Genomic DNA, 230,686 nt, shown 5'->3' with positions numbered 1-230,686 from the left:
CTTTACCTTTAGTATCGGTAAAGCGTAAATCCACGAATTTGACATCGTGTTCTTCAATGTAAGCCATAACGTCTTGTGGTGTTGTCATGTGATCCTCCGCGATCGTGCATGTCTAGTTTCAGAATTGAGTATAGCAAGCATTGCTTGTTGCGCTTGCACCTTTGCACCAAATTAAAGCAAAAACGATGCCAAGATTGGTTTTGGTTCACTTTTCAATGGGTTAACGTTGTTCTGGTACGGCTAGGGTGCTGTGCATTGGCTTTATTTGCACCATTGTAGTGCAAATTCATGCACCACGGAAGTGCAAGGGCTCGAAAAGCGTTGTTCGTTATTCGTTGTTCGTTATTCGTTATTCGAAAGAGCGAAGAGCGAAGAGCGAAAGACGAACTGCGTAGTTCTTGGTTTGTGCGCGTCGCTGTTTGTAGGAGATAAACTCTGTTCGACTCTCGCTCCCGCACAGCCTAGAGATCCCATTCACCGGCTCACGTCATACACCTACTCACGTCATACATTTGCTCATCTCATACACCTGTTCATCTCATACACCGGCTCACGTCATACATCTGTTCATCTCATACACCTGCTCACGTCATACATTTGCTCATCTCATGCACCTGTTCATCTCATACACCTGCTCACGTCATACATTTGCTCATCTCATGCATCTGCTCATCTCATACACCTACTCACGTCATACATCTGTTCATCTCATACACCTGTTCATCTCGTACACCTACTCACGTCATACATTTGTTCATCTCATACACCTGCTCATCTCGTACACCTGCTCACGTCATACATTTGCTCATCTCATAGATTTTTCAGACGAATCGCGTGATTTTCCGTGTTGAACCTATTCAACTTACCAAAAAGGCTGATGTAACGGTGTGGGGCATGTGCTTTTATTTTGGCTGTTCAGTTGCATCAAAAATGGAGCAAAAAAGCCCCCTTCAAATGCTGCATTTTTGATGCAACTGAACACCCTTTTTCTGAGCCGACATACATGCTTGATAGGGCTTTCTATTATGGGTTCGGGGTTCGGGGTTCGGGGTTCGGGGTTCGGGGTTCGCGAACAGGGCGAAGCCCGGACGAACAGCGTAGCGCACGAAGCACGAACTACGCTGTTTGTTTGAGGGTTTCGTTATTGGCTTTCGCTTTTTCGAATAACGAATAACGAATAACGAATAACCAATAACGATTAACGATTAACGCTCTCGAGCGGTCCGGCGCCGCAGGAGCGACGCGTACAGCAATGGAATGACCACCAGCGTCAACGCCGTAGAGACCGCGATGCCGAAGATCAGGCTGACGGCCAGGCCGTTGAAGATGGGGTCATCGAGGATGAAGAAAGCACCCATCATGGCCGCGATTGCGGTCAACGTGATTGGTTTGGCACGTACGACAGCAGCTTCTATCACGGCGGTGTTGAGATCTTTGCCGGCGGCGACTTCTTCACGGATAAAATCGACCAGCAAGATGGAGTTCCGCACTATGATTCCGGCCAAGGCAATCATGCCGATCATGGAGGTGGCGGTGAACTGCGCACCAAGGATGGCATGGCCTGGCATGATGCCGATGAGCGTTAGTGGTATGGGTGCCATGATAACCAGTGGTGTCATGTAACTACCGAAGTGGCCGACTACCAGCACGTAAATCAACAACAAGCCGACTGCGTAGGCCAAGCCCATATCACGGAAGGTTTCGTAGGTGATTTGCCATTCGCCGTCCCACTTCAACGCGGTTTGGTCCCAGATATCAGGCTGCGCTATAAAAGTTTGTGGCAGTTCGATATCGCCGGCAGCGTCGAATAGGCCGTAGAGCGGACTATCGAGTTTGCCAGCCATATCGGCCGTCACATAAACTACTGGGCGCAAATCTTTGTGATACACCGGTTGCGCATAAGGTCGCTGTTCACGCTCAATGAGCTCCGCCACTGGAATGGCTTGACCGGTGGTTTGGCTGGTTACGGTAAGGCTCTCAAGTTGCGCTAACTGGCCTTGCCAATCCGCTGGCAGGCGTAACTTCACCGGTACCGGTTGGGTTTGACCGGGAATCGCCAAGTAGGTGACATTCATGCCGCCAAGTGCGGTTTGCAATACCTGCACCACTTGTCCAGCGGTCACGCCGAGTTGTGCGGCACGCTCACGATTCACTTCCCAAACTTCTTCGGTGGCTTCAGCCACGAGGGTGCTATCGATATCGACGACACCTTCGGTGGCGCGCAATTGCGCAAGCACGTCACGAGCACCTAATTCACGTGCTGCCTCTGACGGACCATACACTTCTGCGACTATTGGTGCGAGCACGGGCGGACCCGGCGGCACTTCAACAATCTTTAGGGACGCACCAACGGCTTCGGCAATTGGCGTTAGCATTGGCCGAATTGCCAAAGCAATCTCGTGACTCGCACGATCGCGCTCACCAAGTTCAGCGAGCGTGACTTGAATGTCGCCCATGTTGGCGCCTTCGCGCAAATAGTACTGGCGCACAAGGCCATTAAAGCCAATTGGTGACGCGGTGCCGGCATAGATTTGGGTGGCAACGACTTCGTCCACTTCGTCGAGTTTCTGTGCCAATTGCATGAGCGTCGCATTGGTCTCTTCTAAGCTACTGCCTTCTGGCATATCCAGTACCAGTTTGATTTCACTCTTGTTATCAAACGGCAGCATTTTCATCACCACGGCCTGCACCACCGCAAGACCCATCATTGCGACAATGAGAACAATCAGGCCAAAGCCCATGAAGTAACGCCGCTTACGATGTGTGAGCAACGGCTGCATGATGCGCTCAAAGAAGGTATGTAGTTTGCTGCTATGCGCTTCACCTTCATGATGTTCGTCTTTTAATAAATGACGAGCCAACCACGGCGTTACGGTTAGCGCGATAATCAGCGACAACAGCATGCCCAACGACGCGTTAATTGGGATGGGGCTCATGTACGGGCCCATCAAGCCACTCACAAACGCCATCGGAAGCAGGGCGGCGATTACAGTAAAGGTCGCCAAAATGGTCGGTCCCCCAACTTCGTCGACCGCTGCCGGAATCGAGGTTTTCAGAGACTTACCCAAACCTAAATGGCGGTGAATATTCTCCACCACCACAATGGCGTCATCAACCAAGATACCAATGGAGAATATCAGTGCGAATAGCGACACACGGTTCAGCGTAAAGCCCCATGCCCAAGACGCAAACAAGGTCATAGCGAGGGTCAGCACGACGGCGCTACCCACCACAACGGCTTCGCGTTTACCGAGGGTGAATAACACCAGTGCGACAACTGAGATGGTTGCGAAGATGAGCTTTTGAATAAGCTTTGAGGCTTTATCGTCTGCAGTTTGGCCATAGTTTCGTGTAACGTCGATTTCTAGCTCAGGCGGCAGCCATTGTTGCTTCAACGTATCGAGGCGCGCTAAAACTTCCTGCGCTACCACCACCGCGTTTTCACCGGCTTTTTTAGTGACGGCAAGCGTCACCGCTGGCTGTGCTTCGCCACCCGCTGGACGCGACCACACGTAACGAGATGGTACCACTGCGCTTTCGCTGATTTCGGCCACTTGCTCCAGGCGAACCGGCTTGCCGTCAACGTTGGCAACAATCAGATGACGCAATGTGTTCACGCTATCGATAAAGCTACTCGCTTGCACAGGAATTTGCTGGCCTTGAGCCAGTCGATAACCTGCTTGCGCGCTTTGGTTTTGCCCCGCCAAAGCTTGGCTCACCGCATTAAAATCTAAGCCGATACGGCTCAATGCGGTGTTATCTAAAGTTACGTTAATTTGCTCGGGCTCAGCGCCAATGACATTTACTTCGCGCACGCCGCTAACGTTTTGGAGTGGCTCGACTAAGGTGTCAGCAACCGATTTCAAATCAAGTCCGTCGGCGGTAATGGTTAGCCCAAGAATTGGTACATCATCGATACCTCGAGCTTTCACCAGAGGTTGTGAAAAGTTGGGGTGGCGAACTTGCCAGCTTGCTAGGCTATCGAAGAGCTCGACCAACGCTTTATCGCGCGGTACACCCACTTCAAATTGCACCGTCACCAGCGCTTGGCCTGGCTGTGATACCGAGTAAATATGCTCAATACCCTGCATGCGTGCAAAGTGCTGCTCTAGCGGCGTCGCTAATTGATCTTCAACTTGACTAACGGCGGCGCCCGGAAATGCCACCATGACATCGGCCATGGTCACGTCAATTTGCGGTTCTTCTTCACGCGGCGTAATTAGCGCCGCCATGATGCCAAGAATTAGGCCAAAAATTGCCAACAACGGCGTGAGCTGAGAACGTTCACCCCATGCCGCAAATTTACCTGCGATACCAAGGGGCTTGTTACTCATAGCTGATCACCTCACCGGCTTTCAATCCACTCACAACTTCTACAAAACCGTCTTGGCTTAAGCCTAAACGCACCGCACGCCAGCTATTATCTTGCATGCGAACCATGGTGAGCTCGCCTTGGTTATAAATGGCCTCGGCAGGCACTTGTACGCCTTGATGCTCGCCCACTTTCACCAATACTGGCTGCCACTGCCCCGGCATCAATCCACTATCACTTGGTAAAATTAACCGCATGCGCACGGTACTCGATTGACTGTGCACCGTAGGAAACACTTGTTGCGAAGTTGGCTCTAACCCATTAACACGGGCCCACTGGTAGGTAGTTGCTAGATGGGCATAGCGGGCTGGCAAGTCCACATGTAAACGTAATTCAGCAGGGTCGAAACCAGACAATAATGGCATACCTGGTTGCACTAATTCGCCGGGCTCGACAAAACGCTCGCTGACAATACCACCGTAAGGTGCTTTCACCTCAGTGTAGCTGAGTTGTTCTTCGGCGCGCTCAACCGCAGCTTCGGCTGAGCGTAGTTGTGCTTTGGCGTTGTCGAGACGCGCTTTGGCGCGGTCGCGCTCAGCCACCGGTACTAAATCGCGTTGCACTAAGCTAGTTACCCGATCAAATTCTTGCTGTTCGGCAATCAGTGTGGCACCAGCTGCGGCTAGTTGCGCTTGTGCCTGGGTTAGCATTTGATATTGCTCAACTGAGGTAATGGTCACGAGCGTTGCGCCGGCTGGCACATTGTCGCCGACATCAACCAATACCTTCTCAACGCGACCAGAAACTTGCGCTGATACGGTTGCACTGTTGGTTGACTCAACCAGCCCTTGCAAGCGCAGATATTCTGCAATAGTCGTAGACTGAACTTGATGCTCAGCTGCGACCGTCGAGGTTGCAACACTGGCAGTACTGACAACAAACAGGGCGATTGCCCAAGCACGCAATGACATATTCATCTCCTTGCCGAATTTTGCTCAGTTGAATTTCGTAAGTAACTAAAATTGTCTAAAGTATAGAGCAAAAATAGGCAACTGTGGATGATTTATTTCGTATTTTTCTAAAGTAAAGAAAAAGTCTTACGATATATGCCTTTCCACTGAGCTACAGAACCTATTCTCAGTTATCTTGAACATCAATTTCGATAAAATATTGACCTGCATCAGGCCTAACGAGAGAGGCGATATCAGTATTTCGCGAAGTTACAACTTTTAACCGAAGATGTCGGCAAATGTCCTCATTTTTTTATATTGTGAAAAAGCAGGCGCTCTGCCAAAATATCGATTCATTTGTTAACGAAGCGACCCTATGTTTCTTTTAATTGTTTTTGCGTTTGTTGCTGTTGGTATTTCATTTATATGTTCTATTTTGGAAGCGGCACTGCTTTCAATTACCCCAAGCTATATTGCGCATCTGAAAGAACAGCGCCCCAAGCTACACGCAAAATTACAGAAATTAAAAACCAATATTGACCGTCCGTTAGCGGCTATTTTGACATTAAACACCGTTGCGCACACCGCTGGTGCAGCCGGTGTTGGTGCGCAAGTTGGTGTGGTATTTGGCGATGGTTATTTAGCGGCTGCTTCAGCCGTCATGACAGTTCTTATTTTGGTGCTTTCAGAGATTTTGCCAAAAACGATTGGCGCGAAATTCTGGCGTCAACTCGCACCGACGTTACCAAGCATTTTAAATTTCATGATTATGATCTTACGTCCATTCATTTGGCTGTCTGATCAAATCACCAAGCGCATTGGCGGCGAAGAACATGTCGACGTGCGTTCGGAAATTAAAGCGCTCGCCATTTTAGGTTATGAACAAAAATTAATTGATGCCGATGAACGCCGCGTGATTGGTAACATGCTCGATTTGCATACCATTCGAGTTCGCGACGTAATGACGCCGCGAACTGTTTGTGAATCGGTGCGTCCTGACGAAACCATTAGTGAGTTTCTATATCGTGCGAAAACGATGCCTTACTCGCGTTTTCCTGTAATTGACGCCGACGAAGTACCGCACGGCATTATTTTGCGTAACGAAGCGCTCGAATCGGATACCGACAAAACCATTAACGAGCTGGCGCGCGATGTCGAAGTGGTTTCCGAAACTGTCAACGTAGAACAAGTGATGCGGATGCTCTTAGATCAACGTCAGCACATGGCACTAGTATTTGATGAGCACGGCACTTGGATGGGGTTAGTTACCCTCGAAGATATTATCGAGACTATTCTGGGCCAACCCATTATGGATGAAACCGATACCATTCCAAGCCTACGTCGCTATGCTCAGCAACGCTGGGACAAACGTCTGAAGCAATCTGACGCCGACAACGGCGACGCCACCAACGAAAAAAACTAGCTTGTATAAGCGCGCAAGCGTATAATACGCCGCTATTTTAACCAATGGCGGCTCATACCGTCTCCTCGCGTTTTTTACAGGCTTTATCAATGACAATTCAAGCGACTGAACTTTCCAAGCTGCGTAATATTGCAATTATTGCGCACGTTGACCATGGCAAAACAACCTTGGTTGATAAACTTTTACAGCAATCGGGCACTCTTGAGAGCCGCGGTGGCGTAGAAGAACGCATCATGGACTCCAACGATCTTGAGAAAGAACGTGGCATCACCATTTTGGCGAAAAACACTGCGGTAAACTACAAAGACTACCGCATCAATATTTTGGACACGCCAGGACACGCCGATTTCGGTGGTGAAGTAGAGCGCGTATTGTCGATGGCCGACTCGGTATTATTGGTTGTTGACGCGGTTGACGGCCCAATGCCACAAACTCGATTCGTTACGCAAAAAGCGTTCGCACACGGTTTGAAACCAATTGTGGTTATCAACAAAATTGACCGCCCGGGCGCACGTCCTGATTGGGTTATGGACCAAGTATTCGACTTATTCGATAACTTAGGTGCAACCGACGAACAGTTAGACTTCCCAGTGGTTTACGCTTCAGCGTTGAACGGTTGGGCGACTCTAGATTACAACGAGCAAACCGACAACATGACGGCCTTATTCGAGACGATTCTTGAGAAAGTATCGCCACCGGATGCCGACCGTGAAGGTGCGTTGCAAATGCAAATCTCACAGCTGGATTACTCAAGCTACGTGGGCATCATTGGCATCGGCCGTATTAAGCGCGGTACGTTGAAGTTGAACCAGCAGGTCACCGTGGTTGGCGCTGACGGCACCAAACGTAACGGCAAAGTTGGTCAAATCTTTGGCTACTTGGGCCTTGACCGTATTGAAACGGATCAAGCCAGCGCCGGCGATATCGTTGCAGTAACCGGTTTGGGTGAACTTAAAATTTCTGACACTGTGTGTGCAGCGGGTGCAGTTGAAGCGCTACCGCCACTTACCGTTGATGAACCTACAGTAACCATGACCTTCCAGGTCAACACCTCACCGTTTGCCGGTAAAGAAGGTAAATTCGTGACTTCACGTCAAATTCTTGAGCGTTTGCAGCAAGAGCTGAAGCACAACGTGGCGTTGCGTGTTCAAGAAACCGACAACCCAGATCGTTTCCGTGTTTCTGGTCGCGGTGAATTGCACTTAGGCGTATTGATTGAAAACATGCGTCGTGAAGGTTTTGAATTAGCGGTATCACGCCCTGAAGTTATCATGCGTGAAGTGAACGGTGTGAAAGAAGAGCCGTTTGAAAACTTAACCGTCGATATCGAAGAGCAACACCAAGGCTCAGTGATGGAAAAACTCGGCTTACGTAAAGCTGAAATGACCAACATGACCCCTGATGGTAAAGGCCGTGTTCGTATCGACTTTATCGTACCGAGTCGTGGTTTGATTGGTTTCCAAACTGAGTTCATGACGTTGTCGTCAGGTACTGGTTTGATGTATCACAGCTTTGACCATTACGGCCCATTCAAAGGCGGTAACATTGGTCAGCGCATCAACGGTGTATTGATTTCAAATGCTCAAGGTAAAGCCTTAGCCTACGCCTTGTTTAACTTGCAAGAGCGCGGCCGTTTGATGATTGGTCACGCGGAAGAAGTATACGAAGGTATGGTGATTGGTATTCACAGCCGTTCAAACGACCTTACCGTTAACTGTTTGAAAGGTAAGCAGCTAACTAACATCCGTGCCGCGGGTACTGATGACGCGTTGTTGTTAACCCCACCAATTCGTATGTCGCTTGAACAAGCACTTGAGTTTATCGATGACGACGAGCTGGTAGAAATCACGCCAAAATCAATTCGTATTCGTAAGCGTATGCTGACCGAAAACGAGCGTAAACGCGCTAGCCGTAGCAAAGACGACTAAGCTATAATCGTTTACCTGTTTAGCAATACACAATAAGCGCCTTTTCAGGCGCTTATTTTTTGCTTATTAAATAGGTAGATAAACGTCTTTTAGCCAATCCTCTTAATCGTCATTTGATCGCCATCGGGAAAAACCGCCTGTAGCTTAAGTTCACCGCCCAAAGCTGCCACATACTGCTCCAGTGTGCTTAGCAAAGCATCAGGTCGCGCCTCAATCTGCGATATATTTGGTTGCGCCATTCGTAGCCTCTTGGCTAATTCAACCTGTTTTACGCCGCGGTGCTTTCGAACTTCAGCTAACGTCATTTCCGCTACAATATTTAATGCTTTTTCACGAGCTTTCGTTTGAACCTCGGGGGCAATTTGCTTACGGAATTCATTCAATGATCTAGTCATTCTTACTCCTCTCATTCGAGCGAATAATGTTACTCAAATGATTTTCAAATTCTTCTTCGGCGAGTCTTATCATTCGTTGATAAAAATGCTTATCTCCTGAGCCATCCTTGCGGCCACCACACAAAAGCACCGCCATTCGGTTTGGATCAAAGGCGTAAAATACCCGATACGGTTTTCCACGATGCTGAATCCGGAGCTCCTTTAAATTTGAAATTTTGGATGCTCCTTTTACGCTGTCACTCAACGGACGGCGCAAATATGGACCCAGTATTTCAAGCACATCAACCGCGGTTTGAATTTCGATTTGCTCTTCAGTCGTTAAACAAAGAAACCAGCTTGCGTATTTTTCCGTTAATAATATTTTCCATTCCATGGATTCACTCATTATAAGTTAGAAATTATATAATTCAAAAATTATATTGACTCGATAGGGTAACAAAAAGAGCACCCAGTGGGTGCTCTTGAATCTAGTCGTGACTCTTGTTTTTCTTCTCACGACGTTTTTCTTTTAGTGTTTTTTGTGGCTTCTTTTTCGCCTTTTCTTTACTCATTGCTCGCTCCTTTACGATTGAGTGCCATTAATCGCCAGCGACTCTCGCTAGCCCCTGAAACAACCGAAAACTCTGCGCCTAATGGCAATGCAAGTAGTGCCAACCCAACCGGGGACAAGTATGAAACAAGGCCCTGATGTGGGTTGGCACGACTTGGCTCGACAAGCTGGAAAGTAAAGACATCGCCCACACACCCGTGCGTTAGAATGTGTCGTATCGTGACTTCCGATCCGATTTCGACACATGGATGAATACGTGATCGTGGCTGATGTATACGCTCTAAACGTTGCAGCAAATCAGAGAGCAATAACGGGTGTTGTAACACTCGGCGTTGCTGACACTGAAAGAGGTAATGATTAAAACACGAGGTTGAACTGCAATAGTTCATTACACGCGCAAGCACGGCATTTTCTCCTACCGAACTGAAACACGAAAAATTGAATTTTGGGAATAACTACAGGTGCCGATTGCTAGGCTGCAATCGGCTTAAACTGGAAAGGTAAGTGCGGTACTTTGAATTGAAAAATCAGCTTTAAACATGGCTTCCTCACTGTGCGGAGCAGACCATAGCCCGTTCCGTTCAGAAAGGCAAGCCACTAAATCACATCGGGGTGCGGCAGCACAAAATAGAACACTGAGAAGAAGTGAAGTACGCTGCCGGCGAGCACGAATACGTGCCAAATGGCGTGATGAAAGCGCAGCGATTTCCACACGTAGAAAATGACGCCGAAGGTATAGGCAAGGCCGCCAGCTAACAGTAACCACAAACCGCCGGCTTCAACGGTTTCAAGCATCGGTTGAATCACCACTAGAGCCATCCAGCCTAAGCCAAGATAGAGAGAGAGCGACAACCACTTTTTACGCTCTTTCATGGCAACTTCCATGATGACGCCAATCAGCGCAATGCTCCACACCACAGCTAACAGCGTCCATCCCCACGCACCACGCAAATTAACCAGTGCAAACGGTGTGTAAGTACCGGCAATTAGCACATAAATAGCAGCGTGATCCATCTGTTGAAAGAAAGCTTTGATACGTGGCCACGGAAACGCATGATAGAGTGTTGACGCGAGGTAGAGTAAAATTAAGCTCGCGCCGTAAATGCCGGCGCTCACCACATGAAAGGTATCACCGTAAGATACTGCCCAAACCAACATAAACACCAACCCGACTATAGCGGCAATGGCCCCAACGCCATGCGTCAGTGCATGGGCTATTTCTTCAGCCAAACTGTAGGGTTTATGTTTACTCACGACGTTTACCTTTTGGTTAAATTATTCGCCACGTTCAGGGGTATAGTGGCCTTTGCTGATATTTTCAATGGCCTTCATAAAGTTTTCGAACTGCCGTTCATTTTCGTAATCCAAATGATACTTATTATGGAATTCGAGGCGCATGTTGACACCTTGGCCTTCCAAAAACACCGTATAGCCATCGAAATCGGTATAAGCCGTTATACCTTCTAAGGTTTTTCGCCCTTCGTCATCTGGCTTGCCATATTCAATAATGGTTTCAAACGCGTCTAACACGAGGCGTTGGTCAATATCATTTTTCATGGTCGACCTCCAACAAAATTAAGTGTCGTTAACAGCATAGCATCGTTTTATGACCAGTTTATTGATCTTTTTACATACATACATGCATGTTTGTTTAAAATCGATTATAATGTCATCACTACTACGTAATGAGGTGAGATGTGGTTCGTCGTACCAAAGAAGATGCGTTAACAACAAAAGCTGCATTGCTTGATGCTGCTGAACGCTTGTTCAGTGAACAAGGAGTTTCTAATACTTCAATGAATCAAGTGGCTGAAGCGGCTGGAGTGACTCGGGGGGCTATTTATCACCATTTCCAGAATAAACTGGATTTGATTGATGCCTTGATGGAGCGAGTGCGTCTACCGGTAGACGAAATGCGTGACGAACTGGCGCAAACCTATCAAGGTGATCCGGTGTCATTGTTACGTGCCCGCTGCTTCCACATCATCGGTCAAGTGCAAGATGATCCGCATACACAGGCTCTCGTGAATATTCTCCTGCATAAATGTGAGTATGTTGATGACGCATTGCCGATTCATTTACGTCACTTAGGTGGCCGTAATGCTTGTATCACTGAATGCGTGTTGCTGGCTGACAAAGCCAAGGAGCAAGGTTTAATTGATGAGAAATATGATTCAAAAGCGACTGTTATGGGCTTGTTTAGCCTAGTAGACGGATTGATGTATAACTGGCTGCTGGATAAAACTTACTTTGATTTATCACAAACAGCCAGCCAAGCCATTGATACTTATCTCGCCGGCTTAAAGCCGCGCGGCGCATAAGCTTCAGCTGTTAATCGCCTTGCTTTAAAAAGCCTTTGATTTGTTTGGCATCGAAGTTCGCGATGGTCTCATCGCTGGCTTGCGGGCAACTTAAAAACATTGGCGCCACGTAGCTCTTGATCGCCGCCATAACCACCATTAAATGCGTCATCGATCGCATCGCACCCATACGCCCTGGCGATGCACCTGCCAATAACACGTTCTTACCCACCCAAGGGTTTTGCTCAAGCCGCGTTGTCCAATCAATCGCGTTCTTAAGTAATGGCGGCACCGAGCTGTTGTACTCTGGCGTGACAATGACGATCTTGGTGGCGTCAGAAATTGCGGTTGCGAGCTTCTGAATGTTGGATGGCACACCATTTTCATCTTCATAGTCGCCATTGTAGATAGGTGCATCTAACTCTGCTGCAGGATATAAATAACACGCACGCCCGTCACTTTCTGCAACTTCAGCAATACGCTTCTGAAATTTACCATTGAGTGATTCTTTACGACTGCTCCCAGCGAGAATCAATAAACTCATTACGATCCCTCCTTCATGGCTTCAATGAATGCATTCGACTCTTGAATGGCAGATTCCATTTCACGAATTAAAACATCAACATCGGTGCGCAAACTGCGATACTCACCACGAATTGCATCAACGGCTTTCGCGTTTAAGTTATGTTTTAAATACAGTACGTTGTCTTGTAGTTTCTCGAGAACCGGCGCCATCGTGTCGGCGGCTCTTTCCATGCTTTGTAACAAACTCGTGTAACGACGTTCGGTTTCGCGAAGTGACCGCTCACTTTCGCGACGCATAGAGTCATTACTATACATACCGAGCTCTTCTTGCCACTCATCAAATAATGCTTGAGCAACATCATCGATGGCCTCAATGCGTTCATAAACGCGCTCGGCAGCCGCTTTGCTACTCTCATAATCGTCGTTTAAAGCATTGTAACGCGCTTCTAACTCACCACCGTCGAACTGCAACAACTCATCGAGGCGTTGCAATGCTGATTTAAATTCTTCCTGTGCGTCAGATTGTGCGTCGCGAGCATCGTCGACACGGTCGACCAAAATGTCACGTTTGTGGATGCCGACTTTCTCCATGGCACCGTAGTATGCGCTTTGGCAACCTGCCAAAACCACAACGGCGAACATAACGCCAGTCCAATTCATCAAGTAACGCATAACCACTCCTTAGTTGGCTGTTGTGCGGTCAGTATAGCTTAATACGGTAACGGCGAGCCATCCCAATGCCAAAAACCGCCTGAATCTTCAGCAGTTAATTGCTTGATAACGGTAGCGATTCGCTCAGCCGACTGCGCTGGTGTATACAATTTATCGGCCGCTATACGTTGCTGAAACGGTTGCGATAGCTCGGTATCGGTGGTGCCCGGATGAATTGCTGCCAAGCAGAGCTGTTTGTGGGTGCGCTTGAGTTCAACTGAGGCGGTTTTCAACAACATGTTTAATGCCGCTTTACTGGCTCGATAACTATACCAACCGCCTAAATAGTTATCGGTAATACTACCGACTTTCGCGCTAAGCTGCGCCCACACACATGGACTCTTTTTCGGCAAAATAGGCAGCAACTGCTGCAGTAGTAAAATGGGAAGTACTGCATTCACGTAATAGGTTTGCTGCAATTGATGCCAATTCAAATCAGCAAGGCGCTTTTCTGGCATAAAATCATCGTTATGCAAAATGCCGAGTGTACTTATCACAACATCCGGTTGTTGCAACTGCGACACAATGCGTTGGAGGCTGGCTTCGGTATAATCAGTTACTTGCAACCAGTGGCCCGGTAATTTCGACACCTGCTGACGGCTTAGCGCTTGCACACGTGCACCTTGTTGGTGGTAATACTGCACCAACGCTTGCCCAATACCACCACCGGCACCAATGATGAGTACCTGCATAGAATCACTCCTCACAAAACCAACAATCTGTCTCTATAATTGGCGATTAGCCAAGAACAAGGTATGTTATTTACGTGATTTGCACGGTTTGGGATTATAGTGATGCCAAAAGTTGCAGCAAACGGCAATTCAAAAGAGAGCGGAATGAGCGAAACAACACCTGAGCAAACCGCATTAAAACGATGGCAAGAACGTGGCCGGAAGGCTTGGCGGTTCTTGAAATATTTTGGCAAGCGCTGTCTAGATGACCGCGTGACCATTGTTGCTGGCCATTTAACCTTTGTGAGCATGCTCGCCTTAGTACCATTGCTTGTGGTGATGTTTTCGGTGTTCTCGGCTTTCCCGATGTTCGAGCAATTAAAAGAAGAGCTCGAAAAATTATTGTTTGCGAATTTATTGCCGACGTCTGGCGAAGTGATCAGCGAGTATTTGAATCAGTTTGTGAGCAATGTTTCGAAAATGACAACCGTTGGGGTGATCTTCGTTATTGTCGTCGCTGTCAATTTGATCAGCACAATCGATGGCACCATGAACCGCATTTGGCGAAATCACAAACGCCGCCGGATGGTGGTTGCACTCGCGGTTTACTGGATGATTTTGACTCTCGGTCCAATCCTGATGGGCTCAGGTATGGCAGTGACCTCCTATTTGATATCACTGACAGCGGCCGCTGAAGTTTATGTATCTGGGGTGCGTACGACATTATTAAGCATCGTACCCATTCTCACTTCGTTAGTGGCGTTTATGCTGTTGTACATCATGATGCCAAACCGTATAGTGCGCGCCCGACATGCATTTTGGGGAGCGTTGTTGGCCGCAATCTTGTTCGAACTTAGTAAAACTGGCTTTGCAGCCTACATTACGGCGTTTCCTAGTTATCAGGCAATTTATGGTGCGCTGGCAGCAATTCCAATCTTGCTACTGTGGATATTTGTGTCTTGGAACATTGTGCTGGTGGGCGCCGAACTTACCGCCAGCATTGAGGAGTTTTTCCACCCTCCAAAATCTGAATCTGAAGTAACAACCGAAGGAAGTGAATGAAAGCATTAATTCAACGCGTCAGTGAGGCATCCGTCACTGTTGCCGGTGAGCGTATTGGCGCCATAGCGCACGGCTTGTTAGTCTTGCTCGGTATCGATAGAACCGACACGCTTGATGATGTAACCAAGCTGGCAACCAAAGTAGCTGGTTATCGCCTATTTGCTGATGCTGAAGATAAAATGAATTTGAGTGTGCAAGATGTTCAAGGCGGCGTGTTGGTGGTTTCGCAATTTACCTTGGCAGCGGATACCCAGTCGGGTCGACGTCCGAGCTTTTCTTCAGCTGCGCCACCAAGCCAGGCTGAACCACTGTATTTAGCCTTTGTGGATGCGCTCAATCAGCTTGGCATTCACACTGCGACAGGTGAATTTGGTGCGGATATGAAAGTGGCTTTGGTCAACGATGGGCCCGTTACCTTCATGCTGCATTCCAACAACAAGGGTTAACTATGTACCGTGTTATCGCTCCGGAAACACCGGAACAATTTGCCACTTATTACGACTTGCGTTGGCGCGTATTGCGCGAACCTTTTCAACGACCGCGTGGCTCTGAACAAGACGAATACGATCAAGTGGGCTACCACCGCATGGTCGTCAATAGCGCTGGTCAAGCGGTTGCCGTAGGGCGGTTGCATTTTAACAGTCCCGACGAAGGGCAGATTCGATTTATGGCATCGGCGCCGGAGCACCGTGGTGAAGGTCACGGCGTTGCCATTGTTTATGAACTCGAGAAAGTCGCACGCGCGGAAGGCGCCAAGCACATAGTGATTAACTCTCGCGATAACACCTTAGGTTTTTACATTAAGTGTGGCTACGAGGTGGTAGAAGAAGGTGATACGGTCAAGAACCCGCAAGCAGAGCACCAACTGCGTAAAACGTTGACTGAATACAACCGCATTATTTATCGTCCAGACTGGTGCCAAGAGTTACAAACCACTTGGCATAGCGAAATTCCAATTTCAGAAACCATGGGCATTCGTATTACGCAATATACAGGGCGCGAATTTGAGACCACCGCAACGCTGTCACGTAACATTAATGTGCATGGCACCATGTTTGCCGGCAGTATTTATTCGTTGGCAACCTTGACGTGCTGGGGGTTGTTGCATTTACAATTGCGCGAACGACAGCTGCACGGCGCAGTGGTGTTAGCCGATGGCCAAATTCATTACCACAAACCCGTTAGCCGAGAGCCTCGTGCGATTGCACGGTTGTCAGCAATGACCGGTGATTTATCGGCGTTAACGCTTGGTAAAAATGCACGGGCTACTTTAAAGTCACAGGTATTTGATGGCGATAAACCCGTCGCGGAATTTACAGGTCAGTTTGTCGTGCTAGCTAATAACGAAAAATAAGAAGGACGTTAACATGAGTGATAATTTATCCGCCCAGCAGTTGTTACGTATTCGGAGTAAACTTGAAACCGTGGTGAATGAGCAACCGGGAACGCGCCAAGCACAAAGCGCTGATGCTGCATTACAACGCATGCGTAGCGGCGAATATGGTTATTGTGTTGAGTGTGGCGAGGAAATTTCGGCTGCGCGTTTAGCAGCAAAGCCTGACGTCGCTTTATGTGTCGACTGCCAGGCTTTGAAAGATGAAGAAGAGGACGCTTAAGCGTCCTCGAGTACTGCTCCTTCCTGCACTAAATCGTGCAATTTGCCTTGTTCAATCAATGTCGCAATCGCGGCAATATCTGGCGCAAAATAACGATCTTGATCGTAAAAGCTAACTTGTGCACGTACACGGGCGTGAGCTTCTTCTACCGCCGCAGCAGCTTTTAACGGCCGACGGAAATCTAAGCCTTGCGCCGCCTCTAACAACTCAATCGCAACAATATCCCGGATGTTGCGCGCGATGTCAGTTAATCGACGCGCAGCAAACGTTGCCATTGATACATGGTCTTCTTGGTTGGCCGAGGTGGGCAAACTATCAACCGAGGCTGGATGTGCTAGCGTTTTATTCTCAGACGCTAAAGCTGCGGCTGTCACTTGTGCCAACATAAAGCCAGAATTCACCCCACCATCGTTCACCAAAAATGGTGGCAAATTACTGAGGTGGTGGTCAATTAACAAGGCACTACGTCGCTCAGAAAGCGCACCAATTTCACTCGCCGCAATGGCAAGAATATCGGCTGCCATAGCTACTGGTTCAGCGTGGAAGTTACCGCCTGAAATAATGTCGCCGTTGTCACTAAATACCAACGGGTTATCAGTGACACCATTGGCTTCACGCACCAAAATTTGACTGGCGTGTTGCAATTGGTCAAACACGGCGCCCATCACTTGTGGCTGACAACGCAAGGAATAAGGGTCTTGTACTTTTTCGCAATCCACGTGAGCGGTAGCAATTTCAGAGCTATCACCCAATAATTGGCGGAAGCTTTGCGCAACAGCAATTTGCCCTGGCTGACCACGCACGGCGTGAATACGCGCATCAAACGGTGAGCGTGAACCCATCGCCGCTTCTACCGCCATAGCTCCGGTAACCAGTGCGGCATTGAATACGCGTTCAATTTGGAACAAGCCATGCAATGCTAGGGCGGTTGAGGCTTGGGTACCATTTAACAAGGCCAAACCTTCTTTTGGCGCTAATGCGTTGAGCGGCTTCAGGCCGGCTTTCGCCATACCTTCAACGGCTGGATAAACTTTGCCTTCTACGCGAACTTGGCCTTCACCAAGTAACGGCAACACGAGATGCGCGAGTGGTGCTAAATCGCCGGACGCACCAACCGAGCCTTTGCTCGGCACACACGGGTAGACTTGGTTGTTGAGCAAATCAATTAAAGCATCAATCACTTCACGGCGTACACCTGAGAAGCCGCGACTGAGCGAATTGATTTTCAGTAACAGCATTAAGCGCACCACGGTATCGTCCATGAGCTCTTGTGTGCCGGCTGCGTGTGACAGCACAATGCGACGCTGCAAGTCTTCCAGTTTTTCTGGTGGAATGCGCGTATTCGCCAACAAACCAAAGCCGGTATTAATGCCATATACCACTTTGCCTTTGGCGAGCACGTCAGCAACCGTCTTGTGCGAGCGGGCAATCACGGCATCGGCTTCAGCATGTAATGCCAACTGTTGCGGCTCCTGCCACCAATGGCGCAACTGTGACAGGCTTAAGGTGCCAGGTTGCAATTCAAATACATCGTTCATTTATTTGCCCTCCAGCATCGGTAAGTCTAACCCTTGGTCACGTGCGCAATCTTTGGCAATGTTATAGCCTGCATCGGCATGGCGCATTACGCCGGTACCTGGGTCATTCCACAGCACACGGCTCAAGCGTTTATCCGCCGCATCGGAACCATCGGCCACAATGACCACACCTGAATGTTGCGAGTAGCCCATACCAACCCCACCACCGTGGTGAAGGCTCACCCAAGTAGCACCGCCAGCGGTATTCAGTAGCGCGTTCAATAACGGCCAATCGGAAACCGCATCTGAACCATCAAGCATGCTTTCTGTTTCGCGGTTCGGGCTAGCGACTGAGCCTGAATCGAGGTGATCACGACCAATCACAATCGGCGCTTTCAGTTCGCCATTTTTGACCATGTCATTGAATGCTCGTGCGATACGTGCGCGATCTTTGAGGCCAATCCAACAAATACGTGCTGGCAAGCCTTGGAAGCTAATACGCTCACGCGCCATGTCTAACCAATTGTGCAGGTGCGGATCATCTGGAATGAGTTCTTTTACCTTGGCATCGGTTTTGTAGATGTCTTCTGGGTCGCCTGACAATGCCACCCAACGGAATGGCCCAATACCTTGGCAGAATAGTGGGCGAATATAGGCGGGCACGAATCCAGGGAAGTCAAAAGCGTGATCGACACCCACATCTTTCGCCATTTGGCGGATGTTGTTGCCGTAATCTAAAGTTGCCGCGCCACGCTCTTGTAGCGTTAACATGGCGCGCACTTGCACTGCCATCGACTGCTTCGCGGCGGTAACGGTGCCGGCTGGGTCACTTTCTTGGCGCTCCAAATAGTCTGCTAATGTCCATCCTTGTGGCAAGTAGCCATGCAGAGGATCGTGCGCAGATGTTTGGTCAGTTACTACGTCAGGCGTGATATTGCGCTCAACCAACTCGGCAAAAACATCGGCTGCGTTACCTAATAAGCCCACAGAAATAGCACGGCCATCGTGGCGCGCTTGCTCAATCAATTCAAGCGCTTCATCTAGCGAGGTCGCTTTATGATCGAGGTAACGTGTACGCAATCGAAAATCAATACGCGTTTCATCCACGTCCACCGCCAACATGCAATAACCAGCCATGGTCGCCGCCAATGGCTGCGCACCGCCCATACCGCCGAGACCACCGGTGAGAATCCAACGGCCGTTGGTATTCCCATCAAAATGCTGGCGAGCGACTGATACAAAGGTTTCGTAAGTGCCTTGGACAATGCCTTGCGAGCCAATGTAAATCCATGATCCGGCGGTCATTTGGCCGTACATCATTAAGCCCTTTTTATCGAGCTCGTTAAAATGTTCCCAGTTGGCCCACTCTGGTACTAAATTCGAGTTGGCAATGAGCACTCGCGGCGCATCTTCATGAGTTGGGAATACACCAACCGGCTTACCCGATTGCACTAACAAGGTTTCCGTTGGCTTTAACCGTTCCAGTACTTCTACAATTTTGTCGAACGCTTCCCAGCTGCGTGCAGCTCGACCAATACCGCCATACACCACCAATGCTTGTGGGTGTTCCGCCACCTCGTCATCAAGGTTGTTCATCAACATGCGTTTAGCTGCTTCAATCTGCCAGTTTGCTGTGGTTAACTCTGAACCTCGGTCAGCGCGAATCTTTCGACTTTTATCTAAGCGAGTAAAACTCATCTGTTTATCCTTTTTCTTTACCTGCGTTTAAGCTTTAAACGTTAAATGGCCACCCAACACAAAACGCGATCCTGGGTGCGTCAATACGGCATATGTCACCACACCAGCGTCGCTCCAAGTGCGACGCACAATGCGCAAACACGGCTCTGGCTTCGTTAATTCAAGCCATTCGCAAACATGAGCGTTCGGTGTCACCGCTTCAATCTGATGACTCGCTTCGGTCAGCGGTGCAACAGCACTTAAATATTCATGCGGCGTGATTTGGCGGAAATCTTGCTTCAAATAATCTTTCACAACAGCTGGGTTCACGTAGCGCTCTTCAACTTGCACCGGTAACCCGTTCTCTAAATGGGTAATGACTGAGAAAAATACCGGTGTTTCAGGCGTAATTTGAAGTTGTTCGGCTACCTGTAAACTGGCCGGCACTTGCTTGAGCACGTGCACATGCGCTTCATACGCGTGTTGGCGTGCACGAATCTCATCAGCAATGTTACGAATGGCCATAAACGATGTTTGCGACTTCAACGGCGCAACATAAGTGCCCGAACCTTTCGAGCGAATCACTAAGCCCTCATCGGCAAGCTCTTGCAGAGCCCGACGTGCGGTCATACGACTCACTTTAAACTGAGTTGCAAGTGCGTTTTCGGAACTCACTGGATGGTTTTCCGGCCATTCACCTGAGGCAATCTTGCTGTAAATATGCTGTTTAATTTTTGAAAATTTCACGAACGTTCTACCTATGTGGCTACCGCTTTGGCTACCTTTAACAGCAACCATGATGAAATCATTCAGACTGATGTTAGAGTGTGATAGAGTGTAGTCATGTTTAATTGTATATACAAGTTGTCGGTGGGAGATTTTTTATGACAGCAGTCATGCAGTGCCTCGAAAATGTTCGGCTTGCTACCATGACAGGCGAGGGCTACGGCCTGATTGATGACGGTGTGATTATCTTTGATCATGAACGAATTCACTTCGCTGGTCGGCGCAGTGACGCGCCAACGGTTGCCGCAGAAACAATCAACGGCAACGGCGGGTTAGTCACGCCGGGGCTCATCGACTGCCATACTCACTTGGTTTGGGCCGGTTCGCGTGCCGATGAGTTTGCTAAACGTCTGCATGGCGCGAGCTACGCGGACATTGCCGCGCAAGGTGGCGGTATCGCAGCAACCGTGCGAGCAACACGTGCGGCATCAGAGCAAGACTTAGTTGCGGTGACAATGCCTCGGCTTGAAGCGTTGTTGCGCGAAGGGGTGACGACAGTTGAAATTAAATCGGGCTATGGTTTGAGCCTCGAAGACGAGCGCAAACAGCTTCGCGCGGCGCGCAAACTGGCTGAGTTGTTGCCAGTATCGGTTCAAACGACGTTATTGGCGGCGCATGCGGTTCCGCCCGAGTACAAAGACCAAGCTGATGCCTATATTGATTTGGTGGTTGAATCGATTATTCCGACACTTGCGGCCGAAGGCTTAGCAGACGCCGTGGATGCATTTTGTGAGTCGGTTGGTTTTTCTACGGCGCAAACCGAGCGTGTATTTCAGGCTGCTCAAACTGCTGGTTTGCCCGTAAAATTACACGCTGAGCAATTAAGCAATCAACACGGAAGTGCACTTGCAGCGCGTTATCAAGCATTGTCCTGTGACCATCTCGAATACTTAGATGAAGCCGGTGTTGAAGCCATGGCAAAGGCCGGTACCGTTGCTGTGCTGCTGCCGGGCGCGTTTTATTTCCTACGAGAAACCAAACAACCGCCACTACAATTACTGCGCGATTACCAGGTACCAATTGCCGTGTCGACGGACGCCAACCCAGGCACATCGCCTATTTTGAGTGTGCAACTTATGCTGCAGATGGCCGCAACGTTGTTCCGGATGACGCCTGAAGAGTGTCTACGTGGGGTTACTGTGAACGCCGCTAAGGCTTTAGGTTTGACCGACCGCGGTCAACTGGTTGCAGGTATGCGTGCTGATTTATGTTTATGGCATGTGGATGATCCAGCTGCGCTCACTTATCAGTTTGGTGCCAATCCGTTAAGCGCCTGCTGGTTTCAAGGTTCGCGCCGCTGAAAGCCGTGCAAGTAAGCAAGCACCAACTCACTTAGTAACTGTGCACAGGCCATATCACCTGCTTCGCGCCCCGCCGGGTGCAAGCTTGGTGCCGCTTCAGCTAAATGCAGGTAACGCGTGCGCGGTAAACTTGCCAAGGTTTCCACGAGACTATAGCCGTGCGCCACGCTCAAGCCATTGAAGTTAATCGCGCTTGCTGGCACTCCCTGTAAGGCATCGACGTCAATTTCAATACCAAGCGGCACATGCCAAGCCTCTGCTTGTGCGGCAATGGCGCTCAGTTCAGTTGACCAATCATGGGTATATAACTCGTGCACACTGCGGTAGGTAAATTCAGCATCCGCGAGTTGCTTCAAACTCTCCGCGTTGTTCTTGCCTTCGTGTAACCCAACCACGTGGTAGTGCTTCAGCGCTCCCGCCATATAAGCATAGCTAAACCCATTACCACTATGGCGGCCTTCACGCGCGCGAAAATCAGCGTGCGGATCCAGATTCACTGCACCAACACTTTCTTCTGAGGCTTGCTGCAATGAAGTGAGCAGTGGGTAGGCGTTGTTGTGCCCCCCACCAATAAGTATCACGTCAAAGCCGGCTTCAAATAACGGCACAATAACTTGCTGAACACGTTGATCAAGACGCTCACAAAGCTCGCGTAATTGCGCTAATTCGCCGACCTCCGTGTTGCGCAACGCATCGGCTTGCTGTTGCAAGTCAGCGCATTGTAGCTGCCCGACAATCAGCAACTCATGGTCGGCAATCATTGGGTTCGATTGCAACGCCAACAAGCCCTTGAGCGCGGCCGCGAAAGCATGTTCCGAGCCACCACGACCTAAATTAGCGCGTGGCCCAATTGATTCGGGCACCCCAACAAGAGCAATACGTTGCCCTCGCTCCCATGCTTGTTGTAACGCATGATGGTAGGTATCGATGGTATCGATTTCAGGTAAGCAATGAAGTGTTTGACCGAGGCGGATTTCGCCGCTACGTGGGGTAAACCACGCAGCGGGATCAATCGAAGTTAAAAACATAGTGGCTTATTCAACTCACTCAATATCAAGCGGTTCTGGTGAAATAATAATGCCTGTGCTATCGGCGTATAAATGGTCTTCAGGTAAGAAAGTAACGCCGCCAAAATTCACCGCCACATCGACTTCACCAACACCGTCGTTTGCGGCTCCAACCGGCATCGAAGCGATAGCCATAATGCCCATATCAAGTTCGTCTAATGCGTCAACATCACGAACTGCACCATAACAAATGATGCCTTCCCAGTCGTTTTCAAACGCTAAGTCGGCCACAGCAATATCGACTAGTGCGCGGCGTGTCGAACCGCCACCATCAATGAGTAGCACTTTCCCAGTACCAGGCTGCTGCACCACCTCTTCAATAATGCCCTTGTCTTCGAAGCACTTCACGGTGACCAACTGGCCGCCGAACGACACCCGACCGCCGTAGTGAATGAACATCGGTTCAACCACATCGACTAGATCTGGGTATAAATCGCAAAGTTCTGACGTGTTGTATTCCATTGCCGTACCCCGTTCACTGTGACTTAACGTCTTGAATGTTAAAGCACAGTATAGCCGCTTCTGCCCGAGTGCAAAAGCGGCGCGGGTCAAGCAATTACAAAATAAACCGGCTTAGGTCTTCATCTTGCGCTAACTCGCCGAGGTAACGGTCAACATAAGCGGCATCAATTTCAATGCTTTGCCCATGTAAGTCACTGGCTTTGAACGATATTTCTTCCATCAATCGCTCTAGCACAGTGTGTAATCGACGCGCACCAATGTTTTCAGTCGTTTCGTTCACTTGAAACGCTGTTTCAGCAATGCGGCGAATACCGTCCTGAGTAAATTCTACATTCACACCTTCGGTTGCCATCAGCGCTTTGTATTGTGTGGTTAGCGATGCATTCGGCTCCGTCAAGATTCGAACAAAATCGGCACTCGTTAACGCTTGTAGCTCAACACGAATTGGCAGACGACCTTGCAACTCAGGAATTAGATCCGACGGTTTGGACATTTGGAATGCCCCCGATGCGATGAACAGAATATGATCGGTTTTCACCATGCCATGTTTGGTCGAAACTGTCGTGCCTTCCACTAATGGCAATAAGTCGCGCTGCACGCCTTCTCGTGAAACATCTGGGCCAGACACGTCGCCGCGCTTACAAATCTTGTCAATTTCATCCAAGAACACAATGCCGTTTTGCTCAACGGCCGTTAGCGCCTGCTCTTTAATATCTTCAGGGTTCAGCATCTTCGCCGCTTCTTCTTCAATTAGCTGCTTAAATGCATCTTTGATCTTCATTTTCTTCGGCTTAGATTTGCCGCCACCCATGTTCTGGAACATGCTTTGCAGCTGCGACGTCATTTCTTCCATGCCTGGCGGTGCCATAATCTCAACGCCCATTTGCGGCGCGCTGATTTCAATTTCAATTTCTTTTTCGTCGAGCTGACCTTCACGCAGTTTTTTACGAAACGTCTGACGCGTATTCGATTGCTCGCGCGGCTCTTCTTGTTCGTCGGCCCAACCAGTTTTCTTCGCGGGCGGTAACAACGCGTCCAAAATGCGTTCTTCCGCAGCATCTTCGGCACGATGACGCACTTTTTGCATCATTTGCTCACGTGTTTGCTTCACCGCCGTATCGGTAAGATCACGAATAATCGACTCAATTTCCTTACCAACATAACCAACTTCGGTGAACTTCGTCGCTTCCACCTTAATAAATGGCGCATTGGCTAGCTTCGCTAGGCGGCGTGCAATTTCAGTCTTACCCACCCCTGTCGGTCCAATCATTAATATATTTTTCGGCGTTACTTCTTGACGTAATTCATCGTCTAACTGCATACGACGCCAACGATTACGCAGTGCAACAGCGACCGCTTTTTTGGCGTTGTCTTGACCAACAATGTGACGATTCAGCTCATCAACAATTTCGCGTGGGGTCATATCAGACATTGCTTACCGACTCCTGTTCTTCAATGGTTTGGAAACTGTTGGTGAAGACACATATGTCGCCTGCAATCGTCAGGGCTTTCTCAACAATCTCACGTGCGCTTAAATCTGTATTTTCGAGTAACGCAGTTGCCGCCGCTTGGGCGTATGGGCCGCCAGAGCCAATGGCGATTAGGTCATTTTCTGGCTGCACAACGTCACCGTTACCGGTAATGATTAAGGATGTATGCTTATCGGCCACCGCTAATAACGCTTCTAAACGGCGCAAGGCTCGGTCGGTACGCCAATCTTTGGCGAGTTCCACTGCTGCGCGCATCAAGTTGCCTTGATGGGCTTCCAACTTTTTCTCAAAGCGTTCAAACAGGGTGAAGGCATCGGCGGTACCGCCTGCGAAACCGGCGAGTACTTGGTTGTTGTACAAGCGGCGCACTTTGCGAGCGTTGCCCTTCATTACGGTATTGCCAAGTGAAACTTGACCATCGCCACCGATGACAACTTTGTCACCGCGACGGACAGATACGATAGTAGTCACAAATACGTCCTCTTAGTTGCTATGAACCAGTTATGAGGTCGTATTTGTGATTTTCAATAGGTAGGGATTAATTCCAGTTCCAAATTTGGCAACCGCGAATATTAGCTCGTTGTAATTTGTGACGATCTGTCTCGGCGGCACGTCGACCATTGTAGGGGCCAAGAATCACTCGGTGCCAGACACCATTACTTCCGTCAGTTGTGCGAATTTGTGCTTCCAAACCAATCATCGCTATCATCGCACGTAGCTCTTCAGCATCACTGATGTTGCGGAATGAACCACATTGCATGAGTTTCGGCGGGCCGATCTCGCGCTCTGGTACATCCACAATCACTTCTTGGTTTTCCAATTCTTCAATGTACTGCCAGCGCTCTTCTGGTTTTTCTGGCAGTGGCTCGGCCACCGGTTGCGATTGTGGCTCCGGCACATCAATTGGCACTTGTTGCTGTGGCGTTTGCTCTGACTTGCCCGAGATACTTACCAATAACCACACAAACCCACTTACCAAAACAATGGCGAGCAAAACCACCCACCACGACACTGCCGGTTTTTTGGCAGCTTTCTTGGTAGTCTTCGGTGGGGTACGTTTGGCCGGACGCTTACGGTTCGCGTAATCCATAATTACATCTTCTCAAGCGTCGGAATACCGAGCAATTCGAGACCCTGACGTAGGGTTTTAGCGGTCAATGCCGCAAGTTTCAAACGACTTTGACGCACACTAGCATCCTCTGTTTGAAGAATTGGGCAGGCCTCATAAAAACTTGAGAAAGCCCCTGCAACGTCATAGAGATAGCCACATAAAAAGTGCGGCATGGCTTTGTCAGCAACACTGTGAACCACTTCGTTGAATCGCACCAAGGTATTGGCTAGGTTAATTTCACGTTCGTCGTTGAGAACGAATGGCGCATCAATTTGCTCTGGATTGACACCCGCTTTGCTGAATACACTGTTCACACGCGTGTACGCATACAACAAGTATGGTGCGGTGTTTCCTTCAAAGCTCAACATGGTGTCCCAGTCAAAAATGTAATCGCTGGTACGGTTTTTCGATAAGTCGGCATATTTTACCGAGCTGATCCCAACAACTTTTGCCACGTGTGCTTGCTCGGCTTCGCTTAACGCACCGTTTTTCTGTTGTACTAATTCAAGTGCACGCTTTTCGGCTTCATCAAGCAAATCCGCAAGCTTGGTCACGCCACCGTCACGACTTTTATAAGGACGCCCGTCTTTGCCCATGACCGTACCGAAACCGTAGTGGTCCATTTGCAGATCTTCGCGGGCAAAGCCAGCCTTACGAGCTAGGGTAAAAATTTGCTGGAAGTGCAGCCCTTGGCGCTGATCAACGAAATACATCAAGTGATCGCCTTTGAGCACGTTCTGACGATAACGCACCGCTGCTAAATCGGTGGTCGCATATAAGTAACCGCCACCCGATTTTTGTACGATGACCGGCAGCGATTCACCATCTTTATTTTTGAATTCATCAAGGAACACGCACTGCGCGCCCTGGTCTTCAACTAACAAGCCTTGTGCACGGAGGTCTTCGACGACTTGTGCTAAGTCATCGTTATAGGCACTTTCCGCCATCACGTCAGCGCGAGTTAGCTTCACACCCAAACGGTCATACACTTCCTGACAGTGACTGAGTGACACATCAATAAACTGTTGCCATAGCGCGCGGCACTTTGGCTCACCCGACTGTAGGGCTACGACTAATTCACGCGCACGTTTGGCAAATTCTTCACTTTCATCAAAACGCTTTTTCGCCGCTTTGTAGAAGGTTTCGAGGTTGCTAAGCTCCATACCGAGTTCGTCGTTATCGAGCTCTTCCATATGCGCCAGCAACATCCCAAATTGGGTCCCCCAGTCACCCACATGGTTCTGGCGAATAACTTTGTGACCGAGCAACTCTTCGACACGAGCGACTGCATCACCAATAATGGCCGAACGCAAATGCCCCACGTGCATTTCTTTGGCGAGGTTTGGCGATGAGTAATCAATCACCACGGTTTTGGTTTCAGCAGCAGGCTCAATACCCACGTTGACATCGCTGTATGCGCGCTCCAATTGATCTAATAGTTGCTGCTGGCTAATGGTAAAGTTAATAAAGCCCGGCCCCGCAATATCACACTGCGCGAGCAATTGATTCTCAGGAATAGCCGCAATAATCGCTTCGGCCAACGCGCGCGGATTCATTTGCGCAGGTTTCGCCAACATCATCGCTAAGTTGGTAGCAAAATCCCCATGACTTTTGTCGCGCGGACGATCCAACTGAATGCGTGGCTGCACGTCGGCCGGCAAAGTACCTTGTTGTTGTAGGGTCGCCACGGCGGCGCCAAGGAGGGATTCCAACTGTTCTTTCATGAATAAAAAACCTTAAAGCGATATTAGCTATTGGATATTAGATATTAGTAAGGGCGCTGCAGTCGTATTAGCCAATATCTAATAGCTAACGGCTAATAGCGCATTTGTTCTTTATTTTATCTGCTTTTGCGCACTAACTGAAGTCTTGTGGGTCGATGTCGAGCGACCAACGCACTTTTCGTAACTGCGGCAATTTTTCTAGTTGCGGCAAAACATAGCGCAACAGCTGAGCCCGCATGGCGCGCTGCTGCGTTTGAATCAATAATTGATAACGATAGCGGCCGGCACGACGCTCCATGACGGCAGGAATAGGCCCCAACACAATCACATCATCGCGTTGCGGAAACAGTGTTGCGATAGCTTCAAGTGCGGCGATAACGGCATCGGCATTGTTGGCTTCAGCGCGGAACAATGCGTGTTGGCTAAATGGCGGTAAATGGGTGAGTTGTCGCTCGCGCAAGGCGGTCTGAGCAAAGTGTCCGTAACCGTTGTTGATTAAATCTTGGATTAATTCGTGTTCTGGGTGATGAGTTTGCAGCACCACAGTTCCCGGTTTGCTAGCACGACCGGCGCGCCCTGCCACTTGGGTAAACATTTGCCCAAGGCGTTCAGCGGCACGAAAATCTGCGCTATATAACGCGCCATCAACATCGAGTAAGGCGGCTAAGGTGACATCGGGAAAGTGGTGTCCTTTCGCGAGCATTTGGGTGCCAACTAAAATCGGATACTTGTTGTCGTGCGCATCTTGCAAGTGTTGTTGCAGGCTGCCTTTTTTCCGTGTGCTATCGCGATCAATGCGTAGAACTGGGTAGTCTGGAAACTGCTCTTGCAGTAGCTGTTCGAGTTGCTCGGTACCAACACCACGACCAATGAGCTGGGTTGAGCCACAGTCATGACACTGCCGTGGTATCGGTTGTTGGGCACCACAATGGTGGCACTGCAACTGTTTACTCCCTTGATGCACGGTGTAATACGCATCACATCGACGACACTGCGCCAACCATCCGCACTCATGACAAAGTAACGCTGGTGCAAAACCACGGCGGTTTAAAAATAGCAGGACTTGCTGACCGGCATCCAAGTGTTCGCGCATTAAGCCAAGTAGGGGTTGTGACAAACCGGCTTTTAATGGCAGGTTTTTGATATCCATCACGACGTGACGCGCCGGCTTAGCCTGACCAGCTCGGCGACTTAACTGCAAGTGTGCATAACGCTTGTTCAGCGCGTTATTGAGTGTTTCAAACGATGGCGTCGCCGAGCCAAGAATTACCGGCACTTGCTCTTCATGGCCGCGCATCACGGCAAGATCACGCGCATGATAGCGAAAACCGTCTTGCTGCTTTAATGAGGCATCATGCTCTTCATCAACAATGATCATGCCAAGTGCTTTGCACGGCGTAAATATGGCTGAGCGTGTGCCAATAATAATTGCCGCGCTGCCAGCACGGGCATCCAACCATGCATCTAAGCGCTCTCTGTCCGTGAGTGCTGAGTGGAGCATCACAATCGGCACGTCAAAGCGTTGCTGGAAGCGTTTTAGAGTTTGCGGTGTTAGACCAATTTCGGGCACCAGCATGAGAACTTGCTGACCGCGGCGTAAGACATCAGCCATAGCCTGCAAATACACTTCGGTTTTGCCGCTACCGGTAACCCCTTCAAGCAAATAAGTTTGGTGCTGTTTCGCGGCACCAATTGCGGCAACAGCTAGCGCTTGCTCAGGATTCAACTGTAACGGTTCAGCGGCAATTTTAAGCGACCACGACTGCACTGCTGCCGGAATGTGTTCAACGGCTTCTACCCAGCCTTTGTCTTGTAGCGCTTTCAGTGCTGATGGCGAGAACTCCTGCATGCGAATGTCACGACTTAACAACGGCTGTTGTTGTAGCGCTGCGAGTAAGCGTTGTTGCTGCACCGCTCGCTTCAAGTCATTCGGCGATATCTGCGCACCTTGCTCCGTCACTTGATATCGCGTCGTCGCTTGATAACTGGCGCGTTCACCTTGGCGCAATAACACGGGCATTGCATTTTGAATCACATCACCAAGCGGGTGGTGGTAATAATCCGCGGCCCACTCAAGCAATCGCCAAATCGGTCGCGGCCACAACGGTTCGTCATCAATCACTTCAAGCACGGCTTTGCGCTGAAAGCTATCGTCGGGCGCCGAAGCCTCACCCAAACACACACCAACCAACTCACGATTACCAAAGGGCACACGCACGCGCACGCCGACTGCGGGCAATTGCTCGCAGTCGTAATCAAATTGTCGTGGTAGGGGTACCGGTAGCGCGGTTTGGATTATCGTCGTCATACCGCAAAGTGTAACTTGAAAGCGGAGATATTAGCTATTGGATATTAGATATTAGATAAAACACAAATACCCGCTACATCAGCTCTAATATCTAATATCCAATAGCTAATATCGTCTTTGCTTTTCTAATATCTAATATCCAATAGCTAATATCGTCTTTGCTTTTCTAATATCTAATATCCAATAGCTAATATCGTCTTTGCTTTTATTCAGTCATGTAATTCTTGGGGAGTTCGATGCGGGCGGCGCCTGACGCCACCGCCGCTTCAGCAACCGCTTTCGATACACGGGTGCGCAAACGCGGATCCAGCGGCTTCGGAATGATGTAATCAACACCGAATTCAAGTTTGTCAACGCCTGATGCTTTTAGTACGGCCTCTGGTACTGGCTCTTTTGCGAGCTGACGAATCGCTTCTACGGCGGCCAATTTCATCTCATCATTAATGGCTTTTGCACGAACATCGAGTGCCCCACGGAAAATGAATGGGAAGCACAACACGTTGTTCACTTGGTTCGGGTAATCTGAGCGACCGGTTGCCATAATTAGGTCGTCGCGCACGGCCAAGGCTAATTCAGGTTTAATTTCTGGGTCTGGGTTTGAGCAGGCGAATACAATTGGCTTTTCCGCCATGAGCTTTAACGCATCTGGCGACAACAAATTCGGCCCTGACACACCGACAAATACATCGGCTTCGGTGATGACCTCTTCGAGGGTACGCTTGTCGGTGTTGTTGGCAAATAACGCTTTGTATTCATTCAAATCTTCGCGACGTGTGTGAATCACACCTTTCGAGTCCAGCATATAAATGTGCTCACGCTGGGCGCCACATTTAATCAGCAATTCCATACAGGCAATAGCAGCTGCGCCAGCACCTAAACAGACGATTTGTGCTTTGCGTAAGTCTTTACCCTGAATTTCTAACGCGTTTAGCAAGCCTGCCGCTGTAACAATAGCAGTGCCATGCTGGTCATCATGGAAAATTGGCACTTCACAACGCTCAATCAGCGCTTGTTCAATTTCGAAACACTCTGGTGCTTTAATATCTTCTAGGTTCACGCCACCGAAACTGTCGGCAATATTTGCCACCGTATTGATGAAATCTTGTGTGGTACGGTGCGTGACTTCAATATCAATGGAATCAAGGCCAGCAAAGCGCTTGAATAACAGTGCTTTACCTTCCATCACCGGCTTCGAAGCCATGGGCCCTAAATTACCCAGCCCCAAAATAGCGGTACCATTGGAGATAACAGCAACCATATTACCTTTCGCTGTGTACTTGTAGACATCATCCGGATTCTCAGCAATGGCGCGCACTGGCTCGGCCACACCTGGACTATATGCCAACGCTAAATCTTTACTGGTTTCAGCTGGTTTGGTCAGCTCAATGCTGATTTTTCCTGGCGTTGGGTAGGCGTGATAATCCAAAGCTTGCTTGCGAAAATCGGTCATAAGTGCGTGTACCTGATTCGAAATAAAGAAAATAACATGTGTGAATAGTGCCATTGTAGAGCTATTCGACGCAATAAGACATCTTACCTGATACGCCGTTGCGGCCAGGCGATTAAGAATAACTTAGATAATCAGAGGAAAGTTAACGGTTGTTTAAATTGACACCATCGATTAATTCAATGGTGACGCGACCTTGCGCCGAATATGAAAATAAAAAAGGCGCCTTCTGGCGCCTTTCTCATAATTTCGAGTAGAAATGTCCAAAACTGGATTATTTCTTGCCACCCAACATGTTGAAACGCTTGTTGAATTTCTCGATACGACCGCCAGTATCCATAATACGCTGTTTACCAGTGTAGAATGGGTGACACTCTGAACATACGTCCAAGTGCAACTCGCCGCCTTTAGTTGAGTTAGTCACAAAAGAGTGACCGCAAGAGCATGATACTTTCAGCTCGGTATATTCTGGGTGAATACCTGGTTTCATGGGGTTACCTCGTTAGGCTGCATCGCCACTCGACCCGAAGTCGAGCACCACGCAAATTACAGTTTCAAAAAAGCGCTGATTTATTAATCAACGCGACAAATTAGGGCGCGAATTATAAGCGCCAAGCCCCTCAAGATCAAGAGCGCTATTAGCTATTGGATATTAGATATTAGCTAAACCACAAATACCCGATACATCAGCTCTAATATCTAATGTCCAATAGCTAATATCGTCTTTGCTTTTCTAATATCTAATATCCAATAGCTAATATCGAACTTGCTTTGTATTTTTATTCTTGTTTTGTGCATTTTTATGCAGTATTATTTAGCCATCTTTTGAGTCATTTTTGGTCGAGCGAGTTTGATTGGTGGAACAGGGTAAATCAATTCCATGCGCAGTGTTTGGGGCGAGCGGTTACAGCGGCGTTGAGCTGGTGTGGCTGCTGCATAACCATCCACAATTCTCGCTTGAGTATGCTTTTTCTTCCAGCGCACGCGAAGACGCAGAGCCAATTGCTAGTTTGTATCCCCAATTAGCGGGACAGCTTGATGTTATTCTGCAACCTTGGCACTCGGATTTGCTGAGCCAATTGTCTCAGCAAGTTCGAGTGGTTTTTTTAGCGCTACCTCATGAAGCCAGTGCGGAACTTGCACCTGTTTTGGTGAACGCGGGGTTGGTGGTTTTTGATCTTTCTGGCGCATTTCGGCTTCGTGATCCTTCGATACATCAGCAGGCTTACGGTTTTGAACGCGCTGCCAATATCCCTGAAACGATTCCCTATGGTTTAGCCGAATGGACAACACTGGCAGGTACTGAGCAGCTTATTGCTGTGCCTGGCTGTTATCCGACAGTGACCAGTTTGGCGTTGAAGCCCGTCATGTCATTGATTGATGGCGTACCCTTGGTGAATGCCGTCAGTGGTGTCTCGGGGGCTGGCCGTAAAGCGGCAAGCCATACTAGTTTTTGTGAAGTAAGTTTGTCTGCCTACGGTGTTGCAACGCATCGGCACCAACCAGAAATTGCGCAAGCAATTGGCCATGATGTGATTTTTGTGCCGCACTTAGGTAATTTTAAACGCGGCATTTTGGCGACCATTTATGTCCCGCTACAACAGGGTGTTTCACAAGCGAGTGTCGATACGGCCTATGAGCAGGCCTACTCTACTGCGCCGCTGATTCGTTTGCGTCAGCAGCCACCGGCAATTCGTGATGTGGTCGGCACCGCATTCTGCGATATTCACGCGGTTGTACACCAAAATCATCTGATTATTTGTGCTGCTATCGATAACTTATTAAAAGGGGCAGCAGCGCAAGCAGTGCAGTTAGCCAATCAATATTTTGGTTGTGATAGTGCACTCGGTCTGCAGCAACGCGTAGGTGTGGTATGACATCACCTCTAGTAATTAAACTTGGCGGTCGGGTATTACAAAGCGCCAGCAACTTAGAGCGGCTGTTGACCACGGTTCAGCAGCTCGCATTATTGCGCCCTTTAGTGTTAGTTCATGGTGGCGGCGATCAAGTAGAAGCCTTGTTGTTGCAACTTGGCCACACGAGTTTGAAGGTAGACGGCCAGCGAATAACTCCTGCCGCACAGATGCCCATTGTTGCGGGGGTTTTGGCTGGCGATGTTAACTCGCAATTAGTTGCCCTTGCTCAGCAACATCAACTGAACGCCGTTGGATTAACTCTGGCTGCTGGTCAGAGCATTACTTGTGACGTGGATGCAAATCGCGGTGCTGTCGGTATTCCGAAACCCAATGACGCGACCTTGTTGCAGGTACTGCTGGATAAAAATTTCTTACCTATTCTGAGCTCAATTGGTAGCAGTGATAGCGGTGCTCGGCTCAATGTGAACGCTGATTTAGCCGCGGCTACCGTCGCTCAATTACTACATGCTGATTTAATTCTCCTCACCGATGTGCCTGGAATTTTGGACAAAAACGGTGACCTCATTGAAACCATTCTTGCCGACCAAGCAGATGCCCTGATTGCTGATGGCACTGTGCGTGACGGTATGTTGGTCAAACTTAACGCGGCCGTGCAAGCGGCACGTGCCTCGCGACGAAGTATCGCGGTGGCCGGCTGGCAAGACGCCAAAGCGCTCACCCGATTGGCAAGGGGTGAAGCAGCCGGAACCCGCATCCGTCTCTAATTGCCACGCTATTTCGAATTTTTTAGTTGTAGGTAACAACATCCATGAATGATTTACTTGAAATGCCGGCGCTAAGCCCGCAACAAACCACTGAGTTATTGCAGTTAGCGCAAACCATTAAACAGCGTCCAACCGCGTGGTCGACTTATTTGCAGGGCAAAAGCATTGCACTGTTGTTTGAAAAGCCATCGTTGCGTACGCGTGCAAGTTTTGCCGCAGGTATTCACCGTTTAGGTGGTCACAGCATCTATTTAGATGCACAAAACTTAATTGGTGAGCGTGAACCTGCCACTGACGTTGGTGCGAATTTAGCACTTTGGCATGATGCGATTGTGGCGCGCGTTTATTCACAAAGCACATTAAGTGACCTTGCGTCAGCTTCAGATAAGCCGGTTGTAAACGCCCTTAGCGATACCTGTCACCCGTGCCAAGCATTAGCTGATTTACTCACACTACAAGAACAACTCGGTGATTTACGCCAAGTGCACCTCACTTTCATTGGCGACGGTAATAACGTCTGCCAAGCGTTAATGGCCGGTGCTGCGCGCACTGGTATGCACATGCAGGTTGTGACACCTGAAGGCTATGCGCCTGATGCGGAACTCACTGCAGCAGCACAGCAACAAGCGGCGCAAACTGGCGGCTCAATTTCTGCGTTGCACGATTTAACACAACTGCAATCCACCGATGCTATTTATACCGACACTTGGTTCTCTATGGGGCAGAGCCGCGATAACAATTCGGTGATGCATGATTTTGCACCGTACCAAGTGAACAGTGATTTAATGAAACGCCTCGGTGCGAAGTATTTTATGCACTGCTTACCAGCTTATCGTGGGCGTGAAGTCACTGCAGAAGTTATCGATAGTTCACAAAGCTTGGTTTTACAGCAAGCTGAAAACCGGTTACACGCGCAAAACGCAATCTTGGTCAAACTTTTTGAAGGAGCTCAGGCATGAGTAAGTCAGTGAATAAAGTTGTTCTCGCGTACTCAGGTGGCTTGGATACATCGGCTATTGTGCCTTGGTTGAAAGAAAATTATGACTGCGAAGTGGTCGCCTTTGTTGCCGACGTGGGCCAAGGTGATGAAGAGCTTGAAGGTGTTGAAGCGAAGGCCATTGCCTCTGGTGCCAGCAGTTGTCACATTGTCGATTTAAAAGATAAGTTTGCGCGCGAAGTCATCTACCCAACCTTAAAAACTGGCGCCATTTATGAAGGCCAATATTTGCTGGGTACCGCGTTAGCTCGCCCCATTATTGCTGAAGCGCAGGTTGCGGTTGCTCGTCAAGTTGGTGCCGATGCGCTTGCCCATGGCTGCACTGGTAAAGGCAACGATCAGGTTCGGTTTGAATCGGCATTCGCGGCATTAGCACCTGAATTAACTGTTATTGCACCATGGCGAGAGTGGACCATGCGCTCACGTCCGCAGTTATTGGCTTATCTAGCAGAGCGCAATATTCCATGTAGTGCGTCGGCGACAAAGATTTACAGCCGAGATGCAAACCTTTGGCATATTTCAACCGAAGGTGGCGAACTGGAAGACCCGTGGAATGAGCCAACTGAGCAAGTGTGGACATGGACCGTTGCACCGGAGCAAGCTCCCGATAAGCCAGAGTATTTGCAACTCTCGTTTGCCCACGGTGAACTGACGCATATAAATGGTCAAGCGTTTGCGCCTGTTGATGCTATTTTGCACCTGAATCAACTTGCCGGTGCGCATGGCGTCGGGCGCCTCGATATGGTGGAGAACCGCTTGGTTGGGATGAAATCGCGCGGTTGTTATGAAACCCCAGCTGGCGAGGTGCTTTACGCCGCATTGCAGGGCCTTGAGAGCCTAGTACTTGACCGCACCACACAAGATTACCGCATTCGTTTAGGTAACGAGTTCGCGCAATTGATGTATGACGGCCGTTGGTTCACGCCTTTGAAAGACGTTATGTTGGCGGCAGCAACCAAAATTGCTGAGCCGCTTAGTGGCGACATTGTGGTCAAACTCTACAAAGGCAAGGTGACAGTGACTCAGAAGCAATCGCCGAACAGCCTGTATTCAAACGCATTTGCCACCTTTGATGAAGACGAAGTCTATAATCAGAAGCATGCCGAGGGCTTTATTCGTTTGTATAGTTTGGCCAGTCGAATTCGAGCATTACATCAGCACGCCGCTGATAACACCTCGACCGCTGGCAAGGAGTAAGTCATGAGCTTATGGGGTGGACGGTTCAGTGAGCCCAGTGCCGCTGAATTCAAACAATTTAACGACTCCTTGCGGTTTGATTATGTGCTTGCACCGTTTGATTTGCAGGCGTCAAAAGCTTGGGCGGGTGCATTGCAGCAGGCTGGTTTGATTAGCACAGAAGAAAATCAGCAGTTACAGGAAGCGTTATCCGCGTTAGTTAAACAAGTAGCAAAACAACCTGAGTTACCACTACAAAGCAATGCTGAAGATATTCACAGTTGGGTGGAAGCTCAGCTGATTGAACAAATTGGTGCGACTGCCAAGAAATTACACACCGGTCGCAGTCGCAATGATTTGGTGGCAACCGATCTGCGTTTGTTCTGCAAGCAGTTTGCGCAACATTTGGTGACGGCTAACTTAGCTGCCATTGAAAACTTGCTGAGCTTTGCGCAAACCTATCAGGATGCCATGCTGCCGGGTTATACCCACTTGCAGCGAGCACAGCCGATTGTTGCCGGGCATTGGGCAATGGCTTACGTGAGTATGCTGCAACGCGATGTCAGTCGCTTACGCGAAACTATCCGTCGGCTTGATGTGAGCCCTCTGGGCAGTGGTGCGCTGGCAGGCACAACTGCAGCGATTGATCGGGAGGCGTTAGCCCACGAATTAGGTTTCCGTTATGCCAGTGAAAACAGTCTTGATGGGGTATCCGATCGCGATTTCGTGCTGGATTTATTAAACGCCGCAAGCACCGGCATGATTCATTTATCGCGCTTAGCTGAAGACGTTATTTTCTATTGTTCAGGCGAATCGGGTTGCTTGAGCATGAGCGACAAGATCAGCAGTGGTTCATCGTTGATGCCACAGAAGAAAAATCCTGATTTGTTTGAGTTGTTACGTGGCAAAACCGGTCGCGTAATGGGTCATCAGCACGCCATGCAAATTACCTTAAAAGGGCTACCGCTGGCGTACAACAAAGACATGCAAGAAGACAAAGAAGGTTTGTTTGATGCCTTGCATACCTATTTGCAGTGCTTGCAGATGCTTGCCTTTGCGATACCTGAATTAAAGGTGAACAAAGATCATGCGGCTTTGCAAGCAGCATTAGGGTATAGCAATGCAACCGAGCTAGCTGACTACCTCGTTAGTAAAGGCGTACCGTTTCGTGATGCGCACCACCTTACCGGTGAGTTAGTCGTAAAAGCGCAGCAGCAGGGGCTTGCGCTTGAGCAGCTCGCTCTCGAAGACTTTCAACACGTGTGTGAGCTCATCGACAACGACGTATATGCCACGTTAGATCTCGAGTACGGCTTGCAGCAGCGCAAAGCCATGGGTGGCACAGCGCCAAGTGCCGTGAAGGTGGCGATAAAACATGCCCAAGATTGGTTACACGCGGCCGAAGCGGCGAGCAAGCATGTACGCCAAGCGCGCTTAAGCGATGTGGATAAAATCTGTGAGCTCATTGCGTACTGGGCCGATCAAGGTGAAAACTTACCTCGTGATAAAGCGGACATTCTGCAAGCGATTCAAAGTTTTGCTGTCGCTGAAATTGACGACGAAGTTGTTGGTTGTGCGGCACTTTATGTGTATAGCACTGGCTTAGCCGAAATCCGCAGTTTGGGCCTATTCCCAAGTGCTCAAGGCAAAGGTCTCGGCGCTGAGTTAGTCGCATTTTTATTGTGGAAAGCACGAGAACTGGGCATTACACGTACGATTGTGCTCACTCGCGTACCGGAATTTTTCGGTAAGCTAAATTTCCGCCTGACGCTGAAGGAAAAGCTGCCAGAAAAAGTCATGAAAGATTGTGAGCTGTGCCCGCGCAAACACAATTGTGACGAAACTGCTTTGGAATACTTGCTGTAGAAGCTTTAAGTGGCATGAAAAAGCTGCAGCCTAACGGCTGCAGCTTTTTTTATTAATCAACGTCGTCGCTCATGTCTTCAGGAATCGGTAAGCCGCGACGTTCTAATTCTTCACGCACAGCTTTTGGAATTTTATTAGGATTATCTTTGCGAAGGTCGTCGTCGGTTGGTAAAGGTTGCCCGGTAAACGCATGCAAGAATGCTTCGCAGAGCAATTCGCTATTGGTTGCATGACGCAGGTTCTTCACTTGGCGTCGCGTGCGCTCATCGGTGAGTACTTTGAGTACACGTGTGGGAATCGACACGGTGATTTTCTTCACGTGCTCACTTTTTTTCCCGTGTTCAACATACGGGTAAATATAATCGCCGTCCCATTCCATACTACACCTCGTGTTCAATGTGTGACTAAAAGACCCTGCACAATGTGTTGAATTGTACTGGTGAAATTGGCACAGTCAACTTTATACGCATAGCTGTCTATACGTCTTTTTGTGCTAACCTTGCGTAATGGCGCTTTATTGGCACAACAACGCACCGTATAATCGATTTTTTATTTTCTTTTCTCACAGGAGAACGCACACGCATCATGACGGTTGAGGTTCAGGTTACCCCAGAGCAGATACAAGCTGTAGCCGATACAGTTCAGGTTCATAAATTTGGTGGCAGTAGCTTAGCTGATGCTTATTGTTACCGTCGCGTAGCACGCATTGTTACTGAATATGCTGGAGCCAGCGATTTAGTAGTGGTGTCAGCTGCAGGTGATACCACCAACCGAATTCTCGCCATTATTGATGCAAAGGCCGACGACTTAGGCGTCGCTGAAGTGCTCCTGAAGCAGCTCGAAAAATACCAACAGGGTCTTATCACTGAGTTGCTTAATGGCGACATGCAAGCGCGCGTGCTTAAGCAATCGCAGCATGATTTTAAGCGTTGGTGGGCATGGCTAAACGGCGAAGAAGAAATTACCCGCCGACCTGAGTTGTTGTCGTACGGCGAACTTTGGAGCGCCCGTTTGTTATCGGCGTTGTTGCAACAGCAAGGCGTCACTTCAGATTACATTGATGCTCGCACGTTCTTGGTGGCCGATGATGCCCCAGAGCCTCATATTCGTGTGCCCGTTTCCCGTGCAGGCCTGTTAAACCGTATTGCACCGCACCCTGGCACTCGCTTTATTGTCACCGGGTTTATTTGCGCCGACCCTGACGGCAATTCATTAATTCTTGGTCGTAACGGTAGTGACTATTCGGCAACGCTGGTTGGCAGCCTGATTGATTCTAAGCAGGTTACCATTTGGAAAGATGTTGCTGGTGTTTACTCAGCCGACCCACGCAAAGTTGAGCGCGTTGTTAGCTTGCCTATTTTAGATTGGCAAGAAGCTGAAGAGTTAGCGCGCTTGGGCAGCCCAGTATTACACCCGCGTACCTTCCAACCGGTAAACCGCGAGCGCATGGTTATCGCCGTGCGTTCCAGTTTGAAAGTTGAGAATCAACAAACACGAATTGGCCAGTACGAAGATACTGAACCCAAAGGCAAGGTGCTCACGTCGTTAGCTGACGTTGTTCTGTTCCGCGTTGATTTAAGTGATGCCAAATTAGTCCAGCAATTTGAAGATCTTGACCTCACGCCATTGATTAGCTGGAACGAAATTGCTCAGCATCATGCTTACTATGCGTATCACCAGAACCATTTAGAGTTTTTGGAACGCTGGCTGGAGCAGGTTGATAAAGCGGATCACGTGGTGCAAATGCAAGGTTACTCGATGATTGCCTTGGTAGGTAATCGCATTCAAGAAACCGACCAGTACAGCACCTTCAAAACCGAATTAAGCGCGCAGAACTTGCGCCGCTTGGCATTTTCGCCAGACAGTAATGCGGTCATCGCAATTCTTGAACAGAAACTCGATAATCGCTTACTCAATCGCTTGCACAGTCAGTTGTTTAACTATCGCCGTAGCCTTGGTGTGTTGGTGGTTGGTCGTGGCAACATCGGTAGCGCATGGTTGTCGCTATACCGCCGTCTGCGCGAGCGTATCAATGAGCAAATGGATGTACGTATTCTCGGCATCTTAAACTCAACCCGTATGTGGCTAGATTACAACGGCCTTGAGCTGGATGACTGGCAGGCGAGCTTTGACAAGTTCGCGCGACCGTACGAACTGAGCCAACTTATTCCAGAACTGCCAAACGCACCATGCGATGAACTCGTCATGCTCGATTTAACCGATTCGGTGGCGGTGGCTCAGCTGTATCCAAGCTTTTTTGCAAACGGCTTACACATTATCAGTGCGAACAAGCGCGCCGGCGCTTCGGGCGAATCACAGTACAATGAAATTCGTACCATTCAGCGTGAGTACGAGCGTGAGTGGTATTACAACACCACGGTAGGTGCGGGCTTACCATTGAACTATGCGCTAAATGACCTGCGTAACTCGGGTGATACCATTCGCAGTATCTCAGGCATTTTCTCAGGTACCATGAGTTGGTTGTTTGAAAACTTCAATTCTGAAGTGAAGTTCAGTGATCTTGTACGGGAAGCGAAGGCTCGCGGTTTGAGTGAGCCAGACCCGCGTGAAGACTTAACTTGCCAAGATATCGTCCGTAAACTGCTTATATTGGCACGCGAAATCGGCTTAAAGTTGGACTGGAAAGATATCGATGTCGAAAGCTTATTGCCCGAACAACTCGAGGATATTTCACTGGAAGAGTTTATGCAGCGTTTGCCCGAGCTCGATGACGCCATGCATCATTTGTACACCGATGCACAGAAGACTCAGAAGGTACCGCGCTTGTTAGCAAGTTTTGCAGTACAAGACGATGACAGCGTTCGCGCCCGTGTCGGCATTGAGTACATTCCAGAAGGTGACATGCTGGCGAATTTAATACCAGGTGAGAATATTTTCGTGATTTATACCGACTGGTATCACGAAATGCCACTGGTTATTAGTGGCCCGGGAGCAGGTAAAGAAGTGACGGCGGGTGGCGTTCAATCAGACTTAAACCAGTTGCTGAGTCGTCTCAGCAACCGGCATCAGGGTTAATTCCTTACTTTAAGAACGTGAGTTAGAAAATCGAGTCGTCGTCACTGAAAATATCTTTTGACGACGACTTCGAATCCGCATACTCCGTTGGCGCAGTGCCCGGCAAGAAATATTCAAAACGCGTGGTATAGTCGTTCTTACGACTCAATTTACCGGTCGCTAAATCAATCCGCGCCATCACCAATCCAGGCGGCACTTGGAACGGTTCAACGGTGGCATCTTCTAGCGCTGTTTCCATGTAATCAATCCACATTGGTAACGCCGTTTTTGCCCCGCCCTCAGTACCTGAAATAGGCTGCTCGTCGCTGTCTAAATTTTCATTCATCGTCGTGCTGCCAAGCGCACGTTCAAGGTTGTCAAAACCGACCCATGCTGTTGTCACCAAACCACTGACGAATCCAGAGAACCAAGTATCTTTCACGTCGTTTGTTGTACCGGTTTTACCGACGATGTTACGACCAGCTAAATCGATAATTGGCTTCGAGCGTTGAATACGCCATGCTGTCCCATTCCAGCCCGTGCGGTGTTGCCAACTACCACCACCCCACACCGCTGAATTCATCGCTTCGGTAACCAAATACGCATTCTGTTCCGAAATTACTTGTGGTGCCTGCACCACTTCTCGCTGTTCTTCCTCACATAATACGCAAGCAACAGCGGGACGCGCGGTGTAAACAACTTCGTCATTGTTATCGACAATGCGTTCGATGAAATACGGATTAACCAAGTAGCCACCATTGGCAAAAACCGCATAGCCACGTGCGACTTCTAACGGCGTCATCGATGCCGAACCAAGAGACAATGATTCGTTACGCGGTAATTCATCCATCGCAAAACCAAAGCGGGTCAAATATTCAACCGTGGTATCAATACCCATTGCCCGCATCAGACGCACTGATACAACGTTTTTCGACTTAGCCAAGGCTTGGCGCACTCGAATCGGACCTTCATAAACATCTGGCGAATTCCGCGGACGCCAAGCAATACCACTTCCAGGATTCCATTGGTTGATAGGTGCATCGTTCACTAACGTTGCTAAGGTAAAACCATTTTCTAACGCCGCTGAATAAATAAACGGCTTGATGTTTGAGCCGGCTTGACGTTCGGCCTGAATTGACCGGTTGTATTGGCTAATGGCAAAACTGTATCCACCCACGGCTGCCGCAATACTGCCGTCTTGTGGGCGCAAAGAAATAATCGCACCACTTGGTTCTGGTACTTGCGCTAAGCGAAGTCCTTGCTCGGTCGCTCGTATACGAATCAGCTCACCAGGCGCCAATACATCAGCCGCTACTTTGGGCGCCGGGCCTTGACGATCGGCATGCATATAAGGGCGTGCCCAAGCAAGCCCAGACCATGGTAATTCGCGTGCTTCGCCACTGGCGGTTAGAACTTGTGCCGATTGCTCAGAAACGCTCAAAACAACTGCCGGTACGGTTAAACCAATCGATTCTTGTTCGCGCAAAAATTCACGAATGGCATCAAGCTCCCAAGCTTCGTCTTCTGGCTGCCATAACACTTGCTCGGCACCACGGTAGCCATGACGCTCGTCGTATCCATGCAGATTCAACTGCACCGCGCGTTGCGCCGCCCGCTGTTGCTTCGCATTAACCGTTGTATAAACTTTAAACCCAGAGTTGTAAGCAGCATCTTCACCGTAGCGCGCAACCATATCGGCACGCACCATTTCCGCCAAATACGGCGCACTCATGGTCACTTCTGCACCGTGCAAACGCGTATCGATTGGCTCGGCTAACGCTTCGCGATATTGGCTCTCTGAGATAAAGTTTTCAGCAAGCATCCGGCCAAGCACAACTGCGCGGCGTTCGCGCGCACGCTCTGGATTCGAAATTGGATTCATCGTGGAAGGAGCTTTTGGCAAACCAGCGATCATCGCCATTTGTGCCAACGTGAGATCTTGTACCTCTTTCCCGTAATAAACTTGCGCCGCAGCGCCAACTCCGTGGGCGCGATGACCAAAGGTAATCTTATTCAGGTACAGTTCAAGAATTTCGTCTTTGCTCAGCTCTTTTTCCATTCGCAAAGAAATAAACGCTTCTTTTATTTTTCGCGTCCAGGTTTGCTCAAAGCTCAAGTAAAAGTTTCGCGCTAGCTGTTGTGTGATGGTACTACCACCCCCTTGAATTTCGCCAGTACTAACTAGTAGTGCGAAAGCGCGAGCAACACCAATCGGATCAATTCCAAAGTGGTCGTAAAAACGTTGATCTTCGGTGGCGAGAAAAGCATTGATAAGTGGTTGAGGAATATCTTCTAATTTGAGAGGAATTCGACGGATTTCGCCAAATTGCGCAATCATTTCACCATCAGATGAATACACTTGCATTGGTGTTTGCAAACGCACTTCTTTGAGTTCTGCCACACTCGGTAAGTCGTCTTCCCAATAGAAGTACAATCCAACCACGGCAATGGAGCCGAAAATAGCTAACGCCGCACCGACGCCAAGCACCCACTTAAAAATCTTCAAAGACAGCCCCTTTTTTTCCTTTCGACTATACTGTTTTACAGGTTGCGCAATTTACGTTCATATTATAGAAAGATAAGGACAGAAACGTAATGTTTATTTAGATAGTGCAAAGAACTTTGCACAATGCTTACCTTTCTGCTTAATATGAGGTTCGGCATAGAACAATTTTAATAATATAATGCCATAGAAACCGGTCCAATTCAGGGGAGCATTATGGGGCTATTTGGTCTGGGAAAAAAGCCAGGTCTGGGAATTGATATCGCTTCGGATGCAGTAAAGGCTATTGAGCTTGTGCCTAGCGGCGATACTTACGACATTACACATGTTGCTGAAGTATCACTACCGAAGAATTTAATTACCGACGACGAAATTTCAGATATCGAGAAACTTGCGAAGATGATTACGCAGGTGCGTAAGCGTATGGGCAGCACACGGGTCGCTGTCGCTGCTGTATCAGGTACGCAAGCAATATCAAAGCAAGTACCAATGAGTCTCGATTTAGATGATGAAGCGATTGCTGAGAAAATCGAAAGCGAAGCTGAAGCACTTATCCCGTTCCCCATCAACGAAGTGCGCTATGACTTTGAAAGCCTCGGCGAGCATCAAACGCTTCCGGGACAGCAACGTGTCTTAGTAACCGCTACCCGAACCATCAGTGTCGACAGCCGCGTACAGGCGCTTGAAAGTGCTGGGTACAAGGTTGCCATTATGGATGTTGATAACCAAGCCATTGCGCGCGCTTGCGGTCATTTGTTGCCGCACATGCACCCAGAAGTGCTCGAGAGCAAGCTCCCGTATTTGATTCTCGATATTAGTACCAGTGCAATACAAATTATTGTTGTTCATCAAGGTGAAGTGGCGTTCCACCGGCCACAGTCCGGCGGCTTAACACCGTTGCTGAGCGCACTCGATGAAGATGGTAGCATCGACCATGGCGAAATTATGGCGAAGCTGCGCTCAGGTGATATTGACGATTTCCCTACCCTGATTATTCAAGATTTCTTAAGCAACTTGTGGAACCAAGTTAGTCGTAGCGTCCAAATGTATCAAAGCAATGCTGCGGACAAGGGCTTCGCTGCAATATTACTGATAAACACCGGCGCCATGCTACCGATGATTACGGAAGCTTTGAGCGAGCAAGTTGAGTACCCCGTACATGCGCTAAACCCTTTTGAGCACTTTATTTTGCCGAGTAAGTTTTCGCATCTACAAAATCACGGGCCACGATTTGTTGAGTCGATAGGCCTTGCGTTACGGAGTTTTGCAACATGGCACATGTAAACCTACTCCCGTGGCGCGAAACCGCACGCCAACGCGCAAAAACCCGCTTCGGCATTCATGCTGGTATTGCGGTTGGTATTGCTGGAATTATTTTTGGCGCCGCGTATATGGTCATTGGCGACTACAAGAGTTACCAGCAACGCCGTAATAACTTCTTGCAATCACAAATTCAAATTCTTGATTCGCAAATAGCTGAAATCAATAGCATTAATAAGAAGAAGCAAGAAATTTTAAACCGCATCAAGTTGATTCAATCGCTGCATGAAGATCGAAACACAGCCATTACTATCTTTAATGAATTAACCGAACGCACACCAGACGGCGTGTATCTGCATTCACTTGAAAAGCGTGATTTGCAGTTGATTATTAGTGGCCGCAGTATTTCCAATAATCGGGTTTCCGAATTTTTACGTGATTTGAAATCGTCGTCCGTGTTCGCTGACCCCGAACTGCGAAACGTGGTTTCGGCCAGTTTTGGCTCGCGTGGTCGCGCCCGTGGCGCCGATGCGAATTCCGATTACGATGCATTTTCATTGGTGGTGACGATTGTTCCACCAACAACCACGGAGGCGAAAAAATAAAATGAGTATGGATAGCCTACGTGAATTAGATATCAACGAGTTGCCATTTTGGCCGCGCCCGTTCCGCATTGCGGTATTGGTTATTATTGCCATTGCCGTGCTTGGTTTAAGTTATCACTTTATCTTGGCCGACGAATGGGCAAATTATAAGCGTGAAGTCGCAAAAGAATCACAGCTCAAACAAGATTATCAAACCAAGTATCAAACGGCGGTGAACTTGCCGTTGTATCGCGAACAACTTGAGCAACTTAACAGTGACCTCGAAACACTTTTAGCTATGCTCCCGAACGATGATGAGACGCCTAAATTACTGGACGACATTAGTCTGATTGGGACGAAGAGTGGTTTACGTTTTGATCGCATTGAATGGTTGATGCCGCAGCCGCGTGAGTTTTATACCGCGCTACCAATGCGTATTGAATTAAAAGGCGCCTACCATCAAATCGGTGACTTTGTTGGTCAAATGTCGAGCCTCGATCGCATCATTAGTGTCAAAGATTTCAAAATGCAACTGCAAGACGATGAGGGCACTTTAAGTTTATCGATTAACGCCGAGACTTATCGTCAGCAAACGTTGAGGGCACAACCATGATGAAAAAATTGCTTGTGTCAGCGGCTGCTTTTGGTTTTTTGGCAGGTTGTGCGCCAACTGGGCATCAAGATCTTGAACAGTTTACTGCTGAGGTTCAGCAAACCGCGAAACCCGGTATTAGCCCGCCTCCTGAATTGCCTGAGCTAGAGCGTATTCAATACACCGGGGCGGATATTCGTAATCCATTCCAGCCAACACCGCTGCGTGACAATGCAGCGCAAGCGTCTGGACAAAATTGTCCGCAACCGACTCTTGGAACCCCGAAAGGTAACCTACAGGGCGTTGCTCTTGACCAACTCGCATTGAGCGGTACGATGCGCTCCGGAGATGGCCAGCTCGTGGCACTGGTTGTCTCCAACGAGGGTAAATTATTCCGCGTACAACGTGGTGATTTCATTGGCCTCGATAACGGCCGCATCACCGCTATTACTCCACAACAAATTTCGATTCGTGAATGGTTAGCTACCGGCGACGGCTGCTGGCAACAACGCGACGTATCGTTAACCTTGCTGAACTCGCAAAGGAGCTCGAACTAATGAAGCACTTAATCCGTACCTTTTGTCTACTGCTGTTGATGCCCCTTGCGGTATCGGCCAATGAGCTCTTACGGGTTGAGCAGATTGCGCTGAATAAAGATCGTTTTAATCTTGAAGCGCATTTTTCAAAACGTGTCGAGTCACCAGTTGTTACCCGTAGCAGTAATAAAAATCTCCACGAGTTTTTATTGCTCGGCACCAGCGCTGACATGCCAGATGGCCGTTTAGATCTGCCAAACCACCCTTTGCTCGATTATGTCGAAATTGAACAGCAGCGCGAAGATCTCATGCTTCGCGTGTATACCAAGAAGCCTCTTGAGAACCTCATGAGCCGATTTGGCGAAGTCATGGTGTTAGTATTCGTCGCACCAAAAGATGGTAGCGAGCCGGCACAATCGACCGCGAAAGCAGCTGCCGATAAGCCGACAGCAAGCAAACCGGCAGCGACCCAGTCGACCCCGGCTAAGCCAGCTAAGCCAGAAGCAACGAAAGCAGCGGATAGCAAGCCGGCGCCAGCGAAACCAGAGCCAGTGAAACAGCAAGCCGCTAAGGAAACAGCGCAGCCTGCTGAACAACCACGAGCTGAGGTTCGCACCGATAGCAAGCAAGTGCCGAAAAAAACTGCCGTGACGAACATCAATTTCTTCCGCTTATCGAATGATGTTGGTCAAGTTAGTATTGCCTTGAACAAAGACAATGTTGAGCACGAAGCGCGTATGCGTGGCAACGATCTTGAGCTGATTTTGTATGACACAGAACTGCCAGAAGACTTGTTGTATGTGCTTGATGTGAGTCAATTTGCAACGCCAGTGGCTTATGTTGAAACGTTCCGTGATGGTCGTCATAGCCGCATTAAGATTGCTGGTAAGCGTAAATTTAAACACCAGCTCGAGCAAATTGATGGTTATTTACGGTTGAACTTAGCTGAAGCACCACAAGTAGATGCCCAAGAAGCTCAAGCGGAATCGAGCCAGAAGCCAATTTCATTGAATTTCCAAGATGTTCCGGTTCGCCAGTTACTGCAAATTTTAGCTGACGAGAACAACTTAAACTTGGTCGCCAGTGAATCTGTTCAAGGTAACATCACGCTACGCTTAGAAAACGTGCCGTGGGAGCGTGCGCTTGAAACCATCTTGCGCGTGAAAGGTTTGGACAAGCGTTATGACGACAACATTCTAATTGTTGCGCCAGCTTCAGAACTTGCCCAACGCGAAGCCGAGCAGTTAGAAAGTCGCCAGCGCATGCAAGATTTAGCGCCTTTGGAAAGTTCGTACATTCAAATCAACTATGCCAAAGCAGACGAGATTGCACAGATTCTGCGTACTGATAGTTCAGATTTATTATCAAGCCGCGGTGCAGTGACTGTCGACGAGCGCACCAACACATTGCTAGTGCGCGATACGCCAGAGCAAATTGAAACCGTTAAAGCCATGGTTAACGTGCTTGACGTACCGGTAAAACAAGTGATCATCGAAGCTCGTATGGTGACCGTTCGTGACAATATCAGTGACGAACTCGGTATTCGCTGGGGTATCACTGAACCGACTTTAGATACCTCTGTTCCGCCACCGTGGGGTACTGGAACTAATGTTACCGGTGACTTCAATGTGAACTTACCAATCGCATCACCTGCGGCCACTATCGGCTTCCAGGTTGCAAAACTCGCCGATGGCCGCTTGCTTGATCTTGAGTTATCGGCACTCGAGCGAGAAAACAAAGGTGAGATCATTGCTAGCCCGCGTATCACCACGGCGAACCAGAAAGAAGCTTACATTGAACAAGGTACCGAAATTCCTTACGTTGAAAGTGCTTCTTCAGGTGCAACGTCAGTTCAGTTTAAGAAAGCCGTGTTGGGCTTAACTGTGACACCACAAATCACGCCAGATAACCGTGTGATACTTGATTTGGTTATTACTCAAAACACCCGTGGTGAAACCGTCAGTACACCAACTGGTCCTGCGGTATCCATTGATACGCAAGAAATTAGCACGCAAGTGCTCGTTGAGAACGGTGAAACAATTGTATTGGGCGGTATTTATCAGCAACAAATCTTAAACGACATTTCAAAAGTGCCATTGCTGGGTGATATTCCTTACGTTGGCGTGTTGTTCCGTACCGACAGTCAGGTTAATGAAAAGCGTGAATTGTTAATTTTCGTCACGCCACGAATTGTAACGAATACGCCGTAAACCTTGCTTATGTAGCTGTGACTTGCGATAATCGCGCATCTTTTTGGTTGGGTAAAGGAAGGTCTTGAGACACTCCGGATTCCGTGAGTCACAGCTAGTTAAATAAGTGAAGTAACACATCAATATGGCTGAAAAACGTAACATTTTCTTAGTGGGCCCTATGGGCGCTGGTAAAAGCACAATCGGGCGACAACTAGCCCGCCAACTCCATCTCGAATTTTTTGATTCTGACACCGAAATCGAACGCCGCACTGGCGCCGATATCGCTTGGGTGTTTGAGTTAGAAGGCGAGGAAGGTTTTCGCGCACGCGAAGAAAAAGTTATCGAAGAACTGACAGAAAATACCGGTATTGTGTTGGCGACAGGCGGCGGTTCTATCCTGAGCAAAGAAAGCCGTAATCGACTTTCGGCGCGTGGTGTGGTGGTGTATCTACAAACTACAATTGAGAAGCAACTCGCCCGCACGCAGCGTGATAAGCGCCGGCCATTGATTGCTGAAGCAGACAATCCGCGCGAAGTGCTTGAGAACCTCGCAGAATTGCGTAATCCACTGTATGAAGAAATCGCTGACATTGTGGTGCGTACAGATGAACAAAGCACCAAGGTCGTGATTGATCAAATTATCGAGAAAGTAGGTTTATAACTTACCCAGTTTTTAATGTCGGAGGCGCTCATGCAAAACACCACACAGCAAATCATCGTGGGTTTAGGTGAGCGCAGCTATCCTATCGATATCGGCGCTGGATTACTTTCGCGAACCCCGTTATTCGAGCAACTGCCACAACAAATTTTACTCCTGTCGAACACCATCGTTGAGCCACTTTATGGCGACAAAGTACGCGCACAATTACAGCAACACACCGTGGTGACCCACCTCATTGAAGATGGTGAAGGCGCCAAAAGCTTTGCTAATTATGAAGCCGTGATGGACACTCTGATCCGCCACAATTTTAACCGCGACTGCGCCATTATTGCGCTTGGCGGTGGCGTTGTGGGTGATTTAGCTGGCTTTGTAGCGGCGACATATCAACGCGGCGTCGCTTTTTATCAAATTCCAACCACGCTGTTAGCGCAAGTCGATTCATCGGTTGGTGGCAAAACCGCGATTAATCATGCGGGCGGCAAAAACCTGGTAGGTGCCTTTTATCAACCGCGAGCCGTGCTCATTGACACGGATTGTCTAACAACACTGAACGCACGCGATTATGCCTGCGGCTTAGCCGAAGTAGTGAAGTACGGCATTATTGCCGATGCGGAGTTTTTTGCCTGGTTAGAAGCGCATCAGAACGAGCTCAATCAGCGCGATGCGGCAGCACTCACGTACGCGATACAACGCAGTTGTGAGATTAAAGCTGAGGTTGTTGCGGCTGATGAACGCGAGCAATCGGTGCGCGCACTCCTAAACCTTGGCCACACCTTTGGGCATGCCATTGAAGCAGCTCATTATGACGGCTGGAAACACGGTGAAGCGGTTGCCGCTGGCACCATCATCGCCGCTTATCTAATGCACCAGCAAGACCGCCTCAGTAGCAATGATTTCACCCGCATCGAAACACTATTACAGCAGCTGAATTTACCAGTGCGTGCACCACAAATGCCATTAGAGCGCTGGCAGACCTTCATGCAACGTGATAAAAAAGTACAAGCCGGTGTGGTTCGGTTAGTGCTACCAACAGCTATTGGACAAGCCTGTCTTGAACCTTGGTCAGATTGGCAAGCGCTTGGTACCGCTATTGCGGCCATGAGCCACCCCGACGCACATAGCCCTTTATTATAAAATGAGCCGAGTAGCATGACGAAGCAGCGCGCCTTTCTGAAATGGGCAGGCGGTAAGTACAACCTCATTGAGTCAATCACCGCGGTTTTGCCTGACGGCAATAAGCTGATTGAGCCGTTTGTTGGCGCTGGCTCGGTATTTCTTAATACCGATTATCCGAAATACTTACTCAACGATGTGAATCCTGACTTAATCACACTGTTCAAGTTTGTGAAACGTCGTCCCAAGCGCTTTATTGACGATGCCCGTAAGCTATTTAGCATGGCAAATAATACGCCTGAAGCATACTATGCGCTGCGCCAACAATTTAATGCGAGCTCCGATCCGTACGAGCGTTCTTTGCTGTTTTTGTATCTCAATCGCCATGGCTATAACGGCTTGTGTCGCTATAATTTGTCGGGGCAATTTAATGTGCCATTTGGACAGTATCAGCGTCCTTATTTTCCGCAGGCAGAAATCGAATTTTTCGCTGAAAAAGCACAACGCGCCACCTTTACCTGCATGGGCTTTGAACAAGTGTTTCGCCGCGCGCGAAAAGGCGATGTGGTCTACTGCGATCCACCCTATGCGCCGCTCAGCTTAACCGCTAACTTTACCAGTTACGCTTGTGGTGGCTTTGGTATGGATGACCAAACAGAATTAGCACGTCGTGCCGAACATACGGCGAGAAAACGAGGCATTCCGGTGGTGATTAGTAATCATGATACTGAGTTTACTCGGTTACTTTATAAGAATGCCGAATTAGAAAGCCTGCAAGTGGCACGGTTTATAAGTCCTAAAGGCGACAGTCGCGGAAAAGTCGCCGAACTCTTGGCACTGTATCAGCATGACCGCAATAATGTCGTCGCCCTTACTCCGAAAATAGGACCTGAATTACGGAAGCGTTTACGATGAACTGGCAGTTAAAGGCTTTTGCAGAACTCACGACCACCGAGCTTTATGACATTATTCAGCGCCGCGAGCAGGTGTTTGTGGTTGAACAGACCTGTCCTTATTTAGATGCCGACGGCACTGATGTAAACGCCCTGCATTTATGGGCCAATAGCGATACCGAAACAGTCGTTGCCTACGCTCGTATATTTCTTGGTGAGGGTGGTGATGGCTACAGCCGTATCGGTCGTGTTCTCACTGCACAGTCAGTTCGTCGTTTAGGTCTCGGTCGTGAATTGATGCAACGCGCACTTGAAGTTTGCCACACTTACACACCAACACTGCCAATTCGCTTGGGCGCACAAGTGTATTTGCGGGCGTTTTATGAAAGTTTTGGTTTTGTTGCTATTAGCAAAGAATACCTAGAAGACGATATTCCGCATATCGATATGGAACGTCAGCCATGAGCGACACCCCATCCGACAGCGCCTTCGTTCTTGAACAAAGCGTGGAAGGGTTACAACTGCGTTGGTTAGACCAACCGAAAATGCACCCGCTACGCATTGATTTCTTAACCGGTAAAACCGCATTTCGTGCCGCGCAAGCGCGCATCAAAGACGAAGCGATTGCGCGTGCGTGCGGTCTGCACAAGGTGAAAAACCCAAGCATTTTAGATGCAACCGCAGGATTGGGCCGCGATGCCCAAGTATTAGCGCAATTAGGCGCAACTGTCGGCTTAAACGAACGGCACCCCATAGTCAAACAGCTACTCGCTGACGCCTTAGTGCGTTTGCACCAAGCCATGCCAGAGTGGCAGCATCGACTATACTTGGTAGACGTTAGCAGCTTAGACGAGATTGCAGACGACAGTTTTGACGTGGTTTATTTGGATCCGATGTACCCAAAAGGTGATCGCAAAGCCAAAGCAGCCGTAAAGAAAGACATGCAAATGTTTCAACAGCTCGTCGGTGCCGATGACGACGCCGACGAGTTGTTGCAACCTGCGCTACGAATAGCTCGTCAGCGGGTGGTTGTAAAACGCCCCCAGCATGCTGACTTTTTAGCTGGTGTTTCACCGCATGCCCAAGTGGTAAGCAAGAAGCACCGCTTTGATCTTTATTTTCCGGAGCAACATCATGATTAAAACGAATGACAGAATTCCAGCAGGTACGTTAACTGCGCTTGGCGATGTGGGTATGCAACAATTTAACCCGGCGGAATTATTTGCCAAAGGCACGCACATTTTATTCGCCGTGCCGGGTGCATTCACCCCAACTTGCTCTGAAAAGCATTTACCAAGCTTTGTGAAGCACGCCAATGATTTGCGCGCACAAGGCGTACAAACCATTGCTTGCGTTGCGGTAAACGATGCTTTTGTGATGAAAGCTTGGGGTAAAGCACTGAACGTTGATGACAGCGTGATGTTGTTATCAGACGGTGATGCTGCTTACCACCAAAAATTAGGTTTAACAAAAGAAACCGGTAGCTTCGGGGGCACACGTGCTGAGCGCTATGCCATGGTCATTACCGACGGCGTGATTACCCACTTATTTGTTGAAGACGAAAAAACCTACGGCGTCAGTAGCGCTGAGCACGTACTCGAAGCCCTACAGGGTTAATGCCGTGTCGCAGTCTGCCGTACATGATGTGATTGTGATTGGGGCCGGCGCAGCTGGCTTGCATTGTGCGGCAACTGCAGCAAAGCGTGGTCGACGGGTACTGGTACTCGACCACGCCAAGCAAGCCGGTAAGAAGATTTTGATCTCGGGCGGTGGCCGCTGCAATTTCACCAATATGTACGCTAGCCCCGAGAACTATCTCTCCGAAAATCCGCATTTTTGTAAATCGGCACTGAGCCGCTATACCCAGTGGGACTTCATTGGATTAGTGAACGATTACGGCCTTGCTTATCACGAGAAGACTCTTGGCCAACTGTTTTGCGACAACAGCGCCAAAGACATCGTCAATATGTTGATGCAAGAGTGCAGCAAGCATGGCGCTCATGTGCAATTACGCACCGAAGTACTGAGCGTCGAGCACTCAGCGGACGGCTATTTTGTGAAAACCTCCCAAGGGCTTTTGCAAGCTGAGAAAATCGTTGTTGCGTGTGGCGGGTTGTCGATGCCAAAACTCGGCGCAACCCCACTCGGTTATCAGCTCGCCGAACAATTTGGTCACCGTATTGTGCCCGTGCGGGCTGGACTAGTGCCGTTTACCTTGCACGAAGCCGACAAACAGCGCTATGCGGAACTCTCTGGGCTCTCGGTCGATGTCGTTGCCAGTAACCAGCGTGCCAGCTTCAAAGAAGCGATGTTGTTCACCCACCGCGGCGTATCAGGTCCTTCTATGCTTCAGATATCATCGTACTGGCACCCTGGTGAGTCAATTGAAGTAAACCTGCTTCCGCACGATGACGTGTTCGCTCAACTCAACGAACTACGCCAAAGTCGACCACGCATGAGTTTGCGCACCGCCATTCAAGAATGGTTTCCAAAACGTCTCGCACTCACGTTGTGCGAGCAGTATCAGTGGCCCGATAAGAATCTCGCCGACTGCAATAATGCGCTACTTCAACAAGTGGCAGATACCCTGCACCAATGGCCTTTAAAACCAAATGGCACCGAGGGCTACCGTACCGCAGAAGTCACGCTCGGTGGCGTTGATACCAACGAAGTGAGTTCGAAAACCATGGAAAGCCGCTTGCAGCCTGGCTTGTATTTCATTGGTGAAGTCCTCGATGTCACTGGTTGGTTAGGTGGCTACAACTTCCAGTGGGCGTGGTCGAGCGGCTGGGTTTGCGGCGAGAGTTTGTAGTCTCTCTAGGGTTCGTTCTTCCAACATAAAATGCTTATCGGTGATCTACCCCCTTCAGCTTTCAGTACTATACTCAAGCTCTGAGCAGTGATTTGACCCATTCGGTGGTGGAGGAAGTTCTATGAAAAAGTCTATTAGTTTGTTATCGGCACTCGTACTGTCCGCGTTATTGTCTCCTACAGCATTAGCGCAGGAAGAGAAAACCGCGTTAGTGCCGTTACCTTCACTTGATGATTTTACCCGCGGTGAAGATGGTTGGGCGGTCGGACTTGGCCTCGGCATTGAATATGAATCAGCTTATGAAGGTTCCGATGAATTCGGCTTCGAAATCGACCCTGCTGGTGCCGTGCAATGGCGCAAAGGTGACAACATTTTCTACTTTGCGGGCGAAGCATTAGGTTGGCGCGGTCTTCGCAATGACGTCTGGTTATTTGAAGCTACCGTGGGTTTCGATGAAGGCCGCGAAGAGGCTGATTCGGACGACGGCCGCCTGAATGGCCTCGGCGATTCGGATGAAGGCGCTGAATTTGTCTTGCAAGCACGCCGGGCGTTTAATGCTGACTGGCGTTATTGGCTTGATGGTCGCATTATCGCCGGTGAGGACGGCAATATTGGTCTATTCGGTGTAGGCCGTCGTTTCGGTGAGCAAAATGATGGCACCGGCTCTGAATTAGCCGTTGTTGCGGTTTACCACGATAGCGATCGGGCTAATAAAGATTTTGGCATTACCGCAGCGCAATCTGCCGCATCGGGTCTGCCTCAAACAAACCTAAGTAGCGGCATCCGTTCAGTTGGATTGCACTACAATTATCGCCAATATGTCGCCGAAAATTGGTTGGTTTTCGTTGAGGGTCTTTATGAGCACTACCTTGGTGATGTTGCGGATAGCCCAATTACCCGGAACAACTATGAAGCAGAATTAGGCGTCGGATTTATTTACTTGTTCTAATTCAGCAGTTCTCACCGTGGTTGCGGCCACGGTGAGTTTAATTCAGATAATTTTTAATTTTTTGTGTTCACCTCGCTCCAGATAATATATCGTTAATTCATCGACCATGAATTAGGTATTCATATGGTACTAACTACCGGGCGACTGCTCGTATTAGATGATGACCACCAAGTAAGTTCAACCATTCGGGAAATGGCCCAAGCCGCAGGTTTTACCGCTAAATCATGTACATCTCCCGATGAGTTTTTCGCACAAATTCCAGAGTTCAGGCCAACCCATATCATTCTTGATCTAGCCATGCCCGCAATCGACGGTGTAGAAGTGATGCGAAGGCTGGCGAATGAGCAATGTAGCGCAACGATCATCATCGTCAGTGGGCTCGGTGAAAAGGTATTGAACTCGGCCCGTACGGCAGCACGCGAGAGTGGTTTAAGGGTTGCGGGTGTACTCACCAAGCCCTTCCGTATCAGCGCTCTACGAACCCTTCTCAATTCATACTCTACACCTCACAACGAGAATTCAAACACAAAATCCTCGACTGAACTTAGCCAAGATGAATTGCAAGATGCGTTGGATCACATGCGCCTCGAAGTTTTTTATCAACCACAAATTAGCTGCCAAGACCGAGCCGTGAAAGGGTTTGAGGCATTGGTGAGAATGAAAAGCCCAGCGGGCGAAATGATTTCCCCCGATCGCTTTATTGGTGTAGCTGAGCGTACCGGTTTAATTCATCAACTGACGCAGCAGGTATTTGCGCAAGCGATCAGCTGGTTTGCTGATAATTTGGGCAATACCTCTTATTGTTTATCACTCAACACGTCGCCAAGTATTCTAGCCGATGCAGAATATCCACAAACGCTGGCTAATTTATGTCGGCAACACCGACTGTCGCCGGGGCGCGTGAAGCTAGAGATCACTGAAACAAGTACTGCAGAAAATCCATCGATGGCGCTTGAGTTGTTAACTCAATTGCGGGTCAAAGGATTTCTACTTGCCATCGATGATTTTGGGGTGGGTTATTCCTCACTTGAGCAACTCGTGCGACAGCCTTTTTCCGAGCTAAAAATTGACAAGAACTTCATTATTCCATTGGCTAAATCAGAAGAATCTCGTCGTATTGCGGCCTCACTGATTGCGCTTGCCAAAGCGCTGAAGCTAACGACTACCGCCGAAGGTATCGAAGATGAACAGAGTCTTGCATATCTTGCTGAGGCAGGTTGTGACCAAGCCCAAGGTTTTTTTATCGGCCGCCCAATGCCACCAGAGAAGTTATTGGAATGGCTTAAAAATTACCGCCAAATCTATGCTGTGAGAACCTAAAATGAGCGTTTATGCTGTCGACTTTCCAAGCCTCTTTACGCAAACCCCAACTCAGCTATTAATTCTTGAGCCGAAACCTGAAGAGTTTTTGATTGTCGCGGTCAGTGATGCCTATCTCCGCGCAACCATGCGTCAACGTGACGAACTGGTCGGTAAACCTTTATTTGAAGCGTTTCCAGCTGATCCGAACGACTCTCCAACTGATAACGGCACGCACGTGCTCGATGGCTCTTTACGCCGAGTTATTGCAACCAAACAGCCCGATACCATGCCCATCGTTCGCTACCCGATTGAACAACCAAAAGAAGAAGGCGGTGGTTTTGTTGAGCGATTTTGGCAAGTCACTAATTCGCCCGTTTTTGATGATGCTGGAAACATCAGTTACATCATTCACAACCCCCAAGATGTGACCGCCCAAGTGCGAGCAGAGCAGCAATCTCACCAAGCAGATTTACTAGCACGACTCGCTGGTAAGTTTGCAAAACTTGGTTGGTGGCGTTTTCAGGCGGATCCTCCGCAGTTATTTTGGAGCGATGAAACTGCCACTATTCATGACGAAAAACCCGGCTTTGCGCCTGAAGTAGCTGACGCCATCAAGTTTTACAAGCCAGAGTATCGCGACCAAGTGGAAGCAGAATTCACAGACTGTCTTACCAAAGGGAAGCCATTTGATATTATCACCGAGTTAGAGACGGCCAAGGGTCGCGAGTTATGGGTTCGTAGTATTGGTGAAGCGGAACGTGATAGTAGTGGCAAAGTTGTTGCTGTCAGAGGAGCTTTTCAGGATATTTCGGACTTAGTTGAGGCGCGCGGGCAGTTGGAAAAAGTGAGTGCTCAGTTACGGCAAACACTCGAGAATATAAGTGATGCATTTTTTATGCTTGACCCAAATTGGCAGTTTGTCTTCGTCAATTCACAGGCCGAAAAGTTACTGCGCGCCTCCTCAGAGTCGTTAGTGGGTCATTCCATCTGGGAAAAGTTTCCGGGTGCGGTTGGCTCGAGATTTGAGAAAGAATATCGCAAAGCGGTTGAACACCGTACCACGGTGCGATTTACCGAATTCTACCCACCGCTGGATTACTGGGTGCAAGTAAATGCTTATCCGACTCAAGATGGGCTTGCGGTGTATTTTCGTGATGCGACTTCAGAAATTCTTGCTGAGAATGAATTACGGCGAAATAAAGAGCGATTAGATCTCGTTATTAAAGCCACCAATGACGTAATTTGGGATTGGGATGTGGTAGCAAATACACTTTGGTGGAGTGAAGCGCTGACAGAGCAATTCGGCCACCCCCGTTCACCACTAGGTGACTCCCCAGAAACTTGGTTGAACCATATTCATCCAGACGATGCTGAGTGGGTAGAAAAAGCGTTCTTTCATGCCTTGAACACAGCAACTACGAGCAACTGGAATAGTGACTATCGCTTCTTGAGAGCCGATGGTTCGGTGGCCTATGTGAGCGACCGCTGTTACTTTTCGCGTAACGATGACGGCAAGGCAATTCGTATCATTGGTAGCTTACTTGATGTGACGGAACGACGCGAATTGGATGAACGGTTACATCAATCACAAAAAATGGAAGCGGTTGGTCAATTAACCGGCGGGATAGCACATGATTTCAATAACTTACTGACCGTTATTTTGGGTAATGCCGAGTTAATAGCTGAGCAACTTGACACTTCCAACTCACTTAAATCGCTTGCGGAAATGACGGTGAGTGCGGCTGAACGCGGCTCAGAATTAACCAATCGATTACTTGCCTTCGCACGGCGCCAGCCACTCGAGCCGAAGCCCACGCAAATTAATACCTTGCTGAGAGGTATGCTACCACTCATTAAGCGCACGCTATCCGAAGATATAGAAATAGAGTTGCTGACCGAAACCGCACTTTGGCTTGCCGATATTGACGTCTCACAACTTGAGTCGGCTATTTTAAATTTATCGATAAACGCTCGCGATGCGATGCCGAAAGGTGGAACGTTAACCATTGAGAGCGCCAACACCTTTCTTGACGATGAATACAGTCAGGCACACGAAGACGTGAAGCCCGGAGAATATGTACTCATCTCAGTTTCAGATACAGGCTTCGGTATGACGCCAGAAACTATTCGACAAGCGTTCGAGCCTTTCTTCACGACCAAAGCGCGTGGCAAAGGCAGTGGCTTGGGGTTAAGTATGGTGTACGGCTACGTCAAACAATCAAATGGCCACATCAAAATTTATTCCGAAGTTGATGTTGGCACCTCCATTAAAATTTATTTACCACGGGTTTACGTTGAGGCGCCAGCTGAGATTGGAGCAACTCATCGATCGATTACAGGGGGTCAAGAACGTATTTTGATTGTGGAAGATGATGAACTTGTGCGCCAGCATGTGGTGAATCAACTTCGTGACTTTGGTTATCAAATAAAAGCCGCCAGTTCTGCCCAAGAAGCACTCGATATTCTCAAAAATGAACAATTTGATTTGTTGTTTTCGGACGTGGTGATGCCAGGCGGTATGAATGGTCCACAGCTGGTCAAGCAAACTCAGAAACTTTATCCAGCCATGAAGGTTTTGTTTACATCGGGCTACACTGAAAATGCCATTGTGCATCACGGCCGACTAGACCCCGGGGTGAAGCTATTGAGTAAGCCGTATCGCCGCCAAGATCTTGCCGATAAAATTCGCGAGGTGCTCGATAGTTAAAGGGCGCGAGCGCGAAAGCGTTTGCCCTTAATTTTATCGTTATTGATGAGGTTGAGCGCGTGCTTGGCAGCGCCCTGTTCAACGGTAACAAACGCCCAATTACTCTGAACTTTTATTTTTCCAATGTGCTGCATGGTTAACTTATTATCGCGCGTCAGTGCGCCAACAATATCGCCAGGCCGTAGCTTGTCTTTCTTGCCTCCACTTAACTGCAACGTCACCCAGCCTGATTGAAGCGGCTTACTTGCCGCTGATGCTGTCGGTAATGGTTGCAGCCGAATCGGTTCCGCAAAATCATCTTCTAACAGACGTAGTTTGTAGTCATCTTGCGCACCGACTAAGGTAATGGCCAAACCCTCAGCGCCAGCGCGACCGGTACGACCAATGCGGTGGGTGTGAGTGTCTAAATCATGCGCAATGTTCACGCTAATCACTAAATCGAGCTCAGCAATATCGAGCCCTCGCGCAGCAACATCGGTTGCCACTAACACACGCGCACTTCCGTGGCTGAATTGCACCATGGTCTGATCACGGTCTTTCTGTTCAAGATCGCCGTGGAGCGCAAGTGCGCTAAAACCTTTACCAATAAGTTTATCGGCAATTCGCTGTGCTTCCGCTTTGGTATTGCAAAACGCCATGCAGTTTTGCGGCTGCTGGTTCAATAAGATTTGCTGCACCGCATACGCCGAATCGGTGTCATCTAATTGGTAAAACACTTGGCTTATTTTAGCTTGGGTTGGCGCTTCTGCTACTTTGAGCAGTTGCGCATTCTTCGATACTTGTTCAGCTAACTGTTTAATACCCTTTGGATAAGTCGCACTAAATAAAAGGTTCTGACGGGAATTCGGCGTTTTCGCCACAATTGCACGAAGCTCATCTTGAAAGCCCATTTCGAGCATTCTATCGGCTTCATCTAACACCAAGGTTTGCAGCTTGGCGAAGTTCAAACGCTTTTGATTTAAGTGATCAAGTACACGTCCTGGTGTTCCCACTAACACATGAGCACCATGCTCTAACGACGCAATTTGATTCCGCGTCGGCACGCCGCCACAAAGCGTCAACACCTTAACGTTAGCCATGTTTTTAGCGAGCTTACGAATCGCTTCAGCCACCTGCTCGGCCAGCTCGCGAGTTGGGCACAGCACTAACGCTTGTGGCGCAAATTCGGTCACTTCCAGTTTGGCTAGAATTCCTAACGCGAACGCAGCAGTTTTCCCAGACCCTGTTTGTGCCTGCACCACCACATCATCACCACGCAGTAGCAACGGCAAGCTCATTGCTTGAACCGGGGTCATCTGCTGATAGCCCGCCTCGTCTAGGCTTTTTAGAAGTTCGTCGGTAAGGCCAACTTCTGAAAATTGTGGAGTGGGTACGGTTTTTGACATGGTGGGATTCTTCTTAATCGGGTAGCGAGGCGCAAGTATAACAGAGATGAACGGATTAAATGCTTAGATTTCTCGAATGGCGTGTGCCCATAGTTTTGCAGCTTTCGGCGATGGGTGAAAGCCATCCTCGGCCATGTAATCGGGCTCAAACGGAAGATCTAGTGCAAGATACTCGCAATTATTTTGTTCGCAGTGACGTTGCAATGCGTTATCTAAACGACGTGCCTGCTGACCTATAAACCAGCGCAGCGGCTGCGGTAACGCTGGGAATTTGTGCATGGGTGGCAAGGCCGTAAACACAATACGTTTTGCGCGGCGTTGTTCACGCAAATACTGAGTAAGTGCCTGCAAATCGTGACGCCAATCAGATAAAGCGGTGCGCCGAGTGACATCATTCACTCCCGCCGAAATTAACACCAAATCAAAAGGCTCGGTTTCAGATTGTTGCTGAGCCAACTGCAAAATACCGGCGCAGGTTAAGCTTGATTGCGCCCATAATTGCCAGTGAACTTGATAATATTCCGCCGCTCGAGCGACGAGATGACCACACACGGCTTCTTCTTGTGTGTTACATCCAACGCCTGCAGCAGCGGAATCGCCGAGTATAAGTAATCGAAAACGGTTACTTTTTCCCTGAACACCCGCACGAGCGCCAGCCGCTTCCGGCAAACGCAGTGTGTTTTTTCGAACTTGACGCCCCTGCCATATCAGCAGGGGCGCCAGCAGCACTAATGCGAGTTTTTGTAGCATTATTGGTTTCGCGCTATTGCGCGACCACTTGTTGAACAATTTTCTTCAGCTCAGCATATTCCACATAACCCGGAATGGTTTGTCCGCCAACCATAATTGCCGGCGTGCCGCGTAGCTGAAAATCAGAGAATACCCGATAGTTACGTTCGATAATGGTTGGCGTAGCTTTCGGGCTGTCTAGTTGCGAGCGAGTTCCTGTTTTGCGCGCAATTTGCTCCAGTGATTTGCCGGTATGCAACCCATTCTTTTTATAGAGAAGGTCGTGTACTTCAGCAAATTGTTCCGGCTGGTTTTGCCAAACATTTAAGGCAAAATTAGCTGGATTCAACTTGCCACCCTGCACACTTTGCTGACGCAGCGGCACCAGTACGTTGATGACTTTTACCTGCGGGAACTCGTCCACTAGTTTCTGCAAATGTGGCTCTAAACGTTTGCAATAAGGGCAATCATAGTCGGTAAAGACAATAACGGGTACATCACCGTTTTCTGCACCAAACCAAGGGTGCGCATCATCGTTATCGAGTAGCCACTTCCCATGCTCGCGCTGCGCCTGCTCGGCAGTTTTTTTGCTTGAAATGTATTGCTGCAAGCTATTTAAAACGCTTGGAATAACTTCAGGGTTTTGCTTCAGTAACTCGTTAATTTGCTCAAGCTGTTGTGATTGGTTTGCTGCTTGTTGCGCACTGGCTGCAACACTGACAAAAAACAACAACGAAAATACTGTGCTTAAAAGGTACTTCATAACTTCTCCAATTTTTGCATGAATTGCGCCCAAGTTAGACGCAACCATAAACCCACCGGCGTTGAGGCGCCGCTGGTATACGAAACAATTTCGCCGTCAGCAACAATCACTACCGTTGGCGTAGCGTTGATTTGCCAGCGACGTGCTAACTCACCGGTGTTATCGTTTACTGTGGAAAACTGATAATCATGGTGCTGCAAATAGCTTTTTACCCGAGCATCATTGCCGGAACGAATGGCGATACTGATTACTTCGTGCTCATCCGCAAGCCAATTGATGGATGGCGAAACCCAGTCGCACACTGGACACCAAGTTGCCCAAAAGTACAACAGTACGGGTTGCTCATGACTACGCGCAAGAACATCGTGCTGCTGCTCGTCGATAGTCACCACCGAGAGCGTCTCAATTGGACCTGACGGCAGGCCACGATTGCGCCAACTATCCACCGCGAAGCTAATGGCAATAAAGAGGGCAAGGTAAATGGCTAATTGCTTGAGAAATTTCATTGGCGCGCCTGCTCGATTGCTTTAAGTACCGCTTCATCGGTAAGTATTACTGGTAACGCAATACCGTTCGGCGCACCTGGTCCATAAACCTGATTAAACGGAACACCATAACGGTTGTAGCTACGCAAGTAATCAGTGATTTGGTCACTTGGTCGCGTCCAGTCCCCCTGCATCAGAACCATGTCGTCAGCACGTAACGCACTAGCTACCGGCTCTTGCAACAACACACCGATTTTATTGGCTTTACAGGTCACGCACCAATCGGCCGTAACATCTACAAATACCACTTGCCCTTGCGTAACGGCGCTGGCAATGGCGCTGGGCTGCAGTTGTTTCCAAGCATGTTCCTCAAGTTGCTTAGGATTGCTTGTCCAACTACTAATCAGCAAACCAACACCACTTAGTAAAAGCGTGCCGGCGATGGCGCCGATGACACCAGCTTGCCCGAATCGACGGTAAGCCAGTAACAGAGCCACTAACACAAATGACGCAACAATCAATGTAAACACGCCTGCGCTGACGTGGTTGCTCAACAAGCTAATCAACCAGGCCGTGGTGAGTAACAAGAGCAACGCAAAAATCCGATTCACCCATTTCAGCCAAGGCCCCGGTTTGGGGAGTTTCATTGCCACACTTGGCCATACGGCAACAGCTAGCCACGGCAATGCCATACCAACACCTAACGCTACAAAAATTAGCAGTAACTGTAGGTTAGATGCAGCTAGGGCAAAAGCCACTGCGGTTCCTAAGAATGGCGCCGTACAGGGTGTCGCCAGTAGCGTAGCGAACATGCCTTGAATAAAATGCCCGAGCGTTGATTGGTCACCTCGGGTTGCTACCCATTGCTGCATGCCCTGCGGTAACTGAATAGTCCACAAGCCACTCACTGACAGAGCAAACAAACCAATTACCAGTGCCATACCACCAATAAAATACGGGTTCTGGAATTGAATTCCCCAACCAATAGCGTGCCCGCCTAGCTTCAATAGCATTAGCATGATCGCCAGAATGACGAACGAGGTGATGATACCAAGTGCTGAAGCGATAAATTGACGACGTACTTGGTTACGCTCGCGCTCGGCTACAATCACCGACTGCAGCTTTAAGCCCAGCACCGGCAATACACACGGCATAATATTCAGAATAAGGCCACCCAGCAATGCCAACGGCAGCATCATCCACCAGCTTGTAGACACCGCAGATGGTTGCACGCTACCAGCAATAGCTTCGGCGCTCATTTCTGCACGAATCAGCTCATCCGCTATGGTCACCTGGAGTGTCTCTCCAGTTAATTCAGGCTGTTCGAGCCAATGCGAAATTGCAAACTTTGCGGTTAGTTCGTTGCCTTGTTGCTGCTGCTCTAATAGCTCAATGGTGAGGTCAGCGTAATCTTCGCGCAGGCTATCTACGAAAATACGTGGTTGTTGCCATTGCTCAGTATTCGTCACCGTTACCGCTAACTGCTGCTGTGACGCCGACCAAACCATGTCAGATACAGTCAATTGCGGGTGGTCACGATGGGGCAACGCGCTATGCGCTTGCTCATAGGCAAATAACCCATCCATGTCGGCATTCAACTCACTTGGGGTGAAGTTGAGGGCCAGTGGAAAGTCAGAGATCACGCAGATATTGGTGCAGCTGGCTAATGTCAGCAATCCTTCTAATGCCACTGGCTGCTGCCAATCTTCCACACTAATTTGCAGCGGGAAATTGATATCTCCTTGGTAACCAACGGTTTCGATACCCTGCACGTCAAAGCGCTCAGGCACTGGAAAGCGCCACGAAACATCGGTGATATTGGTGGAGTCAACTTGCCAAGCCAACTGTGGTGGCACCCCGCCTTCACCTGGCGTTCGCCAATAGGTTTTCCAATCATCCGCAAGCTTCACCTGCAACAAAGCAGCTACTTGCCGTTGTTCAGGATTGGTTTTTCCTGGAATCAGCAGCCGCACCTGAACTGGAGGGTGCTCTTCGAGTTGAATCCAATTCGTTGCAACTTGAGCCTGGGCACTAGCATTTAGTAGCCATAGCAGCATCGCAGCCAACCAGATTTTTAAAATATTCTTCATATAGTTATCTCATGTATTCATTCATACGTATCGCACATGTTGAGGATGTGCGCACAGAGCTAAATAATGTCTGTGTTATTCATTGAATACACAAAATAAAAGGTGGGGGCGACGTCGCCGGTAGCCTGGCGGCGCCTGGGAGTAACCAATAAAAAAGTGTCGAATAATGACCAGTAAGGCGATGCCGACAAACAACGATACTGCAGCGCCACCATCCAAGATATTCAGGTGGGCTTGTTGCAATAACTGCGACGAACTATCGCACTCGGCCACCACAACGGTGTTATCGATATCACCAGCCGTACTAGCTTGGTTATGATGTTGCGATTGCGGACAGCTTGCTGCGACCCAGTTACTTTGTTGGCCCCAACACAAAAACAGCACGCAAAATACCGCCATTAAGGCGGCAAAAGCACGTTTTTTGTCAGTACCAAATCGCAACATAAACCTCTTAACTCGTTCGCTTCGCTATTCGTTTTTCGTACGCTACGCTGTTCGTACGCTTCGCTGTTCGAACAGTGCGAAGCACGCACGAACAGTGAGCAAAGCGAACGCTCGAACAACGAACAACGAGCAACGATTTCAACTGGCGCCCATACCGCCGTCGACGCGATATTGGCAACCCGTAATAAAACTACTTTCATCAGACGCCAAAAACAAAACTAAGTTCGCAACGTCAATCGGCTCACCATAATGCTGCATTGGAATGATTTGTTCAAATTGACTTTGCACTTCTTTACCGTGACCAGGATTCATTGCCTCTTCAATAGCTCGCATCATGCGCGTATGAATGGGTGACGGATGCACAGAGTTAATGCGCACGCCAGATGGCGCTACCTCCAACGCGGCCGACTTAGTCAAGCCAACGACCGCATGCTTCGATGCAACGTAAGGGCTCATGTTGCCAAAGCCGTCCAAGCCCGCCACAGATGACATGTTGATAATACTACCCGACTTCGCCTTGAGCATGGATGGTAAGACGTACTTCATGCCAAGGAAAACGCCGCGAACGTTCACGGCCATCACGCGATCAAAGTGCTCTGCAGTTTGTTCATGAATCATTGCAGGTTTGCATTCGATACCAGCGTTATTCACGAGTACATCGATACTTCCAAAATGGGCTAACGTAGCTTGAACAAACTTTTGCACGTCCGACTCATTTGATACATCAGCAGCGACACTATAGACACGTTCAGCGTGCCCAAGCTCTTTTTCAGCAGCGTCTAAATCGGATTGGTGTAAGTCGACGAGACAAACTTTTGCGCCTTCGCGCAAAAATAATGCAGCGGTTGCAAGACCAATGCCCGCGGCACCGCCGGTAATAATGGCAACTTTATCTTCAAGACGGGGCATCGCACACCTCCAGTTTTCGTATATGTGCGATCAACTATAGATTAATTTCTGTGCAGTTTTATGATCATCGCTAAGTTTTTTGTCACTGCTTTCTCGTTACCAAAGCAACGCAACAATGCCGAGTAGGATAAACACTGCGGCAGCAATATAGCGCGCCAAATCGAGTGGTAACCTTTGCATTAGCTTAGCGCCTAACAATACCACTGGTACATTCGCTATCATCATGCCGAGCGTTGTGCCTAGAGTGACCGCGACAACACTGGTGTACTGAGCCCCAAGTACAATAGTAGCCACTTGTGTTTTGTCGCCTATTTCAGCAATAAAAAATAACACGGTGGTAGCAATAAAGGCGCCGTATTTACGTACTTCATTATGCTCATCATTGTCAGGCTTATCGGGAATTAGTACCCACAAACCTACGGCAATAAAGCACACCGCCACGATATAAGTCGCCATTTGTTCTGGCAACACACCCACAATCCAACTGCCAAACCACGCCGAGACGAAATGGTTTAATACCGTCGCCACAAAAATACCCGCAATAATCGACCATTTGTGGCGATACCGCGCCGCTAAAAACAAGCTTAGCAATTGCGTTTTATCGCCTATTTCAGCTAGGGCAACCGTGAGAGTTGAGGTGAGGAATGCGTCCAAAATATGCTCCTTGTGAGTCGGCGCGCATTTTATCGGCAATGGACCAGATCATCAACAAAGTATCCAACACGGCTTTGCACCGCCTTTACAAACTGGAGCGGAATAATGTGAGCTCATCCATCGTTATCGAGGTGTCATTACGACATAACGGAGGAATCATTATGAAAACCGTATTTAATTTAAACGTCATCGCCTTATCACTTGCTTTAACTTCAGGTGCAGCTTTCGCCCAAGACGCTTCTGTCAGCGCAAATGCTTCGGTTGCGGCGCAGCAATCAACGTCAGCAGAGGCCGACAACAATCGTGTTGAAGCTGATACCCAGATTTCTGCCAATGCGAACGCAAGTGCTTCAGCGCAAACACCACAACCCTCTATGGATAGTGATGCGCCAACTGAGGACGAACAGCCGGAAGATGAGCAAGCAGAAGAAGCTTCGGAAACCAGCAGTGAATTGTTAGCTGATGCTGAGCAGGATTTATCAGGTCAAGCTGATGCCTCACTTGAAACCGTTAATGGCGTGCAATCTGACGTTGTTAGCACCGTAGATGCAACAGCAAATGTTGCACAACAAACTGCCGGTACTGTCACTGCAACAGTCAATGACACGGTTTCATCAACGGTTTCAGGCGCAATCGAAACGGCTTCTGAGGCTGCCGTGACCGACAGCGTTAATGACACCATTAACAGCTCAGTGGAATCGACCGTTGATGCAGCGGTACGCAACACCATTCGCGGCAACATTGGTAACTAAGCTCGCCTGATTAACCCTGACGACATGGAGCTAGCCCTGCGCTAGCTCCATATTTTACTCGGAGGAATCACCATGAAAACATCAACTCTAATTCTCACTGTAGCTACCGTTAGTTTATTGCCTCGTATTGCCGTCGCAGAAGAACAAGGTTTTAGCTGGCAAGGTAAGCTTGAAGCAGGATATTTGTACGATAGTAACGTGACGGTGCGTGAGCTCGATACCACCACGAATGAATCCGATCAGGCAGCACAATTAAAAGGGAGTGTGTCGCTGAAATGGAACCCCTGGGCCAACTTGAATTTCAATACCGGTATTAACCACAGCCAAACTCTGTATCAATCACAGGATGAATTTGATTTAGCCATTACCACCATTCATGGCGATTTATCTTATGATTTCAGTGAATTCACCGTGGGCGTAAGTCGTCATGATGCTACGGCAGATCTTGCTGACCAAGCTTTTATGGATTACCAACAAGATGCGTTTTATCTTGCTCGCTTGTGGAGCTCACGTTGGTACTCTCGAATTGCGATTCAAGATATTGACAAATCGTTTAACCAAGTGCCCGATCGCAACGCAACTGCGCAGGCTATCGCGGGCGATATTTATTGGTTTACACCATCGGCGAAGAGTTTTGTGATGATTGGTTATACCTATCACGATGAAACCGCGACGAACCCTGAGTTGAGTTATCAGGAACCGCAGTATCGATTAACTTGGCAATCACAAACCACCGGCTGGGGTGGTGAGCATACCTGGCAAGTTCAATTACAGTGGCAGCAACGTGACTATGCGGCGCCAATGCAGCTTCTGGATGGTGCCGCACGTGAAGAGCAGCGTTTGACTGCGCGTGCACAGTGGAATATTCCGCTGGCTGCGGCATTGGAGCTGACGCCATCGCTTGAATATGTGGATAACCAATCGAACTTTGCCGACGTGGATTATGATGAGACCCTAGCCGGCATTAAACTGAGCTATTCGTTTTAAGGCGGCGTTATTATTGCGCCGTTAACAGACCAAATCCAAATACTGAATCACGCCCATTTTCGCCAAGATCAATCACGCGCTGCTGGAGTGCTTTTCGCACCTCAGTAGCGTTTTGTTGTGGATAGTCGTGCCAGATACACGCAGCAGCAGCGGCAACGACTGGAGCCGCCATCGACGTGCCCGTTTCATAGCCAACCTGACCATCGCGTCGCGCCGTTTTGACCTGTACTCCGCGCGCAGCAAACTCAACAAATTCACCTTGATTGGCCCAGCGGTAGATGGCGCCGTGAGTATCGACTGCGGTCACCGCAATAACCTCTTCATAGGCTGCCGGATAATTCGCCGGCGCCGCAGGGCCATCATTGCCAGCTGCTGCAATAAGCAAAATATTTTGTTCAGAAAGGCGTTTCACCGCCTGCTGTAATAACGTGTTTCCTGGCCCGGTTAGCGACAGATTAATGACGCGAACCTGTTGCTCAGCCAGCCAATTTAACGCCTCTAATAAAGGTAACAACGCAGCACCTTGTTGTAGTGCATTATGGCGATGAAATATGGCGGCACTATAAAGTTTAGCCTGAGGTACCAAGCTCTCGTAATCGTCATGTGAACCAATTAACAGACCAGCGATAGCAGTACCATGCGCGGTAGGTTGCGCCACACCATGCGTTAGAAAATCTTTCTGTACAATCGTTTGGTTAGTAAAAGCCGGATGCGCCGTGTCGACGGCGGTATCAATCATACCGATGGTGAGCGGCGCGTCGCACCAACGACGCTGAGTAGCTTGTACGGTGTTCGCACTGGCAGCCATGCTTTGCGTGTCATAAACATAATGACGTACTAACGATGCCGCAGCGGCTTTAGGTAATTGACGACGCAATAGTGCTTCATCATTGAATTCAGTCGGCACTTTAAATCGCAATACCGTGATACCAACCGCACCCAGTTTTTGCTTCGCGAGCATCTGTGCACCCATTTCTCGCAGCACTTCTTCAGTTTCATTTGATGCAACCACCAGCCATTCACGCTCAAGCACACGCGTGCCATCTTCCAAAGTAACTTCGGCAAATAATTCTTGGTTATTCTCACCAAGTACCGGTAACCGCGTGATGGTGTCATTGGTTAACGTCACTACCGCTTGATTGAATTTATGCATTGTTTCAGGTGCGCGCTCCTGCAGGTTTTCTTGAACACGTTCTTGTACTTGATTGCGTACTCGGTCCGTGGTGCGCTGAACATCCTGAAGCACAGGCTGTACTTGATTATCAAGCACTTGCGCTATCCCCGCTGTTGGTAAAATCAACGTTAACATGGTTAAGGTAAGGCATCGCTTTGTGATATGACGTGCTAGTTTAATAATCATCATGTTGTACCTCGTGCTGCGTAACAAGTGTGTACACCATTAACGGTTTCTAGCAAAAAAAATTCCGTTTCAATGGAATAAATGTGCGACATGGCTCGTTACCAAATTAACACAGAATGAAATTGACGCTTTCATTTCAGTCAACTTGGATAGAACGATGACAACAGCAAACTTGAAACAACAAATCAGTTCGATATTGCCGGCTTTACGGCGCTTTGCACTGTCGTTGTGTGGCAATGTTGCCGACGCCGACGATTTATTGCAAACCACCGTCGAACGCCTGTTAACCCGATCGGTACCCGACAATGCTGAGCTTATCGCTTGGGCATTTAAAGTATGCCGCAATGCGTGGATTGATGAGCACCGAGCACGTAAAGTTCGTGAAAATGCCATACACAACGAACAGCTGCAAGAATCCACCAGCGCAGATGATGTGCAGCGTATTCATGATCAGATGGCGTTACATCAAGTGGATGCAGCCCTCGAGCAGTTGGCGCCCGATCAGCGCGAGGCCATCGCCTTAGTGGCCATTCAAGGTTTGAGTTATCGTGAAGCCGCTGAAATTCTTGAGGTACCTACCGGAACCATTATGAGCCGTCTCGCTCGCGCCCGCAGTAAATTAGTTTCGTTATTGCAACCATCTCAAGTCGCCGACGGCACCAGTAGTAAAGGGGGAACACCTTATGTTCATTAATGATGAGAAGCTATCAGCATTCTTAGACGATGAACTTGAGGCAGCTGAGGCGGAGGGTATTCGCGCGCAGCTCGAACATGACGAAGAGCTCGCTGAACGCTTAGCGGCACTGGCTATGGCCGACCTACAAATTCGCGAGCGGGTTGATGAATTAAACGCACAGCCAATACCAGCGCGAGTTTACAACCTGCTTCACGAAGCCGACGAACAATCGAATGTGGTTTCATTAAGTCGCTGGTTGAAGCTGAAAAATACCGTGCAAAAGCATGTCGCACTGGCCGCCAGTATTACCTTAGTGGTTGGGTTTGGATTAGGGGTATGGACCTTGGCCCCAACAACTAACAGTGCCGACGCTGCGATTGCTGCGGCACTAGAAACACAGCCAAGTGGTCAGCCATTCGAGCTCGTTGCCGGCGCAACATTTACCGGACAGTTAACCTTTGTGGATAACCAGGGTGATTATTGCCGCCAGTATGAATTAACCCAGCAACAAAGCACAACCACGGCGATTCAATGCCGCCGCAATGGCACTTGGCAACGGGTAGCGAGTATGGAAGTCGCAACACCGGCACAGTCGGATAGCTATCAAACGGCAACAGATCAGCACGTGCTGGACCCAATTTTAGATCAAATGATGCGCTCGGCGCCATTAACGCCAGCGCAAGAACAAGAGACACTTAACGCTGCTTGGCGTTTGACATCGAAAGCTAGCCAGCAGCATTAAAAAAGGAGAACGACCATGAAAACACACATTGTTATGTTGTTCACATTAGCAAGCCTTGTACTTGTCGGTTGTAGCTCACAGCCTGATTACCGCAAAGCGGAAGGCTCCGGCTATGGCTACCAAGAAACTAAAATCTCGGATACGCAGTATCGCGTAAGTTTTAAGGCGCGCGGTTCTGACAAAACCAAAGCGATGGATTATGCGCTGCTACGAGCCGCTGAAGTAACACTGGAAAATGGTTATGACTGGTTTGTCGTCACACACCGTGAAACATTGATTGATCGTGAGCGCGTGAGCCCCGAATCAAGCATTGGCTACACCAGTTCGAATGACATGGTTACGCGCTGCGGGCTGATTTCGTGCACCACCACGCACTATCCGCGCGATACGTTTAGCGCCGGAGTTCATATTGGTGGTCGCAAATCGAGTGAAATTGAGAGTATTGTTGAAATAAAAATTGGCAAAGGTACCCGCCCTGACACCGATTACAGTTTCAACGCGCTTGAAGTGAAGGAAAATCTCAGTCCGAAAAACTAGTCCGATCTACCCCTTGAGAGGGATCTCGAGGGTACTCCTTCAGCGCAAGGTTAATTTGCAACTAGACTGCGTATACTGCATACATTGATATTTGATTTTGATCTGCATCAGGAAAACGTTATGGCGAATATGACTTCACACATTCATTGTCAAAATTGCAGCATGGCAGCGCTATGTTTACCGTATCAACTGGATCAAGATGGTATGGCGCGTTTAGATACAATCATTCAGCGCCACAAACCGATTCACAAACGCGACGTATTAGTGAATGCCGGTACACCACTAAAGTTTTTATACGCTGTTCGTAGCGGCTCACTTAAGTCGTATACCATTGATGACAATGGCGTTGAACAAATTATTGATTTTCACTTACCCGGCGATTTAATTGGCTTTGATGCGCTTGCCAACAGCGAACATCGGAGTTACACCCAAGCACTTGAAACCAGCATGTTGTGCGAAATTCCGGTGAGTTCATTAGATGATCTTGCGGAACAAATGCCGGGTTTACGCCGCCAAATGTGGCGCTTAATGAGTGGCGAAATTTTTACAAGTAAGCAGTTACTAGGAACACTCAACAACCGCTCAGCACAACAGCGCTTAGCTCACTTTCTGGTGACCCTTGCGGATCGTTTTAAAGAACGCGGTTTGTCGAGTCGGTCGTTCCGACTCACCATGACCCGTGCTGACATCGGCAATTACCTCGGCTTATCGGTTGAAACCATCAGCCGCATTCTGTCTGCGTTGCAGTTAGAAGGAGTGATTGACGTGCAAAACAAACTGGTCAACGTTATTGAACCAACCCGCTTACGCGAGTTGGCTCAATAACTCGTTATGCCTATTGGCAACCGCCACAACAGTGGCCGTTGCCATGGTGGCCTTTTCCTGCTTCTTCAGCTTTCTTAAAGAGCACGCTATTTTCAATGGCGATGTGCTGATGTAGGTCGCTGACAAATTCGTTGATGCCCTCATACAGCATAATCCAGCTACCACAAGCGCCTCGTGGCGCATTGCATTGGTTTGTTAACTCAAGCAACTGCGCAATCATTTGCTCATGCTGATCATGCTCCTCTTCCATCACGGCGATTGGCCCTTGTGGATAAATACCGCCGGCAAGCATTGGAAACAATATTTGCTCTTCCTTCATCATGTGACTTTCTAGCTCCTGGTACATTGCTTGCAGGTGTTCGGCCAAACCAGCTGGGCACTCGCTATGGTCGTTGTGAACGTCTTCAATTTTGCGCGCCAAGTTGATTAAATCTGGCAATTGGGTACGGTGCTTTTCATGAAAGTGCTCCACCATAAATTCGGTGAGTGCTTTCTTCGGCATCGCTTGGTATACGGCAAGTGCTTCACTATGGACGGTCTGGGTAGTCATATGGCTTCTCCTAACTAAAAATTTTCCGCTGAAAACAGCGCAACTGAGCGTATTTACCCCTTTACTGGTGCAATTTCGATGCCAAAACTACCCACTTTGATTTATATCGAGTTTTTTTCAGCAATGGTAAATTAAACCCATTGAAATTCGGGTCATTCAGGCCTAAAAGGGTTGTTTTTACCATGCATGATGTCTCTTTACTTGAAACACTAATCGCCGATTTAGTGACCGATTTACCAGCGGTAATTCGCTTGGAAAAGGTTGTGAAAACTCTACGCACACATTTTAACTGTGGCGCTGTCGTGATACTCAAACATGACCAAGATATGCTGCGTCCTGTTGCGAGTATTGGACTAGCACGCGAAGCACTTGGTCGACGTTTTTTGGTGCAACAACACCCTCGCCTTGAACGTATCTTGAGTAGTCGGGAAACGGTTCGATTTGAACCCGATAGTAGCTTGCCTGACCCCTATGATGGATTGATTGAAGATAGTCCAGATGGCCATCTTGCCGTGCATGATTGCATGGGCATTAGTTTGTACATTGAAGGCAAGTGTTGGGGTGTACTGACACTAGATGCGCTAACCCCCGGCACTTTTGATAACAGCACGATGCAGGCATTGCAGCGCGCTAGTTTGTTGGTAGAAGCTGCGATTCGAATGGGTTTGATTGAGCAAAACATTCGAGCGCTTCGCAACAATCGTCGCGACAGTGAATACTCACTTAACAGCAATGGTACCGATAGCCAAGAAATTATTGGACGCAGTGCCGCATTGATGACGGTGTTGCAAGAGTTAGAGGTGGTTGCTGGATCTGATTTGCCGGTATTGTTACTCGGCGAAACTGGCGTCGGTAAAGAATTGTTTGCACGCCAGTTACATCGGTTATCACCTCGCAACCATAAACCGTTGGTGTATGTGAACTGCGCCGCCTTGCCAGAAACCCTCGCCGAAAGTGAGCTGTTTGGGCATACCCGCGGCGCATATTCCGGTGCCACGGGTGAACGCGCCGGCCGTTTTGATAGTGCTGATGGCGGTACCATATTTTTAGACGAAGTGGGTGAGTTGCCCTTAGCCATTCAAGCCAAATTACTGCGAGTATTACAGAATGGCGAAATTCAGCGCCTCGGTAGTGATAGCTCACACAAGGTAAATGTTCGGATTGTGGCAGCGACTAACCGCGATTTAAAACAACAGATAAAATCCGGCGATTTTCGCGCCGATTTGTATCATCGCTTGTCAGTGTATCCACTGCCTATTCCACCTTTGCGTGAGCGCCAAGATGATATTTCGGTACTGGCGGGGCATTTCCTGGAGCTCAACCGAGCCCGCTTGGGCGTTCGTGCGCTGCGTCTGTCACCCGCTGCCGAGCAAGCACTACAACGCTACGACTGGCCAGGTAATGTGCGTGAACTGGAACATACGATCAGCCGCGCCGCGATCAAAGCGTTAAGCTTAGGTGCTCGCCGCGATGACATCGTCAGTATTGATGCCGAGCTGCTCGATTTGCCAACTGCAGTGGTTCAAGCAATAGGAGCAAACGAGCTGCCGATACCGCGAACCAAGAGCAACTTAAAGGCCGGTTCGTTGAATTTAAAGAATGCCGTGCAAACTGTGCAGCGCGAGTTAATTCAACAAGCGCTCGAGTATACCGACTATAAATGGACGCAAGCAGCCCGTATACTGGATCTTGATCCGAGCAACTTACACAAGCTAGCAAGCCGATTAGGGTTGAAATAGCCTCAGTGCTCGATTTTCGATTCAGTAACATATAGGTCGGTTTTTTATGAGGGTAATTCTGCGCATTCTGCTGTGGCGCACTATCGCAATCTTAGCGTTGCTGCTTGGAGTAATCGGGTTATTGCTACCGATTATGCCAACGGTTCCGTTTTTACTTGTCGCAGCTTGGGCTGGCGGTAAAGGGTGGCCGGTGCTTGAGCAAAAGTTGCTGGCGCACCCGAAGTATGGGCCGCAAATTATTGCTTGGCGTAAATATGGCGTGGTTAAACGTCAACCAAAAGTGATTGCGTCAGTGATGATGAGTGGTAGTGCCATTATGCTAGGATTCAGCCCTGCTCCTTTTGCCGTAAAATTCGCCGTGATTGGAATTATGGCGACGGTTGCGGTGTGGCTCTGGTCACGTCCAGAAGTAGCGCCAGCCACCGCAACCGAATCGGATTAGCCAGGACGTCCGTCTGGGCGTGGTGTGGTAAGAATTGGCAAGTACACCACCACGTACATGGCATAGGCAATAATCCATGCTGCCGCCGCAAATACCAACCAAGACATGGCTAAATCGGGCACCAACCAATTAAGTACAACGCGCGATAACGCCGCTGAAATAACCAATAGAAATGCTAATGACATAATCGGCTTAGGTTGCAATGGGCGACCACTATGTCCCAATGAAACCCGCGCTATCATCGCTAAAATCATGTTGCCCATTGCGCCAGCGGTAAGTGCATGCAGCGCGATGGAGTTTGTGATGCTGGTGACACCAAGTTCACGTAGGGCAAACAATGCTAAGCCAACTGGAATAAACCAATAGGCGACATGCAACGACCATAACAATGGCACGCGAAGCGTTATCCAAATGCGCCAGCGGAAGCAACGAATACCTAACGCAACGGCGCTAATACCGTATAAAGCGGCCATGACCTCGTTTGGCAATTGCGCATTAAACAAGGTGATATTGAGGATAAAAATTAGCCACAAGCTGCCGAGCCCAATCCGATCGAGCCACTCAATCGGTTGCGCCTTTTGGGTCATCGTGCCGTTCGCCGTAAACATGGGTAGCACACGCCCACCAACAATGGCCATCAGTAACGTGATCAGCCATACGGCATTTTGACTACCTAACTGTTGTAAATCGAAACGGCCACTCACTAAACCGTAGTGCATGAGCGCATTACAAAACGTCAGCAAGAACAGTACGGGCACAAAGAACAAGTTACGCTGTTGTTTCACTTGAATAAGGGGTACCGCTAGCAAGATCGCGGCCAACGGCAGAAACAACAAATCAACCGCAGCCACCAGCCATACCGGTAAGCCGGCGCCAAAAAGCATTAGCAATCGACCAAGTAACCAAACGATGGTCAGAATACCAAGTGCTCGACCATGGGTGGCACGTAGTCCTGTCCAGTTTTGAACAGCGGTAAGTAAAAAGCCCACAACAATTGCAGCAACAAAGCCAAAAATCATTTCATGGGCATGCCAAAACATCACTTGCCCGTAAACCGGCAACGAAATTTGCCCGCCCAGTACCAGTATCCACAGCAGCATCGCAATGGCACTGAAACTAGCACCCAATAAAAACATGGGGCGAAACGCTTGGCGCAACAACGGCCACATTTTTTGTTCAACTTGTAAATCGGTAATTTGTAACATGAGCTCTCCCTAATTTTTGGTGTGTAAGCGAGCTTTAATCGAGCTGTTGCACAAGTCCGGCAAGGGCTAACCAATAGCCGTTGCTATCATTCTTATCCAGTTTCTGTGGCGCGCCACCTGCCACATTAGCACGAAATTTTTCAAGCCAGTCAAAGGTTCCCACCAACTGCGGACTCAAGCGCACAACATCTACTAAGCCGTCCATATTGGGGAGTTGGTTGACCAAGTTGTAGCGGCTACCCGACTGCGTTTGAATACCATTCAGTACAAACACTTGTTGGCCATCTTGGCTGCTGACGGGTCGCCCTTCTGGATAATTGATGCAGACCAGTTCGCATTGATCTTTTGGGCGGTTCTCGGAGCGCGCGGTAAAACAACGCCCGGACCAGGCCAATGGCATATGCCCTAACGCGAACACTTCCACTTCGAAGCAATCGCGCACATCGTGTACCATGGGCTGCTGCAATAACTTCGCTAACCAATCACGTGACAACTCAACCGGCATCACCCACCGGCTCATGCCTAAACTCATTAACTTTCGTAATGTATGTTGGTTGTAGCAGTTAATCGCTGCCCCCGCAACGAACGGTACTTTGTGCTCCTGCAAGTACGGAATGGCGCCAACATCATTGGCCTCCACCAGAAACTCACCGTTGTCGCAGTATTTGCGCAGCTCACGCAGTTCCGATGGAGCCTCTAACAAGGTCATGGTTGATAAACAGACTTGCTTGCCCGCCTCGCGCAACATATGCGCAATCGCCATGTAATCATCAAACTTCAGCTCACGTCGTTTGCTGCAAACGGTTTCGCCTAAATAAACAATATCCACAGCCGAGTCGGCTGCCTGTTGGTAAAAGTTTTCGACCACTTGTTTGGGCCAAAAATACTGAATTGCTCCGAGTGAAAATTTCATCGTTACTTCCATTTCCTGTGGTAGGCGCCAAGGGTGGTTTGACTTCCCTCAGAAAGACCCGCCAAAACATGATCCCACTGTTCTTGAACCGCAAACTGCTCTGGGTTTGCCATCACGGCATCAATGGCTTGTCGCCAAACTTGGGTAATTTGCGCCACGTATGCTGGGCTTCGTTGGCGCCCTTCAATTTTCAGCGACGCAATGCCTTCTTTGTACAATTCGGGCAGTAAACTAAGCGTATTCAAGCTAGTTGGTTCTTCTAAAGCATGGTAAGTGTCATCACCAACCTTAAACCGACCTTTACATAGCGTTGGATAACCAGCCGTTTCATCCGGCGCAAAACGATCGATTAGAATATTATTGAGGCGCGACTCTAAAGTACCGTCTTCGGCTTCATCCCAGCGCACGTACTTTGCTGGCGAGCATGCGCCAGCAGTGTTCGGCGATTCACCAGTCATATAAGAGCTCAAGTAGCAACGCCCCTCAGCCATGATGCACAAGCTACCGAAGGCAAATACCTCGAGCTCGATATCGGTTGTGCGCGCTATCGCTCGCACTTGATTCATCGATAGCACCCGCGGCAATACGACACGACTCACACCAAACTGTTTATAGAATTCAATGGCAGCTGCATTGGTAGCAGAAGCTTGCACCGATAAGTGCAATTCAACTTTCGGATACCGATCGGCGGCATACGCCAATACCGCCATGTCCGCAAGAATGAGCACGTCAGCGCCAGCTTTGACTGCCATGTCGACAGCACGGCGCCAGTTCTCAAACGTATCGGCATGCGCAAAGGTATTAATCGCGACGTGAAGCTTCTTGCCATGTTGATGCACATATCGAGCCGCTTCGCTCAGCCCAGCCTGATCAAGATTTAGTCCCGCGAAATGACGTGCGTTGGTCTCGTCTTTGAGGCCGACATACACCGCGTCGGCGCCGTGCTCAATGGCAGCTTTTAACGCTGGCATGCTGCCAGCCGGACACAGAAGTTCCATAATTATTGATCCCGTCGATAAACATGCATTCGTAATGAGTATTATAATCCGATGAAAATTTTAAGGGACATTAATGGACGGCAACTTATGGTTATCCCAAAAGTAGTAGATCACTGGCAGCAGCTTATGAAAGGTTTTAATAGTGCCTTACATGTCGTGCCCAAACCCTTGTCAGAACAGGTGCTGGGGGCCATGTTGAACCACGTGTTAAAACCAGAGCTACAACAACAAAAACTTGCGTTTTTAATCAATCAATGGGTACAAATTGAGGTTCCCGATCTCAGCTTGGTGTTCTATGTCACCGCCATTGCAAACCCACATACGATGCGCCTGAAAGTGTCCGTAAAGCCGCATCAAGCCGCAGTGACCATGCGCGGAAATAGTGCCTCGTTGGTATTGCTGATGAGTGGCCAAGTCGACCCAGACACCCTGTTTTTCCGGCGTAAACTGCTGATTAAGGGCGACACCGAACTGGGTTTATCGGTGAAAAATTTACTCGATACAATTGAATTAGAAGGGCGTCTGCCTGCGTCGCTGTATCGAGTAACCCAAGAGACCGCCAGCCTGATTCTGGCAAAGCCCGAGCTACGTTAATTTGCGCGTATGTTCGGGTAGCTTATACCCCTTCAGGTGTATCAAATTTTTGATCCGCATCATATAAACTGCGCTCAGTTATTCATCAGTAAGGGGTTTTCCCACGGGGTGTTCGCATGACCAATCACGCAAACCAGATTGTTTGGAGCCAGGAGCTCATCGATAAATACAACATCAATGGACCACGCTATACGTCTTACCCGACCGCATTGGCGCTGCACAATCAGTTTCCATTGAGCTCGATGGTACGCACTCTTGCCAACGCCCCAAAAGAGTTGAGCTTATACATTCATTTACCGTTCTGTATTAAGCTTTGCTACTACTGCGGCTGTAACAAGGTCATCACCCGTCATCAGCATAAAGCCGACATTTATTTGGATTACCTGGCCAAAGAAATGGCGATGTACAAAGCCTTGTTGGGCGATCGCAAGTTTGAATCGGTGCATATGGGCGGTGGTACGCCAACGTTCTTAAGCGAAACACAGTTGTCACGCTTAATGGACTTACTGCATGAACATTTCAATTTTACCGCGAATGCAGAGTGGTCAATTGAAATCGATCCGCGCAGCTGTAGCGATGACAAACTGCGTCATTTGCGCCAACTTGGTTTTGACCGCGTGAGCTATGGTGTACAAGATTTCGACACCAAGGTTCAAATTGCCATCAACCGAGTGCAAGACACGGACATGATCAAACATCAGGTTGCATTGAGCAAAGAACTTGGCTTTCGTTCAATCAATCTCGATCTAATCTATGGGCTACCATATCAACGCCCTGAAACTTTCGCGGCATCGATTGACCAAGTGATTGAGCTGAACCCTGACCGCGTGTCACTGTTTAGCTATGCCCACTTGCCATCGCGCTTTGCGGGCCAGCGTAAAATTGATGAGTCGAGCTTACCAACCGCACCGATCAAACTGGAATTGCTGCAGTTAGGTATTACTAAGTTCACCGAGGCTGGCTATCAGTTCATTGGCATGGACCACTTCGCTAAAACCAACGATACCTTGGCACAGGCGCAACAACGCGGCGAACTGCAGCGTAATTTCCAGGGCTACACCACGTCTGGCCAAGATGCGCTGTTGGGTATTGGTGCCTCCTCAATTAGCCAAATTGACGGTGTACTCTGGCAAAACGTGAAAGAGCTACCGTCTTATTACAAAGCCATTGATAACGGTACTTTGCCGATTGTGAAAGGGTTTGAGTTAAACGACGATGATCGCTTACGCGCTGCTTTGATTTCACAAGTGATTTGCCACTTTGATCTCGACATTGAAGCGTTCGCTAAAGAATGGAACATCGACGATTTTTGGTCTTATTTCGCCGATGCGAAGCGAAAATTGGCACCGTTCGTAGAAGATAATTTGGTTGAGTTAAACGATCAGCGCTTAACGGTGACGCCATTAGGTCGCCTGTGGGTGCGTAGTATCTGTGCCTGTTTTGATGCTTATTTAGATGATGCAGCAACAGCGCCACGTTACTCCAAAGTGGTGTAACGCAGCGCTGATTTACATGCTGAGTTGAAGCAGGCTTAACTCGCCTGCTTCAGTGCGTTAGCCTGCGCTCGAGCACCGGCAATACTGGTGTCATGCTGTTTGCGGTGATAATGGCGCGCTTGATGTTCTTTGCGGCGCCCTGCGCTAAATGCCGACACGCGTTTCAAGTAACCGATTACTCGAGTTCCATAATCGACATCGTCAGAGCCACACGATGAACATTCGCACAACGTACGTTTATCGATGTGTTCGCACTCATTGCAGATGGTAATTTTCACGTTGATACAGAAGTAATTGCAGCCTGTGGTTGCAGCGATATTCAGCATCGACAAATAACCATCTACATTGAGCTTCTCATCCAGATTCAAATGTAACGCAGAACCGCCATCTAAGAATTCAATCAACTCGTTACCGTGCATGATGAATTTATCCAGCGAATTGGTTTGCTCATCTTCAACCACATAGAAATAGGAGTTGTAGCAGTCTCGTGGTACAAAGTAGCCATCTTCACGATCCCACTTCGCGTTCTTCACGCCAAGGTTTTCGGCCGGCACAAATTCGGTATTGAACATATAGCCGTATTCTTGCTTCGCACGTTTGTTGGCGTCATAGATGACTTTCAAATGACGCTGCACAAACTCAATGTAGTCGCGGTTGTTGCTCGCCACTAACCCTTGTGATTCAGCCGCTTCCACCATGCCATTGATGCCAATGGTCAAGAATTGCTTATCCAGCGAAATAAAGCCGGCATCATAAACGGTGAGCAAACCCGCTTCTTTGTATTCTTCCATAATGCGACGATAAGCCACTTGGTACTTATGAATTTTCTCAATTTCAGTATTTAAATCGCGACCGTCTTGCACCAAGCGATTCATATTAATGGTAATGACATTGATAGAACCCGTAGCAACGCCGCCGGCACCCAAGGTGTAACTGAAGGTGTTGTCGGCAATTTCGCTACGCAAGCGGCAGCATGAGGCGAGCGAGTCTGCGTTTGGCGATAAGTACACAAAGAAGGAGTTACCGTCGGCAAGTTCATGTGCAATATGGCGGGCAAACTGCTGATCTTTACACTGACCGTTTTCGGTGAGCATGGCCACAGTGACTACGGGGAAAGTTAAAATGGTTTTCTTGCGCTCTTCGTTAAACCAATGCAAAAAGAAATCTTGCAACTTACTGACTGATTCCCAGCTACTCTTGCTGAAATCAGGGAACACAAAATCACCAAACATACTGTCAAAGTAGTGTTGGTCATACACTGAAATATTCCAGAAAACACTTTGGTAGCCACGTGCAGCAGCTGGCTGGTTTAATGCATACACAACGTGCTGAAGGTGATTTTCAATTTCGTGGCGATGCGTCTCAAGGTAGTTATCGCCATAATCACGACGCGCAAAATGATCGAAGTAAGCCAAAAATTCGACCGTCGCGACTGCACCGGCAAACTGTGAGCTGACAGCAAAAACGAAGTTTACGAAGGTGCCGCAGAAGCTTTCGAGATGTTTTGGCGCTTTTGACTCACCACCGAGTTTCGTTAAACCATCACGCAAAAACGGATACATTGTCACCGACACACAATAAGGCTTCAAACTGGTTTCGTCGTGCACATAAATCTCGTGATCTTCAATTTGACGAATGTATTCTTGAGCCAAATCATCACCAAACAGTTCGCCAATTTTGGTACTGACTTGTTTACGATTTACTTGCACGAAAAAGTCTTTCATTAATTCCGCTTCAAGGGTCGCAATATTTTTCTGGGTGACGTTGGCGTTGGCATCCATTTTTGAACCATCAGCAGCATTTTGTGCAGCTAAGTACTGCTTGATAAAGTCCATTTTCGCGTCAACTTGTTCAGGGTGTAAGCGCAGCATTGTTCTTCTCCATTTATTTATTATTTATAACCGGCTACGTTGTGATAAACCGGCAATTGAGTCGTTGCTGATTGCGTAAGTCATAGAACTTCTGGTTGGTGGTGGGGCTGTCTAGGCCACCAAGCTCCGCAATCCATGGCCCCGTTTTGAGGTAGGTCAAGTGTTGCTTAATCGCTTGCGACACGTCGTCATAACCGGTGTATAAACAAGTTTCGAGACCGGCGTCACGGCTCATTTTCAGTAGCGCAATGAGCGCATCGGGCTGCCATTCGCCGCCAAGAAACAATACACAGGTAATCAGGTTGCGATACTGTGCCAAACGCGCCGCGAAGTAGTCGGTAGTTAGCGCCTCACCACTACCCACTGGCCAACTATCGACGCTGTGGCACCCTTTGCATCCCACTGGACAGCCGGTGATGGTATAAGCAAGGGAGACTTCTCCAGGAACCTCCTGAAATACCACCTGTTCAGCACTGTATCGCAACATGAAATACCTATATATTGTGTAAGGTTATATATAAATCACCATATATTGTGTTTCAGCATAGTCTCGACACACAAAGCTGCCTTGATCTAGATCAATAAAAACTACCTCCAATGGGTATACCCCAAACAATCCTTTTGTTTACCCCTTTAGCTCAATTTCTTGTGGACTAGGGCTCTGCCATTCTATACGCGGGTAATTTCTACCGAGGCGGTTTAAATGACCGCTGAAGAATTGGGTTGATTTAACCCAATAAATTTAAATAAACGTGCTTTTTCAGTGAGATAAAACTTGGCACGGGGCTTGCTAGACAATCGACGTGTGCGCAACCCATGTCGTAACACAGCGCAAACGTGATTAAAGGGAGAATCAACAATGCAACAACATCAACAGCCGGAGGTGCCACATGGCCGGTTATAAAAAATTATGGTGGACATTGATTGCCATTTTGGCGATTACCTTTGGTGTCCTCGGTTATTTCGGTAAAGAAGTTTACCGTGTCGCTCCGCCTATTCCTGATCAAGTAGTGACCGAATCGGGTCAAGTATTGATGACGGAAGAGACGATTCTTGATGGTCAAACCGCATGGCAATCAGTCGGTGGTATGCAACTCGGCTCGATTTGGGGTCATGGTGCGTATCAGGCGCCAGACTGGACTGCCGATTGGTTACACCGCGAGTTGTTAGCATGGTTAGAAATTACCGCGCAAAACACCTACGGCCAAAGCTATGAAAGCTTAACTGAAGCGCAACAGAACGCGCTACAGTTTGAGTTAAAGCAAGAATATCGTAACCCTCAGTACGACGCTGCAACCGATACGCTTACGGTTGATGCCGTTCGTGCTGAAGCAATTGCACAAACTGCTGAGTACTACAGCCGTTTGTTCAGCGATGACTTGTCACTGCGTAGCACGCGCGAAAGCTATGCGATGAAAGAGAACACCTTACCAAGCGCAGAACGTCGCGACGTCATGACTCAGTTCTTCTTCTGGACTGCTTGGGCTGCCGCAACTGAGCGCCCTGATAGCGACGTGACTTATACCAATAACTGGCCGCATGAGCCGTTAATTGATAACAAACCAAGTGCTGAAAATATCATCTGGTCATTGGTATCAATTATCTTGTTAATTGCCGGTGTTGGTGCCTTGATTTGGGCGTGGGCGTTCTTGCGTGAACATGACGAAGAAGAGCCTGAAGCACCGAAGAAAGACCCTATCAGTCTGGTTAATTTAACTCCATCACAAAAAGCCTTGGGTAAATACCTGTTCTTGGTGATGGCGTTGTTCATTGTGCAAATTTTCCTCGGTGGTTTCACCGCACACTACACCGTTGAAGGCCAGGAATTCTATGGTATCAACGTGTCGCAGTGGTTCCCGTACTCATTGGTACGTACTTGGCACATTCAAGCCGCACTATTCTGGATTGCAACCGGCTTCTTGGCTGCAGGTTTGTTCCTTGCACCAATTATCAACGGTGGTAAAGATCCGAAATACCAAAAACTGGGTGTCGACATTTTGTTCTGGGCACTGGTTGTGGTTGTGGCTGGCTCGTTCATCGGTAACTACTTAGCTATCGCACAAATCATGCCTGAAAACCTCAACTTCTGGTTAGGCCACCAAGGCTATGAGTACGTCGACTTAGGTCGTCTCTGGCAAATTGGTAAGTTCCTCGGCATCGTGTTCTGGTTAGGTTTGATGTTGCGTGGCGTTATTGGCGCATTCAAACAGCCTGGCGACAAGAACTTGTTGGCTCTATTAACCGCTTCAGTGGTAGCGATTGGTTTGTTCTACGGCGCTGGCTTCTTCTACGGCGAACGTACTCACTTATCAATCATGGAATACTGGCGCTGGTGGATTGTTCACCTGTGGGTAGAAGGATTCTTTGAAGTATTCGCAACCGCCGCGTTAGCGTTCATCTTCCACAGCATGGGTCTAGTATCACGCCGCATGGCAACTGCAGCTTCATTGGCTTCAGCATCATTGTTCATGCTAGGTGGCGTACCAGGTACTTTCCATCACTTGTACTTCTCAGGTACTACTACACCAATTATGGCTGTAGGCGCGACTTTCTCTGCGCTTGAAGTAGTGCCATTGGTTGTACTTGGTTATGAAGCGTGGGAAAACTGGAGCTTGCAGAAACGTGCTGACTGGATGCAACGCATCAAGTGGCCTCTCATGTGCTTCGTTGCAGTCGCATTCTGGAACTTCTTGGGTGCCGGCGTATTGGGCTTCATGATTAACCCACCAATTGCGCTGTATTACATTCAAGGCTTGAACACGACACCTACTCACGCTCACGCAGCATTGTTCGGGGTGTATGGTTTCTTAGCGATTGGTTTCGTACTACTTATCTTGCGCTACATTCGTCCGAACTTCGCGTTCAACGACAAGATCATGAAAACCGCTTTCTGGTGGATGAACATTGGTCTGTGCATGATGCTGTTCACTAGCCTGTTACCAATCGGCTTCATTCAGTTCTTCGCATCGGCATCTGAAGGCTTGTGGTACGCCCGTAGCGAAGAGTTCATGCAACAGCCATTGCTAGAAAGCTTACGTTGGATTCGTACTGTTGGTGACGTAGTGTTTATCATCGGTGGTCTTGCGGTTGCTTATCAGGTTGTTATTGGCCTGTTCGGCAAGCAAGAAGCTGAAGTTGACGCTAAACCCGTCACTGTGAAGTAACAACTTGTGTTGTTGTCCGTGGTAACCCCACGGTGATGTTAGCCCGAGACCTCCCAACCGTCTCGGGCTTTTTTTTGCGTGTTTTAAGCCTTGTGCTTCGGTGACAACAAATAACCACGCTCAGTAACATTCGCATCGCCGCCAAGGGTGAACCCCGGGAGTAATGGTAATACGTCAATAGCGTAATTATCCTGATAGCTTGTTCGTATTTCATCGGTATGAACCACAAATGGTGGGCCTTTCCAATAATCTTCTGGGTATTCGACCATCACCAATAAACCGTTAGCGGTTGTTGGTAATATGCGTTGTAAATGGGTGATGTATCTGGTTCTCATTGTGGGCGGTAACGCTACCATGGCGGCACGATCGTACCATGCTGACACCGCTTGCAAATGCGCTTCGGTCAGGTCAAAGAAATCACCTTGATAAATGCAGATACCCTCTGCGCAATATGCAATGAAAGAGCCTTCTTGGCTGGTCTGATAGGGCAAGTTGTGCTCGGTGAAAAACTCTTGAATTGCCACTTCGCTCAGCTCAATACCAATTACCTCATAGCCTTGTTGAAGCAACCATTGCATATCGAGCGACTTGCCACACAACGGCACGAAAATAGTGGCGCTAGGCTTAGCAACCGATTCAATTTGAGTCGTCAGTAACGGGTGGACATCGAGGCGATGAAAACCAATTTCACGCTTTTGCCAGCGTTCGTGCCAAAATTCATGTTCCATCTATAACTCCATATTCGCACATCAGAACGTTTGGCGTTAAACTATACAGTCGCAAGCGCAAACCGCAACAACGCAGGTGTTATGAATAAGTTTTCAATTGTTACTCGTATCGGAATTGCTTTAAGTGCCATGGTGGGCTTAACCATCTTGACGCTTTTGGCTTCTTATTGGCTGTCAGAAAAAGCCGACCACGATGCGTTGGCCATCAATGTTGCGGGTTCACTGCGCTACCAAGCCTACCAGTACAGCTGGCATGTCATGCACTCGCCAGAAAAAGCTGCGACGATTGCCGAGGCGTTAAATGAAAGTTGGCATCACAGTGTATTTAATCGCTTTGAGCACGAACAAAGCGCGTTGACCGAATTGTATCGGTCAACTCAAACGAATTGGCTGGCGTTTCAACAACGTGTAGAAACTGGGGAGATTCCCGCTAATCGCTTAATGAATGAAATTGAGCCACAGATTGATCAAATTAATGCGTTTGTCACAGCTATTCAGCAAGATGCTGAGACACGGATTCGCTCAATTCGCTCCATTCAGGTACTGAGCTTGTTTGCTAGCATTGGCTTGGCGTTTGTAATTTTTTATTGGTTACGTACGCGGGTTCGCTATCCGTTAGAGGTATTAACCCAAGCGGCCCGCCGCATAGGTCAGGGCGACTTTACAGCGCGTGTTAAGCACCCGATGCGCGACGAGCTCGGTGTTTTAGCCGGCACGTTAAATAAAATGAATGAAGCCATTGGCTTTATGTACGGCAATCTCGAAAAGCGCGTCGACGAACAAACCAAAGCCATTCAGAAATCCAATATTCGTCTGCAATTTTTATACGATACAGCACGCATGATTATTGAGCATTCGCCGGGCTATCACGATTTCACCGAAATTGTGAATGGGTTGAAGCGAGCCTCCGAAGTGGATGATATTGAGCTTTGCTTAATCACCGAAGCTGGTAACAAGCCTTATCTGCAGGTACAACCTATCGGCGCACCGTTTGATCCATGCGAAGGGGTCGATTGTAGTCAATGCGTGAATGCCGGTGCCGGTGTTTCAATTCAGGACAATCAGCGTATTTATCGCTTCGCCATTGAACGTGAAGATCACAGCTACGGCGTTCTCGTTGCGCGTTGTCCGTTATCAGAGCAACTTAACGATTGGCAGCAGCAATTGATTCAATCGGTTGCCGACCAGCTCGCTGTGGCATTGAGCTTAAAACAAGAAGAAGAGCAAGTGCGTCGCTTAGCGCTCATTCAAGAACGTACGGTGATTGCTCGTGAGTTACATGATTCGTTAGCGCAAGCGCTGTCGTATTTGAAAATTCAGGTGACTCGTTTAAACAAAGCCATTGATAAAGATAACCGCGAAGTGATTGAAGATGTCGCTGAAGAGCTGAAAGAAGGCTTGAATGCGGCTTATCGTCAACTGCGCGAATTGCTTACTACCTTCCGCTTAAAGGTGGACGGTGCTGGTTTGTTGCATGCATTACAAACCACCATGCAACAGTTTGGTGAGCAATCGGATATCGCCTTCCGCTTAGACTATCAGTTGGAGAATACACCGCTGGTGCCACACGAAGAAATTCACTTGCTGCAAATTATTCGTGAAGCCTGCCAGAATACCATTCACCATAGCCAAGGTTCGGATGTGGTGGTGCGATTATCGCAAGATGACCAAGAGAAAATTCACCTGAGCATTGAAGATAACGGCATTGGTATTCCGGAGAACGCCGAGAAGCTCAACCATTATGGTTTAGCGATTATGCAAGAACGCAGCCGTCATTTAGGTGGAAATATTTCGATTCAGCGTCGCGATGTTGGCGGTACTGGTGTGTATTTTGAATTTACCCCACAGTACATTTTGGAACGCCAAAGCGAGCCGTATCCTGCTTAAGTTTACGGGTTATAGAACTCGCTCCGATTGCGCAGATACATGACGCTGACCAACACTGCACACAACAGGTAGAAAGCGGCGAAGACAAACAGCGCAATTGCTGGTGTTGCATGGGTGCTATTGATGTACCACAGCGTCGGAATGTACGCCGCACCGGCGGTTGCAACTGCAGTTAGCCAGCGCAGTGCCAATGGGAGTCGCTCCAATGGCAACACCACACTAACGCTGCGGAAGATTGCACTACTAGCCGCACCAGTTGCAATGAAAATCACTAAAAATATCAGCAAATACCCTAGAAACCACTGTTCTGGTAACGGACTTTGACTCGCCTGAAAAGTGATAGCACCGGCCACAATGCAACTCACAGTGAGTACCAGCGCACACCATAAGGTAACTTTCGCTCCGCCAAACAAATCCGCTAACCAGCCGCCAAATGGCCGCGCTAACACACCAAGCAACGGGCCAATCCAAGCGTACGTTAATGCGCTTGGCGCATAGGTTGCACTGAATGTTTGTAGGCTCAACGGGAAAGTAATGGTGAAACCGATAAACGAACCAAACGCCATGACATAAAACAGCGTCATCAACCAAGTGTGCTTATTACGTAAAATGGCTCGATAATGTGTGCGATCGGTTAAACTCCCAAGTGGCGGCGCCGGCTGTCGTGTTGATGGTCGAGCGACTTGCCAAGTAATCGTCGCCAACACAATTGCCGCAACAATCAGCCAACCAATATTGGCTAGATAGAGCGGCGCACCGGGAGCAATGATTCCCACGATGTCGCCGCTGCCGTGCGCTGTAAACCAAGGTGTAGCCCCAAACAAATTGAAGCTAGAAAGAAATGGCAAGGCCGCCTGCGCTATGACAATCCCAATGCCAGCGATGCCTGCGTTTACCGCCAACGTCCAACCCAACCCAGATTGATCCACTTTGTCGTGATGCGTAAATGCAATAAATTGTGCCCCACCGAAGCCACAGGCAGCGGCCAGCCACTGCAGTGCGGTATAAGACAATGGCGGATTCATTAGCAGCCAGATCATAGCGATAGCTGGCAACAGCAGCGCCGCAGTACTGAGATAAATAAACCGTGCCTGCATGGCTCGCTCACCCAACCAAAAGAACACGAAATGCCATACTGTGGCGCTTAATCCGGAAATGGCGAGCAGACGATACAGTTGCGCAAAACTAAAGCCAGCGTCGACGGTGAACAGCTGCACCACTAACACACTGAGACTCATCCACAGCGTCATGCCAACAATCAAATTGATTGCTGTTGGCTTGTCGACAGTTGAAGATGTGCGCACAGTATTCACGGGCAGCTCCTAGTATGATTCATGCTATGAACTATGCGTGATTGCACGCAATACAACAATTCAGCGGGAGTGATAATTGGCAAGGCAGAAGAGGCAACTGAAACTACCCCAAAAGGGTTAGTTTGCGCTAATCTGTACTTTGTGGCACAACATTGTGTAACAATACGTGCTTTAGAATACTGATGAAACGCAATAAAAAGCGACGCAAACAAGGAGCTTGTCATGTCGGACACCCCCGCTAGCATTATGCTTGTGGATGATCATCCACTGCTGCGCAAGGGTTTGAAACAGTTGATTTCACTCGAGGATGGTCTAGAGGTTGTTGCTGAATGCAGCAACGGCGTAGACGCCTTGGCAAAAGCTGAAGAGCTTGACCCTGATCTGATCATTCTTGATTTGAACATGCAAGGCATGGATGGCCTCGAAACGCTGAAGCGCATGCGCGATAACGGCGTGACGTCTCGCATTGTCATGTTGACGGTGTCTGATGCGGATGAAGATGTTGTGACCGCTATTACCAATGGCGCCGATGGCTATTTGTTGAAAGATATGGATCCGGAATTGTTACTGGACCAAATTCAACGTGCCATTGAAGGGAAAATGGTTCTCAGTGAAGCCATTACCGAGGTACTGGCAACGGCATTGCGCCGTCCATCAGCGCCAACGGCGAGTAAACTCGATGGCTTGACCAATCGTGAACGCGAAATTTTGGAGCTGATTGCCAAGGGCATGAGTAATAAAGTGATTGCCCGCGAGCTGGATATTTCTGATGGCACGGTAAAAGTACACGTGAAGCACCTGCTGAAAAAACTAGGTTTGCGCTCTCGAGTGGAAGCGGCTGTGTGGATGGTGAACCAAGACCAGTAAGCTTATTGACGCACGTCAACACTTCGCTTCATAAATCAGCCCACACTTGTGGGCTGATTTGGTTATGGAGCCTTAAACATGCAACTTGGTGCATTGCTTACTCAATCGCTGCGCCACTGCGGCGTGAACGAGATATTTGGTATTCCTGGTGATTTTATTCTGCCGTTACTACAGCAGTTACAAGATCAACCCGATGCCCTGCCGTTTTATTATTTAACTCACGAGCCTGCTGCCGTGTATGCCGCCGATGCTGCGGCTCGTAGCGCTAATCGCCCAACCGTTGTCGCTTTGACCTATGGCGCCGGTGCGCTAAACGGCGTTAATGCTGTGGCTCAAGCTTACGAAGAATATGTGCCACTGATCATTATTGCCGGCTACCCCAGTGCGAAAGAAGTTGCCTCGCGATTACAAATACATCATCAAGCCAAGTCTATCGATTCACAGCGGACTATTTTTGCCGAAATTACTTGCGCGCAAGTTCGTTTGAATAATCCCGACACGGCGGCGAATGAACTACAAGCCGCGATACAACAATGTCAGCGACAATCTCGCCCTGTCCTGATTGAAGTTCCGCGCGATGCCGTCGATTTTAATTTGGAGCCGGCCAAGCTGGTGCTGCATGAAACCCCACAAGCGGTTGACGAATTCGCCTACCAACGCCTTGTTGACGCCTTATGCACAGCGCGACGGCCGGTTATCTTAAGTGGTGTAAACGTGCGCCGCAGTGGAGCGCAATTCGCACTAGAACGGCTCGCTGAACAGTTCAATATTCCAATTGTGACTACCTTACTCGGACGCGCCAGCGTAAACCCCGAACATAGCTGTTATGGCGGTGTATTCTGCGGCGCCCAGGGCACGCGCGCCAGTCAGCTCATTTATGATGCCGACCTCGTATTAGCAATTGGCGTGGTTTACACCGACAGCAATTTTAGCGCGCATCAGGCTCTTATTCATGCCGAGCACTTTCATCGAATTGAGTTTCCTGCGCAACCGCTGAAACTCTTCTGTGCTCGGCTTGCTAGTGAACCCTTGCCGCTTTTTGAGCACCGTGATCTAACACCGATACAGCAGCAAGAGCCGGCATATTTTAATGCCGATACCGTCGTTCGGGAAATTCATCAGCAGCTTAGCCGCCAACGCGCTATTGTGCCTATTATAAGTGATGTCGGTGACTGTTTGTTCGCTTCATTACAAGCCTCGCCATCCGAGTTTTTGGCACCTGCTTACTATGCCTCTATGGGTTATGCCGTTCCCGCCGCGCTCGGGGTTTATGTCACCAATCAACGCCGCCCTGTGGTCTTGGTTGGCGATGGTGCTTTCTTAATGACCGGTTTAGAGCTTGCTCACAGCTTGCGTTATGGCTGCCGCCCAATTGTGGTGCTGTTTAATAACCATAAATGGGACATGATTGCGGCATTTGCACCAACGCTGAAAGCAACAGCGCTACAACATTGGCAATTCCCACAATTAGCGGAATCGATGGGTATTCACAGCTTACGTGCGCATGACCAACAAAGCTTCGCAGCCGCCTTTGCGCATGCTTGGGCCGACCCCGACCGCGCCCACCTGATTGATGTTTGGCTACCAGAAAATAGCCGTACCGCGCGACTGCAGCAATTTGCACAAACCTTGACGTCGATCAACAAAACAGGCGCCAGCGAGGTATAAACTACCCGGCCACAATTTCGACCACAACCGTTTCGACCACAACCGACTGCAGTTACACAAGGGTGTTATGTCATTACGTCAATCTGGACCAGAATTATTGAGCCCAGCCGGCAGCTTAAAAGCGATGCGTCTTGCATTTGCTTACGGCGCTGATGCTGTCTATGCCGGCCAACCTCGCTACAGCCTGCGCGTGCGCAACAACGAATTTGATTTGCCACGCCTCGAGCAAGGTATCAACGAAGCACACGCGCTCGGCAAAAAGTTCTACGTGGTGGTGAATATTGCCCCGCACAATGCCAAGCTTGTTTCGTTTGTGGACGATATGGCGCCGGTAGTGGCATTAAAACCCGATGCATTGATTGTTTCTGATCCCGGCATTGTGATGTTGCTACGTCAGCATTACCCCGAACAAACGCTGCATTTGAGCGTGCAAGCTAATACGGTTAATTGGGCGGCGGTGCAATTTTGGCAGCAGCAAGGTATTGAACGGGTGATTTTGTCGCGAGAACTCGAAGTACGTGAAATTGCTGAGATTCGCAAAACATGTCCGGATATGGAACTCGAAGTCTTTGTTCACGGCGCATTGTGTATGGCGTACTCCGGCCGTTGCTTGTTATCTGGTTACTTCAATAAACGCGACCCGAATCAAGGCGCTTGCACCAATTCTTGTCGCTGGCCCTATCAGGTGCATGATGCGCAGGAAGATGCTGTCGGCCAATTCAACCCGATTGATACTCCAGTGTTATTGACCGAGCCGCAGCGTCCTGGTGAGTACATGCTCATGGATGAAGATTTGCATGGCACCTACATCATGAATTCCAAAGATTTGCGCGGCATTGAACATGTTGACGCGTTAACCCGCATGGGTGTGCATTCACTGAAAATTGAAGGGCGCACCAAATCCCCGTACTACGTTGCGCGCACTGCACAAATATATCGTCAAGCCATTGATGATGCCGTGGCTGGAAAACCGTTTAACCGTGATTTATTGGCGGAATTAGAAGGTATGGCTAACCGTGGGTTTACCGAAGGCTTCTTGCGCCGCCACGTGCCCAGCGACACGCAAAACTACAACACCAGCCATAGCTTAGGCGAGCAACTGTTGGTCGGCGAAGTGCTTTCAGTTGAGGGTACAAACGCTTATGTCGATGTCAAAAATGCCTTTGCTGTCGGCGATACCTTGATTCTGATGAAGCCATCGGGAAATGTGACCTTTGAGCTTCGCAATATGCAGGATGCACAAAACCAACCATTAGTGCGTGCAGCCGGTGCTGGCCGCCAGGTTCATGTGCAATTACCGATTGCACTAACAGATGATGACGCGCACTTCAGCATGCTCATTAAGATTGGCGAACACAAACCGCAACAAACGATTCCAGTGGTGGAGGTGACCAATGCCTGTGGTAATTGATAGTGACTGCATTAACTGCGATATGTGCGTACCCGAGTGCCCGAACGACGCCATTGCCATGGGTAAGGAGCACTACGTGGTCGATGTGAACAAATGCACCGAATGCGAAGGCTTCTACGACGAGCCCGCTTGTATTCCAGTGTGTCCGATTGAATGCATGACGTTAATTCCAGACGCTTAAGCTTGCAAACAAGCACTCAGGTGCTCATGCCAGAATTCAGGTGGCTGCTGCATGGTGCGGCGACCCACGCTGATTTCACAAATACACTGGCCATTTTTACGAGCCCGCGGTAACGGCAGAACAACCACACCTGTCGTATTCGCATAATCAGTCATTGCTTGAATCAAAGCGTCTTCTTCGCGGTCAATGTGCAAGTGGAACATGGCCGCTTGCGGTTGTTTTGGCTTCACGCGCACGCCCTCAATGGCCTCTAATAACGGCCCAAGCTTTTGTGCATAGTGAACGGCGTCATCGATTGACGATAAGTTTTCTTCGAGACCTTTCTCAGCCGCCAAAATATATGGATACATTGAAATTAAATTGCCGCCAGCGCGACGACTCCAGCGTTTCGCTTCGGCAATGAATGCTTCCGTACCCGCCAAAACGGCACCGGCAATACCGCCGATATCTTTGTATAAACTTACATAAACTGAGTCAGCAAGCTCACAAATTTCTGCCAAACTACGTTGGTAATACGCTGGACAATGCCACAGCCGTGCACCATCGATATGTACGGCAATGTTTTGTGTACGCGCCCATTTCACTTGCGCCTGTAGGTCGTCCCAAGTCGGCAATTGTCCGCCAATTTCACGCATCGGTAACTCAAGCACAATCGCCGCTAAATCGGCCGTATTCGCTTGTTTTAAATCGTCCAGTGTTAGTACCTTCTCGGCGTTACCTAACAGCTGGCCTTGTAGACCCCATAGCTGCTGATAGCCGTCTTGTTCATGCAACACCAAATGCGATGTTGGGTGCAGGCCTATCTGTTGTTTCTGGCTCGCCTCGCTGTGAATTTTCAGTGCCATCGGTTGTGCCAGGGTACCGCTTGGTAAAAATAGTCCCGCTGGTTTACCAAGCATGTTGGCAATTTTCGCCTCAAAGCTCTCAATCAATGCGCCGCTACCGTACACATCTGGCTCAAGAACACTTTCAGAACGCTCGGCAACTTGTCGCAATACCTGCGCCATGGACTCAGGCGGATGGCGCAGTATCGACCACTGCGCCTGACGTGCGGCTTGTTGATAGGCTTGGCGTATATTGGTCATGAGGCTGTCACTTCTACTTGAAATACTGTGCTATTAAACAAAGTTTCATCGAAAAAAGCTATTAAGTTGGTCGTTTTTATTTACTTTGACTAGACTCATTAAGAGCGTAGGGTAAGGCATTATCATGAAATTTGATGATGCTAACGAATTGAAACGAGGAGTTTTTTATGAGTGACAATGCAGGTAAATGCCCAGTCATGCACGGTGGCAACACTGCGACCGGCAAATCAAATATGGATTGGTGGCCGAATGCCTTGAACTTAGACATTCTGCACCAGCACGACCGCAAGACCAACCCGCTAGATCCTGACTTCAAATATTCCGAAGCGTTGAAACAACTCGACGTTGACGCATTAAAGAATGACTTAAAAGCCTTAATGACCGACAGCCAAGCGTGGTGGCCGGCCGATTGGGGTCATTACGGTGGTTTGATGATTCGGATGGCGTGGCACGCAGCGGGTTCTTATCGTATTGCTGATGGTCGCGGTGGCGGCGGTACCGGCAATCAGCGCTTTGCGCCATTAAACTCATGGCCAGACAACGTGAACCTCGACAAAGCTCGTCGTTTGTTGTGGCCGATTAAAAAGAAATACGGCAACAAAATTAGCTGGGCCGATTTAATCATCTTAGCCGGCACCATGGCCTATGAATCGATGGGCTTACCATCCTACGGTTTCGCATTCGGTCGCGAAGATATTTGGCACCCAGAGAAAGATACTTACTGGGGTTCTGAAACTGAGTGGTTAGGTAAAACGCGTTACGAAAAAGAAGATAGTGCCAGCCTAGAAAATCCATTAGCTGCGGTTCAGATGGGCTTGATTTATGTGAACCCAGAGGGTGTCGACGGTAATCCAGATCCACTGCGTACCGCACAAGACGTTCGCGAAACCTTCTTGCGTATGGCCATGAATGATGAAGAAACAGTCGCATTAACCGCAGGTGGTCACACCGTTGGTAAATGTCATGGTAACGGCAGGGCTGAGAACTTGGGTCCTGATCCTGAATCTGCCGACGTTCATGAGCAAGGCTTAGGCTGGAACAATACTAAAACCCGCGGCATTGGCCGAGATACGGTGACTAGCGGCATTGAAGGCGCATGGACAACCCACCCAACCCAATGGGACAACGGCTATTTCTACTTGCTGTTTACCTATGACTGGGAACTGAAAAAGAGCCCAGCCGGCGCTTGGCAGTGGGAGCCGATTAATATTAAAGAAGAGGACAAACCGGTTGATGTGGAAGACCCATCCATTCGTCGGAATCCAATTATGACCGATGCGGATATGGCGATGAAGATGGACCCTGAGTATCGGAAAATTTCTGAGCGCTTTTATAAAGACCCTGAGTATTTCTCAAAAGTGTTCGCTCGTGCTTGGTATAAGCTGACGCACCGCGACATGGGGCCACTGGCTCGCTATTTAGGCCCAGATGTTCCGCAAGAAGAGTTGATTTGGCAAGACCCTGTTCCTGCTGGCAGCAAAGACTATGATGTTGCCGCAGTGAAAGCGAAAATTGCTGACACGGGGCTATCGATTGCTGAGCTTGCGGCAACCGCATGGGATAGCGCGCGCACGTTCCGTGGCTCCGATCTTCGCGGCGGTGCGAACGGTGCACGTATTCGTTTAGCGCCACAGAAAGACTGGGAAGGCAATGAGCCTGAGCGTCTCGCGAAAGTGTTGAGTAAGCTTGAACCGATTGCAAAAGCAACCGGCGCCAGCATTGCTGATGTGATTGTGCTTGGCGGTAACTACGCCATAGAGCAAGCGGCGAAGAACGCTGGCTTCAATATTGAAGTGCCATTTGCCTCAGGTCGTGGCGACGCCACCGACGAGCAAACCGATGTTGACTCATTTGAGCCACTGGAGCCAATTCATGATGGTTTCCGCAACTGGTTGAAGAAGAACTACACCGTGCAACCGGAAGAGTTGTTGCTCGATCGCGCTCAGTTAATGGGGCTAACGGCTCCTGAGATGACTGTGCTCATGGGCGGCATGCGTGTACTTGGCACCAATTACGGTGACAGCAAGCATGGTGTATTTACCGACCGTGTTGGTAGCTTAACCAATGATTTCTTCGTCACGCTCACCGATATGCATTACAAGTGGGAGCCAACTGGCCGCAACAGTTATGCGATAAAAGATCGTAACACCGGTGAAACCAAATACACCGCAACGCGTGTTGATCTGGTGTTTGGTTCGAACTCGATTTTACGTTCATACGCTGAACTCTATGCACAAGACGATTCACAAGAAAAATTTGTGAAAGACTTCGTCAAAGCATGGACCAAAGTGATGAATGCAGACCGATTTGATATCGCTTCTTAGTTAGTTGGAATATTCGCGCTCTGTCATTGAGGCAGAGCGCGAATGTAAGTTCGATTGTGCGACGCGTTTGAACGAGCTATTCTGGCTTTTCGTTGTTATTTAGCTCCAAGAGACTTGTGCGTTGATTCATCTACCCACATTGATCATTACGACAATCATTTTAAACATTGTACTTGGTATAACCCTGCTTGTTATTCACCGAGCTATTCCTACGCAAAAGAGTTTTAAAACATGGGCGCTTGCGTGTTTCTTATTTGCCCTAGCCAATGTTCTGACCAGCCTCCGAGGGACAATTGAGCAACCTTGGCTGACGATTGTTGTGGCAGATTTACTAATTATTAGTGTGCCATTGCTCGCTTTACACGGCATGCGACAGTATCGCCAACAAACTGACGTGCCACTGACTAGCATTGTCGTCACCCTAGTCGTCAGTACGATATTGCTGCTTAGCACGCTATCGATAGCTCATGTCGCCGAAGCAATGACAGCGACTTTATGCGGTGTGATTTATCTTTTCGCTGCCAACTACCTTCGGCACATTCGGCCAACGCCGCGAATTACTCGCCAAATATTGATGGGGCTATTTGGTATTCACGGTTTGCTCATGCTGCTTATGGCAAATACTGCGCTGCAAATCGCCGATACAAGCGAGACTTTATTTACGCTGTTGTTGATGGCGCATTTAATGATGACCACGATGACCACGCTACTGTTTCCGGTTCTCGCTTTTTCTCACAACGAGCGACGACTGCTTAAAATTGCACACCTTGATGAATTGACGGAATTATTTAATCGACGCGCTTTTTTTGAACAGGGCGCGCTACTCCTTGCTCAAAATAAGCAGTTGGAAAAACCGTCGTGTATTTTGATGATCGACCTTGATCATTTCAAATCAATCAATGACCAGTTTGGCCATGCGGCGGGTGATGCTTGCCTAAGACATGTGGCAGAAATTATTCGTAGAACAATGCGCGAGCGCGACGTTGCTGCGCGTATTGGCGGCGAAGAGTTTGCGATTGCTTTAGCCGATGTGGATCGTCAGCAAGCGGAAATGATAAGTCAGCGTCTGGTCGAGCGGATTGCTGCACAATCCTTCCATTTCGATGGTCGTAATATAGAGCTAACCGTCAGCCTAGGAGGAATTCTTAGCGCACGCAGCACCCGATCACTAGATGACCTACTCAACGATGCCGACGCAGCACTTTATGCCGCCAAAGCAAGCGGTCGTAACCAATTTAAATTTGCTTGATAACACAGCTACGGGGTTGTTGGCTGACTTCGTTGTTGGCACAGTATGCGCAACCAGTCTAGCGCCGGCTGACCTGCTTTTGAGCGCGGATACGCAAGACCAATCGTCCGTTGTAAGGTAATGCCCTCAAGTGGTCGCAAAATCACATCCTGACGTTCGCGAAGCACCTCGAAATCAGGAACCAATGCAACACCAACACCAGCAGAAACCAACCCAAGCGCATATTCAATGGTGTGAATGTCCGCCCTTATATCTGGCTGAATTCCGTTTCTTATCAACTCCGGATAAAACTGCGACCATGCATCGCACGGTGTGCGTTTAATCAGTGCCAATTCATCGAAATCTTCCAATTGTAAACTCGGTTTGAGCGCTAACGGGTGTCCAGCAGGTAATGCAATCAAAAAATGGTCAGTCCAAATAGGCAAAAACTGTTCACCGGCTTTGAGCATTTTCGGGGTAATGATTCGCGCATCGGCATCATCCTCCGGCTCCACCAAATGCAATTCCAACCCTTCCACTCCGGCACTGAATTCACGTAGTAATTGACTCATACGCTCCACCCCCAAAGCACGAATCAATCCCAACCGAAATTGCACCCGCTTCACGCTATGTCGAAACGAGGCTTTCAGCGATTGCATTTGACTGAGCAATCGCCCGGCATGGCCATACAAACGCTCGCCATCTTCGGTTGGCGTCACGCCGCGCGATTGCCGCACGAACAGCGCAGTACCCAATTCATCTTCCAGTTGCTGTAGTGCAGCCGACAAGCTTGGTTGCGCCACATGACAGGCTCGAGCCGCGGCACTAATACTGCCGTTTTCGTATACTGCCACGAAGTAATTCAGTTGTCGTAAATCCATAGGTAAAAGCTATAGCTGGTTTAGTTTTTATATGATTTAACTTTACAACAAACAGGAGTAAAGTGAAGTAAAACTAGTGCGATATTAGCTATTAGATATTGGATATTAGCTATTAGATATTGGATATTGGATATTAGATCTGATATTTCAGGTTTTCCTAATATCCAATATCTAATAGCTAATATCGATTTCGAATTTAACTGAGGATTTCTCATGGCTCGTTTTCCTTTTGACTGGCAAGACCCATTCCAATTTTCATCCATGCTGACTGAAGAAGAACGCATGATTCGCGATACCGCCCATCAGTACTGCCAAGAAAAACTGATGACTCGGGTGCTCACGGCAAACCGCGAAGAGCGTTTTGATCGTGAGATTATGAACGAGTTAGGTGAGCTCGGATTATTGGGTGCGACGTTGCCGGAAAAATACGGCTGTGCGGAAGTGAATCATGTTTGTTATGGCTTAATTGCACGTGAAGTTGAGCGCGTCGATAGCGGTTACCGCAGTGCGATGAGTGTGCAATCAAGCTTGGTGATGCACCCGATTTATGCCTACGGTACCGAAGAGCAACGCATGAAATATTTGCCGAAGTTAGCAAGCGGTGAGTGGGTTGGTTGCTTTGGTTTGACCGAACCGGATGCCGGTTCTGACCCTGCCAGCATGCGTACTACGGCGAAAAAGATTGACGGCGGTTATGTGCTGAAAGGCACTAAAATGTGGATTACTAACTCACCGATTGCCGATGTGTTTGTGGTGTGGGCGAAGCTTGATGGCGAAATTCGCGGCTTCGTACTTGAGAAAGGTATGAAGGGTTTATCCGCACCTAAAATTGAAGGCAAATTCTCACTGCGCGCGTCAATTACCGGTGAGATTGTGATGGATAACGTCGAAGTGCCAGAAGATGCCTTGTTGCCAAACGTGAGCGGTTTGAAAGGCCCATTTGGCTGTTTGAACAAAGCCCGCTACGGTATTGCTTGGGGCGCTCTTGGTGCAGCCGAATTTTGCTGGCATGCGGCGCGTCAATATACGCTTGATCGCCATCAGTTTAATCGCCCATTGGCGGCAACGCAGCTGATTCAGAAGAAATTGGCGGATATGCAAACGGAAATCACCATCGGTTTATTAGCCTGTTTACAAGCAGGTCGATTGATGGATCTTGACCAGTTACCACCAGAAACTATTTCGTTAATTAAGCGCAACTCCTGTGGCAAAGCGCTGGATATAGCACGTGTTGCACGTGATATGCACGGCGGTAATGGTATTGCTGACGAGTATCATGTGATTCGCCATGTGATGAACCTTGAAGCGGTAAATACCTACGAAGGGACGCACGATGTTCATGCCCTGATTCTGGGTCGTGCACAAACTGGCTTACAAGCGTTCGGTTAAACCCACTCGGTCGCAGGAGGTTTCCCTATGGCTGCAGCAATGCACCCGTGGCTGGTGGAGTTTATCCAGCGTATTGATGACCATCGCTTACCAACGGCGCACGCCGCCGGTGGTGTTCTAAGCGATGCTGATTTATTTGATTTATTTGAATCGCAACTTGATAGCCGCTTATTGGATTTGCAATCACGCTTGATGCAAGCGGCGGGGCAAAGTTTCTACACCATCGGTAGCGCCGGCCATGAAGGCAATGCCGCGGTAGCGAAAGCTTTACGCGTAACTGACCCAGCGTTTTTGCATTATCGTAGCGGAGCGTTCTTTATTCAGCGGGCGAAGCAAGCGCCTGGCAGCACGCCGCTGTACGACATGATGCTAAGTTTTGCCGCCTCGGCGGACGAACCTATTGCCGGCGGTCGCCATAAAGTTTTGGGTAGCTTGCATTTAAACGTTCCGCCACAAACCAGCACCATTGCCTCGCACGTTCCAAAAGCAATGGGCACAGCATTTGCGATTGGTTTATCAAAGCGCTTAAACCACAAAGGTACCTGGCCGCATGATGCAATTGCTATGTGTAGCTTTGGGGATGCTTCGGCCAACCATTCGACCGCACTTGGCGCGATCAACTCAGCCAGTTGGGCGGCTTATCAGCAAATTCCTATGCCATTGTTATTGGTATGCGAAGATAATGGGTTGGGCATTTCGACTCATACGCCAAAAGGCTGGATTCAGCAGCAACTGAGCCAACGCCCGTCGTTAAAGTATTTCTTTGCCGATGGAAGTAATTTAGCAGAGACCTATTTGGTAGCGCGCGAGGCAGCTGACTATGTTCGGCAGAAGCGCAAACCGGCAGTGCTCCATTTACGCACCGTACGTTTGTTTGGCCACGCTGGAGCTGACGCAGAAGTTGCCTATCGTAGCAAACAGGAAATCGCCCTCGATAGCGAACGCGATCCGCTATTACATAGCTGCGCCGCGTTAATCAGTCGTGGTTTACTCGACCACCAGCAGCTCATTGCGTATGTGCATCAACAGCAGCAACGTATAGCACGTATCGCGAAACAAGCATCGCAACAGCCCAAATTAGAAACCGCTGAACAGGTGATGGCTTCGATTGTACCGCCAAAGCGGAAGAGCAACCTACCAGCGCCGGTGAGTGGCGAGCAGCGCACAAACTTATTCAAGTGGGACAAGCACAACGCTGGGAAGCCTCAGCATTTAGCCAAACTCATTAACTTAGCGCTGCATGACTTGATGGCACAACACCAAAACATCGTGATGTGTGGTGAGGATATTGCCAAAAAAGGCGGCGTATATCACGTCACCCAACACCTGATGGAAGCTTTTGGCCCGAACCGGGTACTGAATACTGTGCTTGATGAGCAAAGTATTCTAGGACTCGCGATTGGAATGGCACAGCAAGGTTTTATTGCGATGCCGGAAATTCAGTTTTTGGCCTACGTCCATAATGCGGAAGACCAAATACGCGGTGAGGCCGCAACGCTGTCATTCTTCTCCAATGGCCAGTACACCAACCCAATGGTGATTCGCATTGCCGGGCTTGCTTACCAACGCGGCTTTGGCGGACACTTCCACAATGACAACTCATTTGCGGTGTTTCGCGATATTCCGGGTGTGATTTTATTGTGTCCATCGAATGGTCGTGATGGCGCTTTATTGATGCGTCAAGCAGTTGACTTAGCGGCACGTGAGCAACGCGTGGTGATCATGTTGGAGCCGATTGCGCTCTACATGACCCGTGATTTACACCAAGAAGGTGACGGTGGCTGGTTACATGAGTACCCAAGCCCACAAGAGCCGACACCAGTACTTGGTGAACCTGCCATTCACGGTGACGGCAATGATTTAGCAATTATCTCGTACGGTAATGGCTACTATTTGAGTCGCCAAGCGGAAGCAAAACTTGCCGAGCAAGGCCATAAAGTTCGCGTTATTGATATCCGCTGTTTAGTACCACTGCATGTGGATAAAATAATTGATGCACTGGGTGGCTGCAAAAAAGTATTAATTGTGGACGAATGTCGGCGCCGCGGCTCATTGAGTGAAGAGTTATTCACAGCATTACATGAAACCAACCCCGGTATGTTTACTGTTTCGCGCCTCAACGCTGAAGATAGCTTTATCCCTCTAGGTAAAGCGGCCTACAGCGTTTTACCATCGACTGAACAGATCATTGCCCAGGCGCAACAATTGCTGGAGGCGAACTAATGGCTACAGAACGTAAAACCGCCCTGATTGTTTGCCCTGGGCGAGGTACTTACAACAAACCAGAATTGGGATCAATTGTAGGCTCAATTTCGTCCTCAACTTCGACAAAAATCGGCGAAAATAAGGCAAACTTAACCGATGTACTGCATCAGATCGACTCTGTTCGTGACCAATTAGGGCAACCAACGGTTACCGCACTTGATCAAGCGCCATTGTTTAAAACGTCTCTTCATCAGAAACCTGAGAACGCAGCAGCGCTGATTTATGCTGGCGGCTACCTAGATTATTTGTCGATTGATCATGAGCGTTTCGAAGTGGTTGGCATTACCGGCAACTCAATGGGATGGTACACCGCGATGGCGAGCGCCGGTTGCTGGGACATTGACACCAGTACGCGGTTAGTTACCAACATGGCGCAGCTCACTGCTGGCGGCGAAGGCGCTCAATTTATTTACCCGATTGTCGACAGCGATTGGCGTCCGCACCAAGGCTATATCGACGCGGTTAATGAGCAACTCGCACGCTTTCCTGATGAGTTGAAAATGTCGATTCGCTACGGCGGTTATGCAGTACTTGCGGGGTCCGAACAAGCCTGTACCGAAGCGGTCAAATCGTTACCTCGTGTTGATGACCGTTTCCCAATGATTTTGCCTGGCCACGCCGCGTTCCACACACATTTTATGAACGACGCGTCGCAGCAAGCGCTCGATTTATGGCCGCAAGCCGCATTTCGAGCGCCGCAAGTACCGTTAATTGATGGTCGCGGGCATATTTGGTCACCGCATGTGGTTGATAAGGCCGCATTACATCAGTACACACTCGGTCATCAGGTAACACAAACGTATGACTTCACCCGCGCCATTCAAACGGCGGTGAAAGAATTTGCGCCAGACCATATTATTTTATTGGGACCAGGTGCCGGTTTAGGTGGTGCGGTAGCGCAAGCTCTCATTGAGATGAACTGGCAGGGGTTGAATAGCAAAGCGGAGTTTGCGGCGCGCCAGCAAGCTGACACGCCCTATGTGTTGTCTATGGGGTTACCTGAACAGCGTGCTCTGGTGACAGGTTAGCAAAGTCGATAGATGCTGCTCGAAGGCAATTTTTGCCTCGAGCAGTCAGGTCGCTGATAAATTGAAACTGCTGGCGCGGATCAATAGGATAAGCTTTGATGCGATAATGTGTGCCCCAAGGCTGTTCTCGAACGCTTACCGAAATTGGATTCTGGAGCTTTACATAAGGGCTCGTTAAAGTCACATCTTCAAGAATGCTGCGCACTAGGTTTGGATCGTGATTTGGTGCCAAATAAAAGTGCGTTACACACATCAAACTAGCGCCACCATTGTTCGCATTGTGAATCAATTCCGTCCATAATTTTAGATGTGGGATGAAAACAACCGTGTCGTCTGGCGTGACTATCTCTACGGCACGCATACCAATATGTTTTACCTCACCATAGGTTCCGTTTACTTCAATCCAATCACCTGGGCGGTAGGGCAATTCATATACTGCAACAATACCAGCCACCAAACTGCTCACATAATCTTTCATGGCGAAGCCAATCGCCAGACCTGCAGCTCCAAGAATTGCAACCATGTTTTGCATCGAGGTTTCTATTACCATCGGCACAATCCAAATGGTTGCCAAGACAAAGACAATAACACGCAAGGTTGGAATCATCGCTAACACAAACAGACGTTGCTTACCGTGTAAGTGCTCTGCAATCCAGGGGAATAACCGCTGGCTTAACCATATAATTGCCACTGAAGCCGCAATCACCACTGCAATTTCAATAACAACGTCGCTTGTTACCGTTTTAAATAACCCAAGAATTTTGTCCGTTTCCATACTCATTTCCTACTCGCAACAGTTGGTGCTAGAACGCATCAACGAAAAAGCCGCGACTCCTCAAAAAGTCACGCACAGCTAAGTAACCGTAAACGGTTACATACCATTCATTGTCTTCATAGCTAATTAACTTTGCTTGTTGCAACTGAAGTAACTGAACATCAAGCTGATCGGCGGTGATTATCGGTAGCAAACGCTGTAGCGATTCGCCTGCTAAGCCCCGATGCAATAGTAATGTATAGAGAACAAATGCCGTTTCATCACGACAATCAGGCGGCATACTCGGAAGTTGGTGTTCGCTGTCTTGCTCCACAGCCCATAATGCAAGCGCCAAACCGACGTTGCCGAAAGCTCTCGCCGCTAAACTTTTTAATTTTTTATCTTCGGCCTGAATACCGACTTGACGCAAAAGCACCTCATCAGCTGCCGCAAAGCAATAGACATTCGGAAGGTTTACTGGCCAAGCACGTTGCAGAAATGCAAAGCTCCAACTGTCGCAAACGACAAGACCTTGTCCTAGTTCACCACGCAATAACTTTGGTAACAAAGCACGGATAAACGTCAGGCCATCGGTGCGCCGTTGCCAGTACTTAGCGAAGTCGTCAATTATCCATTGTTTAGCTGATTGCTCTCGCCACCATGACTCAACATCAATACCGCAGAATTGTTCTTCCTGTGGAGCTGTTAATGAAGGCCATTGATGTCGCACTGCCCATTCACGCACAATGTTAGCGGTACCGCTAAACGGCGGACTAATCAGGAATTTAATACCGGAATCGCCATCTTCGCGCCACTCGTCGAAAGCTACGTCGAGTGCATCAGCACCAGGTTTTAAATCAAACTCGCGATAACCTGGGAAGTCCGATTGTTCTTCATCATCAGACCTTTCTTCAACCCTTGGAAACAAGTTTCGAATATGCTGAAACAACTGTTGCACGCGGGTACTTGCTGGCGCATCAGGCCGTTTAAATTCAGCTAACCGGATGATGCGCCAGTTGTTTTCAGATGACATAGATTCCGTGTCCTTTTATCTGGTTTTCCGACTCAATAATGACGGATAGTGGCACGGCCTATTGTATTTGTATCGGTGCCGAACCATAGTGCGCGGCTTTCTGGATCAAACACCATATGGCGAATTGTGCCGCCGCCACTTTCAACTTCAAACGGTTCAGTGAAGGTTTCACTTACCGAATCAAAGCCAACAATTCGGTTGGGTTGAACACCCGTTTCCGCAGCCCATACGTAACCGCGATGATCGACTGCCATGGCATACGGCATCGACTGCGTGCCCGCAGGCATTGGCCATTCCTTAATTTCATCCGTGGCCGGATTCCAGCGTCCTAAATAGCCACCCGCATAATCGACGTACCAGAAATGACCTTGTGCATCGACGCCCAGCCGACGTGGCCGATTGTTGTCACGAGGCAATTGGATTTCTTTCACGTCATTGTCATCGTCCAGTGTCACGAGCTTATTCGTACCAAACAAGGTAGCCCACGGCTTACCTTGAAACACCACAAGACCATAAGGGCGTGCATTCTTGGTTGGCACATCCCACAAGGTAATATTGTTCGTTTTCGCATCCATATGGCCAATCTGATTCGCGCCTTGTGCGCTAAACCAAATGTCGCCATTCATATCAAACTCCATGGTATGAACGTCACGGCGGCCTTTCCCAGGAAGCGGATACTGCGTAATTTCAAAGGTTTCCCGATCGATTTTCCCTATATGTGCACCTTTGTTGCCGGCATACCAAGCACCGCGGTCATCCACAATAATATTGTGCGGCCCGGCGCCATCGGGCAAATCAACCCGTTTCATTTCACCGGTTTTTGGGTTCAACACGGCTGCATAATCAGAGCGTTGCCCAACAAACCAAACTTCATCATCACCGGCAACATAAGGGTCGCGCGGTCGCGAGTTTTCCCATGGCACTTGCCATTCGGTAATTTCAAGCGTGGCATTCGCCGGCTCGGCCGGAGCGCCACTGAGCATGAGTGCTAATGTCATTGCCAACATAATAACCTCCACTTCGATATTAGCTATTGGATATTAGATATTAGTAACTACTAAACAGCTTAGTCGAATTTAATGAAGATTTGATCGCATGCGGCTCACTGCTTTTGCTAATATCAAATATCCAATAGCTAATATCTTTTTATAGGATTTCTGATGTTTGAGATCTTTATTGCTGTTTTATTTTTTGCTTTCTCGACCACCATAACACCTGGACCAAACAACGTCATGATTATGTCATCAGGCATGAACTACGGCGTTAAGGCGAGCATGCCGCACTTTTTGGGTATTTGTTTAGGCTTCCCACTGATGGTGCTGCTGGTCGGGTTAGGCTTTGGGGTGATTTTTGATCGTTTCCCGAATTTGCATCAATTGATCAAGGTACTCGGCGTGCTGTATTTGTTGTGGTTAGCATGGCATATCGGTACCGCAGAGCCGCAAGCAATTAAAAGGGGCGAGAAAAAACCGTTCACGTTTTGGCAGGCAGCACTGTTTCAATGGGTGAATGCAAAGGCTTGGGTGATGGCGTCAGGTGCGGTGGCTGCGTTCACGACGGTACAAGGTACGCCATTCCTGGAAGTACTAGCTATTACCTTAGCTTTCTTGTTAATGGCGTTTCCATGCGTTGGTGTGTGGTTAGTCTTTGGTTCGTTACTACGCAAGGTGTTAACGAACCCAATCATGCAGCGTCTGTTCAATATCACCATGGCGATTATTCTGGTGCTATCTATTGTGCCAGTGGTGATGGAGTTATGGCGCTTTTACTTCGCGCCAGCGGTTTAAAAACTGCTAATAGGTTCATCGTCGGCATCGAGGTAGGCAGTAATTGCCGCGATAAACTCTTGGCCGTAGCGTTCTAACTTTTTCTGACCGACACCGGTAATAGCCAACATGGCCGTTTCATCAGTTGGGTAACTCACCGCCATTTCCACTAAGCTGGTGTCGTTGAATACCACAAACGGTGGCACCTCTTCAGCGTCGGCAATGGCTTTGCGTAGCGCACGTAAACGCCGGAACAGCACCTTATCGTAATCACCGCGGTCAGCCACTCGCGGCTTGCTCACCACTAAATTGATGCGCGGTTCGGCAAGCTGTAAGGCGACTTCACCGCGCAGTACCGGCCGCGCTGCATCGGTCAGTTGCAGCACGCCATACTGCTGCACATTTTGAATCACCAGACCACGATGAATGAGCTGGCGCACTACGCCTAGCCAGTATTCGTGGCTTTGTTCAGCGCCAATGCCATACGTTGATAGCTTGTCGTGCCCTAATTCAATAAGCCGCTGCGATTTACTACCACGCAACACATCAATCACGTGATTCACGCCAAAGCGCTGGCCAACACGATAAACACAAGACAGCACTTTTTGCGCGTCAACCGTACCATCGTATTGGCGCGGTGGATCGAGACAGATATCGCAGTTTCCACAGGGCTTATCGCGGTATTCATTGAAGTAGTTGAGTAAGACTAAACGCCGACAAGTTTGCGCCTCACTCATTGCCTGCATGGCAGTAAACTTATGCAGCTCAATACGACGACGTTCTTCATCTGGGTGATCGTGAATAATCGATTTTATCCATGCAGCATCGGACGGATCATAGAGCAGCACCGCTTCAGCTGGCAAACCATCACGGCCGGCACGGCCAGTTTCTTGATAATAACCTTCAACACTACGCGGCACGTCGAAATGCACCACAAAGCGCACATTCGGCTTGTTGATACCCATCCCAAACGCCACAGTTGCCACCACCACATCAATATCATCGCGAACAAAGCCACGCAGTACGGTCTCACGTTGGTCATGTTCCATGCCGGCATGGTAACCGGCGGCTCTTAAACCTTCTCGCTGCAGCTTTTCGGCAAGCTCTTCAACCTTCTTGCGACTACCACAATAAACGATTCCTGAAGCGCCACGCTGTTTCTTAATGTAGTCGGTGACCTGCTTATAGGGTTTGTATTTTTCTTCAACCACGTAGCGGATATTGGGACGGTCAAACGATCCTTTATACACTACCGGATCGTGTAAATGCAGCCGACTAATAATATCGGCTTCCGTTGCGGCATCGGCGGTTGCCGTTAACGCCATAAACGGCACATTGGGCAACGATTCACGAAGTTGGCCGAGCTGGCCATATTCAGGACGGAAATCGTGGCCCCATTGAGAAATACAGTGCGCCTCATCAATCGCAACCAAAGTCACCGGCCATTGTTGCAGTAAACGAATGAAAAAACCTTGCATGGCACGCTCTGGACTCACATAAAGTAACCGTATTTGATTACTATTGAGCTGTTGCATGATCTGGCTGCTTTGCTCTGGCGTGAGTCCATTGTTGAGCGCTGCTGCGGGAACACCCATGGTTTGTAAGGCTTCCACTTGGTCTTGCATAAGACTAATCAGCGGCGAAATCACCACCGTTAAGCCGTCCGAATTTAATGCAGGCAACTGATAACAAAGTGACTTGCCACCACCTGTTGGCATCAACACTAGGGCATCGCGCTGTTGCTGCACGGCTTCGATCACCTGCAGTTGGCCTTCGCGAAACGCGGTATAGCCAAATACATCGGCAAGAAGTTGTGACAGCGCAGATTCAGACAAAATAGCGTCTCCAATTGACGGCAAGCTCGTATTAGCTCTATTGTATGCATCCCGCTTGCGAAGCTCCACCGACGATCATGAAAATCCGTGATATTCTGTCGGCGAGTGCTGGTTTTTCGTACAATTCAACGTGAGATGCTCAAGATGACTGATGATGCCGCCCGCAGCCGCCAAGGTGTATTCTTTGCTATTGCTGCTTACACTATGTGGGGTGTTGCGCCGATTTATTTTAAATGGCTGCAAGAAGTACCGGCTTTGGAGATTCTAAGCCACCGCATTCTCTGGTCCTTCATTCTTGTATTTATCCTGATAATGGTGCTTCGCCGCGGCAATCGCTTAAAGCCTGTGCTGCAAAATAAACAACAAATGGCACGCTTAGCCTTGGCAACCTGTTTACTCGGCGGTAATTGGTTCTTGTTCATTTGGGCGATTAACAACGATCATATACTCGATGCCAGCTTAGGTTATTACATCAACCCACTGTTAAACGTGGCGATTGGTATGGCGTTTTTTGCTGAGCGGATGCGTAAAATGCAGTTGGTTGCCATTGCGTTTGCTGTTACCGGCGTGTTGATTCAGGTTATTTCTTTCGGTTCGGTGCCATGGGTGGCACTAGCGCTCGCATGCAGCTTCGCAATTTATGGCGCTATTCGTAAACGTCTACCGATAGACTCAATTACCGGCCTGTGGCTCGAAACATTAATATTGACGCCTGCGGTACTGATATATTTAGTGTTCTTTGCCAGCTCTAATGCGGCTGATATGACCCAGAATACATGGCAGATTAACACGCTACTTATTGCTGCAGGTGTTGTGACGACGGCGCCATTATTATGTTTCACCGCCGCCGCGCAACGCATTCGCTATTCAACCTTGGGTTTCTTTCAGTACATTGGCCCCAGTATGATGTTCGTTCTGGCCGTGTGGGTGTATGGCGAACCACTCGCTGCAGATAAGCTGGTGACGTTCGCCATTATTTGGGTGGCGTTAGCGCTTTACAGCATTGATACGCTCGTGCATCAACAGCGCTCTAAACGCGCGTAACCAACAACTAACCATTTGCTGCCCACCTCGTCGAAGTTCACTTGAATACGACTTTGTGGGCCCGTGCCCTCGTAGTTCAGCACCGTACCTTCGCCAAACTTGGTATGACGTACGCGCTGACCGAGACTATATCCGGTTTGCTCAAATGCTTCGTGGCTAGCACCACTGTGAAACCGACCAAGTGCATGGGATTGATGTGTGGTACGCGACTGCAAGCGCACGTGATGAATCATTTCCGGTGGAATCTCACCCACAAAGCGACTCACCGTACTATGCTTTTCTTGGCCGTAAATGCGCCGTGATTCGGCGTAACTAATCACCAGTTTTTGCATGGCGCGCGTCATACCCACGTAGCACAGGCGACGCTCTTCTTCGAGCCGACCACTCTCACCAATCGATTGCTGCGACGGAAATAAACCCTCTTCAACGCCGCTCATAAACACGAGTGGAAACTCGAGACCTTTCGCACTGTGCAACGTCATTAACTGCACGGCATCTTGATGCTCATCAGCTTGTTCTTCGCCCGATTCCAACGCTGCATGCGCCAAGAAGGCATTGAGTGGCGTCATCTCATCTTCAATCACACTGTCGAGCGTGTTGAAGTTGTCGCAGGCGTTCACGAGCTCTTTTAAGTTCTCAACGCGAGTTTCTGCTTTCTCGCCCTTTTCAGCCTGAAACATCGCCATCAAACCACTTTTTTTGATCGCTGTATCGACTTGACGGCCCAACGGATAATCGCTGGTTTCATCCTCGAGGCCATCAATTAAATCGAGGAAGGCTTGCACCGCATTGCCCGCTCGACCACTCAGAATTTTTTCTTGCACCAATTGCTTCGCCGCTTCCCACATCGGTAATCCGCGCTCTCGCGAACCCTCACGAATAATGCCAAGCGTTCGGTCACCAATACCCCGCGTTGGCGTATTGATCACGCGCTCAAACGCGGCGTCATCATTACGGCTCGCCACTAAGCGCATATAAGCCAGCGCATCTTTGACTTCCATACGGTCAAAGAAGCGTAACCCGCCATAAATACGATAAGGAATTCGGGCATGCAGCAAGGCGTCTTCCAGTACGCGCGATTGCGCGTTACTGCGGTATAAAATGGCGACATCTTGCAGCGCATTACCCTGCTCATACCATTGCTCGATGCGCCCGGCAATATAACGCGCCTCGTCCATTTCGTTGAAGGCAGCGTACAAATCAATTGGCTCACCAGCGCTGCCATCAGTCCATAACTCTTTACCGAGACGCCCTTGGTTATTGGCGATCACCTCGTTAGCAGCCGTCAGAATATTATTGGTGGAGCGATAGTTTTGCTCCAATCGAATAGTTAAAACATTCGGGAAGTCGCGTAAAAATTGCTGAATATTCTCTACGCGAGCGCCGCGCCAGCCGTAAATCGATTGATCATCGTCACCCACGATGGTGACATAGTTCGTGTCATCATGCCCTTGGCCGACTCCCGAAAGCAGTTTGATCCAGCCATATTGAATGGCATTGGTATCTTGGAACTCGTCCACCAAAATATGGCGGAAGCGACGCTGATAATGCTCACGGACATGTTTGTTATCACGAATGAGCTCGTGCGCGCGTAGCAACAATTCAGCGAAATCGACCAGCCCTGCGCGGTCACAAGCGACTTGATAGGCCTCATATATCTCTTTTAAGGTGCGCTCATTGAAGTCATACCCATCGAGATGATGGGGCCGCAAACCTTCATCTTTTTTGCCGTTGATAAACCATTGTGCTTGCTTCGGCGGCCAACGTTTTTCATCTAAATTCAAGCTACGCATGACGCGTTTGACCAAGCGCTGTTGATCGTCACTATCGAGAATTTGAAAATTCTGCGGTAACCCGACATCCATATAATGCGCACGAAGTAGGCGATGGGCGAGCCCATGAAAGGTACCAATCCACATCGTGCGCACTGAACTACCTAACAGCTGCTCAATACGCCCACGCATTTCCGCCGCCGCTTTGTTAGTAAAAGTCACCGCCATAATGCTATGTGGTGAAATGCCTTTTTCTTGAATGAGCCAAGCAATACGATGCACCAACACCCGTGTTTTACCACTGCCAGCGCCGGCAAGGACCAACATGTGACGCTCGGCGGCGCCAACGGCTTCACGTTGTTTGTCGTTCAGTTGTGCGAGTAATGGGTGATGTTGCATGAATAATTACCAACAAATAAAAAGGGCAGTGTAGTCACAGAATACTGTATATGCAACCAGTTACTTATGCGATTTAAGTAACTGCTCGGTGAGTTGCTGCAAATTGTTGTACGCCAATGTCGGCAATACTTGTAAGTGATCGTGTTTACCTAAACCACCGGTGAACCAGGCACTCTGCCAACCGACACGATGGGCGCCTAATACATCAGCATTTGGACTATCACCGACGTGTAACCATTGCGATGGTGCCACTTCTGGAAGTTGCTGCTGTGCCGCCAAAAACATATCCGCAAAAGGTTTACCGCGAAGTTCGTCTGACGGCTGAAAGACTCCAGTGAAATAATCACCAAGACCAATGGCATCAACGCTGACATTACCATTGCTTAACGCAAATAAAGGGTAATATTCAGCAAGTTGCGCCAATGCGGCGTGAACATCTGCCGAAATTTCAACCGCATTGCGATGTGCCATGAAGTGTGCAAAAGCGGCGTCGACACCGCCACTAATTTCGTTCTCAGCAATGGCAAACTGACGCAACCCGTCAGCCAGAGCGGTACGGCGCAATTGCGTCATATTGCTCGCTAAATCGGGCTGTGCGTGCATTAGTTGTTGACGATGCCGTAACCAATCAGACGCTTGCCATGCTGCTGTTTGCGGGAATTCGCGAGCAAGGAAATCACGGACAGCTTGCTCGGCTCGCTGCATCACTGGCACATTATTATAAAGGGTATCATCGAGATCAAAGCTGACAGCTTTGACAGGATATAAGCGGCGATAAAACTGCATCAATCAACCTATTCTTTTTTCTTCCGAGCGCGCGGATGAGCGCCATCGTAAACCTTCGCCAAGTGTTGAAAATCGAGATGGGTATACACTTGCGTGGTACTTAAATTCGCATGGCCAAGCAATTCTTGCACAGCGCGCAAATCACCACTTGATTCTAACATATGCGAAGCAAACGAGTGGCGTAGTTTATGCGGATGCAACGTACCTTTTAGCCCTTGCTGTTGTCCCCAATAATTCAAGCGTTGCTGCACAGTGCGCGGATTAATACGCTGGTTCCGCTGTGAAATAAACAGCGCCAGCTCGGTTAAATTGCCACCTAGCCACTGTGCGCGAAGCGGTAACCAGCGCTCTAACGCTTCTGCTGCGCAACGTCCATAAGGGACAATGCGTGTTTTATTACCTTTACCTAAAACTCGAAGTTCTCGGTGCCGTGTCTGAATCGCATCAACATCAAGCGCCACCAGCTCAGCTAAACGCAGTCCACTGCCATATAAAAGCTCCATCATGGCGGCGTCACGAATCGCTAGCGGATCATCTTGCGGCAATTGCAGCAACTGGCTAATGCTGTCTACATCAAGGTTTTTCGGTAAACGCTTGGCTTTGCGTGGTGCTTTAAGCTGTGCAGCGGGATTGTCCGTTAACCAGTTTTCGCGAATGAGATACTGACAAAATGTTCGCCAAGCAGCTAACCTCAGCGCCAGCGATGCATCGCCAAGACCGCGCCGGCGCCAGCTGACAAACAAGCGTTCAAATACTGGAAGGTTAAATTGCTGTGGATTATCGATGCGCTGACTCGCTAATTCCACAATGTCGTCGGCGAGAATCCGACCATAACTATTGAGCGTGTGATCGGCGAGCCCGCGCTCGCCGGCTAGGTGATCTAAAAAACGTTGGCGTAATTCAGACAGCGTCATGATGGTTGGCTTGATGCTGCAATAAAGGTGGCAGCAACTTACTCAACAACGCTTGCAATTGACGCACGAGCAAAGTATCCATTGCGGGCTCAAAATGTCCGGCATCGTGGTTACCAATCGCCAACATCCCTAATTCGCCCTTATTGCCGAGAAGCAATAACGCAACCGAGGCAATGGGTTCATCTGGGAACAGCAGCTTTTTCTCATCTGCTGTCAAACGCCCTAAGTACACCTGAGAATTCTGGAAACGTTTGCTCAGTAGCATTTTGTGCGTATCGGCAGCAAAGGTGAATTGTTCATCAAGCTCAATGGGGCTATCGAAAAACTTCAAACGCAAGGCTGGCATATTGAGGCGTTCAGAGAAAGTTTGCTGCAATGCATCCATAATGCTTGGTAAGTCGTCGCACTCCAGCAGCGTGACATAGAGCTCACTGTAGGTTTGAAATAACTCTTCATTGCGGCGTGCCGTCACCATTAAATCAGTGATTTCTTCTTCCAAGTGCATAATGCGCTGGCGCAATACCTGTTGTTGGCGTTCCACCAACGATACGGCACCGCGCTCCTGATGACGCAAGCTTAGTTGCTGTAACAACTGTGGATGTCGCTCAAAAAAATCAGGGTTCTCTTCTAGGTATTGAGCAATGAGCGTGTCGTCAACAACTGGGGTACCTAATTTTTTTACTTCTGTCGTCATAGTTTTATATATCCATCATAAACATGCTCAGCAGAACCGGTCATGCGCACCGGTTGGCCTGGTTGCCAACGAATCGTCAAATAACCGCCGGGTAATTCCACAATCACTTGATCGGCAAGCTTGTCTTGGCGCATACCAATCACTGCGGCTGCACACGCACCGCTCCCACAAGCTTGCGTTTCTCCAACGCCGCGTTCGTACACGCGAAGTTTAATTCGGTTGCGATCAACCACCTGCATAAAACCAACATTCACGCCTTCAGGGAAACGTTCATGCGTTGCTAATGCTTTACCCATCGACTCAACCGGAGCCGTATCAACATTATCCACTTCAATCACACAATGCGGATTTCCAATGCCCATAACGCCGGCCAAAATGGTTTGATCTTGTTCGCGCAAAATATACGTTAGCTCTTCTTTGTTCGCTTTAAACGGTACTTCGGCTGGGGTAAATGTCGGCTGCCCCATCTCAACAGTAATACGCCCGTCACGCTCATGATGCAAAACCATTTTGCCCGCTTTGGTGCTCACACGCAGATGATTTTTATTGCTTAGGCCTTTAAGTTTCACAAACAGCGCGAAACAACGCGCACCATTTCCACATTGGGATACTTCCGAGCCATCGGCGTTGAAAATACGATAATGAAAATCCAGATCGGGGTCATAGGGTGGTTCAACCAACAACAGCTGATCAAAGCCAACACCACGATGACGATCGGCCCAATGCCGAATTTGTTCTGGGTTGACATAAATATTCTGAGTGACGCCATCTATCACCATGAAGTCATTGCCGAGCCCATGCATTTTTGCAAAATTCATTCTGGCATCTCCATGATTTGCTCACCTTTCCATAAATCACTCAGCTTTTCGCGCGCTCGAATCACTTGCGCCTTGTTGCCAGCAACCATGACTTCTGCGGCACGTGGGCGCGTATTGTAATTCGAGCTCATAGTAAAACCATAGGCGCCAGCATTCATAACCGCCAACAAATCGCCCTCGTTTGCGGTTATGTGACGCGCATGACCAAGAAAGTCGCCGGTTTCACATACCGGTCCCACCACATCTACAATAGACGTACCAGCTTCATGCTGGGTGACCGGGATAATGTCATGGTACGCCTGATACAGTGCCGGACGCATAAGGTCGTTCATACCCGCATCAACCAATAAAAAGTCTTTCTCAACGCCCGGTTTATGATATTCAACCTGCGTGACTAACACGCCAGCATTGCCGACAATGGCTCGGCCCGGCTCGAGCATTAAAGTGAGGTCACCGACTTGCTCAGCACGCTTTTGCAGCTCAAGTAAGTAAGCACTCACATCAAGCTTATTCTCGTGCTGGTAAGGAATGCCCATACCACCCCCCATATCGAGGTGGGAGATTGCGATGCCCTCGTTACGCAACGTTACAATCAATTCGAGCATTAAATCTGCGGCATCTAAAAATGGCGCTGGCGTGAGAATCTGTGAGCCAATATGGCAATCTAACCCTTGCATGGCAATATTCGAAAGCCCCTGAGCTCGGCGCGCAACATCCGGCGCTTGCGCCATAGCAATCCCAAATTTATTGCTTTTCAGGCCCGTTGAGATGTATGGATGAGTCTGGGCATCCACATCGGGGTTCACGCGTAACGACACTGGAGCAACAACCCCGTGCGCTTTGGCAACGTCATTCAGCCGCTCTAATTCAGCAGCCGATTCAACATTGAAACAATAGATGCCTTGCTCTAACGCATAAGCCATTTCGTTGCGGCTTTTGGCAACGCCTGAAAAAACGACATCACTTGCTTTACCGCCAGCCGCAATAACGCGGGCTAGTTCACCACCAGAAACGATATCAAAACCAGCACCAAGCTTTGCCAGCACATTCAATACGGCCAAATTACTATTGGCTTTTACGGCGTAACAAAGCTTGTGCGGCGCCGGCCAATGCGCGGCGAATTGCCGCCAATTTTCTACCATACGCTGATGCGAATAGACATATAACGGCGTACCGTGCTCAGCGGCAAGTTCACTCACGCGGCATTGTTCGGCAAAAAGCTCGCCATCACGATAATTAAAACTCATGCCTACTCACCATTTTCTGCAGGGTTGGACGGTTGGTTTTGTTCAGCTGGTGGCGGCATTTCTAACGGCCCTTTTTGCCCACAAGCGGCGATAAAACCGAGTGTTCCTGCTACAATGATCAGACGCATTACTTTCAAGTTAAACATCGGTAAACTGTACCTAATAATTACGGTTAAATTTGTTGATGCGTCTATCATCGCATTGAGACGCACAAATGTCATTATCAGGAGTTGACATGCAAGAGCACGAATACCATGAATTAGCCGAAGCAACTATTTTAGCTATTGAAGAAGCAGTAGAAGCCTGCGGCGTTGATATTGATTGTGAGTCAGGCGGCGACATCCTTGAATTAACATTCCCGAATGGCACCAAAATGGTCATCAACAAGCAGCCTCCTCTGCATCAACTCTGGGTAGCAACCAAGTTTAATGGTCATCACTTTGAGTATCGCGACGGGCAATGGATTGATAACCGCACCGGTAGCGAATTATGGGCGCTACTTAGCGAAGCGGCAAGTCGCCAAGCTGACTCGACCTTGTTGCTAACACCACCTTCAAACTAAGTTTAGAGCTGAATTATGAGTAAAACTTTACGCATCGCCACACGCAAGAGCCTGCTCGCCATGTGGCAAGCGGAACACATTAAAGCGCGCCTCGAGCAGTTACATCCCGATTTGACGGTAGAACTGCTACCGATGAGCACGCGAGGTGACGTGATTCTTGATACGCCATTGGCAAAAATTGGTGGGAAGGGGCTGTTCGTTAAAGAGCTTGAGGTTGCCATGCTTGAAGGCCAAGCTGATTTAGCTGTGCATTCAATGAAAGACTTGCCTGTTGAGTTCCCTGAAGGCCTTGAGTTGTTTGGTATTTGCGAGCGTGAAGATCCGCGCGATGCCTTTGTTTCAAATAATTATGCGCAACTTGACGATTTACCCGAGGGCGCCATTGTAGGCACCTGTAGTTTGCGCCGTAAGTGCCAGATCTTGGCAAACTTCCCTCATCTTGTGGTTCACGATTTGCGCGGCAACGTGCAAACGCGCTTACGGAAACTCGATGAAGGGCAGTTCGACGCTATTATTCTGGCGGCATCTGGGTTGATACGCCTAGAGCTGACTGACCGCATTAAACAGCGCATTCCTGCTGAGCTAAGTTTGCCTGCCAATGGTCAAGGTGTGCTTGGTATAGAGTGTCGTAGTGATGACGACGCCACAAAAGCGTTATTGGCACCGCTTACCTGCGCCGATACACGCAGCTGCGTATTAGCTGAACGCGCGATGAATCGCCGATTGCAAGGTGGTTGCCAAGTACCCATTGGGGCATACGCTGAGTTGCACGGTGAACTCCTCCATTTGCGTGGCTTGGTGGGGCGCCCTGACGGCAGTGAAATTATTGAAGGTGAAATAAAAGGCCATCGCGATCATGCCGAGGCGCTCGGTACTGAATTGGCCGAGTATTTATTAGCGCGCGGCGCCGGTAAAATTTTGAACGATGTGTATGCGGAGAATGAGTTGCAATCATGAGCCATCATTTGCTGCTGTTACGACCAGATGACCAAGCGCGCGAGTTAGCTCAGTTATTACAGCAGCGAGCGAGCGGGGCTGGCATAGCGTTAACCTGTAGCAGCAAAAGTATGGTGAAAATTAGTAGCTTTGACGATCCCAACTACAGTTTGCGCGACATTTTGCGGCAACCGTGGGATGCCGGCATGATGGTCAGCGTGAATGCTGCGCGCTATTTTGCCCAGCAAGCGCAGGCGTGGGCGCCAGAGTGTGCGATGCCCTCAGCGCGCTGGTATGCCGTGGGGCCAACCAGTGCTGCGGCAATTGCAAAAGTGGTTGGTCGCCCAGTGAATTGTCCGTGGCGACAGCACAACAGCGATGCCTTGCTGAAACTGCCTGAGTTGCAACGGGTAAAAGGTCAGCGCTGGTTACTCGTGCGCGGCCATGGCGGTCGTGAGCTCGTTGCAGACACGCTGCGAGCACGCGGCGCCGAAGTGACGTATCTGGAAGTGTATCAACGTACACCGGTATCTCTTGATGCGACTGAATTTGAACAATGGCAGCAGCGGATTAACGGTATCGTCGTTACCAGCGCCGAGCAGTTAGGTTATTTTCTTGCGGCGTTGCCAAAGCAAGCGTTAAGCTGGTTAGAACAGTGTTATTGGATTGTCGCGAGCGATCGATTAAAGCAATTGATGCCATCAGCAGTGCATGGCAAGGTTGCCGTTGCGCATAGTGCAACGCCGTTCGCAATTGCCGATGCCTGGCAACAATTATTGGAACAGCAGTAAGCATATAAGGAACCTCCATGAGTGAGTCGAAAAAGCAAAAGTCTGCAACGAATGAGCAAGCCAAGACGCCTGCAGAAAAGCAGTCTGCAACCGAAACTGCGCCACAGAAAACGGAAGCGCCAACGGTGAAAGCAACTTCGGCAGCAACTGAAGACACTGCCAAGAAAGGTTCCGAAAATGCGGCAGTGGACAAGACAAAACCAGCGCCGAAACCTATACCGAAGGATGCTACCAAGAATCCTAAGCGAAATTCAGCATTAATCGCTTGGCTAATCGTGGTGCTTCTTGCTGCCGTCATTATTGTTGCAATGTGGTTTGGATACACACGCATTTGGCCTTTGCATCAGCAACAGATTGCTTCAATGGCTCAACAACAAGATACCTCAGCCGCAACCATTGAGGAGCTGCAAGGGCGTTTAGATAACTTGGAGCAAGCAGTAAACGCAACGGTTCGCTTGTCGATTGAAGATTTAGAACAACGCGTGGATTCACAGATAGGTCGCCAGCAACAAATCATTGATGACTATCAATTGGCAGTGCAGTCGGTGCAAGCTGAACTGGCTAATCTAGACATCTCGCAGGAATCTAACTGGCGAATTTATGAAGCTCGCAACTTAGCTGAGCGCGCCGCCACCAAGCTTTGGATTGAAAATGACTCAGCTGCTGCATTGGCGTTCTTGCAATTAGCTCAGTCACATATTGTTGCGCTAGATAACCCAGCGCATTTGCAAGCACGCCAGGCCCTTGCAAATGATATTGCGCAACTTGAGCAACTTCCTGAAAGCCAAATTGAAACGGTCAGTTTAAAACTTGGTACGCTGCGTGATCAGGTCGCTCGTAGTCAATGGTATCAACAACTAGGTATGTCAGGTGAGAATACTGACGCGCCAACCGAAGACACTTGGTTGAGCAATCTAAAGCGCAGTTTTAACACGCTATTGCAACAGTTTGTGCGCATCCAACGTCGCGACACGCCGGTTGAACCAATGATTGCAGATGCTTATTTCGATGTCTTACAACAGCGATTATTACTGCAGCTCCAACTGGGTCAACAAGCCGCGATGAACGGCTCACAAGCGGTCTATGAGGCCAGCCTAAATGAAGCGGTAACCTTACTAAATGACGTGCAGGGGCAGGTCAATGAAGCTGACTTAAATCGGTTTATTGACGAGCTTAAGGCGTTACAAGTGATTCAGTTACAACCTGAATATCCGACCGAGTTGAGCGCTACGACTCAACTTGAGCGCCTAGCGAATCAAATCTCACAAACCAACCAAGGAGGCTAACTCGATGAAAACTGCCTTGGTTGTCATTGTTTTATTCATTGCTGGATTACTGCTTGGTCCGTTATGGTCTGGCAATACTGGCTACGTGTTGATTTCTGTGGGTTCATACACGGTTGAAACGAGTGTGGTCGCCGCGCTAATTCTATTGGTGATTGCAGTCATTATTATGCGCGCAGTGTTGGCATTTATTGGGCGTTTGATTCGCGGCACAAAATGGGGTGTACGTTGGTTTGGCAATCGTCGTCAACAAAAAGCCGAAGCGGCATTTCACGATGCGTTGGTCAGCCTGAATCATGGTGATTATGCCGGTAGCTCGCGGGCGGCGAATCGTGCTTGGCAACTACGTAAAGAACCCAATGATGCATTGTTAGCCGCCTATTCTGCACAGCAAATTGGCGATGTGAAGCAAGCTCGCGAATGGCTAACTCACACCGACCAAAAGGCCGAACTAGCCGTGGCCGAAATGATTTTTGCGCTACGCGAGAACCCCGAGAGCATCGATTCTCGGTTGACGCAGTTACGCGCGCTGTTGAAAGATTACCCGCGTCATCCCGAACTGCTGCGCCAAGCCATCATCGGTTTCCGCCATCAACATCGCTATCGTGATATTGCGGGCGTTCTTAACGCCGCTGAACAACAACAATTATTTAGCGATACCGAATTTGAGGTGCTAGTCGAAGAAACCTACTTCCATTTAATGCTGGAAGCGGGGCGTAACAGTGCCAATGCGCTGCAAGATTATTGGCAAGCTCTAACACGCGATCAGCGTCGTAATAAAGCGATTCGCCGTGCCTATTTACATGCCTTGAAAACATTTGGCGCAACAGCGGCAGCAGATAAAGTAGCGGCGCGGGCGTTAAAACGTGGTGAGTTAGATATCGCCTATTTGCTCGACAAACAGTTACTGGTTGCTGGTCCGGAACTTCGCGATATTGTTCAGGATGGTCTGAAGAAGAAGCCGGATGATCCGTTCTTATTACAAGCTTTCGGTCAAATGGCGTTGCAAACAAAGGATTATGCTCTTGCACAACGTGCACTACGTCGAGCTGCAGATATAGCACCGTCACAACGTGTGCTTTTTGACCTTGCACAAACCTACGATGCGCTTGGCGACACCGCCAATGCTTTGAAGTGTTACCGAGAAGGCTTGCGGATTTAACCGCAAGCCTCTTGGCTAATCACGCTTACTGACGAATACCTTCAATTGATAAGAAAATTTCGACCGTTTCTGCTGCTGGACCTAAATCGTAGTCCATACCAAACTCCGCAGGCGTTAAGGTAACAGCGCCTTCAAATCCACGGCGGAAGCCACCCCAAGGATCTTCACCCGCACCAATCTCTTTCACATCAATCGCGATTTCCTTGGTTGTGCCATGCAAAGTGAAGTTACCTTTTAGTACGCCGGTACCATCGCCATTCGGTGCATAGCTCGTTGAAACAAACTTCGCTTCTGGATACTCGCTGACATTGAAGAAGTCACCGCTACGTAAGTGCTTGTCGCGCTCAGCATGGTTACTGTCTAAGCTCGCAACATCAATAGTCACTTCAACTTTCGCTGCGCTTGGGTTGGCTTCGTCGTAGCTGAACGTCCCTTCAAAATCGTTAAAGCGGCCAAGCAACCAGCTATAACCTAAATGGCTAATTTTGAACTGCACGAATGCGTGCGCATCCTTAGTATCAATCACATAGTCAGCAGCGTGTGCTTGGGCGGCGCCGAATAATGATGCTGAAATTACTGTCGCAAGTGCTAATTTTTTCATGATGAATCTCCTCAAATGAAACGTTATTCGTTGTTGGTTAGTCGTTATTCGATTGGTTACGTTTGGCGACTAACATACGGGTCAAAGTTGAATCTTTATTTACAAAGTGATGCTTGAATGCGGCAAGCGCATGGCCTGCGGCAAGAATGACCAAGGCTAAGGCGGTATACCAGTGTACTGCGCCGGCAATATCCTCTTGCTGCGGAATACTGGTGATTAGAGCCGGTATTTCAAACCAGTCAAACACCGAGATCCCTCGGCCATCAGCAGTCGAGATCAAATAGCCACTGATCATCGTCACCAATAACAGGGCATAAATCAGTCCGTGCCCAACCCGTGCGCCAATTTGTTCAAAGCGCGTACCCAATGGTTTCGGCGTTGCGTTAACGAACTTCCAAAGCAACCGGATGACGGTGAGCACCAACAAGGTGATACCAAACGACTTATGCCACCACGGACCCAGTCGATACCAGCTGTCGTAATAGCCAAGCGTCAACATCCAGTAGCCCAGCGCAAATAGTCCAATAACCATCAATGCACTTAGCCAATGAATGGCAATGCTGACCAAGCCATAACGTGATTCCGTGTTCTTAAACATATCTTTGCGTCTCACTAATTTATATACACTTCATGTTAGTCCAATAATATGAAATATATATTGGTAAATATCGCGTTTTATATTCTAAAAAACAGAATTAAGTAAAAGTTACGGCGTGTATATTGAGACTAGGTTGACAGCTAATCTAGATAGATTTTTCACTATTTTTTACATATTGGCTTTAAGCATCTATCCTTGCTTATTGGCTTAAACAGAAATAAGGCAAGGGGTTCTATTGGAAGGTATAGCGAAACAATCGGATGGTCGATATCCTCTGCCATCTGTGGAACAGAACTACTTGCTCAGCTCATTACCTGCTGAAGTAATCGGGCGACTCAAACCTCGTCTTGAATTAATTACACTTCCGCTCGGTAAATGCTTATATGAACCCGGCGCTGAACAAAAGCATGTTTACTTCCCCACCAACTCGATTATCTCGTTGGTATACGTGCTATTTAATGGTAACTCAGCTGAAATTTCAGTGGTCGGTAATGAGGGGATGCTCGGGTTACCACTATTCATGGGCGGCGGCAGCACGCCCAACCGTGCTGTCGTGCAAAGTGCCGGAAGCGCTTACCAACTATCAGCAAGTCTGTTAAAGGAAGAAATCAAGCGCCACAACCAACTTCATGATTTACTGCTTCGCTATACTCAAACCTTAATGACGCAAATGGCACAAACAGCCGTATGCAATCGCCATCACACCATTGAGCAACAACTTTGCCGTTGGATATTACTTTCGCTCGATCGGATTCCGTCGAACGTGCTTACAATGACACAGGAGCTTATCGCCGATATGCTTGGTGTACGGCGAGAAGGCGTTTCGCTCGCGGCCGGCAAATTGCAAAAAATTGGTGTCATTGAATATCATCGAGGTGTTGTTACGGTGCTTGATAGAGCGAAACTGGAAAAGCTAAGTTGTGAATGTTATGAGGTAGTGCAACAAGAATGCCATCGACTACTTCATTACTTACCACATGAGTAAAATCGTTGAGTTTTCGAATACACAAAGTAGCGTGCATTCAGGCGCTTTGCCCGAACACACGCACTTTTCTTGATGTTACTCTGGGTAACCGATAATAATATTCACTCGGCGATTTTTCTGACGTTCCAGTGCCGTGATATTATAAGTCTCACGACGTGTCGCACCAAACCCTTCAACGCGCAAACGCGAACGGTCGACCGCAAACTCCCTTACTAAATAGTCGGCAACACTTTGTGCTCGTGCGCGAGAAACTTGTTGCGCTCTATCTGGACTCGCGTTATCTGTATGCCCCTCTAACGTTGCGGTTAACTCCGGATTCGTTTGCAAGTATCGTGCAACCGTTTCCAATTGATCGCGATACTTCGGATGAATCGCTGATTCATTCGTATCAAATTCGAGTTCCATTGCCAACGTGATCCGTGCTGGTAACGGCTGGAGCCCCTCAATATCGGTTGCACAACCAATAACCGCATGAATACGGCGATTAGCCTGCATACCGGCATCCGTCGTGTTGCTTGCAATAGGACGTGATTCGCCATAGCCCACCGCACTTAATCGACTGCGTGCAATATTATGTTCACGAACCAAGTAATCTACCGCAGCTTGTGCGCGCTGCTCTGATAGGCGCATGTTGTCTGCGTCATTACCGACATTATCCGTGTGCCCTTCAATAACCGCTTTGGTTTCAGGATACTTATTAAGGAATGTGGCAATAACCTGCATATGCTCACGATTAACCCGTTCGATATCATCATTTGCAATATCGAAGTGAATGTCTAAGGCACTGCAATACTGTTCGGTTGGCGCTATCGCTTGCGGTGCTGCGGGTCTCGGACGAGGCGACGCGGCTACAGCATGAGTTGGCGCACCAAAACGATAAAGAAAGCTTAATGACAGGAAGTCGATATCGCCCCGATTACCTACCGCATCATCCATACTGTAGCGCTCTACTTCAAGGCGCATCGCAAAGTGATCCGTCATTTGGTATTGATAGCCAAGACCAAGCTTATGATCCATGCTGGTTTTACGATACTTAGGCGTAAGCACATTAACCGCACCTGTTCCCGCAAAATCAACCGATGCCGTACTATTGTGCGCACCAATACGAGCATATAAAGACGAACGCTCAGTCACTGGTAGCATTCCGATTAGATCAAGACTCCAGCCTCGAAAATCTAGTTCACCGATTTTCGTTCCAACGGGTACCGTGGTTGCTTGGTAATTAAACTCTCCAAGATCGAAGTAACTACCTTCGAACGAAAAGTTCTTAGTAAACTGATAACCGAGGAAGAGCTTGTAACCAAAATCACGTTCATCCTCCTGAAAATCAGTCACTTGATAACCAGCATTATTTAAATCGGTAATAATCTCGAAGCGATCAATTTGAGTGTGCGCTAAGCCGCCGCCCGCACCGAGATACCAGCCATCTTGTGCTTGCGCCAATACCGGCAATGCGATGCCAGAAAGGGTTAAAGCGGTAATCACTTGTGTAATTTTGTTAGTTTTCATCATAACCTCCAGCTTAACCTTGTCGGTCTTGCTAATTTACTCTGCTGGTACATTAATCACGGTATTTACCACAGTGACCGATGCGCCCAAAGAAAGTGCTCGACCATCTAAGGTCACGATGTTGACGTTGCCTGCAGTTGAAATACTCACTCCAGCTTGTGAAATAATGGTGCCTTTCATGGTACCACCGCCTGCAGCATTAATTGTTGCGGCACTACCCACCTGCCAAAAGATATTTTTCGCCTGCGCGCCATTGATTAAGGTCACACTTTGCGGGAAATCGGCACCAGGGCCACCAACTGTCAGTGTGGTTGCCATTTGGAACACCCATACCGCGTTTTGGTTACCTTGTGCATCAAGCGTTAAATCACCGCCTTGAATACGGAAGGCGCCACTTTGTGCGGTATATATACCCGGACTTAGGGTTAGGCTTGCAAGATTATCGTTACCCGGATCTAAGCCACCGGGGAGATTAGCTGGGGTTAGAGCAATATAAGCGGCCTCAGCATCCAAGCGAGCCTGAATGGCAATTGCCTCGGTCACGGCTGTGCCATCTTGCGGACAGGCAACAGTTGGTGGCGGCGGCGAGGTGAAAATCTTACCGTTTACTTGGCCCTCATTGAGCGGTGTAATGGTGTATTCACAGCCAGGCTCAGATACAAACCCTGTTATAAGCGTTGAAACAGCGGTGCTACCTAAATCACCGTTGATAACGGTAAGTAATCCCTGGTTCGTCGCGCCTGACGTGCCTCCAAATGAACCGAAGGGTGCAACGGTTTGTAGATCAACAGGTTCAAGACAACTTTCGACTGCCGGAACGGTGGTAAATAGCCAAACATAGTCTTCTAGCATTTCATTACCAGGCACGATTAAATCTTTGACACCATTGGCTCCACCTGAGACGGTCGCTCGAAACGTAACGCCTTCGGCTAGCTGAGTTTGCGGAATAAAGGTGATGATTGTTCCGGTATCAACATCGAGGGTAATCGACTCAGCAATAACTGCGTTCGCCGGATTTTCATCTTCAACGATGGTGAAGGTGAGATCATTGACAGTAGTTGGATTAAGTCGGGTTCCTGATGGAATATCAACTGTCGCATTGATGCTGGCATTTGGGCATACCGAAAGTGTTCCAGCATTCAGCGGATCCGTTGTTTCAACCGATAAATTAACCACAGGGATAGCTTCGACAGTTGTGAAGGTCCAAACGTAATCGCTTGCATCAGTCACAGGTGCTTGATTACCGGCTAGTTCATTACCAGCGATATCCGTCACTGCACTACTGATCGTAGCTGTGTAGGTGGTCCCCTCGATTAGGTTTTCTTCAGGCGTAAAAACGGCGCTGCGCGAACCAATGACATACGAAACTTCACCGGTGGGAGAAACACACGGAGTTTCACAGGTTAGTGTGAAGTTAACCGCGGTAAATCCAACGGGCACCATGTTTTCGGTAAATATGGCGGTAATTGCAGTATTCACTGGTACGTCATTCGTTGGGCCTGGGCTGGTAGTTAATGGCTCGGTGATGGTAACGCGCGGACGCGTTGTGTCCGGCATAAGGCTAGTAGTGAACTGCCACATATAGTCACTTGGCGTAGTTACTGCTTGATTACCAGCCAGCTCATTCCCCGCAAGGTCAGTTACTGTGCTCGCCACTGTCACCGTGTAGGTCGTGTTCGCCTCAAGATCATCTGTAGGCGTAAATAACGCAGTTTTTGTATCAGCATCATAAGTCAATGCGCCATCTGGTGCGACGCATGGAGCCTCACAAGATACGGTAAAACTTGTCTCGCTTATGGTTGAGGCCAGCATCGACTCATTAAAAACTGCAAACACAGTTGAATTTACTGGCACATTTAGCGTTGGTCCTGGTGATGAGGTCATTGGCTGTGTAATCACAACCATTGGAGGCTCATCATCAACTGGCTGCCCTGTTGTAAATATCCAAGTAAAAGGCGCTTCAAGTAATAAACCTGTCGCAACGCTCTCTGCACTATGAACTGTTGCGGTATAAAGAGTTGAGCCATCGAGCATTAGCGGATCGGTTACCGTAAAGGTCGCCATGGTACCTGCGTCGCTCATATCAACGGTACCAATGGGACTGATACAAGGACTATTACAGGTTACCGTGAAGTCACTATTTGTTAGTGGTTGTACGGGCTCATTGAATTGAGCAGTGATTAAGGTATCAACCGTTGGAACATTGGTTGCCTCGTCAGCTGGAGCAACCTCAATAACTACTGGTGGCAACGCCACGTTGCCGTCAGTACCGAGTATAGGATCAGGTCCATTATCGCCGCACGCGGTCAATAACGTACCCAGAACAGCTAGCATCAGCCATCTGTTGATACGATTTGATAGGGATAATTTAGGATACATTAGGTATTTCCTCTCGGTCTAAGTTGTACGGTCGTTGACCGCCTTGGTTGCACCAAGAGTCGGTCAGATGGGCACTATTGACTTATTTTCGAGAGGTGTCTGTACGCTATCGCACATAGTTAAGGGCGATAGCGATATTAGCTGTTGGATATTAGATATTAGAAGAGCGAAGGGCGTTATTCGTTATTCGTTGTTCGTGCGTTCACTTCGTTCACTGTTCGTCCGTGCTACGCACTGTTCGTTATCGAACAGAGAGGCGAAGCCGAACGCACGAACCACGAGTCACGCTTTTGGCTTTCCCCCAAACGAAAAAACCCCGAGCGTTAGCTCGGGGTCTCGTCGTATTTGAAGCCTGGCGGTGTCCTACTCTCACATGGGGAAGCCCCACACTACCATCGGCGCTGAAGCGTTTCACTACTGAGTTCGGAATGGATCAGGTGGTTCCACTTCGCTATGGCCGCCAGGCAAAAACTGTTAAACAATATAAACGCGCTGATTGTTCGTATGAATGCGCACCCTACAGGAACGTATTTTAATAGAAGCTCGAACTTGCGTCCCCGGCGTCAAACGCCGGGCTACATTAGCCCTAAACACCTTCGGTGTTGTATGGTTAAGCCTCACGGGCAATTAGTACGGGTTAGCTCAACGCATTACTACGCTTCCACACCCCGCCTATCAACGTTGTAGTCTCCAACAACCCTTCAGGACAATTACATGTCAGTGAGAGCTTATCTTGAGGCTCGCTTCCCGCTTAGATGCTTTCAGCGGTTATCGATTCCGAACATAGCTACCGGGCAGTGCCACTGGCGTGACAACCCGAACACCAGAGGTTCGTTCACTCCGGTCCTCTCGTACTAGGAGCAACCCCTCTCAACTCTCAAACGCCCACGGCAGATAGGGACCGAACTGTCTCACGACGTTCTAAACCCAGCTCGCGTACCACTTTAAATGGCGAACAGCCATACCCTTGGGACCGACTACAGCCCCAGGATGTGATGAGCCGACATCGAGGTGCCAAACACCGCCGTCGATATGAACTCTTGGGCGGTATCAGCCTGTTATCCCCGGAGTACCTTTTATCCGTTGAGCGATGGCCCTTCCATTCAGAACCACCGGATCACTATGACCTGCTTTCGCACCTGCTCGACGTGTCTGTCTCGCAGTTAAGCTGGCTTGTGCCATTACACTAACCGTACGATGTCCGACCGTACTTAGCCAACCTTCGTGCTCCTCCGTTACTCTTTGGGAGGAGACCGCCCCAGTCAAACTACCCACCAGGCACTGTCCTCGATCCCGATAAGGGACCTAAGTTAGAACATCAAACATACAAGGGTGGTATTTCAAGGATGGCTCCACGTCAACTAGCGCCAACGCTTCATAGCCTCCCACCTATCCTACACATGGAGGTTCAATGTTCAGTGCCAAGCTATAGTAAAGGTTCACGGGGTCTTTCCGTCTAGCCGCGGGTACACCGCATCTTCACGGCGATTTCAATTTCACTGAGTCTCGGGTGGAGACAGCGTGGCCATGGTTACACCATTCGTGCAGGTCGGAACTTACCCGACAAGGAATTTCGCTACCTTAGGACCGTTATAGTTACGGCCGCCGTTTACCGGGGCTTCGATCAAGAGCTTCGCTTACGCTAACCCCATCAATTAACCTTCCGGCACCGGGCAGGTGTCACACCCTATACGTCATCTTTCGATTTTGCAGAGTGCTGTGTTTTTAATAAACAGTCCCAGCCACCTGGTCACTGCGGCCAGCTCCAGCTCCCCCCGCAAGGGGTTCACTAGCTCTGGCGTACCTTCTCCCGAAGTTACGGTACTATTTTGCCTAGTTCCTTCACCCGAGTTCTCTCAAGCGCCTTAGTATTCTCTACCTGACCACCTGTGTCGGTTTCGGGTACGGTCAACATGTACCTGAAGCTTAGAGGCTTTTCCTGGAAGCAGGGCATCAACAACTTCGCATCCGTGGATGCTCGTCTCGTATCTCAGTCTTAGTCGCCCGGATTTTCCTAAGCAACCAACCTACATACTTTCACCGGGATAACCAACACCCGGCTTGCCTAGCCTTCTCCGTCCCCCCATCGCAGTACATGTCGGTTCAGGAATATTAACCTGATTCCCATCGACTACGCCTCTCGGCCTCGCCTTAGGGGCCGACTTACCCTACCCTGATTAGCATGGGATAGGAAACCTTGGTCTTCCGGCGTGCGGGTTTTTCACCCGCATTATCGTTACTCATGTCAGCATTCGCACTTCTGATACCTCCAGCATGCTTCTCAACACACCTTCAACGGCTTACAGAACGCTCCCCTACCCAGCACACAAGTGTGCTGCCGCAGCTTCGGTGCATGGCTTAGCCCCGTTACATCTTCCGCGCAGGCCGACTCGACTAGTGAGCTATTACGCTTTCTTTAAAGGATGGCTGCTTCTAAGCCAACCTCCTAGCTGTCTGAGCCTTCCCACATCGTTTCCCACTTAGCCATGACTTCGGGACCTTAGCTGGCGGTCTGGGTTGTTTCCCTCTTCACGACGGACGTTAGCACCCGCCGTGTGTCTCCCGGATAGTACTCACTGGTATTCGGAGTTTGCATGGGGTTGGTAAGTCGGGATGACCCCCTAGCCCAAACAGTGCTCTACCCCCAGTGGTATTCGTCCGAGGCTCTACCTAAATAGATTTCGGGGAGAACCAGCTATCTCCGGGCTTGATTAGCCTTTCACTCCGATCCACAAGTCATCCCCATCTTTTTCAACAGATGTGGGTTCGGTCCTCCAATTGATGTTACTCAATCTTCAACCTGCTCATGGATAGATCGCCCGGTTTCGGGTCTATACCTTGCAACTAAAACGCCCAGTTAAGACTCGGTTTCCCTACGGCTCCCCTATACGGTTAACCTTGCTACAAAATATAAGTCGCTGACCCATTATACAAAAGGTACGCAGTCACCCCGAAGGGCTCCTACTGCTTGTACGTAGACGGTTTCAGGTTCTATTTCACTCCCCTCGCCGGGGTTCTTTTCGCCTTTCCCTCACGGTACTGGTTCACTATCGGTCAGTTGGGAGTATTTAGCCTTGGAGGATGGTCCCCCCATATTCAGTCAAGATAACACGTGTCCCGACCTACTCGTTTTCACAATCATTGCCTCGTCGTGTACGGGACTATCACCCTGTATCGTCAAGCTTTCCAGCTTGTTCCACTAAAACTATGATTGCTTAAGGGCTACTTCCCGTTCGCTCGCCGCTACTAGGGAAATCTCGGTTGATTTCTTTTCCTCCGGGTACTTAGATGTTTCAGTTCTCCGGGTTCGCTTCCTTAGGCTATGTATTCACCTAAGGATACTGAGCAAGCTCAGTGGGTTTCCCCATTCGGAAATCCATGACTATAACGGCTCTTACTGCCTCATCATGGCTTATCGCAAGTTAGTACGTCCTTCATCGCCTCCAACTGCCTAGGCATCCACCGTCTACGCTTAGTCACTTAACCATACAACCCGAAAATGTTTATTCGAATCGCATGGGCTGTTCTCTATGCTGTACACAAGTTCGATACGCCTCTACCAAAATGGTGTTTCAAGTAGAGTGGCATTTCATTACTTTATTACAATCAGCTTGTTCATATTGTTAAAGAGCGTCGTAACATGAGGTTACTGATAACTATTCTCGTAAGAATGTTTATCGCTAACCTTGGATAAAAACCGTTGTTCGTGATTCGTGCGCTGCGCTGTTCGTACGCTTCGCTGTTCGAAAACCAAGAAGTGGTGGAGCCAAGCGGGATCGAACCGCTGACCTCCTGCGTGCAAGGCAGGCGCTCTCCCAGCTGAGCTATGGCCCCACAGGCCGTAGGCCTGTCGTTGTTCGTTATTGGTTATTCGTTGTTCGTGAAAACAACAAACCAAACCAAACACAACAAACCGATAAGACGAATTCGCGTGAGAGCAAGGCGAGAGGATGCGAAGCATACATCAGTATGCGAGTATCCGAACAACGCAGCTATCGCGAGAATTTGGTGGGTCTGAGTAGACTTGAACTACCGACCTCACCCTTATCAGGGGTGCGCTCTAACCAGCTGAGCTACAGACCCAGTATCCGCTAAATCTGCAACACCGCTTCGGTCGGTACGACCTCACCCGCTTATGCAGGGCAGGTGCACTCTATCGAGCTGAGCTACAGACCCAGTTTCTATCCGTTACATCTACCAAACCAGGCAATCTGTGTGAGCACTTAACTTCTTCAAGGCTTTTTCATAAGGAGGTGATCCAGCCGCAGGTTCCCCTACGGCTACCTTGTTACGACTTCACCCCAGTCATGAACCACACCGTGGTAAACGCCCTCCCGAAGGTTAAGCTATCTACTTCTGGTGCAGCCCACTCCCATGGTGTGACGGGCGGTGTGTACAAGGCCCGGGAACGTATTCACCGTGGCATTCTGATCCACGATTACTAGCGATTCCGACTTCATGGAGTCGAGTTGCAGACTCCAATCCGGACTACGACGCGCTTTTTGAGATCCGCACACTCTCGCGAGTTAGCTTCCCATTGTACGCGCCATTGTAGCACGTGTGTAGCCCATCCCGTAAGGGCCATGATGACTTGACGTCGTCCCCACCTTCCTCCGGTTTATCACCGGCAGTCTCCCCAGAGTTCCCGCCATTACGCGCTGGCAACTAAGGATAAGGGTTGCGCTCGTTGCGGGACTTAACCCAACATCTCACAACACGAGCTGACGACAGCCATGCAGCACCTGTCTCAGTGTTCCCGAAGGCACTCATCTATCTCTAGAAAATTCACTGGATGTCAAGGGATGGTAAGGTTCTTCGCGTTGCATCGAATTAAACCACATGCTCCACCGCTTGTGCGGGCCCCCGTCAATTCATTTGAGTTTTAACCTTGCGGCCGTACTCCCCAGGCGGTCAACTTAGTGCGTTAGCTGCGTTACTCACTTCGTTTATGAAACGAACAACTAGTTGACATCGTTTACGGCGTGGACTACCAGGGTATCTAATCCTGTTTGCTCCCCACGCTTTCGTACCTCAGCGTCAGTTTCTGACCAGGTGGCCGCCTTCGCCACCGGTATTCCTTCCTATATCTACGCATTTCACCGCTACACAGGAAATTCTACCACCCTCTTCAGAACTCGAGCCTGCCAGTTCAAAATGCCATTCCCAGGTTGAGCCCGGGGCTTTCACATCTTGCTTAACAAGCCGCCTACGTACGCTTTACGCCCAGTAATTCCGATTAACGCTTGCACCCTCCGTATTACCGCGGCTGCTGGCACGGAGTTAGCCGGTGCTTCTTCTGTGGCTAACGTCAATATGCAAGAGTATTAATCTTACATCCTTCCTCACCACTGAAAGTGCTTTACAACCCGAAGGCCTTCTTCACACACGCGGCATGGCTGCATCAGGGTTTCCCCCATTGTGCAATATTCCCCACTGCTGCCTCCCGTAGGAGTCTGGGCCGTGTCTCAGTCCCAGTGTGGCTGATCATCCTCTCAGAACAGCTAGAGATCGTCGCCTTGGTGGGCCTTTACCCCACCAACTAGCTAATCTCACTTGGGCCTATCTCTAGGTGCAAGGTCCGAAGATCCCCTGCTTTGGTCCGTAGACATTATGCGGTATTAGCCACAGTTTCCCGTGGTTATCCCCCTCCTAAAGGCAAGTTCCCAAGCATTACTCACCCGTCCGCCGCTCGCCGGCAGAGTAGCAAGCTACTCCCCGCTGCCGCTCGACTTGCATGTGTTAGGCCTGCCGCCAGCGTTCAATCTGAGCCATGATCAAACTCTTCAGTTTAAAGTGTTTAATCGACCCATTGAATCAATGACTTAATAAATCTAATTTGTTAAGCACTTTTCCAATCAGTCAGGTGGTCTATTTAAAGACCTTTTGTGCATCCGAAGATGCTTTCTCTGCCTGAATCCGGTAAGTGCCCACACAGTTTGCTTGGCTTGGTATATTGTTAAAGAACGTTTCGCTGCGTTGAGCGAGGCTGCGCATTCTACAGCCTTGGTGTTTTGTGTCAAGCCTTTCGGCGAAATTTTTTATGACTCAAAACATCTGCTTTTGGCGACTTCGTTGTCTGCCTCAAGCGTGGGGCGCATTTTAGAGATTTAACTGGCCGCGTCAAGCGCCTTTTTGACATTTTTATGTGTTTTTTTGCCAACTGCTGATTTTGTGAGCGAAGCGCTTCAAAAAGCGGCGTGATTTGCTTGATTCGCCAGCAGTGGCGGTTTCTGCTAGTCTTTAAGGTATGATTTAGACAGATCAAAAATATAACATTTTGGCTGAGTTTTAGAGGTAATAGAGCATGAATGGCGATATTCGTAGTTATCGCGGTATTGAACCGCAGTTCGGTGAACATGTTTATATCGATAGTAGTGCAGTGATTGTTGGTGATGTGCACATTGGCGAACATAGTAGTGTTTGGCCTTTGGTCTCTGCCCGTGGCGATGTAAATAAGATTCGAATTGGTGCGCGCACGAATGTGCAGGATAACTGTGTACTGCATGTCAGTCGTACCAGTGAAAATAATCCGCAAGGCCATCCGTTAATTATTGGCGATGATGTAACGGTAGGACATCACGTCATGTTGCACGGCTGCGAAATAGGTCATCGTGTTCTTATTGGTATGTCGGCGGTGATTATGGATGGCGCCATCGTTGAGGATGATGTCATCATTGGTGCCGGTAGTTTGGTTCCACCAGGTAAAACATTAAAGCGTGGTCATTTATATGTTGGCAGCCCAGTCAAAGAAGCGCGCCCACTAACAGAAGAAGAATTAAAGTTCTTACCACAGTCGGCTGCGAACTATGTGATCTTAAAAGAAGACTATTTATTGCATGTAACGGCCATTTAGAACCATTAGTGAAAATCACGCGAGCGGTTAGCCGACACCCCGAGTTGCGCTAACTGCTCTGTGCCATCCTCTAAATGCGCGGCGATAACGTGAATAACTTCCCCATGAATCTCAACAATACCTTTCACTTTTAATAGTTGAGCAGTGAGATAGGCTTGGCGAAAATCACGAGCGGTTTTTTGCCATATAACAATATTAATCAAACCAGATTCATCTTCGAGGGTGACGAAAGTGACGCCTGATGCGGTACCAGGGCGCTGCCGGCAAGTCACTAAACCAGCGACACGTACAAGCTGTTTATGCCGACACTGCGCCAGTTCACTCGATAACTTATAACCTTTGAGTTGCTGTTGTTCACGTAGCAGCGCCAACGGGTGACGACGTAGCGAAACGCCGGTGGTTCGATAATCGACTGCGATATCTTGAAACTCTGCCGGTGGCAGGAGATTACTAGCAGGTTCGGTAAGCTGATCCATAAATAGCGGTAATTGCTCGGCCTGCAAGGCCAAACTTTGCCACTGGCTTTGGTAACGATGCCCAGCTAATGACCCGAGCACATCGGCGGTCGCTAATTTGTGTAGATCGGGGCCGCTAAGGCCAACATCACGTAACTGCTGTAACGACTGAAAACCTTGTGCGGGACGCTGTTCCAGCAAAGCTTCAATACGTGATTGTGAAAGACCTTTAATTAATCGTAGCCCCAAGCGCAGTTGCACACCTCGAGCGCCAGCTTCGAGCAGATGATCCCAGGCACTCTGCTGAATGTCGGCAGGGAGTACTGTGATGTGGTGCCGCCGCGCATCTTGGATCAACTGATTCGCTGAATAGAATCCCATCGGGAGACTATTGAGCAAGGCACAATAAAATGCCGCTGGATAATAGTGTTTTAACCATGCCGAAGCGTAAGCTAAGTTAGCAAAACTCGCCGAATGCGACTCTGGAAAGCCGTACTCACCAAAACCACATATTTGCTGAAAAATCCGCTGCGCAAATTCTTCGCTATAACCACGCTCGCGCATTCCTTTAATTAATTTGCTTTCAAATTGCCGCAGTTCACCAGAACTCTTCCAATTCGCCATAGCGCGGCGTAGTTGATCGGCCTCGCCGCCACTGAAGCCGGCGGCCACCATGGCGAGCTTGATTACTTGCTCTTGGAAAATCGGCACACCTAAAGTGCGTTCTAATACTTGTTTGACGGCCTCGCTTGGAAAGGTGATGGGCTCAAGACCAGCGCGCCGACGCAAATATGGATGAACCATATCACCTTGAATAGGGCCAGGTCGGACAATCGCAATTTGAACCACCAAATCATAAAACGTCTGTGGCCGGAGTCGGGGAAGCATATTCATTTGCGCCCGCGACTCAATTTGGAACACACCAATGGAATCGGCACGTTGCAACATCTGATACACCTTGGCATCTTCTTGGGGAATATCTGCTAGGCCAAGCTCGCGCTGATGATGCTGCTGAATTAATTGCAGCATTTTACGTATAGCGGTGAGCATGCCGAGCGCCAGCACATCGACTTTAATAAGATGTAAGGTTTCTAAATCATCTTTGTCCCACTGGATGACTGTGCGTTCTGGCATGCTCGCATTTTCTACCGGTACCAAATCAGATAGCTGTGTGGAGGCAATCACAAAGCCACCAACATGCTGGGATAAATGCCGAGGGAAGCCTAATATCGCCTCGGTAAGCGTCAATAAACAACGCCCGCGGTGCGTTTTGCCAAGCCCAGGTACTTTCTCCAATAACTGCTGTTGCCAGCTACTGTGTTGGTCGCGGCGATCGATCTGACGCAAGTAATGGCGTAATTCCTGCTCATGGAACCCCAACGCTTTGCCAACGTCACGCAATGCACTGCGTAAGCGATAGCGAATGACCGTTGCGGCTAATGCAGCTCGATGCCGTCCGTATTTTTGATAAATATACTGGATAACTTCTTCACGACGTTCGTGTTCAAAATCAACATCGATATCGGGCGGCTCATCCCGTTCTACTGAAATAAAGCGCTCGAACAAGACATCAATTTGATCGGGATTGACCGCCGTTATTTGTAAGCAATAGCAAACCACTGAATTCGCAGCAGAGCCACGTCCTTGGTACAAAATGCCGTGTTGCTGAGCAAATTGAACTAAATCATGAATGGTGAGAAAGAAATACTCATACCTCAACTGGGCTATCAGTTGCAGTTCTTTTTCGAGCTTTGCTTTGACATCCTCGCGCAGGCCTTGTGGAAAGCGTTGCTGGGCTCCGCCGTAGGTGAGTTCACGCAAATGCTCACTAGCTGTTTTTCCTTCTGGAACCAACTCAGCTGGGTATTCATAACGTAATTCGCTGAGACAAAAGCAGCATTGCTTGGCGATAGCTATACTTTGCGCCAGCCAGTCGGCAGGATAACACTGTTGCAGTTGCTCAAGCGTTCGCAAGCAATAATCTTGGTTCGGTTTCAGTTGTGCGACTTGGGTTTCTAGTGGTTGTCGACGACGAATAGCGACTAACACATCGTGCAACGATTGCCGCTGCGGCTCGTGATAACACACTTCACATACGGCGGCGACGGGTATAGTTTGCTCAATACTCAGCCGTTGGTAGTAGCGATAACGCTGCGCATCATCTGCTCGGTAATGGCGACTATAGGCGAGCCAGAAATAATCACCGAATGCTTGTTTTAATTGCTCTGCGGTCGCTTTGATCAAATCACTGTCCGCTTCTTCTAAGTTCGCTTTGAACAGCGGTCGCCATAACAGCGAACATTGCGTTAATGTTTCGATGAAATCTTCGAGAAAAACCTGATAGCTGCCTTTCTTACTACGGTTTCGTACCGTCGTGATAAGTTGGCATAATTGCGCATAACCTTGGCGGTTACGTACCAGCACAATCAAGGTGCCAATATTTTCTAAGTGAAATTCGCTACCAATAATCAATCGCAATGGCTGCTCGCGCGCAGCAACATAAGCACGCACCACGCCGGCAACGGAACATTCATCGGTAATGGCTAAAGCTTGATAGCCATAGTCTACCGCTCGCTGCACCAATTCATGTGGGTGCGAACCGCCGCGTAGGAAGCTAAAGTTACTTAAGCAGTGCAGGGCAGCAGGGCGTTGATCAACGGTTGTCGCCACAGTATTAACTGAACCAGCCATGCAAAAACCAACCTTTGTCATTCTGGTAAATCCAACCTTGCCGCTGCCATTTATCCAACGCAATGTAATAGTCGCGGGCAACGGCATCAGCATTCCACCAACCACTCACGATTCGCTCTGGTCCCCATTGCAATTGCCACTGTTGCCGTTCAATAGGTTGTGCTTCGGGTAATAACCAATAAGGGCGCTGTAACGATAACGTTGTGCTGGTTGGCTTCGCCTGCCATGGCTTAAGGCCGCCTTGGTACTCCGGTCGCCAATCATCATGTAGGTGCAAGCTTTGCACCTTGGATTCGCCTAAGCGAGCCTGCAAACGACTCACCAAGGCATTTAATGAATCGGTCTGTGCTTGTGGTGCGGCAAACATGGCTTGTTCTTGAGCTTGGCGGGGCTCGGGACGTTGTACTCGAACGCTTAACGCCAATACCGGCTGTTTGAGCTTTTGTCGCTCTAAATGCAATTGGCTTAAGCTGAGCAAGTCGCGTTGTTGCCACACGGCATGGGCAAACTGAATAGGCACTTGAGTTACTGGCCCGCTGCGGTGATGTGCGCGAATCAATAATGCCCGAGTACTCCACTGATGAATTTCTAAGAAGCTTTCAACCTGTTGTAACAAGCGCTTTAGCGGAAACAAAAGCTGTGTCCAGCTATGTGCCTCGGTATTCAGCTCAACCTGCTGATCAAATCGATCGGGAGGATGATAAAAGTTCTGAGGCGGCGATAACTCACCAGCAAGTTCGGCAACATAAGTTGTCATTGCGCGACCAAACCGTGCGCCGAGCTCCGCTCTGGGTAGCTGTAACACTGCGCCAAGGGTTAACAATCCAACATCTCGAAGTTTGTCGATTTGTGCTGGGGGTAAGCCGCTGTAGTCAATGGGTAGTTTGTTAATCGCCGCCTTCACATCTGTCGCCTCGGCACTCAGTACCGCATAGCCCGAAGCGGCTAATAACTTAGCTGATAGTGGGCTGTAACCACTGCTTAAAACATAGCGCAGTGGCCATTGTTGTAATCGTGCTTGCATGCGCGCGACCACTCCAGCAAAACCTTGATGTAGCCGTAACAAGCTTTGCACCTCAAACAACAGACCTTGCGGCGGATGCAGCACAATTTGTGCCATATCTTGATACAGCACTTGTGCGAGCTGCGTCAGCATGGTGCTTTCGCGCTTGGCGTTATAGTCATGTAGTTTAAGTTCTGGCACCAACGTGCTAGCGAGTACCTCCGCCATGCCTATTTCAACACCTTGTTGTAGCGCAGCGGAATTGGCTTGCACCACATTCCGTCGTGCCGCGTGACTTTGTGTTACAGCGCGCGGTACAGCACCTTGCTCTGGGGGCTGTAATGCTAACTGATAATCCAGTAACAGATGTGGAAAATGGAGATACAACCAAACATTCATAAAGCACGACGGCGCCTCGGTAAACGGGAATCGACACCACAAGAGAACGCAGGTAATGGCCAACCAAAACGACGCTTCAAAATTCGAATCGATAAGCTATCAGCACGCTCAAGCTGTAGCCGAGTGACATAAGCGCGCGCCTCTTCTTGCTGTTGCCAAGACGTGATCACAAACGCCAATTTCTGCTGTGCTTCTGCCGCTTGTTGCAAACGCCGCACCGCCGTTGCACTTAAGCCTGTATGCCAAATTAAAACCGTATCTATCGCATTGCTTTGCAAAGCTTGTTCAGCAGCCCACAGTGCCAGCTTGTCATCGGATTCATGCACCACCACATGCTGGTGCAACACAAGATTTTGATAACTTAGCCCCGGCGCATAGGGTTGAACCGGCGGGTTGACCCAAAGCACCCTCGTTTGAGGTTGCGCCAATAACGGCAATAACAGCGCCAACTCACCAATAAAAGGTTGCTGCACTTGTAATTCATTCACACTGCCTTGCAACCAACCACCACCTAAACGGGTATCGAGCTCAGCCCAACCGCTACTTAAAAAATGTTGCTCGGCTTTATGTGCAGGAACCTCTTGGCCTTGCCAGAGCCAGCCTTTTTGCACTAATGCTTCAATTTGTGCGGGATACGCCATCGCTCACCTCGGCAAAACAACCACAAATACTGTACATATATACAGTATACTTTAGAGGCTTTTTTCGAGGCTGGCAAGTATTTCGCAAATGGGTATCATAGGCGCATAACTATCATGACAAGCACAATCTGGCGCAAACATGCTGACAACGTTACTGATTCCGTTTCGATTATTAATTAATTTTACTTTCGCTCTCGTTTCCACCGCCGTGATTGGTGCCATGGTGATTTTGGTGGGTTTACCTAAGTTGTTACTGCCAATACCTGCCGTGCAGCGTGTGCTGTCTACGTGGGCAAACGCCGTGTTTCGCCTATGGGGTTACGCCATGTCGGCGCTATTCCGATTAACGCAACCCATGCGCTGGCATATTGATGGCGACAGTGAACTGCATCGCGACCGTTGGTATATGATCATGGCAAATCATCGTAGCTGGGTCGATATTCTGGTGCTTATGCATTTAGCCTGCCGCAACATGCCAATGCCACGGTTTTTCTTAAAGCAACCGCTGATTTGGATTCCGATAGTTGGCCTCGGCTGCTGGACTTTAGACATGCCGTTTATGAAACGTTATTCACGCGAGCAAATAGCTAAAAATCCCAAGCTACAAGGCAAGGACATTGAAACCACTCGTAAGAAATGTCAGAAGTTTCGTCATATTCCTACCACGGTGATTAACTTTTGCGAAGGCACCCGTTTTACCCCTGAAAAGCATGCGAAACGTCATAGCTCGTTCCAACATTTGTTGCCTCCTAAAGCGGGCGGTACAGCATTTGCGTTGCAGATTATGGGGAATCAATTTGATGCCATATTAGATATTACGATTGTTTATCCGGATGATAAAAAACCGGCCGTATGGCAGTTACTAAGCGGTCAGTTACGTGATGTATATGTGAATGTGGAAACGTTGCCTGTCACCGAGGATTTAATTGGTGATTATTTTGCCGATGAAGCGTTTAAAGCGCACTTTCAGGATTGGATGAATAAGCGTTGGCTGCGCAAAGATGAAATTATTAACCGCGTACGCGCAGGTTTTTTCAACTAAGCACAGCCAGCTTTTAAACTTATTGCTTCTCGAGCAAGTAACCTGCGGCCTTCACGAAATCGGCCATAAAGTCTTTGCTATCACGGAAACCATCGGTTTTCATACGATACTTGCCGTTCACAATAAAGGTTGGCGTCGCGTTCACGTTATAGGCACGCATGTCGCGATCCATGTCGTTTACTTGCTTCTCAACCAATGGGTGTTTCATGGCTTTTTCAAACTTGTCTTTGCTAATGCCATTCACGTGGAAAATAGCCTGTAGCTGCTCTTCTGTCGTGATTTGCTGTTTTTGCGCGTGAATACGCTCATAAAACGCTTGGCTAATTTCTTCTTCTTTCTTGAACAACTTCGCTGCAGCAAAACCACGCGCCATTAGTTCAAGGGTTGGATGAGAAACAATATGTGACTTTTCAAAAGCCTGTGGATACGCTTCTTTCATTGCTGCTGCAATTGGTTCAAAACGGTAGCAGTGAATGCAGTAAAACGAGAAGAACTCTTTAATTTCTGGCTTCGCTGTACCTTGTTCAGCAATCACCTCATAGTGAACGTCTTCTTTAAATTCTTGTGCACTCAGCGGCAACATCATTAAAGCGACAACAACTAACAACAACTTCTTCATGGGCAGAACGTCCTACAGTTTGTTTGTTACGAATTAAATTAATATTGCGGTTGCAATTGAATCGGTGGTTCTTGCAACGCCGCAAATTGTTCTTTCAGTGTCAGCACCTGTTGTTCCCAGTAACGTTGCTCAGCAAACCACGGGAACGCACGTTGAAATGCGCTATCTCCCCAACGGCGGGCTAACCACGCCATGTAGTGTATGATTCGAAAACTGCGCAAGGGTTCAATTAATTGCGTTTCTTTACTATCGAAATCACAGAACTCTTGGTAGCCCTCAAGCAATACATCGAGCTGCAATGTGCGTTCGGCTCTATCGTCTCCCGCTAACATCATCCATAAATCTTGAATGGCGGGGCCGGTGCGCGCATCGTCGAAATCAACGAACATCAGTTGCTCATCACGCAACAACATATTGCCCAAATGACAGTCTCCATGCAATCGTTGTTGCGTAAAGGCATTCAAATCAATTTGTTTGAGGTGGTTCGCTAGCGGCTCAGCAATAGCAAAAAAGGCATCATGCAGATTATTCGGCAACAGCGATGAAGTACTTAAAGTAGCTAATGCCTCAGTGACATATTCGTGATAGGAAACATTCGGACGCGTTGCGAATTGGCGTTGTTTCGCCACCGCATGCAAGCGCCCAATTTGTCGGCCAATACGTTCTAACTGATCGAGATCACCTGGCTCAACGGCACGTCCGCCCACGCTTGGGAATACAGCAAAACGATACCCCTCGTAATGATGCAGAGTAGCGCCAGCAAGTTTTAGCGGTGCTACGGCAGGAACTTCTTCATCAAGTAATTCTTGCGTGAACTGGTGTTCTTCAAGAATTTGCGCATCGCTCCACCGAGCTGGACGATAAAATTTGGCGACATAACGTCGATTATCGTCAGCAATAAATTGATAGACACGGTTCTCGTAGCTATTCAGTGCTAGTAGCCCAGATTGCGGGTCAACCCCGACATCCGCGAGCGCATCGGCGATGCGCTCGGGTGTTAAATTATGAAAACTAAAGTCGTCGTGATGATCACTCATAGAGGAATCGACTAACATGCTGCTCGCTCACATCGCCAGCTTCATTGGTAACCGTAAAGATGACATCTTGCACGCGCTCAGTCACATCATCAGGGTGAACCGCCAAGGTAATTGGCAAGGTTGCCACTTCACCGGCACCCACCGTAATCGTGTCATCACCGATCAACTGGCTACGTTCAAACCCTTGCGCCGTAATTTTGTACGTTTGTGTTTGCTGTGACTTGTTTAAAATTTTCAAGGTAAATACGTTCTGCACCCAGCCATCCATGTTTATGCTATACAACTGGTTTCGGTCACGTAGTACATCCACTTGTAACGGTACCCGAGTTGAAATATCCCAAATCAATAACCCTGTCATGACGACCATCACGACAAAATAGCCGACCGCTTTAAAGCGTAACTTATGAGTTCGACCGCCTTGCAGATTGCGTTCAGTAGTAAAACGAATAAGGCCTCGAGGATAGTTCATTTTATCCATGACGTCATTACAGGCATCCACACAGGCACCACAGTTGATGCACTCATATTGCAGGCCGTTTCGAATATCAATACCAGTTGGGCACACTTGTACGCACATGTAACAATCGATGCAGTCGCCTAACCCTAACTCTTTTGGATCTTTCTTACGTGAGCGTCCGCCTCGAGGCTCGCCGCGGTTCGGGTCATACGAAACGGTCACCGTGTCTTTATCAAACATCGCCGATTGAAATCGTGCATATGGGCACATGTGCGTACACATGATTTCGCGCATCCAGCCTGCATTCCCGTACGTACAAAACGCGAAGAAAACGACCGAAAAGGTTGCCCAGAAACCAGCATCGAGTGTCCAAAATTGCGTGAATAATTCACGTACATCCATGAAGTAACCGACGAATATCATCGCCGTTAACAACGAAACAATCACCCATGACGTATGTTTACCCGCTTTGCGCCAGAATTTATCAAAGTCCCAAGGCCGTTTATCGAGTGACATCCGTTGATTTCGTGAGCCTTCGAACTTCTTTTCAAACCACATGAAAATAAACGTCCAAGTGGTCTGCGGACACATAAAGCCACACCACACGCGTCCGTACAGCGTTGTCACGAAAAATAGGGCGAAGGCCGAGACAATAAATATCCAAGCAAGAATGGTGAAATCTTGTGGCCACATTGTAAGGCCGAAAATACGGAAACGTTGTTCAGCAATATCGAGCAAAATGGCCTGCTCGCCATGCCATTGCAACCATGGCAATACAGCAAACACGAACAACAAAATGAAACCGAAACTGCGGCGGAACCATTCAAGCGTACCTTTTACATCGCGCACATAAATACGATTACGTGGCGAATAAGCGTTACTGCGTTTGTCTGGATCGGGACGATGGATTTTTACTTTATCGGCCGCCTGCACTTCGATTTTTTGTTCCATAGCCATACCACTTCGTTTTAGCCTAGAAAATAAGCTTGATTATACATAATTTTAGTAGGTCTATTGAGGCTTTTTTGGGCCATGTGAACAGGTATTTTATTGATCTAAATCAATTTCAGACATCGCTATGACAGTGTCGAGAAGGACATTCGTGCCAGCGTCAACATCGCGCCAGTGCGACCACTCATCAGGCGCGTGACTCACACCGTTGATTGACGGAATAAAGATGAGTCCTGCATGCGTTATTTCACTGAGAAATTGAGTGTCATGCCCAGCGCCGCTCGGCATACGTGTATAACTGTAGCCGCGTTGTTTAACCTGCTTCTCAATCAGATCAGTCAGAGGCTCAGAACATGGCTTTGGCGAGAGCCAACTGACTTGCTCATACTCAAACATCAAACGGTGGCGGCGAGCTATTGCTGAGAGGGTTTTACGACAAGCATTGGCGAGCTCTTTCATTATGCCTTCATCCATGTCACGCCCGACGATGGTGAAAATTGCTTCTCCTGGTACTGTATGTGGATGACCTGGCTTCAGCTCAACTTTTCCCACGGTGATACGGGTTTTGTCGGTACCATTTTCATCGATAATCCGCTCAATTTCATGAGCGAAATCGGCAAGCCCCATAAACGCATCGCTGCGCATATCCATTGGTGCAGTACCTGCGTGATCAGCTTTCCCTTTCAGGTGAACTATCCACTTAAACACCCCAGAAATACCTTCCACTACACCAATTTGCAGTTCACGTTGAAACAGCACCGGTCCCTGTTCAATGTGCAACTCAACGAAACCTTTTAATTGCTCCGGTCGCCAAGCCGCATCAAGGGCTTGCATGACGTCGAGTCCTTGTGATGCCATTGCATCTTTCAAGTACACATTATCGGCATCATGCGCTGAGAGTAACCAATCCGGATTTAAGCAACCAGAAATAGCCTGCGCACCCAACATACCGCCAAAGCGCCCTTCCTCCTCAGCGGTGGCAACGCCCCAAATAGGTGTTTCAATATCAGGTTGTTGTTCATTAATGGTTTCGATGACTTCCAATGCGGCCATGACGCCTAGCGCCCCGTCAAAAACACCGCCAGCGGGAACCGTATCAATATGAGAGCCCATTAAAATGACGGGTTTATCGCGATCGCCGCGACCAAAAAACACGTTGCCGGCGCCATCCATGTAGGTTTGTAAGCCCGCTTGTTTGGCTTTATCTTGCAGCCAACGGCGACCTTGCATATCGGCATCAGTAAAGCCAATGCGGTACATGCCGCGGTCTTGTTCGTTGTAGCCTATTTTGGCAAGTTCTAGTAAGTTTGCTTTTAGTCGTTCTCCGTTGATAACCATAAAACCTCAAGTACGATATTAGCTATTGGATATTGGATATTGGATATTGGATATTGGATATTGGATATTGGATAGTGAGTGTAGGATATCAGTATAGACAACGCACAAGATCTCGCCCGCTAATATCGAATATCCAATAGCTAATATCGCTTTTGATTTTGAAAAAAAAAGCCCGGCGGAAGCCGGGCGAGAAGAGAACAACCAGATCTCAGGGAAGTTGAGCACACTATAATGCGCTAGTGTGACAAGTAAGTGACATCAGGCGATTAAAATTAAGCAATGCGTTTCGCGGTTGCTGCAGCGTTCAATACCGCTGCCATTTTAATCGAGTTTTGAATCACTTGAGCTGAAATATCATGTTTCAGCAATACACCAACGTGTGAGTCGATGCACATTCCACAGCCGTTCAATGCTGATACTGCCAATGAGTACAGTTCGAAATCAGCTTTATCAACGCCTGGGTTAGCCATACCATTCATGCGCAAGCCAGCTGGCAATTTGCTGAACTGCTTGTCGGTGCACAAATGCAAGAAACGATAGTAAACGTTGTTCATTGCCATTAGTGTTGCGGCTAATTTCGCTGCGCTATCAACGTTTGCTTCAATTTTACCTTCGGCTTCAGCTTTTACTGCGTCAATTAACTCGTTATCGCCAATTGAATAAGCTAGTGATAAGGCTGTGCCGTAGAATTGGGTCGCGGTCATACCCGAAGTATCGACATTGCCGAAAATATTCGACAAGTTGAGTTTGGTATCTTTACCGTGGTCGCCCAAACCTTGTTTGTAATCTGCAATGCTCATATAAATCCTCCGCTTAAAAAAGGTGCCGCTTTCGCGGCACCTAAAGACATCACCTATTTGTGGGGGATGTGATGTCTACTTACAGGGTGTCGCCGCCTACTGCGCGGTTACATGGACACAATTCGTCGGTTTGCAAACCGTCAAGAATACGCAGTACTTCTGCTGGGTTACGGCCTACGTTCAAGTTGTTGACTGACACGTGTTGAATGACACCGTGTGGGTCAACAACGAAGGTGGCACGCAATGCGACGTTTTCAACTTGGTCACGAACACCTAAACCATCAACCAAAGATTTCACGCCGTTATCCGCGAATGACCATTGGTTCAAGCTCTTCAGATCTGGGTGTTCACGGCGCCATGCCAATTTCACGAATTCGTTGTCGGTGCTGCCACCTAATACAACCGCATCACGGTCAGCGAATTCTTCGTTTAGTTTCGCAAACTCAACAATTTCAGTTGGGCAAACGAAGGTGAAATCTTTCGGATAGAAGAAGATAATTTTCCATTTACCTTCGAAGCTATCGTTGGTAATCGTCTCAAAAGCGCTTTCGCCGTTTTCTTCTGGCATGTTAAAACCAGGTTTTACGCCGACTACTTCAAATTCTGGTAATTTATCGCCTACTGTTAACATATTGCTTGTCTCCTTGTTGGACAGACTAACTGGAAAACTAAAGTTGTTGAGGCTTGTCGCCTCAGCTCGCAGACAATAATAGGGGCTCGATTAAATTTGTTAAAACGAATAAAACGGATTAACATAATCGGAAATACTAATTGAACATAAATTTGTTTTATTCAAATAGCCACGGTGAGGCACGAGATGAGCAAACTACCTAGCTTAAAAAATCTGAGCTACCTACTGGCGTTACACCAGCATCAGAATTTCAATCGGGCGGCCCAAGCGTGTAATGTCAGTCAATCAACCTTGAGTAGTGGTATTCAAAACCTTGAAGAGCAACTCGGATGTCAATTGATTGAGCGTGACCATAAATCATTTCTGTTCACCGGCATGGGGGAAGAAGTGGTGGAGCAGGCGCGCCAAATTCTTACCTCAACCGAAGAGCTTCTATATTTCGCCCAAAGCCAAGGGAAAATCATGGAAGGCCCATTACGCCTGGGCTGCATTCCAACCATCGCACCGTTTTTGTTGGGCGATTTGACCAAGAAATTAAAAGCTGAGCATCCGAAGCTACAGCTGAGTATTCGCGAAGACACAACGGTTAACTTGCTACATCTACTACGCAACGGTGAACTTGATGTGTTAGTGCTGGCGCTACCGGTCGATTTGCAAGGCAACCAAAGTTATGTGTTAGGGCGTGACCCGTTTAAACTCGTTATGCACTCGAGCTTGGCGGAAAAACTTGCAGAACCGGTGCAGTACAATCAACTACCTGACAATTCTATTTTCTTGTTGGAAAAAGAGCACTGCTTAACCGGTCATGCGGTATCGGCCTGTGAACTGGCTGATTCAAGTAAGATAAACCCGTTTACAGCAACGAGCTTACATAGCTTGGTGCAAATGGCTGATGCTGGGCTTGGCGCGACCTTTATTCCGCAAATGGCAATTGACCGTGGAATTTTAAACGGTACCGATTTGGTTGCATTGCAACCGAGTGGGCAACAAGCATCGCGAGAGATTGGCCTGATTTATCGACCGACGACGAATCGCCGTACCACGTTTCGTAAGTTAGCTGAATGCATTGCTGAGTTATTGCCAGAGCCGCTACTGAAATAGCGGCTCTGAATTATCGGACGGGATTTTTAAACTAAGGTGCGGTGCGCAGTTCACTCAAGCGAGGACCAATACTGGCTTGGTTTGGTGCTTTTTCAGCGCGCACTTCAGCTTGGGTCAGGTCAACGGGCTCACCAACTTCCGCCGAAATCAGTGCTTGTAGTTGATCTGGTGTCAAATTTTTACCTGTATGCACAACACGTACACCGGAATCATCATCCGTTGCGGCCGTACCGGGTAGGTAAATCGTGCCATTCGAGAAATCGACAGCGAATGCAATCACACCTGGTACTAAGAAGAACAGTAATCCAATACCATTCAATGCAGCAACGCCCGGATCGATCTTGCCGCTCACTTGACCTTTACGCTCTGGATACAAAATAGTGCCGCATGCACTAAGATGTAAAGTAGTTAAAATCAAGACCGCTGCTTTAAGTGTGTTACGCTTGAAATTTACCATCACTGCCTCCTTGAATGGGCGTGTTAATTTCCTGTAATAAGTGAAGTGTAGCGAAAAAAAAGCAATCCAAAATTCAATTTAATTTATATTTACACTAGTAAAGATTCGTAAATGATCAATAAAAGGAGCACCTTATGTTACGCAAATTACTAGCCGTTAGTATCACAGCGGCGTTAGCCTTGAATGCTACGAACGCAGCTGCAGAGACGGTTTCAACAGAGCGTCACAAGGTTTCTGTGAACACCATTACGGACAAATTAAATAAACCATGGGGTATGGCATTTTTGCCATCAGGTGAGCTGTTAGTGACCGAAAAATCAGGCACGTTGCGTCGTGTAACGCGCGACGGAGCGGTAAGCGACGCATTAAGCGGCGTTCCGTCGGTGGTTGATAAAAGCCAAGGCGGATTACTTGATGTGGCCGTCGACCCGAACTTTGCCGATAACCAGTTTGTTTACATCAGCTATTCAGAGGCTGACCCGGCTGGTGGCGAAGGAACTAGCACCGCAGTAATGCGTGCTAAATTATCAGACAATGGGTTAACCGACGGCAAAGTAATTTTCCGTGGTGCGCCGAAGTATAAAAGTGGCGCTCACTTTGGTTCACGTTTGGTATTTGCCCCAGATGGTCACCTCTTCATCACCCTTGGCGACCGCTATTCAGCCATGGATGATGCACAAACGCTTGATAATCATCACGGCAAAGTGGTTCGTATAAAGCCAGATGGCAGCGTTCCAGCCGATAATCCGTTTGTTGGTAAAGACGATGCGCTTCCTGAAATTTGGTCGTACGGACATCGTAACGTGCAAGGCGCAGCCATTCACCCAACCACGGGCAAATTGTGGACTGTTGAGCACGGACCAAAAGGTGGTGATGAAATCAACATTCCTGATGCTGGAAAGAACTACGGTTGGCCAATTGCAACCTATGGCGTCGATTACGATGGCAGTATCATCAGCGATGAAACGCACGTTGAAGGCACTGTGCAACCGCATTACTACTGGGTTCCTTCTATTGCAACATCCAACATGATTTTCTACACCGGCGATCAATTTCCCGCTTGGCAAGGGGATTTGCTAGTCGCCGCATTGAAGGGTTCGCACGTAGCGCGTCTTGATCTTGAAGGTGATCGTGTGATGCACGAAGAAACTTTGTTCGAGGATGCCGTGAAACAACGTATTCGCGATATTGAACAAGGTCCAGATGGTTATATTTATCTGATTACCGACGATCGCGCTGGTCAACTCATTCAAATCAAACCTGCGGAATAACTATGTTTGTAAGTAGTCACTTACTGGTTTTATCAACGCTGGCTTCGGCCAGCGTTGCTGTTGATGAAGTCATTGTGGTGAACCAAAGTCGTCCACGGACGGCGCTTGAAACACCTGCTTCGGTGAGCAATCGCAACGTTGACGACCAACCTTCGGGGTTGCGTATTGATGCTGCCGAGTTACTCAAAGGCTTAGCCGGCGTGCAAGCTGACTCGCGGGCGAACTATGCACAGGATACTCGTATCACGCTACGTGGTTTTGGCGCTCGCTCAGCATTTGGTGTGCGTGGCGTTATCTTGCAACTCGATGGCATTCCATTGACCATGCCAGATGGTCAAGCGCAAACGTCGAGTATTCTTTTAGACGAGCCGCAGAACGTTCAGATAATTCGCGGACCATTAGCAACCATTTACGGCAACAGCGCCGGCGGTATGATTCAATGGTTTAGCGAACGTCCTGATAGTTCTGGGCTGCGTTTCGATGCCATGTTTGGTGATAACGCAACCCAACGCCAACTGGTGCAAGGTGAATGGGTAACCGATGGCAACGCAGTACGATTAACCGGTACTCGGTTGCGAACCGATGGTCCGCGTGAACATAACCGTGCAGAACGTGATCAACTCGCATTACGTTGGTATCACGATGTAACTGATTCGATTGAAATGATTGTGCGCTTAGATGATAACTATGCGCCTTTTTTGCAAGATCCCGGTTCGCTGACGCCGGAGGATTGGCTGGCTGACCCAACCCAGACCTTTGCCGGTGCAATGCGCTTCAACACACGCAAAAACATTCACCATCAGCAGGCATCTGTGTCGCTGCGTAGCACCGATGGCTGGCATGTGAGCACTTGGAAGGGCTGGCGCGAAATTGAGCAGTATTTGCCTTTTCCTGGCACCGATATCCGGGGCTCTGGGTCAGTGATTGACTTACGACGTAGCTTTATTGGTATTGATGCGAGCTACGATTACGATTGGTCGCTTGCTACCCCATTAACAACAACGTTTGGCATTCATCACGCAGAACAAGATGATCGGCGCTTTGGTTACACCAATAATTTCGGCGAACGCGGTGATTTGCGCCGCAACGAGCTCGGTGAGGTAACTCAGCAAGCGGTTTATACTCTCTGGGATTGGCAGCCAAGCGAACAGCTAACGCTGCTTGGCGGACTTCGCTACAGTGAAGTTGACTTCGCCGTGGATGATTATTTCATCGTTGCAGAAAACCCTGATGATAGTGGCGAGCAACGCCAACACGCTTGGAGTTGGAGTCTGGGTGCCAATTATGCGTTATCTGAGCAGTGGTCGGTGTTTGCTGCCCGCGGTAATGGCTTTGAAACAGCCACGCTGACCGAAATGGCCTATAGCAACACTGAAACTGGTCTTAATACCAATCTTGGTGCCGCATACAACCAACAGTGGGAAATTGGCGTAAAATGGCAAACTCTGACCGTGCAAGCACAACTAACAGCTTTCGGCATCGATACAACTGATGAGATTGTGGTTGATCAAAGCATCGACGGCCGTACAACCTATACCAACGCTGGTTTGACGAAACGCGACGGGGTTGAGCTCGAGGTGAATTGGTTGATGCATGACCAATGGCAGTGGCGCGGTGCGGCAACCTTACTGAGCGCAGAGTATGCAAGTGGTGCGCGTTTGCCTGGCGTAGCCGAGCAGCAAATTTACAGTCAGCTCGACTGGAATTACCGGCCGCAACAACGCCTCAGTTTAATCACTGAGTATCGTGGCGATGTCGCCGCCACCGATTCTAATGACGTGATAGCCCCAAGCCATACCCTCTGGCACTTAAACTGGCGCGGTTCCTATGTACTGGGTGACTGGCAAGTGAGCCCGTGGCTAAACTTGCATAACTTTACCGACGAAACTTACGTGGGTTCGGTGGTAGTGAATCAAGGTAACGGCCGAGCATTTGAGCCCGGCGTCGGCCGCGAATTACAATTTGGTGTGCAGTTTAATCGTCGTTGGTAAGCCAACGATACAATGTGCGGCGTGTGATTCCGAGAATTCGCGCCGCTTGTTGTTTATTTCCTTTTGTGTGCGCTAACACCTTTCGAACGTAATCCGCTTGTAAATCATCCAAAGAAGGCCACTGTTGAGTCGATGCTGATGCCGCGTCGGTAACCTCATCCGTTACTGATGTTTGCATTCTCGCTGGTAAGTGCTCTGGCTTTATCCAGTCACCATCGCAAAACGTCACCGCACGCTCAACCGCATTTTGCAATTCGCGCACGTTGCCAGGAAAGTTATACGCAAAGAATAATTCTTGGGCCTCGTCTGATAATCCTTTCACCTGCTTATTCTGTTGCCGATTCACGGCTTGAATAAAGTGTTCAGCCAACAACGCAATATCATCGCCGCGATGGCGTAGCGGTGGCACCTTCACGCTAAAGGTTTCAAGGCGATAAAACAAATCTTCGCGAAAACTTTTATCTTTTACTTTCGCTTCGAGATTCTGATGGGTTGCCGCTAAAATACGAACGTCTACTTCGACCTCATGATCACTACCTACAGGGCGCATTTTACCCTCCTGTAGCACACGTAATAGCTTGGCTTGCAATGCCAGCGGCATTTCACCAATTTCGTCGAGTAATAAAGTGCCACCATGCGCTTCTTTAAGAAGACCAGCGCGGGCTTTTTGCGCCCCGGTAAAGGCGCCTGCCGCATGACCAAAAAATTCACTCTCAAGAAGCTCAGCCGGAATACCTGCACAATTCACTGCTAAAAAGGGCCCGTCGGCGCGCTGGCTTTGTTGATGCAACGCTTGTGCGACGAGTTCTTTGCCGGTACCACTCTCGCCCAATATCAGAACGGCGCCTTCAACCGGTGCAATGCGATCTATCTCGTCATATAAAGTACGCATAACACGGCTACTGCCAATAATTCCCGCTGGCCCTTGGTGGGTTTGTTGCTGCGATTGACGATAATGCTCAACTTCAGAGCGCAATTGATGAAAGGTTAACACTCGCTCGACACTAACCAGCAAATGCTCAAGATCGAGTGGCTTTGTCAAGAAGTCATCAGCCCCTTGTTTAAGCGCATCGACCGCTTGATCGACGGTGCCAAACGCTGTGATCAAAATTAATGGTGGCGAACTTGATTGCTGCTGCAAATGGGCGAGTAAATCCAGCCCACTCATGCCGGGTAATCGAATATCGCTGACAACAAGATGGCTTGAATGCACCGCCTCGTCATCGAGGTAGGCTTCTGCTTGAGTAAATACGGATACCCGGTAACCCGCACTTTCAAGCTCCTCTTGCAACAAATCGCGTAAACCTGGGTCATCCTCGACAACCGCAATGTGAATATCGATGTTACGCATTATGAACGTCCTTTCGCACGAGGTAGTGAAAGCGATGCCACACAGCCGCTGCTCTTCGAATTTGCTGACGTTGCATTGGCAAGTTTCAGCTGGCCTTGATGATCTGCCACAATATAACTTACTAGCGCTAAACCAAGCCCTGTGCCTTCACCAATTTGTTTGGTCGTTGTGAATGGTTTTAGTAGCTCGTCTTGTGTCACATGTTGAGGAAGTCCAGCACCGTCATCACGAACGTTTATCGTGATGGCGTTAGCATTTGCTTCAACCCAAACATCGACCTCACTTTCGGCCGCTTGCAGGGCGTTGCGTAAAATATTGACTAATGCCAGCTCTAAGCGCTGATTATCGGCTTCAACTTGCACATCTTCCTCCGGCAAAGTGACCTTCAGTTCAGGGCCATGCAAGCTTTGCTCATAGGAGATACTTTGGCAGGCTTGTTCAATAATATTGCGTAATGGTTGTTGTTGTTTCTCTGAGACTGGCGTACGACTGAACGCCAGCAACTGCTTCACCATTTTGGTAAGCCGCTGTACCTGTCCTCGAATTGCATTCAGTTGTCGTTGCGATTCTTCATCGGAATGGCGTTTCATCAATTGCTTCGCACGACCATCAATGACCGTGAGTGGTGCACCTAACTCATGCGCTACACCACTAGATACCTGACCTATCGCGACCATTTTTTCTTGCTCACGGCGCTGCTGCTCGAGTTTTTGTGCCACATAACGATTCACACCACGATAATGACCAAAGACTAAGATGGCTGCGGTTGCAGCAGCCAACACCAGCCATGTTCCCCAAGCAATGCGAGCGAGTTGCGTAAAGGCATTATCAAAGTCTTGGGCACGTCGATTAAGTTGCATGAACCCAATGATTTGACCACCTCGGTCATGAATCGGAACAAACTGAGAAAACACATCTCGACCCGCTACTTCCCGATAGCTGTCTTGTGTTTCACCCGTTAAAATGACTTGTTCGGCTAGTAAGCTTTCAGAGAGATCGCGTTCGGTTACTCCTGCTGAGGCCACCATCATGCCTTTCGTATCATATACCGAGGCGCCGTAAACACGGCCAATTTCAAAAACCGAATCTAAGCCGGCTTGAACCGCACTGATATCTCCCCGAATGAGTGCGTCACTGACCGGTACGTGAATGGCGCGTCCGACCAACTCCAGGTCATCACGCAGGCGTTGGTCTTGAAATACGGCCGCACGTTCAAGACCGATCCCAATGGCAATGCCAGATAGCGCAAGTAGCGGTAACATCACATAAAACGTCAGCGTTTTCTGAACGCTATCGCCTTGCAAAAACCAGCTTCTGTATCTTTTTGTCACATTAACCCCAATCGACACATGTGACATTATTATACATATTTGTATTTTGAATTTCGAAGAATATTTAAATATCTTTATTTTTCATAATGTTATAAAACATGGAAAGTTGGCATGGGGCTTGCAACTCTCCTAGTGAACTCAAAATAGGAGATAAATCTATGCGTAAAACAATGACAGCTTTAACCCTAACTGCTCTTTTTGCTAGTGCATCTGTTGTCAGTGCAACAGCGGTTGCCCAACAGCAACAGCAAGGTCAAGCACAAGCTCAACAAGAGCAAATGATGCAACAACAGCAAGACATCGAGTTAACTGATGGCATGCTAGAGAGTTTCGTTGTTGCGATGAACAACGTGCAAGAAATCAGTAACAAATATTCAGAGCGTTTCCAAAGCGCTGAAGATGCTGAAGAAGCACAAGAGATTCAGCGTAAAGCGCAAGAAGAAATGGTTGCTGCTGTGAACGATTCAGGTCTTTCACCGCAGGAATACAACGCGATTGTACAGCGTGTGCAGCAAGATGAAGAGTTACGTGCACGCTTACAAGAAATGACTGAATAAGTTATTTAATCAACACTTTGCAGTAAAAAAGCCACCTTGCGGTGGCTTTTTTATTGGTCTTATATTAACGCTTTAATTTTTTCAGTAGCGCCTCGGCAACAGCCTCAGAGCTAGCAGGGTTCTGGCCGGTAATGAGGTTACCATCGACAACCGCATAAGGTTTCCAGTCATCGACCTTTTCATACAAACCGCCAAGTTCTTTCAACTTATCTTCAAGTAAAAATGGCACAACATCAGTTAAGCCCACCGCAGCCTCTTCGCTGTTGGTAAAACCGCTCACTTTTCGGCCTTTCACAATCGGATGGCCGGCTGGCGTTTTCGCATTCACCAATACGGCAGGCGCATGGCAAACTGCAGCGACTGGCTTATCTTGCTCCCAAAACTGCTGAATGAGGCCGATTGATAATGGATCTTGGCTTAAATCCCACAATGGTCCATGACCACCCGGATAGAAAATAGCGTCGAATTTATCGGCTGTCACTTCGCTCAATTTGAGCGTGTTGGCAAGTTGCTCCATCGCCGCTTCATCTTCAAACAAACGTACCGTTGCGTTAGTTTGAGCATCACTTTGTTCACTGTTCGGATCAATGGGGGGTTGCCCGCCCTTCGGGCTGGCTAACACGACTTCAGCGCCAGCATCTTTAAAGGCATAGTAGGGCGCTGCAAATTCTTCCGCCCAAAAGCCTGTTTTATGGCCACTGTCACCGAGCTGCTCGTGTGAGGTAAGTACCATTAAAATTTTCATGAGCTTGCTCCTATTTTTTTGCTTCGTGTTAAGGTTACATGGATGCTAAAACATACTTTTTCAAGTTAGGAACAGATCACATGGCTATAGCGTGGAAGCCGGTTGAGCCGAGCTACAAAACTTATCTGCAAATTATTGTGTTAATCGATATGAGTATTTTGGCACTTATCGCCATAGGTATTTATGTTTTTGTGCCTTCTACCGAGTTGTTGCCGAACCCACTTTGGCTAGGAGTACCGTGGGCTGTACTGACACTATTTTTTGGTTTGTTCTGGTCATCGCGGCGCTTCCAATTCACCGCCTATGCCGATTCTAACGAAGCCATGTACTTGCGACGCGGTGCATTGTGGCGACTGACCCGAGCCGTGCCATTAAATCGCATTCAGCACGTAGAAGTTCGCCAAGGGTTCATTGAACGCATGCTGGGCCTAGCCCATTTAACCCTATACACCGCAGGAAGCGGCGGCGCTGATTTGAGTATTCCTGGTTTAAAATTAAGCGATGCTGAGCAGATGAAAGCATCACTGGTGGATACCATTGCCGAAGAACCGATAGAAGATGCCAGCCATGACTGAGCTCGTGTGGCAGCGTACGCCTATTCTTACTATTGGCTTTTTTATCGCCAAAGAAGTACGCAATCTAGTGCGCAACATCACCAATTTTATCCCCGTACTGGCCGCAATATTCGTCAGTAATAGCGACTGGTTACCTTATGCAGTAATCGGCGGTTATCTGGTGTTCATTGTTGTCAGTGCTTTTTTAAATCATCACTTCTTTCTATATGCCCTTGCCGATGATGCAGTACACCTGCGTACCGGTGTATTTGGTAAAAAGAGCCTGACCTTAAAGTATGAACGTATTCAACAAGCTGAACTTGATCAGAGCTGGTATTTTCGGCCGTTTGATTTGGTGATATTGCGTGTTGATAGTGCCGGTTCAGCAGGAAAAGAAGTCGAAATTCCTGGGTTGCCGTTCAACTTGGCACAAGATCTTCGGCAACGCATGCTGGCGCAAACGGCATCCGCTAAAGCAACGACTGAAAATACCGTTGCTGATCGCGAGCAAACCGAAGCGCCGGCAGAAACCGAACTCACATTTTCCATGAGCGAAATTGTTCGTGCCGGTATTATGGATAATAAGATTTTCGTGCTACTGGCCGTATTAATTTACCCGCTTTCGCAAACCGATATGTTGGAAGAACGCCTCGTACCTTGGCTTGAGGCCAACGTTTCATTTTTGGAAGAAAGCTTGTGGCTCAACATTGGACTCGCCGTTGCCGCGTTGGCAGTATTATTTATCCTCGCTGTCGGCGTGACGCTGATTCGTTACTACAATCTGCATTTCAGTATCTTAAACGAGCGTTATCAGGCTCGTTCAGGTTTATTTACCATTCGAACCGTGAGTTTTCGCTATCAAAAGTTACAACGCGTGCAACTACGCCAAAATTTCCGCGGACGCCTATTAAAACGTTTCAGTATTCGAGTGAGTCAGTTGCAGCCCTCAGCACATGCACAACAGCAATCAGGAAGCGCATCCTTTGTGCTACCCGTGCTAACGCAACACTTGGTGACAGAATTATGTGGTTGGTTGAAGTTACCGCGAAGCGGCGACTTAAATTGGCAGGGTATCAGTTTTATTGCCTTATTGAATCCATCGTTTTGGATTGCGCTGATTGCACCAACCGTATTACTCGTGACCTATGCGAACGACGTTCCGTTAATGAACGGTTTCTTCACTGCGGCGTTGCTGTGGCTGGCTATTCAAGGCTACGCCATCGCGCGCTGGCGCAACTATGGATTTACCATCAGCAACGGTTGGCTGGCAATTAAACGTGGTGTGTTTGGACGCAAAGAGAATTGGTATCCACTGCATAAAGCACAGCAAATTGACGTGTACCAATCGCCGTGGCTTCGCCTTCTCGGTTATGCGGATGTGTTCGTACATACCGCCGCAGGACCGGAAGTTATCAAGTATCAGCCAGTAAGTTCGGCACTAGCGATGCAACGTGAATGGGCCAGCATGATTGGTTCGAATCATCAACGCTGGATGTAATGACGGTTATTCAATAGTAACCGTGGAGCTCGCCATTAATCGTTGTTGCCACTCAATTATGGGCGCCGGCTTGCCAAACAAATAACCTTGGAATTTTTTACAACCGAGCACCTTCAAGTGCTCGAGTTGCTTCACGGTTTCGACGCCCTCGGCAATCACTGAGAAATTCAGGTTTTCTGCCAAGCCAATAATGGTTTTGGTAATCACTTCGTCATTTGCATCACTGAGCATATCGCGTACAAATGACTGATCGATTTTTAACTGATACAACGGTAATTTCTTCAAGTACGCTAACGACGCATAACCCGTTCCGAAGTCATCCAATGAAAAGCGAACACCAAGATCGCCGAGTTTGCACATCCGCTTCACTGTGGCATCAATATTGTCGATTAGCATTCCTTCCGTTATTTCAAGTTCTAGTAGCCCTTCTGGAAGATGCGCTTCACGTAAACAGTGTTCAACTTGAGCCACAAAACCGCCGTGACGGAATTGGCGCGGACTAATGTTTACGGCTAACGGAATATGCTTAAGTGCATCGATCTGTTGCCAATCACGTAACGTACGACAGGCCTGCTCAATCACCCAGGTTCCGATAGGAATAATTAAACCGCTTGCCTCGGCAATCGGAATAAACTCAGCAGGACAAATCGTACCTAAATCAGGATCTGTCCAGCGTAACAGCAATTCGCCCGCAATCACTTCACCGTGCTCGTTCACCTGTGGTTGCAAATAAACTTCCAACTCTTGATGCTGAACCGCGCGGCGCAGTGCAGATTCAATCAACATTCGCCGACTAATGGTTTCTTGCATGGTGGGGTTAAAGAAACGAATGGACCCGCCGCCCTGCGCTTTGGCTTCTGAAATTGCGAGATCCGCACTTTTCAATAACCCAGCAACATTGTCAGGGTTATCAGAAAACATGGTGATACCAATACTCGCCGTGGTTGAATGCTTAATATCACCAAGTTCGTATGGCTGTGCCAGAGAGTCAAGAACCTCCCGAGCCCAATTGCGCACCGCCATGACGGCCTGATCCGGATCTTGACTTATATCTTCTAAAATCACCAAAAAATCATCGGAACCTAAACGTGCTGCTGTATCCGTTTCATCAATACGCGCCCGTATACGCTGTGCAACTTCTTGGAGAAGCTTATCGCCTGCAACATGGCCAAAGGTTTCATTAATGATGGTGAAGTGAGTAAGATCAATCGCAACCAATGCGCCTTCGTAGCCTGTACGTTGTGCACTCGTCACTGCATGCTCGAGGTTTTGTAATAGCAATTTCCGGTTCGCGAGGCCGGTGATGCTGTCATAATACTCAAGCTGATTGAGTGATTCTTTAATATGAATATGTTCGGTGATATCGGTGGAAATACCGCATAAGGCATAAATTTTCCCTTGTGCATCCTGCAATGGTATTTTCACAGATAAAAAATGACGAATGTCACCGTTTTTGGTTACATTATCTTCCTCATCCGACACACGAAGCCCTTCTTCAATTACACGAAGGTCGTTTTCACGCAAATGCGCAGAAGTTTCCGCATCAAAGAACATCGCATCGGTTTGGCCAATGATTTGTTTCGGTGTCGTTCCTAAATAATCACAAACTTTCTTATTTGCATATTGGTAGCGCAGTTCGCGATCTTTGATGAAGATATAAGCTTCAACCGAATCGAGAATGGTATTGAGCTTGAGCTCGCTATGTACTAGCTCTAACGTGCGTTGTTTTATCCGTTTACGCAAGAGCAACGAAACGCCAACAACCAGGAGCAAAGCACTGATAAGACCAATAACAAGAGCCCACGGAAACGGTTCAGCATCGCCAATATTCGCCCGCCATTTTTTCAACGTAACATACAATGGCGATTGCGGATCTTGTTGCCACGCCTGCAAGTAAACGTCAATCGTGTTGAGAATAGGCTGCATTTCAGGTTGTGATGCCACAACAAACAGACGGGCTGGCTGAAACATCACTGGCGTCGGCTCTAAGCCTAAATCACGTGCTTTAATATCGCCATATAGGTGATTCGCTGCTACCGCTTCGGCGCGATTACTTAGAACAGCCTGAAAGCCCTCATCAAACGAAGATACGGGAATTAAGGTGACATCAAGTCCGAAATTTTGGGTGATATCCGACAAATAGCTTTCTTGAATGGAGTTCTCGAGCACAGCTATTCGCACCTTGTCTAAATCTAACAAGGTAGTGACTTTCAATGTGCGCTTGCCATAAAGCTGTGACCAAGAGTGCAAGAAAGGCGTTTCATGAAACAACAAGGTTTCGTCGCGCTCAGTATTCAAGGCAACATCAGGCATTAAATCGATATCGCCGCGTTGCAAGAACTGTAGACACTCATTCCAAGTACAGGGTACGGCTTCAATCCGCCAACCCTCTTGGCTCGCTATCTGCAGGATTAAATCACCAAAGATTCCGGAAACTTGCCCGTTGTTGAGCAATAGTTTTGGAGGGTTTTCATACACTCCAACACGCAATGTCAATGGCTGTGCAACCGCCGTCTGTGCAACTGCGAGGCTAGCAATAATCGCAAGACAAAATCCCCAAAAATTTCGCAAGCAATTAACCTTATTTTATGAATTAAGTTAAAGGTATAGCAGTGATTTTTAATTAAAACCAGCGCCGAACCTGTTTTCGATAGGCGATAAAATCATCGCCGAATTTTTCCTCAAGAATGCGCTCTTCTGGAATAATTTGAAACTGGTTTATGTATAAAATATAGATGATTAACCAAAATATTGCTGGCAAATTCGCTAGCCACACGCCCCAACCAGCAAGTGCCAATAGAAAACCCAAATACATTGGATTACGTGTAAATCGATAAATGCCATTGATCACCAAACTGCTAGCGGCATCTGGATTCATCGGGTTAGCGGTGGTTTTCGCTTGGCGAAACGCAATCACACCTGCTACGGCGATAAATGCGCCAGCTGTGACAAGAGCAAATGCAAGCGCTTTAGCATCGGTAAAATGCCACGGGTCCATCGGCAATAAGCGAGACGTCAGTGCCATCAGCCCCGCAATCACAAGCACGACAACCACGGGTGGTATTTTTAATTCTAATGAGCGCATGTTAGCACTCCTTATTCGCTGTCAAATTTGATAAAATTCGCATTGTTATGTCGCACAATACCATTGCACTGAATCAACAACGTCAGCCACTAGACCACCTTGAGTCGGTCTGGTTATTTGGCTATGGCTCACTGATTTATAAAGCGGATTTCCCATACATACAACGCCGCCCTGCAAAAATTCATGGCTGGTTACGGCGCTTTTGGCAAGGTTCTCATGATCATCGTGGCACACCTGAGGCACCGGGCCGCGTTGCGACATTAATTGAAACGCCAGACGCAGTATGCGCCGGTATGGCCTATGAAGTCACGCCCGATGTGTTCGCCCACCTTGATCATCGGGAAAAAAATGGTTACTTGCGCATTTTCACCGAGTTCGAGTGGTTGGACGGCTCAGGTTCGGTCAGCGGCTTAGTCTATGTAGCCGGCCCAGATAACGAAGCCTTTTTAGGTAAGGCCACTGAAACAGAAATTGCGGCGCATATTGCTCGTTCACACGGCCCCAGCGGGCCAAACGATGAGTATTTATTGAAGTTAGCAGATGCCCTGCGCGAGCTTGGCGAACACGATGAGCATGTATTCGCCATTGAAGCGGCTTTAAAGGAACAGTCTTAAGCTTTTTTCTTGACCGGTTTTTCTGACACGTAAATCGTAATAATACCGTCAATTACCATGGTACCGTCTGTTCGAAAACCCTGTACCGATACCGGCAAATCACCAACTTGCCAAGCAGCCGGATCGCTTGTGGCAACAATCCGAATATCGCTATCGGCTTTGGCGGTGTAATTCACCTGCATGCCTTTCGGAATCCAACGCAACTGTTTCGGAATAGTCGCTTCGGCGAGTGCTCCCATCGCCATCTCTAAACCATTACACAGCGCAATAGCGTGCACTGTACCAATATGATTCTCTACTGCCTTACGCTTCTTAAACGTCAGTACGCAGTGATTCGGCTCTAACGCCTCAATAGTTGGTTTAATGGTTTTGAAATAGGGTGCTTTTGCGGCAAACATACGCGAAAAAAGCGCGCGCCCAAAAGGATACTTCAAGGTTTTATGGTAAAGCTTCAATAAGTAATTATCAGTCATGGGTTAAGCCATACTCGCAAGAGTTTTTCGGAAGCGCTTCAGCGCGATAACAAATAATGCTAATCCTATCACAACCAAGGTTAATAACTGCGGCCAAATGATGCTGATGCCGGCACTGCGAAACAATATGGCTTGGCTCATTTCAATAAAGTGCGTGGTGGGTGCAGCGCTCATTATCCAACGAATAATATCCGGCATGCTTTCGCGTGGTGTCATGCCGCCAGAGAGAATTTCCATCGGTAAAATCACCAAAATCAAAAGCAATCCAAACTGCGGCATCGAGCGGGCGAAACTGGCTAAGAATATTCCCAATGAGGTTGTCGCAAACAAGTGAATGGCCATGCCGACCATGAACAATCCCAAGGAACCAGTAATTGGAATATGGAGCGCGCTTTGCACAACAATAATTAAGCTCAACGTTGCGGCAATCAATACAATGAGCGCCATCGACCAAACTTTTGCAGCCATGATTTCAAATGGTGTGATCGGCATCACCAAAAGATGTTCAACCGTGCCATGCTCACGCTCTCGCAATAATGCTGCGCCAGTTAAAATTATCGACAGCATGGTAATGTGCGAAATAACTTCATTAATGGCAGAAAACCACGATGGATTGAGTAGTGGGTTAAACCGAGCGCGTAAACTCAACTGCACCGGAATGTTGATATCAGCTTGGGTAAAAGTCATGAGTTCTTGCTGAATAATCGCGTGTATATAGCCGTTGCCGGTAAACGCTTGGCTCATACGCGTGGCATCAACAATGACTTGGATAGCCGGCAGATTACCCGCCAGCACATCGCGTTGCATACCGCTCGGAATATGCACAATAAAGGTGAAACGACCTTCATCCATTAACCGATCAGCACGCTGACTATCAATGGGTTCAGGCGGCAAGAAATAGGGTTCTCGAAAGGCTTGAATCAGCTGCTGCGATAACTGCGATTGGTCATCATCAATGACCGCAATGGGCGTTTTATGCAACGTTTCTGGCATTGCTGATGCTGCCGTGTAAACCGACACCGTAAACGCCATTACAATGATGAGCAGCAAAATAGGATCGCGCCAGATAGCCCGAAGTTCTTTTATGCCAAGATACGCAATGTTTTTAACTTGCATATTAGCGCTCCTGCTTTCGCAACAGCATGACACCAATGCTCATTAGCACAGGAATCGTCAGCACCAATGGCCATAATGCCGGCCATAAATCATTCAGTTGTAGCGCTTTTGAAAATACCCCTCGAGTGACAATGATATGGTATGTCGTTGGAAAGATTTCTCCCATTACACGCGCGCCACCTTCTAACGATGGGACTGGGGTTATCAGCCCTGAAAACTGAGCAGCCGGTATAATCGTCGCTAGTGTTGTGCCGAACAGTGCCGCTATTTGACTGCGTACAAACGCTGACATGATAAGCCCGAAAGCTGTGGCAATAATCACATAACAAAGTGTGGCGAAGGTGAGTGCCAGCCCGCTTCCGGTAACTGGTACGTTAAACAGATACACCGCTAGTAACATCAAAATGGCAAAATTAGCCATGCCTAATACAACATAGGGCACCTGTTTCCCCATTAAAAACTCAAGCTTGGTCGTTGGCGTCACATAGAAGTTCAATATTGAACCAAGTTCCTTTTCGCGTACTACAGCAAGCGATGTCAAGATGGCGGGGAACATGAGCAATAATAATGGAATGACCGCAGGCATCATTGCCGGCAAACTTTTTACATCGGGGTTATACCGAAATCGTGATTCAATTTTTGCAATACCCCAACCATTCGTTAACCCCTGCGCTCGCGCTTGCTGCTGTATCCAATGATTGTGAATGCCTTGTACGTAGCCTTGTACTGACTCGCCGCGCATTGGTAATGAACCGTCAATCCAAGCACCAATTTCTACGGCTTGCCCCCGATGAAGATCGCGCGCAAATCCGCTGGGAATTTCAATCACAAGATTCAGCTCACCGGTACGCATGCGCTGATCGAGTTCGTCGTAACTACTCACCGGTGCATGCTCATCGAAATAGCGGCTACCAGACAAACTCCCAATATAATCGCGACTCAGTGATGTTTTATCGCGATCTAATGCGGCGAAGGATAGATTCTCAATATCCATGTTCATGCCATAGCCGAGCACCACCATCAATATCACGCTACCTAGCGAGGCCATCACCAACCGAATCGGATCACGCATTAGCTCAATGCTTTCGCGGCGCAAATGACTCCACCAACGTCGCCAGCTAAATATGGTGGATTGTTTACTCACTGCATGGCGGCTAAACAGTTGTTGCTGAGATCTATCGCTCGGTGGCGCACTTTTCTGAATGGCTTGTTGTAAATAGGCGACAAAAGCATCATCGAGGGAGTCCGCTTGTTGTTTGGCGATAATGGTTTGCGGTGTATCGGTCACTAAAACTTCGCCTGCATGCATAAGCGAAATTCGATCACAGCGCTCCGCCTCATTCATAAAGTGCGTTGAGATAAAAATGGTGACCTGCTGCTCGCGCGCCAGCTTCATCATAATGCGCCAGAATTTATCGCGAGCCACTGGGTCTACACCTGACGTGGGCTCATCTAGAATCAATAGCTCAGGCTGGTGGATCATCGCAACTGCAAGACTCAAGCGTTGCCTATCACCAAGCGGTAAATCGCTCGGGAGGCTATCGACCATGTCCGTCAGCTCAAACTCGGCGGCCATGGCTTCAATGCGGTCGTCAATTTTTCTTTTGGGTAAACCAAACAGACGCGCATGAAGCGCTAAGTTTTGTCGTACTGTGAGTTCACTAAATAATGAAAATTGTTGGGTCATGTAACCCACGCGCTTGCGCACAGCCAGTGAACTTTTATCGGCTGGCGCACCAAATAACCATGCTTCGCCTTCACTGGCTTGGAGCAATCCGGTCAACATTTTCATGGTGGTGGTTTTACCGCAGCCATTTGAACCCAAAAATCCAAATATTTCGCCCTGATGCACCTGTAAGTTCACATCTTTCACTGCAGTAAAATCACCAAAGCGCATAGTTAAATGGCGCGCTTCTATCGCCAACTCTTGGGCGTCACGAGTTTGCCGCGGTATCACTTGAAACGGCTGATAATCTTGCTCATGAGGTAGCAAGCGCACAAATGCTTGCTCGAGGGTAATTGATTGCGTTTGCGCCAATAAATCCGCTGGCGTTGCTTGGCTCAATATACGGCCATTGTACATCGCTACGAGCCAATCAAATGAAGCCGCTTCTTCCATGTAAGCCGTTGCAACTAGAATACTCAGCTGTGGTTGCAAGGCTCGAATGGCACCAATTAGCTGCCAAAATTGTCGGCGAGATAGTGGATCGATGCCTGTTGTCGGCTCATCTAAAATCAAGCAATCCGGATCATGAATGAGTGCGCAGCATAATCCCAATTTTTGCTTCATGCCACCCGAGAGTTTTCCCGCAGGACGCTGTTGAAACGGAGCCAAACCAGTGGCTTCGAGTAATTGCAAAATTCGTTGATGCTTTGCTGTACCTTGAAGACCAAACAAGCCGGCAAAGAAGTCGATGTTTTCATACACGCTCAAAGTGGGATAAAGGTTTTTCCCCAAACCCTGAGGCATATAAGCAACGCGTTGATATAAGCGAGCACGACCGCGATGTGAGCGTAAGGATTCGCCAAGTACCTCAATTGTGCCATGTTGGAGTTGTCTCGCTCCGGCTAATAAAGATAGAAGTGTGGATTTGCCCACTCCATCAGGGCCTATAATACCGACAGTTACAGCGGGTGGAATAGCCAGGTTGATATCGGCAAGCGCAAGTTTATCGCCATAATGATGGTTGACATCACGGACGCTTATCACTGGCGCCGGCGCAGACATTAGTCGTTACCGGCAAGCTGTAAATGCTCAGGCCATGGTTGTTCGGTGTCAATCCGCACATAAGCCATACCTGGCAGCCCTGTCTTTACTTGCTCAATATAGCGCTCAAGTAAATCTTGAGAAATTTGAGCACGCACACGAAACATGAGCTTTTCGCGCTCTAACGAGGTTTCAACGGTTTTCGGCGTGAACTGAGCCTCGTCTGAAATAAATGAAATTTTGGCAGGGATAACATAATGAGGTGCCGCATCAAGCACAATGCGTGCTTCGCTACCTAATGCAAGTTTACCGACAACGGCGGTTGGTAAAAAAAAGGTCATGTAGACGTCTTTGAGATCCATCATATTCAAAATACGTCCACCCGCACCAACAACTTCACCCTGACGGGCCACAATAAACTGAACACGTCCATCGCGGGGCGCTAGCAGTTCACTGTCACTCAACTCAACCTGTAAACGCTCAATCGTAGCCTGCGCGGCTTCCACAGTAGACTCTGCACCAGATACGTTGGTTTCGGCTGCAGCAATAGCCGCATCGGCTGCAGCTATTTGTGCCTTTGTCGCGGCAATAGCGGCTTCGGCACCAATAAGCGCCGCTTTAGCATTATCCAGATCTTGTTGCGACATAGAGCCTTGCGCCGCTAACTGCTCTGTTCGTGCAAACCGTGTTTTAGCCAATTCCAATTCTGCGCGACGTTGCACTAACACCGCTTCGGCAGCCGTTTTCTCAGAGCGTCGTAATGCCACTTGGCTTTGTGCGGCAATCACTGCACTTTGGGCTTGACGATACTGTGCTTGCGCTTGGTGCAGTTGTGCTTGCAAAGCCCCCGTATCGAGTGTTGCTAGACGATCGCCTTTCTGAACAAATTGGCCTTCGCGGACATCAATACTGACAATTCGGCCTGGTGTCTTGGCGGCTATATTGATTTCAACGGCCTCTATACGACCATTTCCACTGGCAATGTGACTCGGCTGCTCTGTTGTTAAATCAGTAAAATAGACCCATGCCAGCCAACCGGCAATAATCACGACGATGATTCGTAATACCCATTTTGTTGCCGGCTTCATGCTTGCTCCGTTGCCTATTAAACCTACGCTTCATGAACCTGTATTTGCCTTGAATAATGATTTTAGATGTTCAATAGCAAGAATCCAAAGCCAATTCGGTTCTGACGATGATTATAGTCAAGTAATGTTTCACCGTAGCCAGAAAAGAACTGAATATAGAAGCGAAGCCCATCAGGCTTGCTCGAATTCACTGGATGGGTGAAATCAAGTTGCCATGACCCTTTGTCCCACGAAAGCTCTCGGGTCGTTCGCGTCAAACTATAAGTACTCAGTGAACTGCGCCATGAGAAACGATTTTCAAAGTTACCTCGGTAGCGCACCAAATCTGGATTATCATCGTCTTCGCCAGTTTCATTAATCCGTTGCTTCCAAGTGGTTTCCCAAATCACCGGCCCCCACTCAGCAGCACCGCCGAAATAAATATAGTTCCAGCTGCGCGAATCGGGTTCCCGTTGACCGTTTGATTCATGAGCTAAACCGGCTTTTGCAAAACGCACTCGAGCATCACCTGGCAGGAAATCCCAGTTATCCTGCCAAGGTAATATGTAAAATACTTCAGGCCTGTAATTGGTACTGCGAAACGGTGAGGAATCTTCTGAGTTCCACGCTTGCCATAGTGATGTTTGCGAGTAGGCGACCCACAAGTCACCGTCTAATAATACATCTTCAAGCAACTTGGTACGCAGTGACAACTGCAGCTTCACCTCGTTCGGTTTGTGACTTTCTAATGGCGTTCCAGCACCGCGCGAAGGCGAGCTCGGTTGAGTGTTGATATCGGAACTGTGGTGAACTGGGAGAATGAAATTTGGTTGAAATGTACGAAGTTCAAATATACCGCGCTTCTGATCTTCACCAAGCTCCCAAAAGCGGCCAATCAGGTCAATTTTCTTGAACTCTTCGGCATTAATATCGAGTTCTTTTTCGGCTTCTGCCACATCTTGTCCGTAAGCCAAAGGCATCATCACAAGTAACGCCAGAATACTCCCTTTACGCATCCACATAATACTTCTCCACCAACTCAGAACCGCACAATAAAGACGGTGTGTAATAACCACCTTGAGGTTGATGGTTCAATATAAATTGCGCCACGTCTACGCCGCCGTGACTCGTCAGTTTATAACCGTTCATGACTTTTATACGTAATGTCTCGACTTCACCTTTATCATTTCGCGCCTCACCCCATACATAGGTAATCGCTTGTTCAAGTTGCTTCTCGCTTGGCCCTGGTGGTTGCTGATCAATTTTCTTCGCAAGAAAATTTTTCATCCATTCAAAACGCAGCAGCCAACGGAACCAATTCAAACGTTTTAGTTTTTTGACAAGCTTTGGTGAAGCCGGAATATAAACCTCAATGTTTGGAATACCGCTGGTGTAGTAGGCGGTCGAAACATCGCCCCAAGGAATCGTCATGGCGAACTTCTCACCATTGCCAAAATCAATATGGCGCGTGTGATAAGCCAATGGCACACTGATGATTTTGCCATCTTGGCGAACCGCACCGCCGTCACCTAAACGGCGAACACTGGTTTTTGCCGTGCCGCGGCTCATCCGCGATGCAGAATCGAAACCTAATGTCAGAGATGTCGCATCCGCTAGCTTTTGTTTGAGTTTTGCCGCCACGCAATCGGTAGGAATAACGTCAAAACCCACGCCCGGACATAACACCACACCTGCATCCACCGCACGTTGATGTTGCGCGTGCGCATACTCAAATACACTTAACTCGCCGGTGATATCGGTGTAATGCGTTTTGGTGGCGAGGCAAGCTTCAATCATTGGTGCTGCGGTTATTTCAAATGGGCCCGCACAATGCACTACCACATCAATTTCTGCCAAGGCCTGTTGCAGTGCTTGATTATCGGTTAAATCAACAACCACCGACGGCAACTCGAGCTCACCGGCAAGACGATGAATGGCCTCGCCATTGCGTCCCGCAAGGACCGGGGTTAGCCCGAGTGATTTGGCATGTTTTGCCATCAATGTGCCGGTGTAACCATTGGCACCATAAATCATCCATTTCATATTATTTCTCTCGCATTTTTGAGACGGCGCTGTTGGCATTATGCATACGCGCGGCAGCAGCAACTTCTTTGCTGACAATGGTTTTACCTACTGGTGATAATGCGACGCCAGCCAGTTTTAAGTGCTGAATACCGAATGGAATGCCGATGATGGTGATAAATAGGGCGATCGCTGAAACGAGGTGCCCCAGCGCGAGCCACCAACCGAGGAAAATGAACCATAATACGTTACCCAAACAGCCAAGGCTGCCGGTACCCAGATCACCTCGTTGCGTTAACTCTTCGCGATCAATCGCTTCTTGTCCAAACGGAAAGAACGAAAACATGCCAATCACAAAACAAGAGCGTCCCCAAGGAATGCCAACAATGGTAATAAATGCAATTAAGCCTGCTAACCACCAGCCGAGCCCCATAATGGCGCCGCCTAAGATGAACCACAGAATATTTCCTAATGTACGCATAGTGTTTGTCCCTGTTCGCGCAAAATGTAGCAGATGCTTCCAGTGTAAATCGCAAAAGGTTTGTAAACCACCTCGAATTTTTTTCTTGCTTTACTATGTTTAGATGTAACTTCAAAACAGGAGGTTCATTATGAAAACTTTGCAGGCATTGATTTTGGCATCTTTGGCAGCGTTGGTATTGTCCGCTTGTTCGCAACAAGAGGAAAACGATACTCGTGAAAAAGCACAATCGTCATTAGAGCAAGCCACTGAAGCTACCCAACAGGCGGCGAGTGACGCAGCCGATTATACCCGCGAAACTGCTGAGCGCACTGGGGACTTTTTAAGTGACAGTGCCATTACGGCGCGTGTAAAAACGGCGTTATTTGAAGCCGACCAAGTGAGTGCCGGCAACATAAACGTCGAAACCATCAACGGCCACGTGGTGCTCAGTGGGGTCGTCGCGACATCTGAAGAGGCGGAACTTGCCGCGCAACTGGCGCAGGGCGTGGAAGGTGTGAAATCAGTAGAAAATGATATTGAAGTGCAAGAATAAACGTAATCTGTGATACATAAAACGGCGCCTAATGGCGCCGTTTTGCTATGCCTTATGCCAAAGTCGAATAATCCAAACCCTGCTGGTATGCGTTACACTCATTGTAGAAAAATTTTGAATCAAGGAGCAGCGCATGTCGAATACTTATACACCGCCAAAAGTTTGGCAGTGGGATCAAGAAAGTGGCGGTAAGTTTGCCTCAATTAATCGCCCAATTGCTGGCGCAACGCATGATAAAGAGTTGCCTGTAGGTAAACATCCATTACAACTTTATTCGTTAGCCACACCCAATGGCGTGAAAGTAACGGTGATGTTAGAAGAACTACTCGAACTGGGTATCACCGACGCTGAATACGATGCGCATTTGATACAAATTCTTGAAGGGGACCAATTCGGCAGCGGTTTTGTTGCGGTCAATCCGAATTCAAAAATTCCTGCGTTGCTCGATGTGAGCACCCAGCCACCGACGCGCGTATTCGAATCGGGTTCTATTTTGCTGTATTTGGCTGAAAAATTTAATGCGTTCATACCCCAGGATCCGGCTAAACGAACCGAAACATTAAATTGGTTATTTTGGCAAATGGGGAGTGCCCCGCTGTTGGGTGGTGGATTCGGTCATTTTTATGCTTACGCACCCGAAAAGTACGAGTATCCGATTAACCGCTACACCATGGAAGTTAAACGCCAACTGGATGTATTAGACCGCCAACTCGCCAACAATAAGTACATTGCCGGTGACGAATACACCATTGCTGATATGGCAATTTGGCCGTGGTACGGTGCGCTAGTGACCAATCAAGTCTATGACGCTGCCGAGTTCATTGAAGCTCATAAGTACAAAAATGTACTGCGGTGGGCGGAATTAATTGCCAAACGCCCAGCTGTGCAACGCGGTCGCATCGTTAATAAAACTTGGGGAGATTTAAATAAACAGCTGCATGAACGTCATGATGCCAGTGACTTTAAATTAAAAACTCAGGATAAATTAGAGAAAAAATAATCAGAAAAGCCGCACAGCGATTGCCGTTGCGCGGCTATTTCATGTAGCTAGGCTTTCTTAAAAGCCCTGACAATAAAGAGCAGAACCACTGCACCGATAGTTGCAACAACGATACTCCAGATAATACCGTTACCGCTCGATACCCCTAAAAAGTTAAACAAAAAGCCACCTATCATCGCACCAATCACGCCGATAACCATATTGCCGATTAGGCCAAAACCGCCGCCTTTCACTAAAGTACCGGCTAACCATCCAGCAATGATACCGACCAATAAGAACCATAAAATGCCCATGATGATCTCCTTTTTCTTGTTTTAACAGGTTCTTAGTAAGCGTAGCAGGTGTTAGAAATAAATAAACTTGCATACCTAACAGTTCTAGGTATAAGATTTATACCTAGCAGCTCTATGTATAAGCGGATAAATTTTATGAACCTCTCAAAAGATCTGATGGCAGCCTCCTCTACACCAATCGTTTTAGGTGTTATTGCTGAAGGGGAGACTTATGGATACGAAATCGTCAAACGCGTTGAAGAGCTCTCGGGTGGCGCGCTGCAATGGACTGACGGCATGTTGTACCCGTTACTTCATCGGCTCGAAAAGCAAGGCTATTTAACCTCACGCTGGCTTGTTGGTGACTCCAATAGAAAGCGCAAGTACTACGCTATCACCGACGAGGGCATGGCGACCTTGAACGAGCAACGCCAGCAATGGCAAGTAATTAACAAGGCGCTCAACCAAATTTGGCGCGATATGACACGGAGCGATGACCATGATGTCCAATTCGTCTAATCAACCCTTTGAACTCGAGCAAAACATTGCACAGTGGCGCGAATTTGTACTTCGGCGTGCCGCGATTCTTGAAGAAGATGCTGACGAACTCGAAAGCCATTTGCGCGACCAAATTGACGCGCTATTAGCGCGTGGATTGCACGTCGATGAAGCGTTTCTCGTCGCCACGAAACGAATCGGTAATCTCGAAGCTGTCTCCAAAGAGTATGCCGAAGTACATGCAGGGCGTCTGTGGCGCAATATTGTTTGGGGCGGCGATAAACCGTCATGGAACACCGACTTTTATCTGGCGTTGCTGCTGGCATGCTGCGCGGCCGTGCTATTTCACCTGCCCAAACTGTTTGGATTCACGCCCGAAACCCACGAATGGGTGTTTGCGCGTAACTTTATGTTGTTTTGCTTGCCTATGCTCGGCGCTTACTACGTGGTGAAGCATCAACTTGGGCAACGGGGTTGGTACTGGTTAATCGGTGCTTCTCTAGGAATTGGCACGGTGATTAACCTAATGCCCTGGCAAGATCCATCAGCCACGCAGTCGTTAAGTCTGCTCCACCTGCCACTATTCCTCTGGTTTTTAGTTGGTATTCTCTACACCGGCAACTGGTGGCAAACCGATGGGCGACGCATGGACTTTATTCGCTACTCGGGTGAATACGCGATTTATTTTGTATTACTGGCACTTGGTGGCGCGGTTCTAACTGCATTAACCATTGGTATGTTCTCGTTTATCGGCATGAACATTGAGTGGTTCGCACAGCAATGGTTGATTCCCTCAGGTGTTATGGGCGCCGTGATTATTGTTGGCTGGTTGGTCGAAGCAAAACAAGGGGCTGTCGAGAATATGGCACCAGTATTGGCACGTATTTTCACGCCACTATTCACGTTGTTGCTACTGACATTCTTAGTGATTATGCTGGTGAGTGGACGTACGTTTGACGTCGAACGTGAACTTCTTATTGGCCTTGATGCCTTGCTGATTGTTGTGCTGGGCTTGGTTTTATATGCCGTGTCGTCGCGCGAATCTGGTAAAGCACCGAGTCTTTTCGACCGCCTGCAATGGCTATTGATTGTAGCGGCGTTATTGGTTGATTTGTTGGCATTAGCAGCCATTGCTAGCCGCATCGCCGACATGGGATTTACTGCCAACCGCACCGCAGCACTCGGCGAAAACTTCATATTATTGGTTAGTTTAAGCGGTTACGCATGGTTGTACTGGCAGTTTATTCGCGGCCAATGGTCATTTGCTTTACTTGAACAATGGCAAACTCGGTTGATTCCGGTGTACGCGATCTGGGCCGCAAGTGTCGTATTTATTTTCCCACTAATATTTGGGTTTTAAAGGCTAGGTTAGTGATCATGATGGTGGTCGTGGTGAGCGCTCTCATCACGACAAACTTCGCCGGGCAGTTCGAGTTCAATCGTGGTATGACTTAACTGATACGGTAGCAATGCTTTGTCTATCGCTTCCTTCAAATAGCGGCGTTGCTCACTTTCGATATCCTCATCAAGCACCAAATGGGCTGTTAGCACGTGATGCTCACCGTCAAGTGACCAAAAATGCAGGTGATGCACGTCTACCACATTCGGTAATTGCTTCAGGGTTGCTGTGACTGCTTCCACCGTGCCATTGTCCGGTGCCGCTTGGAAAAATAAGCGGGCAGTTTCATGTAAGTTGCGAATCACGTTAAATAATATGAACACCGTGAACGCAATCGACAACAGTGGATCGAGAATCGGCCAATCCACAAACAGTAACACAATGCCGACAATCAGCACCGCAACCCAACCCAACACGTCTTCTATTAAATGCCAATTGATGATGCGCTCGTTTAAACTTTTACCCTTCGATAATTTAAACGCAGCGAAACCATTTACCGCAATGCCGAGAACCGCTAAAGCAATCATGCCATTAGCCATGGGCATTTGCGGATCCCACAGCCGTGGAATTGCTTCCAGTAACACCCAAGTTGAGCCAACGATCAGCACGACAGCGTTAATAAAGGCACCCGCTAAACTCAAACGACGATACCCGTAAGTAAACTGACTATTCGCGCGCTTACGGCCTAACTTGTTGAGTATCCACGCCATGCCCAGCGATAGACTATCACCCAAGTCATGCACCGCATCGGCCAAAATCGCCGTACTGTTGGTCAGCACACCACCAATAAACTCAATAATGGTGAAGCAAAAGTTGAGCAGGAATGCCCAACCCAAGCGCTCCGATGCCATATCTTTGCTGTGATCGTGATGGTGATGGCCCATAAGTATTCCGTTAACGCTTCATCGTGAGTGTTTTTAGCATGTCATCACCGGTATCGGTGTTTAACGTAATCAGCGACCAAACCGCTGATAGAACCAGAATAACCGTGTGGGTAATCCAACTATCGAAATTAATATCAACCACAAAGCTAATAAGCCACGCGCCCAAATAGGTGAGGCCAATACTTGGCAAACAGAAAATGGCAAAAGCTACCGCAACAACCCCGGTAGCCAGTACAACGTTGAGTAATTTTTTTAACATGAATAAACTTTAAGTATTAAGGCTTTGAAGGTCAGAATACTATGTATCTGGGCTGCTGACTATCAGCCAAGGTATTGCTTTAATAACATTTTCGACTAAACCCCTTTTAGTACCAAATTTTAATATTTATTGGTATTTAGGGGGTGTTGTGGCGAAAAATACGAGTATCAGCTTAGGCGCTCACTTCGACCAGTTTTTCGATCAACTTATTGAAAGTGGTCGATATGCTTCAGTAAGTGAAGTTATTCGAGCGGGTTTACGTAAGCTTGAGGAAGAACATTTAGCGACAGCGTTAGGAAGTTTTGATGAGGCAATTTTGTGCTTACCATAACCCGAATCCGCTTACACGCCACAAGTATCCATAATTGTTGGATGTTCAAACTAACTTATTGAGTGACTTAAAAACAACGGTTGTCATTCCGCTCATGGCAACGGACGATACGACATCGATTCGCCTATCACGATTAAACCCAACATCCAAATTTACCCACTCACTGCCGCCGATGTTGAACCTAAATCTTTTTTAAATACCAGTACCACCAGATAAACTAGGGCAAACGGTGGAATAATTGAAAGTACTACACCGAGCAAACCGGCTAAAACTGGAGTCTGTGTTTTGCGACGACCAAGGTAATAACACAATACACCCATTATGAAGGCGAATAATGCGATGAACTCGCCGAGCAACGTCACATTAATATTCAATTGAACTCTCCCTGTGGTTTATAACCTTTGTATAGTGTGCACGCTCGTTTTGCTATAAGTGACAACAGGAGCATTGTTTAAAATATGTAATTGAAAGTAAGACATATTTATCAGCGATGCAAGGCAAGATGCTATTGCTGTGCAAAGTAGAGTATGGCACCAACAAAAAAGGCCCTTGCGGGCCTTTTCCAATCGAACAAATTTATTCCACCGTAACCGATTTCGCCAAGTTGCGCGGCTGATCCACGTCGGTGCCTTTGATGATGGCAACGAAGTAGGAGAGCAACTGAAGCGGAATGGTATAAACAATCGGTGCAATCAGTTCGTCACAGTGCGTGACGTTGATGACGCGCATGCTGTCATCACCCTTGAAGTGGGCGTCTTTGTCGGCAAACACATACATGATGCCGCCACGAGCACGCACTTCTTCAACATTTGATTTAAGTTTCTCAAGCAATTCATCGTTTGGTGCCACCACAATCACTGGCATATCTGCGTCAATGAGTGCCAGCGGGCCGTGCTTCAATTCACCGGCGGCATAAGCTTCAGCGTGAATATAAGAAATTTCTTTGAGCTTTAACGCACCTTCCATCGCAATTGGGTATTGCGTGCCACGGCCTAAGAACAAGCTATGGAACTTGTCCGCAAACTCAGGCGCCAAGGCTTCAATGGCATCACTCAGCAATAACGCTTCTTCGAGCTTCGCTGGCAACGTCTTCAGCGATTTCAACACAGCCTCTTGTTGTGAAGCTGGCATACCGCGGAACTGACCTATGGCCAAGGTTAACATCAACAAACCGACTAACTGGGTGGTGAATGCTTTGGTTGATGCCACACCTATTTCGGTTCCGGCACGCGTCATATAAGCTAAGTCGGATTCACGCACCATCGACGAGGTGCTGACGTTACAAATGGTGAGGCTGCCTTTATAGCCCAATTCTTTGCTTAAACGCAGTGCCGCTAAAGTGTCCGCCGTTTCACCAGACTGTGAAATAGTGACCAACAAGCTATTGGGATGCACGTGCGATTGGCGATAACGGAACTCTGAGGCAATTTCGACGTTACATGACACGCCCGCCATCGATTCGAGCCAATAGCGCGCAACCATGCCCGCATGATACGACGTACCACACGCCACAATTTGGACGTGCTCGATGTCTTTTAACAGCTCTAACGAACCGTTACCGAACACATCGTCTGCCACATGACCATCCACAATACGGCCCTCTAAGGCGTTACGCACGGCGCTTGGTTGCTCATGAATTTCTTTGAGCATGAAGTGGCGATATTCGCCTTTACCACCAGCGTCATAGTTACCGTCTGATTCGTGAATTTCGCGTTCAACACGTTCGCCGTTGGCGTCATAAACTTTCACTTCGGTGCGGTTAATGTCAGCCATGTCGCCTTCTTCGAGGTACATGAACTTACGCGTGACTGGTAACAATGCAAGTTGGTCAGAGGCGACGAAATTCTCGCCAATACCTAAACCGATCACCAACGGACTGCCAGAGCGAGCCACAATCAAGCGGCCTGGTTCGCGGCAATCCATAACCACCGTGCCATAAGCACCTTCTAATTGGCGCACTGCTGCTTGAACGGCTTCAAACAAGTCGTCGTGAGTTTTACGCTCATGATGCACTAAGTGACAAATCACCTCGGTGTCGGTATCTGACGCAAAGGTATAACCTAAGCCTTTTAACTGCTCACGTAGTTTATCGTGATTTTCGATAATACCGTTGTGCACCACGGCAATGCAGTCTTCTGAAATATGTGGGTGAGCGTTTGCTTCAGTAACGCCGCCATGGGTTGCCCAACGGGTATGTGCGATACCAGTTGTACCCGATAGTGGGTGCTCACCAACGGCATCTTTAAGCGCTTGAACTTTACCAGTTCGACGAACGCTCTCGATTACGCCTTGTTCGTTTAATACAGCCAAACCCGCAGAATCGTAACCGCGGTATTCAAGACGTTTTAAACCTTCAATGAGAATTTCGCTAATACGGCGCTCAGAAGTTGCGCCAACAATTCCACACATATCGCTTATCCTTTTTTCACTGGACGTTGCCAGCCACTAATATTCCGTTGTTTACCGCGCGCAACCGCTAGTTCTTCGTCTTCCACACTCTTGGTCACCGTTGAACCGGCTCCTACCGTTGCGTTTTTACCAACACGAACCGGAGCAACCAACGAGCTATTTGATCCGATAAATGCGCCATCATCAATCTCGGTCACAAATTTATTTACACCGTCGTAGTTACAGGTGATAGTGCCCGCGCCTATGTTCACGTCAGCACCAATTTGTGCATCACCAAGGTAGGTGAGGTGGCTCGCTTTTGAGCCTTTACCCATGCGCGTTTTCTTAATTTCAACAAAGTTACCAACTTGCACGCCTTCAGCTAAGTCAGCGCCTGGGCGTAAGCGAACAAATGGACCAACGGCGCAATTTTCAGCTAACACGGCATCTTCTATGACGCTGTTTGCTTTCACGCGTGAGCCAGACCCAATTTTACAATTGCGCAGTACACAGTTGCTTTCGATAACGACGCCTTCGCCAAGTTCCACTCGGCCTTCAAAAATAACATTCACGTCAACCACAACGTCGTTGGCAATGATCACCTCACCGCGCACATCAACACGAGCTGGATCCATTAACGTGGCGCCGTCTAACATCAATTGCTCGGCTTGACGCGCTTGGTACGCGCGCTCTAGCCCTGCCAATTGCACCCGATTGTTCGCACCTTCCACTTCGCTAATCGCCTGTGGCTGCGCCGTTGCGATGTTCACGCCTTCCGCGGCGGCCATGGCAACAATATCCGTCAGATAATATTCACCTTGAGCATTGTTATTCGACAATTTGCCTAACCAGCGTTTCAATGCCACCCCACTCACCGCCATCATGCCGGTGTTTACTTCGGTAATGTTTAACTGCTCGGCGCTGGCATCTTTTTGCTCAACAATGCCGACAACCGCATGATCCGCATCACGCACAATACGGCCATAACCGGTCGGATCAGGCAAAGTCACGGTGAGTAATGCTAAATCAGTATTCGCAGCTGCAGCTAACAAGGCTTGCAACGTTTCTGTACGAGTTAACGGCACATCACCGTATAAAATCAAAACCCTTTGATTATCTTGAATGTGCGGCACAACTTGCTGCACAGCATGGCCAGTACCAAGCTGCTCGGCTTGCTCGACAAAATTAAGCGTTTGTCCGGCAAGTTTTTCCATTAATACATCGCCACCGTGGCCATAAATGACATGCACGTGGTCTGGTTCTAGCGAACGCGCTGTATCAATCACATGTTGAACCATCGGTTTATGGGCAACTGGATGCAATACCTTCGGTAGCGCCGAACGCATGCGAGTGCCTTTACCCGCAGCAAGTACAACAACACTCAGAGACATGAATCCTTCCATTTCTGTATTCGAATAAAAGTGATGGGCTATTTTAAAGCCGTTTACAACAAATTAACAGGCGAAAAAAAGACCCGCAAACCGAGATTTACGGGTCTTTTCATTTTCTTAAAGCTTGGCGTGCTGATTATTTGCGTAGTTTGCGAATAACCTGCAACTGAGCCATCGCTCGAGCCAGTTCTGCCGCCGCTTCTGCGTAGCTTAAATCAGAACTTTGATCTGCAATTGCTTCTTCAGCATGTTTCATAGCTTCTAGAGCTTTTTGTTCATCAAGCTCTTCACCACGAATGGCCGTATCAGCAAGGACCGAGACGTTATGCGGCTGCACTTCAAGCACACCACCAGCAACGTAGATGATTTCTTCTTCGCCACCTTCTTTAACCACTCGCACCATACCTGGCTTGATTGTGGTTAAAAGCGGGGCGTGACCTGGGTGAATACCCAGCTCACCTTCGCTACCGGTCACTTGCAGGGTCTCAACGGCACCAGAGAACAAACGTTCTTCGGCGCTGACCACATCAAGCTGTACAGTTTTAGCTGCCATTTAAACCTCCCGGTTTATTACATTTTCTTGGCTTTTTCGACCGCTTCTTCGATGCTACCAACCATATAGAACGCTTGTTCTGGAAGGTCGTCGTAGTCACCGTTTAAGATGCCTTTAAAGCCAGCGATGGTATCTTTCAACGATACATATTTACCTGGTGAGCCGGTGAAAACTTCAGCAACGAAGAACGGCTGTGACAGGAAACGCTGAATTTTACGCGCACGAGCTACGGTCATCTTGTCTTCTTCAGACAATTCGTCCATACCCAAGATTGCGATGATATCTTTCAGCTCTTTGTAACGCTGTAATACTGACTGAACGCCACGCGCTACGTCGTAGTGTTCTTTACCGATTACCAATGGGTCCAACTGACGTGACGTTGAATCCAACGGGTCAACCGCAGGGTAGATACCCAATGACGCGATGTCACGTGACAATACAACAGTCGCATCTAAGTGAGCGAACGTGGTTGCTGGTGACGGGTCGGTCAAGTCATCCGCAGGTACGTAAACGGCCTGGATTGACGTGATTGAACCAGTTTTGGTTGAAGTAATACGTTCTTGAAGTACACCCATCTCTTCTGCAAGAGTTGGCTGGTAACCTACCGCAGAAGGCATACGACCTAACAATGCTGATACTTCAGTACCGGCTAGGGTATAACGGTAGATGTTATCAACGAAGAACAGAACGTCACGACCTTCGTCACGGAACTTCTCTGCCATGGTCAAGCCGGTTAACGCAACGCGCAAACGGTTACCTGGAGGCTCGTTCATCTGACCGTAGACCAATGCTACTTTGTCGAGTACGTTTGAATCTTTCATTTCGTGATAGAAGTCATTACCCTCACGCGTACGCTCACCAACACCTGCGAATACTGAGTAGCCGCTGTGCTCGATAGCGATGTTACGGATAAGCTCCATCATGTTTACGGTTTTACCTACACCGGCACCACCGAACAGACCAACTTTACCACCCTTAGCGAACGGACAAATCAAGTCGATTACCTTGATACCGGTCTCTAACAGCTCAGTTGCACTTGACTGTTCTTCGTACGACGGTGCAGCACGGTGAATTGACATACGCTCGTCTTCACCGATTTCACCCGCTTCATCAATTGGCTCGCCCAATACGTTCATGATACGACCGAGGGTTTGTTTACCCACTGGTACCATGATTGGCTCGCCGGTGTTTTGAACGGTAATTCCACGACGCAGACCGTCAGTAGTACCAAGTGCGATACCACGCACGATACCACCGCCTAACTGCTGCTGAACTTCCAGGGTCAGACCCTTGAGGTCACCGTCGGTCACCTGCAGCGCGTCGTATACCTTTGGCACGTCTGTTTGTGGAAATTCGATATCCACAACCGCGCCAATAATTTGCACGACCTTACCTTGACTCATGACATTTCCTCTAACTCTAAAATTCTTGCAAGCTTCGCCTTAAACCGCTTCGGCGCCCGATACAATTTCCGAAATTTCCTGCGTGATCGCTGCTTGGCGTGCTTTGTTGTACACCAATTGCAGTTGATCGATGAGGTCTTCGGCGTTGTCGGTAGCGGCTTTCATTGCCACCATCCGCGCTGCCTGTTCACTAGCGATGTTGTCCACTACGCCCTGATACACTGTCGCTTCAACATAACGACGAATCAGTAATTCTAAAATTGGCTGTGGATTCGGCTCATACAAGTAGTCCCAGCTACCTGATTGAACTTCGTCACGAGACTCAGCTTTTGGCAACGGTAGCAATTGCGCTATCGTTGGTTCTTGCTTCATGGTGTTCACAAACTTGTTGTACACCACAAACAGGCGATCGATTTTGCCTTCATCAAAGGCATCTAACATTACCTGTACAGTCCCGAGCACATCATTCACGCTTGGCTTATCACCAAGACCTGATTTTTGCGCCAGTAAACGGCCTCCAAAGCGTTTAAAGAAACCCGTAGCCTTGTTACCTATGGCTGCGAAATCAACATCCACGCCGCTGTCTTTATATGCTTTTGCATGCTTAACCACCGCTTTAAATTCGTTGGTGTTTAAGCCGCCGCACAAACCGCGGTCAGTTGAAATCACAATGTAACCAACTCGTTTCACATCGCGCTCTTCTAAGTACGGATGCTTATATTCTAAGTTGGCATGGGCAACATGGCCGATCACCTTGCGAATGCTGTCCGCATACGGACGGCTTGAAGCCATACGTTCCTGCGCCTTTTTCATTTTAGACGCAGCAACCATCTCCATTGCACTGGTGATCTTCTGAGTATTATTAATACTCCCGATCTTGGTTTTTATCTCTTTACCGCCGGCCATGATATTCTCCTGTTAACTCAACGACTTGTGGCCACACATTGTGTAGCCACGCTCCGCTTACCAAGACTGCGTTTTCTTGAAGGCTTTCAAACCTTCGTGCAGCTTCGCTTCGATGTCGTCGTTATAGTTGCCAGTTTTATCAATATCAGCCATCAGTTCAGCGTGCTCGCTACGCATGTACGAAATTAACGCACCTTCGAAGTCGAGGATTTTGTCTTTCTCTACATCTTTCAGGTAACCCTTTTCTGCAGAGAAAATAGACACTGCCATTTCAGCCACGCTCATTGGCTTATATTGGTTTTGCTTCATCAGTTCAGTAACACGCTGACCGTGCTCAAGCTGTGAACGCGTTGCTTCGTCTAAGTCTGAAGCGAACTGCGCGAACGCTGCCAATTCACGATACTGTGCTAATGCCAAACGGATACCACCACCAAGTTTCTTAATGATCTTGGTCTGTGCTGCACCACCTACACGCGATACCGAGATACCAGCGTTAACAGCTGGACGGATACCGGCGTTGAACAAGTCAGTTTCTAAGAAGATCTGACCGTCGGTGATTGAAATCACGTTGGTTGGTACGAACGCTGATACGTCACCCGCTTGGGTTTCGATAATCGGTAGCGCTGTTAATGAACCCGTTTTACCTTTCACTTCACCGTTGGTGTACTTTTCAACGTAGTCAGCGTTTACACGCGCTGCACGCTCAAGTAGACGTGAGTGAAGATAGAAAACGTCACCTGGGTATGCTTCACGACCTGGCGGACGACGCAGCAACAATGAGATTTGACGATAAGCAACAGCTTGCTTCGACAAGTCATCGTATACGATCAATGCGTCTTCACCGCGGTCACGGAAGTATTCACCCATGGTACAACCTGAGTAGGCTGCCAAGTATTGCAACGCTGCTGATTCAGAAGCAGATGCTGCAACAACAATGGTGTTTTCCAATGCGCCGTGTTCTTCAAGCTTGCGTACCACGTTCGCGATGGTCGAGGCTTTCTGACCGATAGCAACGTAGACACACTTAATGCCTGAGTTTTTCTGGTTGATGATGGCATCGATAGCCAAAGCCGTTTTACCGGTTTGACGGTCACCGATGATCAACTCACGCTGACCACGACCGACTGGAATCATCGCATCGATAGATTTGTAACCAGTTTGTACTGGTTGATCAACCGATTGACGCTCGATTACACCTGGTGCGATTTTTTCAACTGGCTCGAAGCCGTCTGCTTCAATCGGACCTTTACCGTCAATTGGCTCACCTAAGGTGTTTACCACACGGCCTAATAAGGCACGACCAACCGGTACTTCTAAGATACGGCCAGTAGATTTAACTTTAACGCCTTCTTGCAAATCGGCATATGGACCCATAACAACGGCACCAACGGTGTCGCGCTCAAGGTTCAATGCGATAGCGTAACGATTGCCAGGAAGCTCAACCATCTCACCTTGCATACAGTCTGCAAGGCCGTGAATGCGAATAATACCGTCGGTTACAGATACGATGGTACCTTCGTTACGAGCTTCACTGACCACTTCGAACTGTTCAATTCGTTTTTTGATCAGCTCTGCGATTTCATTTGAATTCAGTTGCATGCTCAAGTCCCCAATTAGGATTGCAGTGCGTGTGCAAGTCGATCTAACTTGCCGCGCACCGTGCCGTCGATTACCGTGTCACCGGCTTTAATGTATAAGCCACTGACAATTGCTGCATCGACAGTGCAATTCAGCTTAACTTTGCGTGAAAAACGTTTTTCTAACGTTTTCGCTAGATTGTCCTGCTGTTTCTTCGTCAATTTCACCGCTGAAGTTACGTCTACAGCGATTTCTTTTTCGTAGTCGGCGCGCAGTTCAGCGAACAACGCAACCACAGCAGATAAAGCTTTCAAACGGCCATTTTCAGCCATAACGCGAACAAAATTCTGGGCTTTATCGTCCAGGTGCTCACCACATACGTTGATGAAAACTTCAACTTTCTTTTCTAGCGTTTCGGCGCTGCTCAAAAACATAGCCATGGTGGCATCATTTGCTACCGCAGCAGCAAAGGCCAACATTTCGTGCCATTTTTCGATAGCGCCGTTCTCTACTGCAAAATCAAAAGCTGCTTTTGCATAGGGGCGAGCAACCGTAGTCAATTCTGACATTTGCACAAACCCCTTTGGTTAGAGTTCAGCGACCAGTTTTTCAACGATGTCACTGTGAGCGTCTTTATCAATTTCACGCTCGATGATTTTGCTTGCACCAGCAACAGCTAATACAGCTACTTGCTTGCGCAATTCTTCGCGTAAGCGATTGCGTTCAGCTTCAACTTCAGCGTGACCAGCGGCGATAATTGCTTCGCGCTCAGTCTCACCACGTTGCTTGCCTTCTTCAACCGTTTGCTCAGCGCGTTTCTTCGCTTGAGCAATGATTTCAGCAGCTTGCGCTTTCGCTTCTTTCAGTTCGTCAGCAATTTTTGCCTGAGCAAGCTCTAAGTCTTTTTCGGCACGTTCGCCGGCTGCAAGACCATCAGCAATTTTCTTCTGACGAGCTTCAATCGCATTATTTAGCGGAGGCCATACGAACTTCATACAAAACAGTACGAAGACGATGAACGCGATTAATTCTCCGATCAGGGTCATGTTTATATTCATTAACCCCCCCTCCTATAAGTTCTATCGTTCGAAAGTTGAATGGCTTATTAAGCAGCGAACAATAAGAACATGGCGATACCAACACCGATCATAGCAACGGCGTCGATAAGACCAGCTAGGATGAACATTTTAACTTGCAAAGATGGCGCTAATTCTGGCTGACGTGCACACGCTTCCAAGAATTTACCACCCATGTTACCGAAGCCAAGACCAGTACCGATAGCACCGAAACCGATCAATAAAGCTACAGCGATGTATTTAAGACCTAATGCTAGTTCCATTGTTTTCTCCAATATTTCAAAGGTTAATGTTAAAAAGTAAAACTAAATAAAAACAAAAATTAATGGCTTTCTGAGCTGGCCATGCTTAAGTAAACAATGGTCAGCATCATGAATACGAACGCCTGCAGCACGATAACCAGAATGTGGAATACCGCCCATACAAAGTGCAGTGGCAATTGGAATAGACCAATGGCACCAATCAAGATGAAGATCATCTCACCGGCATACAAGTTACCAAATAGACGCAACGCCAATGAAAACGGCTTCGCAACCAATGCAATAAGCTCAAGCAATAAGTTAAATGGAATTAGCAGAGCTTGAACAACTGGGTTGCTTGCGCTAAATGGATGCAAGGTCAACTCTTTGATGAAGCCCATCACGCCTTTAATGCGGATTGAGTAGCCAATCATCAGCAAGAATACGCCGATAGCCAAGCCTGCTGTCATGTTCAAGTCAGTGGTTGGTACAATCTTCATGTAGACATCATGTGAGTCCATACCGAAGAATGTCGCGCCAACCCAGCCTGCAAATGCAGGTAAGAAATCAACAGGGATCAAATCCATCAGGTTCATTAAGAAAACCCAGACGAAAATGGTTAAAGCGAGTGGAGCAATGAGTTTGCTCTTACCATGGAAGGTGTCGCGCACGTTGGTGGCGACAAGTTCAATGATCATTTCGATAAAGCACTGCATTTTACCCGGTACGCCGGTATGTGCTTTTTTCGCCGCTGAGCGGAAGATCATTAAGAACAGGATGCCAAGTCCGATCGACCAAGCGAGTGTGTCAATGTGCCATGTCCAGAACCCTGCATCACTACACGCTTTGTTGAACTCAATTCCGGCATCGGTTGAGCACATTTTGGCGTTAGTTAAGTGGTGCTGGATATGACTCTGGAGCGTTAACTCTTCTGCAGCCATGTTGTTTCCCACAATTTTAAGTTGATTTTAAAAATAAAATTGGTGCTAGCCATTGCACTATAAGCGCCGCGATGTAACCGCTCAAAACCGCACTAAACGGGAGCGTGGTAAACACCAGCAGGCCTATGAGCAAGACCACAGCGAAGCTAATTTTCAAAGCTTCGCCAGCAAAAAAGTTACTGACGATTTGTTTCGCCGCACGGGCGCCGCCTTGTGAAAAAGCGCGCCACGCAAACAGTGCTGTTGGAATAATCACGGCTAATCCGCCGCCAACAACACCCCAAAAATATGTATATCCAGCAATCGGTTGTACGAGGGAAAACACACAGGCCAGCAAAAATATAGTGCCGACTTGGGCGCGAATTAACTTCGCTGCGAGCTGTTTTCCGGTTGCTGTCAGAGTCTGTATCACGGGCTAAAAACCTCGGTTAAAAGCCCGCGATAGTATAAAGATTTGGCGTTGAATTGCAAACAAATTGGGATGGTTAACTATCGTGTTCTACCTGAAAGTGGGTGAGTATGCCATCTAGTTCATCTAAGCTGCTGTAATTAATGACAACTTTACCTTTTCCTTTGCGTCCATGATTGATCGCAACATTGGCACCAAGCCGTTCGCTGAGACGTTGTTCTAAGCGTTGAATATCTGCGTCAGGCTGTGCTTTTGCTGGCTTTTCCTTTGCCGGCTCTAAGGCTTGACGGACAACTTTTTCAGCTTCTCGAACCGTCATACCTTTGGCGGCAATCAAACGCGCAATTTCTGCCTGTGGTTCGCCCTCTAATGCGAGCAATAATTTGGCGTGACCTAATTCAATATCACCGCGTTCTAACAAGGTTTTCGTTTCTTGCTGTAAGTTATTTAAGCGCAGCAAGTTCGTGACAGTTGCACGCGATTTACCAACCGCATCTGCTACTTCTTGATGGGTTAATTGGAATTCAGTTAATAAGCGTTGCAACGCGGTCGCTTCTTCCATCGCATTAAGATCTTCACGCTGGATATTCTCTATTAATGCAATGGCAACGGCCGCTTCATCTGGCACTGCTTTAATTAAGCAAGGTACTTCTTGTAAACGTGCCATCTGAGCTGCGCGCCAACGTCGCTCACCGGCTATAATTTCATACTTTTCGTGAGCAACTTCACGCACCACAATGGGTTGAATAATACCTTGGGCTTTAATTGAGGCAGCAAGATCTTCTAACGCCTCAGGTGTCATGTCTTTGCGAGGTTGGTATTTACCTGGTTGCAACCACTCAATAGGTAACTTTTGTAATTCACCTTTGCTGTAATCAACTTCCGGTGCACCGTCATGTTGCTCTTTATCGCGAGCGGTTTTGCTGGTGGTTAATAACGCGTCGAGACCGCGTCCAAGTCCTCGTTTTTTTGCAGACATAAAGCGTTTTTTCCTTAAGCTTCAGCCGCTGCTTCGGCCTTTTTTTGTTGTTCAGCACGGCGTATCAATTCACCAGCAAGCGCCAAATAAGCTTTTGCACCCGCCGATGATTTATCGTAATACATTGCAGGCGAGCCAAAACTTGGGGCTTCTGCTAAACGTACGTTTCGTGGAATGACCGTGCGATAGACTTTTTCGCCAAAGTGATTTTTTAACTGCTCAGATACATCGTTGGCAAGTCTGTTGCGCGGATCATACATAGTACGCAGAATTCCCTCGATTGTTAAGCGCGGGTTTACGGCCTCAGAAAGACGCTCAATCGTATCCATTAAAGCGGTAAGCCCCTCGAGTGCAAAGTACTCACACTGCATAGGCACCAGAACCGAATCAGCTGCCGCCATTGCGTTCACTGTTAGCATGCTCAGTGAAGGTGGGCAATCGATAAAAATAAAATCGTATTGGTCAACAACCGGCTTAAGTGCTGTTGCTAAGCGTTGTTCACGAGCGAACTCTTCCATTAATTTGATATCGGCAGCGGTGGTATCACCATTGGCAGCAATTAAGTGATATTTCCCGTTGGTTTCTCGAATAATGACATCTTGCGCTGGCTTCTGCTCAACCAAAAGTTCGTAGGCGGTATTTTCAACGTCATATTTATCAACACCGCTCCCCATGGTTGCGTTGCCTTGCGGATCGAGATCAATGAGTAAAACTTTTCGACGTGTTGCCGCCATGGATGCAGCTAAATTCACCGCCGTGGTGGTTTTGCCCACGCCGCCTTTTTGGTTGGCAATCGCAATAATTCTGCCCACAGGACTAACCTCTCGTTGTTATTATAACCAAATGGCGTTCGCCTTCGGCGTCGGGAACCTGTAATCGAATAATATCTTCAACATTAAATTGCGGCGGTAATTGCTCTAATTCGGCCGCTGGGTAGACGCCTTTTAAGGCATAAAACTTACCATGTTCGTTTGGCAAGTGTTCACACCAACTCAGCATATCATCAAGCGAGGCAAACGCTCTACTTATCACACCATCAAATTTTAGGTCAGGTTGATAGTCTTCTACACGACTTTGCACAGCCGTTACATTCTTAAGATCTAATTCGTGACATACCTGACGAATAAATCGAATACGTTTACCCAAACTATCGAGCAAGACAAACTCTTTATCAGGCGCGGTAATCGCCAATGGCAAACCCGGAAGACCAGGCCCCGTGCCAACATCAATAAACCGCTGACCTTGTAAGTGCGGTAATACTACTAAGCTATCCATGATGTGACGGCTGAGCATTTGTTGCGGGTCACGCACCGACGTTAAGTTATAAGCTTTATTCCATTTATGCAGCAACTCAACCAACTTTACCAGTTGTTGTTGCTGCAATTCTGTAATATCTAACGTTGTTTGAGCGAGTAATTGTTTTAATTGTGACAGCATGAGTTAAGCGCTTTTACGCAACAGTCCTTGTTTTTTTAAGTGTACCAACAACATCGAAATAGCTGCCGGGGTAATACCTGAAATTCGCGATGCTTTGCCCACTGTTTCAGGTTGATGTTGATTTAGCTTCGCAACCACTTCATTGGACAATCCTTTGATAGTCGCGTAATCAAAATTATGCGGCAACTGTGTATTTTCATGACGTTGCTGCTTCGCTATTTCATCTTGCTGACGCGCAATATAGCCCGCGTACTTGGTTTGAATTTCAACTTGCTCGGCCGCTTTTTCATCAGTTAAGCCTGGTCCTATACTCTCAATTTTCATTAAGTCGGCATAGGTAATTTCTGGTCGACGCAGGAGTTCTTCACCATTCACTTCACGGGTAATTGGTGTTTTTACTAACGCATTGACTTGTGCCACAGCTGGATGATCTTTGTGGATCCAAGTGGTTCGCAAACGTTGCTGTTCTTGTTCGATGGCTTCCATCTTAGCGTTGAATGTAGCCCATCGTGTATCGTCAACTAAACCAAGCTGACGACCGGTTTCCGTTAGCCGCATATCGGCATTGTCTTCACGCAATAACAAACGATATTCAGCGCGTGAAGTGAACATACGATAAGGCTCTTGTGTGCCTAACGTACTTAGATCATCGATCAATACGCCCATGTATGATTGGTCGCGCCGCGGTGCCCAACCCTCTTTATCCTGTACTTGCAGTGCGGCATTTGCACCTGCCACAAGGCCTTGAGCACCCGCTTCTTCATAACCGGTTGTGCCATTAATTTGGCCGGCGAAAAATAAACCATGAATATGCTTGGTTTCGAGTGTTTGCTTCAAATCCCGCGGGTCAAAATAGTCATACTCAATGGCATAACCAGGGCGCGTAATGTGAGCATTTTCAAAACCTTTTATTGAACGCACAAGAGCCACTTGCACATCAAATGGCAGACTAGTTGAAATACCATTTGGATAAAGTTCATTGGTATTTAAACCTTCAGGTTCAACGAAAATTTGGTGGGCATCTTTATCGCTAAAGCGCATTACTTTGTCTTCAATTGATGGACAATAGCGAGGCCCTACGCCTTCAATAACACCTGAATACATTGGTGAACGATCTAAACCGCCATGAATAATTTCATGTGTGCGCAAATTGGTGTGTGTGATGTAACACGAAATTTGCTGCGGATGATCAGCTTGTGATCCCATAAATGAAAATATTGGTGTTGGGGTATCACCGGGTTGTTCTTGCATGACACTGAAATCAACAGTTTTAGCATCGATACGCGGTGGTGTGCCGGTTTTTAAACGATCCACTCGTAACGGTAATTCTCGTAACCGCTTCGCCAAGTTGTTGGCAGGAGGATCGCCAGCACGACCACCTTGATAATTGTTCAAACCAATATGAATTTGACCACCAAGGAAGGTTCCAACAGTTAATACGACGGTTTTTGCAGAGAATTTCAATCCCATTTGGGTAACAACACCAACCACGCGATCGTTTTCGACGATCAGATCATCACAAGCTTGCTGAAACAAACTCAAGTTGGGTTGGTTTTCTAACATATGCCGAATGGCCGCTTTGTATAACGCACGATCGGCTTGAGCTCGTGTGGCACGAACGGCAGGACCTTTTGAGGAATTTAATGTACGAAATTGAATACCAGCGAGATCCGCTGCATGTGCCATTGCACCGCCAAGTGCATCAATCTCTTTAACCAAATGCCCTTTACCAATACCACCAATAGCTGGGTTACACGACATTTGACCCAGTGTGTCAATGTTGTGTGTCAGTAACAGCGTATTACAGCCCATACGAGCTGCGGCAAGCGCTGCTTCTGTGCCTGCATGTCCACCACCAATGACGATTACGTCATAATGCTGATGGTAAGAAGAGGTGTTTGGCATACTTTGCGATCCTAGAATTAACTCTGCGTGAATGTAGAACGTAGCCGGTTATTTTAACCTGATTTAGTCAAGATCAAAACGGTTAAATTTTAGTCCCGAATTGGTAAAGGATCTAATTAATAAATTAAGATCTTTTTTTTTGATCTTTTATTTCTATTCTTATTAGTGTTGAGATTTTTGTGGATAACCATCGCAACGCTATATGAGGCAAGGATCAGAACGATCGGTAAAGATGTGATCAGATCATGATCCTTTCGGTGTTCAAACGGTGGATAACCTAGTGAGTTATACACAGATGAAGTTATTCACAGAATTATTAAGTGGATATAAACAGACTTTAACCGATCTTATACAACGACTATTCACAGTAATTGGATAAAAGAATGCAGCCATGTTGATGATTTTTCGTCCGGATCGTCTTGTGACATATCAATTTCTAGGTGTGTGATCAGTCGCTTTGCACCTAAAATTGCTAGCATGGCGTCACAATCACGACCTGCGGCGCAGAATGTATCGTAGCAGCTATCACCAACAGCAATAACACCGTAACGAAGGCCGGAAAGCTGGGGCTTATGAGTGTGCAGTTCCTCTGCAAAATCAAGCATGGAATCAGCGTATTCACCGGCACCATGGCTTGCCACACAGCAAAGCCAGACCGACTGTTCAGTCAGGCTTTCCATTAGATCAGAGTAGTCTGGTTCGTAATGAAGGGTGGTGCTGTAGCCGGCTTCTTGAAGTTGAGTTGATAGTTGATCAGCAAGATATTCGGTATTGCCAGAAGTGGTTGCAACAAGGATGTCGATAGTTTGCATAGTTGGCTCTCTTAACTGATGGCCACGACTTTATTGCGACCCTCCAGTTTTGCTTGTTGTAAAGCGCGAGTTGCGCGCTCAACGGTTTTATCAATACTTTCACCAAATTGTACTTGGGCAACACCAAAGCTGCCACGTATTGGTAAAATTAAATCGTCGATATGGAGTACTGGGAGCTTATGGCGAAGCTCGTTTGCGCGTTTTGTTGCCTCTTCAATATCTAAATTAGGGAGGAACACCACAAAGGTATCTTGCTCACAGCGGCATAAAAGTTCACTGTCGCGAAGTTCATTTTTGATAATTTGCGCCGATTGTCGAAGTACTTCATCGCCGGTTGTTTGACCGTATTCGTCATTTATTTTTTTGAAGTTATCCAGATTGTACAACGCAATGCAATGATTCTGATTGGGTCGAGAAGATTTCACGACTTGGGTGACCAACGATTTAAATAGCCATTTGGTCGGTAAATCGGTTAGTAAGTCGAGCATACTTAGCTCGGCCAATTGATTGTTGCGTTGCATAAGAGCCGGAATAGATACAGCAAAGTACGAAATGGCTGCGGTGATATATAGGGCAAATTGGTATGTTATTGATTGATCGGTAACATCGAATACACCGACACCAAAGGCCATAAAAACTGTGATAGTGACCAAACTGGCTGTTGCATAAGAAGTTCGTTCAGTTAATACAATCCAAAGTTGTGGAATACTGACAAAAAATACGAAATAGGCGACACCAGGATGCGTTATTTTACTGTCGAGAATGAGAATTCCGATAACTGCAGAAACAGCGACAATCAGTTTTAATAAAAAGGGTTTTAAATCAGCGCGAAGCCTACGGTCGTGGGCATAGAATTCATCGAGCCATGGCAGCCGTTTACGAGAAAATCTTGGCAGAATGAGGCACATTAATGGCGCGATAACCATCACCCCAACCAAGTCGCCGAGCCACCAAGCAAACCAACCTTCTTCCAAAATACCATTGTTCGTTTCTGTCGTGAATTCCCACACCATCAAACCAGATAATGCAGCAAGTAACGCGGCAAGTGCATAAATAACGAGTAATCCGATAATACGTTGTGGCAATCCATGTTGAGCAAAGTGGCTTAGCCAGTGTCGTGCTAATAATCCACCGAGGCCATAAGGGACAGTATGAGCAAGAGCGAAGAGCGTCGCCGATGCAAGATGCGCAGGGTCAAAGCCTTGCTCAAATTGTTCTGCGAATCGAAAAGACACGAAAAATACGGCAAGAAATATAGGGATGAAAGCGCGTTTACCGAAGATTAAGAATCCGGCAATGGAAACTCCCGCAGGCATGTACCAGAGGCTGATAAATTCCGCGAAAGCCATAATGTTTGCTGCATAAAATGTGCCTATCCAAAAAAGGAACAGGAGCACATAGGCGCTCGTTTTCACGAAATTTTTCCTCGAGTTTGTTTTTAAGATTCAAAAACACGAAAGATGGATTGATTGTTGCACTATTTTTAATGGCATGACAAGGCTTGAAAAACCAAAGAAAGCGACAAACAACAGGATTTTACCTGTCAATGCAATGGAGCTAGTACCGTGAAGTTGTTAAAGTAACGTCGTGCGCGCCTACATATAGAGAATAACTAATGAAAAAATCATTTATTTTGATTGCGACGGGATTTGTCGCATCTATGTCGTTAAACCTAGCCGAAGCCTCGGCTGTGTCGCAAACCAAAGGGTCTTTCGTTGATAAATTTCGTCAGCTTGATGAAGTGTTACCAACCCCAAACGTCTACCGTAACGCAGCGGGTGAGCCAGGTGAAAAATATTGGCAACAGCAAGCAGACTACAACATTAAAGTGCGTTTGGATGAAGATAAGCGCCGTATCGACGCACAACAAACCATTCAATATCACAATAACTCGCCGTATACCCTTAAATATATCTGGGTTCATTTAGATCAGAATATTTTTCGTTCGGACTCGATGGCTGAGCGCACCGCTACGTTTAATAGCAAGCCAGATGTCAGCTTGGGAGGTGTTGATAAACCAGCACGTATTTCGCTGAATCAGCTACGCCGCCAACAATTTATGGCCGACAACGAGCTTGGCTTTAACATTAAGCGAGTTGCGAATGGAAATAATGATCTCGACTTTGTGATTGTTGGTACCAACATGCGTGTTGATTTGCCGACCCCACTCAAACCAGGGCAAAAAACCGAGTTAGGAATTGATTTTGGCTTTAACATTGTTGAAGAAGATGCGGTTGGTGCACGCTCAGGCTATGAGCATTTTCCAGATGATGCCCGTGAAGGCGGTAATGATATTTTCTTAATGGCGCAATGGTTCCCGCGCGTTGTTGCTTTTACGGACTATGAAGCGTGGACCAATAAAGAGTTTTTAGGTAGCGGTGAATTCACCTTAGAATTCGGCGATTACAGCGTTGAAATTGATGTACCAGCTGATCATATCGTGTCTTCAACAGGCGTATTGAAAAATGAACGCGCGGTATTAACCCCAACGCAACGTAAACGCCTTGAAGAAGCTAAAGATGCCGATAAGCCAGTATTCGTAGTAACGCCAGAAGAAGCGCTTGAGAACGAGAAAGAAGGTACAGATAAACGGAAAGTCTGGAAGTTTGAGGCTGAAAACGTACGTGATTTTGCTTGGGCATCGTCGCGTAAATTTATTTGGGATGCTCAAGGTTATCAGCAAGGTGGCGATGTGCAGCCACTCGTTATGGCCATGTCATTTTACCCGAAAGAAGGTGGTGAGCTGTGGGAGAAATACTCAACAGCATCCGTGATTCACACCATGGAAGTTTACTCGCGTTTCTCGTTTGATTACCCGTACCCAACGTCACAGTCAGTCAATGGCCCAGTGGGCGGTATGGAATATCCAATGATCACGTTTAACGGCCCGCGTACTGTTTTACAGGACGATGGAAGCCGCACGTACAGCTTGTCTGAAAAACGTTTCTTAATTGGCGTGGTTATTCACGAAATTGGGCATATTTATTTCCCAATGATTGTGAACTCAGATGAACGTCAGTGGACCTGGATGGATGAAGGCTTAAATAGCTTCCTAGATGGTGTTGCTGGACGTGAATGGGATCCGACAATTCCTTGGGGCGTAGAACCGCGTTCAATAGTGGACTACATGAAATCGACCAACCAAGTACCGATTATGACGCAATCTGATAGCGTTTTAAATTTGGGGCCAAATGCGTATACCAAGCCGGCGGCAGCGTTAAACATTTTGCGCGAAGTTATCTTGGGTCGTGAATTATTCGATTTCGCTTTCAAAGAATACGCGCAGCGCTGGGCATTTAAACGTCCAACGCCATCAGACTTTTTCCGTACTATGGAAGAAGCGTCTGGTGTTGATCTCGATTGGTTCTGGCGTGGCTGGTTCTACTCGACTGATCACGTCGATATCAGTTTAGATCGTGTCTATCAGTTACAACTTGATACTGAAAACCCAGACATTGATTGGGAACGTCGTCGCCAAGAGGAAGCCAACAAGCCAACCTCATTGTTTGTGCAGCGCAACGAAGCGGAAGGTCGCAAAACTTGGGTTGAAAAGAACCCAAATATCCGCGATTTTCATGATGAAAACGATCGTTTTACCGTTACTAACAAGCAACGTAATGCGTATCAAAGCTTCCTCGAAAAATTAGAGCCATGGGAGCGCCGTGTATTTGATCGCGCCATTGCCGAAGATAAAAACTACTATGTTTTAGACTTTAATAACGTCGGCGGCTTGGTTATGCCTATTTTGTTGCAAATGACCTATGCTGATGGCAGCAAAGAGGATATGTATATTCCGGCTGAAATTTGGCGCCGTAATGCGAAATCGGTCAGTAAGCTAATTGTGACTGAGAAAGAAGTGACTGAATTTGCTGTCGATCCAAATTGGGAAACGGCGGATGTCGATATTGAAAATAACTATTATCCTCGCCGCATTATGAAGTCTCGCATTGAAGCTTATAAATGGCAGCGTACGACAGACCACGTCTCGCGTGACATCATGCAAGATGCGAAAACAAAGCTAAAGTCAGAAGACGATAAGTCGGAAGATAAGGAGTAATCAACAATGCGTCAGTTGTTTTTAGCATTGTTGAGTGTGATTGCAATAGGGTTGATGAGCGCGACCAGCGCTCATCAACTGCACACTGCAAGTACAACGGTTTTATTTAATGAGCGCACCGGCCATATCGAGGTGTTGCATCGATTTTTTTTGCACGATGCTGAACATGCTGTAAAACAATTATTTGATAAGAAAGCCGATATCCATCAACTCAAGCGCACACAAGCGCAATTCAGCGCTTATGTAATTGAGCGCTTTGGGCTTCAAACTTTAACAGGCGACACGCTTGAATTAAGCGAAGTTGGTTATGAAATTGATGGAAATAACTTTTGGATTTATCAAGAAACACCTATTGTAGACGGTCTAGACGGCTTACGGATTCGCCACAAAGCGTTGCATGATATTTGGCCAAATCAGCAAAATTTGGTTAATGTTGAAGGTCTTGGACCCATTCAAAGCGTGACATTCCAGCAAAAAGACGAGTGGCTGGAAGTTCGCTTCTAAGTCAGGAGGCATGCCATGGTGCGCATGTTTATCGCTTTTCTATGTGCTGTAGTTGGTGCTGCTTTGGTCGGCACCGTCATTCAAACCCAGTTTAATCTTGCCGAGCTAACCGCGCTGTCGGTCGATATTGAAATGTCGACCCGAATGGAGACGATTCTTCATGATCTACTTCATTTTGGACCCGTCATTGCGCTTATCTTAACGCCAACTTTATTGATTGCGTTTATTGTTGCGCGTGGACTCAGTCATTTCTTGCCTAAATTTGAACGTATTTGGTTTATTGTTGGTGGCGGTGTTGGCCTTGCTTGTGCTTTCATTGTCGTCGATAGTCTGGCGCCAATGCCGACGTTAATAGCAGCCAATCGGACATTACTCGGATTCTTGTTGATGAGTGCAACCGGTGCTTTTGCGGGTTGGATTTTCGATAGATTATGGCATCCACAACCACGTGAACTTGCCGAGGAGTTGCCGCGATGAAACGACTCATGATGGGTTTAGTTTTACTGATTGCGACAAGCGCAGTAACGCAAGCAGCCACGCTACGCACGGAAATTTTGGCTGAAAAATTAAACTTTCCCTGGTCTGTTGCCGAATTACCTGAAGGCGGATTTTTGGTGACCGAACGTTCGGGTCAGCTTGTATTTATCAGTGAATCTGGTAACAAGCGTGCAGTAGAACTCGATCTGCCTGATCTCTATGTTGCAGCGCAAGCCGGATTGTTTGAAGTGTTGTTAGCGCCAGATTTTATGACGACTCGAGAACTAGTGCTGAGCTATTCGTGTGGTACTGAGCGTGCCAATAATACCTGCGTGGTGCGTGGAATATTGAGTCCTCAACCGCCGTACAGTCTTCTAAATACGCAAAATATCTTTACGGCGCTACCTAAAAAGGAAGGTGCTGCGCACTATGGCGCTCGAATGACTCGGCTGCCTGACGCAACCTTATTAATAGCGTTAGGCGATGGTTTTGTGTATCGCGAGCAGGCGCAAAAGTTAGATAATCACCTCGGTAAAATTGTTCGCGTCACCCGCAATGGTGAAGCGCCTGACGACAACCCATTCAACCACTCTCAGGCCCCAGAAATATTTAGCTATGGGCATCGCAATGTGCAGGGGCTGATTTACGATGCCGCGCGCGATGCCATTTGGCAGCATGAACACGGGCCTAAAGGCGGTGACGAGTTAAATAAAATTGTAAAGGGCGGGAATTATGGCTGGCCGATTGCTACGTTTGGTATTGATTATACCGGTGCAAAGGTTTCGCCGTTTCGTGAATTGCCGGGTGTTAAACCGCCACTGTATCTATGGACACCATCACTGGCGCCAGCAGGACTCGCATTGTACAAAGGTGATTTGTTGGTGACGCATTTAGCCGGAAAGCGGCTGCAGAGATTACGTCTTGTCGATGATCAGTGGCAGTTGGAAGGCGAATACCTACAAGATATTAATGCGCGCTTGCGGGCGGTTTATGTGGCACCTTCGGGACGAATTTTAGTACTTACCGACAGCGCTGAAGGACAACTACTAGAAGTTTTTTTTGAAGATTAAGGAAGCAACAAACTTATGATGTACTTCAAATTTTTTGGTGCAGTGATGGTCAGTGTATTCATTGCAGCGATGCCATCAACAGCAATGGCTTATGGCAAACATGGGCATAGCGCATTTTGCGAAGCGGCCTATCAGCTCGCCCAGCCACAAACTCGACAACATATAGATGCTCTTGTTGCACAACACTCGAACTACGACAATTTTGGTAGTTTCTGTAGCTGGGCTGATGACATCAAAAGTGATAAAAAATGGGATTGGGCAAAACCACACCACTATGTGAACTTTCCAAGATCGGCAGCCAAAGTGCGCGAAGATGATTGCCCAGTTCAAGGCGGCTGTATTCTAACTGCTATACAGCATCATTATGATGTGCTGAAGCACGACCCGGAAGATTGGCAAGCACTCGCGTTTTTGGCGCATTTTATCGGTGACTTGCATCAACCCATGCACGTTAGCTTCGCCGATGATTTAGGCGGTAACCGTGCACGTTTAACGTACTTTGATCAACCAACCAATTTACACCGTTTGTGGGATACTGACATGCTACTTCGTCGCGGTGGTGAAGATACTTTTGCTAAAGCGAAGCAACTTATTGATGGCTTAGTTGCAGAATCGCCAATAACAATCACTGGAGAAAAAACGTTAAAGTGGGCGAATGAATCAGCGGCGATTACCCGCCGTATCTATTCAAACTACCGTGAAGGCCAAGATTTGGGCGAAGATTACACCGCGCAATGGGAGCCGTTATTAGAGCAGCGCATGCAACAAGGTGCGCAGCGATTGGCTGCAATTTTGGATGGATTGTTCGCTAACAATAAAGCGGAAAAGTAATTAAGCTTTTGAATTTAGGCGCTGAGGCGTAGATTCTTGACTACCATCGGCGCCATACATTGCTGCGCTGCCCGAGCCAGCCGCATCACGAAGAATGTTGAGCATCTGCTGATTGTGATGCAAACGGTGTTGAATGAGTTCGCCATTGAGGCTATTCAGTTGCGCAATTCTTTGCGTACGCTCTAATAACTGTTGCCAAATATCAGTGCAACTCGCTTGCTCTGCCGCCTTTCTAGCGCCTGCGGCGTCATTACTAAACCCAAGTTTTTGCTGCGCTGCGCGACGCTTGCTTTCACTTGATTCGATGTTTTGTTGAATGACGTGTTTTTGTTCAGCTAACGATTTAAGTTTCTCGCCATCAATTTTCCCGTCGCCAAGTAGTCGCTGCTCCTGTTCAAGCAATGCTTGCAGTTGCCCTAAACGCTCAACTTGTTCGGTTAAATGTTGACGTAAACTCATAACGGCTTAAACACCATCAGTTAGGCTTTTCAATAATGCTTCGGCAATATTGTCGGTATTCATGTTCAGTTTCCCATCGCGAATCGCTTCGCGCAGTTCTTCAACGCGTGCCATGTTAACGTCCTGAGACGCATCTTGCGGCAGTTGACTCAAGTGGGTAACTACTTCGGCTTGTTTCGCCTCACCAGCGTTTGTTTTATCAGATTTTTGTGCCGCTTGTGAACGGCTAGACTCTGATTGGGTTACGCTGTTAGGTGGTTGATAACCATTGATTTTCACGGGAAATCCCTCGCTATTATTGGCGTTGCTAGTTCAGTTATCGGCACGAACGCCAATTTCTTTAAATTTATTTGCACAGTTTTAACAGTTACTGTGCTGGCTTTGCACGGCCGGCTGCGGTTATTTCCACACGCAATAATTGTTTGTTATTTAAACGAACACGAATTATATCACCAATTGAGCCAGTATCCATGGCCTCTCCCGTTCGCGTTATTTGAAAGCCGCTTCCCTTCGCCTCAATGATCAGCTCATCACCATAATTGACCACGTTTGGTCGAGTTAGGAGGTTCTCCTGCAGGACACTATGTCGGGTTAATGAGCGGCGCAATTGCTGCCCAACAACACGACTTATTTCTGCTGAAGTCGCCAGTAACGCGTGCCGTGGCAATTGACTTAAGTCACCCTGCTTTATCGTAATGTCTTGGCGCGACAAAGTATGGTTGCTAGCAAGATCTCGCGCTACCACCAAATACTCTCCAGTTACTGCAACATCAATTTGAACAAATAACGGGTTTTGTCGATTTGCATCGTTGCAACGTAGTTCGACCATTGTGCGTCCCGCTAGTCGTTGCGGTTCTCGGGTGAAACTTGCAGCCACGTTTTTGCAGTTTTCGAATGACTGTAAAGCAACGTCTGGCGTGATGAGGTGAAACGAATGTTTTGTTGTCGTTGGTGGCAAATGTTTTTGAACGAGATCGGCAATAGCTTGGTGCCAGAGTGTTTGCCCTGAAATAGAGGCGGCGAAAGAGGTTGTTGCCCACGCCAGCATGCACACAGATAAAGTGCTCCATAATCTGTTCGGCACGAACGCTCTCCTTCACATTAATAAACAACAGTTCGAATTATAGACAGTTCTATCAATTGGAATCTTCAGAATTGGGGGTAAAAAAACCGCTTATTCTTTGCTTTGCCTTTACACAAGTCGCAGTACTCTGCAACGTGAACAGGAGGGTCTGCACGATGATCGACAAGTTAACCAGTGCGTTGCAATTTCAACAACAGGCGTTGGCGTTGCGACAACAGCGACAAGAAACCTTGGCAGGCAATATTGCCAATGCGGACACGCCGAACTTTAAAGCGCGTGACTTTGATTTTTCGCAAGAGCTCAAGCGAGCGACAGCGCAGCAACACGGCGCGGTTAAATTAGCGACGACGCATGCAGGCCATTTACCTTTATCGTCGAGTACCAGCACGGTTGATATGCAGTACCGAGTACCAGCACAAAGTCGCTTGGATGGTAACACCGTCGATATGGATATGGAACGCACACAATTTTTAGATAACTCGATGCGTTACCAAGCAGATATTCAGTTTTTAGATGATCGCATTAGTGGCCTGCGTAAAGCCATGCAACCAGAACAATAAGGAAGCGAAATTATGGCGATCTTTTCAATCTTAGACATTTCCGGATCGGCACTAACCGCGCAATCGCAGCGCATGAATGTGGCGGCGAGCAATATGGCGAATGCTAATAGTGTGGCAGGTCCAGACGGACAACCCTACAAAGCCAAGCAAGTTGTTTTTGAGCAACAGTTGCAAGCTAGCGGCATTGGCGGTGTGAAAGTTAAAGAAGTGGTGGAATCAGAAGCACCAGCACGCCGTGAATATCAACCAGGTCATCCGCTTGCCGATGAGCAAGGGTATGTAACGATGCCAAACGTCGACCCTGTAGCTGAAATGGTCAATATGATTTCTGCCTCGCGGTCTTATCAAGCCAACGTTGAAGTGATGAACACCAGTAAAGATTTACTGATGCGTACACTCAGTATTGGAAAAGGCTAGGGAGTAAGTCATGAGTACTATTGATGCAAGTGTATTAAACCGTGTAAATCAAACTGCCAATAGCTCGCAAGTGGCTTCAGATAGCCAAGAAATGCGAGACAATTTTATGACGCTGTTGGTGACTCAGTTGCGCAATCAAGATCCATTGAACCCAATGGAAAATAACGAAATGACCTCGCAATTGGCACAAATTAACACCGTGAGTGGCATTGAATCTTTGAACGAGACCATGCAAACCATCAACGGGCAGATGGAAACCGCTAAATCAATGCAGGCGTCAGCGTTAATTGGTCGTGCTGTACTAGTGCCGGGTGAACGGATTTTGGTGGGTAATGAAGTTGATGGTAGCGCAACGCCATTCGGCATTGAGCTGAACGCGCCGGCGGAAAGCGTCAAAATTAATATTTACAACGCCAGTGGCATGCTGGTGCGGCGCATGGATATGGGCGAAGTCGGCTCGGGTCCACAATCATTTACATGGGACGGCAAAATGGACGATGGCACTTCAGCACCTGCCGGCTCATACAACTTTACTGTTGAAGCAACCAATGGTGACGAACCAGTCACGTCAGAGCGCTTCAACTATGCACAGGTTATCGCGGTAAGTATGACAGAAGAAGGTCCGCGATTAGATTTAGGCGGTATTTTAGAACCCGTTCGTCTTGAAGACATTCGGCAAATTATCTAAGGAGCTCGATCATGGGTTTTTCACAAGCATTATCAGGTTTACGTGCAGCGGCCACGAATCTCGATGTCGTTAGTAACAACATTGCGAACTCACAGGTTGTTGGTTTCAAGAGCGCCCGCGCTCAGTTCGCAGATATCTATGCCAATGCTCAAGTTGGTTTGGGTACTCGCGTTGCCGGTGTCTTTCAAGATTTCAGCGAAGGCAATATTGAAACCACCAATCGCAGTATGGATTTAGCTATTAGCGGTAAAGGTTTCTTCCGCTTTGAGCAACAAGGGCAAGTGCAGTATTCACGGAATGGCCAATTAAGTATTGATAAGAATGGTTATATCGTAAATGCACAGGGCGCTCAGCTTACGGGTTACCCGCAAGGTGCAGACTTCGGTGGTCAACCTGAGGTTTTACGTGTACCACCTGGTGGCATTCCAGCGATGGCATCAACCGAGCTTGATGGTGTTTTTAACTTAGACACCAGCACAGCCCTTGTCGACCGCGGGACGGTGCCTTTTGATACAACGAACCCAGATAGCTACTCCTATGCCAATTCCGTGACCTTGTATGACTCGTTAGGTAACGCTCATCCAAGCATGATGTATTTCACGAAAACTGCCGATAACCAGTGGGAAGTACGGATGTCTCGCGGCGACGAGGTTGCGCCAGAAGTTGGGCAACTTACCTTCGATGCGAATGGCCTACTGACTGGTGCTACTGGCATGGATGGCTTCACATTTGTGCCAGGTGAAGGTGCGGCTGATATGTCCATAGCTATGGACGTTACCGGCACAACCCAGTTCGCCAATGAGTTCGAGCTCACATCAATGGAGCAGAACGGCTATATGTCAGGCACGCTAATGCAAGTTGCGGTTTCTGAAAATGGTGACCTCATTGGTACCTATTCAAATGAGCAACAAGTTGTTTTGGGAACCATTGCATTGGCTAATTTCAAAAGCCTTGAGAGCATGAAATCAGTAGGCGGTAATGCTTGGATTGAAACCAAAGGCTCAGGCGTTCCAATTTTATCAGTACCTGGCGAAGGCCAATTTGGTTCGATAATGGCAGGTGCAGTAGAGGCTTCAAACGTTGATTTAACTCAAGAGTTAGTATCGATGATTATTGCTCAGCGTAATTATCAAGCAAACGCACAGAGCATTAAAGCTCAGGATGAAGCGTTGCAAACCACGATGCAGTTGAAGTAATTCAAAGCTAACTAAAGAGGCTTAGTGATGGATGCCATTTTATACACGGCCATGAATGGGGCGCGCCAGACTCTTGATGAACAGTCGGTGGTCACGAATAACTTGAGTAATGCATCAACGACCGGTTTTCGGGCGCAGCTTGCTGCAGCCCGAGCTGTCCCGGTAAATGGTGCTGGCGCATTAGATACGCGGGTGGCGGCAGTCACCACGACTGGGTTATTCGATACCTCAGGGGGCGCTATTCAGACAACGGAGCGTGATTTAGATGTGGCACTCGATCAAGCCAACTGGTTAGCAGTGCAAACGCCGGATGGCGAAGCTTACACCAAACGTGGTGATTTGCAGGTTGATGCTAATGGTCAACTTAAAGTAAATGGCATGCCGGTTTTAGGTGATGGCGGACCTATATTGTTGCCGCTTGGCACACAAGTCTCCATAGGTAATGACGGTACGATTAGCGGCATCGGCATGGGCGGTGATGCCAACGAATTAGTACCTTTAGATCGGCTTAAATTGGTGCGTGTTGATCAGCCAAACCAGCTGCAACGCAGTGATGATGGCTGGTTTCGTACACCAGTTGGCGCGGCATTACAGCGCGACGAAAATGCACAGTTGGTTTCTGGCGCGCTAGAGGGTAGCAACGTCAATACCATTGAAGCGATGGTGGCAATGATTGATACCCAGCGTCGTTATGATCTGAACATGAGTGTGATTTCAACGGCCGATGAAACAGCGCAACAGGCCAATAGCCTGCTCTCGGTGAAAGGCTAAGCACCGCTTAAGTGGAGAAAGATTATGATTAAAGCGTTATGGACAGCCAAAACAGGTTTAACCGCACAGCAACAACAGCTGGACGTGATCACCAATAACTTGGCAAACGTGAATACCTCGGGTTTCAAACGCTCGCGGGCGGTTTTTGAGGACTTGTTATACCAAAACATGCGTCAGCCAGGCGCCATGAACAATGCGCAAGACAGTTTGCCATCCGGTTTACAGGTTGGTACGGGTGTGCGCGCCGTGGCAACTGAACGATTGCACACGCAGGGTAGTTTAAACAATACCGAGAACTCGCGTGATTTAGCAATTAGCGGTAAGGGTTATTTTCAAGTATTGATGCCGGACGGCTCTGTTGCTTACACCCGCGACGGGAGCTTTCAGGTAAATCAAGATGGCCAAATGGTTACCGCCAACGGTTTTCCATTAGAGCCTGCGATTTTTCTGCCGGCAAACGCGATGAGCGTGACAATTGGTCAAGACGGTATTGTTACTGTGACCCAACCTGGCAATACGCAAAACATGCAAGTAGGACAAATTACGCTTGCTATGTTTATGAACGACGCTGGCCTAGAAGCCCGTGGCGGTAACTTGTATGTGGAAACACAAGCCTCAGGTGCACCAACGGAATCACTGCCAGGTATGAATGGAGCGGGCACCTTATTTCAAGGTTTTGTTGAAGCTTCCAACGTGAACGTGGTGGAAGAAATGGTCAACATGATTCAAACCCAGCGTGCATATGAAATAAATAGTCGTGCAATTTCTAGCAGTGACGAAATGCTGGCGCGTTTAAGTCAGCTGTAATGAGACGAGGTAGACGGGTGATGCGCGCGGCAAAGGTTATAGCAGGTGGTATCGTGTTGGCGGGCTGTAGCAGTTCTCCACCGGAACCGGTAGTGGTTGAACCTTATGACCCGGTAGTGATTCCGAAAAACGCAGAAGCGGTTCCAAATGGTTCCATTTATCAGGCGCAAAATGGCTATATACCGTTATTCGAAGATCAGCGGCCACGTCGCTCTGGCGACATTATTACCATCGTGCTTGAAGAACAAGTGAGTGCAACCAAAAACGCCTCATCACAGTCGTCACGTGCCAGTAATATCGGTATGGATCTCGAAGGCTTACCGGATGCCTTAGAGGAGCTCGCTGAGTATGGATTTAATATTGGTAGCGCAAACGATTTTACCGGTTCAGGCGGTAGCAGTGCCTCAAACCAATTTTCCGGCATTATCACCGTTCAAGTAATGCATGTATTACCGAACGGCAATCTGCATGTTCGCGGTGAAAAGCAAATCGCGATTAACCAAGGCACCGAATACATTCGCTTTTCTGGTGTCGTTAATCCGCGCAGCATTAATGGCCAAAACAGTGTTCTTTCGAGTGCGGTCGCAGAGGCTCGCCTTGAGTACATTGGTGATGGATATATCAACCAAGCGCAGAAGCAGGGTTGGTTACAGCGCTTTTTTAACTATATTGCGCCGTTTTAAGTAGGGGTTTCATATGTTGCGACAGTTTATTGTGCTCATCGCATTAGCGACTATCTCGATGGGTAACGCGCAGGCAGAGCGCATTAAAGATCTTGCAGATTTTGCCGGAGTGCGAAGCAACAGCTTAGTTGGTTATGGCTTGGTTGTCGGTCTTGATGGCTCAGGTGACCAGACCATGCAGGCGCCATTTACTGGGCAAAGTATGACCAATATGCTAGCGCAGTTGGGTGTGACGATTCCGCCCGGTACGAATATGCAATTACGCAATGTGGCTGCGGTTATGGTTACCGCAACCTTGCCCGCCTTTGCCCGCCCTGGGCAACAATTAGATGTGGTGGTTTCTTCCATAGGTAACGCTCGAAGCTTACGCGGAGGCACTTTATTAATGACGCCACTGAAAGGTGCTGATGGTCAAGTGTATGCCTTGGCGCAAGGTAACTTATTGATTAACGGTGCTAGTGCAGAATCACAAGGTTCATCGGCAGTTATTAATCAGCAAGCTGGCGGCCGCATTACTGATGGCGCCACCGTTGAACGTGAAGTTGCGCTCGATTTGGGGCGCGTGAATTTGCAGTTGAATTTAAAAGAAGCGGACTTTACCACAGCACTCAACATGGTTGACCGAATCAATAATGAGTTTGGATACTCAGTTGCAAATGCAATCGATGGCGGCTCAATTGAACTACAAAGCCCGCAGAATGCGAACGACCGCGTGCGGTTCATGGCTCGTGTTGAAAATATTGATGTGCAACCGGCGGCAGCCGATCCGCGCGTGGTACTTAATTCGCGCACCGGCTCGGTCGTATTAAGTGGCCCTGTAACCCTACGCCAGGCTGCGGTTGCTCACGGTAACTTGTCGGTCACCATTGCGCGCCGTCCATTTGTCAGCCAGCCACCTGCGCTTAGTGGCGGCGAGACAATTACGGGTGAAACTGCCGATATTGCGATTGAGCAAGAGGAAGGTTCGTTGCAAATGGTTGAAGGCGTGGAGTTAATGGAAGTAGTGCAAGCTCTAAATAGCCTAGGTGCCACACCGAGCGACCTCATGGCAATTCTGCAAGCGCTGCAAGCGTCTGGTGCGCTACGCGCTGAATTGGAGATTATTTAATGGCAAACTCAGTCGCTTCAGCAGGTTTAGCGATAGACGTGCAGCAACTCAGTCAGTTAAAGAAGCAAAGTCATGCGCAGCCGGAGCAAGCGGCAGCTGAGGCGGCGCGACAGTTTGAAGCGCTATTTATTCAACAAATGATGAAATCGATGCGCGAAGCCGGCGGTGAATCAGAACTGTTTAATAGCTCGGCGATGCGTAACTACACCGATATGTTTGACCAACAATTAGCCACAGAGGTTGCTGGTAAAGGTATTGGCCTTGCGGAACAACTATTACAGCAATTGCAGCAACAGCAAGGCAAAAAACCATAAAGTTATGCGTGCTAGTGCCGATAAGTAAGGTAGTAGCATTAGGGAGCAAGCATGAGTATCTTTTCAATTGGCCTAAGTGGTTTACGCGCGGCTCAAACTGGGTTGTATGCCACTAGTGGCAACATCAGTAACGTGAATACTCCGGGTTACAATCGCGAGATTGTACAACTAGGTGAAAATCGCACAAACGGTGTATTAGTCAACGGTGTTGAACGTCAATTTAATCAATTTGTTGCCACGCGATTGAATGCTTCTAGTGGCTCGTTAGCATCGCTTGAAACTTACTATAGTCAGGTGCGCCAAATTGATAACTTGTTGTCAGATGAGCGCTCAGGCTTAGCGCCGGTTATGCAAGAATTCTTTAATGCGCTTGGCCAAATGAACAGTAGTCCTTCTGATCCAGCGGCTCGCGCTGGGGTATTAGGAACAGCCAATACGTTAGTCGGTCAGTTCAAATCATTCGATAATTACCTCGAGGACATTGAAAGCAGCGTCAACGCCGAGATGAAGTTTGAGGTGGATACGATTAATGCACTTACTGGGCAAATCAGCTCCCTCAATAAAGAAATTTTGATTGCTCGGTCAGGCACAGGTGAGGCGCCCAACAGCTTGTTGAACCAACGTGACAAGTTAGTGCATGACTTATCGCAACGGATTGATGTGCGAGTTCACGAACAGAAATCAGGTTCGTATACGGTGTCGTTGAATAATGGCTCACCTTTAGTGTCGGGCGATACCGCTTACCAACTATCAGCGTTGACCGACAATGGCGACCCAACGCGCACAGCGATCTTCTATAACGACGTTGCCGGCAATCAAATTCAGTTGAAAGAATCGACCTTTAATCGAGGCAGCTTAAGCGGCTTGATGGAATTTCGATCAAAAAGCTTAGACACCATGCGCAACCAGCTAGGACAGATGGTTCGTGTGTTTACTGACGCATTCAATCAACAGCATCAAGCTGGAGTTGATTTAAACCAAGACCCGGGTCAGGCAATGTTTGACGCAGGTAACGCGGTTGCCTACAGCAATGCTCGTAATACCGGTAATGGTACTGCCGCCGTACAAATTAGCGATTCGACGGAGTTACTTGCTGCCGATTACGATATCAGATTGACCGATACCGGTTATGAAGTTCGTCGTTTGGATAACGGTAAGATAGTGAACGCGGCCTTTGATGGTGCAACCGGGACGCTAACGTTTAATGGTTTAGAGATCACCATGACGGGTACCGTAGAGCCGGGTGACAGCTTCCGAGTTCGGCCATTAGTAAATCAAGCACAGAGTTTTGAATTATTGCTCAATGAAGGTTCACAACTTGCAGCGGCTCAATCAACGGCTAGCGGTGACAACCGTAATGGTTTGGCCATGCTCGATTTGCAGAATCAGTTGCTCGTGGAAGGTAAGGGTACATTCAACCAAGCATACGGCACGATGGTGAGCACCTTAGGTAACCAAATTAATGTCGTGCAGGCGAACTTAGCGGCTCAAGAAGGGTTAACTGAACAATTAACCTCATTACAGCAGTCGGAATCGGGCGTAAACCTTGATGAAGAGGCGGCTAACCTTATCCGCTATCAACAATTCTACCAAGCCAATGCCAAAGTGATTGAGACCGGTTCAACCATTCTCGATACCATTTTACAGTTGCGCTAAGCGAACAACGCGGAGTTTAAATCATGCGAATCAGTACTCTCACCATGTATAACCAAAGCGTGTCATCGATGAATCGGCAACAAACCGATTTTATGAAAATAGGTCAACAAATTGCCAGTGGTAAGCGTATTGTGAACATTTCTGATGATCCGCAGGCAATGACGCAAGCAATTAACATTGGGCAGTCGAAAGCGGTATCGAGTCAGTTTAGCGACGCGCGCGTTGGCGTCCGTAATGCGTTATCGCAAGAAGAAAGCGTATTGAATACAGTGAACGATATATATTCACGCGCCAAGACCCTGATGGTTCAGGCGTCCAGCGATACCTTATCTGATGCTGACCGAGCTTCGGTTGCCAGTGAGATACGTGGGTTGTACGAATCATTGATTGGCTTAGGCAATACACGCGACGGTAACGGCCGCTATTTATTTGGTGGCTATCAAGATGATACCGCACCGTTTGTTCGTGATGTGAATGGTAACGTCAACTATGTTGGTAATCCCGATGTGCGCGAACAACAAGTTGATGGTGATCGTCGGATGGCGGTCGGTCACTCAGGCGACAAAATTTTCCGTTCGGTGCATAGCAGCGCGGGCTACTTAGCTGACGCGGGATTAACCAATCAGGGAACAATGCAATTTAACGGTATTAATATCGTTGATTCGAATCATCCTGATTTCGGTCAAGCCTATGATATTGAGTTTGCCGATAATGCTGGGCAAATGCAGTACCGCGTGAATGGCGGTGCATGGACCGACTACAATGATCCAACAACAATTACGTTAGGTGGCGTTGAAGTTGAGTTGGAAGGTGCCCCAGCTACCGGCGATACATTGCGTGTGGCGCGTGGTCAAGATAACAACATGGATATCTTTCGGACATTTGAGAAAGCACTTTCAGTACTTGATAATGCTGCGAACACAGATGCTGAAAAAGCGCAGCGAGTGAATACATTACGTACCGCAATGCGTGAATTCGATAACGGCATGGACAATGTGTTAGCCACCCGCGCCGAAGTTGGTGCACGGTTGAACGAGCTTGATGCGCTGGACACTATTGGTGGTAATCGCACATTAGCCTACGAACAAGCATTATCTGATCTAGTTGATTTGGATTATGTTGAAGCGGCATCGCAGTATAGTGTGCGGATGGTTGGTTTGCAGGCGGCACAGAAGGCGTTTGTAGACATGAAAGATATGAGTCTGTTTAAGTTCCTTTAAACGCAACGACGATATTAGCCGTTAGATATTAGATATTAGAGCGGTTGTTTTGGGCTTTTCCCAATATCTAATATCCAATATCCAATATCTAATATCCAATAGCTAATATCGTAGTTGCCCTTTACATCGCGAGGAGGACTTGTTCGACCATGTCGAGGCCTAGACGGAATAGGCGCTGCAAGTAACCTCCGAGCTCTGTTGTTAGTACGGTCATCAAGACCAGTCCAAGCGTCAGCGACATGGGGAAACCGACTGAGAATACAGTAAGTTGTGGAGCTGAGCGGTTCAAGATGCCGAGAGTCAGGTTCACAATAAGTAACGCACCGAAAACAGGTAACGCCAGTAAAATCCCCGAGCTAAATACGACTAGACCAAAGCGCGCGACTTGTTCGAATGCGCCTGCATTCAAACCGAGTGTACCTATCGGTAAAAACTCAAATGAACGCGCTAAAATTTCTAGCATGATCAAGTGCCCATCAATAGCCAGAAACATCAGGATAGCGAAGGTATAGAACACACGCGACAAAATCATTGTGTTCGCGCCGCTGTCGGGCGAAAAGAAGGTAGCGAAGGCAAGACCCATCTGTAAGCCAATGTACTCACCGGCAGCTTGTACGGCGGCGAAAACAACTTGAACAACAAGCCCGATAGTCACCCCAATGATGATTTGCTCAACAATAATGCCAAAGCTGGCCCATGAGAATAGCGGGATATCCGGTAATGGCGGCAGAACTGGCGCGATAATGACACTGAATATGAGAGCTAGCCCCAGTTTTACCTGATTTGGAATGCTGGAATGGCTGAATACAGGCGCAATCAGTAATAACCCCGTAAAACGACAGAATGGCCATAAGAATAAGCTAATCCATTCTTGAAGTTGCGCGAAGGTGACCGTAATCATGCGCGACTCCGTTATTGAATCATGGACGGAATATTGGTGAATAACCGCGTGGTGAAATCAATAATAAGCTGAAGCAGATAAGGGCCAATAAGCACGAGTACCGCAAGTACACCAAGAATTTTCGGAATAAAACTTAAGGTCATCTCGTTAATTTGCGTGGCGGCTTGAAACAAACTAATCAACAAACCGAGTAGCAGAGCTGTGAGCAACAAAGGCCCAGCTAAATAGACACAAAGCAACATGGCTTGGTAGGCAATTGTCATGACTGTTTCAGGTGTCATTGTTGCCCCCTACACATAAAAGCTGGCCGCAAGCGAGCCAATCAGTAACTGCCAGCCATCCACCAGAACAAACAGCATGAGTTTAAATGGCAATGAAATGGTTGCCGGTGGAACCATCATCATACCGAGCGCCATAAGCACACTGGCCACAACTAAATCGATAATCAAAAACGGAATAAAAATTGTAAAACCGATTTGGAATGCCGTTTTAAGTTCACTGGTTACAAATGAAGGTACAAGTACGTGAAATGGCACTTCTTGGGGCGAAGCTATGGGACCAACGTCAGCGAGATTTGCGAATAATGCCAAATCAGGCTCACGAGTTTGTGCGAGCATAAATTCACGTAGTGGGCCAGACGCGAGTTCTAAAAACTGCGGGAAGTCGATATTGTCTTGACTAAATGGCAACCAGGCAATGTCATAAATTTGGTTGAAAACCGGTGCCATGATGAAGAATGTCAGAAATAACGCTAGCCCCAGCAATACCTGATTAGGCGGTGCTGACTGAGTACCCATTGCGGTTCTTAATAAACCAAATACGATGATAAGTCGCACGAAGCAAGTCATCATAAGCACAACAGCGGGTAAAAATGTCAGGCTGGTTAAAAAGAGTAAGGTTTGGAGTGATAATGACCATTGCTGACCGCCATTTTCAGTTGGCTCCACTAAAACACCAGGAATAGACTGGGCGAGTGTTTCAACAGGCAACCAAAAGACACCAACAGCGATGATGATAAGCCAAATACGACGCATTATTTTGCCTCTTTGGATGGCGCCGAGGCGTTTTTATTGAGAGCTTGTTGCAACCGCGCGGCGAAGCCATTTAGCTGAGCCTCTGGGCGTTCTTGAGCAGGCATTTCATGGAGCTTGCTCACCTTGCCTGATGCCACCCCTAATACCAACCATGTATTGTTGATTTCGACAATAACGACGCGCTCGCGCTGGCCGACGGCAACAGAGCCGACGACATTGAGCAGTTTCGAGTGGCCTAAAGAGGTGCCATTCATTTTGCGGAATAACCAGGCGCACAGCAGAATAATGCCAATGATTAGAATCAGCACCAATGTTACTTGGCCGAGGAGTGCGAGGCCGCTGTCCACTTCTACTGCCATTGGTTCGTTCATCGGTTTAGCTTTTGTACACGTTCGGACGGCGTCACAATCTCGGTGATCCGAATACCGTATTTATCATCTAAAACAACCACTTCGCCTTGAGCTATTAAATAGCCATTAATCAGGATGTCCATTGGCTCACCGGCTAAGCCATCAAGTTCCACCACGGAGCCTTGTGCTAATTCGAGTAGCTGTTTAATGGTAATGCGGGTACGGCCTAATTCCACACTCAACTTCACCGGAATATCCATGATGATATCCAGTTCATTCATTGAGCTTGATTGAACGGAATTTTCTAGTGGTTTAAATACACTATTCGCATTTTCATCTGGGGCAGCGTCAGCGTTCTCTTCCAGCGCATCAGCCCACGGGTCTTGCTCGTTATCAGGATTTAATTTGTCTTTATTCGTCATCAGAGGACTCCTTGGCACGCAACGGGGTAAAAACACCGCCTTTATTTCGTTCACGCAGAAGTGACTGCGGGTATCGATGATTTTCGAGTAATCGCTTCACTTTGAGCGCACGATTGTCGTTGAGACTGCCAAACTCACATTCCATGATTGGCAAGGCATTCACTGTTGCAGTGACGGTTTCGGGTAGCTCAATTGGGAGGACATCGCCAGGTTTCAGTGACATGACCTGCGGAATTCGCATTGGAATATCAACAAAATTAGCAATGAGCTCGACACTTGATGCCTGTAGTTCATGTGTGATGCGTTGGCGCCATGCTTTGTCGTTACTATTTCCGCCGATATCGGCGCGTAAGTTGGTGAGCTTGTCACGCAACGGCTCAACCATGGCGTATGGCATACAAATTTTAAAATTACTATCGAGGTTACCAACTTCGAGGTGAAATGTAGTCGTTACGACGATTTCACTTGGCGAGCTGGTGATTGCCGCAAATTTAGGCTGCATTTCAGAGCGAATGTAGCTGATTTCTAGCGGGTGGACAGCACGCCACGACTCTTGGTAGGCATCGATCGCCAAATTAAGAACACGATTGATGATTCGTTGTTCAGTACCGGTAAATTCTCGCGCTTCGTTGCGGGTCATAAAACGACCATCGCCGCCAAATAAATTCTCGACAATCATCGATACAAGCGCGTGCGGGAACACAACAAGTGCGCTGCCGCGCAACGGCTTCATTGAGATAATGTTTAAATTGGTCGGTGTTGGCGTCGCGTCAGCAAAATCGCTAAAGCGTTGGTATTTTACCGACTCAACCGAAATGTCAGCGTTACGGCGCAACAAGTTAAACAGGTTCATGCGAAATTGACGTGCGAAGCGCTCGTTAATGACCTCTAGGGTATGTAAGCGCTCACGTACAATACGCGCTTGTGATCCCGGATCAAACGGCTGTTGTTTCACCTTACGCTTGGGTTTTGGTGTCAATACATCGACGCCAGCATCATGGCTAAGAGGAGCCGTAGTCTGGTCATCAGCATCAACATCATCCTCGGGAGCGATACCCGCCAATAATGCATCAAGCTCTTCTTGTGACAGTTGGTGTCCGTTACTCATGTGTTCTCTTTAGTTTATGCTTATTCACGCCGTATTTTCATGCTTACTGAACAATGAATTCGGTAAACAAGACGTCGTTTATAGCGAGCTCTTCGTCACCTTGATAAGGTGCGCTGAGTGAATCCATAATGCTTTTCGCGAGCACTTTCTTGCCTTCTGATTGCGCGATGCTCTCGGCTTCTTGACCTGATAACAACACTAACAAGCGATTACGAACTTGCGGCATATTTTTCATGAGTGTTGCTTTAACTTTCTCGCTTGGCACTTCTAATGTCAGCCCTGCATATAATAAGCGCGGACCAAACTGATCACTCTGCAAATTCACCGTAAATGGCGAAATGTTCACAAATACTGGGTCGGTTGGTTCTGGCTCTGCTTGAACTGCGCCGATGGCAGAAGCTGCCGCCAAGTTACGCGTATCCCATAGTAAATAGGTGTTGAGACCAATTAGCACCAACACTAAAATCAAAATGATCAGCATAATTGGCGAATTACTGTTGCCAGGTGCTGCTTGAGAGTCATTTTTGCGCGCCATTTTCTTATCCTTTAATTTTTACCAACGTACTCATTAAGCAAACGTATCAACTTGACCGTTATGAGCGGCGGCAGTATGCCGAGAATTTGAGCCCATGTCAGTATTCTCGGCCGATTCTGAATTTTCTACAGTGCTTTCGTTGGTATTTTGTCCATTATTTTGCGAATTTGCTGCCCATTGTTGTGCTTGCTGGCGAGCCTGCTGTTGCGCAAATTGCTGTCCTTGATCGCTCACTTGCGATTCACCCAATTGAATGCCTTGGTTAGCAAGTGCATCACGCAAGGTCGACATAGCTTGTTCTAGCGCGCCACGAACCTGTTGGCTGTGCGTCAAAATATTTAACTGTGCCGTGTTGTCATCCATGCGCAACTGAACTTGTAGCGGGCCAAGTTCTGCTGGATGCAAGCGTAAAGTCATTTCATTTTGATTATGCATGACCATTTGCATCACGTTTTGCTGTAATTGGTTCGCCCAAGCTTGGCTACCGACCGGTGCTGTAAGTGACGCCGTCGCTGCTGTTGTGCTTGGTGTTGTCGGTGCCGTTTGGGCTGATTGCACTGATTGAGCAACCGGTGCTTCAACCATGACGACGCTTGCGCTCATCGTCGAAACCGGTGCTTGAACGGTGCGAGTGGTTTCTAGTTGAGTGGTCGGTTTAACTGAATTCAACTCAGTTGTCAGCGGCGCACTTGAGCCACGGATGTCAGGTTTTGCCTGTTCAGGTTCAGGTGTAGCGACAGGAACAGACGCGGCTAATTGCTCGACAGGTTTTGTCGACACTGCATTATTACTGACAGGGGCGGAGGCAGTCGTTGTACTTGGTTCATCAGTGATGACCGGCGATATCTGGTTGGTTGCTACCGGTTGGCGTTGCGGTTGAGCTGCGCTAACAGCATTCGCAACAACGGCCTGCACAGATGGCTTGTTCGCAACCGACTGGGCTGATTGAGGCTGTTGCAAAGCTTGTTGCTGTTGTAGCTGCGCTAAAATCTGAGCAATGGCTTCGGGATTCAACTCGGCCTGCTCTAGTAACTGCTCTTGCTCACTTGGCTTTAAATTGTTGGCCAATTGCTGAAGCTGAGCTTCTGTTGTTGTGGCGTCGAATGAGTAGGTATTTACCCCAGATTGTGAGCCGGAGTGGTTCGACAGCGCGGCAAAAAGCGCAGCAAAGCCTGAGATCGGTGCTTGTGTATCTGTCGATGCAGCAGCGCCTTTGGTGCTGGCTGGTGTAGTCGTCATTAAATTATTGAAATTAACCATCATACTCACCTTTTTTCTCCTAACGCAGCCCACGCTGACGCATGTACATGGCTAACGACAGCTCATCAGCGAGCTTCTGTTCGTGTTTCATGGCTACTTTAACTTCGGCTGCCTGCTTGCGGTCAGCTAAGGTTTCATAAGATGCCAATTTACGTTGTTTGGTCTGCCAAAATTGTTGGCTTTTATCTACTTTTGTTTCTTGATCGACTAACGCATTTTGAGCCCGCGCGACGGCGCTATCTAAACTCGCTAAAAACTGACGATAGTTGCTTAGTAAATGGCTCGCGATACCGTTTTGCATCTGTTGATGAAGCTGCACCGCATAATCGTTTCGATATTGTTGTAACGTTTGTAACTGTTGCGCAATTTTGTGTTTGTTTTGGCGTTCTTCTGCCAATAATTTGGCTGCCTCATTGCGTGCTTTCTCAGCTTGCTCAGTCAAGTGGGCTAAAACAAATCCATTCATGCTTAGGCACCTCCAACCAATTCAGTTAAACGCTGCTGTGCTTGTGCAGTCGATGCTTGTTCCGACATTTTTTGCTGCAAATAGGCTTCAATTTGCGGGAATTTTTGTACCGCTTGGTCTAACAATGGATCATGTCCGGGGCTATAGGCACCAACGCTAATTAAGTCACGATTGCGCTGATACACTGAGAACAATTTTTTCAGTCGTTGAGCTTGTTGCTGTTGACCAAGCGTGGTTACCGACGGCATCACGCGACTAATCGATGCTTCAACATCAATTGCGGGGTAGTGACCGCTCTCAGCTAAATGGCGCGACAATACAATGTGGCCATCAAGAATGGCTCGGGTAGAATCCGCAATCGGGTCTTGTTGGTCATCGCCTTCAGTTAAGACGGTATAAAACGCCGTAATTGAACCACCACCGCGAACACCGTTTCCAGCGCGCTCAACAAGAGCTGGAATTTTAGCAAACACACTCGGCGGGTAACCTTTGGTGGCCGGTGGCTCACCAATCGCCAAGGCAATTTCACGTTGCGCCATGGCAAAGCGAGTCAATGAATCCATGATCAGTAAGACATGCTTGCCTTTATCGCGGAAATCCTCAGCGAGACGTGTCGCATAGGATGCACCCTGTAAACGTTGTAACGGCGAGGAGTCAGCCGGTGCGGCAACAACAACGGAACGAGCCATACCCGCTTCGCCAAGAATATGGTCAATAAATTCTTGAACCTCACGACCCCGCTCGCCAATCAGACCAACCACAATCACGTCAGCTTTGGTGAATCGTGCCATCATGCCGAGTAATACCGACTTACCAACACCAGAGCCAGCAAAAAGCCCCATGCGTTGACCACGACCAACACTGAGCAAACCATTGATGGCGCGGATGCCAACATCAATCGAGGTATCAATGGGCGCGCGAAGCATTGGGTTGATGGTTGTGGTTGCCAAATAGCCGTATTCAGATTGCTTTGGTAACGGTTTGTTATCAAGTGGGCGTCCGCTACCATCAAGAACGCGGCCTAATAAACTCTCGCCTAACGGGAATCGACGGCTATCATGGTGACCATCGTTGAGCGGCATGACGCGAGCGCCAGGTACCAGCCCTTGAACTGCGTTAAGAGGCATCAAATAGGTCACGTCACCGGCAAAACCAACCACTTCCGCTTCAACTAAAACCTCGCCTTGCTGCGGCATTTCAATGACACAGCTACTACCCACTGGGAGTTTTAAACCAACAGCTTCAAGCACCATGCCGGTAGCACGCATCAAACGGCCGCACAGGTACCATTGTGGTAGGTGCTGCAGACGCTGGTTGACACTATTCAGTGTCACCTGCCATTGATGCAATTGCTGCTGGGCGTTAGCCATGGCGTCCTCGTAATTGGTGTACAATGCGTTGCCAACGGGTTTCGATAGTGGCATCGAGCTCGCCGTTAGCGCTAATTAAACGACATCCGCCACGCTCAAGACGATCATCAGCTCGTAGTTTCCAGCCGACCGTGGCAATTTCGTGCTCTAAATGCTGTTTGACTAGCTCTAAGTCATCTGGATTAAGCAACAACACTGGTTTGTCGGTAAGCATTGGGTCTTCGTGCAAAATCGCCCGAATTAACTCTAAAACTTGTTCAGGATTCGCTGCTAACGCTTCACCAGCTAGCTGCCGACCGACAGTTAACGACAGTTGCAACAGGCTTTCTGATAAATGCGCATCCATACCTTGCACAGCTGTATCCGCTTCCTTAATCAGGTCAGCGATTGGCACTAAGGCGGCTTGTAACTGTGCGTTATATTCAGTAAGTCCTTCTTCGCGCCCTATATTTAAACCTTCGTCATAACCTGCTTGATAGCCGGCTTCATGACCCGCTTTTAAGCCCTCGTTATAGGCTTCTTGGCGAGCTCGCTCACGCAGTTGGCGTAGTTCACTTTGCTGATCGAACTGCGCTTGTTCTGCTTTTTGCTGTTGCGAAGCATCGCGTTGCTGCTTGGCAGACAACGGCTCCATATTCCAACTGCGCCACTGATTATTGGTGTTAGACGTAGGCATCATCACCACTACTCAACACAATTTCACCCGAGTCGGCCAAACGCCGAACCACTTGCAGAATGGCTTTCTGTTCGCTTTCCACTTGAGAAACACGAATTGGCCCACGGGTTTCCATTTCTTCGCGAATAAGCTGTGCTGCTCGCTGTGACATATTGCGTAAAAATTTCTCCACCAAGGCATCGTCGGCACCCTTGAGTGCCACCACCAGTGAAGTGGTTTCGATTTGGCGCAGTAGTACTTGAATACTGCGGTCGTCCAAGTCCATAAGGTTTTCGAACAAGAACATTTCGTCGACAATTTTCTGCGCCAATTCATCGTTGTAAGCGCGAATGTTTTCAAGTGCGGTGTCTTCTTGACCGGCACTAAGCAAGTTAAGAATTTCTGCGGCGGTGCGCACACCACCCATTTTGCTGCGTTTCAGCGACTGACCATCAAGCATGCCACCGAGTACCTCGGTGAGCTCTTGCAATGCCGCCGGCTGTACGCCGGTAAACGTCGCAACACGCAGCACCACATCGTTACGCAAGCGCTCTTCAAACAACTCCAATACACCAGCGGCTTGCGCACGGTCTAAGTGAATCAAGATGGTGGCGATAATCTGCGGATGCTCGTCTTTGATCATCTCGGCCACTTCTGGCACGTCCATCATATTCAATGCATCAATACCAATGCCGCCAACTTTGTGCTCTAACACATCTTCAATGAGCGTATTGGCGCGGTCTGAACCTAATGCTTTCGTGAGAACCGAGCGTACATAATCATCATATTTGTCGAGTGAAGGTGTGTTCGCTAAATCACTGTGGAACATTTCAAGCGCAGCTTTAATGTCTGCATGCGACACATCGGATAGCTTCGTCATCTCTTTGCTGATTTTCTGAATCTGATTTGGCGCAAAATGCTTAAATACTTCCGCTGCCGATTCTTCTTCCAGCATCAACAGCAGCAGCGCCGTACGACGCAGGCCGGTCATTTCTTTAGCGACACTTTTGTCAGGTGCGTTAGACGTGGTCATCATCGTTCATCCAATTCTGTAAGATACGAGCAACTTGGCGCGGATTCGTTTGCGCTACTTCTTTCGCTTTTGCTAAGGCTTGGGTGTAGCTCTTGTTGTTACGCTGCTCTGGCCAATGGAAGCTATCGCCTTGATCTTCGGCGACGTTCGAGTCATCTTCAGCATCGTAGTTGGACCCATCTTTACGGCGGCGACGTTTCACCACAACGTCTTCCATGTCATCATCGTCACCAACCACCGCGCGTAGCGTTCCTCTACCGTTAGTTGCTGAGCCTTCGGCCGCCGGCGAAACATGTAAATAGCGCTTCATGACAGGGCGTAGCAGTAATAAGTAAAGAAGCAAAATGCCGATGCCGGCTACTACGTAACGCACCACGTTTTGCGCCAGTTGCATCACAGCAGGTTGTTTGTACCAAGGTTCTTCAACAACAGATTCTTGCTCGCTTACAAACGGACTGTTTACCACTTCAATTTGGTCACCGCGCGCTTCTTGAAAGCCCATGGCTTGGCGCACGAGACGGTTGATGTATTCGAGCTCCTCATCGCTGCGTCGAACGAGCTCAGGATTGCCTTCGTCATCAAGCACGGTACGGTGGTTTATCACCACAGCTACCGATAAACGCTCAAGCTGACCGCGCTGGTGATCCACATGCTCAACAAAGCGGTCGAGCTCGTAGTTCACGACTTGGTCTTGTTGCACTGCGCGATTGCCTGTGGCTGCCGTCGTTTCCGTCTCATTGCCTTCGGCAGTTGTTTCAATCGGTGACGGCTCAACGCCCGGTGGTGTATTCGTTAATGCGCCAGGAACGCCCGTTGCACCAACACCGTTACCTTGCAGGTTGGTATTACGTTGAATGCTACGAATAGCGGCGGTTTCGGGGGTTTGGTTTGGGCTGTATCGCTCAGCCGTCGCTTCACGCTTCGAAAAGTCAACTTGCGCGACAACCTGCGCTTTGATGTTGTCACGACCCAAAATAGGAATCAGGATGTTCTCAATACGTTGCTGATACGAACGCTCAACTTGTTGAATATAATCTAGCTTTGAGCCACTTAAAGCATCATCGCGGTTATTTTGGGAAAGTAACGCACCGTATTGGTCAACAACAGTAACATTGTCCGGTGCAAGCTCAGGTACGCTGCTCGATACCATATGAATTATGGCTTGTACTTGGCCGTCACCAAGCTTACGACCAGGATGCAAGGTTAAAATTACTGAAGCTTTCGCTGGTTCGCGCTCACGCACAAACACTGAGGCTTTCGCCATCGCAAGGTGCACGCGTGCTTTTTGCACCGGTCCTAGCGATTCCATGGAGCTGGCGAGTTCGCCTTCGAGCGCACGCTGGAAGTTAACCTGCTCGGCAAATTGGCTGATACCGAACGCTTGATTATCCATAAGGGAGAAACCGGCGTTGCCACCTTGCGGTAAACCTTGTTCTGCCATTTGTAAACGAAGCTTATGTACTTGATCACTTGGGACCAAAATACTACCAGTGCTGTTAAGCTGATATTTCACTTGGCGGGCATCAAGTTCGCTGACAATTCTGCCGCCATCGGCTTCACTCAGGTTACTATACAACACCCGATATTCTGGTGCGCTTGCCCACATCACTAACGCAAACACCAAGCCAATAAACGCCGCACCACCAATTAGTAAGGGCACTAAACCGCTTTGCTTTAGCTTATTCAGCCATTGCGGAGGCGCTGCATTCGCTGCCGCTGGACTGCTCATTGTTTGTGCTTGCGTTGCTTCCATTGGGTATCTCAATTCAATTTGTGCACGGATTTATCTACTGCACATTATGCGCAAGGAAAAACAAGTCAAAGTGGTAATAAACGCACTTTTTTATGCTTTATTGCGGGCTTCAGTTTTGCATTGAATGGGTATAGTTGCTGCAATCAAAGAAGTGGGTTAGAAGGAATTAGTAATGAGCGTACCGGCTATTCAAACCGCATTACAACAAATGCAAACCATGAAAGCAGAGGTTGCTGCACCAGCCGCTGCTAAGGTGAATTTGAATGTGCAACCAGGCCTTGAGCAAACACAAAAAGGCAGTTTTGCAGGTGAATTGAAAAATTCAATTGAACGCATTAACTCGCTACAACAAACCTCTGCGGCAACAACGACAGCGTTTCAACTTGGCGACCCGAATGTGTCGTTGAACCAAGTGATGGTCGATAAGCAAAAAGCCGGCTTGGCATTTGAAATGGGTGTTCAGGTGCGCAATAAATTGGTGAGTGCGTATAAAGATATTATGAATATGCAGGTGTAACGAGTTGGCTGGTGTGAAGAGGCGTTAAGCCTCTTCGCGTACCAGTAACCCACTCATTTCATGCAAATGCTGAGCAATACGTAGCACTTCTTCGTTTGGAATTTGACGAATCACTTCGCCTGTTTCTTGGCTTACCACTTTGACAATGGTGCGGCCTGAACCATCATCAAACTCAAAATGAATGCCATAGTTATTCATGACTTCATTAATCTGTTGAACTGGTTTCACTAACTCGTCTTTTTTTATTTCTCGTTGCGCTTCGCTTTGACGTACGGCAGGTAATTGCTGCAATACGCGGTCTAGTCGCTGCTTTTCAGCGGCAGCGGTTGTCACCGGCCAATTGGAAGTGGCTTCATTAATTGGGGTAGCCATAGTGTCATCTCCAAAAATACGAAAATATTTTTCGCTTATATTGGAATATCGGCTGAAATCGGACAAACTTTAGCCGATTATTATAGGTTATAAAGTGGAAGCTAATTCACTGACTTTGTTATACAAATTCATAATAGTGCTAAGCGCAACGCGCTCGCTGTCGTCGAGTTCCAAATAGGTATTTTCCGCGCGTCGGCCTTGCGGTTTAATAATATCGGCGTACCGAGTTAACAGGTGATCTAAGTTCATCTGAATCATCATTAATTCTAACTGAAATTCTTGCTGATAAACCTGATATTTAGCCTGTTGCTGCGCATCCTTGCTGTTTTCAATGGCGGCTTTGAGTTTGCTCTCCAAAATAAACTCGACCGTTTTTAGCTTAGGAATCACATCATTGATGAGTTGCTCTGATGTGATGGTTGCGCCTGCAGATTTCATAGTGATTATCCTACCTGCTTACAAACAAAACAGGCTCCCGAGGGAGCCTGCTATTGAGTTTGCACTAGTTAAGTGATTAACCCAACAGTGACAATACGCCTTGTGGAACCTGGTTTGCTTGCGCAAGAACCGAAGTACCAGCCTGCTGAAGAATTTGCGAACGAGTCATGTTCGATACTTCAACTGCGTAATCAGCGTCTTCGATACGTGAACGCGCTGCTGACAAATTAGTTACTGTAGTAGCGATGTTATCGATAGCTGACTCGAGACGGTTTTGAACAGCACCTAAGTTAGACCGCGTTGTGTCGACTGCTCCGATTGCTGTATCTAGGTCAGCCAAAGTTCCGGTAGTCACATCGAATGTGCCTAGATCAAATGCCGCAGACGCTAAAGTTGCTGATGCGATAGTGATTGTTTGTCCATCATTTGCACCCACTTGAATTTCGATGTCCGCTGCAGGATCAAATAAAGCGTTACCGTTAAATTCAGATTGGGCTACAACGCGGCTGATTTCCGCAAGACGCTCATCTACTTCAGCCTGAATGGACGCAACGTCGTCAGCTGAGTTCGTACCGTTCTGAGCCTGGACAGTTAGTTCACGCATACGCTGCAAGTTGTCGTTAACTTGATTTAAGGCACCTTCAGCTGTTTGAGCTAATGAAATACCGTCGTTGGCATTACGTTGAGCTTGTGTCAAACCGCGGATTTGAGCCGTCATTTTGTTCGCGATAGCTTGGCCAGCTGCATCGTCTTTGGCACTGTTGATACGCAGGCCTGAAGACAGACGCTCCATAGAGGTTTGCAAAGAAGATTGCGACTTCTGGAGGTTCTGCTGACCAATCAGCGAGGTAATGTTTGTATTGATAACTGACATAGTCTTATTCCTTCTGTTTCCAAATTAGGCTGCCTAGTTTGGCCTGCCGTCGCTAAGGGTTATCGGTGGGTTAAAAAAAACCTTTAGAAATTTTTTTCAAAAAGCTAAAAATATTTTCGAAGGGAGCACAAACGCTTGCTATATTAGGGGTCAGTTAAAGGCATTAGCGCACATGCCGATAAATGGAACCAGAACATAACTAAGGAAAGGAGCATCGCGTGAGCGAGGCCAGTCAACACGCTCAAACGAGCGAAAATGAATTTACGCCAATAAACAGCTTGGTTGAGCTTGCGACATATTATGACGCATTGAGTCAGCCGGGCGTGGCGGTGTTGACGTTGCTTGGGCCTGCGGAAAAAGATCATCCTGTGGTGCTGGTTGAACAACTCGAAGAAGATTACCTCCTTTTTGATCTCACCGCGATTCGTGATGTAGCGCCACCACTGCGACGTGGTGGTAAGTTTATCCTTTCAGGTTTTACCCCCGGTGGTCTCGTTCGCTCGAACCCCATGGCTGTTCGCGAATTCACCACGGTTGATAGTCGTCTTCTAGCCTATGTCGATTGGCCTACCGAAATTCATGTGAAACAGCGTCGCGCGAGTTTCCGCGCCAGTTTGCGTATTGGCATGAACGTGGGTGTACATGTTCGCACTAAAGATAACGATAAAGATGAACTCGTCGAGCTACAGGGCGACTTGAAAGATCTGTCGGCCACAGGGTGTTTGGCAGAGTTTTTCATGCAAGATGGCGTGTCGCGAGTGTTACCAGATATTGCGACTGAGATTGAGCTGTATTTTCCGAACGGTACCTCGTTTGAAGTAAAAGCCAAGGTGCGGCATTTAAAAACCGACAATGATCGTCAAGTGCTGGCGGTTGGATTTGAATTTGAAGATGTGAGTAAGCCGCAAGAACGAGAAATTTGGGGTTATGTGCGTGAAATTGAGCGTGAAGCTTCACGTAGTGCTGGTAATGGTGATAGCCGCAGTGAATCGGAGTTATTCCGTGTTCGCGACGAGAACGATATTAAATTGAGTCGCCGCCATGGGCATACTTATGCGACACCGATGGCTCGAAAAATGGCTCGCATTGCCGGTTATCTTGATAGTCAGATGGTGGTGATGAAGCAAGGGCAACCGGTGAACTCGTCGCAGTTGTCACTTCATGCAGACCGCATTTTAGATATGCTCGAAGATGACCGCCAAGAAACCTTATTCTCGGTGCATTGTATTCATCGCGAATCGCGCTGGGTGAAGCATGGGTTAGCTGTTGCCGTTCGTTTGGCTGATTTGTTAAATGCGGCAAAAATGCCGCGTGACCTGCGTAAAGCAGTGGTTGCGGCGGCAATGGTTCATGATCTTGGTAAGGGCACGCTTCCCCCGGAAATTTGGAAAGCGACGACATTAAGTACCGATGTGTACGAAGAAATGCAAAGTCACGTGGAAGCGATTATTGAAAAATTAGACGGTGTGAAGTGGCTTGCGCCGGTTGTTCGTGACAATGTGATTGCACAAATCAATGAACGCTTGGATGGCTCCGGTTATCCCAATGGACTTAAGGACAAGCAATTGGGTCAGTTGGCGCGGGCAGCTGCGGTGGTCGATGCAATTGATGCAATGCAGCGGCACCGACCTGATCGTCCAGCGATAACGCCTGTTGCCGCTGGTAAATCAATGCAAACAAGGCTAGATCAGTTTGATGAAGCGTGGGTGAAGCGTTACGTTTCACATTTCGGGCCGCTACCTATTGGTTCATTGCTCCGTTTTGAAAAAGGTCAGTTTGGCTGGGTTGTTGGCTTAGACGCTAAAAAGCGCGTCAATCGTGTTCGTATCTCGCCACATAAAATGGCTCCTGATGATAAGTTAGGTTCCCCCATTGAAGGCGCTGCGCTAGCTGAATTGGGTCGTATTCGCGATATTTTAATACCGGAAAGTTGAAGCATTTCTCCGGTAACCGAAAAAATCACTAAAGTTGAACAAATTGTGGCCGATATACAGAATAGGCGTGTTTTGCGTCGCTTTTTATCGGTTTTGAATTGAATTTATTCATGCAAACTGATTGGCATGAGAAATAGGGGTTAGCACCATGGCATCAATAGCAGCACTCGGTATCGGATCAGGATTAGACCTGAACGGCTTGCTGAATCAGTTGGAGTCGGCTGAGCGACAGCGGCTACAGCCGATCACGCAACAAAAGCGTAGCTATGAAGCGAAAATATCTGCCTACGGGAAGTTAGAGAGTGGCTTAACTAAGTTTCAAGATGCCGTAAAGAAACTTGGTGAAGCGAATACTTTTGGCGCTACAACAAGCAGTGTAAACAACGATGTTCTAAGTGTTGCAGCATCGAATAATACCGCAACGGGTAGTTATTCAGTGAATGTAACGAACTTAGCGCGTTCATATAGCGTTGCTACCCAAGGTGTGGCGGATAAAACTGCAAATTTGGGTACCGGTACTGGAAGTGTCTCATTTACGTTAGGTAACGGCACCACGCATACGATTGATCTTGCCGATGGACAAACTTCCTTAGACGATGTTCGAGACGCCATAAATAGCTCGCAAACCGATGTGCAGGCTTCGATTGTCAACGATGGCAGCGGTACGCCTTATCGATTGGTATTCAGTTCAACGCAAACAGGAACCGATGCAGGTATTACAGATATTACTTACGGTGGTGCGTTGGCGGGTAATCTCGCAACTGACGGTACGACCGAAGTAACCGCGCAAAATGCCAATCTAACGCTAAATGGTATCGCCATTACTAGCCAAACGAATCAGGTTGAAGGGGCTATTGAAGGCGTTACATTGGCGCTAGCCAAAGAAGGCGAAGCCACTATAACAGTGAGTCGTGATCAAGAGAGCATCACCGGCGCAGTAAAAGAATTTGTAGAAGCATACAACGAACTTCAGAAGACCATGTCTGGTTTGAACAATTTTGATGCAGAGACTGGTGCTTCAGGTCAACTTTTAGGTGACAGTGGTTTACGCACGGTTCAATCACAGTTGCGAAATGCGATGTCGAACGGCGTGGAAGGTGCATTTAAAACATTAAGCGACCTTGGTATTGAAGTTGAGTTAAGCGGGCAATTATCACTCGACGAGACAAAACTTAGCGCTGCTGTTTCTGGTCAGTTGGCGGACGTACAGAACTTTTTCGCGGGAACCGATACGGTCGATGGTTTTTCAACATTAACAAATAATACGTTAACCAACTTGTTGGCCGAAGATGGTCCGCTGGAAAGCCGTATCAGTGGCTTTAAAAACAGTTTAGACCGATTAGATGACCGTTACATTAGAGAAGAAGAGCGAATTTTCAATACTGTGGAGCGCTACCGTAAGCAGTTTGCTCAAATGGATAGCTTAATTGCGAATATGAATTCAACCAGCGCTTACTTGCAACAACAATTCGCATCATTAAATGCGCAGTTAGGCCAAGGTAACTAGAGGGAATTATCATGTACGGTATGCGTGGTGCAGCAGCTTATGGTCGTGTGGATGTAGAGAGTCATGTGCTTTCTGCAAGCCCGCACAAGCTCATTGCAATGTTATTTGATGGCGTGCAAAAGCAAATCAGAGCGGCCAAGTTGCATATGGAAAACGGTAACGTTGCAGAAAAAGGCAAGGCCATTGCTAAAGCAACAGATATTGTGCACCTGGGTTTATTGGCGGCGCTAGATAAAGAAAAAGGCGGCGAGCTAGCTGAGCGGTTAGAGTCAATCTACTTATACGTGAGTGAACTCTTGCTTAAAGCGAATTTAAAGAACGATGTCGCCAAGTTAGACGAAGCTGCAGAGCTTTTAGAACAAATCGGCTCTGCATGGAAAGAGATTCAACCACAGGTTGAGGGGGCGTAAGGCACGTGGCCGCGCAACCAAAACTACAACGTGACTACCTGATGTCACCGACGGAGGTCATTATGTCGTATCAGACGCTACTGGAACATTCGAACAGAATGCTCGCCAGTGTGCGCAACGAAGACTGGGAAGCCTTAATTGAAACGGAAGTCGAGTACGTTCGTGAGGTTGAGCGGTTGAGCCATGCCGAAGCCCGAGTTAAGTTGTCTGAGGACCAGCAACTTAGCAAGTTACAACTTTTGAGCACCATCATGGATCAAGACCGTGAGATTCGGGAGCGGTTAGTCGCGCGTCGCACCATGTTGGAGCAGACGTTGCTCAGCATGCAGAAAAAGCAGAAGCTCGAGCACACCTATAGCAGTTGAGTAGTATAACTCCTCTTTTGGATACTTTGGTCCACCAAGTTGCCAAGCAACGTTCAACGGTGGACCTCCTCCCTCGCCACACCTTGCCAGTGGCTCCCATACAAGCTACCGCAAGCACCACTGAATTTAGTCAAGCCGGTCAGCAAATTGCTCGGCTAATCCAATTGATTCAGTCGTTTCAACAACAAGTACCACAACAAATGCAACCGTCTTCGCAGCAAATGGGTGGGCATATCAAGCCGGATGCACCTTTATTCCCAGCGTCAACGCAGCTCGACACACTCACGTTGATGGGGCGATTACAGACAATTGTGAAAGACTCAGGATTATTTTACGAAGCGTTATTAGCCCGGTGGGCAGCAGAGAAAGTCCCATTCCTGCAGGTACGCCAGCAACCACAAAACCTCGGGCAATTTCGAGCAAGCTCACCACAAATACAAGCGATTTTAGGTCAGCAACTTGAGTTGCTGAATTCGGGTATTATTCGTATTGAATCTGAATTGTGGCCACAAGCGCATTTGCAGTGGTTAGTGCAACCAGATGTGAATCCTTTGGTACAACGTTGGCGCGATGAACAACGCCGTAAACAAGGAGAAGAGCCAGAACCGCCGGCATGGACCAGTGAATTAAAGCTCACCCTGCCGCAGGTGGGCGAGATCCGCGCGCAAATGCGGCTGTCACAAAAACATCTTACGATGCAGCTACAATGTGCAGAATCGTTGGTTGCATCATTGCAAGAAGCAACAACCCGTTTAATGGCGCGCTTGCGACTAGGAGCCGGCGTGGAGATTGATAGCATTCCAGTGTCGAGGTTACCGTGATGGCAGATGACCTTTCAAAAACCAAAAAGGCAGTTGCCTTGCGATATCAGGAATTCGAACCGGCACCTAAAATAGTCGCAAAAGGGGAAGGTTTGATCGCCGATAAGATTATAGCGCTGGCAAGCGAGCATAATGTGTTTGTCCACGATTCACCAGAACTGGTCGATCTTTTATCGCAAATTGATCTTGATGAATATATACCGCAAACGCTTTGGCTTGTTGTTGCGGAATTGTTGATTTGGGCAAAATCGGTTGATGCAAGCCGCTGACTTTACGTTTTATACCTTGTTTCAATTAACAAAAAACAAACATTAAGGTATGTAATGTAGACTGTAAAGATTGATCTTTACTATTGACCAACAGTGTTAAGATTTGTTAAAGATCGCTTAAAGAAAGAAAAATAAACAGCAGTGTTGGAGAAATGCCCCCATGAGTCACAGTAAGACTATTTCTGAACTTCAGGAATTAAATTTCAGTTACCTGATGTTGGTTCAGAAATTAATCGTCGAAGATCGCGATACCGCAATTTTCCGATTAAAAATCGACGATGAATTAGCTGATCTTATTGCTGATATGTCTGCGAAGGAATTAACCATGTTAGCGCGTCAGCCGCAAAGTCTTCTACAACCCAATTTGGGTTCGGTAAGCCACTTAAAAGCGATTTTGACTAACAAGCGTGACACCGGTATGCAGGCAACTCATATAGCGATGCACATGGCTTCCGCTTAACCTAAACATAAAGAATCCTTGATGACTGCTAAGAAACTTCTTGAAGAACTCAATCAGGTACAGCTTGCAATAGAGCTCATTGAACTTGGTGCTCGGTTGCAAGTTTTAGAATCAGAGGTGAGTTTGAATCGCGGCCGCTTAGTTCGGTTGTATAAAGAAGTTTCAGGCAAATCACCTCCCAAAGGAATGTTGCCATTTTCAACCGATTGGTTCATGACATGGCAACCTAACGTCCATTCGTCGTTCTTCTTCAATATATATTCGCGCTTGCGAGAAGGGCAGAAACTGGAACGGATGCAGGCATTTATTAAAGCCTACAAACTCTACCAAGAACATATTCAACTGAGCGGTGAAGAAGAGGTTCTGGCGCTAACGCGAGCTTGGACATTAGTGCGTTTCTTTGAAAGTGATATGTTCCAGTTGTCTAAATGCAATTGCTGCGGGCTACAATTTGTTAATCATGCTCATACACCCGATGCGGATTATATTTGTGGGGTGTGTCAACCTCCCTCAAGAGCGGGTAAGCCGCTCAAGCAAAAAACCTCAAAATCGCGAAAAGATATTTAAGTCTTAAGCGTTCGCGCCGATAAACTTCTTAGATGTGTTTTTAGAAAAAGGAAGCGGCCGTGTTAATAGCTATCGGTTTTGTTGTAGTCATTTTTTCCGTATTTGGCGGCTTTGTTTTAGCCGGCGGAGCTTTAGGGCCTATTTTTCAGCCGCTTGAGTTACTAATTATTGGTGGTGCCGGTGTAGGCTCTTTCATTGCCGCCAATAATGGTAAAGCGATTAAAGCAACGTTGCAGTCAGTAAAGCGTTTTAAGCGTTCGACACAGTACAATAGCGAAACCTATCTTGAACTTCTCGCGGTCATCTACAAATTGCTCAATAAAATGCGCCGCGATGGCATGTTAGCCGTAGAGCGAGATATTGAAAATCCAGAAGAAAGTTCCATTTTCCAAGAACACCCCGATGTTCTTGAAGACACCATGATGTTGAATTTTATCGCCGACTATTTGCGTCTCATGATCAGTGGCAACATGAATCCACAAGAGCTTGATGAACTCATGTTGCACGAAATAGAAACGTTTGAAGCAGAGGCCGAAATACCTGGTGATGCATTGCATAAAGTCGGTGATGCGATGCCTGCGTTTGGTATCGTGGCGGCGGTACTTGGCGTGGTGCGTGCGCTCAGCACGGCTGATGTTCCCCCTGACGTTATGGGTACGATGATTGCTCACGCTCTAGTGGGGACATTCTTGGGTATTCTATTGGGTTACGGTTTTATTAACCCATTAGCAAGCCGAGTTGAACGTCAAGTTGCCGAACTTGTGAAAACGTTACAAGTGATACGTGTTACTTTGTTGGCAAGCATGCATGGCTATGCGCCACAGTTGGCAGTAGAGTTCGGTCGAAAAGCACTGCACACCTCTGAGCGTCCAACCTTTACTGAACTCGAAGACCATGTTCGTGGTGCCAAAGCGGAGCAGTAGTCATGGCTGAAGACCATCGCCCGATAATTATTCGACGAAAGAAAATCGTCAAAAAGCACCATGGTGGCAGTTGGAAGATTGCGCTAGCGGACTTTATGACGGCTTTAATGGCGTTGTTCTTGGTGATGTGGATTTTGTCGATGTCGAGCGAAAAAGACCGACAAAGCATTTCGGAATACTTTCGTACACCACTTTTGGTTTCGATGGCTGGCGGCGAACGCTCAAGTAATGCCGCAAGCGTTATTCAAGGTGGCGGTACCGACCCAACGCACATGGAAGGTGAACAAGCGAGAATTGACTTGCGTCGTGAGACTCGCCCATCGGATGTGCGTCGGCATTTTAATGAAATTCGTCGTCGCGTTGAATCTGCAATTGAAGCGGACCCAGTGTTACGAGCTTTAAAAGCACAGTTACAATTTGATGTGACCCGTGAGGGATTACGCATCATGATGCTGGATACCGAGACGAAACCCATGTTTGAGGTGGGAAGTGACCGTATCGCGCCCTATATGGAGCGTTTACTTCGAACGTTAGCGCCATTATTAAATGAAATTCCGAATGAAGTGACCATTAGTGGTCATACCGATAGCCTCCCGTATGCTGGCGGCGAGCGTGGCTATAGTAACTGGGAGCTTTCTGCTGACCGTGCGAACGAATCGCGCAAAGCGTTGCTAGACGGTGGATTTGAACCCGAAAGGCTGTTACTGGTAATGGGCGCCGCCGATCGGATTCCACTGGATGGGACGGCAACAGACGACCCCCGTAACCGCCGAATTACGATTGTGGTACACACATTTGAATCGGCGGAATTTATTAAACGCCAGGGCTTTTTCCCGCAAGATCAAGAAGAGCTCGATGCGCGCCTCGAACCGGATGTTCAGCAACTGAACGAAGAGTTTCAGCGCGCCACGAATGCAACGGATCAAACAAAACAGAAATAAGGGGTTCTAACCCCTTTTTTCGACCCTTCGCTCTTGCATATCATCAGCAATAATTGCTGTCATGGCAGAAGAGCAAACAAGTGACCAAGAAAAAACAGAGGAACCCTCCGCCCGCAGGTTACAAAAATCTCGGGAAGAAGGTCAGGTTGCGCGATCGCGCGAGCTGACCACTTTTGTGATCTTGTTTGGCGGCGTTGTGATGCTTTGGGCGCTAGGTAGCACAATGTATCAGAATCTTGGCTTGGTGATGGAGCAGGCGTTTTTATTCGAACGTTTGCAGGTATCGGAATCTGGTCCAATGTTGCAGAACGTATTAGAGCTCGGGCAATCTGCGTTACTCTCGATACTCCCTTTGTTTGCCGTAATGATGGTGTTGGCGCTCGTCGCGCCAGCCCTACTCGGAGGTTGGGTGGTGTCGGCAAAGGCAATGGCACCAAAGCTTAGTAAGCTAAATCCAATCAAGGGGTTAAAACGCGTATTTTCAAGCCAAGCCCTGGCTGAACTTGGCAAAGCCATTGCAAAAACGGTGTTGGTTGGCAGTGTTCTGATGCTGTTTTTGTGGGACCAGAAAGCGAACTTTCTACGTTTAATGAGTCTTGAAGTTAAACAGGCGCTAGGCGAAGCCATGAGTATGGCTGCGCTCGCTTGCTTTTTGATGATACTAACCTTGTTGGTTGTTGTTGCTTTTGATGTGCCGTTTCAGTTGTTCACGCACACCAAAAAATTGCGAATGTCCAAAGAAGAAGTGAAACGTGAAAACAAGGAAACCGAGGGTGACCCCCACGTTAAGGGTAAGATTCGACAGCAGCAACAAGCTATGGCACGCCGGCGCATGATGACCGAAGTTCCTAAAGCCGATGTGATTGTAACTAACCCGACACACTATGCGGTGGCATTGAAATACGATGATAGTAATATGGGCGCCCCGCGCGTGGTTGCGAAAGGCACCGATCTCGTGGCACAGCGTATTCGTGAGTTAGGTGATGAGCATCAGGTGCCACGATTAGAAGCACCACCGCTAGCCCGAGCATTACATATGCATGTTGATCTGGGACATGAAATTCCTGCTCCGCTGTATACCGCGGTAGCCGAAGTTTTAGCTTGGGCATTTCAATTAAAACGTGCTCGTGAAGGGGCTGCAATAAAGCCACCAACACCAACCAATATTTCAGTTCCTGATGATTACGAGGTACCGGCACAATGAAGTTAAACATGAATGCGCTAGCAGGAAGCTTTAGCTCGGCGCGCTTGCAGGTTTTAATCGGCCCGGTACTCATCCTCATGATCTTAGCGATGATGGTACTGCCGTTACCGCCATTCGCTCTGGATTTCTTATTTACGTTTAATATTGCCCTGTCGTTGATGGTTTTATTGGTGAGCATGTTCACTGAGAAGCCACTT

General features: G+C 48.2%; 223 protein-coding genes, 2 tRNA genes and 3 rRNA genes (2 of these 228 only partly in view). 102 read left to right on the top strand and 126 right to left on the bottom strand.

Annotated elements, in window-relative coordinates; translation table 11 throughout:
- The 3 genes from glnA to LG272_RS03045 all read right to left on the bottom strand — a co-directional run.
- Positions 1–88 carry the start of a glutamate--ammonia ligase gene (glnA, locus tag LG272_RS03055; RefSeq protein WP_198678601.1) on the bottom strand. It extends 1,325 nt beyond the left edge of the window, so the window shows 88 of its 1,413 coding nt (coding positions 1–88); the start codon lies at positions 86–88; its stop codon lies off the left edge, out of view.
- Between the two features lie 1,117 nt (positions 89–1,205).
- Positions 1,206–4,334: an efflux RND transporter permease subunit gene (locus LG272_RS03050; RefSeq protein WP_404409588.1), complete on the bottom strand. Its 3,129-nt coding sequence runs from the start codon at positions 4,332–4,334 to the stop codon at positions 1,206–1,208.
- The gene (locus LG272_RS03045; RefSeq protein ID WP_157980825.1) at positions 4,327–5,283 is read right to left on the bottom strand and encodes an efflux RND transporter periplasmic adaptor subunit; all 957 of its coding nucleotides are present in this window, start codon (positions 5,281–5,283) and stop codon (positions 4,327–4,329) included. The genes LG272_RS03050 and LG272_RS03045 overlap by 8 nt, the downstream gene beginning before the upstream one ends.
- Positions 5,284–5,638: 355 nt before the next feature.
- Here LG272_RS03045 and LG272_RS03040 point away from each other — a divergent pair, with 355 nt between their 5' ends.
- Both LG272_RS03040 and typA read left to right on the top strand, forming a co-directional pair.
- Positions 5,639–6,685: a CNNM domain-containing protein gene (locus tag LG272_RS03040; RefSeq protein ID WP_404409585.1), complete on the top strand. Its 1,047-nt coding sequence runs from the start codon at positions 5,639–5,641 to the stop codon at positions 6,683–6,685.
- Between the two features lie 89 nt (positions 6,686–6,774).
- On the top strand, positions 6,775–8,613 hold the full coding sequence (gene typA / locus LG272_RS03035) for a translational GTPase TypA (protein WP_404409583.1): 1,839 nt from the start codon (positions 6,775–6,777) through the stop codon (positions 8,611–8,613).
- 89 nt (positions 8,614–8,702) lie between these two features.
- Here typA and LG272_RS03030 read toward each other — a convergent pair whose 3' ends face one another.
- The 5 genes from LG272_RS03030 to LG272_RS03010 all read right to left on the bottom strand — a co-directional run bounded on the left by LG272_RS03030 (position 8,703) and on the right by LG272_RS03010 (position 11,115).
- Positions 8,703–9,008, bottom strand: coding sequence for a helix-turn-helix domain-containing protein (locus LG272_RS03030; RefSeq protein WP_126760034.1), 306 nt, complete (start codon positions 9,006–9,008; stop codon positions 8,703–8,705).
- On the bottom strand, positions 9,001–9,381 hold the full coding sequence (locus LG272_RS03025) for a type II toxin-antitoxin system RelE/ParE family toxin (protein WP_404409580.1): 381 nt from the start codon (positions 9,379–9,381) through the stop codon (positions 9,001–9,003). Before LG272_RS03025 ends, LG272_RS03030 begins: the two co-directional genes overlap by 8 nt.
- 170 nt (positions 9,382–9,551) lie before the next feature.
- Positions 9,552–9,962 carry a GreA/GreB family elongation factor gene (locus tag LG272_RS03020; RefSeq protein ID WP_404409578.1) on the bottom strand — a complete coding sequence of 137 codons (411 nt, stop codon included), beginning with the start codon at positions 9,960–9,962 and terminating at the stop codon, positions 9,552–9,554.
- 193 nt (positions 9,963–10,155) lie between these two features.
- Positions 10,156–10,812 carry a hemolysin III family protein gene (locus LG272_RS03015; protein ID WP_126760031.1) on the bottom strand — a complete coding sequence of 219 codons (657 nt, stop codon included), beginning with the start codon at positions 10,810–10,812 and terminating at the stop codon, positions 10,156–10,158.
- Between the two features lie 21 nt (positions 10,813–10,833).
- Complete coding sequence (locus LG272_RS03010; RefSeq protein ID WP_126760030.1) at positions 10,834–11,115, bottom strand: DUF3081 family protein; 282 nt, start codon at positions 11,113–11,115, stop codon at positions 10,834–10,836.
- 140 nt (positions 11,116–11,255) lie between these two features.
- On the opposite strand from LG272_RS03010, the gene LG272_RS03005 reads away from it, so the two are divergent.
- Complete coding sequence (locus LG272_RS03005; protein WP_404409575.1) at positions 11,256–11,879, top strand: TetR family transcriptional regulator; 624 nt, start codon at positions 11,256–11,258, stop codon at positions 11,877–11,879.
- A gap of 10 nt (positions 11,880–11,889) precedes the next feature.
- On the opposite strand, the gene LG272_RS03000 is transcribed toward LG272_RS03005, so the two are convergent.
- From LG272_RS03000 to LG272_RS02990, 3 genes are read right to left on the bottom strand one after another with little or no spacing between them, the layout of a single operon-like run.
- Positions 11,890–12,402, bottom strand: a complete 513-nt coding sequence (locus LG272_RS03000; RefSeq protein WP_404409573.1) for an NADPH-dependent FMN reductase — start codon at positions 12,400–12,402, stop codon at positions 11,890–11,892.
- The gene (locus LG272_RS02995; RefSeq protein WP_126760027.1) at positions 12,402–13,055 is read right to left on the bottom strand and encodes a DUF2959 domain-containing protein; all 654 of its coding nucleotides are present in this window, start codon (positions 13,053–13,055) and stop codon (positions 12,402–12,404) included. Before LG272_RS02995 ends, LG272_RS03000 begins: the two co-directional genes overlap by 1 nt.
- Positions 13,056–13,093: 38 nt before the next feature.
- Complete coding sequence (locus LG272_RS02990) at positions 13,094–13,786, bottom strand: SDR family NAD(P)-dependent oxidoreductase (RefSeq protein ID WP_404409571.1); 693 nt, start codon at positions 13,784–13,786, stop codon at positions 13,094–13,096.
- A gap of 144 nt (positions 13,787–13,930) precedes the next feature.
- On the opposite strand from LG272_RS02990, the gene LG272_RS02985 reads away from it, so the two are divergent.
- The 4 genes from LG272_RS02985 to LG272_RS02970 are packed head-to-tail and all read left to right on the top strand — an operon-like array spanning position 13,931 to position 16,443.
- On the top strand, positions 13,931–14,827 hold the full coding sequence (locus LG272_RS02985; protein ID WP_404409569.1) for a virulence factor BrkB family protein: 897 nt from the start codon (positions 13,931–13,933) through the stop codon (positions 14,825–14,827).
- On the top strand, positions 14,824–15,273 hold the full coding sequence (gene dtd / locus LG272_RS02980) for a D-aminoacyl-tRNA deacylase (protein ID WP_404409565.1): 450 nt from the start codon (positions 14,824–14,826) through the stop codon (positions 15,271–15,273). Before LG272_RS02985 ends, dtd begins: the two co-directional genes overlap by 4 nt.
- A gap of 2 nt (positions 15,274–15,275) precedes the next feature.
- Entirely contained in the window at positions 15,276–16,181 is a 906-nt protein-coding gene (locus LG272_RS02975; RefSeq protein ID WP_126760023.1) for a bifunctional GNAT family N-acetyltransferase/hotdog fold thioesterase, read from the top strand.
- A gap of 13 nt (positions 16,182–16,194) precedes the next feature.
- On the top strand, positions 16,195–16,443 hold the full coding sequence (locus LG272_RS02970; RefSeq protein ID WP_092857400.1) for a TraR/DksA family transcriptional regulator: 249 nt from the start codon (positions 16,195–16,197) through the stop codon (positions 16,441–16,443).
- Here LG272_RS02970 and hutH read toward each other — a convergent pair.
- The 3 genes from hutH to hutC are packed head-to-tail and all read right to left on the bottom strand — an operon-like array spanning position 16,440 to position 20,435.
- Positions 16,440–17,981, bottom strand: coding sequence for a histidine ammonia-lyase (gene hutH / locus LG272_RS02965; protein WP_404409562.1), 1,542 nt, complete (start codon positions 17,979–17,981; stop codon positions 16,440–16,442). The two genes, LG272_RS02970 and hutH, sit on opposite strands and share 4 nt — an antisense overlap.
- Complete coding sequence (gene hutU, locus LG272_RS02960; protein WP_404409560.1) at positions 17,982–19,658, bottom strand: urocanate hydratase; 1,677 nt, start codon at positions 19,656–19,658, stop codon at positions 17,982–17,984.
- A 27-nt stretch (positions 19,659–19,685) separates the two neighbouring features.
- Positions 19,686–20,435: a histidine utilization repressor gene (gene hutC, locus LG272_RS02955; protein ID WP_126760019.1), complete on the bottom strand. Its 750-nt coding sequence runs from the start codon at positions 20,433–20,435 to the stop codon at positions 19,686–19,688.
- A gap of 98 nt (positions 20,436–20,533) precedes the next feature.
- On the opposite strand from hutC, the gene hutI reads away from it, so the two are divergent.
- Positions 20,534–21,724 carry an imidazolonepropionase gene (hutI, locus tag LG272_RS02950; protein WP_404409969.1) on the top strand — a complete coding sequence of 397 codons (1,191 nt, stop codon included), beginning with the start codon at positions 20,534–20,536 and terminating at the stop codon, positions 21,722–21,724.
- On the opposite strand, the gene LG272_RS02945 is transcribed toward hutI, so the two are convergent.
- From LG272_RS02945 to rpmE, 9 genes are all read right to left on the bottom strand, one after another.
- The gene (locus LG272_RS02945) at positions 21,706–22,752 is read right to left on the bottom strand and encodes an arginase family protein (protein WP_404409558.1); all 1,047 of its coding nucleotides are present in this window, start codon (positions 22,750–22,752) and stop codon (positions 21,706–21,708) included. The two genes, hutI and LG272_RS02945, sit on opposite strands and share 19 nt — an antisense overlap.
- A 15-nt stretch (positions 22,753–22,767) precedes the next feature.
- Positions 22,768–23,253 carry a ribonuclease E activity regulator RraA gene (rraA, locus tag LG272_RS02940; RefSeq protein ID WP_404409556.1) on the bottom strand — a complete coding sequence of 162 codons (486 nt, stop codon included), beginning with the start codon at positions 23,251–23,253 and terminating at the stop codon, positions 22,768–22,770.
- A gap of 94 nt (positions 23,254–23,347) precedes the next feature.
- Entirely contained in the window at positions 23,348–24,685 is a 1,338-nt protein-coding gene (hslU, locus tag LG272_RS02935; RefSeq protein ID WP_126760016.1) for an HslU--HslV peptidase ATPase subunit, read from the bottom strand.
- Positions 24,678–25,214: an ATP-dependent protease subunit HslV gene (gene hslV / locus LG272_RS02930; protein ID WP_126760015.1), complete on the bottom strand. Its 537-nt coding sequence runs from the start codon at positions 25,212–25,214 to the stop codon at positions 24,678–24,680. The genes hslU and hslV overlap by 8 nt, the downstream gene beginning before the upstream one ends.
- 67 nt (positions 25,215–25,281) lie before the next feature.
- Positions 25,282–25,833, bottom strand: coding sequence for an SPOR domain-containing protein (locus LG272_RS02925; RefSeq protein WP_126760014.1), 552 nt, complete (start codon positions 25,831–25,833; stop codon positions 25,282–25,284).
- 2 nt (positions 25,834–25,835) lie between these two features.
- Positions 25,836–27,578 carry an arginine--tRNA ligase gene (argS, locus tag LG272_RS02920; RefSeq protein WP_126760013.1) on the bottom strand — a complete coding sequence of 581 codons (1,743 nt, stop codon included), beginning with the start codon at positions 27,576–27,578 and terminating at the stop codon, positions 25,836–25,838.
- A gap of 133 nt (positions 27,579–27,711) precedes the next feature.
- Complete coding sequence (priA, locus tag LG272_RS02915; protein ID WP_404409553.1) at positions 27,712–29,886, bottom strand: primosomal protein N'; 2,175 nt, start codon at positions 29,884–29,886, stop codon at positions 27,712–27,714.
- Between the two features lie 205 nt (positions 29,887–30,091).
- A complete protein-coding gene (locus LG272_RS02910; RefSeq protein ID WP_126760011.1) occupies positions 30,092–31,336 on the bottom strand; it encodes a malic enzyme-like NAD(P)-binding protein in 1,245 nt (414 codons plus the stop codon).
- Positions 31,337–31,607: 271 nt separating this feature from the next.
- Positions 31,608–31,823, bottom strand: coding sequence for a 50S ribosomal protein L31 (rpmE, locus tag LG272_RS02905; protein WP_126760010.1), 216 nt, complete (start codon positions 31,821–31,823; stop codon positions 31,608–31,610).
- 367 nt (positions 31,824–32,190) lie between these two features.
- On the opposite strand from rpmE, the gene argC reads away from it, so the two are divergent.
- The 5 genes from argC to argH are packed head-to-tail and all read left to right on the top strand — an operon-like array spanning position 32,191 to position 38,013.
- The gene (gene argC, locus LG272_RS02900) at positions 32,191–33,210 is read left to right on the top strand and encodes an N-acetyl-gamma-glutamyl-phosphate reductase (protein WP_404409550.1); all 1,020 of its coding nucleotides are present in this window, start codon (positions 32,191–32,193) and stop codon (positions 33,208–33,210) included.
- Positions 33,207–33,974, top strand: a complete 768-nt coding sequence (argB, locus tag LG272_RS02895; RefSeq protein WP_404409548.1) for an acetylglutamate kinase — start codon at positions 33,207–33,209, stop codon at positions 33,972–33,974. The genes argC and argB overlap by 4 nt, the downstream gene beginning before the upstream one ends.
- A gap of 44 nt (positions 33,975–34,018) precedes the next feature.
- Positions 34,019–34,933 (top strand): ornithine carbamoyltransferase, encoded by a 915-nt coding sequence (gene argF / locus LG272_RS02890; protein ID WP_404409546.1) that lies wholly within the window; start codon positions 34,019–34,021, stop codon positions 34,931–34,933.
- Positions 34,930–36,168, top strand: a complete 1,239-nt coding sequence (locus tag LG272_RS02885) for an argininosuccinate synthase (RefSeq protein ID WP_404409544.1) — start codon at positions 34,930–34,932, stop codon at positions 36,166–36,168. Before argF ends, LG272_RS02885 begins: the two co-directional genes overlap by 4 nt.
- Positions 36,169–36,171: 3 nt before the next feature.
- Positions 36,172–38,013: an argininosuccinate lyase gene (gene argH / locus LG272_RS02880; RefSeq protein ID WP_404409542.1), complete on the top strand. Its 1,842-nt coding sequence runs from the start codon at positions 36,172–36,174 to the stop codon at positions 38,011–38,013.
- 52 nt (positions 38,014–38,065) lie between these two features.
- Here argH and metJ read toward each other — a convergent pair whose 3' ends face one another.
- Positions 38,066–38,392: a met regulon transcriptional regulator MetJ gene (gene metJ, locus LG272_RS02875; protein WP_126760005.1), complete on the bottom strand. Its 327-nt coding sequence runs from the start codon at positions 38,390–38,392 to the stop codon at positions 38,066–38,068.
- 206 nt (positions 38,393–38,598) lie between these two features.
- On the opposite strand from metJ, the gene metL reads away from it, so the two are divergent.
- Positions 38,599–41,049 carry a bifunctional aspartate kinase/homoserine dehydrogenase II gene (gene metL, locus LG272_RS02870; RefSeq protein ID WP_404409539.1) on the top strand — a complete coding sequence of 817 codons (2,451 nt, stop codon included), beginning with the start codon at positions 38,599–38,601 and terminating at the stop codon, positions 41,047–41,049.
- 22 nt (positions 41,050–41,071) lie between these two features.
- On the opposite strand, the gene LG272_RS02865 is transcribed toward metL, so the two are convergent.
- Positions 41,072–43,534, bottom strand: coding sequence for a penicillin-binding protein 1A (locus tag LG272_RS02865; protein WP_404409537.1), 2,463 nt, complete (start codon positions 43,532–43,534; stop codon positions 41,072–41,074).
- 213 nt (positions 43,535–43,747) lie between these two features.
- Here LG272_RS02865 and pilM point away from each other — a divergent pair, with 213 nt between their 5' ends.
- From pilM to LG272_RS02790, 15 genes are all read left to right on the top strand, one after another.
- The gene (gene pilM / locus LG272_RS02860; RefSeq protein ID WP_126760003.1) at positions 43,748–44,815 is read left to right on the top strand and encodes a type IV pilus biogenesis protein PilM; all 1,068 of its coding nucleotides are present in this window, start codon (positions 43,748–43,750) and stop codon (positions 44,813–44,815) included.
- Positions 44,803–45,396, top strand: a complete 594-nt coding sequence (locus LG272_RS02855) for a PilN domain-containing protein (RefSeq protein ID WP_126760002.1) — start codon at positions 44,803–44,805, stop codon at positions 45,394–45,396. Before pilM ends, LG272_RS02855 begins: the two co-directional genes overlap by 13 nt.
- Before the next feature lies 1 nt (position 45,397).
- Positions 45,398–45,988, top strand: coding sequence for a type 4a pilus biogenesis protein PilO (locus LG272_RS02850; RefSeq protein WP_126760001.1), 591 nt, complete (start codon positions 45,398–45,400; stop codon positions 45,986–45,988).
- Positions 45,985–46,524 carry a pilus assembly protein PilP gene (locus LG272_RS02845; RefSeq protein WP_126760000.1) on the top strand — a complete coding sequence of 180 codons (540 nt, stop codon included), beginning with the start codon at positions 45,985–45,987 and terminating at the stop codon, positions 46,522–46,524. Before LG272_RS02850 ends, LG272_RS02845 begins: the two co-directional genes overlap by 4 nt.
- Complete coding sequence (gene pilQ / locus LG272_RS02840; RefSeq protein WP_404409533.1) at positions 46,524–48,713, top strand: type IV pilus secretin PilQ; 2,190 nt, start codon at positions 46,524–46,526, stop codon at positions 48,711–48,713. Before LG272_RS02845 ends, pilQ begins: the two co-directional genes overlap by 1 nt.
- Before the next feature lie 124 nt (positions 48,714–48,837).
- Positions 48,838–49,356: a shikimate kinase AroK gene (gene aroK, locus LG272_RS02835; RefSeq protein ID WP_126759999.1), complete on the top strand. Its 519-nt coding sequence runs from the start codon at positions 48,838–48,840 to the stop codon at positions 49,354–49,356.
- 30 nt (positions 49,357–49,386) lie between these two features.
- Positions 49,387–50,490, top strand: a complete 1,104-nt coding sequence (gene aroB, locus LG272_RS02830; RefSeq protein WP_404409531.1) for a 3-dehydroquinate synthase — start codon at positions 49,387–49,389, stop codon at positions 50,488–50,490.
- A 15-nt stretch (positions 50,491–50,505) separates the two neighbouring features.
- Positions 50,506–51,384, top strand: a complete 879-nt coding sequence (locus LG272_RS02825) for a Dam family site-specific DNA-(adenine-N6)-methyltransferase (RefSeq protein ID WP_404409529.1) — start codon at positions 50,506–50,508, stop codon at positions 51,382–51,384.
- Positions 51,381–51,827 carry a GNAT family N-acetyltransferase gene (locus LG272_RS02820; RefSeq protein WP_404409527.1) on the top strand — a complete coding sequence of 149 codons (447 nt, stop codon included), beginning with the start codon at positions 51,381–51,383 and terminating at the stop codon, positions 51,825–51,827. Before LG272_RS02825 ends, LG272_RS02820 begins: the two co-directional genes overlap by 4 nt.
- The gene (locus tag LG272_RS02815) at positions 51,824–52,504 is read left to right on the top strand and encodes a class I SAM-dependent methyltransferase (protein ID WP_404409525.1); all 681 of its coding nucleotides are present in this window, start codon (positions 51,824–51,826) and stop codon (positions 52,502–52,504) included. Before LG272_RS02820 ends, LG272_RS02815 begins: the two co-directional genes overlap by 4 nt.
- Positions 52,497–52,979 (top strand): peroxiredoxin, encoded by a 483-nt coding sequence (locus LG272_RS02810; RefSeq protein WP_126759994.1) that lies wholly within the window; start codon positions 52,497–52,499, stop codon positions 52,977–52,979. The genes LG272_RS02815 and LG272_RS02810 overlap by 8 nt, the downstream gene beginning before the upstream one ends.
- Positions 52,980–52,983: 4 nt before the next feature.
- Positions 52,984–54,174: an NAD(P)/FAD-dependent oxidoreductase gene (locus LG272_RS02805; protein ID WP_404409523.1), complete on the top strand. Its 1,191-nt coding sequence runs from the start codon at positions 52,984–52,986 to the stop codon at positions 54,172–54,174.
- A 121-nt stretch (positions 54,175–54,295) separates the two neighbouring features.
- Positions 54,296–55,123 carry a MipA/OmpV family protein gene (locus LG272_RS02800; protein WP_404409521.1) on the top strand — a complete coding sequence of 276 codons (828 nt, stop codon included), beginning with the start codon at positions 54,296–54,298 and terminating at the stop codon, positions 55,121–55,123.
- A 123-nt stretch (positions 55,124–55,246) separates the two neighbouring features.
- A complete protein-coding gene (locus tag LG272_RS02795) occupies positions 55,247–56,443 on the top strand; it encodes an EAL domain-containing protein (protein WP_404409519.1) in 1,197 nt (398 codons plus the stop codon).
- A 1-nt stretch (position 56,444) separates the two neighbouring features.
- Entirely contained in the window at positions 56,445–59,132 is a 2,688-nt protein-coding gene (locus LG272_RS02790; RefSeq protein ID WP_404409517.1) for a PAS domain-containing protein, read from the top strand.
- Here LG272_RS02790 and dbpA read toward each other — a convergent pair.
- From dbpA to LG272_RS02750, 8 genes are all read right to left on the bottom strand, one after another.
- Positions 59,129–60,517: an ATP-dependent RNA helicase DbpA gene (gene dbpA / locus LG272_RS02785; protein ID WP_404409515.1), complete on the bottom strand. Its 1,389-nt coding sequence runs from the start codon at positions 60,515–60,517 to the stop codon at positions 59,129–59,131. The two genes, LG272_RS02790 and dbpA, sit on opposite strands and share 4 nt — an antisense overlap.
- 63 nt (positions 60,518–60,580) lie before the next feature.
- On the bottom strand, positions 60,581–61,267 hold the full coding sequence (locus LG272_RS02780) for an SGNH/GDSL hydrolase family protein (RefSeq protein ID WP_404409513.1): 687 nt from the start codon (positions 61,265–61,267) through the stop codon (positions 60,581–60,583).
- Positions 61,268–61,280: 13 nt separating this feature from the next.
- Entirely contained in the window at positions 61,281–62,009 is a 729-nt protein-coding gene (locus LG272_RS02775) for a DsbA family protein (protein ID WP_404409511.1), read from the bottom strand.
- On the bottom strand, positions 62,006–62,515 hold the full coding sequence (locus LG272_RS02770; RefSeq protein ID WP_404409509.1) for a protein disulfide oxidoreductase: 510 nt from the start codon (positions 62,513–62,515) through the stop codon (positions 62,006–62,008). The genes LG272_RS02775 and LG272_RS02770 overlap by 4 nt, the downstream gene beginning before the upstream one ends.
- Complete coding sequence (locus LG272_RS02765) at positions 62,512–64,584, bottom strand: protein-disulfide reductase DsbD family protein (protein WP_404409507.1); 2,073 nt, start codon at positions 64,582–64,584, stop codon at positions 62,512–62,514. Before LG272_RS02765 ends, LG272_RS02770 begins: the two co-directional genes overlap by 4 nt.
- Before the next feature lie 75 nt (positions 64,585–64,659).
- The gene (locus LG272_RS02760) at positions 64,660–65,028 is read right to left on the bottom strand and encodes a hypothetical protein (protein ID WP_404409505.1); all 369 of its coding nucleotides are present in this window, start codon (positions 65,026–65,028) and stop codon (positions 64,660–64,662) included.
- A gap of 138 nt (positions 65,029–65,166) precedes the next feature.
- Positions 65,167–65,937 (bottom strand): SDR family NAD(P)-dependent oxidoreductase, encoded by a 771-nt coding sequence (locus LG272_RS02755; RefSeq protein WP_404409503.1) that lies wholly within the window; start codon positions 65,935–65,937, stop codon positions 65,167–65,169.
- Positions 65,938–66,033: 96 nt separating this feature from the next.
- Positions 66,034–66,591 carry a TMEM165/GDT1 family protein gene (locus LG272_RS02750; RefSeq protein WP_126759985.1) on the bottom strand — a complete coding sequence of 186 codons (558 nt, stop codon included), beginning with the start codon at positions 66,589–66,591 and terminating at the stop codon, positions 66,034–66,036.
- A gap of 161 nt (positions 66,592–66,752) precedes the next feature.
- Here LG272_RS02750 and LG272_RS02745 point away from each other — a divergent pair, with 161 nt between their 5' ends.
- Both LG272_RS02745 and LG272_RS02740 read left to right on the top strand, forming a co-directional pair.
- Positions 66,753–67,343 carry a hypothetical protein gene (locus LG272_RS02745; protein WP_404409500.1) on the top strand — a complete coding sequence of 197 codons (591 nt, stop codon included), beginning with the start codon at positions 66,753–66,755 and terminating at the stop codon, positions 67,341–67,343.
- A 72-nt stretch (positions 67,344–67,415) separates the two neighbouring features.
- Positions 67,416–68,330, top strand: coding sequence for a surface lipoprotein assembly modifier (locus LG272_RS02740; RefSeq protein WP_404409498.1), 915 nt, complete (start codon positions 67,416–67,418; stop codon positions 68,328–68,330).
- A gap of 10 nt (positions 68,331–68,340) precedes the next feature.
- On the opposite strand, the gene LG272_RS02735 is transcribed toward LG272_RS02740, so the two are convergent.
- A complete protein-coding gene (locus LG272_RS02735; RefSeq protein ID WP_404409496.1) occupies positions 68,341–69,693 on the bottom strand; it encodes a S8 family serine peptidase in 1,353 nt (450 codons plus the stop codon).
- A 154-nt stretch (positions 69,694–69,847) separates the two neighbouring features.
- Between LG272_RS02735 and LG272_RS02730 the strand changes: the two genes are divergently transcribed.
- From LG272_RS02730 to fnr, 4 genes are all read left to right on the top strand, one after another.
- Positions 69,848–70,384, top strand: a complete 537-nt coding sequence (locus tag LG272_RS02730; RefSeq protein ID WP_126759981.1) for an RNA polymerase sigma factor — start codon at positions 69,848–69,850, stop codon at positions 70,382–70,384.
- Positions 70,374–71,108: a hypothetical protein gene (locus tag LG272_RS02725; protein WP_404409494.1), complete on the top strand. Its 735-nt coding sequence runs from the start codon at positions 70,374–70,376 to the stop codon at positions 71,106–71,108. Before LG272_RS02730 ends, LG272_RS02725 begins: the two co-directional genes overlap by 11 nt.
- Positions 71,109–71,123: 15 nt before the next feature.
- On the top strand, positions 71,124–71,645 hold the full coding sequence (locus tag LG272_RS02720; protein WP_404409492.1) for a CC0125/CC1285 family lipoprotein: 522 nt from the start codon (positions 71,124–71,126) through the stop codon (positions 71,643–71,645).
- Between the two features lie 120 nt (positions 71,646–71,765).
- Positions 71,766–72,470: a fumarate/nitrate reduction transcriptional regulator Fnr gene (fnr, locus tag LG272_RS02715; RefSeq protein WP_241967997.1), complete on the top strand. Its 705-nt coding sequence runs from the start codon at positions 71,766–71,768 to the stop codon at positions 72,468–72,470.
- Positions 72,471–72,480: 10 nt separating this feature from the next.
- Here fnr and LG272_RS02710 read toward each other — a convergent pair whose 3' ends face one another.
- The gene (locus LG272_RS02710; RefSeq protein WP_126759978.1) at positions 72,481–73,020 is read right to left on the bottom strand and encodes a hemerythrin domain-containing protein; all 540 of its coding nucleotides are present in this window, start codon (positions 73,018–73,020) and stop codon (positions 72,481–72,483) included.
- A gap of 182 nt (positions 73,021–73,202) precedes the next feature.
- Here LG272_RS02710 and norR point away from each other — a divergent pair, with 182 nt between their 5' ends.
- Positions 73,203–74,759: a nitric oxide reductase transcriptional regulator NorR gene (gene norR, locus LG272_RS02705; RefSeq protein WP_404409489.1), complete on the top strand. Its 1,557-nt coding sequence runs from the start codon at positions 73,203–73,205 to the stop codon at positions 74,757–74,759.
- A 46-nt stretch (positions 74,760–74,805) separates the two neighbouring features.
- Positions 74,806–75,201: a YbaN family protein gene (locus tag LG272_RS02700; RefSeq protein ID WP_126759976.1), complete on the top strand. Its 396-nt coding sequence runs from the start codon at positions 74,806–74,808 to the stop codon at positions 75,199–75,201.
- On the opposite strand, the gene LG272_RS02695 is transcribed toward LG272_RS02700, so the two are convergent.
- The 3 genes from LG272_RS02695 to LG272_RS02685 are packed head-to-tail and all read right to left on the bottom strand — an operon-like array spanning position 75,198 to position 78,317.
- Entirely contained in the window at positions 75,198–76,406 is a 1,209-nt protein-coding gene (locus LG272_RS02695) for an NnrS family protein (RefSeq protein WP_404409487.1), read from the bottom strand. The two genes, LG272_RS02700 and LG272_RS02695, sit on opposite strands and share 4 nt — an antisense overlap.
- 34 nt (positions 76,407–76,440) lie before the next feature.
- Positions 76,441–77,319, bottom strand: a complete 879-nt coding sequence (locus LG272_RS02690) for a U32 family peptidase (protein WP_404409485.1) — start codon at positions 77,317–77,319, stop codon at positions 76,441–76,443.
- Positions 77,320–77,321: 2 nt separating this feature from the next.
- On the bottom strand, positions 77,322–78,317 hold the full coding sequence (locus LG272_RS02685; RefSeq protein WP_404409483.1) for a peptidase U32 family protein: 996 nt from the start codon (positions 78,315–78,317) through the stop codon (positions 77,322–77,324).
- A gap of 192 nt (positions 78,318–78,509) precedes the next feature.
- Between LG272_RS02685 and LG272_RS02680 the strand changes: the two genes are divergently transcribed.
- A complete protein-coding gene (locus LG272_RS02680; protein ID WP_404409481.1) occupies positions 78,510–78,911 on the top strand; it encodes an SCP2 domain-containing protein in 402 nt (133 codons plus the stop codon).
- A 116-nt stretch (positions 78,912–79,027) separates the two neighbouring features.
- The gene (gene hemN / locus LG272_RS02675) at positions 79,028–80,407 is read left to right on the top strand and encodes an oxygen-independent coproporphyrinogen III oxidase (protein WP_126759971.1); all 1,380 of its coding nucleotides are present in this window, start codon (positions 79,028–79,030) and stop codon (positions 80,405–80,407) included.
- A 35-nt stretch (positions 80,408–80,442) separates the two neighbouring features.
- On the opposite strand, the gene nrdD is transcribed toward hemN, so the two are convergent.
- Together nrdD and nrdG are read right to left on the bottom strand one after the other, a co-directional pair.
- Positions 80,443–82,299, bottom strand: a complete 1,857-nt coding sequence (gene nrdD, locus LG272_RS02670; RefSeq protein ID WP_404409968.1) for an anaerobic ribonucleoside-triphosphate reductase — start codon at positions 82,297–82,299, stop codon at positions 80,443–80,445.
- Positions 82,300–82,312: 13 nt separating this feature from the next.
- On the bottom strand, positions 82,313–82,765 hold the full coding sequence (nrdG, locus tag LG272_RS02665; RefSeq protein ID WP_126759969.1) for an anaerobic ribonucleoside-triphosphate reductase activating protein: 453 nt from the start codon (positions 82,763–82,765) through the stop codon (positions 82,313–82,315).
- A 403-nt stretch (positions 82,766–83,168) separates the two neighbouring features.
- Here nrdG and LG272_RS02660 point away from each other — a divergent pair, with 403 nt between their 5' ends.
- Positions 83,169–85,442 carry a nitric-oxide reductase large subunit gene (locus LG272_RS02660; protein WP_404409479.1) on the top strand — a complete coding sequence of 758 codons (2,274 nt, stop codon included), beginning with the start codon at positions 83,169–83,171 and terminating at the stop codon, positions 85,440–85,442.
- A gap of 83 nt (positions 85,443–85,525) precedes the next feature.
- Here the strand turns inward: LG272_RS02660 and tmpT are convergent, their stop codons facing one another.
- Positions 85,526–86,170, bottom strand: coding sequence for a thiopurine S-methyltransferase (gene tmpT, locus LG272_RS02655; protein WP_404409477.1), 645 nt, complete (start codon positions 86,168–86,170; stop codon positions 85,526–85,528).
- A gap of 81 nt (positions 86,171–86,251) precedes the next feature.
- On the opposite strand from tmpT, the gene LG272_RS02650 reads away from it, so the two are divergent.
- The gene (locus LG272_RS02650; protein ID WP_404409475.1) at positions 86,252–88,057 is read left to right on the top strand and encodes an ATP-binding protein; all 1,806 of its coding nucleotides are present in this window, start codon (positions 86,252–86,254) and stop codon (positions 88,055–88,057) included.
- A gap of 2 nt (positions 88,058–88,059) precedes the next feature.
- Here LG272_RS02650 and LG272_RS02645 read toward each other — a convergent pair whose 3' ends face one another.
- Positions 88,060–89,370, bottom strand: a complete 1,311-nt coding sequence (locus LG272_RS02645) for a hypothetical protein (RefSeq protein ID WP_404409473.1) — start codon at positions 89,368–89,370, stop codon at positions 88,060–88,062.
- A gap of 222 nt (positions 89,371–89,592) precedes the next feature.
- Between LG272_RS02645 and narL the strand changes: the two genes are divergently transcribed.
- The 4 genes from narL to LG272_RS02625 all read left to right on the top strand — a co-directional run bounded on the left by narL (position 89,593) and on the right by LG272_RS02625 (position 93,497).
- A complete protein-coding gene (narL, locus tag LG272_RS02640) occupies positions 89,593–90,237 on the top strand; it encodes a two-component system response regulator NarL (RefSeq protein WP_126759964.1) in 645 nt (214 codons plus the stop codon).
- A gap of 78 nt (positions 90,238–90,315) precedes the next feature.
- The gene (locus LG272_RS02635; RefSeq protein ID WP_404409471.1) at positions 90,316–91,905 is read left to right on the top strand and encodes a thiamine pyrophosphate-binding protein; all 1,590 of its coding nucleotides are present in this window, start codon (positions 90,316–90,318) and stop codon (positions 91,903–91,905) included.
- Positions 91,906–91,972: 67 nt separating this feature from the next.
- A complete protein-coding gene (yegQ, locus tag LG272_RS02630) occupies positions 91,973–93,316 on the top strand; it encodes a tRNA 5-hydroxyuridine modification protein YegQ (protein ID WP_404409469.1) in 1,344 nt (447 codons plus the stop codon).
- A complete protein-coding gene (locus LG272_RS02625) occupies positions 93,300–93,497 on the top strand; it encodes a YfhL family 4Fe-4S dicluster ferredoxin (RefSeq protein WP_126759961.1) in 198 nt (65 codons plus the stop codon). The genes yegQ and LG272_RS02625 overlap by 17 nt, the downstream gene beginning before the upstream one ends.
- Here the strand turns inward: LG272_RS02625 and LG272_RS02620 are convergent.
- Positions 93,494–94,582: a threonine aldolase family protein gene (locus tag LG272_RS02620; protein WP_404409466.1), complete on the bottom strand. Its 1,089-nt coding sequence runs from the start codon at positions 94,580–94,582 to the stop codon at positions 93,494–93,496. The genes LG272_RS02625 and LG272_RS02620 overlap by 4 nt on opposite strands.
- A 167-nt stretch (positions 94,583–94,749) precedes the next feature.
- Between LG272_RS02620 and katG the strand changes: the two genes are divergently transcribed.
- Positions 94,750–96,906 (top strand): catalase/peroxidase HPI, encoded by a 2,157-nt coding sequence (gene katG / locus LG272_RS02615; RefSeq protein ID WP_404409464.1) that lies wholly within the window; start codon positions 94,750–94,752, stop codon positions 96,904–96,906.
- Positions 96,907–97,225: 319 nt separating this feature from the next.
- The gene (locus LG272_RS02610) at positions 97,226–98,155 is read left to right on the top strand and encodes a GGDEF domain-containing protein (protein ID WP_404409462.1); all 930 of its coding nucleotides are present in this window, start codon (positions 97,226–97,228) and stop codon (positions 98,153–98,155) included.
- 8 nt (positions 98,156–98,163) lie between these two features.
- On the opposite strand, the gene LG272_RS02605 is transcribed toward LG272_RS02610, so the two are convergent.
- Complete coding sequence (locus tag LG272_RS02605; protein ID WP_404409460.1) at positions 98,164–99,015, bottom strand: LysR family transcriptional regulator; 852 nt, start codon at positions 99,013–99,015, stop codon at positions 98,164–98,166.
- 213 nt (positions 99,016–99,228) lie between these two features.
- Between LG272_RS02605 and LG272_RS02600 the strand changes: the two genes are divergently transcribed.
- From LG272_RS02600 to LG272_RS02590, 3 genes are read left to right on the top strand one after another with little or no spacing between them, the layout of a single operon-like run.
- A complete protein-coding gene (locus LG272_RS02600; RefSeq protein WP_404409458.1) occupies positions 99,229–100,404 on the top strand; it encodes an acyl-CoA dehydrogenase in 1,176 nt (391 codons plus the stop codon).
- A gap of 27 nt (positions 100,405–100,431) precedes the next feature.
- Complete coding sequence (locus LG272_RS02595) at positions 100,432–102,627, top strand: thiamine pyrophosphate-dependent enzyme (protein ID WP_404409456.1); 2,196 nt, start codon at positions 100,432–100,434, stop codon at positions 102,625–102,627.
- Complete coding sequence (locus tag LG272_RS02590; RefSeq protein WP_404409454.1) at positions 102,627–103,697, top strand: malonyl CoA-ACP transacylase; 1,071 nt, start codon at positions 102,627–102,629, stop codon at positions 103,695–103,697. The genes LG272_RS02595 and LG272_RS02590 overlap by 1 nt, the downstream gene beginning before the upstream one ends.
- Here the strand turns inward: LG272_RS02590 and LG272_RS02585 are convergent.
- The 3 genes from LG272_RS02585 to LG272_RS02575 are packed head-to-tail and all read right to left on the bottom strand — an operon-like array spanning position 103,657 to position 106,491.
- Positions 103,657–104,472, bottom strand: a complete 816-nt coding sequence (locus tag LG272_RS02585) for a mechanosensitive ion channel family protein (protein ID WP_126759953.1) — start codon at positions 104,470–104,472, stop codon at positions 103,657–103,659. The genes LG272_RS02590 and LG272_RS02585 overlap by 41 nt on opposite strands.
- 28 nt (positions 104,473–104,500) lie before the next feature.
- On the bottom strand, positions 104,501–105,484 hold the full coding sequence (locus tag LG272_RS02580) for a hypothetical protein (protein ID WP_404409451.1): 984 nt from the start codon (positions 105,482–105,484) through the stop codon (positions 104,501–104,503).
- A 32-nt stretch (positions 105,485–105,516) separates the two neighbouring features.
- The gene (locus LG272_RS02575) at positions 105,517–106,491 is read right to left on the bottom strand and encodes a lyase (protein ID WP_404409449.1); all 975 of its coding nucleotides are present in this window, start codon (positions 106,489–106,491) and stop codon (positions 105,517–105,519) included.
- Between the two features lie 153 nt (positions 106,492–106,644).
- On the opposite strand from LG272_RS02575, the gene LG272_RS02570 reads away from it, so the two are divergent.
- Complete coding sequence (locus LG272_RS02570) at positions 106,645–107,271, top strand: LysE family translocator (RefSeq protein ID WP_126759950.1); 627 nt, start codon at positions 106,645–106,647, stop codon at positions 107,269–107,271.
- Here the strand turns inward: LG272_RS02570 and recQ are convergent.
- Positions 107,268–109,085 carry a DNA helicase RecQ gene (recQ, locus tag LG272_RS02565; protein ID WP_404409447.1) on the bottom strand — a complete coding sequence of 606 codons (1,818 nt, stop codon included), beginning with the start codon at positions 109,083–109,085 and terminating at the stop codon, positions 107,268–107,270. The two genes, LG272_RS02570 and recQ, sit on opposite strands and share 4 nt — an antisense overlap.
- Before the next feature lie 144 nt (positions 109,086–109,229).
- Between recQ and rarD the strand changes: the two genes are divergently transcribed.
- Positions 109,230–110,129, top strand: coding sequence for an EamA family transporter RarD (rarD, locus tag LG272_RS02560; protein WP_404409445.1), 900 nt, complete (start codon positions 109,230–109,232; stop codon positions 110,127–110,129).
- Here the strand turns inward: rarD and uvrD are convergent.
- Genes uvrD through LG272_RS02525 form a run of 7 tightly spaced genes read right to left on the bottom strand, consistent with a single transcriptional unit; the run spans position 110,105 to position 116,905 of the window.
- Positions 110,105–112,300: a DNA helicase II gene (gene uvrD / locus LG272_RS02555; RefSeq protein ID WP_404409443.1), complete on the bottom strand. Its 2,196-nt coding sequence runs from the start codon at positions 112,298–112,300 to the stop codon at positions 110,105–110,107. The two genes, rarD and uvrD, sit on opposite strands and share 25 nt — an antisense overlap.
- 60 nt (positions 112,301–112,360) lie before the next feature.
- Positions 112,361–113,086 (bottom strand): HAD-IA family hydrolase, encoded by a 726-nt coding sequence (locus LG272_RS02550; RefSeq protein ID WP_404409441.1) that lies wholly within the window; start codon positions 113,084–113,086, stop codon positions 112,361–112,363.
- Between the two features lie 8 nt (positions 113,087–113,094).
- The gene (locus tag LG272_RS02545; RefSeq protein WP_404409439.1) at positions 113,095–114,000 is read right to left on the bottom strand and encodes a tyrosine recombinase XerC; all 906 of its coding nucleotides are present in this window, start codon (positions 113,998–114,000) and stop codon (positions 113,095–113,097) included.
- On the bottom strand, positions 113,987–114,694 hold the full coding sequence (locus LG272_RS02540; protein ID WP_126759945.1) for a DUF484 family protein: 708 nt from the start codon (positions 114,692–114,694) through the stop codon (positions 113,987–113,989). The genes LG272_RS02545 and LG272_RS02540 overlap by 14 nt, the downstream gene beginning before the upstream one ends.
- Positions 114,691–115,512: a diaminopimelate epimerase gene (dapF, locus tag LG272_RS02535; protein ID WP_404409437.1), complete on the bottom strand. Its 822-nt coding sequence runs from the start codon at positions 115,510–115,512 to the stop codon at positions 114,691–114,693. The genes LG272_RS02540 and dapF overlap by 4 nt, the downstream gene beginning before the upstream one ends.
- Positions 115,509–116,759 carry a diaminopimelate decarboxylase gene (gene lysA / locus LG272_RS02530; RefSeq protein ID WP_126759943.1) on the bottom strand — a complete coding sequence of 417 codons (1,251 nt, stop codon included), beginning with the start codon at positions 116,757–116,759 and terminating at the stop codon, positions 115,509–115,511. Before lysA ends, dapF begins: the two co-directional genes overlap by 4 nt.
- A 2-nt stretch (positions 116,760–116,761) precedes the next feature.
- Entirely contained in the window at positions 116,762–116,905 is a 144-nt protein-coding gene (locus LG272_RS02525) for a lipoprotein (RefSeq protein WP_157980822.1), read from the bottom strand.
- Between the two features lie 89 nt (positions 116,906–116,994).
- On the opposite strand from LG272_RS02525, the gene cyaY reads away from it, so the two are divergent.
- From cyaY to LG272_RS02500, 5 genes are read left to right on the top strand one after another with little or no spacing between them, the layout of a single operon-like run.
- Positions 116,995–117,321, top strand: coding sequence for an iron donor protein CyaY (gene cyaY / locus LG272_RS02520; protein ID WP_404409434.1), 327 nt, complete (start codon positions 116,995–116,997; stop codon positions 117,319–117,321).
- A gap of 15 nt (positions 117,322–117,336) precedes the next feature.
- Complete coding sequence (hemC, locus tag LG272_RS02515; RefSeq protein ID WP_126759940.1) at positions 117,337–118,278, top strand: hydroxymethylbilane synthase; 942 nt, start codon at positions 117,337–117,339, stop codon at positions 118,276–118,278.
- Entirely contained in the window at positions 118,275–119,048 is a 774-nt protein-coding gene (locus LG272_RS02510; RefSeq protein ID WP_126759939.1) for a uroporphyrinogen-III synthase, read from the top strand. Before hemC ends, LG272_RS02510 begins: the two co-directional genes overlap by 4 nt.
- A 17-nt stretch (positions 119,049–119,065) precedes the next feature.
- A complete protein-coding gene (locus LG272_RS02505; protein ID WP_404409431.1) occupies positions 119,066–120,334 on the top strand; it encodes a uroporphyrinogen-III C-methyltransferase in 1,269 nt (422 codons plus the stop codon).
- A gap of 4 nt (positions 120,335–120,338) precedes the next feature.
- On the top strand, positions 120,339–121,493 hold the full coding sequence (locus LG272_RS02500) for a heme biosynthesis HemY N-terminal domain-containing protein (protein ID WP_404409429.1): 1,155 nt from the start codon (positions 120,339–120,341) through the stop codon (positions 121,491–121,493).
- A 25-nt stretch (positions 121,494–121,518) separates the two neighbouring features.
- On the opposite strand, the gene LG272_RS02495 is transcribed toward LG272_RS02500, so the two are convergent.
- Positions 121,519–122,094, bottom strand: coding sequence for a YceI family protein (locus tag LG272_RS02495; protein ID WP_126759936.1), 576 nt, complete (start codon positions 122,092–122,094; stop codon positions 121,519–121,521).
- A 37-nt stretch (positions 122,095–122,131) separates the two neighbouring features.
- Positions 122,132–122,692: a cytochrome b gene (locus LG272_RS02490; RefSeq protein WP_404409426.1), complete on the bottom strand. Its 561-nt coding sequence runs from the start codon at positions 122,690–122,692 to the stop codon at positions 122,132–122,134.
- Positions 122,693–122,927: 235 nt separating this feature from the next.
- On the opposite strand from LG272_RS02490, the gene LG272_RS02485 reads away from it, so the two are divergent.
- A complete protein-coding gene (locus LG272_RS02485) occupies positions 122,928–123,677 on the top strand; it encodes a Crp/Fnr family transcriptional regulator (RefSeq protein WP_404409424.1) in 750 nt (249 codons plus the stop codon).
- A 75-nt stretch (positions 123,678–123,752) separates the two neighbouring features.
- Here LG272_RS02485 and LG272_RS02480 read toward each other — a convergent pair whose 3' ends face one another.
- From LG272_RS02480 to LG272_RS02450, 7 genes are all read right to left on the bottom strand, one after another.
- A complete protein-coding gene (locus LG272_RS02480; RefSeq protein ID WP_404409422.1) occupies positions 123,753–125,189 on the bottom strand; it encodes an OmpA family protein in 1,437 nt (478 codons plus the stop codon).
- A gap of 33 nt (positions 125,190–125,222) precedes the next feature.
- Entirely contained in the window at positions 125,223–127,520 is a 2,298-nt protein-coding gene (locus tag LG272_RS02475) for an Ig-like domain-containing protein (protein ID WP_404409420.1), read from the bottom strand.
- 395 nt (positions 127,521–127,915) lie between these two features.
- Positions 127,916–128,030: ribosomal RNA gene (gene rrf / locus LG272_RS02470) — 5S ribosomal RNA — on the bottom strand.
- A 141-nt stretch (positions 128,031–128,171) separates the two neighbouring features.
- Positions 128,172–131,051: ribosomal RNA gene (locus LG272_RS02465) — 23S ribosomal RNA — on the bottom strand.
- A gap of 272 nt (positions 131,052–131,323) precedes the next feature.
- Positions 131,324–131,399 (bottom strand) — tRNA-Ala (locus LG272_RS02460).
- Positions 131,400–131,571: 172 nt separating this feature from the next.
- Positions 131,572–131,648, bottom strand: a tRNA-Ile gene (locus LG272_RS02455).
- A 163-nt stretch (positions 131,649–131,811) separates the two neighbouring features.
- A 16S ribosomal RNA gene (locus LG272_RS02450) occupies positions 131,812–133,355 on the bottom strand.
- Together the 16S, 23S and 5S rRNA genes with 2 tRNA genes alongside form the textbook arrangement of a ribosomal RNA operon.
- A gap of 514 nt (positions 133,356–133,869) precedes the next feature.
- On the opposite strand from LG272_RS02450, the gene LG272_RS02445 reads away from it, so the two are divergent.
- Positions 133,870–134,418: a gamma carbonic anhydrase family protein gene (locus LG272_RS02445; protein WP_126759905.1), complete on the top strand. Its 549-nt coding sequence runs from the start codon at positions 133,870–133,872 to the stop codon at positions 134,416–134,418.
- A 5-nt stretch (positions 134,419–134,423) separates the two neighbouring features.
- Here LG272_RS02445 and LG272_RS02440 read toward each other — a convergent pair whose 3' ends face one another.
- From LG272_RS02440 to imuA, 3 genes are read right to left on the bottom strand one after another with little or no spacing between them, the layout of a single operon-like run.
- Complete coding sequence (locus tag LG272_RS02440; protein ID WP_404409418.1) at positions 134,424–137,564, bottom strand: error-prone DNA polymerase; 3,141 nt, start codon at positions 137,562–137,564, stop codon at positions 134,424–134,426.
- On the bottom strand, positions 137,548–138,966 hold the full coding sequence (locus tag LG272_RS02435) for a Y-family DNA polymerase (protein ID WP_404409416.1): 1,419 nt from the start codon (positions 138,964–138,966) through the stop codon (positions 137,548–137,550). Before LG272_RS02435 ends, LG272_RS02440 begins: the two co-directional genes overlap by 17 nt.
- Positions 138,963–139,607 (bottom strand): translesion DNA synthesis-associated protein ImuA, encoded by a 645-nt coding sequence (gene imuA, locus LG272_RS02430; RefSeq protein WP_404409414.1) that lies wholly within the window; start codon positions 139,605–139,607, stop codon positions 138,963–138,965. The genes LG272_RS02435 and imuA overlap by 4 nt, the downstream gene beginning before the upstream one ends.
- A 139-nt stretch (positions 139,608–139,746) precedes the next feature.
- Between imuA and LG272_RS02425 the strand changes: the two genes are divergently transcribed.
- Positions 139,747–140,649 carry an acyltransferase gene (locus LG272_RS02425; RefSeq protein ID WP_126759901.1) on the top strand — a complete coding sequence of 301 codons (903 nt, stop codon included), beginning with the start codon at positions 139,747–139,749 and terminating at the stop codon, positions 140,647–140,649.
- A 19-nt stretch (positions 140,650–140,668) separates the two neighbouring features.
- Here LG272_RS02425 and LG272_RS02420 read toward each other — a convergent pair whose 3' ends face one another.
- From LG272_RS02420 to LG272_RS02395, 6 genes are all read right to left on the bottom strand, one after another.
- Positions 140,669–141,268, bottom strand: a complete 600-nt coding sequence (locus tag LG272_RS02420) for a thiol:disulfide interchange protein DsbA/DsbL (protein ID WP_126759900.1) — start codon at positions 141,266–141,268, stop codon at positions 140,669–140,671.
- 38 nt (positions 141,269–141,306) lie between these two features.
- Entirely contained in the window at positions 141,307–142,305 is a 999-nt protein-coding gene (locus LG272_RS02415; RefSeq protein ID WP_126759899.1) for a serine/threonine protein kinase, read from the bottom strand.
- Positions 142,298–143,713 (bottom strand): cytochrome c oxidase accessory protein CcoG, encoded by a 1,416-nt coding sequence (gene ccoG, locus LG272_RS02410; RefSeq protein ID WP_126759934.1) that lies wholly within the window; start codon positions 143,711–143,713, stop codon positions 142,298–142,300. Before ccoG ends, LG272_RS02415 begins: the two co-directional genes overlap by 8 nt.
- A 96-nt stretch (positions 143,714–143,809) precedes the next feature.
- A complete protein-coding gene (locus LG272_RS02405; RefSeq protein ID WP_404409411.1) occupies positions 143,810–145,051 on the bottom strand; it encodes a Zn-dependent hydrolase in 1,242 nt (413 codons plus the stop codon).
- A gap of 272 nt (positions 145,052–145,323) precedes the next feature.
- A complete protein-coding gene (locus tag LG272_RS02400) occupies positions 145,324–145,851 on the bottom strand; it encodes a carboxymuconolactone decarboxylase family protein (RefSeq protein WP_404409409.1) in 528 nt (175 codons plus the stop codon).
- A 79-nt stretch (positions 145,852–145,930) separates the two neighbouring features.
- Entirely contained in the window at positions 145,931–146,482 is a 552-nt protein-coding gene (locus LG272_RS02395; protein ID WP_404409407.1) for a peroxiredoxin, read from the bottom strand.
- A gap of 186 nt (positions 146,483–146,668) precedes the next feature.
- Between LG272_RS02395 and LG272_RS02390 the strand changes: the two genes are divergently transcribed.
- Entirely contained in the window at positions 146,669–147,583 is a 915-nt protein-coding gene (locus LG272_RS02390; protein WP_404409405.1) for a hydrogen peroxide-inducible genes activator, read from the top strand.
- A 31-nt stretch (positions 147,584–147,614) separates the two neighbouring features.
- Here LG272_RS02390 and LG272_RS02385 read toward each other — a convergent pair whose 3' ends face one another.
- Positions 147,615–148,040, bottom strand: coding sequence for a hypothetical protein (locus LG272_RS02385; protein ID WP_198678591.1), 426 nt, complete (start codon positions 148,038–148,040; stop codon positions 147,615–147,617).
- Positions 148,041–148,174: 134 nt separating this feature from the next.
- On the opposite strand from LG272_RS02385, the gene LG272_RS02380 reads away from it, so the two are divergent.
- Positions 148,175–149,311: a PQQ-dependent sugar dehydrogenase gene (locus tag LG272_RS02380; RefSeq protein WP_126759889.1), complete on the top strand. Its 1,137-nt coding sequence runs from the start codon at positions 148,175–148,177 to the stop codon at positions 149,309–149,311.
- Between the two features lie 2 nt (positions 149,312–149,313).
- A complete protein-coding gene (locus LG272_RS02375; protein WP_404409402.1) occupies positions 149,314–151,302 on the top strand; it encodes a TonB-dependent receptor family protein in 1,989 nt (662 codons plus the stop codon).
- Here LG272_RS02375 and LG272_RS02370 read toward each other — a convergent pair.
- Both LG272_RS02370 and LG272_RS02365 read right to left on the bottom strand, forming a co-directional pair.
- Entirely contained in the window at positions 151,286–152,653 is a 1,368-nt protein-coding gene (locus LG272_RS02370; protein ID WP_404409400.1) for a sigma-54-dependent transcriptional regulator, read from the bottom strand. The genes LG272_RS02375 and LG272_RS02370 overlap by 17 nt on opposite strands.
- On the bottom strand, positions 152,653–153,984 hold the full coding sequence (locus LG272_RS02365; protein ID WP_404409398.1) for a sensor histidine kinase: 1,332 nt from the start codon (positions 153,982–153,984) through the stop codon (positions 152,653–152,655). Before LG272_RS02365 ends, LG272_RS02370 begins: the two co-directional genes overlap by 1 nt.
- Before the next feature lie 158 nt (positions 153,985–154,142).
- Here LG272_RS02365 and LG272_RS02360 point away from each other — a divergent pair, with 158 nt between their 5' ends.
- Positions 154,143–154,541, top strand: a complete 399-nt coding sequence (locus LG272_RS02360) for a DUF4168 domain-containing protein (RefSeq protein ID WP_404409396.1) — start codon at positions 154,143–154,145, stop codon at positions 154,539–154,541.
- A 64-nt stretch (positions 154,542–154,605) separates the two neighbouring features.
- On the opposite strand, the gene LG272_RS02355 is transcribed toward LG272_RS02360, so the two are convergent.
- Positions 154,606–155,286, bottom strand: coding sequence for a type 1 glutamine amidotransferase domain-containing protein (locus tag LG272_RS02355; RefSeq protein ID WP_404409394.1), 681 nt, complete (start codon positions 155,284–155,286; stop codon positions 154,606–154,608).
- Positions 155,287–155,366: 80 nt separating this feature from the next.
- On the opposite strand from LG272_RS02355, the gene LG272_RS02350 reads away from it, so the two are divergent.
- Both LG272_RS02350 and LG272_RS02345 read left to right on the top strand, forming a co-directional pair.
- The gene (locus LG272_RS02350; protein ID WP_404409392.1) at positions 155,367–155,861 is read left to right on the top strand and encodes a PH domain-containing protein; all 495 of its coding nucleotides are present in this window, start codon (positions 155,367–155,369) and stop codon (positions 155,859–155,861) included.
- Positions 155,854–157,338 (top strand): PH domain-containing protein, encoded by a 1,485-nt coding sequence (locus tag LG272_RS02345; protein WP_404409390.1) that lies wholly within the window; start codon positions 155,854–155,856, stop codon positions 157,336–157,338. Before LG272_RS02350 ends, LG272_RS02345 begins: the two co-directional genes overlap by 8 nt.
- A 6-nt stretch (positions 157,339–157,344) precedes the next feature.
- Here LG272_RS02345 and LG272_RS02340 read toward each other — a convergent pair whose 3' ends face one another.
- A complete protein-coding gene (locus LG272_RS02340; RefSeq protein ID WP_404409388.1) occupies positions 157,345–159,909 on the bottom strand; it encodes an EAL domain-containing protein in 2,565 nt (854 codons plus the stop codon).
- A 52-nt stretch (positions 159,910–159,961) separates the two neighbouring features.
- Positions 159,962–160,423, bottom strand: a complete 462-nt coding sequence (locus LG272_RS02335) for a methyltransferase family protein (RefSeq protein WP_404409386.1) — start codon at positions 160,421–160,423, stop codon at positions 159,962–159,964.
- 47 nt (positions 160,424–160,470) lie between these two features.
- Here LG272_RS02335 and LG272_RS02330 point away from each other — a divergent pair, with 47 nt between their 5' ends.
- Positions 160,471–161,037 carry a gamma-glutamylcyclotransferase gene (locus tag LG272_RS02330; RefSeq protein ID WP_404409384.1) on the top strand — a complete coding sequence of 189 codons (567 nt, stop codon included), beginning with the start codon at positions 160,471–160,473 and terminating at the stop codon, positions 161,035–161,037.
- Here the strand turns inward: LG272_RS02330 and LG272_RS02325 are convergent.
- The 7 genes from LG272_RS02325 to LG272_RS02295 form a co-directional block, all read right to left on the bottom strand.
- A complete protein-coding gene (locus LG272_RS02325; RefSeq protein WP_404409382.1) occupies positions 161,034–161,510 on the bottom strand; it encodes a hotdog fold domain-containing protein in 477 nt (158 codons plus the stop codon). The genes LG272_RS02330 and LG272_RS02325 overlap by 4 nt on opposite strands.
- A gap of 3 nt (positions 161,511–161,513) precedes the next feature.
- Positions 161,514–162,626, bottom strand: a complete 1,113-nt coding sequence (locus LG272_RS02320) for an ABC transporter permease (RefSeq protein ID WP_404409380.1) — start codon at positions 162,624–162,626, stop codon at positions 161,514–161,516.
- Position 162,627: 1 nt separating this feature from the next.
- Positions 162,628–165,354 carry a ribosome-associated ATPase/putative transporter RbbA gene (gene rbbA, locus LG272_RS02315; RefSeq protein WP_404409378.1) on the bottom strand — a complete coding sequence of 909 codons (2,727 nt, stop codon included), beginning with the start codon at positions 165,352–165,354 and terminating at the stop codon, positions 162,628–162,630.
- On the bottom strand, positions 165,354–166,421 hold the full coding sequence (locus tag LG272_RS02310; RefSeq protein ID WP_404409376.1) for an HlyD family secretion protein: 1,068 nt from the start codon (positions 166,419–166,421) through the stop codon (positions 165,354–165,356). The genes rbbA and LG272_RS02310 overlap by 1 nt, the downstream gene beginning before the upstream one ends.
- 62 nt (positions 166,422–166,483) lie before the next feature.
- The gene (locus LG272_RS02305; RefSeq protein WP_126759877.1) at positions 166,484–167,422 is read right to left on the bottom strand and encodes a phospholipase A; all 939 of its coding nucleotides are present in this window, start codon (positions 167,420–167,422) and stop codon (positions 166,484–166,486) included.
- Positions 167,409–168,443, bottom strand: coding sequence for a saccharopine dehydrogenase family protein (locus tag LG272_RS02300; RefSeq protein WP_404409373.1), 1,035 nt, complete (start codon positions 168,441–168,443; stop codon positions 167,409–167,411). Before LG272_RS02300 ends, LG272_RS02305 begins: the two co-directional genes overlap by 14 nt.
- Position 168,444: 1 nt before the next feature.
- Positions 168,445–168,903: a YccF domain-containing protein gene (locus LG272_RS02295; RefSeq protein WP_126759875.1), complete on the bottom strand. Its 459-nt coding sequence runs from the start codon at positions 168,901–168,903 to the stop codon at positions 168,445–168,447.
- A gap of 130 nt (positions 168,904–169,033) precedes the next feature.
- Here LG272_RS02295 and LG272_RS02290 point away from each other — a divergent pair, with 130 nt between their 5' ends.
- Entirely contained in the window at positions 169,034–169,438 is a 405-nt protein-coding gene (locus LG272_RS02290) for a BON domain-containing protein (protein ID WP_404409371.1), read from the top strand.
- 133 nt (positions 169,439–169,571) lie between these two features.
- Positions 169,572–170,438, top strand: coding sequence for a glutathione-dependent disulfide-bond oxidoreductase (gene yghU / locus LG272_RS02285; RefSeq protein WP_404409369.1), 867 nt, complete (start codon positions 169,572–169,574; stop codon positions 170,436–170,438).
- Between the two features lie 47 nt (positions 170,439–170,485).
- Here the strand turns inward: yghU and LG272_RS02280 are convergent, their stop codons facing one another.
- Positions 170,486–170,731 (bottom strand): GlsB/YeaQ/YmgE family stress response membrane protein, encoded by a 246-nt coding sequence (locus LG272_RS02280; protein ID WP_404409367.1) that lies wholly within the window; start codon positions 170,729–170,731, stop codon positions 170,486–170,488.
- Positions 170,732–170,866: 135 nt separating this feature from the next.
- Here LG272_RS02280 and LG272_RS02275 point away from each other — a divergent pair, with 135 nt between their 5' ends.
- Together LG272_RS02275 and LG272_RS02270 are read left to right on the top strand one after the other, a co-directional pair.
- Positions 170,867–171,229 carry a PadR family transcriptional regulator gene (locus LG272_RS02275; protein WP_126759872.1) on the top strand — a complete coding sequence of 121 codons (363 nt, stop codon included), beginning with the start codon at positions 170,867–170,869 and terminating at the stop codon, positions 171,227–171,229.
- Entirely contained in the window at positions 171,210–172,568 is a 1,359-nt protein-coding gene (locus LG272_RS02270; RefSeq protein WP_404409364.1) for a permease prefix domain 1-containing protein, read from the top strand. The genes LG272_RS02275 and LG272_RS02270 overlap by 20 nt, the downstream gene beginning before the upstream one ends.
- Positions 172,569–172,576: 8 nt before the next feature.
- Here the strand turns inward: LG272_RS02270 and LG272_RS02265 are convergent, their stop codons facing one another.
- Together LG272_RS02265 and LG272_RS02260 are read right to left on the bottom strand one after the other, a co-directional pair.
- Positions 172,577–173,491, bottom strand: coding sequence for a cation diffusion facilitator family transporter (locus LG272_RS02265; protein WP_404409362.1), 915 nt, complete (start codon positions 173,489–173,491; stop codon positions 172,577–172,579).
- 10 nt (positions 173,492–173,501) lie between these two features.
- A complete protein-coding gene (locus tag LG272_RS02260) occupies positions 173,502–173,750 on the bottom strand; it encodes a hypothetical protein (RefSeq protein WP_126759870.1) in 249 nt (82 codons plus the stop codon).
- A 148-nt stretch (positions 173,751–173,898) separates the two neighbouring features.
- Here LG272_RS02260 and LG272_RS02255 point away from each other — a divergent pair, with 148 nt between their 5' ends.
- The gene (locus LG272_RS02255; RefSeq protein ID WP_404409360.1) at positions 173,899–174,081 is read left to right on the top strand and encodes a type II toxin-antitoxin system ParD family antitoxin; all 183 of its coding nucleotides are present in this window, start codon (positions 173,899–173,901) and stop codon (positions 174,079–174,081) included.
- A 34-nt stretch (positions 174,082–174,115) separates the two neighbouring features.
- Positions 174,116–174,277 carry a CcdB family protein gene (locus tag LG272_RS02250; protein WP_404409358.1) on the top strand — a complete coding sequence of 54 codons (162 nt, stop codon included), beginning with the start codon at positions 174,116–174,118 and terminating at the stop codon, positions 174,275–174,277.
- On the opposite strand, the gene LG272_RS02245 is transcribed toward LG272_RS02250, so the two are convergent.
- The 18 genes from LG272_RS02245 to LG272_RS02160 form a co-directional block, all read right to left on the bottom strand.
- Entirely contained in the window at positions 174,234–174,455 is a 222-nt protein-coding gene (locus tag LG272_RS02245) for a hypothetical protein (RefSeq protein ID WP_126759869.1), read from the bottom strand. The genes LG272_RS02250 and LG272_RS02245 overlap by 44 nt on opposite strands.
- Positions 174,456–174,657: 202 nt before the next feature.
- Positions 174,658–176,490 carry a glutamine--fructose-6-phosphate transaminase (isomerizing) gene (gene glmS / locus LG272_RS02240; protein WP_404409356.1) on the bottom strand — a complete coding sequence of 611 codons (1,833 nt, stop codon included), beginning with the start codon at positions 176,488–176,490 and terminating at the stop codon, positions 174,658–174,660.
- A 5-nt stretch (positions 176,491–176,495) separates the two neighbouring features.
- Entirely contained in the window at positions 176,496–177,860 is a 1,365-nt protein-coding gene (gene glmU, locus LG272_RS02235; protein WP_404409354.1) for a bifunctional UDP-N-acetylglucosamine diphosphorylase/glucosamine-1-phosphate N-acetyltransferase GlmU, read from the bottom strand.
- Positions 177,861–177,996: 136 nt separating this feature from the next.
- Complete coding sequence (locus LG272_RS02230) at positions 177,997–178,413, bottom strand: F0F1 ATP synthase subunit epsilon (RefSeq protein ID WP_126759866.1); 417 nt, start codon at positions 178,411–178,413, stop codon at positions 177,997–177,999.
- 17 nt (positions 178,414–178,430) lie between these two features.
- Positions 178,431–179,816 carry a F0F1 ATP synthase subunit beta gene (atpD, locus tag LG272_RS02225; protein WP_404409352.1) on the bottom strand — a complete coding sequence of 462 codons (1,386 nt, stop codon included), beginning with the start codon at positions 179,814–179,816 and terminating at the stop codon, positions 178,431–178,433.
- Positions 179,817–179,855: 39 nt separating this feature from the next.
- Positions 179,856–180,722, bottom strand: a complete 867-nt coding sequence (gene atpG / locus LG272_RS02220) for a F0F1 ATP synthase subunit gamma (RefSeq protein WP_126759864.1) — start codon at positions 180,720–180,722, stop codon at positions 179,856–179,858.
- 57 nt (positions 180,723–180,779) lie between these two features.
- The gene (atpA, locus tag LG272_RS02215; RefSeq protein ID WP_126759863.1) at positions 180,780–182,321 is read right to left on the bottom strand and encodes a F0F1 ATP synthase subunit alpha; all 1,542 of its coding nucleotides are present in this window, start codon (positions 182,319–182,321) and stop codon (positions 180,780–180,782) included.
- A gap of 14 nt (positions 182,322–182,335) precedes the next feature.
- Positions 182,336–182,869, bottom strand: a complete 534-nt coding sequence (atpH, locus tag LG272_RS02210) for a F0F1 ATP synthase subunit delta (RefSeq protein ID WP_404409350.1) — start codon at positions 182,867–182,869, stop codon at positions 182,336–182,338.
- Between the two features lie 18 nt (positions 182,870–182,887).
- Positions 182,888–183,358, bottom strand: coding sequence for a F0F1 ATP synthase subunit B (atpF, locus tag LG272_RS02205; protein ID WP_092858139.1), 471 nt, complete (start codon positions 183,356–183,358; stop codon positions 182,888–182,890).
- 47 nt (positions 183,359–183,405) lie between these two features.
- The gene (gene atpE, locus LG272_RS02200) at positions 183,406–183,639 is read right to left on the bottom strand and encodes a F0F1 ATP synthase subunit C (RefSeq protein ID WP_055439916.1); all 234 of its coding nucleotides are present in this window, start codon (positions 183,637–183,639) and stop codon (positions 183,406–183,408) included.
- 59 nt (positions 183,640–183,698) lie between these two features.
- Positions 183,699–184,556, bottom strand: a complete 858-nt coding sequence (atpB, locus tag LG272_RS02195) for a F0F1 ATP synthase subunit A (RefSeq protein WP_126759861.1) — start codon at positions 184,554–184,556, stop codon at positions 183,699–183,701.
- 16 nt (positions 184,557–184,572) lie between these two features.
- The gene (locus LG272_RS02190; protein WP_404409347.1) at positions 184,573–184,968 is read right to left on the bottom strand and encodes an ATP synthase subunit I; all 396 of its coding nucleotides are present in this window, start codon (positions 184,966–184,968) and stop codon (positions 184,573–184,575) included.
- Between the two features lie 73 nt (positions 184,969–185,041).
- A complete protein-coding gene (locus tag LG272_RS02185) occupies positions 185,042–185,944 on the bottom strand; it encodes a ParB/RepB/Spo0J family partition protein (RefSeq protein ID WP_404409345.1) in 903 nt (300 codons plus the stop codon).
- Between the two features lie 14 nt (positions 185,945–185,958).
- On the bottom strand, positions 185,959–186,756 hold the full coding sequence (locus tag LG272_RS02180) for a ParA family protein (protein ID WP_126759858.1): 798 nt from the start codon (positions 186,754–186,756) through the stop codon (positions 185,959–185,961).
- Between the two features lie 4 nt (positions 186,757–186,760).
- Positions 186,761–187,381, bottom strand: a complete 621-nt coding sequence (rsmG, locus tag LG272_RS02175) for a 16S rRNA (guanine(527)-N(7))-methyltransferase RsmG (RefSeq protein ID WP_126759857.1) — start codon at positions 187,379–187,381, stop codon at positions 186,761–186,763.
- 3 nt (positions 187,382–187,384) lie between these two features.
- Positions 187,385–189,286: a tRNA uridine-5-carboxymethylaminomethyl(34) synthesis enzyme MnmG gene (gene mnmG / locus LG272_RS02170; RefSeq protein ID WP_404409342.1), complete on the bottom strand. Its 1,902-nt coding sequence runs from the start codon at positions 189,284–189,286 to the stop codon at positions 187,385–187,387.
- A 362-nt stretch (positions 189,287–189,648) separates the two neighbouring features.
- The gene (locus LG272_RS02165) at positions 189,649–190,098 is read right to left on the bottom strand and encodes a flavodoxin domain-containing protein (protein WP_404409340.1); all 450 of its coding nucleotides are present in this window, start codon (positions 190,096–190,098) and stop codon (positions 189,649–189,651) included.
- Positions 190,099–190,109: 11 nt separating this feature from the next.
- Complete coding sequence (locus tag LG272_RS02160; RefSeq protein WP_404409338.1) at positions 190,110–191,513, bottom strand: diguanylate cyclase domain-containing protein; 1,404 nt, start codon at positions 191,511–191,513, stop codon at positions 190,110–190,112.
- 200 nt (positions 191,514–191,713) lie between these two features.
- On the opposite strand from LG272_RS02160, the gene LG272_RS02155 reads away from it, so the two are divergent.
- From LG272_RS02155 to LG272_RS02135, 5 genes are read left to right on the top strand one after another with little or no spacing between them, the layout of a single operon-like run.
- Complete coding sequence (locus LG272_RS02155) at positions 191,714–194,155, top strand: M1 family metallopeptidase (protein ID WP_126759853.1); 2,442 nt, start codon at positions 191,714–191,716, stop codon at positions 194,153–194,155.
- Between the two features lie 6 nt (positions 194,156–194,161).
- Positions 194,162–194,659 carry a DUF6702 family protein gene (locus LG272_RS02150; protein WP_126759852.1) on the top strand — a complete coding sequence of 166 codons (498 nt, stop codon included), beginning with the start codon at positions 194,162–194,164 and terminating at the stop codon, positions 194,657–194,659.
- Positions 194,660–194,674: 15 nt separating this feature from the next.
- Positions 194,675–195,136 carry a hypothetical protein gene (locus LG272_RS02145; protein WP_126759851.1) on the top strand — a complete coding sequence of 154 codons (462 nt, stop codon included), beginning with the start codon at positions 194,675–194,677 and terminating at the stop codon, positions 195,134–195,136.
- The gene (locus LG272_RS02140) at positions 195,133–196,206 is read left to right on the top strand and encodes a PQQ-dependent sugar dehydrogenase (RefSeq protein ID WP_404409335.1); all 1,074 of its coding nucleotides are present in this window, start codon (positions 195,133–195,135) and stop codon (positions 196,204–196,206) included. Before LG272_RS02145 ends, LG272_RS02140 begins: the two co-directional genes overlap by 4 nt.
- 15 nt (positions 196,207–196,221) lie before the next feature.
- The gene (locus tag LG272_RS02135; RefSeq protein WP_404409333.1) at positions 196,222–197,037 is read left to right on the top strand and encodes a S1/P1 nuclease; all 816 of its coding nucleotides are present in this window, start codon (positions 196,222–196,224) and stop codon (positions 197,035–197,037) included.
- Here LG272_RS02135 and LG272_RS02130 read toward each other — a convergent pair whose 3' ends face one another.
- From LG272_RS02130 to flgA, 3 genes are all read right to left on the bottom strand, one after another.
- Positions 197,038–197,496 (bottom strand): flagella synthesis protein FlgN, encoded by a 459-nt coding sequence (locus tag LG272_RS02130; protein WP_126759848.1) that lies wholly within the window; start codon positions 197,494–197,496, stop codon positions 197,038–197,040. It lies immediately after the preceding gene.
- A gap of 6 nt (positions 197,497–197,502) precedes the next feature.
- On the bottom strand, positions 197,503–197,775 hold the full coding sequence (gene flgM / locus LG272_RS02125) for a flagellar biosynthesis anti-sigma factor FlgM (RefSeq protein ID WP_126759847.1): 273 nt from the start codon (positions 197,773–197,775) through the stop codon (positions 197,503–197,505).
- 88 nt (positions 197,776–197,863) lie between these two features.
- Complete coding sequence (gene flgA, locus LG272_RS02120; RefSeq protein WP_126759846.1) at positions 197,864–198,580, bottom strand: flagellar basal body P-ring formation chaperone FlgA; 717 nt, start codon at positions 198,578–198,580, stop codon at positions 197,864–197,866.
- Between the two features lie 155 nt (positions 198,581–198,735).
- Between flgA and flgB the strand changes: the two genes are divergently transcribed.
- Genes flgB through flgL form a run of 11 tightly spaced genes read left to right on the top strand, consistent with a single transcriptional unit; the run spans position 198,736 to position 208,000 of the window.
- Complete coding sequence (gene flgB / locus LG272_RS02115) at positions 198,736–199,140, top strand: flagellar basal body rod protein FlgB (RefSeq protein ID WP_126759845.1); 405 nt, start codon at positions 198,736–198,738, stop codon at positions 199,138–199,140.
- Positions 199,141–199,152: 12 nt separating this feature from the next.
- On the top strand, positions 199,153–199,557 hold the full coding sequence (gene flgC / locus LG272_RS02110; protein ID WP_126759844.1) for a flagellar basal body rod protein FlgC: 405 nt from the start codon (positions 199,153–199,155) through the stop codon (positions 199,555–199,557).
- A gap of 10 nt (positions 199,558–199,567) precedes the next feature.
- Positions 199,568–200,245: a flagellar hook assembly protein FlgD gene (locus LG272_RS02105; RefSeq protein WP_126759843.1), complete on the top strand. Its 678-nt coding sequence runs from the start codon at positions 199,568–199,570 to the stop codon at positions 200,243–200,245.
- An 11-nt stretch (positions 200,246–200,256) separates the two neighbouring features.
- On the top strand, positions 200,257–201,441 hold the full coding sequence (gene flgE / locus LG272_RS02100; protein WP_404409330.1) for a flagellar hook protein FlgE: 1,185 nt from the start codon (positions 200,257–200,259) through the stop codon (positions 201,439–201,441).
- A 27-nt stretch (positions 201,442–201,468) separates the two neighbouring features.
- Complete coding sequence (gene flgF / locus LG272_RS02095; RefSeq protein WP_126759841.1) at positions 201,469–202,212, top strand: flagellar basal-body rod protein FlgF; 744 nt, start codon at positions 201,469–201,471, stop codon at positions 202,210–202,212.
- Positions 202,213–202,236: 24 nt separating this feature from the next.
- The gene (gene flgG, locus LG272_RS02090) at positions 202,237–203,019 is read left to right on the top strand and encodes a flagellar basal-body rod protein FlgG (protein WP_156267994.1); all 783 of its coding nucleotides are present in this window, start codon (positions 202,237–202,239) and stop codon (positions 203,017–203,019) included.
- A gap of 20 nt (positions 203,020–203,039) precedes the next feature.
- Entirely contained in the window at positions 203,040–203,702 is a 663-nt protein-coding gene (locus LG272_RS02085; RefSeq protein WP_404409327.1) for a flagellar basal body L-ring protein FlgH, read from the top strand.
- Positions 203,703–203,715: 13 nt separating this feature from the next.
- Entirely contained in the window at positions 203,716–204,810 is a 1,095-nt protein-coding gene (locus tag LG272_RS02080; protein ID WP_126759838.1) for a flagellar basal body P-ring protein FlgI, read from the top strand.
- The gene (locus tag LG272_RS02075; protein ID WP_404409325.1) at positions 204,810–205,124 is read left to right on the top strand and encodes a rod-binding protein; all 315 of its coding nucleotides are present in this window, start codon (positions 204,810–204,812) and stop codon (positions 205,122–205,124) included. Before LG272_RS02080 ends, LG272_RS02075 begins: the two co-directional genes overlap by 1 nt.
- Before the next feature lie 51 nt (positions 205,125–205,175).
- Positions 205,176–206,780, top strand: coding sequence for a flagellar hook-associated protein FlgK (flgK, locus tag LG272_RS02070; RefSeq protein ID WP_404409323.1), 1,605 nt, complete (start codon positions 205,176–205,178; stop codon positions 206,778–206,780).
- A gap of 23 nt (positions 206,781–206,803) precedes the next feature.
- Entirely contained in the window at positions 206,804–208,000 is a 1,197-nt protein-coding gene (gene flgL / locus LG272_RS02065; protein WP_404409321.1) for a flagellar hook-associated protein FlgL, read from the top strand.
- A 121-nt stretch (positions 208,001–208,121) separates the two neighbouring features.
- Here flgL and fliR read toward each other — a convergent pair whose 3' ends face one another.
- From fliR to fliF, 13 genes are read right to left on the bottom strand one after another with little or no spacing between them, the layout of a single operon-like run.
- Positions 208,122–208,901, bottom strand: a complete 780-nt coding sequence (gene fliR, locus LG272_RS02060; RefSeq protein WP_126759834.1) for a flagellar biosynthetic protein FliR — start codon at positions 208,899–208,901, stop codon at positions 208,122–208,124.
- A gap of 11 nt (positions 208,902–208,912) precedes the next feature.
- On the bottom strand, positions 208,913–209,182 hold the full coding sequence (gene fliQ, locus LG272_RS02055; protein WP_055439886.1) for a flagellar biosynthesis protein FliQ: 270 nt from the start codon (positions 209,180–209,182) through the stop codon (positions 208,913–208,915).
- A gap of 9 nt (positions 209,183–209,191) precedes the next feature.
- Positions 209,192–209,935, bottom strand: coding sequence for a flagellar type III secretion system pore protein FliP (gene fliP / locus LG272_RS02050; RefSeq protein ID WP_126759833.1), 744 nt, complete (start codon positions 209,933–209,935; stop codon positions 209,192–209,194).
- A complete protein-coding gene (fliO, locus tag LG272_RS02045; RefSeq protein WP_198678586.1) occupies positions 209,935–210,294 on the bottom strand; it encodes a flagellar biosynthetic protein FliO in 360 nt (119 codons plus the stop codon). The genes fliP and fliO overlap by 1 nt, the downstream gene beginning before the upstream one ends.
- 8 nt (positions 210,295–210,302) lie before the next feature.
- Entirely contained in the window at positions 210,303–210,707 is a 405-nt protein-coding gene (fliN, locus tag LG272_RS02040) for a flagellar motor switch protein FliN (protein ID WP_126759831.1), read from the bottom strand.
- Positions 210,697–211,815: a flagellar motor switch protein FliM gene (gene fliM / locus LG272_RS02035; protein ID WP_126759830.1), complete on the bottom strand. Its 1,119-nt coding sequence runs from the start codon at positions 211,813–211,815 to the stop codon at positions 210,697–210,699. The genes fliN and fliM overlap by 11 nt, the downstream gene beginning before the upstream one ends.
- A 43-nt stretch (positions 211,816–211,858) precedes the next feature.
- Positions 211,859–212,350: a flagellar basal body-associated protein FliL gene (gene fliL, locus LG272_RS02030; protein ID WP_404409317.1), complete on the bottom strand. Its 492-nt coding sequence runs from the start codon at positions 212,348–212,350 to the stop codon at positions 211,859–211,861.
- A gap of 33 nt (positions 212,351–212,383) precedes the next feature.
- Complete coding sequence (locus LG272_RS02025) at positions 212,384–213,613, bottom strand: flagellar hook-length control protein FliK (RefSeq protein ID WP_404409315.1); 1,230 nt, start codon at positions 213,611–213,613, stop codon at positions 212,384–212,386.
- Positions 213,614–213,629: 16 nt separating this feature from the next.
- Complete coding sequence (gene fliJ / locus LG272_RS02020) at positions 213,630–214,076, bottom strand: flagellar export protein FliJ (protein WP_126759827.1); 447 nt, start codon at positions 214,074–214,076, stop codon at positions 213,630–213,632.
- 2 nt (positions 214,077–214,078) lie between these two features.
- Positions 214,079–215,446: a flagellar protein export ATPase FliI gene (gene fliI / locus LG272_RS02015; protein WP_404409967.1), complete on the bottom strand. Its 1,368-nt coding sequence runs from the start codon at positions 215,444–215,446 to the stop codon at positions 214,079–214,081.
- The gene (locus tag LG272_RS02010) at positions 215,439–216,125 is read right to left on the bottom strand and encodes a flagellar assembly protein FliH (RefSeq protein ID WP_404409312.1); all 687 of its coding nucleotides are present in this window, start codon (positions 216,123–216,125) and stop codon (positions 215,439–215,441) included. Before LG272_RS02010 ends, fliI begins: the two co-directional genes overlap by 8 nt.
- The gene (fliG, locus tag LG272_RS02005) at positions 216,109–217,137 is read right to left on the bottom strand and encodes a flagellar motor switch protein FliG (protein WP_198678584.1); all 1,029 of its coding nucleotides are present in this window, start codon (positions 217,135–217,137) and stop codon (positions 216,109–216,111) included. The genes LG272_RS02010 and fliG overlap by 17 nt, the downstream gene beginning before the upstream one ends.
- Positions 217,121–218,887, bottom strand: a complete 1,767-nt coding sequence (gene fliF, locus LG272_RS02000; RefSeq protein WP_126759825.1) for a flagellar basal-body MS-ring/collar protein FliF — start codon at positions 218,885–218,887, stop codon at positions 217,121–217,123. Before fliF ends, fliG begins: the two co-directional genes overlap by 17 nt.
- A gap of 172 nt (positions 218,888–219,059) precedes the next feature.
- Between fliF and fliE the strand changes: the two genes are divergently transcribed.
- A complete protein-coding gene (gene fliE, locus LG272_RS01995; RefSeq protein ID WP_126759824.1) occupies positions 219,060–219,404 on the top strand; it encodes a flagellar hook-basal body complex protein FliE in 345 nt (114 codons plus the stop codon).
- A gap of 24 nt (positions 219,405–219,428) precedes the next feature.
- Here the strand turns inward: fliE and LG272_RS01990 are convergent, their stop codons facing one another.
- The 3 genes from LG272_RS01990 to LG272_RS01980 form a co-directional block, all read right to left on the bottom strand.
- Positions 219,429–219,776 (bottom strand): flagellar protein FlaG, encoded by a 348-nt coding sequence (locus LG272_RS01990; protein WP_126759823.1) that lies wholly within the window; start codon positions 219,774–219,776, stop codon positions 219,429–219,431.
- An 87-nt stretch (positions 219,777–219,863) separates the two neighbouring features.
- Positions 219,864–220,214 (bottom strand): hypothetical protein, encoded by a 351-nt coding sequence (locus LG272_RS01985; protein ID WP_126759822.1) that lies wholly within the window; start codon positions 220,212–220,214, stop codon positions 219,864–219,866.
- A gap of 76 nt (positions 220,215–220,290) precedes the next feature.
- Entirely contained in the window at positions 220,291–221,088 is a 798-nt protein-coding gene (locus LG272_RS01980) for a flagellin (protein WP_404409309.1), read from the bottom strand.
- 218 nt (positions 221,089–221,306) lie between these two features.
- Here LG272_RS01980 and LG272_RS01975 point away from each other — a divergent pair, with 218 nt between their 5' ends.
- From LG272_RS01975 to flhA, 12 genes are all read left to right on the top strand, one after another.
- Positions 221,307–223,022, top strand: coding sequence for an HD domain-containing phosphohydrolase (locus LG272_RS01975; RefSeq protein ID WP_404409307.1), 1,716 nt, complete (start codon positions 221,307–221,309; stop codon positions 223,020–223,022).
- Positions 223,023–223,170: 148 nt separating this feature from the next.
- Positions 223,171–224,529, top strand: coding sequence for a flagellar filament capping protein FliD (fliD, locus tag LG272_RS01970; RefSeq protein WP_404409305.1), 1,359 nt, complete (start codon positions 223,171–223,173; stop codon positions 224,527–224,529).
- A gap of 11 nt (positions 224,530–224,540) precedes the next feature.
- Positions 224,541–224,939, top strand: a complete 399-nt coding sequence (gene fliS, locus LG272_RS01965; protein ID WP_404409303.1) for a flagellar export chaperone FliS — start codon at positions 224,541–224,543, stop codon at positions 224,937–224,939.
- Positions 224,940–224,944: 5 nt separating this feature from the next.
- On the top strand, positions 224,945–225,304 hold the full coding sequence (locus tag LG272_RS01960) for a flagellar protein FliT (RefSeq protein ID WP_404409301.1): 360 nt from the start codon (positions 224,945–224,947) through the stop codon (positions 225,302–225,304).
- A 59-nt stretch (positions 225,305–225,363) separates the two neighbouring features.
- A complete protein-coding gene (locus tag LG272_RS01955; RefSeq protein WP_404409299.1) occupies positions 225,364–226,125 on the top strand; it encodes a hypothetical protein in 762 nt (253 codons plus the stop codon).
- The gene (locus LG272_RS01950) at positions 226,125–226,394 is read left to right on the top strand and encodes an EscU/YscU/HrcU family type III secretion system export apparatus switch protein (protein ID WP_126759816.1); all 270 of its coding nucleotides are present in this window, start codon (positions 226,125–226,127) and stop codon (positions 226,392–226,394) included. The genes LG272_RS01955 and LG272_RS01950 overlap by 1 nt, the downstream gene beginning before the upstream one ends.
- A gap of 160 nt (positions 226,395–226,554) precedes the next feature.
- Positions 226,555–226,854 (top strand): flagellar transcriptional regulator FlhD, encoded by a 300-nt coding sequence (locus tag LG272_RS01945; RefSeq protein ID WP_126759815.1) that lies wholly within the window; start codon positions 226,555–226,557, stop codon positions 226,852–226,854.
- 21 nt (positions 226,855–226,875) lie between these two features.
- Positions 226,876–227,421 carry a flagellar transcriptional regulator FlhC gene (flhC, locus tag LG272_RS01940; protein WP_126759814.1) on the top strand — a complete coding sequence of 182 codons (546 nt, stop codon included), beginning with the start codon at positions 226,876–226,878 and terminating at the stop codon, positions 227,419–227,421.
- Between the two features lie 59 nt (positions 227,422–227,480).
- Positions 227,481–228,344 carry a flagellar motor stator protein MotA gene (gene motA / locus LG272_RS01935; RefSeq protein ID WP_126759813.1) on the top strand — a complete coding sequence of 288 codons (864 nt, stop codon included), beginning with the start codon at positions 227,481–227,483 and terminating at the stop codon, positions 228,342–228,344.
- Positions 228,345–228,346: 2 nt separating this feature from the next.
- Positions 228,347–229,285 carry a flagellar motor protein MotB gene (motB, locus tag LG272_RS01930; RefSeq protein WP_404409296.1) on the top strand — a complete coding sequence of 313 codons (939 nt, stop codon included), beginning with the start codon at positions 228,347–228,349 and terminating at the stop codon, positions 229,283–229,285.
- Positions 229,286–229,346: 61 nt separating this feature from the next.
- Entirely contained in the window at positions 229,347–230,489 is a 1,143-nt protein-coding gene (gene flhB, locus LG272_RS01925) for a flagellar biosynthesis protein FlhB (protein WP_126759811.1), read from the top strand.
- On the top strand, positions 230,486–230,686 hold the start of the coding sequence (gene flhA / locus LG272_RS01920) for a flagellar biosynthesis protein FlhA (RefSeq protein ID WP_404409294.1). 1,884 nt of this gene lie beyond the right edge of the window; only the first 201 of its 2,085 coding nucleotides appear in the window; it begins with the start codon at positions 230,486–230,488; its stop codon lies beyond the right edge, outside the window. The genes flhB and flhA overlap by 4 nt, the downstream gene beginning before the upstream one ends.

This window comes from Pseudidiomarina marina (assembly GCF_044807045.1).
GTDB classification, from domain to species: Bacteria; Pseudomonadota; Gammaproteobacteria; order Enterobacterales; family Alteromonadaceae; genus Pseudidiomarina; species Pseudidiomarina marina.
Note: the sequence above shows the minus strand (reverse complement) of the source record. Positions and strands in the feature narration are given on the sequence as shown.

Coding starts and splice junctions, on each gene's coding strand:
- flhB (WP_126759811.1), top strand. CDS start 229,347: ATGGCAGAAGAGCAAACAAGTGACCAAGAAAAAACAGAGGAACCCTCC.
- fliJ (WP_126759827.1), bottom strand. CDS start 214,076: ATGAATGGATTTGTTTTAGCCCACTTGACTGAGCAAGCTGAGAAAGCA.
- LG272_RS02725 (WP_404409494.1), top strand. CDS start 70,374: ATGTTCATTAATGATGAGAAGCTATCAGCATTCTTAGACGATGAACTT.
- LG272_RS02815 (WP_404409525.1), top strand. CDS start 51,824: ATGAGCGACACCCCATCCGACAGCGCCTTCGTTCTTGAACAAAGCGTG.
- LG272_RS02305 (WP_126759877.1), bottom strand. CDS start 167,422: ATGTGGATGCGTAAAGGGAGTATTCTGGCGTTACTTGTGATGATGCCT.
- LG272_RS02290 (WP_404409371.1), top strand. CDS start 169,034: ATGAAAACTTTGCAGGCATTGATTTTGGCATCTTTGGCAGCGTTGGTA.
- LG272_RS03050 (WP_404409588.1), bottom strand. CDS start 4,334: ATGAGTAACAAGCCCCTTGGTATCGCAGGTAAATTTGCGGCATGGGGT.
- LG272_RS02540 (WP_126759945.1), bottom strand. CDS start 114,694: ATGACGACAGAAGTAAAAAAATTAGGTACCCCAGTTGTTGACGACACG.
- fliN (WP_126759831.1), bottom strand. CDS start 210,707: ATGACGAATAAAGACAAATTAAATCCTGATAACGAGCAAGACCCGTGG.
- fnr (WP_241967997.1), top strand. CDS start 71,766: ATGGCGAATATGACTTCACACATTCATTGTCAAAATTGCAGCATGGCA.
- glmS (WP_404409356.1), bottom strand. CDS start 176,490: ATGTGTGGAATTGTTGGCGCAACTTCTGAGCGCCGTATTAGCGAAATT.
- argB (WP_404409548.1), top strand. CDS start 33,207: ATGACATCACCTCTAGTAATTAAACTTGGCGGTCGGGTATTACAAAGC.
- LG272_RS02155 (WP_126759853.1), top strand. CDS start 191,714: ATGAAAAAATCATTTATTTTGATTGCGACGGGATTTGTCGCATCTATG.
- LG272_RS02145 (WP_126759851.1), top strand. CDS start 194,675: ATGGTGCGCATGTTTATCGCTTTTCTATGTGCTGTAGTTGGTGCTGCT.
- LG272_RS02545 (WP_404409439.1), bottom strand. CDS start 114,000: ATGACGCTGTCTGAATTACGCCAACGTTTTTTAGATCACCTAGCCGGC.
- LG272_RS02790 (WP_404409517.1), top strand. CDS start 56,445: ATGAGCGTTTATGCTGTCGACTTTCCAAGCCTCTTTACGCAAACCCCA.
- LG272_RS02595 (WP_404409456.1), top strand. CDS start 100,432: ATGGCTGCAGCAATGCACCCGTGGCTGGTGGAGTTTATCCAGCGTATT.
- LG272_RS02500 (WP_404409429.1), top strand. CDS start 120,339: ATGAAAACTGCCTTGGTTGTCATTGTTTTATTCATTGCTGGATTACTG.
- LG272_RS02575 (WP_404409449.1), bottom strand. CDS start 106,491: ATGTTGGCAATGACATTAGCACTCATGCTCAGTGGCGCTCCGGCCGAG.
- atpH (WP_404409350.1), bottom strand. CDS start 182,869: ATGTCAGAATTGACTACGGTTGCTCGCCCCTATGCAAAAGCAGCTTTT.
- LG272_RS02995 (WP_126760027.1), bottom strand. CDS start 13,055: ATGCGTTACTTGATGAATTGGACTGGCGTTATGTTCGCCGTTGTGGTT.
- LG272_RS02510 (WP_126759939.1), top strand. CDS start 118,275: ATGAGCCATCATTTGCTGCTGTTACGACCAGATGACCAAGCGCGCGAG.
- typA (WP_404409583.1), top strand. CDS start 6,775: ATGACAATTCAAGCGACTGAACTTTCCAAGCTGCGTAATATTGCAATT.
- LG272_RS02975 (WP_126760023.1), top strand. CDS start 15,276: ATGTACCGTGTTATCGCTCCGGAAACACCGGAACAATTTGCCACTTAT.
- flgG (WP_156267994.1), top strand. CDS start 202,237: ATGATTAAAGCGTTATGGACAGCCAAAACAGGTTTAACCGCACAGCAA.
- cyaY (WP_404409434.1), top strand. CDS start 116,995: ATGCAAGAGCACGAATACCATGAATTAGCCGAAGCAACTATTTTAGCT.
- LG272_RS02385 (WP_198678591.1), bottom strand. CDS start 148,040: ATGGTAAATTTCAAGCGTAACACACTTAAAGCAGCGGTCTTGATTTTA.
- rsmG (WP_126759857.1), bottom strand. CDS start 187,381: ATGCTGTCACAATTAAAACAATTACTCGCTCAAACAACGTTAGATATT.
- rbbA (WP_404409378.1), bottom strand. CDS start 165,354: ATGTCTGCGCCGGCGCCAGTGATAAGCGTCCGTGATGTCAACCATCAT.
- LG272_RS02310 (WP_404409376.1), bottom strand. CDS start 166,421: ATGAAGCCGGCAACAAAATGGGTATTACGAATCATCGTCGTGATTATT.
- atpB (WP_126759861.1), bottom strand. CDS start 184,556: ATGGCTGCAGAAGAGTTAACGCTCCAGAGTCATATCCAGCACCACTTA.
- LG272_RS02260 (WP_126759870.1), bottom strand. CDS start 173,750: ATGTTAAAAAAATTACTCAACGTTGTACTGGCTACCGGGGTTGTTGCG.
- LG272_RS02165 (WP_404409340.1), bottom strand. CDS start 190,098: ATGCAAACTATCGACATCCTTGTTGCAACCACTTCTGGCAATACCGAA.
- hutC (WP_126760019.1), bottom strand. CDS start 20,435: ATGGTTGCTGTTAAAGGTAGCCAAAGCGGTAGCCACATAGGTAGAACG.
- LG272_RS02400 (WP_404409409.1), bottom strand. CDS start 145,851: ATGAGCATTGCAGATTACAAACAAGGTTTGGGCGACCACGGTAAAGAT.
- LG272_RS03000 (WP_404409573.1), bottom strand. CDS start 12,402: ATGAGTTTATTGATTCTCGCTGGGAGCAGTCGTAAAGAATCACTCAAT.
- LG272_RS02730 (WP_126759981.1), top strand. CDS start 69,848: ATGACAACAGCAAACTTGAAACAACAAATCAGTTCGATATTGCCGGCT.
- LG272_RS02855 (WP_126760002.1), top strand. CDS start 44,803: ATGGCACATGTAAACCTACTCCCGTGGCGCGAAACCGCACGCCAACGC.
- LG272_RS01950 (WP_126759816.1), top strand. CDS start 226,125: ATGGCAGATGACCTTTCAAAAACCAAAAAGGCAGTTGCCTTGCGATAT.
- narL (WP_126759964.1), top strand. CDS start 89,593: ATGTCGGACACCCCCGCTAGCATTATGCTTGTGGATGATCATCCACTG.
- LG272_RS02760 (WP_404409505.1), bottom strand. CDS start 65,028: ATGTTGCGATTTGGTACTGACAAAAAACGTGCTTTTGCCGCCTTAATG.
- LG272_RS02505 (WP_404409431.1), top strand. CDS start 119,066: ATGAGTGAGTCGAAAAAGCAAAAGTCTGCAACGAATGAGCAAGCCAAG.
- fliO (WP_198678586.1), bottom strand. CDS start 210,294: ATGGCAGTAGAAGTGGACAGCGGCCTCGCACTCCTCGGCCAAGTAACA.
- LG272_RS02885 (WP_404409544.1), top strand. CDS start 34,930: ATGAGTAAGTCAGTGAATAAAGTTGTTCTCGCGTACTCAGGTGGCTTG.
- LG272_RS02425 (WP_126759901.1), top strand. CDS start 139,747: ATGCTGACAACGTTACTGATTCCGTTTCGATTATTAATTAATTTTACT.
- flgC (WP_126759844.1), top strand. CDS start 199,153: ATGGCGATCTTTTCAATCTTAGACATTTCCGGATCGGCACTAACCGCG.
- pilM (WP_126760003.1), top strand. CDS start 43,748: ATGGGGCTATTTGGTCTGGGAAAAAAGCCAGGTCTGGGAATTGATATC.
- flhC (WP_126759814.1), top strand. CDS start 226,876: ATGACTGCTAAGAAACTTCTTGAAGAACTCAATCAGGTACAGCTTGCA.
- LG272_RS02280 (WP_404409367.1), bottom strand. CDS start 170,731: ATGGGCATTTTATGGTTCTTATTGGTCGGTATCATTGCTGGATGGTTA.
- metL (WP_404409539.1), top strand. CDS start 38,599: ATGACGGTTGAGGTTCAGGTTACCCCAGAGCAGATACAAGCTGTAGCC.
- LG272_RS02850 (WP_126760001.1), top strand. CDS start 45,398: ATGAGTATGGATAGCCTACGTGAATTAGATATCAACGAGTTGCCATTT.
- LG272_RS02490 (WP_404409426.1), bottom strand. CDS start 122,692: ATGTTTAAGAACACGGAATCACGTTATGGCTTGGTCAGCATTGCCATT.
- LG272_RS02600 (WP_404409458.1), top strand. CDS start 99,229: ATGGCTCGTTTTCCTTTTGACTGGCAAGACCCATTCCAATTTTCATCC.
- LG272_RS02130 (WP_126759848.1), bottom strand. CDS start 197,496: ATGAGTTTACGTCAACATTTAACCGAACAAGTTGAGCGTTTAGGGCAA.
- LG272_RS02570 (WP_126759950.1), top strand. CDS start 106,645: ATGTTTGAGATCTTTATTGCTGTTTTATTTTTTGCTTTCTCGACCACC.
- LG272_RS02720 (WP_404409492.1), top strand. CDS start 71,124: ATGAAAACACACATTGTTATGTTGTTCACATTAGCAAGCCTTGTACTT.
- LG272_RS01985 (WP_126759822.1), bottom strand. CDS start 220,214: ATGAAATCTGCAGGCGCAACCATCACATCAGAGCAACTCATCAATGAT.
- hutU (WP_404409560.1), bottom strand. CDS start 19,658: ATGAGTTTTACTCGCTTAGATAAAAGTCGAAAGATTCGCGCTGACCGA.
- hslU (WP_126760016.1), bottom strand. CDS start 24,685: ATGTCTGATATGACCCCACGCGAAATTGTTGATGAGCTGAATCGTCAC.
- LG272_RS02845 (WP_126760000.1), top strand. CDS start 45,985: ATGATGAAAAAATTGCTTGTGTCAGCGGCTGCTTTTGGTTTTTTGGCA.
- nrdG (WP_126759969.1), bottom strand. CDS start 82,765: ATGTTGCGATACAGTGCTGAACAGGTGGTATTTCAGGAGGTTCCTGGA.
- LG272_RS02765 (WP_404409507.1), bottom strand. CDS start 64,584: ATGAAGAATATTTTAAAAATCTGGTTGGCTGCGATGCTGCTATGGCTA.
- LG272_RS02480 (WP_404409422.1), bottom strand. CDS start 125,189: ATGATGAAAACTAACAAAATTACACAAGTGATTACCGCTTTAACCCTT.
- priA (WP_404409553.1), bottom strand. CDS start 29,886: ATGACGACGATAATCCAAACCGCGCTACCGGTACCCCTACCACGACAA.
- LG272_RS02420 (WP_126759900.1), bottom strand. CDS start 141,268: ATGAAGAAGTTGTTGTTAGTTGTTGTCGCTTTAATGATGTTGCCGCTG.
- LG272_RS02925 (WP_126760014.1), bottom strand. CDS start 25,833: ATGGATTACGCGAACCGTAAGCGTCCGGCCAAACGTACCCCACCGAAG.
- LG272_RS02085 (WP_404409327.1), top strand. CDS start 203,040: ATGCGCGCGGCAAAGGTTATAGCAGGTGGTATCGTGTTGGCGGGCTGT.
- LG272_RS02650 (WP_404409475.1), top strand. CDS start 86,252: ATGAATAAGTTTTCAATTGTTACTCGTATCGGAATTGCTTTAAGTGCC.
- LG272_RS02230 (WP_126759866.1), bottom strand. CDS start 178,413: ATGGCAGCTAAAACTGTACAGCTTGATGTGGTCAGCGCCGAAGAACGT.
- LG272_RS02415 (WP_126759899.1), bottom strand. CDS start 142,305: ATGAGTGATCATCACGACGACTTTAGTTTTCATAATTTAACACCCGAG.
- LG272_RS01980 (WP_404409309.1), bottom strand. CDS start 221,088: ATGTCAGTTATCAATACAAACATTACCTCGCTGATTGGTCAGCAGAAC.
- LG272_RS02700 (WP_126759976.1), top strand. CDS start 74,806: ATGAGGGTAATTCTGCGCATTCTGCTGTGGCGCACTATCGCAATCTTA.
- LG272_RS02150 (WP_126759852.1), top strand. CDS start 194,162: ATGCGTCAGTTGTTTTTAGCATTGTTGAGTGTGATTGCAATAGGGTTG.
- LG272_RS02820 (WP_404409527.1), top strand. CDS start 51,381: ATGAACTGGCAGTTAAAGGCTTTTGCAGAACTCACGACCACCGAGCTT.
- LG272_RS02620 (WP_404409466.1), bottom strand. CDS start 94,582: ATGACCAATATACGCCAAGCCTATCAACAAGCCGCACGTCAGGCGCAG.
- flgF (WP_126759841.1), top strand. CDS start 201,469: ATGGATGCCATTTTATACACGGCCATGAATGGGGCGCGCCAGACTCTT.
- atpE (WP_055439916.1), bottom strand. CDS start 183,639: ATGGAACTAGCATTAGGTCTTAAATACATCGCTGTAGCTTTATTGATC.
- LG272_RS02025 (WP_404409315.1), bottom strand. CDS start 213,613: ATGATGGTTAATTTCAATAATTTAATGACGACTACACCAGCCAGCACC.
- LG272_RS02825 (WP_404409529.1), top strand. CDS start 50,506: ATGACGAAGCAGCGCGCCTTTCTGAAATGGGCAGGCGGTAAGTACAAC.
- mnmG (WP_404409342.1), bottom strand. CDS start 189,286: ATGCCAAACACCTCTTCTTACCATCAGCATTATGACGTAATCGTCATT.
- LG272_RS02445 (WP_126759905.1), top strand. CDS start 133,870: ATGAATGGCGATATTCGTAGTTATCGCGGTATTGAACCGCAGTTCGGT.
- hemC (WP_126759940.1), top strand. CDS start 117,337: ATGAGTAAAACTTTACGCATCGCCACACGCAAGAGCCTGCTCGCCATG.
- LG272_RS02475 (WP_404409420.1), bottom strand. CDS start 127,520: ATGCTAGCTGTTCTGGGTACGTTATTGACCGCGTGCGGCGATAATGGA.
- fliR (WP_126759834.1), bottom strand. CDS start 208,901: ATGATTACGGTCACCTTCGCGCAACTTCAAGAATGGATTAGCTTATTC.
- LG272_RS02795 (WP_404409519.1), top strand. CDS start 55,247: ATGGTACTAACTACCGGGCGACTGCTCGTATTAGATGATGACCACCAA.
- LG272_RS02690 (WP_404409485.1), bottom strand. CDS start 77,319: ATGAAATTTTCACTCGGAGCAATTCAGTATTTTTGGCCCAAACAAGTG.
- LG272_RS02300 (WP_404409373.1), bottom strand. CDS start 168,443: ATGAAATGGATGATTTATGGTGCCAATGGTTACACCGGCACATTGATG.
- LG272_RS02635 (WP_404409471.1), top strand. CDS start 90,316: ATGCAACTTGGTGCATTGCTTACTCAATCGCTGCGCCACTGCGGCGTG.
- pilQ (WP_404409533.1), top strand. CDS start 46,524: ATGAAGCACTTAATCCGTACCTTTTGTCTACTGCTGTTGATGCCCCTT.
- fliM (WP_126759830.1), bottom strand. CDS start 211,815: ATGAGTAACGGACACCAACTGTCACAAGAAGAGCTTGATGCATTATTG.
- atpF (WP_092858139.1), bottom strand. CDS start 183,358: ATGAATATAAACATGACCCTGATCGGAGAATTAATCGCGTTCATCGTC.
- LG272_RS02440 (WP_404409418.1), bottom strand. CDS start 137,564: ATGGCTGGTTCAGTTAATACTGTGGCGACAACCGTTGATCAACGCCCT.
- yghU (WP_404409369.1), top strand. CDS start 169,572: ATGTCGAATACTTATACACCGCCAAAAGTTTGGCAGTGGGATCAAGAA.
- LG272_RS01990 (WP_126759823.1), bottom strand. CDS start 219,776: ATGGCTACCCCAATTAATGAAGCCACTTCCAATTGGCCGGTGACAACC.
- katG (WP_404409464.1), top strand. CDS start 94,750: ATGAGTGACAATGCAGGTAAATGCCCAGTCATGCACGGTGGCAACACT.
- LG272_RS02680 (WP_404409481.1), top strand. CDS start 78,510: ATGTTGAACCACGTGTTAAAACCAGAGCTACAACAACAAAAACTTGCG.
- atpA (WP_126759863.1), bottom strand. CDS start 182,321: ATGCAACTGAATTCAAATGAAATCGCAGAGCTGATCAAAAAACGAATT.
- LG272_RS02985 (WP_404409569.1), top strand. CDS start 13,931: ATGAGCGAAACAACACCTGAGCAAACCGCATTAAAACGATGGCAAGAA.
- LG272_RS02810 (WP_126759994.1), top strand. CDS start 52,497: ATGATTAAAACGAATGACAGAATTCCAGCAGGTACGTTAACTGCGCTT.
- LG272_RS02360 (WP_404409396.1), top strand. CDS start 154,143: ATGCGTAAAACAATGACAGCTTTAACCCTAACTGCTCTTTTTGCTAGT.
- LG272_RS02910 (WP_126760011.1), bottom strand. CDS start 31,336: ATGACCGATTTTCGCAAGCAAGCTTTGGATTATCACGCCTACCCAACG.
- LG272_RS02370 (WP_404409400.1), bottom strand. CDS start 152,653: ATGCGTAACATCGATATTCACATTGCGGTTGTCGAGGATGACCCAGGT.
- fliG (WP_198678584.1), bottom strand. CDS start 217,137: ATGATGACCACGTCTAACGCACCTGACAAAAGTGTCGCTAAAGAAATG.
- rarD (WP_404409445.1), top strand. CDS start 109,230: ATGACTGATGATGCCGCCCGCAGCCGCCAAGGTGTATTCTTTGCTATT.
- LG272_RS02105 (WP_126759843.1), top strand. CDS start 199,568: ATGAGTACTATTGATGCAAGTGTATTAAACCGTGTAAATCAAACTGCC.
- hutI (WP_404409969.1), top strand. CDS start 20,534: ATGCAGTGCCTCGAAAATGTTCGGCTTGCTACCATGACAGGCGAGGGC.
- LG272_RS02075 (WP_404409325.1), top strand. CDS start 204,810: ATGGCAAACTCAGTCGCTTCAGCAGGTTTAGCGATAGACGTGCAGCAA.
- LG272_RS02265 (WP_404409362.1), bottom strand. CDS start 173,491: ATGGGCCATCACCATCACGATCACAGCAAAGATATGGCATCGGAGCGC.
- LG272_RS02590 (WP_404409454.1), top strand. CDS start 102,627: ATGGCTACAGAACGTAAAACCGCCCTGATTGTTTGCCCTGGGCGAGGT.
- LG272_RS03045 (WP_157980825.1), bottom strand. CDS start 5,283: ATGTCATTGCGTGCTTGGGCAATCGCCCTGTTTGTTGTCAGTACTGCC.
- LG272_RS02685 (WP_404409483.1), bottom strand. CDS start 78,317: ATGGAACTTCTGTGTCCGGCTGGCAGCATGCCAGCGTTAAAAGCTGCC.
- motB (WP_404409296.1), top strand. CDS start 228,347: ATGGCTGAAGACCATCGCCCGATAATTATTCGACGAAAGAAAATCGTC.
- dapF (WP_404409437.1), bottom strand. CDS start 115,512: ATGAATTTTGCAAAAATGCATGGGCTCGGCAATGACTTCATGGTGATA.
- fliS (WP_404409303.1), top strand. CDS start 224,541: ATGTACGGTATGCGTGGTGCAGCAGCTTATGGTCGTGTGGATGTAGAG.
- fliI (WP_404409967.1), bottom strand. CDS start 215,446: ATGGCTAACGCCCAGCAGCAATTGCATCAATGGCAGGTGACACTGAAT.
- LG272_RS02550 (WP_404409441.1), bottom strand. CDS start 113,086: ATGCAGTTTTATCGCCGCTTATATCCTGTCAAAGCTGTCAGCTTTGAT.
- tmpT (WP_404409477.1), bottom strand. CDS start 86,170: ATGGAACATGAATTTTGGCACGAACGCTGGCAAAAGCGTGAAATTGGT.
- aroB (WP_404409531.1), top strand. CDS start 49,387: ATGCAAAACACCACACAGCAAATCATCGTGGGTTTAGGTGAGCGCAGC.
- hutH (WP_404409562.1), bottom strand. CDS start 17,981: ATGAACGATGTATTTGAATTGCAACCTGGCACCTTAAGCCTGTCACAG.
- argF (WP_404409546.1), top strand. CDS start 34,019: ATGAATGATTTACTTGAAATGCCGGCGCTAAGCCCGCAACAAACCACT.
- LG272_RS02320 (WP_404409380.1), bottom strand. CDS start 162,626: ATGCAAGTTAAAAACATTGCGTATCTTGGCATAAAAGAACTTCGGGCT.
- ccoG (WP_126759934.1), bottom strand. CDS start 143,713: ATGGAACAAAAAATCGAAGTGCAGGCGGCCGATAAAGTAAAAATCCAT.
- atpD (WP_404409352.1), bottom strand. CDS start 179,816: ATGAGTCAAGGTAAGGTCGTGCAAATTATTGGCGCGGTTGTGGATATC.
- flgL (WP_404409321.1), top strand. CDS start 206,804: ATGCGAATCAGTACTCTCACCATGTATAACCAAAGCGTGTCATCGATG.
- aroK (WP_126759999.1), top strand. CDS start 48,838: ATGGCTGAAAAACGTAACATTTTCTTAGTGGGCCCTATGGGCGCTGGT.
- atpG (WP_126759864.1), bottom strand. CDS start 180,722: ATGGCCGGCGGTAAAGAGATAAAAACCAAGATCGGGAGTATTAATAAT.
- LG272_RS02395 (WP_404409407.1), bottom strand. CDS start 146,482: ATGTTAACAGTAGGCGATAAATTACCAGAATTTGAAGTAGTCGGCGTA.
- fliP (WP_126759833.1), bottom strand. CDS start 209,935: ATGCGTCGTATTTGGCTTATCATCATCGCTGTTGGTGTCTTTTGGTTG.
- dtd (WP_404409565.1), top strand. CDS start 14,824: ATGAAAGCATTAATTCAACGCGTCAGTGAGGCATCCGTCACTGTTGCC.
- hemN (WP_126759971.1), top strand. CDS start 79,028: ATGACCAATCACGCAAACCAGATTGTTTGGAGCCAGGAGCTCATCGAT.
- LG272_RS02800 (WP_404409521.1), top strand. CDS start 54,296: ATGAAAAAGTCTATTAGTTTGTTATCGGCACTCGTACTGTCCGCGTTA.
- LG272_RS02295 (WP_126759875.1), bottom strand. CDS start 168,903: ATGCGTACATTAGGAAATATTCTGTGGTTCATCTTAGGCGGCGCCATT.
- fliD (WP_404409305.1), top strand. CDS start 223,171: ATGGCATCAATAGCAGCACTCGGTATCGGATCAGGATTAGACCTGAAC.
- LG272_RS03040 (WP_404409585.1), top strand. CDS start 5,639: ATGTTTCTTTTAATTGTTTTTGCGTTTGTTGCTGTTGGTATTTCATTT.
- metJ (WP_126760005.1), bottom strand. CDS start 38,392: ATGGAATGGGACGGCGATTATATTTACCCGTATGTTGAACACGGGAAA.
- argH (WP_404409542.1), top strand. CDS start 36,172: ATGAGCTTATGGGGTGGACGGTTCAGTGAGCCCAGTGCCGCTGAATTC.
- LG272_RS02970 (WP_092857400.1), top strand. CDS start 16,195: ATGAGTGATAATTTATCCGCCCAGCAGTTGTTACGTATTCGGAGTAAA.
- flgB (WP_126759845.1), top strand. CDS start 198,736: ATGATCGACAAGTTAACCAGTGCGTTGCAATTTCAACAACAGGCGTTG.
- LG272_RS02605 (WP_404409460.1), bottom strand. CDS start 99,015: ATGGATTTACGACAACTGAATTACTTCGTGGCAGTATACGAAAACGGC.
- LG272_RS02740 (WP_404409498.1), top strand. CDS start 67,416: ATGAAAACATCAACTCTAATTCTCACTGTAGCTACCGTTAGTTTATTG.
- flgE (WP_404409330.1), top strand. CDS start 200,257: ATGGGTTTTTCACAAGCATTATCAGGTTTACGTGCAGCGGCCACGAAT.
- LG272_RS02010 (WP_404409312.1), bottom strand. CDS start 216,125: ATGATGCCTACGTCTAACACCAATAATCAGTGGCGCAGTTGGAATATG.
- dbpA (WP_404409515.1), bottom strand. CDS start 60,517: ATGTCAAAAACCGTACCCACTCCACAATTTTCAGAAGTTGGCCTTACC.
- glmU (WP_404409354.1), bottom strand. CDS start 177,860: ATGTCTCTGAGTGTTGTTGTACTTGCTGCGGGTAAAGGCACTCGCATG.
- imuA (WP_404409414.1), bottom strand. CDS start 139,607: ATGGCGTATCCCGCACAAATTGAAGCATTAGTGCAAAAAGGCTGGCTC.
- lysA (WP_126759943.1), bottom strand. CDS start 116,759: ATGAGTTTTAATTATCGTGATGGCGAGCTTTTTGCCGAACAATGCCGC.
- LG272_RS03025 (WP_404409580.1), bottom strand. CDS start 9,381: ATGGAATGGAAAATATTATTAACGGAAAAATACGCAAGCTGGTTTCTT.
- argS (WP_126760013.1), bottom strand. CDS start 27,578: ATGAAAGAACAGTTGGAATCCCTCCTTGGCGCCGCCGTGGCGACCCTA.
- LG272_RS02495 (WP_126759936.1), bottom strand. CDS start 122,094: ATGAAAAAATTAGCACTTGCGACAGTAATTTCAGCATCATTATTCGGC.
- LG272_RS02330 (WP_404409384.1), top strand. CDS start 160,471: ATGTCGCACAATACCATTGCACTGAATCAACAACGTCAGCCACTAGAC.
- fliL (WP_404409317.1), bottom strand. CDS start 212,350: ATGGCGCGCAAAAATGACTCTCAAGCAGCACCTGGCAACAGTAATTCG.
- LG272_RS02525 (WP_157980822.1), bottom strand. CDS start 116,905: ATGTTTAACTTGAAAGTAATGCGTCTGATCATTGTAGCAGGAACACTC.
- uvrD (WP_404409443.1), bottom strand. CDS start 112,300: ATGCAACATCACCCATTACTCGCACAACTGAACGACAAACAACGTGAA.
- norR (WP_404409489.1), top strand. CDS start 73,203: ATGCATGATGTCTCTTTACTTGAAACACTAATCGCCGATTTAGTGACC.
- LG272_RS02335 (WP_404409386.1), bottom strand. CDS start 160,423: ATGCGCTCATTAGAATTAAAAATACCACCCGTGGTTGTCGTGCTTGTG.
- fliQ (WP_055439886.1), bottom strand. CDS start 209,182: ATGACACCTGAAACAGTCATGACAATTGCCTACCAAGCCATGTTGCTT.
- LG272_RS02585 (WP_126759953.1), bottom strand. CDS start 104,472: ATGGAAACGGACAAAATTCTTGGGTTATTTAAAACGGTAACAAGCGAC.
- LG272_RS02325 (WP_404409382.1), bottom strand. CDS start 161,510: ATGACTGATAATTACTTATTGAAGCTTTACCATAAAACCTTGAAGTAT.
- LG272_RS03030 (WP_126760034.1), bottom strand. CDS start 9,008: ATGACTAGATCATTGAATGAATTCCGTAAGCAAATTGCCCCCGAGGTT.
- LG272_RS02780 (WP_404409513.1), bottom strand. CDS start 61,267: ATGCTACAAAAACTCGCATTAGTGCTGCTGGCGCCCCTGCTGATATGG.
- LG272_RS01945 (WP_126759815.1), top strand. CDS start 226,555: ATGAGTCACAGTAAGACTATTTCTGAACTTCAGGAATTAAATTTCAGT.
- LG272_RS03010 (WP_126760030.1), bottom strand. CDS start 11,115: ATGAAAAATGATATTGACCAACGCCTCGTGTTAGACGCGTTTGAAACC.
- fliF (WP_126759825.1), bottom strand. CDS start 218,887: ATGGAAGCAACGCAAGCACAAACAATGAGCAGTCCAGCGGCAGCGAAT.
- LG272_RS02345 (WP_404409390.1), top strand. CDS start 155,854: ATGACTGAGCTCGTGTGGCAGCGTACGCCTATTCTTACTATTGGCTTT.
- LG272_RS02275 (WP_126759872.1), top strand. CDS start 170,867: ATGAACCTCTCAAAAGATCTGATGGCAGCCTCCTCTACACCAATCGTT.
- LG272_RS02660 (WP_404409479.1), top strand. CDS start 83,169: ATGGCCGGTTATAAAAAATTATGGTGGACATTGATTGCCATTTTGGCG.
- LG272_RS02405 (WP_404409411.1), bottom strand. CDS start 145,051: ATGGTTATCAACGGAGAACGACTAAAAGCAAACTTACTAGAACTTGCC.
- LG272_RS02435 (WP_404409416.1), bottom strand. CDS start 138,966: ATGAATGTTTGGTTGTATCTCCATTTTCCACATCTGTTACTGGATTAT.
- rpmE (WP_126760010.1), bottom strand. CDS start 31,823: ATGAAACCAGGTATTCACCCAGAATATACCGAGCTGAAAGTATCATGC.
- LG272_RS02080 (WP_126759838.1), top strand. CDS start 203,716: ATGTTGCGACAGTTTATTGTGCTCATCGCATTAGCGACTATCTCGATG.
- LG272_RS02945 (WP_404409558.1), bottom strand. CDS start 22,752: ATGTTTTTAACTTCGATTGATCCCGCTGCGTGGTTTACCCCACGTAGC.
- LG272_RS02380 (WP_126759889.1), top strand. CDS start 148,175: ATGTTACGCAAATTACTAGCCGTTAGTATCACAGCGGCGTTAGCCTTG.
- LG272_RS02755 (WP_404409503.1), bottom strand. CDS start 65,937: ATGCCCCGTCTTGAAGATAAAGTTGCCATTATTACCGGCGGTGCCGCG.
- LG272_RS02375 (WP_404409402.1), top strand. CDS start 149,314: ATGTTTGTAAGTAGTCACTTACTGGTTTTATCAACGCTGGCTTCGGCC.
- LG272_RS02390 (WP_404409405.1), top strand. CDS start 146,669: ATGAGCAAACTACCTAGCTTAAAAAATCTGAGCTACCTACTGGCGTTA.
- yegQ (WP_404409469.1), top strand. CDS start 91,973: ATGTCATTACGTCAATCTGGACCAGAATTATTGAGCCCAGCCGGCAGC.
- rraA (WP_404409556.1), bottom strand. CDS start 23,253: ATGGAATACAACACGTCAGAACTTTGCGATTTATACCCAGATCTAGTC.
- LG272_RS02270 (WP_404409364.1), top strand. CDS start 171,210: ATGATGTCCAATTCGTCTAATCAACCCTTTGAACTCGAGCAAAACATT.
- LG272_RS02695 (WP_404409487.1), bottom strand. CDS start 76,406: ATGTTACAAATTACCGATTTACAAGTTGAACAAAAAATGTGGCCGTTG.
- LG272_RS02770 (WP_404409509.1), bottom strand. CDS start 62,515: ATGAAATTTCTCAAGCAATTAGCCATTTACCTTGCCCTCTTTATTGCC.
- LG272_RS02990 (WP_404409571.1), bottom strand. CDS start 13,786: ATGCAGGTACTCATCATTGGTGCCGGTGGTGGTATTGGGCAAGCGTTG.
- LG272_RS02350 (WP_404409392.1), top strand. CDS start 155,367: ATGGCTATAGCGTGGAAGCCGGTTGAGCCGAGCTACAAAACTTATCTG.
- flgK (WP_404409323.1), top strand. CDS start 205,176: ATGAGTATCTTTTCAATTGGCCTAAGTGGTTTACGCGCGGCTCAAACT.
- LG272_RS02735 (WP_404409496.1), bottom strand. CDS start 69,693: ATGATGATTATTAAACTAGCACGTCATATCACAAAGCGATGCCTTACC.
- LG272_RS02140 (WP_404409335.1), top strand. CDS start 195,133: ATGAAACGACTCATGATGGGTTTAGTTTTACTGATTGCGACAAGCGCA.
- LG272_RS02625 (WP_126759961.1), top strand. CDS start 93,300: ATGCCTGTGGTAATTGATAGTGACTGCATTAACTGCGATATGTGCGTA.
- fliE (WP_126759824.1), top strand. CDS start 219,060: ATGAGCGTACCGGCTATTCAAACCGCATTACAACAAATGCAAACCATG.
- LG272_RS02355 (WP_404409394.1), bottom strand. CDS start 155,286: ATGAAAATTTTAATGGTACTTACCTCACACGAGCAGCTCGGTGACAGT.
- LG272_RS02745 (WP_404409500.1), top strand. CDS start 66,753: ATGAAAACCGTATTTAATTTAAACGTCATCGCCTTATCACTTGCTTTA.
- LG272_RS02185 (WP_404409345.1), bottom strand. CDS start 185,944: ATGTCTGCAAAAAAACGAGGACTTGGACGCGGTCTCGACGCGTTATTA.
- LG272_RS02135 (WP_404409333.1), top strand. CDS start 196,222: ATGATGTACTTCAAATTTTTTGGTGCAGTGATGGTCAGTGTATTCATT.
- LG272_RS02710 (WP_126759978.1), bottom strand. CDS start 73,020: ATGACTACCCAGACCGTCCATAGTGAAGCACTTGCCGTATACCAAGCG.
- LG272_RS02775 (WP_404409511.1), bottom strand. CDS start 62,009: ATGAAGTACCTTTTAAGCACAGTATTTTCGTTGTTGTTTTTTGTCAGT.
- LG272_RS02580 (WP_404409451.1), bottom strand. CDS start 105,484: ATGTCATCTGAAAACAACTGGCGCATCATCCGGTTAGCTGAATTTAAA.